This is a genomic window from Kitasatospora sp. NBC_01300, from assembly GCF_041435235.1.
In the GTDB taxonomy this organism is placed as follows: domain Bacteria; phylum Actinomycetota; class Actinomycetes; order Streptomycetales; family Streptomycetaceae; genus Kitasatospora.
Genome location: NZ_CP108408.1, coordinates 111535 through 335908, shown reverse-complemented (window position 1 = coordinate 335908; position 224374 = coordinate 111535). Strand labels below are relative to the sequence as shown.

Here is a 224374-nt window from a genome sequence, read left to right as displayed (position 1 = left end):
CCTGATCGCGCTCGGACGGCGGGTGCCCGGCCCCGGGCCGCAGGGCGCCGGGCCGGAGTTCGTCAAGATCCGCTCGCAGGCCAACGGCTGGGCGGGCGGCGTGGCGAACGGGAGCCCGGTGTGACCGCCGCCGGCATACCCGGCGGCGGGGCGTCGACCGTGCCGCACGCCGTCTCCACCACCGCCCCGGACGCCGCCCCGGACGCCGCCCCGAGCCCGTCGGCGGCGGCGGCGATCGAGCGCCTGGTGGCCGCCAACAGCATCGAGCTCACCCGGGCCGACGCCAAGGCCGCCGTGTTCCTGGCGTTCACCGGCGCGGTCCTCGGGGTGTTCATCCCACTGGGCGGGGGTGGGAACGGCGGCGGATCCGGGCCCCGGTCCTGGGCGGTCCCGTTCCTGTGGTGGAGCGCGGTGGCGAGCGCGCTGCTGGCCGTCGCCTGCTTCGTGGCCGCCCTCGCCCCCCGGTACCGGAAGGGCGAGCGGCAGGTTCCGACCGGCCCGGCCTACTTCGGGCACATCGCGCCGGGCGCCGGGGTGGACCGGCTGCGCCGCGCCTTCGAGTGCGGGGGGCGCGATCCGGTGGGGGCGCTGCTGTCCTCGCTGGCCGGGACCAGCGCGATCATCCGGGCGAAGTACCGCTGGATCGAGGTAGGAACCGCCGTGCTGCTCCTCGCGCTGCCCCAGTTCGCGCTGACCCTCCGGCCGGTCTGAGGCCGGTCCGACCTCGGTCTGAGGTCGGTCCGAGGTCGGGTGCCGGCCTCCCCCACAGCGGGGAGGCCGGCACCGCGCCGGTGTCGTGCGTCAGGGCAGCGGGATCCGCACGACCTGCGGGTCGTGGTCGCTCAGCTGGGTGCTGAACTCGCTGTTGATGTGCACGATGTCGTAGCTGTACGGCTTCGCCGCCAGCGCGCCGGAGATGAGGATGTGGTCCAGCACCTGGGAGTTGCCCTCGTACACGTAGGTGTAGCGCTCGGGCAGCGGCAGGGTGCGCGGCAGGTCGGTCAGCGAGCCGCCGGCGGTGAGGATGTCGGCGGTCTGCGAGAACTCGAAGTCGTTGAGGTCGCCGAGCACGATGACCGCCGCGTTCGGGTCCACCGCCAGGATCTGGTCGGTGAAGTTCTTCACCGCCGTCGCCTGGTTGTGGCGCTGGGTCTCGGACGGGTGCGCGGGCGGCTGGTAGCGGCCGAACAGGGGCTGGTCGCCGCCCTTGGAGTTGAAGTGGTTGGCGATCACGAAGACCGGCTTGCCGTTCCAGCGGAACTCACCGGCGAGCGGCTTGCGGCTGGAGTTGAACGCCGTGTTGGTCGGGTCGATCCGGCCGGGGGAGTAGGCGAGTTGGGGCGTGCCGCCGTTGTTGACCACCGAGTCGGCGGTGGTGGAGCCGGCGCCGGGGCGGTCGGTGAAGCTCAGGCCGCGGTCGGTGCGGAACAGGAACACCTGGCGGATGTTGCCGCCGGGCTGGCCGCCGTCCTGGCCGTCCACCGGGTCGATCTGGCGGTAGGAGTAGGCCGGGCCGCCGGCCGCCGAGATGGCGGCGGTGAGCTTGGCGAGGGTCTGGTCGGGGGCGGTGGTGCCGTCGTCGGTGGGGCCGCTGTTGTCCTGGATCTCCTCCAGGGCGACGAGGTCGGGCGCGCGCAGGTTGGTGACGATGCCCGCCGCGAGGCCGTCGAACTTGCTCTGCGGGTCGGCGGGGGAGAGGTTCTCCACGTTGAACGTGGCGGCGGCGAGCTGGCCGGCCGTCGGCGCGGTGGTGACCTCGGGGGCGAGGTTGCCGGAGGTGACCGCCGGGGTCGCGGTGACCTGGAGCTTGAAGTTGCCGAAGGAGTAGTCGAGCACGCCGACGGTCGCGCCGGTCAGGGTGTCGCCGACGTTGGCGGTCGGAGTGGGCGCGAGCGCGTTCGCCAGGGTCACCCGCTCCGGGTTGCCGTCGTTGGCCTGGAGCAGGATGCCGCCCCGGTTGGTGCGGGTGGTGCTGCCCTGGGGCACGACGGGGAGGTCGCCGTACTTGTTGCTGGGGCCGACCACGGCCGCGTTGTCGATCTCGACCCGCATGCCCTCCAGCGAGGCCCAGAAGTCGATGCCGTCGGTGGCGGGTTGGTAGTTCCCGGCGGTCTCGACGTCCCCGCCGGCGACGCTGGAGATCACCGCCGCCGGGGGCACCCGCCCGCCGGGGCCGACCAGGGTGGGCGCGGGCAGCGGCGCGTTGTGGGCGAGCACCGTGACGCTGGGCGCGGTGAGTTCGGTGATCGACAGGTTGGTGGTGCCGCCGCTGCCGCCGGGGCGGTACTGGCTGACGGTGGCGGTCACCGTGACGGAGTCGCCGACCGCGACGGTGGGCGCGCCGGCGGTGTAGACGTAGACGCCCTCGCTGGTGCCGGGGTCGTTGTCGGGCTGCGGGTCCTGGTACCAGAAGCCGTTGGGCCCGACGGCGGTGACCACGCCGGGCACCGCGCTCACGGCGCTGCCGGCCAGCGGGGAGGTGCGGGCCGCGCCCTGGATGTCGTGTATTCGGGCGCCGGTGGTGGTGCCGCCGCCGGTGGACGCGGAGTTGCGCGGCGTCGGGGCGCCGATGGTGAAGTCCGCCGCGTTGTTGTCGGTGTCGGTGGCGCCGCCGCCGACGCGCAGGGCGGCGGTGGAGTTGGACAGGTTGCCGGTCGGCGAGCCCTCGGCGGAGCTGGCGCTCGACCCGTAGCCGACCAGGTCCTTCACCCCGGGCTGCGTCGCGCAGCCCGAACCGCAGGTCAGCGCCGTGCCGTTGGTGACCAGCGCGACCTTGCCGGAGGTCGCGGCCAGGTTGAGGGTCCCGGTGGCGTCCGGCGTCGGCAGCGCCGCGCCCGCCCCGGCCCCGGCGGCCTCCTGCACCAGGAAGAACCGCCCCGGCGCGATCGTGCCGGACAGCGTGGTCCGCCCCCAGGACGTGCCGCCCGCCGAGGCGTACTGCACCGTCCAGCCGGTCACGGACACCGGCGCGGTGCCGCGGTTGTACAGCTCGATGAAGTCGTTGGCGTACGGGGCGCCGGAGTTGCCGCCCCCGCCGTACACCTGGCTGATCACCACGTCGGGTGACGCCGCCTGGGCGACGCCGCCGGGCAGCGCGAGCAGCGCCCCCACCACGGCTGCGGCGGACGCCCCCGCCATCGCTCTGCGCCGGACTCGCTGGGTACTCCGCATGAGCTTCCTCCTGACGGCCGCTCGGGCTGGTGGGCCCGGCGGTCTGAGCACGGACAAGAAAGTTCGGGCGCTGCGGTTCTAGCAACGCCACCCGATCCCTACCGTGCGCGGCGGGCGACGGCCAGATGTACGGCGGAAGAATGGTTCGTGAGGCGACAAGTGGGAAGCGGGGTTCCGGGCAGGCCCGGCGGGACGCGTTGTCAGTGCCGAGCCTTAGGTTGGGGGTTGTCGGTGAGCAGGGCCGCGAACAGGCCCCGCCTCCCGTCTCCGTTGCCCGAAAACCCGAAAGGGGACTTCGTCGTGTCCGTCGCCGTGGAAGAGCAGGTCACCTACCTCGAACTGTCCGAGGAGGAGGGGAGCGCGCACAAGTTCTACGAGGTGCGCCTCGCCGGCAGTACGGTGACGGTCCGCTACGGGCGGATCGGCGAGGAGGGGCAGGCCAAGTCGACCAGCTTCCCGAGCGCCGAGAAGGCCGCCGCGTCGGCGGCCAAGAAGATCGGCGAGAAGGTCCGCAAGGGCTACGCGCCGGCCGTCCAGGGCGTGCGCCAGCGCCGGGCGGTGACCAGGCGGCAGCTCGTCAGCACCCGCTCGACGGCGAACCAGGCGCCGCTGTTGTGGCGGTTCCGCTCCGGTTCGCCGGCCTTCGGCGTCTTCGTCGGCGAGGAGCACGCCTGGGTCGGCAACGAGCGCGGCGACGTCTACACCCTCACCCACGACGGTGAGGTCACCGCCCGGTTCGGCCTGCCGGACGGCGTCAAGTGCATCGTCGCCGACGACTGGTGGATCTACGCGGGCTGCGACGACGGCAAGGTGTACGACCTGGGCGGCAAGGTCCCCCGGGTGGCGTACGAGATAGCCGAGGACGTGGACATCTTCTGGCTCGACATCCACGACGGCGTCCTGGGCGTCGCCGACGAACGCGGCGGGCTGACCACCGTCGACCACGAGGACGAGTTCCAGTGGCGCCGCAAGGCCGAGGGCCGCTCCGGCTGGATGGTGCGCTGCGACGCGGACGGCGTCTACCACGGCCACTCGCGCGGCGTCGCCCGCTACGCGGCGCGCGGCGGCGACCAGCTGTGGCACACCGCGACGAAGGGCGAGGTGCTGTTCGGCTGGCAGGAGGCCGACGAGGTGTTCGCCGGCACCGGGCGCGGCTGGGTGCACCGGCTGCGCAAGTCCGACGGCTCCGAGGTCGCCGCCTACCGCTGCGACGCCGCCGTGTTCTCCTGCGCGGCCTCCCCGGACGGCGAGTACGTCTTCGCCGGGGACAACCACTCCTCGGTGTACTGCTTCGCCGCCGACGGCACCCGGCTGTGGAAGCTCGCCACGGGCTGCGGCTCGGCGTACAGCATGCAGTACCGGGACGGCCGGCTCTACCTGGTGACGACCGACGGCTCGCTCGCCTGCCTGGACGCGAGCGAGCAGGCCGTCCGGGCGGCCGAGGCCGGGTCCCTGCCGGCCACCGCCGAGGTGCGCAACGCGGGCTGGGAGGCGGTGCGGCCGGGCACGGCCCTGGAGACGGTGGCCGTCGGCACCGGCGGCCTGCCCGGCGGCGGGATCGAGGTCGAGTGCGTGCAGGACGGCGCCCGGCTGCGGGTGCGGGTGGTGTCGGCGGGCTTCGACCAGGGCCGGCGGGTGCAGTTCCCGAAGGACATCCGGGTCGCCGGGGCGCGGTACCTGGTCGCCGAGGTGCGGGAGTCCGCCTCGGGCGGCTTCTACCGGGCGCGCGGCGAGATCAAGCGCCTGCTCTGAGCGCTCCCGGTGCGGCGGCGGCAACGGACGCCCCGTCGCCGCCGCGCCGGGCCAGGCTCGGGCCGGAGTTCAGCTCAGCCGCAGCACCAGCTTGCCGGTGTTCTCCCCGCGGAAGAGCATCCCGAGGACCGCCGGGAAGTCGTCCACCGTCCCCTCCACCACGTGCTCCTTGACCTTGATCCGGCCGTCCGCGATCCAGCCCGCGAGCTCCCGGGCCGCCTCCGGGTAGCGGGGCGCGTAGTCGAACACCACGAAGCCCTCCATCCGGGCCCGCCGCACCAGCAGTGACAGGTAGTTGGACGGGCCCTGCACGGCGGTCTCGTTGTTGTACTGGCTGATCGCTCCGCAGAGCACCACCCGGGCGTGCATCGCGAGCCGGGTCAGCGCGGCGTCCAGGACGTCCCCGCCGACGTTGTCGAAGTACACGTCGATGCCGTCGGGCGCGTGGTCGCGCAGCGCCTTGCGGACGTCCTCGGAGCGGTAGTCGATCGCCGCGTCGAAGCCCAGTTCCCCGGTGAGCAGCGCGCACTTCTCGGGGCCGCCCGCGATGCCGACCACCCGGCAGCCCTTGATCCTGGCGATCTGCCCGACCAGGCTGCCGACGGCCCCGGCGGCGCCGGAGACCACCACGGTCTCGCCCTCCTTGAGCGCCCCGACGTCCAGCAGCCCGAAGTAGGCGGTCATCCCGGGCATGCCGAGCGCGCCGAGGTACGTCGACAGCGGCGCGAGCGTGGGGTCGACCTTCAGCGCACCCTTGCCGTCCGAGACCGCGTACTCCTGGACGCCGAAGCTGCCGACCACGTGGTCGCCGACGCGGAACTTCGGGTGGTCGGACTCGACGACCTCGACCACGGACCCGGCCCGCATCACCTCGCCCAGCCCGACCGGCGGGAGGTAGGACGGGCGGTCGTCCAGCCACCCGCGCATCGCCGGGTCCAGCGACACGTACCGCGTCCGCCCCACGAACTGCCCGGGCCCGGCCGCCGGCACCGGCTCCGCCCCGTGGGCCCAGTCCTCCGCCCGCACCTCCCCGACCGGCCGACGGGCGAGGCGGATCTGACGGTTGGTCGCGGTCATGACGTCTCCTGGGGGCGCGCGCGGGCCTGCACTGGACGCCCGAGTCTAAGCAAGCGCTTAGTCATCTGACCAGTGCCCGCCCGGCGCGTCGACGTCGGCGGCCCGGCCGGTCGTGGGCGTCGAGGAGTGCGCGCGCCTCGTCGAACGGGCCCGGGCCGCGCGCAGCCGGTCGCCGGGTCGGCTGTGCTCGGTCAGCCGTGCCCGGTCGAGGGCTGCCAGCCGAGGGCGGGGCCGAGGCGGGTGGCGAGGTCGGTGAGGATCTGCACGTAGTCCTGGTGGTCGAAGGTGAAGGGCAGGGCGAAGGCGACCTCGTCGACCTCCTGGTAGCCGGCGTGGGCGTGCAGCCGCTCGGCGATCTCCTCGGACGGGCCGACCAGGTCGGGGGCGAACACCATCCGGGCCGGGCCCTGCGGGGCGAGGGTGCGCGGGGTGCGGGCGAGGGCGTACGCCTGGTACTTGGCGCGCTGTTCGGGGGTGGCGCCGTCGGTGGGGATGACGACGAGGCCCTGGGAGACGCGGGCGCGCTCGCCGTCGGGGTGCTCGGCCCGGAAGGCGCGGATCTGGGTGCGCTGGATCTCGGCGAAGTCCTCGGACTCCCCGGGCTCCCCGGCCTTGACGATGCTGCTGGTGAGCAGGTTGAGCCCGTGCTCGCCGGCCCAGCGGGCGGAGCGCAGGCTGCCGGCGCCGTACCAGAGCCGGGAGGCGAGGCCGGGGGAGTGCGGCTGGACCCGGCGGGAGTACACCTCGATGCCCTCGGTGCCGGCGAAGTCGGAGGCGGGTTCGCCGCGGACGAGGCCGAGGAGGCGCTCGGCGCGGCCGGTCCCGAAGTCCTCGTGCTCGCCGGTGCCGGGGTGGAGCGCGCCGCGGACCCGGTCGTAGTGGGTGGGAGGGCCGACGCTGAAGCCGGGGTTGAGGCGGCCGCCGGACAGGATGTCGACGGTGGCAAGGTCCTCGGCGAGGCGCAGCGGGTTCTCCCAGCCGAGCGGGGTGACGGCGGTGCCGAGGTGGATGCGGCTGGTGCGCTGGGAGGCGGCGGCGAGGACGGCGACGGGGGAGGAGATCCCGTACTGGAGGTGGCGGTGGCGCAGCCAGGCGCTGTCGAAGCCGAGCTGCTCGCCGAGGGTGATGAGGTCGAGGGTGGACTCGTGGCCCCGGCGCGGGTCGGCCTCGTCGAACAGTCCGATGGTCAGGAAGCCGAGTTTCCGCAGCGGTCGTGGGGTCGGCGGCATGGTGGGTGGCTCCGGGTGGTGTGAGGCGGCCCCGGGAGGGCCGGGCGGGTGGTGCCCGTCGAACGTACGCAGGCGGCTCGCGTCCTCACAAGATCGGCGCGGGATCGGACATCGGCGCGCAACACGGCGCAATCCCGCCTCAACACCGACCCGGTACGGGGCGCGGCGGGCCCCCTCCCCCGACGGGGGCCCGCCGCGTGTCCGGGAGGGTCAGCAGCTGCGCAGTTCCGGGCTCTGGTTGCGGATCTGGTTGTGCAGCGAGGTGAACTCGCGGTAGGCGTCGCCGTCCTCGGTGCCGGGGCGGAAGGCGCCGACGCGGTGGCAGTTGACGAAGGCGAGCTTGACGCCGAAGTGGTCCTCCAGGCTGCCGCGGATGGCGTTGCTGGCCAGCGCGCGCAGCAGCTGGGCGCGCTCCTCGTCGGTGGGCGTGGTGTTGTCGGTGGTGAACTCGTCCTCGGTGGCGCTGAGTTCGGTGCTGAGCCCGGCGACGACCTGGTAGGCGTAGGGGAGGGAGGCGCGCACGGTGTCGAGGAAGTCGGCCTGGTTGACCCGGCCGTGCTCGGCCTGGGCGAGGAGGGCGGGGGAGACGTCGAGCGACATGGGTGTCCTCTTTCGCGGAGTCTGGTTATCGAAGATGAAAACCATTGCAAGATGGACTGTCGGTGATGTCCGGACGCCCTGTCAAGCGCCGTCCCCCGAAGGGCTGACGGGCGGCGCCTCCCGGTCGGTCCTGATGACGAACAGGGCGATCAGCGCCGCGAGCACGGCGAAGGCCAGTCCCATGTCGAACGCCCGGGAGATGCCGTGCGCCAGCACCTCGGAGGAGTACGGCGCCGGCAGCTTTCCGGTGGCCCGGAACTGCGCCGCCTGCTGCGGGGTGGCCTGCCGCAGGAACGCGCCGACCTGCCGGCCGGCTTCGCTGCGGCTGGCCGCGCCGTAGACCGTGACCAGGATCGACAGCCCCAGCGAGCCGCCCACCTGCTGGGTGGTGTTGAGCATGCCGGTGGCCGCTCCGGTCTCGTGCGGGGCGACCCGGGAGACCACCGTCAGCGTGGCCGGGACGAAGATCGAGCCCATCCCGAGGCCGAACAGCAGGGTCGGGCCGAGGACGCCGGTCAGGTAGCCGCTGTGGGCGTCGAGCCGGGTGGACCAGAGGGCCCCGCCCGCCACCAGCAGCGAGCCCACCACCAGGAACGGCCTGCGCCCGTACCGCAGCTGGTTGCGGGCGGCGAACTGGGCGGCCGCGACGCTCGCGGCGCTGATCGGCAGGAAGGCGAGGCCGGCCCGCAGCGGGCTGAACCCGAGGACGTCCTGCACGAACAGGGTCATGAAGAAGAAGATGCTGAACATGGTCGCGGCCACGCAGAGCAGCAGCCCGTAGGCGCCGGAGCGGTTGCGGTCGCGGAACAGGTGCAGCGGGGTGATCGGCTGCGGCGCCCGCCGTTCGTGGGACAGGAAGGCCGCCAGCAGCAGCACGGCGAGGCCGAACGAGGTGACCGTCACGGGGTCGGTCCAGCCGTGGTCGGAGGCCCGGATGAAGCCGAAGACCAGCGAGACCATGCCCGCGGTGGCGGCGAACGCGCCGGTCAGGTCGAAGCGTCCGGGGTGCCGCTCGGACTCGTTGATGTAGAGCGGCGCCAGCAGCGCGATCGCGATGCCGATCGGCACGTTGACGAACAGCACCCACCGCCAGGACAGCCAGGAGGTCAGGATCCCGCCGGCGAGCAGGCCGACGGCGCCGCCCGCCCCCGCGACGGCCGAGTACACGCCGAAGGCGCGGTTGCGGGCCGGGCCCTCCGGGAAGTTGGTCGCGATCAGCGCGAGCGCGGTCGGCGAGGCGATCGCCGCGCCCAGGCCCTGGAGTGCGCGCGCGGCCAGCAGCCAGCCGGAGGACTGTGCGACGCCGCCGAGCAGCGAGGCGAGGCTGAAGATCAGGACCCCGGCGACGAACACGCGCCGGCGCCCGAGGATGTCGCCCATCCGCCCGCCCAGCAGCAGGAGCCCGCCGAAGGCGAGGGTGTAGGCGTTGACGACCCAGGAAAGGTCGGTGGTGTTGAACCTCAGCGCCTGCTGGATGTGCGGCAGGGCGATGTTCACGATCGTGACGTCGAGGACCACCATGAGCTGGGTGGCCGCGATGACGGTGAGGGCTGTCCCCGGGTGCTGGCCGCGTCGCGCGGGTGCGGGCGGCGCCGGGGCCAGGGCGCGCGAGGTGACCATGGCAGGTCCCCCAATGACTCGGGAGCGAATGACGGTGAGGGGGCGGGTCCGTCGAATGACACCGGCAGTATCCCCGGGGTATAGGGAACACAATCGTTCATTACCGACAACCGGCTGATTCCGGACCCGTACCACCACTCCTCCGGGTGTGGTGCGGCGACGGAAAACCCGGGGCACGGCCCGCCGCGGTCGTGTCAGGATGCTCGGCATGTCTGCTCGTGCACTGAGCTTCGGCGCGATCGCCGAAGCCTACGAACGTTTCCGGCCGGGGTACCCCGACGAACTCTTCGACACGGTGGCGGCGTACGCGGGCCGGCCGGTGCGGACCGCCCTGGAGATCGGCGCGGGCACCGGAAAGGCGACCCGGCTGTTCGCCGGGCACGGGGTCGACGTCACGGCGACGGAGCCCGACGCGGCCATGCTCGCCGAACTGCGCAGGACGGCGCCCCCCAGCGTGCGGACCGTCCGGGCCGCGTTCGAGGACCTGCGGCCGGGCGGGACGTACGGGCTGGTCTACGCGGCGGCGGCGCTGCACTGGACGCGCCCGGAGGGCCGGTGGTCGCGGGTGGCCGAACTGCTGGAGCCGGACGGCGTGTTCGCCAACTTCGGCGGGCCGTTCCAGCCGGCCGACCCGGCCGTCGAGGAGGCCGTGCGGGCGGCCCGGGCGCCGTTCCTGGAGAGCGACGACGTCCCGTCCCCGGACGGGACCGCTCCCGAGGAGGAACTGCAGTGGCCGGGAACGGAGTTGGAGCGGTCCGGGCTGTTCCGTGACGTCCGGCAGTCCGTCATCCGGCGGCGCCTGCTGGTGAGCGCCCCGTACTACCTCGGCCACCTGTCGACGATCTCGGCGTACCTCCAACTGCCGCCGCCGAGGCGGCGGCAGGCCTTCGACGCGATCGCTCGGGTGCTGCCCGAGACGGTCGAGGTCGCGGCCGACGTCACCGTCCATCTCGCGCGCCGGTGATCCGGGCGGCCGGGGCGCCGGCTGTGGCGTCGAACAGCGGTGCCCGGCCCGCCGCTGTCGCGGCCGACCGGGCACCGTGGGGAAGGAGCGGGGATCAGCCCGTCTCGGTGAGGCTCTTCATGTCCTCGTAGCTCATGCCGAGCTTGCTGAACACCTGCTGCTGCTCCAGGGGCAGGCCGAGGCCCTTCAGCTCCTCGGCCTGGGCCGGGGTCAGGGGCTTGCCGGGGGTGAGCGCCGGGGTGGTCGGGGCGGTGCCGCCCTTGCCACCGCTGGCGGCGCCGGAGGTGAGGAGGCTGAGCATCGCGCTCTGGATGTCGTCGCTGGTCAGCGCGGTGGCGTCGGCGGGAGCCTCGACGGTCGGGGCGTTCTGGTTGAAGGCGAGCTTCACCGGGAAGTTGACGCCCGGTCCGGCCTTCGCCTCCAGCTGGGCGAGGTCGAAGGTGGCGGCGGAGAGCTTGCCGTCCTTCAGGTAGAGGTCGGCGCCGACCTTGTCCTCGCGCACGGTGCTCGGGACGGAGGTGGGGAGCTTCCCGAACTGCTGGGGGAGCTTGGTGGCCAGCGGCTTGAGGGCCTTCAGCAGTTCGTCGGCCAGCTGGCGGCCCGGGGCGCTCATCCAGATGTGCTCGGCGCCGTCCTTCTTGCCCTTGTCCTCGAAGGTGACGGTGCGGGACAGCACGTCCTTGAGGGAGTTGGTCAGCTGCTTGGCCGACTCCGGGTCCAGCGTGGGCTGGCCGCTCGGGGTGGCCTTGGCGCCGTCGAACTTCTTGGTGTCGTCGGCGAGCTTCTGCAGGTCGAAGGAGACCCACTTGCCGGCCAGCACGTCCTTGACCGGCTTCAGTTCGGCGGGCATGCCGCTGCTGATGGCGTCGACCTGCGAGGGGTCCTCGCCGACCAGCTTCACCAGGCCCTTGGCGTCGGCCCGCAGGAACGCCTTGGCGTCGACCTGGCGGTACTCCAGCAGCGCGGTGCCCTTCCGGTCGGAGAGCACGTAGGACAGGCGCACCGACTTGTCGAGCGTCAGGTCCTTGTCGGCACCGTTGCTTTGCGCGTTCTTGAAGGTGTCGAGGTCCTTCAGCGGCTTGTCGGCGGATATCGCGACGGAGAAGTTCAGCCCGGACACGGCGTCGGCGCTCTTCGGGTCGACCTTGTCGCCGGTGGCCGCGCCGAAGGCGGTGATCTGCTCGGGGGTCGCGTCCACGGAGAACGTGAGGCCGGCGGCCTTGCCCTCACCGACCTTGGTGAAGGCCTTGGACACCTTCTGCGCGGCGGACAGCTGCTCGACGGTGCCGCAGGCGGCCAGGCCGGCGGCGAGCACGGATGCGGTGACGGCGACGGGAACGGTTCCGCGCGCGGCCCGGCGAATGGCGGTGTTGATGGTACGTCTCCTGTGTAACGGGGCCTGGCCACAAGGCCAGACCAGTCCCTCCCCGGTGGCGTCAAGCGCCACAGTGTTTACACATTTGATCACATCATCGGCAAGGGGGTGACCGAATTATTTCCGGGGGAGGCGCGGCTCAGCGGGCACCGGGGATGACGTCGTCGAAACGGGGTGCGCCGGGCTCGTACGGCACCCGCGCGGCTCGCGCGGCGAAGCTGACGGCGTGGTACCAGCCGCACAGCAGGAGCAGGTCGAGCAACTGGTCGTCGTCGAAGAGCGGTGTGAGTCGCGCCCACAGCGCGTCGTCGATGTCGGACTCGGCGTGCAGCGCGTCGACGGCGAGGATGAGCAGCCGTTCCCGCTCGGACGTCCAGCACGCGTCGGCGGCTCCGCCGTGGACCAGTGACGCCGTCTGCGCGCGGGTGAGGCCGACCCGCTCGGCGAACGTCATCACGTGGACGCCCCACTCGTACTCGCAGCCGCACAGCGCGCACGTCCGGTCGATGACGATCTCGCGCTCGCGCATGGTCAGGCTCAGCTGCCGGCCCAGCTCGTAGCGGCCCCACCCGTGCATGGCGTCGGCCATCGGCGGGTTCCTGGCGAACAGGCGGAACAGCCCGATCGGCGCGGCTCCCTCGGGCATCATGCGCGCGAGTCGTGCGGCGGTCCGGTCGGTGTACGGCGGCTCCAGCGGGGCTATCCGCGGCATGGGCTCTCCCGTTGCGCTCGTTCCGGATGTTTCGGAATCAGAAACAGCAAGGGGGATGTTAATGTTTCGAATAACGAAACACAAGGGGAGTCATGCCGACACCACGCCCGGGGGAGCCGGTCCGCGGCTCGACGACCGGCCGGCCGATCATGGCCGCGATGGACCTCTTCGGACGCCGCTGGGCCCTGCGCCTCCTCTGGGAGCTGCGCGCCGGCCCGCTCGGGGCCCGCGCCCTGCTCGCACGGTGCGACGGCCTGTCGTCGAGCGTCCTCTACCAGCGGCTCCGTGAGCTCACGTCGGGCGGCCTCATCGCCCCGTCGGCCGACGGCTATCGGCTCACCCGGCTGGGAGAAGCCCTCGGCCACGCCCTGCGCCCGCTCGACGCGTGGGCGGTCGCCTGGGCACAGGAGCAGGAGCAGGGGCAGGAGCAGGGGCAGGGCGAGGGCGGAGATGGCGGTGGCGGCCGGCCCGGACTGCCGGGCTGACCGCCACCGCGGGCGGGCTCCGGTGCTCAGCCCCGGCCGAGGCGCAACGCGGTGTCGATCAGCGGGACGTGGCTGAAGGCCTGCGGGAAGTTGCCGACCTGGCGCTTGAGCCGCGGGTCCCACTCCTCCGCCAGGAGCCCGAGGTCGTTGCGGATGGACAGCAGCTTGTCGAACAGCTGGTGCGCCTCGTCCGTCCGGCCGATCATCGCCAGGGCGTCGGCCAGCCAGAACGAGCAGGCCAGGAAGGCGCCTTCGTCGCCCGGCAGGCCGTCCACCCCGCCGCTGGTGGGGTAGCGCAGCACGAAGCCGTCCTCGGTGGACAGTTCGCGCTGGATCGCCTCGACGGTGCCGATGACGCGCTTGTCGTCCGGCGGCAGGAAGCCGACCTGGGGGATGAGCAGCAGCGAGGCGTCCAGCTCCTGCGAGCCGTAGGACTGGGTGAAGGTGTTGCGGTCCGGGTCGTAACCGTGGGTGCAGACGTCCTCGTGGATGGTGTCGCGCAGCGCGCGCCAGCGCTCCAGCGGCCCCTCGCAGTCGGTCTGCTCCAGCAGTTGGACCGTCCGGTCGACGGCGACCCAGGCCATCACCTTGGAGTGGACGAAGTGCCGGCGCGGGCCGCGGACCTCCCAGATGCCCTCGTCCGGCTCCTGCCAGTGCTCCTCCAGCCAGGAGATCAGCCGCAGTTGCAGCAGGTGGGCGTGGTCGTTGCGGGCCAGGCCGGTGTGCTGGGCGAGGTGCAGGGCCTCGACGACCTCGCCGTAGACGTCGAGTTGCAGCTGCCCGGCGGCGCCGTTGCCGATCCGGACGGGGCGGGAGCCCTCGTAGCCGGGCAGCCAGTCGAGTTCGGTCTCCACCAGCTCCCGTTCGCCGGCGATGCCGTACATGATCTGGAGGTTCTCCGGGTCGCCGGCGACGGCGCGCAGCAGCCACTCGCGCCAGGCCTTGGCCTCGTCGCGGTAGCCGGTGCGCAGCAGCGAGGAGAGCGTGATGGTGGCGTCGCGCAGCCAGGTGTAGCGGTAGTCCCAGTTGCGGACGCCGCCGATGTCCTCGGGCAGCGAGGTGGTGGGGGCGGCGACGATGCCGCCGGTGGGGGCGTAGGTGAGGCCCTTGAGGGTGATCAGGGAGCGGATCACGGCCTCGCGGTAGGGCCCCTGGTAGGTGCACTGGGCGGCCCAGTCGCGCCAGAACTCCTCGGTGGCGGCGAGTGCCTGCTCGGCGTCCGGCCGGTCGGGCGCGCCGAGGTGGGAGGCCTGCCAGGTCAGCGCGAAGGCGATCCGCTCGCCGGCGGTGACGGTGAAGTCGGCGTAGGTGGTCAGGTCGCGGCCGTAGGTCTCGGACTCGCCGTCCAGCCACACCGAGTCGGGCCCGGCCACGGCGACGGTGCGGTGGCCGCCGCCGGCCTGCTCGACCCGGTGCACCCAGGGCACGACGCGCCCGTACGAGAAACGCATCCGCAGGGCCGAGCGCATCCGGACGGTGCCGGAGACGCCTTCGACGATCCGGATCAGCTGCGGGGCCGCCGTGCCGCGCGGCGGCATGAAGTCGATCACCCGGACGGTGCCCCCGGCGGTGTCCCACTCCTGTTCCAGGATCAGGGAATCGCCCCGGTAGCGCCGCCGGTGGGCGGGCGGGGCGTCACCGGGGGCGATCCGCCAGAAGCCGTGCTCGTCCGTGCCCAGCAGGCCGGCGAAGACGGCCGGGGAGTCGAAGCGGGGCAGGCACAGCCAGTCGACGGCGCCGTCCCTGCCGACCAGGGCGGCGGTCTGCATGTCGCCGATCAGCGCGTAGTCCTCGATACGGGCGGGCACGTGGTTCTCCAAGAAGGGTTCACAGGAAGGTTCGGCAGAGGGGGGTGTACCGGCTGGGCCGGGCCGGGCTCACTCCTTGAGCGAGCCCGAGTTGGCGCCGCGCACGAAGTGGCGCTGGAAGCAGAAGAACAGGATCGCCACCGGGAGGGTGGAGACCAGCGCCGCCGCCAGCTTGAGCGGGTACTGCGTCCCGGAGCCGAGGCCGCCGGAGACGAAGTGCGCCAGGCCGGTGGTGAGGGTGTCGTGCTCGCTGGACTGGGTGGAGACCAGGAAGTGCGTGAACTCGTTCCAGGAGCCCTGGAAGGAGAGCACGGTGAGCGTGATCAGCGAGGGCCGGGACATCGGCAGGACGACGGACCAGAAGATCCGGAACGTCCCGGCGCCGTCGATCCGCGCCGCCTCCTCGATCTCGCGCGGCACCGACTCGAAGAACTGCTTCATGATGAAGATCCCGGCGGCGTCGACCAGCAGCGGCAGGATCATGCCGCTGTAGCTGTCGAACATGCCGAAGCTCTTCAGCACCAGGAACTTCGGGATCAGCAGCACCACGCCCGGCACCGCCATCACGGCCAGCACGAAGGCGAACAGCAGCCGGCGGCCCGGGAACCTGATCCGGGCCAGCGCGTAGCCCGCCATCGAGTCGAACAGCACCCGGCCGGCCGTCACCAGGACGGTCACCACCACGCTGTTGCCCAGCCAGCGCAGGAACGGGATGTTCTCGACGCCCTCCGCCAGGCCGAACAGCCGCCGGTAGGAGGCCAGGGTGCCGCCGTCGGGCAGTACCGACATCGGGTGGGCGGCCGCGTCCGGGTCGGTCTTGAAGCTGTTCACCAGTTGCAGCAGGAACGGCAGCAGGTAGAGCAGCGCGAAGCCGAGCAGGACGGTGTACCCGAGGATCCGCAGCGGCCGGGGGAAGCGGCCGAGGATCGGCTTGTCCACGGTGGCCTTGCGGTCAGCGTGCGGCACGGCGGGCTCCCTTCGGGCTGCGGCGGGGCTTGCCGTCCCGCTCCCGCAGGACCCACCGCTGGACGGCGGTGAGCAGCAGGATCAGGCCGAGCAGGACGAACGCGATGGCGGCGCCCTGCCCGAAGTCGGCGTTGTCGAAGCCGGCCGAGTAGGACAGGTAGGCGGGCGTCAGGGTGGTGTTGCCGGGCGCGCCCTTGCCCATCACGTACACCTGGTCGAAGACCTGCCAGGTGGAGATCAGGCCGAGGGTCAGCACCAGGAACAGGACGGGCCGCAGCGCGGGCAGGGTGACGTGGCGCAGCAGCTGGCGGCGGTTGACGCCGTCGAGCGCGGCGGCCTCCTCCAGTTCGCGCGGGATGTCCTGGAGAGCGGCGAGGAAGATCAGCATGAAGGTGCCGGAGGTGGTCCACACCGCCATCAGGATCAGCGTGCACATCGCGACCGAGGGCCCGGCGAACCACTCCGACCAGGACAGTCCGAGCGGCCCGCCGGTGCCCGGGGCGGGCTGGTCCAGGCCGAACCAGCCGAGCACCAGCCAGATCACCCCGCGCGGGTCGGCGAACCAGTTCGGCCCCTTGACCCCGAGCCAGCCCAGCATCCGGTTGACGGCGCCGCTGCCCTGGAAGAGGAACAGGAAGACCGTCGAGATCGCGATCGAGCTGGTGACGGACGGGAAGTAGAACACCGTGCGCAGGGCGCCCCGGCCGCGCAGCATCCGCTGGTTGACCAGGATGGCGAGCAGCAGCGCCAGGACCGTCTGCAGCGGCACCGTCAGCAGGACGTAGTACAGCGTGTTGCGCATCGAGGTGGCGAACAGCGTGCGGTCCAGGCCGTCCTCGGCGAACAGCCGGCGGTAGTTGTCCAGGCCGATGAAGTCCGCGCTGCCGCTGAACGGGTTGGACTGGCCATCCCAGTGCAGCAGGCTGACCCACAGGGCCATCCCGATCGGCAGGACCATGAAGAGGCCGAGGACCAGGACCATGGGGCCGGCGAACAGCCAGCCCCATGCTCCCTCGCGCAGGCTGCGCCGGCGTATCGTGCCGGTGGAGCTGTTACTTGGCATTCTTGATGGCCTGCTCGCCGTTGCGCTGGAGGGTGGCCAGGATGGCCGCCGGGTCGCCCGTCTTCAGCGACTGGAGGTCGGTGTTGAACTGGGTGAGCACCTTGGTGAACCCGGCGATGGTGACCGGCGCCTGGGCGTTGGCGACGCCGTCGACCCAGGCCTTGGACTCGGGGTACTTCTGGGCGTAGGCGCTCAGCGCGCTGGTGCGCGAGGGCATCACGCCGAAGGCCTGGGCGAACTCCAGCTGCTGGTCGGCGGAGGCGAGGTGCTTGACCAGGTCGACCCCGGCCGCCTGGTGCTGGCTCTTGGCGGCGATGCCCCAGCAGTTGCTGAAGGCGAGGGTGCCGGGGCCGGCCGGGCCGGCGGGCAGCGGGAGCACCTTGTACTGGACGTTCGGGTAGTCCTTGGCCATCGCGCCCTTGAGCCAGTTGCCCTCGATGGTCATCGCGGCCTTGCCCTTGCCGAGCGCCTCGCCGCCCCAGCCGGCGTCCACCTCGGCGACGTACTTGGCCGAGCCGGCCTTCATCATCGACTGCACGTACTCCAGCGCCTGCTTGTTGGCCGGGCTGTCGGCGGTCATCGCGGTCTGCTCGGGGTTGGTGATCCAGCCGCCGGCCTCCTTCAGCAGGGCGCCGAGCCGCTGGTAGTCGGGGGCGGTCACCAGGCCGGTCACGCCGTCCTTGGTGAGCTTGGCGGCGTCGTCGGAGAGCTGCTGCCAGCTGGTCGGGTAGTCGGCCTCGGTCAGGCCGGCCTGCTGCCACAGCGTGGTGTTGATCGCCAGGCCCAGGGTGGAGGTGTCCTTGGGCAGGCAGGTGAGCTTGCCGTCGTAGCTGAAGGCCTTGCGCAGCGGCTCGGAGAAGTCGGCGGCGTCCGGGATCTGGTCGCCGTAGGCGTACAGCGAGCCGCCCTTGGCGTAGTTCGCGAACTGGTCGGAGTTGACGTAGAAGAGGTCCGGCGGGGTGCCGCCGGCGAAGGCCTGGCCGAGCTGCTGGTTGATGTCGCTGGCGATCTGCACGGTGACGGTGTTGCCGGTCTTCTTGGCCCAGTCGGCCGTGGCGGCCTTGACCGCGGCCGTCTCGGACTCGCCGGAGGTGGCGATCAGCACCGTCAGGCTCTGGTTGCCGCCGGAGGACTGCTTGGCCGGTGAGTCGCCGAAGCCGCCGGAGGAGGAGCAGCCGGTGACGGCGCCGAGGGCGACGGCCGTGCAGACGGCTGCCGCGGCGAGGGTGCGGGAGGTGGCCATGCGGGATCTCCTTGCGAGGGTGGGTGGGGGGAGTGAGCGGAGATGGTTCGGGGGAGTGGCGGTCAGACGCTTTCGCGCAGGACCAGCGCCGGTTCCAGGAGCACGTGTTCGGTCGGCCGGTGGTGGTCGCCGAGGCGTTCCAGCAGCAGCCGCATGCACTCGCGGCCGACCGCGTCGAGCGGTTGGGCGAGGCTGGACAGCGACGGGAACAGCAGGGGGGCGATCGGCGAGTCGTCGAAGCCGATGACGGCCGCGTCCGGGCCGGGGGTGCGGCCGTCGCGGCGCAGCGCCTGGTACCAGCCGAGCGCCAGGGTGTCGCTGGCGGTCACGACCGCGGTCGCGCCGGTCGCGAGCAGCCGTTCGGCGGCCTCGGTGGCGCTCGCCCGGTCGTCCGGGCTCTCGGCCCGGCGGCCCCGGGCGGGCAGGCCCAGTTCGCGCATCGCGCTCTGCCAGCCGCGGGCGCGGTCGTCGCCGACGCCGGAGCCCTTCGGCCAGCCGAGGAAGCCGATCTTGCGGTGGCCGAGCCCGGCCAGGTGGCGGACGGCGGCCGAAGTCCCGGCGGAGCCGTCGACGTCGACCCAGTCGCCGACGTCCCGGCCGGACCAGGTGCGGCCGAAGGCGACGTAGGGGACGCCGCGTTCGTGCAGCCAGCCCTGGCGGCGGTCGCCGCGGTCGGTGCCGCTGAGTACGAAGCCGTCCGCGCCGTGCTCGTCGAGCAGCCGCTGGTAGCTGGTGAGTTCGTCGTCCCCGGGGGCGACGGCGAACAGCACCACCCGGTAGCCGGCCTGGTCGGCGGCCTCGGAGAGCGAGTGCAGGAACTGGTCCAGGACCGGGGTCGGGACGCCGGTGCTGCTGGAGCGGATGCCGTAGCCGATCAGCCGGCTGGCCCTGGTCTTGAGCGCCTGCGCGGCCCGGTGCGGGCGGTAGCCGAGCTCGTCGATCGCGCGCTGGACCCGCTCCAGCGTCTGCGGGCGCAGCAGCTCGGGCGAGTTGATCGCGTTGGACACCGTCTGACGGCCCACGCCGGCCCGGGCGGCGACCATTTCCAGGGTCACGGCGGACCCTGTCCTGGGCCGGGGCGATGAGTGTGCATGCATGACGGCGATCCTAGGTTCTGTCTTCATTGACAAGATCTTGGAGCGTTCCAATACGGGGTTCCATCTTCCCCACCAGGGGGGTTAATGTCTTGGAACGCTCCAATGGCAGAAAGGTTGCGCCCGAGTGGAAGCAACTGTCAAGCCCCAAAACGAGGATGAAGAGACCATGTCAGCGATCGCCCTGCAGCCGTTCCTGCACGACGCCCAGCTCTCCGTGGCCGCCCCGAGCTTCTGTGCCTCGCGCCCGGACGGTCGGATCGGCGAAGGCGCGGACGGCTTCTACCACGGGGACCGCCGGATCCTCTCCCGCCTGGAGGCCGGCGTCGCCGGGATCCCCAACGCCCCCGTCGCCACCGCGCACGGCGAGGACGGGCGCACCACCTTCGTCACCGTGCTGCGCGGCCTCGCCGAACTCACCCCCGACCCGGCCGTCACCCTGGAACGCCGCCGGGAGCTGCACCCCGGCCGCCTCGTCGAGCGCTACACCGTCCGCAACGCGGGCGACCTCACCGCCCGCCTGCGCCTGGACCTGCGCGCGGAGAGCGACTTCGCCGCGATGGACTCCGTCAAGGCCGGCCGCGCCACCCAGGCCCTCACGCCCACCGCCGGCCCGAACGGCCTGCGCTGGAGCGAGGGCCCGCTCAGCGCCGCCCTCACCGTCGAGCCGGCGCCCGACCACCTCGCCGCCGACACCGGCACCCTGGGCTTCGACCTCGAACTCGCCCCCGGCCAGAGCTGGCAGGCCGTCCTGGAGTGCACCGCCGAGCACCGCGACGGCGACCTCTTCCCCGCCCCGGCCGCCGACGCCGCCCCGTGGCGCACCCCCGGGATCACCGGCCGCGACCACCACCTCGCGCACTGGATCGCCCGCTCCCACCAGGACCTGCGCGGCCTCCTGCTCACCGACCCGCTGGAGCCCGCCGACCACTTCCTCGGCGCCGGGGCCCCCTGGTTCCTCACCCTGTTCGGCCGCGACTCCCTCTGGGCGGCCCGGATGATGCTCCCGCTCGGCACCGAACTCGCCGCCGGCACGCTGCGCACCCTGGCCCGCCGCCAGGGCCGCGCCCTCGACCCGGCCACCGAGGAGCAGCCCGGCAAGATCCTCCACGAGGTCCGCCGCGACGAGCAGCACCTCGACAACGGCTCCCACCTGCCGCCCTGCTACTTCGGCACGGCCGACGCCACCCCGCTGTGGCTCACCCTGCTGCACGACGCCTGGCGCTGGGGCATGCCCGAGGACGAGGTCGAGGACCTGCTGCCGCACGCCGAGGCCGCCCTCGCCTGGCTGGCCGACCACGCCGACGCGGACGGCGACGGCTTCCTGGAGTACGTCGACAGCTCCGGCAAGGGGCTCTCCAACCAGGGCTGGAAGGACTCCTCCGACAGCATCCGCTTCCGCGACGGCCGGATCGCCGACGCCCCCATCGCGCTCAGCGAGGTCCAGGCCTACGCCTACGAGGCCGCCGTCGCCTCGGCCGCCCTGCTGGAGGCCTTCGGCCGGCCCGGCGCCGACCGCTGGCGGCAGTGGGCGGAGGAGCTGCGGCTGCGCTTCCGCGACCGGTTCTGGACCGAGGACGCGCACGGCCCGTACCCGGTGGTCGCCCTCGACGGCGGCAAGCACAAGGTCGACTCGGTCGCCTCCAACATGGGCCACCTGCTCGGCACCGGCCTGCTCGACCCGCAGGAGAGCGCCCTGGTCGCCGGCCGGCTCACCGCCCCCGGCATGGACAGCGGCTTCGGGCTGCGCACCCTGGACGCCGCCGCGACCGGCTTCAACCCGCTCGGCTACCACACCGGTTCGGTCTGGCCGCACGACAGCGCCATCGCCGTCCACGGCCTCGCCCGCGCCGGGCTGCACGACGCCGCCGCGCCGCTGGCCGCCGGCCTGGTCCGCGCGGCGGCGGCCTTCGACCACCGCCTGCCCGAACTCTTCGGCGGCCACCCGCGCGCCGAGGTCGCCCGCCCCGTCCCCTACCCGGCCTCCTGCCGCCCGCAGGCCTGGGCCGCCGCCGCCTCCGTCCAGGTGGTGCAGGCACTGCTCGGCCTGGAGGCCGACGCCCCCAACCGCCGGCTCCGGGTGCGCGCCCAACTCCCGGCCGGCTACGAGTCGCTGACGTTCACCGGTCTGACGGTGGCCGGCCTGCCGATCGAGGTGTCCACCGACCACACCGGAGCCGTCGAGCTGCGCGCCCCGCAGGGCTTCACCGTCACCACGGACCGTTGACGCGAACCCCGCCGGCCGCGCCCGGCCGGCGGGGAACAGGCCGTCCGGGCGCGGGCGCGGGCCGGGTCAGCCGCGTTGCACGGTGAACTGGTCCACGGCGGTGCCGTCCTCGGTGATCGAGCGCACCGCCATGCGGGCCGGCTTGCCGGCGGCGGCGGGCGTCACGTCGACCGCCACCAGGCAGTAACCGGTGTAACGGACCCTGGACCAGCTGACCTTGACGGTCTGGTTGTGGCCGCTCGGATCGGCGACCACCATCGGGACGGGGGAGTCGTTCTTCGTCTCGTGCCCGAGGTAGGTGTCGGGGACGGGGAAGGAGTAGACCCCGCCGCCACCGCCGCCCGCGACGACGTACGTGGTGCCGTCCTTCAGCGGATTGACGGTGTCTCCGGAGGCGACCTTGCGGGTGGGCTTGCCGGAGCGGATGGGGTCGGTCCGCTCGTAGACGTGGTTGTGGCCGCTGAGCACCAGGTCCACCTGGTACTTGTCGAACAGCGGGGCCCAGTCCTGCTGCGCGCCGAGTTCGGCCCCGTTGTCGTGGCAGGTGGAGTACGTGCACTGGTGCAGGTAGACGACGACGAAGTCGATGGTGGTGTCGGCGCGGAGCGCGGCGAGCCGGCTCTCCAGCCACTTCTTCTGCTTGCCCTTGGTGTAGTTCAGGTTGGCCGCGGTGTTGTAGCAGATGTCGTTGCCGTCGAGACTGATCAGGCCGACGTTCTGGCAGCGCCAGGAGTAGATGCCGGTGGACTGCGCCCAGGCGTTGTCGGGCATCGTGAACCGGGCGCGGATGCCCCCGTAGCCGTCGGCGCCGTACCAGGCCTCCATCTCGTGGTTGCCGATCGCCATCATCCACGGGGTCCGGGAGGCGACGGGTTCGTTCTGCACGAAGAAGGAGTCCCACAGGCGGGCGTCGTAGGGGTCGCTGGTCTTGCCGCTGCCGCCGCTGTTGGCGTACGAGAGGTCGCCCATGTGGAGGTGGAAGGCGGGGTCGAGGCCGGCGATCAGGTTGGCGGTGGCGGCCGCGTTGTACCCGACGCCCTGGTCGCCGAAGGCCGTGAAGGTGAACCCGGTGCCGCGGTCGGGTGCGGGCGCGGTGCGGAAGCTCGCCACGTCGCCGAGCAGGGCGCGCTGCCCCGCGGGGTCGTAGCCCTGGTGGCCGACGACGTAGTAGTACGTGGTGTCCGGGATCAGCTGGTCCACCTGTGCGTGCAGGTAGTACTGGGTGACGGTGGTGGGCTTGACCAGGGGCTGGTCCTCGACCGGGTGCTGCCAGGACAGCTTGCTGACCAGGGTGCGGACCTCGGCGGCGATCGGGGAGCCCAAGTCGCCGGGCTGGAGGCCGATCCGGACGAAGGGGGCGGTCACCGCGCCCGGCACCTGCCAGGAGACGACGACCTGTCGGGAGGGATCGGCCCCGAAGGCCAGGTGCCGGCCGAAGGGGCGCAGCGCGGACCCGGCGGTCCGGTCGCTGCGGGGTGCGGGGAGGGTCGGGGTGTCGAGGGCGGTCGGGCGGGGGGCGGCCTGGGCGGTGCCGGGCAGCAGGAGGCTGCCCGCGGCGAGGGCGGCACCGCCCGCCGCGCTCACTCGCAGGAGGTCGCGCCGGGAGTGCCGTGAGGTCTCGGACATGACATGAAGTTAGGAAACATCACTAACCTTTGACAAGAGGGCGGACGCAAACGGATTCGGCTTTATGGCAGGCCAGTTGACGGCACATCGGGTGTAGGGGTGTCTTCGGGCGGCCGATCCGTTCGTGGAGCCGATCGGCGTAACCCCGCCCGCGCGTCGCGGGCCCGGCACCGGCGGGCGCCTACCGTGGGCGAATGACCGATCATCAGACCGCGCGACCCGCGATGGGCCGGGCGGGCTACCTCGGGGCGGCCGCCGGCTTCGCCGTGTGCATGGCGGGCACCACCCTGCCCACCCCGCTGTACGGGCTGTACCAGGAACAGATCGGCTTCTCCGAACTGATGGTGACGCTCGTCTTCGCCGTCTACGCCTTCGCCGTCTACGCCTTCGGCGTCATCGGCGTCCTGCTGCTCGTCGGCAACGTCTCCGACTCCGTCGGACGCCGGCCCGTCCTGCTCTGCGGACTGGCGCTCGCCGCGTGCAGCGCCGTCGCCTTCCTGGCCGAAGGCGGCCTCCCGCTGCTGGCCCTGGGCCGCCTGCTGTCCGGCCTGTCCGCGGGCCTGTTCACCGGCACCGCCACCGCGTACGTCCTGGAGCTCGCCCCACCCGGACACCAGGCCCGCGCGGGCTTCGTCGCGACCGCCGCCAACATCGGCGGCCTGGGCTGCGGACCGGTGCTGTCGGGGCTGCTCGCCGAGTACACGACCCACCCCCTGACCCTGCCGTTCGCCGTGCACCTGGTGCTGCTCGCCGCCTCCTTCACCGTCACCTGGCTCCTGCCGGAGACCGTCACCGGCGCCCGCCCGCTGCGCACCGCCCGGCCGCGCCGGCCGTCCCTGCCGCCGGAGGTCCGCGGGGTGTTCGTCCCGGCCGGCCTCGCCGCGTTCGCGGGCTTCTCCCTGCTGGGCGTCTTCACCTCCGTCAGCCCGGCCTTCCTCTCCCAGCGGCTGGGCGTCCACAGCCCGGCCGTCGTCGGCCTGATCGTCTGCACGGCCTTCTTCGCCTCGACCCTCGGCCAGCTCGTGGTGCCCCGGCTGGGCACCGCCCGGGCGATCCCGATCGGCTGCCTGGTGCTCATCGTCGGGCTGGCCCTGATGGCGGGCTCCCTCGCCTGGACGGCCCTGCCGCTGCTGGTGCTCAGCGCCCTGGTGGGCGGCGCCGGCCAGGGCATGGGCCTGCGCGGCGCCGTCGGCGAGATCGCCGCCGCGGCTCCCGCCGAGCACCGCGGCGGCGCCCTGTCGGCGCTCTTCGTGGTCGCCTACTTCGGCATCTCGATCCCGGTGATCGGCATCGGCCTGCTCACCGCGCCGATCGGCCTGGCCCACGCCGGCCTGGTCTTCACCGCCTGCATGGCCCTGCTCGCCGCCGTCTCCGGCGCCTACCTGCTGCGCCGGGCCCGCGCCGGCTCCTGAACCGGCCGCGGCCCGGCGGCGCCCGCGCGCTGCCATGCGCTCTCGCGCAGCAGCCGCAGGCCGTTGAGGCCGACGATGACGGTCGAGCCCTCGTGGCCGAGGACGCCGAGCGGCAGGGGCAGGGTGGCGACCAGGTCCCACACGACCAGGCCGGAGATGAACACCGAGGCGATCACCAGGTTCTGGACGACCAGCCGCCGGGCCGCCCGGGACAGCGCGATCACCGTGGGGACGGTCGCGAGTTCGTCGCGGACGACGACCGCGTCGGCGGTCTCCAGCGCCAGGTCGGAGCCCGCCCGGCCCATCGCGATGCCGGTGTGGGCGGCGGCGAGGGCGGGGGCGTCGTTGACGCCGTCGCCGATCACCAGCACCTTGCGCCCGGCCCGCTCCTGCTCCTGGACGGCGGCGACCTTGTCCTGGGGGAGCAGCCCCGCGCGGACGTCGGTGATGCCGACCTCGGCGGCGAGGCGGGCGGCGGCGCGCGGGTTGTCGCCGGTCAGCAGCACCGGGGCGGCGCCGGTCAGGGCCGCCAGGGCGGTGACGGTGGCGGCGGCGTCGGGGCGCAGGCGGTCGGCGATGCCGAGCACGCCGACCGGGACGCCGTCGCGCTGGACCAGGACGGCGGTGCGCCCGTCGCGCTCCAGCTCCTCGGCGATGGCGAGGGCCGCGGCCGAGGCGGTGGCGGTGGCGGTGGTGGTGGTGGCCTCCGCCGCGGCGGAGGGCGCGTCGGCGGCGCCGTCGAGGAGCCGGGCGGGGGCGCCGACCGCGATGACGGCACCGGAGACGGTGGCGGTCACCCCGATGCCGGGGGTGGAGGCGAAGCCCTCGGCGACGGGCAGGTCGAGGCCGCGCCGGCGGGCGGCGTCGACCACCGCGCGGGCCAGCGGGTGCTCGCTGGGGTGCTCGGCGGCGGCCGCCAGGGCCAGCAGTCCGTCCTCGTCCAGGCCGCTGCTGGCGAGGGGGAGCAGGTCGGTGATCCGGGGGGTGCCCTCGGTGAGGGTGCCGGTCTTGTCCAGCGCGACCGCGTCGACCTGCCCGAGCCGCTCCATCACGACGGCGGACTTCACCAGGACGCCGTGGCGGCCGGCGTTGGCGATCGCGGACAGCAGCGGCGGCATGGTGGCCAGCACCACGGCGCAGGGCGAGGCGACGATCATGAAGGTCATCGCCCGCAGCAGCGAGCCGGTCACGGCGGCGCCCAGCGCCAGCGGGACCAGGAAGACGGCGAGGGTCGCGAAGACCATGCCCAGGGAGTAGCGCTGCTCGACCCGCTCGATGAACAGCTGGGTGGGGGCCTTGGTCTCCGAGGCCTCCTCGACCATGGCGACGATCCGGGCGATCACCGAGTCGGAGGCGTCGCGCTCGACCTTCACCCGCAGGGCGCCGGTGCCGTTCAGGGTGCCGGCGAAGACCTCGTCGCCCTGCTGCTTGGCGGCCGGCAGCGGCTCGCCGGTGATGGTGGCCTGGTCGACCTCGCTCGCGCCGTCCAGGACGCGGCCGTCGGCGCCGACGCGCTCGCCGGGGCGGATCAGGATGGTGTCGCCGACCACCAGGTCCTCGGTGGCGACGGTCTCCTCGCCGCCGTCGTCCAGCAGGCGGGTGGCGGTGGTGGGGGCGAGGTCGAGCAGGCCGCGCACCGAGTCCTGGGTGCGGGCGGTGGCCAGCGCCTCCAGCGCGCCCGAGGTGGCGAAGATGACGATCAGCAGCGCGCCGTCCATCACCTGCCCGATCGAGGCCGCGCCGATCGCGGCGACGATCATCAGCAGGTCGACGTCGAGGGTCTTCTCGCGCAGCGCCTGAAGTCCGGCCCAGCCGGGCTCCCAGCCGCCGGTGACGTAGGCGATCGCGTACAGCGGCCCCCAGGCCCAGGCCGGGGCGCCGGTCAGCTGGAGCGGCAGCGCGGTCAGGAAGGCGACGGTCGCGGCGGCGGCCCAGCGGGCTTCGGCCAGCGCGAAGACGCGCGTACGGCGCTTGGGGGCGGCGCCGCCGCGCGGGGCTGCGGCGGCTGGGCGCTCGGTGAGGGTTGCGGACATGGCTGTGGTGTTCCTCCACGCGGACACGACGGGGCGACGCGTCGACCATACAGGAATACATGAACAGCTCTTCATTTATTCCTGCTGGATTGACCCTCCCGGGTGATGCGGTTGTCGCCCCCGCCGGGCAGCCCCTGGCTAGTTGGCCCGCGCGGCGAGGCCGTGCGGCCAGCGGCGGTGGTACTGGTCGATGACGTAGTCGTGGCCGTGGAGCCAGCCGTCCGCGGCCGGGTGGGCGTCGGTGAGGTGGGGGTGGCCCGGGGGCAGGTCGGCGTGGACGTGGTCGAGCTTGGCGGGGTCGCGGGCGGGCCAGATCGCGGTGGCGGCGCCGGCGGCGAGCAGGGCGATGGCGCCGAGGACGACGGCCGTCACCGGGAGCCCGGCGCCGGCGGCGAGCCAGCCGGCGAGGGGGTAGGTGAGCAGCCAGCAGCTGTGCGAGAGGGAGAACTGCGCGGCGAAGGCGGCGGGCAGGTCCGCGTCGGCGGCGGAGCGGCGGATCAGGCGCCCGCCCGGTGTGAGGACGGCGGAACAGGCGGCGCCGATCGCGGCCCAGGACACCAGCAGCGCGGCCCAGGACCAGCCGCCCGGGGCCGCGGCGGTGACGGCGGCGACGGCGGCCAGGACGGCGGGGAGCGCGAAGGCGGCCGGGAGCATGACGGTGCGGTCGGAGAGCCGTCGCAGGAGCCGGGGCAGGAGCAGGGCGGCCAGCATGGAGCCGGCTCCGTAGGCGCCCAGGGCGAGCGACACCGTGCCGGCCGGGCGGTGGAAGTGCTCGCGGACCGCGACGACGGTGTCGACGAAGACGATCGCCCCTGCGGCGGCGACCGCGAGGTCGAGGGCGAGCAGCGCCCGCAGGCGCGGGGTGGCCCAGAACAGGCGGGCGCCGAAGGCGGCCTTGGCGTGGCCGCCGCCGGTCCGCTCGACGGGGGCGGGCTTGGGCAGGGCGACGGAGACGACCAGGGTGGCGGAGGCGAGGAAGCCCGCGGTGGTGCCGGTGAACAGCCAGGTGTAGGGCACCAGGGCGAGCAGGCCCGCGGCGAGCGCCGGGCTGAACAGGGACTCCAGGTCGTAGGCGAGTCGGGACATCGACAGCGCCTGGGTGTAGTCCCGTTCGGCCGGCAGCACCTCGGGGATGGTGGCCTGGAAGGCCGGCGTGAAGGCGGCAGAGGCGGCCTGGAGCAGGAAGATCAGGACGTAGATCTGCCAGGCCTGGCTGACGAACGGCAGGGCGAGCGCGACGGCGGCGCGGGTGAGGTCCATCGCCACCAGCAGCCTTCGGCGCGGAATGCGGTCGGCGAGGGCGCCGACCGCCGGCGCGACGGCCACGTAGGCGACCATCTTGACGGCCAGCGCGGTGCCGAGGACCGCCGAGGCGTCGGTACCGGCGATGTCGTACGCGAGCAGGCTCAGCGCCACGGTGGCCAGGCCCGTGCCCACCAGGGCGATGGCCTGGGCTGCGAACAGGTGGCGGTAGGTGCGGTTGCGCAGTGTGGACAGCATCGGCCCCGTCCCGGTCGGCGGCGTGGTGCGGCAGCATCATCGTAGCCAACACGTGCATACGTGTGCACGTGTTGGCTGTGATGGTGCTGCCCTCGCCGCCGTTCCGGTCCGAGGGGGTGGGTCGGTCGTGCGGCGGGTCAGTCGTGCGGCGGCAGGGAGCCGATCTGGTGGTCGGCGACGTTCAGCGCCTCGTCGACCAGGCGCCGAAGGTGCCCGTGGCGCAGCGAGTAGACGACGCGGCGGCCGTCCCTGCGCGTGGTGACCAGGCCCGCGAGGCGGAGCTTCGCGAGGTGCTGGCTGACGGAGGTGCGCGGGGCCCCGCACGCCTCGATGAGGGAGGTGACGTCGGCCTCGCCCGCGCCGAGCCGGTGCAGCAGCGCGAGCCGGGTGCGGTCCGCGAGCAGGGCGAGGACGGACGCGGCGACGTCCAGCCGCTCGCCGCCGCCCTGCCCCTGCTTCTGCGAGCCGTGTGCAGCTGCCAGATCGGTGCTTGTGCTCATGTGCTCATCGTAGAGCGGCGTGAGCCCGATGCGTGCACGCGTGCGCACGTGAAGACACGCCCTGAAGGGGGTCAGTGGCCGGGGCCCCAGCGGGCTTCGAGTCGGCGGGCGCCGTCGGGGGCGGTGACGGCCCGCCGGCTGGCCCGTATCCGCACCGTGCGGCGGGCGGCGCCGGTGCCGCCGGCGGCGGTCGGCGCGCCCACGGCCTGGAGCACGGAGTTGTCCAGGGGGCTGTCGGCGAGCCTGCGCACGATCGCGGACAGGGTCGCGGCGACCGAGCCTCGCGCCGGTGCGGCGAGCGCCGCGGCGGGGAGGGGGTGGCGGCGGTGGAAGGCGCCGAGAACGGCCACGGGGACCTCACCTTCGTTGACGTGTCGTCCGACGCGGCGGATCGATCGGGTGTGGGCGGCTGAGGATGTCTTGTGGGTGCTCCGGAGGGCGGTGACGGGGCGCCGGGCCCGCGTCAGCCGGGCGGGGACGAGTCCGAGCCTAGGCCGCGGACCCTCGGGGGGCGGGTGATCCTGACGCCCCCTTGACTGCGCGGGCGTCGTCACTGACGGTGTCCTGACGGCGGCCCCACGTATCGAGGGCCTGCGGCCCGGACGCGATCGCGCTCCTGCGCCTGCGCGTCCGGCGGGCGGCCGCGTCGCGTGGGCGAGGGGAGGGAGAGCCATGGCAGGCCGGTCAGACGGCGCCGGCGCGGTCCGCGACGGCCGGGGGGCGAGCGATTGGGACGCGACGGGTTCGTTCACTAACATCGACAGTGGCCCTGGATATAGGGAACACATCCGTTCATTGCGGACAGCCGGTGAACGGGCGTGTCGAGAGGTGGAACCGAAGAAGGTGCGCAGCCATGCCCGCTGAACCCGCAGTCGCGCGCGGACCGGCGACGGGCGCCCCGCTCCGGAGGCGCGGCGAGGCGCTGGAGAACGCCATCTTCGAGGCCGCCCTCCAGCAGCTCACCGCCGACGGCTACGCCCGGCTCACCATGGAGGGCGTCGCCGCCGCCGCGCAGACCGGCAAGGCCGCGCTCTACCGGCGCTGGCCCTCCAAGGAGGAACTGGTCAAGGACGCGCTGCGCGCCTCCCTGCCCCCGGCCGGCCCGCCGCCCGACACCGGCGGCCTGCGCGGGGACCTGCTGGAGGTGGTGACCAGGCTGCGGGCGGCGATGCTGAGCGAATCCGGGGCCGCCGTGCGGGCCATCATGGGCGAGCTGGACCGGCAGCGGGCCCACACCTTCCTGGCGATCGTGCTGGAACGGGTGGTGGAGCCCACCGCCGCGCTGATCGTCGAGGTGCTCGCCCGCGGTGCCACCCGGGGCGAGGTCCGGCCGGGGTCCGTCACCCCGCTGGTCATCGACGTCGTCCCGGCGCTGATGCTGTACCGGGTGAAGATGTGCGCCGGCGCGCCGGCGCAGCTCGACCCGGCGGAGATCGTCGACGAGGTGCTGCTGCCGATCGTCCGCCCGTGACGGACGGTCAGGCCGACGGCTGATGGCCGATCGCTGACGGCCGTCGGCCGGTCGGGGGCGGACCCCGGACCGGCCGTGGTCGTGCGGGCGGGCCGTCAGCCCGCGTCGGACGGAGCCTGGGCCGGGACGGCGGGCGCCGGCCCGGAGCCCGCCTCGGCGGCCCGGGCGGCGGAGGCCTCGAAGAAGCGCAGCAGCTCCACCGGGAACGGCAGCACCAGCGTCGAGTTCTTCTCCGCCGCGACCTCCACCACCGTCTGCAGCAGCCGCAGCTGCATCGCCGCCGGGGTCTCGGACATCGTGACGGCGGCCTCGGCGAGCTTGGCGGCGGCCTGGAACTCGCCGTCCGCGGTGATGATCCGGGCCCGGCGCTCGCGGTCGGCCTCCGCCTGGCGGGCCATCGAGCGCTTCATCGAGTCGGGCAGGCTGACGTCCTTGATCTCCACCCGGTCGATGTGCACGCCCCATCCGGTGGCCGGGCTCTCCAGCATGACCTCCAGCCCCTGGTGCAGGTTCTCCCGGCCGGAGAGCAGGTCGTCCAGCTCGCTCTTGCCGATGATCGAGCGCAGCGAGGTCTGGGCGACCTGGAGCATCGCGAAGGAGTAGTTCTGGACGTCCACCGTGGCCTTGACCGGCTCGACGACGCGGAAGTACAGCACGGCGTCGACGCTGACGGAGACGTTGTCCTTGGTGATGCCCTCCTGGGCGGGCACCGGCATGGTGACGACCTGGACGTTGACCTTGCGCATCCGGTCGACCACCGGCACCAGCAGGGTGAGGCCCGGCTGGCGGACCTGCTCGCGCACCCGGCCGAGCCGGAACACCACGCCGCGCTCGTACTGCTGCACCACCCGCACGCCGGTGATCAGCCAGAACAGCGCCAGCACGACGACGAGAACGACAATTGCCACGTTCGTCCGACCTTCCCCGTGGCGGCGCAGCCCGGGCCGGGTCCGGAACGGGCCCTGTCGCGCGGGTGCGAGCCGCGCAGGACAGTATGCGCCCCGGCCGCGGGGATCGACAGCCGCGTGCGCCGGGGATCCTGACGGACCGTCCGCCCCGCCGGTCCGGCGCGACCGCGCCACCCCGGCGGCGGCGGACCGACGCCCGTGGCGCGCACCACGGGCGTCCTGGAACCCGCTGCCTAGCCGGCGAAGGCGGCCGCGTGCTCGGCGGCGAACTCGGCGAAGGAGCGCGCCGGGCGGCCGGTGAGCTTCTCCACGTCGGAGCTGACGGCGGCGGCGTACCCGGCCGCGTACAGCCCGTACAGCTCGACCATGCCCTCGGCGCGCCACCGGTCCCAGCCCGCGTCGAGCATCCCGGCCAGGGCCGCCTCGGGCGCCAGCGCGGTGTACGCCACCGGGCGGCCGGCGACGGCGGCGAGCTGCTCGGCCAAGGCGTCGTGCGACAGCGCCTCCGGGCCGGTCAGGGTGTAGACCGCGCCCTCGTGGCCCCCGGTCGCCAGCACCTCGACGGCGGCCGCCGCCACGTCCCGGGCGTCCACGTACGACACCGCGCCCTCGCCGCCCGGCGCCGCGAGGGTGCCGGCCCGGACGCCCGCGGCCATGCCCAGGACGTTCTGGTGGAAGCCGTTCGGCGCCACGACCGTCCACGGCAGCCCGGAGGCCCGCAGGTGGTCCAGGCCGCTGACGTGCGCGCCGACGAAGCGGACGCCCTCCGGCCGCTGCTCGACGCCCGCCGCCGCGTGCAGCACGACCCGCGGCCGCCGGCCGGTGCGCACGGCCGCGTCGATCACGTTCCGCTCGTGGGCGGCCATCTCGGGGTGGACGGCCACCAGGAGGTAGACGACGTCGGCCCCGGCCAGGGCCGCGTCCAGCGAAGCCGGATCCGCGAAGTCGGCGGCCACCCGCTCGACCGCGTCGTCCCACTCCGCCGGGCCCGGCGAACCGGCGCGCACCAGCGCCCGCACCACCTCGCCGCGCTCGCGCAGCCCCACGACCACCTTGGACCCGACCGTACCGGTGGCACCCGTCACGACGATCACGGATGGCACTCCTCCCCGTAGTCGACGCCGACCTGATTCGACGTCAGCGCGATGATCGCAGGCGGGGCGGAGCCGATCAAGGTCGGGCCCGCCGGGCCCGGGGCCGGCCAGGCAGGCCCGACCGCGCCGACACGCACGGCGCCCCGCCGTTCCTCGACTTGGCGCATGCCGGGCGCTTGGATGGATCCGGCCTGGTCACCGCCCGGACACGACCCGGGACACGACCCCGGGCACCCGCCGGCAAGCCGAGGAGCCACCACCGTGAACGACACCCCTGACGCCGTCGACCGGGCCGAATCCGCCGCCGTGGCCGGCCGGATCGCCGAGCGGCGCGAACAACTCGGCCTCAGCGAGGACGACCTCGCCCACCAGGCGGCCATGGCCCCCCGCTACCTCCACTACCTGCTCGAAGCCGGACCGGCCTTCGACCCCGGCGGCTTCGTCCGGATCGCCGCCGCACTCGGCCTCAGCCGCGGCGAACTGCTCGAAGGCCGCGCCGACGCCCCGCCCGGCCAGGGCGGCCCCGGCCCGCACCCGCGGCTGCTCGGCCTCACCGAACCCGAGTGCTGGGAGCTGATCGGCACCCACGGCGTCGGCCGCATCGCGCTGCCGCTCCAGCCGGGCCCGGTCGTCGTCCCCGTCAACTACGTCGTCGACGACCGCACCGTCGCCTACCGCACCACCGAGCGCGGCGCCCCGCCCGAGGGCACCTCGCTCTCCTTCCAGATCGACCACATCGACGAGTACCTCGGCCGGGGTTGGAGCGTCCTCCTCCTCGGCACCGCCCACCACGTGCACGACCCCACCGCCCTGCAGCACCTGGTCGGCCTCCCCGGCGCCATCCCCTGGGCCGGCGGCGACCGGACCCGCTGGATCCGGATCAGCCCGGACGAGATCACCGGCCGCCGCCTGGTGAGCGACTGAACGGTCCGTTCCGGTCGCCGGGAATCGCGGTGCCGAGCGGCCGAGTCGGCGGTGTCGTACCCCTGTCGCGGACCGGTCGGCGTGGCTAGCATGAGGCGCCAACCGCAAGGAACACCGGCCCAGGCCCCCTCTCGCGGGTCACGTCGGATCAGCGTGCCCAGGTGTCCCGCACGCCCGGCGTGACCCGAGAGAGCAGGTCCGACCCCCGAGGGAGGAACCACCCATGAGCGCAGTGGTGACCGAGATCCGCGACGCAGGACTGCTGGACATCGACGAGGACGCCATCGTCTTCGAGGACGAGCACGACGCGGACCTCGCCCCGGTCGCGTGTCTCGCCGACCCGTGGGTCACCTACGTTCCGACGCGCTTCGACTGCGCCGTGGACTGCTGACCCGTACCGAGGAAGCGGACCGGGGGAGGGGCGGAGCGATGAGCACACCACCCGACCCCGGCTCCGCCGAGGCACTGCGGCGCCGGGTCGCCGACCTGGCCGCCGCCGCGCCCGGCCCGCGCCGCCCGCTGCACACCGACGGGCAGTGGTGGTACCTCCAGGACCCCCGGATGCCGGCGCGGGCCCACGGCTGGAAGCTCCACCTGTCCGCCCGGCAGGGCCAACTCCCGCAGCTGCTGGACGCGGTGGTCCCGATCCTGCTGCGCCGCACCTGCGACGCGAAGTTCGCGGCGGGCGCGGCCGTGCTGCGGGAGCTCAACAGCGGGCTGCGCGGCCCTGCGGCCGTGGGCAAGGCCGTCACGGTCTACCCGGACGAGGCGGACCTCGTCGCGCTGGGAACGGAGTTGGCCCGGGCGCTGGCCGGCTGGGCGGGGCCCCGGGTGCTGAGCGACCGCCGGCTCCGGCCGGACGCGCCCGTCTACTACCGCTACGGCCTGTTCCGGGTCACGGACGACGGCGCCGACCACGGCATGACCGGCCCGGACGGGTCGGTCTTCCCCGGCCTGGCCGAGGCCCGCTACCGCCAACCGCCCTGGGCGAGCGACCCGTTCGCGCCCGTCGAGGCCGCCGCCCGGCCACCGACCACCCGGGTCGGCGAGGGCCGGTACCGGATCACCGCCGGGATCACCCGCTCGCCGAACGGTCACGTCTACCGCGCGGTCGAACTCGCCACCGGGCGCGAGGTGGTGGTCAAACAGGCCCGCGCCCACGTCGGCGAGGACGGCGCGGGCACCGACGCGCGCGGCCGGCTCCGGCACGAACGCCGGGTGCTCACCGCCCTGGCCGGGGTGCCCGGGGTGCCGCCGCTGGTCGACTACTTCCGGCACGGCGCCGACGAGTACCTGGTCAGCGGTGCGTGCGGGCCGCGCGACCTGCGGCGCGACGTCCTCGCCGCGGGCCCGTACGACCTGCGGCCGGGCACCGGCGGGCGCGACTGGTGGGGCCTGGCGCGCGGACTGCTGCGGATCCTGGACGCGGTGCACGCGCGCGGCGTGGTGGTCTGCGACCTGAAGCCCGCGAACGTGGTGCTCGACGCCGCCGGCCGCTGCTCGCTGGTCGACTTCGGCGTCAGCGCCCTCGACGGCGCCCGCCCGCCCGGGGCCACGGCGGGCTACGGGCTGCCCGGCGCCACCGGCACCGACCCCACCGAGGACTACTACGCGCTGGGCACCACGCTCCACCACGCCCTCACCGGCCTCGACCCGGTGGTGATCGACCCCGACCCGGCGACCAACCGCGACCGCACCCTGGCCTGTCTGCGCGCGGCCTTCCCCGGCCCCGCCGACTCGGCGGATGCGGTGGTGGCCCTGGTCGCGGGCCTGGTGAGCCCGGACCGGGACGGGCGCTCGGCCGCCGCCGCCGGCCTGCGGGAGGGGAGGCCGCCCGGCCGCCCCCCGGGACAGCACTCGGCCGGGCCGCGCCGGGCCCCGCTCGACGAGGCCGTCGACCACACCGTCGCCACCTGCGTGCGGATGGCCCGCGAACTGGTCGCCACCGATCCGCGCGCCGGCGAACCCCGCACCCTGCTGTCGCTCTACGACGGCGCCGCCGGCCTCGGCCTCGAACTGCTGGAGCACGCGGACCGCCCCGACGCCCGGGCCGCCGCCACCGCCCTGGCCGACTGGACGGCCGCCCACCCGGCGCTCGACCGCCTCGACGGCTCGCTCTACCAGGGCCGGGCGGGCACCGACCTGTTCCTCGCCCGGGCCGCCGCCACCCTCGGCACGGGCCCGCTCGGCCTTGAGCCGCCGCGCCACCGCCGCCACGAGCCCGCCGGGGACGACCAGATCGCCGGGGCGGCCGGGATCGGCACCGCCCACCTGCTGCTCGCCGCCCTCGGCCGGGACGCCGACCGGCACCTCGCGGCGGCCGCCGCGTGGGCCACGGAACTGACCGCCCGGCCCCTCGACGGTCCCGGCGAGGAGCCCAACCCCGGCACCGCCGCCCTCGCCGAGGGTTTCGCGCACGGCCGCGCGGGCATCGCCCACTTCCTCCTCGCCCGGCCCGACGAGGCGTCCCGCCGGACGGCCCGCCGGATCGTCGACGGACTCGCCGCCGACCTCCCCCGCCTCAGCGCGGCCGCCCTGCGGCCGGGGGCGACCCGCCGCTACCTCTCCTGGTGCCGGGGCCTGGCAGGCCTCGGCACGGTCCTCGTCCAGGCCGGGATCCAGTACGGCGACGACGCCCTCCTCGCCCTGGCCGCCGACGCGGCCGACACCTGCCGGACGCTCGCCCCGCGCACGGCCCTGGTGGTCCGCTGCTGCGGCCTGGCCGGAGTCGGCGACCTCCTCGTGGACCTCGCCGCGGCCACCGGCGACCCCCGCCACTGGCACGCGGCGGAGCAGCTGGCGGCCCTGCTCCTCACCCGCGCCGGCGGGCCGGCGGGCCGTCCGGTCTTCCCCGGCGGCGACCCGACCGCCGAGTCCCGCGCCTGGGCGGTCGGGACACCCGGAGTGCTGACGTTCCTGCGCCGACTGTCCCGCCGCGGCGGCCCGGTGCCCGGACTGCTGCCGCTGCCCTGAACCGGTCGGGGGCGGCGACCGGGTCGGGCGGCCGGTCGATCGAGGCCCGGTGGCCCACCGCTCAGCTGCGGTCGAGGAGTTCGCGGATCCGGTCGGCGACCACGTCGGGCCGCTCGCCCTGGATGAAGTGGCCGGCGTCGACGGTCTCGTAGCGGCCGTCGGGGAGGGTTTCGGTCCAGCGGCGCTGGTGTTCCTGGAGGGCGGGGTGGGTGCGTTCGCCGCCTCGGCGGGGGCGGTCGGCGGACAGCAGGACGGTCGGGCAGCCGGGGGGTGCCGGGGGTTCGGCGCGCAGCCGGGGGACGGCGGCCGCGACGGCGCGGAACTCGCGGCGGGTCTGGGCGAGGCCGGCCGGGACGAAGTCCTCGGCGAGCATGGTCTCGTAGGTGTCGGTGGGGAAGGTCCGGCGGGCGGTGCCGCTGAGCAGACGGGCCAGGACGCGGCTGCGGGCCAGGGGTTGGGCGATGGCGAGCGTGCGGTCGACGCGGCGGGCGATCCGGTCGATGGCGTCGAAGTCGGGCGCGGTCTCCGGTGTGGTGTCGACCATCAGGATGCCGCGCAGCCGGGGCGCGAGGCGCTGGTACGCGAGGCGGGCGACCAGGCCGCCCATGCTGTGGGCGACCAGGACGAACCGGTCGGGGGCGACGGCCTCGGCGAGGGCGACCAGGTCGTCCGCCAGGTCGGCGAGGTCGAGCGGGGCGTCGGTGCGGGCGCTGCGGCCGAAGCCGGCGCGGTCGTAGGCGACCAGTCGGGCGCGGTCCGCGAGCAGCGGCAGGACCGGGTCCCAGGAGACGCGGCCGAGGCCCTGGCCCGACTCGAAGAGCACGACGTCCGTGCCGTGTCCGGACTCCTCGACGTAGACCGGTCGCCCGTTGACGGTGATGGTCCGCCCGTTCGTCTGGCGCATGGTGCTTCCCCCCTGGGAACCGGCACCCGGGTCGTCTCCCGGGTGCACTGTTTTCATCTTTGATAATGATAGCGACTGTGAAATCGTGGGGCAATGGACCTCGATGCGGCAGACCTCCTCCTCCACCCGGTGCGCCTGCGCGTGGTGCACGCCCTCGCCGGAGGGCAGGTGCTCACCACCTCGCAGCTGTGCGAGCGGCTGTCCGGCGTGTCGAAGGTGACGGTGTACCGGCACGTCGCGCTGCTCGCCGAGGCCGGCTTCCTGGAGGTCGCCGAGGAGCGCCGGGTGCGCGGCGCCGTCGAGCGGCACTACCGGCTGCGCGAGGACCGCCCGGTCGTGGACGCCGCCGCGGCCGCCGCGATGACGCGGGAGGACCACCGGCGGGGCTTCGCCGCCGCGATGGCCGTCCTGATCGCCGAGTTCAACGCCTACCTCGACCGCGAGGACGCCGACCCGGCCGCCCAGGGAGTGGCCTACCGGCAGGGCACGTTCTGGCTCGACCCGGCGGAACTCGCGGAGTTCAGCGGCGAGTTGCGCGCCGTCCTGGAGCCCCGGCTGGCGAACGGGCCGGGGCCGGGCCGGGAGCCGTACCTGCTCAGCCCGATCCTCTTCCCCACCGCGCCGCCGGCCGCCGACACGCCCCCGGCGCAGTAACGCGGAACGGCGGCGGCCCGTACGAGCACCTGCTCGTACGGGCCGCCGCCGTTCCGCGCCGGGCGCGGGCCCGGTCAGGCCTTCTTGACCACGCTCGACTTGAGCTGCATCGCGCCGAACCCCTCGATCCGGCAGTCGATGTCGTGGCCGTCGACGCCGTCGACCAGGCGGATGTTGCGGACCTTGGTGCCCGCCTTGATGCCGGAGACGCTGCCCTTGACCTTGAGCGCCTTGACGACGGTCACGGTGTCGCCGTCGCTGAGCACGTTGCCGACCGCGTCCCGGATCACCCGCTCGCCGGGGCCGGCCGGTTCGGCGCCGCCGCCTGCCGCGGGCATCCACTCGTGGCCGCACTCCGGGCAGACCATGAGGGCGTTCATCTCATAGGTGTACTCGTTGGAGCACGACGGGCACGGGGGGAGGTGGTCGCTCATGCGCGCGGGCTGTCCTCTCGGGTCGGGTCGGGGGTCGGCGGCTCGCCAGCATGTATGAAGTTGAAGAATTTTTCAAATCGCTTGTTCGGTGGCGTTCGAACGCGGACGGTGACGTTCCCGGCCGGGCGTGCGCGGGCCGTGGACGCGGGCGTCCGATCACTGGTATCCAGGCCACTGGCAGCGCGACTGACGGCCGGCCGGCGCCCGCGACCCCCGACGGGCTCATCGGCCCACGGGCGTACGGATGTTGAGGCCGGGTCAGGACGTACAACCAGGAAAGCGGAGACGATGCGCAGAGTTCTGATCGTCGGCGCCGGGCAGGCCGGCCTCCAACTGGCCCTGGGGCTCCAGGCCCACGGCTACGACGTGACGGTGATGACCGACCGCGACGCGGACACCGTCCGGAGCGGGCGGGTGCTGTCCACCCAGTGCATGTTCGACGCCGCGCTGCGGACCGAACGCGACCTCGGCCTGGACCTCTGGGCGGACACCGCACCCCGGATCGAGGGTCTCGGAGTCTCCGTCGCCGGGCCGGAGTCCGCGCGGGTGATCGACTGGGTCGGGCGCCTGGACGCGCCCGCACAGTCCGTCGACCAGCGGCTGAAGATGCCCGCCTGGCTGGAGGTCTTCGCCGGGCGCGGCGGCCGGGTCGTGGTCCGCCCGGTGACCGTCGGGGACCTCGAACACCTCTCCGGCTCCTACGACCTGGTCCTGGTCGCGGCCGGCAAGGGCGACCTGGCCGCGATGTTCGAGCGCGACCACGAGCGCTCCCGGTTCGACCGGCCGCAGCGCGCGCTGGCCGCCAGCTACGTGTACGGGCTCGGCCCGCGCCCCGAGCACGACTTCCCCGCCGTCCGCTGCAACGTGGTGCCCGGCGTCGGCGAACTGTTCGTCATGCCGGCGCTGACCGCGGCCGGCCCGTGCGACATCCTGCTCTGGGAGGCCGCCCCGGGCGGCCCGGCGGACGCCTTCGACGGGGTCCGCGACCCGGCCGAACACCTGCGGGTGACGCTCGACCTGATGAGGGACTTCACTCCTTGGGAGTACGACCGCGCCCGGGCCGGAATCGAACTCACCGACGCCGGCGCCACCCTCGCCGGGCGCTTCACCCCCGTCGTCCGCCACCCGGTCGGCGAACTGCCCGGCGGCGGAGCGGCGCTGGGCGTCGCGGACGTCGTCGTCCTCAACGACCCGATCACCGGCCAGGGCTCCAACAACGCCGCCCGGTGCGCGGCCGGCTACCTCGCAGCGATCCTCGCGCACGGCGACAAGCCGTTCGACCGCGACTTCATGCGGGCCGCCTTCGACCGCTTCTGGCAGGTCGTGCGCCCCAGCACCGTCTGGAGCAACGCGATGCTCGCGCCGCCGCCCGAGCACGTCCTGCAGCTGCTCGGCGCCGCCGGCCGACTCCCGGCCGTCGCCGACCGGTTCGCCAACGCCTTCGACGATCCGGCCGATCTGGAGCAGTGGTTCCTCGACCCCGTGAAGGCGGCCGCCTACCTGGAGTCGTTCGCACCGCAGGACTGACCTGCGCGGCGGCCGGCGCGGATCGGCCGGGGCGCCCTGGCGGGACGACGGGCCCGGCCGGTCAGCGGGAGTGTGCGGCGAGGCTGAGCAGCAGGTGGGCGGATTCGGGGTGGTGGAAGTCGGAGTGGGCGCCCGCCGGGTTGAGGCGGGTGGCCAGGCCGCCGCGGTAGACCCGGGCGGCGTCGATGTTGACGATCGGGTGGTCCAACTCGGCGTGCGGGTAGGGGGAGGCGGTCGGGCGCAGCCGGGTGCTGAACTGGGGGACGGGGGCGGTGCCGGTGCCGGAGTGGCCGATGCCCGGGCGGCCCTCGGCGCGCAGGTGCCAGAAGCCGGTGGCGCGGTCCCAGCGGGAGTGGGTGAGCACCAGCGGGCCGCGCAGCGGGGCGCCGGGCCGGCCGGGGCCGAGGAACAGCCGGGGGAAGAGGTGGGTGAAGGCGTCGCGGGGCGCGGCCATCTGGAAGATCAGCGCGCTGTCGACGGTGAACGGCCGGGTGGGGTCGCCCGGCCGGCTCCAGCCCAGCACCGGTGGCCCGGCGGGCCGGTCGGCCGCGTACTGGACGGCCTCGCAGAGGAAGCGGCCGCCGAAGGAGTGGCCGACCAGGTGCAGGTACTGGCCGTTGCGGTTGGCCAGGACGCGGGGCGCGGCCGGGTCGCCGCGGTCGGCGTCCAGGTAGCCGAGCAGGTGGCCCAGGACGCGCCCGGCCTGCCCCTGGGCGCTCATGGCGTGCGCCCGGGCCCGGATCCGGCGGTAGCCGGCCGGCGACGGCAGGCTGGAGGACGGCCAGCGCACCACCACGCACCACGGGCGGAACCCCTTGGCCAGCCCGGGGTAGGCGGTCGGTGCGGACCGGTGCAGGGCGGCGGCCTCGGTGAGCAGGGCGGCGGCCGAGCGGTCGGCGGCGGCGGGGCTGGTCTGCCAGCCGTGGACGTAGACGTAGACGTCGGTCGCCCGCGGGGGGATGCGCAGGTGCCGGGCGAGGTGTTGGGCGATCCGGGCCTCGGGCACCGGCGTGCGGGTGCCGGGGACGAGCAGCCGGCCCTCCTCGTCCAGGTCGACGGTGGCGGTGGCGATGGGCGTGGGCGCCGTCACGGGGTCAGCTCCAGGATGCTGTCGAGGCCGCAGTGCAGGGAGTAGGTGAGCGCCAGCGGGTTGCGGTACTCGCGGGCGAACCGCCGGACCAGCTGCTGGGTGATCTCGCCCGCCGTGAACTCCCCGGTCAGGTAGAGGTCGAGGAAGGCGAAGGCGTACTCGGCGGCGAAGACCTGCGGGATCTCGATCTGCGGGCCGAGCACGCCGTTGGCGCCGAGGTCGACCAGGGCCCGGCCGAGGTGCTCCAGTTCGGCGGCCGTGGACTGCCCGGTGTGGCAGGCGTTCAGCAGCACGAACGGCCGGAACATGGCGTCCGGCGCCTCGGCGTGCCGGCGGCGGTGGCGGCGCACCAGGTCGGCGTCGATCTGGCGGTCGTCGGAGAGCCGGACGGCGAGCTGCTCGTACGGGGAGTCGCTCGCGACGAACTGGCCGTGGCACCAGAAGTACATGACGTCCTCGTCCAGCACGGCGGAGGACAGCGCCTTGAGCAGGGGTTCGGACTCGGTGCGCACGGTCAGCTGGGAGCGGTCCTCCAGCAGTTTGCGGACCTCGGGGGCCCGGCCGACGTCGGTGAGCTGGTCGTCGGTGTTGAGGCTGGTGACGGGCCTGGTGCGGGCCGGGTACGGCGGCTGGATCGGCGGGTAGCCGGCGCCGGTCTGCTCGACCTGGTGGCGGTGGCCGAGGAAGTCCGCCCACGGGTCGGTGTGGCCGCCGTCGACGGCGAGCATCGGCCAGGGCAGGTGGAGGTCGGAGTCGAAGCTGATCCGCAGTGAGCCGTGCTCGGTGAGCGTCCGGGTGAGGTACTCGCGGAAGACGGTGAGCTCGCGCTCCGGACCGTCGAGCATCACCTCCAGGAAGTACCGTCCCTCCTCGGCCAGTTCGGCGACCTGACGCTCGGCGACGCCGGCCAGCCGGTTGAAGTCGACGGCCTGGGCGAAGGGGTAGCCGCCGATCGGCTCGGGGTCGTACTGGACCAGGCGGTCGCGCCAGATGGTCCGCAGCCGGGAGGCCCGGGCGAGCAGGGCGGGGGCGGACACCTTCAGCTCCGCGCGGTGGGGGCGGGACCGGGGCGTGCGCTCGCCGGGCCGGAAGGCGGAGACGAACAGGTCGTCGCGGTGGCGGCGCAGCGAGACCACGAGGTCCAGCGGGGCCGGTTCCTTGGCCTGCGGGGCGTCCGGCGCCTGTTGCCGGGGGAGCCGGGTGAAGTCGGCGGAGGGGTTCTGGCGGATCTCGACGAGGAGGTCCCGGGCCACGCGATTACTCCTCGTCCTGGGCGATGTCGGTGGTGTCGGCGGTGTCGGCGATACGGGCGGCGGGGCCGGGCGGGACGTCGACGACGGCGGACAGGTCCTGGAGCACGGCGCCGTGCCCCCGGTCGTAGACGGTGATCCGGACGGTGTGCGGCCCCGGCACGGACGGGGTCAGCGCGAAGCGGACGGGCTCCCCGGCGGGGCTGTAGTCGGCGACGGGCGGTTCGAGCACGGCGTCCGAGGCGGCGACGGCCACCAGGCGCAGGCCCGGTAGTTCGCCGGGGTCGGTCTGCGGCACCTCGGGTTCCAGCCGCAGTTCCAGGTGCACGGTGGCCCGCACCGCCGGCTCGTCGAGCAGGGTGAGCCGGGGCCGCCAGGCCGTCCTGGCCGGCGCGGGCGCCGGGGGCCGGTGCCGTGACCCGCGCGAGCGCCGGACCAGCGCGGCCGGCTCGGACGGTTCCGGCCCGAGCTCCGCGCGGACGGGGGCGGACGGCAGCGACTCCGGCCCGCCGCCGTCGAGCGGGGCCGGCGACCGCGCCGCGCCGTCTTTGAGTCGGGCCAGGGCCGTCCGGCTCTCCACCGCCAGCGGATGGCCGGGGCCCATCAGGGTCCGGCGCGCGGTGTGGACGGCCGCCAGCAGGCCCTGGGAGGCGTCCCGGCGCCCGCTCGCGGCGAGCGCGGCGGCCAGGCCGACGGCCAGGGTGGGGAACACCGGGAGCAGCCCGGGGCGCAGGGTGCCGAGGCTGAGGGCGACGTCGTCGGCGTGCCGGTGTCCGGTCAGCAGTGCCCCGGCCGGGAGCCGGTCGGCGACGATGCCCTCGTACACCCGCACCGCCCCGAGGGCGTCGCCGGCCCGCAGCCGTGCGTGGGCGAGGCTCTGGCGGATGCTCAGGGTGAGGGTGTTGCGCGGGCCGTGGCTCGCGGCGCACTCCTCGGCGAGTTCCTCCAGCCGGACGACGGCGCGCAGCGGTCGCGGGCCGCAGGCCAGCAGGAGCGCGTGGGCCTCGCGGGCGGTGAGGGTGGCGTCGTCGGTGCTGCCGAGGGCGTCGTCCGCGCAGGCGGCGAGGGTGGCGGCCAGGCGCACCGCCGCGTCGTGCTCCCCGTTGAGGTGGCGGGCGACGGCGAGGACGCACCCGGACCGGACGAGGCCGGGCAGGGCGGGGCCGGCCGGTCGGGTCCAGTCCGCCGTCAGGGGCGACAGTTCGGCGATCGCGCCCTCGTGGTCCCCGGCGAGCACCAGGGCCTGGGCGAGGCCGTACCGCACGGCGTGGGCGAGGAGGTGTTCCGGGCCGAGGGCCGATTCGGCGGCGGCCAGCGCCTCCCGGTAGCAGGCGGCGCCCTCCGCGTACCGGCCGGCCTCGACGAGGTTGAGCGCGATGCTGTCCCGGTCGTCGATGGCGTCGAGAGCGTCGGGGGAACCGGGAACGTCGAGGGCGCCGGGGCGTTCGGCACCGAGGAACCGGGTGCGGTCGGCCAGCAGGGCGCGGTAGAGCGCGTCGGCGCGGTCGTGCTCCCAGCGACGGCGGTGGGCGTGGGCGAGGTCGGCCCGGGCGTCGAGGGTGTCGGGGTGGCCCTGGCCGTGGACGCGCTCGTGGTCGGCGAGCAGCATCAGCCGTTCGACGATCTCCTGCCGCTGCCGGCCGGCCCGGGCGTGGACGGAGGCCAGGCCGGAGCGCTCGCCGAGGGTGTCCGGGTGGTCCGGGCCCTGGACCCGGGTCCGGTGCGCGATCAGCTCGGTGAACAGGGCTGCGGCGCGGTCGAGTTCGCCGGTGGCGAGGACGGCTTCGGCGAGTTGGGAGAGCTGGTGGAGGGTGTCCGGGTGGTCGGGGCCGTGGATGCGCGCACGGTCGGCGGCCAGCGCCTCCCGTTCGGCCTCGGCCTGGTGCAGGAGGCCCGCGAGCCGGCGGTCCTGGGCGAGGCTGCCGCGACAGGCGAGGGTGTCGGGGTGGTCCGGGCCCTGGAGCCGGATCCGGTCCCGCAGCAGGGCCTCGTCGAGTTCCGTCGCGGGGCGGTGGTCGCCGCCCGACCGGTACGTCCAGGCCAGCAGGAACCGGGCGCCGAGGGCGTCGGGGTGGTCGGGCCCGAGCACCCGCCCGGTGTCGGCGACCAGGGGCACGGCCAGGTCGAGCGCGCGTCGGAGGTCGTAGCCCGCACGGTAGGAGGAGGCCTGCCACCAGCGGGCGTTGAGGGTGTCCGGGTGGTCGGCGCCGAGCACCCGGGCCCGGTCGGCGGCGACGGCGCCGAAGGCCTCGGCCGCGCGGCGCTGGTCGTCCGCGTCGCGGTGGGCGGCGGCCTGCCACCACCGGGTGGTGAGCGTGTCGGGGTGGTCCGGTCCGAGCGCCCGCTCCTGGTCGGCCAGCAGCGCCGTGTACAGCTCGGCGGCGGCGGGGTGGTCGCCCGCCGCCACCACCGACCGCGCGAGGCCGAGCCGCGCGTCGAGGGTGTCGGGGTGGTCCGGTCCGAGCGCCCGCTCGTAGTCGGCGACCAGGGCCCGGAACAGGTCCACCGAGCGGCCGTGCGCGGCCGCCTCGCGGCAGGTCCGGGCCAGGCCGAGCCGGGTGTCCAGGGTGGTGGGGTGGTCGGCGCCCAGGACCCGGGCCAGGTCCGCGGCCAGTGCCTCGTACAGCTCCAGGGCGCGGTCGAGTTCGCCGGCCTCGTGGTGGCCCGCCGCCTGCGAGCGCCGGGTGCCGAGGGTGTCGGGGTGGTCGGGGCCCTGGATCCGGGTGCGGTCGGCCACCAGCGCGGAGTGCAGCTCTGCGGCGCGGCGGTGGTCGCCCGCCTCGGCGTGCGCCCAGGCCAGGGAGCCGCGGGCGTCCAGGGCCAGCGGGTGGTCGGCGCCGTGGATCCGGGTGCGGTCGGCGGCCAGGGCCTCGTAGCGGGCGATGGCGTGGCGGTGGTCGTTCGCGGTGGAGGTGGCCCAGGCCAGTCCGGCGCGCGTGGCCAGCGTCTCGGGGTGGTCGGCACCGCGGATCCGGGTGTCGTCGGCCACCAGCGCGTCGAACAGCTCCACCGCGCGGCGGTGGTGGCCGGCCCGCTGGTGGCCGTTCGCCTGCCACCAGCGGGCGGTGAGGGTCTGGGGGTGGTCGGCGCCCAGGATCCGGCCGCGATCGGCCGCCAGCGCGTCGTACAGCTTCACCGCGCGGCGGTGCTCGCCGGCCTGCTGGCAGTCGTGTGCCAGCCACCAGCAGGCGTTGAGGGTGTCCGGGTGGTCGAGGCCCTGGATCCGGGCCCGGTCCGCGACGAGCTCCTGGTGGAGCTCCAGCGCCCGGCGGTGCCGGCCGGCGGCGGTGAGCGCCTGCGCCAGCGCCAGACGGGCGCCCAGGGTGTCGGGGTGTTCCGCTCCGTGGACGCGGGCGTGGTCGGCCACCAGGGCTTCGGACAGCGTGACGGCCCGCCGGTGGTCGCCCGCCTCCCGGCAGCTGTCGGCGTGCCACCAGCGGGTGTTGAGGGTGTCCGGGTGGTCGGGGCCCTGGAGCCGGGCGCGGTCGGCCGCCAGCGCTTCGTACAGCTGCGCCGCGATCCGGTGCTCCCCGGCGTCCCCGTGCGCGGAGGCGAGCCACCACCGGGTGCTGAGGGTGCGGGGGTGCTCCTCGCCGTACAGCCGGACGCAGTCGGCGACCAGGTCCGCGTACAGCTCCACGGCGCGCGGGTGGTTGCCGCTCTCGTCGTGGGTCCGCGCCAGCTGGAGGCGGGCGCCGAGGGTGGCGGGATGCCCGGCGCCGAGCACCAGGGTCAGGTCGGCCAGCACCCGTTCGCGCTCGGCGAGCGCCTCCCGGATCCGGCCCGCGCTCTGGAGCGCGTAGGCCAGGCCGGTGCGGGCGTTGAGGGTCTGCGGGTGGTCGGGGCCGTGGACCCGGTCGTAGTCGGCCACCAGCCGTTCGCGCAGTTCCACGGCCAGCGGGTGGTGCTCCGCCGCGCCGTGCAGCCAGGCCTGCCAGCCGCGGGTGTGGAGGACGGCGGGGTGGTCGGCGCCGAGCACCCGCAGCCGGTCGGCGACGAGTCGGTCGCACAGCTCCGCCGCGTGTCGGTGGTCGCCGGCGTCGCCGAAGGCCCGGGCCAGGCTCAGCCGGGCCTCGAAGGTCTCGTGGTGGTCGGGGCCGTGGACCCGCTCGCGGTCGGCGAGGAGCTGTCGGCTTGCGGCGAGCGCCGCGCGGGGGCGACCGGCCAGCAGGAGCGTGCGGGTGAGGTTGGACCGTTCGTCCAGGGTGTCCGGGTGGTCCGGGCCCTGGACGCGGGCGCGGTGGGCCACCAGGCCTTCGAATTCGACCAGTTCACGGCCGGTCAGGCCCGCGACGCGCAGCGCGTAGGCGAGGTCGCTGCGCTCCTCCAGCGTGCCGGGGTGGTCCGCCCCCTGGACGCGGGCGCGGTCGCGGACCAGCGCCCGGTGTTCGTCCACCGCCGTCCGGAGTTGGCCCGCCTCGCGGTGGGCGTGGGCGAGACCGCTGCGCGCGTCCAGGGTGTGGGGGTGGTCGGGGCCGAGGACGCGGGTGTAGTCGCCGACCAGATCGGTGAACCGGGTGACCGCCGAGGCCGGGTGCCCGGCCTCGCAGTGGGCCGTCGCCAACCGGCCGCGTGCGAAGAGGGTCTGCGGATGGTCCGGCCCCTGCACCCGGACGTGGTCGGCGACCAGCGCCTCGTACCCGGCGACCGCGGCCCGGTGGTCTCCCGCGACGACGTGGGCGGCCGCGAGCCAGCCGCGGCTGGTGAGGGTGTCGGGGTGGTCGGCGCCGAGCACCCGGGCCCGGTCGGCCACCGCCTGCTCGTACAGGGTGATGGCCAACCGGTGCTGGCCGGCGGTGAGTTGGGCGTACGCGAGCCCGTTGCGGTGGGCCAGGATGTCCGGGTGGTCGGGGTCCTCCAGGACGCGGCCGGCGTCGGCCAGCAGCCGTTCGAACTCCGCCACCGCCGCCTGGTGCTGACCGGCCACCTGGAGGGCGTAGGCCAGGCCCGCGCGGCTGGTGAGGGTCTCCCGGCTGTCGGCGCCGAGCACCCGTGCCCGGTCGGCCACCACCGCGCGGAACTCCTCGACGGCGCGCCGGTGTTCACCCGCCTTGCGGTAGGCGTGGGCCAGGGTGCTGCGGTCGGCGAGGGTGGCCGGGTGGTCGTGGCCCTGGAGGCGGGTGCGGTCGGCCACCACCGCCCGGCAGAGCGCGACGGCGAGGGCCGGGTCGCCGGCCCGGGTGTGGAGCTCGGCGAGCCGCCCCCGGGTGGCCAGGGTGTCGGGGTGGTCGGAGCCCAGCAGGCGGGTCTGGCCGTCGGCCATCGCGGTGACCAGCGGGATGGCGAACACCCGCTGGGCCCGGTGGGTCAGCTCGCCGGCGGCCAGCCGGTACAGCGCGACGGTCTGCGGGGTGGGGTGCTCGGACGGGCCGCCGGCGGCCAGCTCGCGGATGTGCGGCAGCAGCGCCCGGCGCAGCCGGGGCCCGGCGGTCGGCCAGAGCCGGGCTGCGGCCTCGGCGAGCTGCTGTTCGGCGCGCCGGCGCAGCCGGCGGGCGCCGTCGGAACGGCGCAGCACGCCCTGGAGCAGGCGGTGCACGGTGACGGTGTCGCCGAGGGTGATCAGGTTGTAGTCGGCGAGCAGCCGCAGCGCGGAGTCGACCTCGGCCGGGCGGCGCGCGCCGAAGGGCGTCAGGACTTCGCGCGGCAGCGCCTCGGGGGCGTACCAGGCGAGCGTGCGCAGCAGCTCGACGGCGAACGGGGTGGTGGCCTGGACGGTGCGCAGGGTGGTGTGCCAGAGCCGGGAGACGGTGGCCACCGCGCCGGAGCCGGTACCGGAGTCGGAGCCGGAGTCGGCGTCGGGGCCGGTCGGGCTGCCGGTGCGCAGCAGCTCGCGGTAGGCGGCGAAGGTCGTGCCGGTCTGCTGCACGTAGGCGCCGGCCTGGGCGAGGGCGAGCGGGAGGTGGCCGAGTTCGTCGGCCAGGGCGAGCACCTCGGCCTGTTCGGCCCGCGCCCCGGGGTGGGCGGCGCCGCAGAGCAGCCGGGTGGCCTCGGGGGCGTCGAGGACGTCGATCCGCACCGGGCGGATGCCGGGGTGCCAGCCGCCGGCGCGGCGGCTGGTGACCAACTGGTGGCCGCGGCCGAGCAGCCGGCCGAGGTAGGGGGTGAGGTGGACCGGGTCCTCGGCGTTGTCGTAGACGAGCAGCCAGCGGTCGTGGGCGCGCAGCCAGGCGAGCGCCCACTCGACCTGCTGGCCGGGCGGGGCGGTGAGGGCCCAGGTGGGGTGGAGGTGGACGGCGAGGTCGGCGAAGGCCTCGGCGAGCTGCTCCTCGGACTCGGCGGTGATCCACCAGATCAGCCGGTAGTGCGCGGCCTCGGCGTAGGCGTAGTGCAGCGCGACGGTGGTCTTGCCGACCCCGCCGAGACCGTGCAGCGTGGTGGCCTGGGTGACCAGCCCGCTGCCGTCGCCGTCCGACAGCGCCTCGGCGATCGCCCGCAACGCGCCGTCGCGGCCGACGAGCCGGTCCGCGGCGCGGGGCGGCAGATTGGGTGCGGGGGCGCTCGCCTCGACGGTCAGCGCGGCCCGCGCCGCCTCGGGCGGCAGCACGGCCGCCCGCTGCTCGGCGTGCGGGTTCCCGGCGGTGGCGGGCGAGGCCGGGCGGCGGCGCTGGTCGAAGGCCTCGTGGTCGGGCAGGCCGCCCTCGGGCCGGACATGCGTCGTCCTGGACATCAACACTTCGGCGCCCTCACCCCCACGTACGGTTCCGCCCGCCCACCGTAGTCGCGGGCGGGCGCCGTGTCACCGGATCCCGCCGGCCGCCCGGAGCCGGGCGCGCGCCCCTGTCGGTACCGGACGGTAGCGTACCCGGATGATCTTGCACACCGTTCCCACCTGGCAGGTCACCGAGACGGGCGGCCTGGAGACGTCCTGGATCGAGCTCGGTGCCGCCGCCCTGCACGCCCGCGGCCGGGTCGCCGCCGCGCGGCCCGCGCCGTACTGGCTGACGTACGAACTGGAGACCGGCGAGGGCTTCGTCACCCGGCGGATGAGGGTCCGGGCCGAGAGCGCCGACGGCGTCCGCGAGCTGGAACTGCGTCAGGACGGCGGCCGCTGGAGCGTCGACGGCGTGGAACGGCCCGACCTGGCCGGCGCGCTGGACTGCGACCTCGGGCTCTCCCCGGTGACCAACACCCCGCCGGTGCTGCGCCACGGCCTCCACCGGGGCCCGGGCGAGCGGCACTTCCTGATGGCCTGGATCCGGGTGCCCGACCTGACGGTGCACCCCTCCCGCCAGACCTACACCCACCTCGGCCTGGACGGCGGGCGGGCCACCGTCCGCTACGCCTCCGGGGACTTCCGCAGCGACCTCGTGCTGGACCGGGACGGCCTGGTCCTCGACTACCCCGGGCTGGCCGGCCGGATCGTCTGACGGACGGACGGACGGGCGGCCGGGCGGGCGTCAGTCCGCCAGCCCCAGCGGGTCCGGGGCGGTGTCGAGCAGTTCCGGACCGTTGGCGCGGACGCTGTTGACGGCGGGGGAGACGGCCCGCACCCGCAGGGCGCCGTCGGCGGGGCGGCGCAGCAGGTGGTGGAGTTCGTCGGAGTCCGTGAGGTCGGGGGCGAGCCAGGCCGGCAGGTCGGCGGGGGCGATGGTGAGCGGCATCCGGTCGTGGACGCGCCCGGCGCTGTCGGTGGCGTCGGTGGTGATGACGGTGGCGGTGGCGAGCCAGGCCGCCGGGTCGTCCTCGGGCCGGGTGCGGTCGCGCCAGAACTCGTACAGGCCGGCCATCAGCATGACCGAGCCGGTGCTGAGGAAGTACGGCTGCTTGTACTTCTTCCGGTCGGCGGCGGGCACCTCGCGCCACTCGAAGTAGCCGTCGGCGGGGATGACGCAGCGCCGGGTGGTGAAGGCCTTGCGGAAGGCGGGCTTGAGGTGGACGGTCTCCGAGCGGGCGTTGATCATGCGGGCGCCGCCGGAGGGGTCCTTGGACCAGGACGGCACCAGGCCCCAGCGCAGCGGGCGCAGCTGCCGCAGCAGCTCGCCGCTCTCCCGGTCGAGGCGTTCCAGGACGGCGGGCACCGGGTCGGTGGGCGCCACGTTCCAGCTGGGCGCGAACGACTCGGCCGGATCCCAGCGCAGTTCCCCGAGCAGGGCGACGAGGTCCTGGGGTGTGGTGGTGGAGACGAAACGACCGCACATGCTTCCCACCCTGCCACCAGCGGCCGACAACACGCGGTCAGTACGAGGTCAGTACGCGGGGTGGCGGCCCGGGGTGTGGCCGAAGGTGCGGCGGAAGACGTCGATGAAGGCGCTCGCGGAGGACCAGCCGCAGCGGTGCGCGACCGTGGTGACGGGCAGGCCCTCGGCGAGCAGCACCAGCGCGTGGTGCAGCCGCAGCTGGGTGCGCCACTGCGGGAAGGTCATGCCGAGGTCGGCGCGGAAGAGCCGGGAGAGCGTGCGGTCGCTGGCGCCGACCGCCCGGCCCAGTTCGGTGAGGGTGCGCTGGTCGGCCGGATCGGCGCGGAGCCGATCGCAGACCGCGCGCAGCAGCGGTGTGGCGGGGGCGGGCAGGTGCAGCGGCTGCTGCGGCGAGGCGCGCAGCTGGTCGAGCAGGACGGCGCGCAGCCGGGCCCGTTCGGGGCTGTCGTCCTCGGGGGTGCGGGTGTAGGCGACGATCAGTTCGCGCAGCAGCGGCCCGACGGCGAGCACGGTCGGCCGGTCCAGGCCGAGCGGGTTCTCGGTGGCGGGCAGCCCGACCAGGTGGAGGTCCAGTTCACCGTGGGCCTGGTGGGCGTGCACGGTGCCGGCCGGGACCCAGATGGCCCGGGTGCCGGGGGCGACCCAGGAGCCGGCGTCGGTGGTGATGGCGAGCACGCCGCTGGCCGCGTAGGCGATCTGGTGGTCGTCGTGGCGGTGGGCGTCGATCCCGGCGCCGGAGGCCAGCAGCAGGACGCGGGTCGGGGCGACGGGGTCGTGGCGGATGTTCGGCATCACCTGGCAGATTATCGGAAGCCCGACAGGTGTCGCTGCGCCGAGCATGTCGGCATGCCGAAGACAACGCCTGACAACCTGCCGATAACTACGCCTACCAAGCCCACCAAGTCCAGTACGTCGAGTACGCCTGACAATCCGAAGAGGACACCCGGCAGGCGGGACTCCTCGATCACCCTGCTGTCCCTCGGACACGCCTGCGTGGACGTCTACCAGGGCGCGGTGGCCGCCCTGGTCCCGTTCTTCGTGGCCGAGCGCGGCTACGGCTACGCCGCCGTCTCGGGCGTGGTGCTCGCCGCCTCCCTGCTCTCCTCGGTGGCGCAGCCGCTGTTCGGCGCGATCACCGACCGCCACCCGCTGCCCTGGCTGCTGCCGGTCAGCACGCTGGTGGGCGGCGTGGGCATCGCGCTCAGCGGGGTGAGCGGCTCGTACCCGCTGACCCTGGCCTTCGTGGCGCTGTCCGGGGTCGGGGTGGCCGCGTACCACCCGGAGTCCGCCCGGGTCGCCCGGCTGGCTGCGCGGGACGGCCACCGGGGGATGGCCTGGTTCTCGCTGGGCGGCAACCTGGGCTTCGCGGCAGCCCCGCTGCTGGTGTCCGTGGTGGTCTCGGGCGGCGGCCTGCGGCTGACCCCGCTGCTGGTGCTGCCCGCGATCGCGGGCGCCGTCCTGTGCCTGCCGGTGCTGCGCGAGCTGGAGCGCCGGCGGGCCGCCGGGACGGCTCCGGCGCCGGTGGCCGGGGCCGACGACCGGGCCTCGTTCGTGCGGCTGTCGCTGGCCGTGGTGTTCCGCTCGATCGCCTTCACCGGCCTGAGCACCTTCCTCGCGCTGTTCGCCACCCAGCGGGTCGGCGGCGGTACGGCGGCGGGCACCGCGGCGCTGGTGGTGCTGTACGCGGGCGGCGCGGTGGGTTCGGTGCTGGGCGGCGCGCTGGCGGACCGCTGGGGCCGGGTCGCGGTGGCGCGCTGGTCGTACCTGGTGGCGGCGGTGGCCGTGGCGGGCGTGGTGCTGGTGCCGGGCCCGGCGCTGTACGTCTTCGTGGCGCTGACCTCGGCGGGCCTGTACGTGCCGTTCTCGTTGCAGGTCACGCTGGGGCAGGACTACCTGCCCTCGCGGATCGGCACCGCCAGCGGGATCACGCTGGGCCTGACCGTCAGCATCGGCGGCCTGGCGAGCCCGGTGATCGGCGGCCTCGCCGACGCGACCTCGCTGCGCACCGCCCTGCTGCCGCTGGTGCTGATGCCGGTGCTGAGCTGGCTGCTGTTCCGGACCCTGCCGGAGCCCGTCGCGCCTGCTGCGGCGGCCGCGACGGAGGCGACCGAGCCGGGTCCGGCGGCTACGCGGTGACGGCCGCGACGACCTCGGCGTAGGCGTCGAACAGCCGGGGCGTGCCCGGCCCGGGGTCGGCGAGCAGCAGCGCCCAGCAGCGGGCGACGAGTTCGCGGGCCGCGGTGCCGGGCCAGGGCTGGGGCAGGAGCTCCGGCGGCAGCAGCGGGTCGGGCTCCACGGCCTCGGTGAAGGCGGCGGCCAACTCCAGGGCGACGGTGAGCAGTTCGGGGCCGGTGAGGCCCTTCTCCAGCCGGGCGAGGCGGTCGGCCGCGACCTCGGCGAGCCGTTGGTGGCCCTCGGCGACCTGCTCCAGCGGCCACCAGTTCCGGGCGAGCGCGCGGGGGTCGTCGGTCTCGCCGGTGCGCAGGTCGCGGCTGGTGAGGAGGGTGAGGTGGTCGCGCACGTCCAGGGCGGCGGCCTCGGCGAGGACGTCCTCCTCCCAGGGGTGCGGCGAGACGTAGAGGCCGTTCTGCACCGGGGCGCCGCCGAGCCGGAGGATCGCCTCGCGCAGCGCGTCGCGGGCGGGCCGGGCGTGCTCGGGGACGGCGAATCCCGCGAGGTGCCAGACGCCGTCCCAGGGGGCCCGGCCGCGGTCCTGGGCGTACATCAGCGCCACGTACCCGACGTCGGGGTCGATCGAGCGCCGGGTCTCGGCGGTGGCCCGCAGCAGGGCCCGGCGGCCGCGCCCCTCCTGGACGAACCGCCCGTCGCCGGTGAGGCGCTTGACGGTCAGCCGGACCTGCTGGTCGGTCATCCCGAGCAGGCCGGCCACGGTGTAGAGGTCGCCGCAGTCGACCGTGCCGTCCGTACGGACCATCGCCTCGACCAGCACCCGGGTCGGAATCTCCACCATGGCGACCATCCTAATGCGTTCACATCTGATACGTTCGTTTTAAGAACGATAGATTGGTGGATCGAAGATGCGCAGGCGATGGCTGCTGTGGGGATCACTGCTGTCCGTGGTGGTGCTCCTGCTCGGCGCGGGCGGCTGGGTGGTGTACCAGAACGAGTACGACCTCAAGGAGGAACGCGTCACCATCACCGGCGGCAAGCAGCCGCTGCACGGCGTCCTCGCCCGCCCGACCGGCGGCCGCACCCCCGCCGGCCTGGTCGTCTTCGTCCACGGGGACGGCCCCACCAACGCCACCCACGACACCTTCTACCGGCCGATCTGGGAGGCCATCGCCAAGGCCGGCTACGCCTCCCTCTCCTGGGACAAGCCCGGCGTCGACGGCGCCCCCGGCAACTGGCTCGACCAGAGCATCCAGGACCGCGCCGACGAGACCGTCGCCGCGATCGACTGGGCAAAGCGGCAGCCCGGCATCGACCCCGCCCGGATCGGCCTCTGGGGCGCCAGCCAGGCCGGCTGGGTGATGCCCAAGGCCGCCCGGCAGTCCCCGGACGTCAGGTTCGTGATCGCCGTCGCCCCCGCCCTCAACTGGCTCCAGCAGGGCCGCTACAACCTGCTCGCCGAGCTGAGGAAGAAGCGCGCCACCCCGGCCGAGACCGAGGCCGCCATCGCGCGCAGCGACCGGACCCTCGCCGCCCTCCGGGCCGGCCGGACCTTCGAGCAGTACCGGGACGGCGGCGGCGACGTCGACGGCCTCACCCCGCAGCGCTGGGACTTCAACCGCCGCAACCACACCTCCGACGCCACCGACGACCTCGCCGCCCTCCGGGTGCCGGTCCTGCTCCTCCTCGGCGGGCGCGACATCAACGTCGACAGCGACGACACCGAGGCCGGCTACCGCAGGATCCTCACCGCGCCCGGCCAGCTCCGGGTCAAGCGCTACCCGGACGCCACGCACAACATCGTCCCCGAATCCGTCGAGGACTCCGAACTGCAGAGCACCCTCCTCGCGATCGCCGCACCCCGCTCGCTGTTCAGCCCCGGCTACCTCGACGAGCACCGCAGCTTCCTGACCTCGCTCGGGCAGCGCTGACGGACCAGCCGCACAGCCGGTGGACACGGACCGGCGGAAGGAGAAACGACGATGAGAGTGCTCGCCCTCGGCGGAGCGGGAGCGATGGGCCGCGTCGCCGCCCGGGTCGCCGCCCGACTGCCCGGCGTCCACGAACTCGTGATCGCCGACCGGGACCCGGACGCCGCCCGCCGCACCGCCACCGCCCTCGCCGGCGGCCCGGTGCCGGTCCGGGCCCGCCAGGTCGACGTCACCGACGGGGCGCAACTGCACGCCGCCCTCGCGGAAGCCGACGCCGTCCTCAACACCGTCGGCCCGTACTACCGCTTCGGCCTCGGCGTGCTGCGCGCGGCGATCCGCACCGGCACCCACTACCTGGACATCTGCGACGACTGGGAACCCACCGTCGCCATGCTGGAACTCGACGGCGAGGCCCGCGCCGCCGGCGTCCGCGCCGTGATCGGCCTGGGCGCCAGCCCCGGCGTCAGCAACCTGCTCGCCGCCCGGGCCGCCGCCCGCCTCGACACCCTGACCGACGTCTACACCGCCTGGCCCGTCGACGCGGGCGCCGAACCCGACGACACCTCCCTGCTCGGACCGGACGGCGCCCCGCTCGCGGCCGCCGTGCACTGGATGCAGCAGATCAGCGGCACGGTCGCGGTGGTCGACGGCGGCCGGATCGTCCAGCGGCCCCCGCTGCGGCCGGTCGCCCTCGACCTGCCCGGCGGCCACCGCGGCACCGCGTACACCGTCGGCCACCCCGAACCGGTCACCCTGCACCGCAGCCTGCGGCCCGGCGGCGCGGCCGCCAACCTCATGGTCGTCACCGCCCGGACGGCCGCCTACCTGGACGTCCTGCGGGACGACCTCGACGCCGGGCGCCTGCGCAACGAGACCGCCGCCGTCGCCCTCGACCGCCCCACGCTGCGCCGCACCCTGCGGGCCGCCGCCCGCGCGGCCCGCTTCCCCGGCCCCGGCAGCCTCCCCGGCTTCTTCGCCGCCGCCACCGGCAGACGCGACGGCCGACCGGTCACCGTCCTCGCCCGGCTCACCGGGGCCGAGGCCCTGCTCGGCGACATGGCCGAGAGCACCGGCGTGCCGGCGGCCCTCGGCCTCGCCCAGCTCCTGGACGGCGGCGTCCGCGCCCCGGGCGTCCACCCGCCCGAGGCGGCGATCGACGCCGAGCGCTTCTTCGCCGACCTGGCGCGCCACTGGCCGGGCGTCGGCGTCGTGGTGGAGGAGGAGCGCCCGGGGTCGTGATCAGGCGACGCGGTCAGGAGACGCGGTCAGGAGACGCGATCAGGACACGACGCCCCAGCCCTGTCCGGGGGCTGCGCCGTCGGCCGCGTCCGTGGTCACGGTCGAACCCGCCGTGCCGGTGCGGGCGTTGAGGACCAGGCCGGTGGCGACGTTGGTGATGGTGAGCGTGCCGGTGGCGCCGTCCTGGGTGACCCGCCACTCCTGCCAGCGGTTGCCGGGCGAGTAATCGAGCAGGTAGGCGCTGTTGCCGGGGTCGGTGCCGGCGGCGAGCACGGTGTGCGCGTGGGTGGCGGTGGCGCAGTTGTCGGCGATCCGCACGGTGCCGTCCGGGTTGCTGGTGAAGGTCCACTGCTCGGAGGTGTGCGTGGGCCACCAGGTGTTGACGTCGGCGACGGCGCCGAGCGGCGAGCTGCACGTCCCCGCCACTTCGAGGACCAGGCCGCCGCTGCCGCCGGCGCCGATCGCGTGGTAGCGACCGTCGTCGACCACCGCGGCCGGTCCGGTGGCCGGCCGGGCGCTGAGCCGGTACAGCGCCACGCCGTGCGGGGCCACGGAGGCGCCGAGCGTGCCCGTGACGGTCGAACTCGCGCCCGTCCACAGCTCCTTGGCGGTGTAGCCGGGCCCGGTGAGGCCGAGTTCGCCGAGGCTGGTGCTCACCGTGCGGCTCGCGGCCGGGTCCTGGTTGACGAGCAGCACGGCGGTGTCGCCGTTCGCCAGCCGCCGCTGGAGGACGACCGGCGCGGTGGCGTTCGCGGGCTTGGCGCCGACCAGTGTGGCGGGCTTGGCCAGGGCGTCCTGGTCGATCGCTATGACGTCGCGGTTCCTCAGGACCGCCAGGCTCGCGGCGTCGATCCCGGTGGACCAGGTGTGGCCGTCCGCGCTGTGCTGGGACTGCGCGGCGGTGCGCAGGTCGGCGCCGGAGACCAGCGGGGCGGCGAGCATCGCGAGGACGGAGGTCTCGGTGCGGGACTCGTCGTCGGTGAACGGCTTGTGGCAGGTGCAGGTGTCGGTGGTGCCCCAGGCGCCGTAGACGTCCTGCCAGCCGGTGAACATCATGTCGAGGTCGTTCCAGCTGCCCGGGCGCACGTTGCCGGGGTACTGCAGCGCGGTCTGCAACTGCCCGTTCCAGAGCACCCCGTCGAGCTCGCTGTCGCGGTCGCCGCCGATCCGGCAGAGGTTGGCGACCTGGCCGCACCAGACGCCGGTCGGCGCGTAGCCGGGCGCCTGGAACGGCGCGGTGCCGGCGGCCTGCACGACCGGGTCGGTGCGCGCCGGGTCGTCGGCCGCGAGCAGGTACGGGACGCCGGTGTGGGCGGGCTGGGCGGAGACGCTGAGGGTGACCTTGGGCCGGCCCTGCGTGGCGGAGGCGGCGTCGAGGGCGTGCTGGAAGGTCTGGACGCGGGCGTAGATCGAGCGGGTGAGCTCCTTCCCCTCGCCCTGGGTGTAGTAGTTGTGGCCGTCCGGGCCGGTGATCTGCGGGCCGTAGGGGCAGTCGTCGTACTTGACGTAGTCGACGCCCCAGGAGACGAAGTCGCTCGCGTCGGTGCTCTCGTGGCCGAGGCTGCCGGGGTGCATCTGGCAGGTGAGGTAGGTGTCGGTGGCGTAGAGGCCGAACTTCATGCCCTTGCCGTGCGCGTACTGGGCGAGGTACTCGATGCCGTTGACGGTCCGCCCGTTGACGGTCTGCGAGGGGAAGTGGTCCGGGCGGGGGAGGAGGTGGCCGGAGGTGGGGTCGTTGCCGGTGCCGTCGGTGCCGCTGACGGGGTTCCCGGCGGCGTCCTGGAGCTGGAGGCCGCCGTCGGCGTTGCGGACCAGGTCGGTGGTCTGGCCGTCGCGGTGCCAGAGCGACCAGCCGTCGTCGATGGTGACGGTGTCGTAGCCCGCCGCCACCAGGCCGTTGGCGGCCATGAAGTCGATGGTCTGGACGACCTGCTCCTCGGTGACCTCGGTGCCGAGGGAGTTCCAGGAGTTCCACCCCATGGGCGGGGTGAGGGCGTTGCCGTTGCCCAGGGCGGCGGCGGGGGCGGCCGTGCCGAGGGTGAGGGCGCCGAGGCCGGTGGCGGCGAGGGCCAGCGCGAGCACGGGTGCCGCGAGGCGGTGGGGGATGTGGCGCATGCGCGCTCCTGAGGGTGTGGGGGAGGTGACGGTTCGTCAGGTGGATCGGGGTGTGCGGCCGACCGGTTGGGGGCCGGTCGGCCGGAAGGGTGGTGCGGAGGGGGTCAGTCCGTGACGGCGGCGCTCGCGGTGCGCCCGGGGGCGACGGTGACGGTGGCGTAGGTGTAGCTCACACCGTCGACGGTCCTGGTGCGGGTGGGCCGGGCCTTGCCGTCGACGGTGATCCCGCCGTGCGGGCCGGCGAAGCGGGCCTCCCAGGTGAGCGGCGCGCGGCCGGTGTTGGTGACGGTGCTGCTGCGGTGGCCGTCGTGCCGGACGGTGACCGAGCCCGCGCCGACCGGGATGTCGGCGACCTCCAGCCAGCCCATCGAGGCGGGCAGCCGGGAGGCCGTCACGAGGGTGTGCGCGGCGGCGTCGGGCTCGACGCCGAGCAGGCCCTGCACGGTCTGGCTGAGCAGCGTGAACGGGACCTCGGGGTAGTCGCCGTTGAGCAGCCGCCCGGTGGCGTGGAGCCGGCCGACGCCCTGGTAGATCTGCCGCATCCACTTCCAGGCGGTGTCGCCGTCCTGGTTGGCGAAGAAGGCGTCGGGCAGGTAGGTGTAGGCCTCCAGGTTGGTCGAGCGCTGCGGGCCGGAGTCGGCGGCGTCGATGGCGGCGAGGAGGGCGTCGCGGCGCGGGCCGGGGTCGAGCAGCTGCTTGACCGGCATCAGCACGCTGGACTCGTAGCCCCAGCCGGTCACCGGCTTGCCGGTGGTGTCGTAGCCGTGCACGACCTCGCCGGGCTGCTGCCGGTCCACGCTCCAGGTGGTGTTGACGTAGTCGCGCAGCGCGGTGGCGGCCTGCCGGTAGCCGGTGGCGGCGGCGGTGTCGCCCTTGGCGGCGGCCAGGGTCGCGGCGGCGAGGTACGCCTGGTACTGGGCGCCGATCGCGTCGCCGGCCTCGGCGTAGGTGCTGGAGGCGTTCTCGGCGTAGCTCGCGGTGCCGGCGAAGATGCTGCGGCTGGTGGCCTGGGGGATGGGGAGGCCGCCGTTGTCGACCGGGCCGGGGTGCTGGGCGATGAAGGGGCCGAGGGTGTTGCGGACGTAGCCGCTCAGCGCGGGGTCGTCGGCGTAGTCGCGGTCCCCCGTCCACCGGTAGGCCTCGCCGGCCTTCTCGACCAGCTCGAACGGCGCGGGCAGCTCGCGCACGAAGCGGTCGGGGCTCCGGTAGTCGATGCTGCCGTACGTCCTGGCGTCGAAGTTGAGGGCCCAGACCGGGTAGAGCTTGTTGGTCTCGGTGGCGGAGGCGGCGAAGCCGCGCAGCATGGTCTTGTTCTCGGCGTCCAGGCCGAGCAGGTGGGCGCCGACCAGCTGGTGGGCGAAGTCGCGGCTGTAGAAGTCGGAGCGGAACGGGTAGCCGGCCCAGTAGGTGGTGTCGTAGGTGGTGGTGCCGGTGCCGCCGGGGTTGTTCTCGTCCTGGTTGAGCACGCCGGTGGTGCCGGCCTGCTGCACCCAGCTGTTGGCCTTGGTCTTGGCCCAGTCGAACAGGGCGACGACCTCGGGGTCCGAGGAGCTGATCCTCGGGTCGCCGGGGGCGGACGGGGCGACGGAGGCGTCGTCCGCGTTGATCCAGCCGGTGGGGGAGGAGTCGATGCCGAGGGTGAGCCGGTCGCCGGCCGCGACGTGCACCCGGGGCAGGGTGTACTTCGCGTAGACGGGCTGCTCGGGCAGGGGCAGCGAGCGGATCACGGTGCCGTTGACGCTGACCGAGAAGGTGCCGCCGGCGCCGCCGGTGGCGATCCAGGCGGACAGGTCGTAGCTGCCGGCGGTGACGGCGGTGACCTGCTGGGCGATCCGGTGGCCGGAGCCGGCGTCGAGGTAGGCGAGCCGGGTGCCGCCGTGCGGGTTGTTGGTGGCGACGCCGGTGTGCTCGGTGAACGTCCAGCCGTCCGTGCCCTGTTCGAAGCCGGGGTCGGTAAGGGTGAGCGGTTCGCTGCGGGTGAGGGTCCAGCGGTGGGCGGGCCGGGCGTCGCAGCGGCGGCGGTCAGCGGCGCTGCTCTGCTCGCCGTTCTGCTCGTGGCCCGCTGCGCCGTTCTGCTCGTGGTCGCCTGCCGTGGTGAGGCAGGCGCCGTGTGCGGTCAGGGTGTGACTCCCGCCCGGTGCCGGGGAGATGGCGAAGGTCTCGGCGGTGGGGTCGGTGCCGCAGTCGGCCGTGCCGGGGCGCCGCCCGGTGCCGTCGAGGGTCAGGCAGCGTCCGCTCGCGGCGTTGACCAGCCGGTAGCCGTCGGTGGTGCGGTGCAGCTGCCAGCGTTGGCTGAGCAGCCCCTGGCAGGCCGTGCCGACGACGGGCGTTCCGGCCGCCGGCTGCGCGTACTGCGGGCCGAGGCAGCCGCCGTCCAGGACGGAGCCGAGGACGTAGCCGCCGCCGCCGACCAGCGGGGCCGCGCCGTCGGCGTGGGCCGGTCCCGCGCCGACGGCCTGGACGGCGAGGACGGCCAGGACCGCCAAGCCCGAGGGCAGGGCGCGGACCGGTCGGCGGCGCGGGGCGCGGGTGGGGGGCATCATCGGGGCTCTCCTGTCGGACGGGTGGCGGTGCGTCAGGGGGCGGGGCAGCGTGCGTCGACAGGGGTTTGAACGTTCAAATCCCCGGGGCGGCGCTGGGTGACATGTGCAATGTCACATGCCCATCCGAGTCGCGTCAACGGTCGGCGCACGGTCGGCTGCCGCCCTCCGGACCCGCCTTCCGGGTTCGCGCGCCCGGGGCTGGGGCCGCCCGGGGTCAGCGCAGGGCGGTGACCAGCATCAGCGCGGCCACGCCGAGCAGGGCGAACGCGAAGGCCCGTTGCAGGGCGCGCCCGCTGAGCCGGTCGGCGAGCCGCTTGCCGTCCCAGGCACCGAGGATCGCGGCCCCGGTGAAGGGTGCGGCCACGGCCCAGTCGATGGCGCCGGTCGCGCCGAGGCGGGGCAGCAGCGCGGCCAGCGCGTTGGCGGTGATCACCAGCAGGCTGGTGCCCACCGCCTCGGCCATGGTGAAGGCGAGCACCGAGACCAGTGCGGGGACGGCGAGGAACCCGCCCCCGACACCCAGCAGCCCGGTGACGGCGCCGAGCCCGGCACCGGTCGCCGCCGAGCGGCCCCACCCAGCGGCGGAACGTTCCTGCGCGGCGGCCTTCGGCGGCACCAGCATCCGCCAGGCGGCCAGCCCGGCCAGCACCGCGAACGCGCCGGTCAGCAGCGCCCCGGACAGGTGCGCCGAGAGCGCCCCGGCGGCCGTGGCGGCGGGCAGCCCGGCGGCGGCGAACAGCGCGCCGGTGCGCCAGCGGACCCGGCCCGCCCGGGCGTGCGCGAGCAGGCCGGTCAGCGAGGTCGCGGCGACGATCACCAGGGCGGCCGTGGTGGCCAGGGCCGGGCTGAAGCCGAGCAGGTAGACCAGTGCGGGGACGGCGAGCATGCTGCCGCCCCCGCCGAGGCCGCCGAGGGCGAGGCCGACCACGGCCCCGGCGGCCAGCGCCAGGAGCAGCGCGGTCATATCGCGTCCCCGGCGCCCCTGGAGCTCCCGGCGCTGCTGCTGTCGCCGGTGCCGCCGCTGGTGCCGCCGCCCGGCGTGGTGACCGGCAGTCCGGCCCGCTCCCAGGCGGACATGCCGCCGACGACGTTCAGCACCTCGACGCCGCGCTCGGCGAGCAGCTGCGCCGCCCGCGCGGAGCGGTTGCCCGAGTGGCAGATCGCCAGGACGAGCCGTCCGCCCGCCTCGGGCGGCAGCGGTTCGCGGGCGGCCAGGGCGATCAGCGGCAGGTGGAGGGCACCGGGGGCGTGGCCGGCCGTGAACTCGCCGCGCTCCCGGACGTCGAGCAGGACGGCTGCGCCGGTGCGGACGAGCCGGTGGGCCTGGGCGGGGGTGGTCTGCCCAGGGTTGGGCGGCAGCGGGGGCATGCAGTTCTCCGATGGTGTGGTGCGGGCCGGGCGTCCTGGAGGTGTCGGTGCCTCCTCGGCGCCACCCGTCTCCGACGGCGACGGCCGGCCCGCGCGATGTCCACCATAGTACCCCCGGGGGTATTATCGACTTCGTTCGGTGATACCCCGCCCCGTATCGACCGTGGGGCCGCATGCTGGCGCATATACCGGTGGGGGTATCGAGATTACGCCGAGGCGCCCGACGCCGCCCAGGAGGTTCCCCGTGTACTTTGCCCAGTTCTACCTCGACTGCCTCTCCCAGGCCTCGTACCTGATCGCCGACGAGCGCACCGGCCGTGCCGTCGTGGTCGACCCCCGCCGCGACGTCGACGAGTACGTCGCCGACGCCGAGGCCCGCGGCCTCACCGTCGAGGCCGTCATCAACACCCACTTCCACGCCGACTTCCTGGCCGGCCACCTCGAACTGGCCGACCGCACCGGCGCCTGGATCGGCTACGGCCGCCGGGCGGAGACCGAGTACCCCATCCGCAAGCTCGCCGACGGCGAACGGATCGTCCTCGGCGACGTCACCCTCCAGATCATGGAGACCCCCGGGCACACGCCCGAGTCGATCAGCATCCTGGTCTTCGAGCAGCCCGACGACGCCGTCCCGTACGGCGTGCTCACCGGCGACGCGCTGTTCATCGGCGACGTCGGCCGCCCCGACCTGCTCGCCTCCACCGGCGTCACCGCCGACGAACTCGGCGCCATGCTCTACGACAGCGTCCACCGCAAGCTGATGGGTCTGCCCGACGAGACCCTGGTCTTCCCCGCCCACGGCGCCGGCTCGGCCTGCGGCAAGAACCTCTCCACCGAGAAGCGGTCCACCATCGGCACGCAGCGCCGGACCAACTACGCCTGCCGGCCCATGGACCAGGACACCTTCGTCCGCATCGTCACCGCCGGCCAGTCCACCGCCCCCGCCTACTTCGGCCACGATGCCGCCCTCAACCGGCAGGACCGCCCGCTGCTCGACCCCACGAACGCCGCCGCCCCGCTGTGCCCCGAAGGCTTCAGCGAGGCCCGAGCCGCCGGCGCCGTCGTCCTCGACGCCCGCAGCCCCCAGGACTTCGGTGCCGGACACGTCCGAGGCGCCATCAACGTCCCCCTCGACGGCCGCTTCGCCGAACAGGCCGGCACCGTCCTCACCCCCGACAGTGCCATCGCGATCATCGCCCCGCAGGACCGTGAGAACGAGGTCATCACCCGCCTCGCCCGCATCGGCTTCGACCGCATCGCCGGCTACCTGCGCAACCCCGACAACGCCCTGCCCGCCCTCGCCGACGACCTCACCCCCGCCGGCCGCCTCACCGCCGACCAACTCCGCACCACCCTCACCGGCGACCAGCCCCCCACCGTCCTGGACGTGCGCACCTGCGGCGAACGCGAAACCGGCTCCATCGAAGGATCCCTGCACATCCCCCTGGCCGAACTCCCCACCCGCCTCGCCGAGATCCCCACCGACCACCCCCTGGTCGTCCACTGCGCCGGCGGCCACCGCTCCTCCATCGCCGCCAGCCTGCTCCGCCACCACGGCCACCCCGACGTCTCCGACCTCCTCGGCGGCTACGGCGCCTGGCGCACCCTCACCCACCCCACCCGGGCCTGAACCCAGCCGCCCCAGCCCACCCCCCGGTCCGGGCCGCGGACACTCCCGAAGGCAGCGCCCGCCACGCGACCCCAGGGCGCAATCCCGGTCCCCCGGGGGCACGCGCCCACCGCGTCCGGCAGTTCCGCTCCGTCCGCCGGGTCGGCGAGCCCCTCGCAGCGCAGCAACCACCGGTGGAACACTCACCAGCCGGTCGGCGCCGCCGATTCGGGCAGCAGCCGGGGGCCGGTGTTGGGGAAGAGGCGGAGGCCGGTGTCGGTGAAGCCGGGGCGGTCGGCGGCTCGGGCGCCGTCGCCGAGGAACCAGGTCGGGCCGCGGTGGCAGCCGGGTTCGATCTCGCCTGCGGTTCCATGCTGGTGCGGGCCGTCGCGCGTCACGGGGGTGTCTGGCGGCCGGCCGCTTCGCGGATGCGGGCGCGTAGCCAGCGGTGGGACGGGTCGTTCTCGTGGCGGGGGTGCCACAGCATGCTGACGCGGAGCGGCTTCACGGCCAACGGCACCGGGAAGGTGGCCAGTTCGAGCGCGTCGGCCAGGCTGTCGGCCAGGGTGGCCGGTGCGATCCCGACGAGGTGGCCGGTGGCGATCAGGCGCAGGGCCGTGGTGAACCCGGGCACGGAGATCGCGACGGTGCGCTGAACTCCCTCGGCCTCCAGCAGTCTGTCGACTGCGGTGCGCAGGCGGCCGTGACGGGAGACCACGACGTGGTCCCACGCCGCGAAGCGGGCCGGTGTGACCTCGCCTCGGCTCAGCGGGTGGCCGGCGCGGACCACGCCGAGCAGCGGGTCGCGGACCAGTCCTTCGGCGCGGAGGTCGGCCTCCTTGGGGGCGTTGACGCTGATCGTGACATCGGCGGTGCCCTCGCGCACAGCCGCGCTCTCGTCGGCCGCCCGCCCCTCGCTGAGGAAGCGCAGTTGGACGCCGGGGGCTTCGGCCCGTACGAGGGTCAGCAGGTCTTCGCCGAAGCACCCGATCAGGTCCTCGGGTGCCAGGACGGTGAAGGTACGGCGCCAGGCGGCCGGCGCGTCATCCTCAGCGGGCCCCAGCAGGTTCTGGGCGTCCTCGACCAGGGCCCGCACCCGCGGACGCAGCGCCAGTGCGTGCGCGGTCGGCTTCAGTCCGCGGCTGGAGCGCACCAGCAGGGGATCGCCGAACGCGGTCCGCAGTCGTCCCAGGGCCCGGCTGACGGCCGGAACCGACAGGTCCAGCCGGCGGGCCGCGGCGGTGACGCTGCCCTCTTCCAGCACGGCATCGAGGACGACGAGGAGATTGAGGTCGAGGGACGTGACTTTCACCTAGTGAAAATAGCACTTGCACTCTTTTCACTGGTCGCAATCCGCAGCCGGTCCTAGGGTCGGGAGCACCGCGGCAGGCGGCGGCCCCGAGGTCCCGGGTTCGCGCGGCCCGAAGTCACCGAGTACACGGTCCGAAGACCCCCGGCGCACAAAAGAGGGGACGGCTGCCGCGGCGGTGGCCCCGTCGAACGGGGCGGCCCGAGAACGGGCCCGGACACGACATCAAGGAGCACGATCCATGACGGACGGCACGATTGACGACCCGGTCGCGCTGGTCGCGCTGGGCAGCCGGGCGCTGGCCGCGGCCGGGCACGGTGACATGGTGTGGGGACACCTGGCGGTCCGCGATCCGGACGGGCGTGGCGTGTGGATGAAGTCGGCCGGCTGGGGCTTGGAGGAGATCACCCCCGAGCGCGTTCTGCTCGTCTCGTGGACCGGTGAGCAGTTGGCGGGAACCGGACGGGTCCACCTCGAACACCACCTCCACACCGCGCTCATGCGGGCCCGGCCCGAGGTGCACGCCAGCGTCCACACCCACTCCCCGACGGTCAACGCCTTCAGCGCGCTCGGCGAACCGCTGCGTGCGCTCGGCCACGACGCCGTCGTCTTCGCCGAGCACGGCCTGCCCCGGTACACCGCCACCGACAACCTCGTCCGCACCCCCGCACTGGGCCGCGCGCTCGCGGCCGACCTCGGTGGCGCCCGCGCCTGCCTGATGCCCGGACACGGCCTGGCGGCGGTCGGCCGCGACACCGCCCACGCGGTCATGTACGCGATCCTGCTCGAACGGGCCTGCCGGACCCAGCTCACCGCCCGGGCCGCGGGCGAGCTCCGGCACTGGACCGGCCACCAGGAATGCTTGGAGAAGGACGCGGTGGCCTGGCCCGACAGTCAGATCGACGCCGGATGGCAGTACTGGCAACGCCGTGCCGCACTCCTCCCGGCCCGCTGACCCTCACCGGAACGCCCACGCGAAAGGAACCCGGCCCGTGGAACCGCACACCGCCCCGATACCGACCCTGCCGACGACGCCCGCAGCCGGGACCGCCGCCGCCCCCGGCACGGGCGTCCCCGGCGGCCGCCGGCGCGCCGGCACCTGGGCCGTCGCCGGCGCCTTCTGGGCCGTCACGGCCGGGACGACGGTGCCCACACCCCTCTACCCGCTGTACGAGCGCGCCTTCGGCTTCTCTCCGTTCGCCGTGACCGTGGCCTTCGCGGTCTACGCGTTGGCCGTGGTCGCGGGACTGCTGGCACTCGGCGGACTCTCCGACCGGTACGGCCGCCGCCCGGTTGCCGCCGCGGCGCTGCTCACCGCCCTGGCCGCCGCCGCCGTGTTCCTGCTCGCCGAGAACCTGACGGCCCTGCTGGTCGGACGGGTGCTGTCCGGGCTGGCCGCCGCGCTCATCACCGGGACCGCCACCGCCCACCTGGCGGAACTGGCGCCCGCCGGCGGCCGGTTCCGTGCCGGGCGGCGGGCGCTCGCCGCGAACATGGGCGGCCTGGCCTGCGGCCCGCTGCTCGCGGCCGTGCTCGCCGACACCACCGCCTGGCCGCTGCGAACCGTCTGGGTGGTCGCGGCGGCCCTGCTGCTGGCAGCGCTGGCCGCACTCACCGTGGCTCCCGAGACCGTGACGCCGGGGGAGCGGGGAACCGGTTCGGCGGCCCGCGGGCCCCGTGTGCCCACGGCGATCCGCACGGAGTTCCGGCGCGCCGTGCTCGCCGCGGGCGCGGGGTTCGCCGTCCTCGGCGTGCTCACCGCGGTGACCGGGCTGTTCCTGGCCGAAGTCGCGCACCTCCACAGCCACCTGGCGGCCGCGGCAACCGTCTCCCTCGCTTTCGCCTGCACCGGTACGGGCCAGCTCCTGGCCGCACGGCTGGGCCGCGCCGCCCTGCCCGCGGCGTGCGTCGGGCTGATCGTCGCGGCCGGGCTGATCGCCGCCGCCGTGGCGGCGGCCTCCCTCCTGCCGCTTCTCGGCGCGGCGTTGACGGCCGGCCTGTCGACTGGTGTCGCGGTCGGCCACGGAATCGCGCTCATCGGCACGCGTACTCCGCCCGAGACCCGCAGCCGTACCGTCTCGGCCTTCTTCGCCGTCCTGTACACCTTGCTGGCCCTGCCGGCCGTCGGCGTCGGCGCGCTGATCGGCGCCGTCGGACTGCGCACCGCCGCCGGCGTCTTCGCCGCCGCGGTCGCCGTCCTGGCGTCCGCCGTCCTCCTGACCCAGCAGGGACCCGCCCGTCGGTGACTCCCGGATACCAGGCCGGGCCGCCGTCCCCGGCAGGCGCCGGCGGAGAATCCGGACGCCCGGCCGGCTGACCGGTGGGGGAGGGGCGGGCCGTCGGGCCGTCAGCCGGTGGCGCGCTGGGCGCGGTGGGCGGCGACCCGTACCCGGGTGGCGCAGCGCGGGGTGCAGAAGCGCTGCGGGGTGCGGCGGCCGGTGTCGATGAAGAACCGGTCGCAGTCGGGGGCGGCGCACTCGCCCCAGGCGCAGGTGCCGCGTTCGCTGAGCCACAGGCCGAGGGCCAGCGCGGAGGTGGAGAGCAGCCAGTGGGTGAGGCCGGCGGCCGGGGGCGCCTGGGTGTGCATCGACCAGGGGCGGCCGGGGAGGCGGACGAGGCGGGGGCGGGCCGGGTAGCGGTCGAGCAGGGCGTTGATCGCCTCGGCCGCCTCGTCCTCGTCGTGGAGGGCGAGGATGCCGATCAGCGGGGCGGTGGCCCCGCGCAGCTCGCGGGCGTCGGCGTCGGTGAGGCGGAAGGGCGGGCCTCCGTGGCGTTCCAGGAGGGCTTGCAGGTCGGCGGCGCCCGCTTCGGGGTCGGCGCGGACGGTGTTTGCGAGCTCGGTGACGAAGTGGAGGCCGCGGGGGTTGCCGCCGTCGTGGTCCTGGGTCATGGGTGCGCCCCTTCCGATCGTTTGCCCACCCCATGGTAACGTCGAAATTCAAAAGTAGGCGTTACGAAGGAGTGGCATGCGATTCCCGGCAACGACGCCCGTCCTGATCGTCGGCGCAGGCCCGGTCGGCCTGACCATGTCGCTCCTGCTCTCCGGGCACGGCGTGCCGCACCTGCTCGTCGAGGCGCACCAGGGCACCTCCCGCCACCCCAAGGCCCGTGGCGTGTCCGCGCGTTCGATGGAGATCTTCCGCAGGCTCGGCCTGGAAACCGACATCCGGCAGGCCGGGCTCCCGGCCTCGCACGTCTTCTTCTACCGCGGCCGCGACCTCGTCGACCCGGACTTCGTACGCACCGGCGTGGCCGCCGCCCCGGAGGGCGGCGCCGAGCGCACCCCGTCGCCGGGGCTCATCTGCTCGCAGGACGCCCTGGAAGCCGTGCTGCTGCGCCGGGCCCGTGAACTCGCCCCGGACGGCGTGCGGTTCGCCACCCGGCTGCTCTCGTTCACCGAGTTCACCGAGTTCACCGAACCCGCCGCTGCCGGCGCATCCGCAGGCAGCGGCGAGGGCGTGCACGCGGTGCTGGAGGACCGGGCCACCGGCGACCGGCACACCGTGCGCGCCGACTGGCTGATCGGCTGCGACGGCGCGGCGAGCACCGTCCGCACCGGCGCCGGGATCGCCATGGCAGGGCCGACCGGCCTCGGCCACTTCCTCAGCATCCGCTTCGAGGCGCCGCTCGGCGAGGTCGTCGCCGACCGGGCCAGCGCGTCCTACTTCCTCACCGAGCCCGGCCGCGGCGGCTTCCTGGCCGTGGACAACGACCGGCACTGGATCTACCAGCACCCCTACGACCCCGGGCGCGCCGACCTCGCCGACCTCCTCGGCGACCACCGGCAGCTGGCCCGGCTGGTGCGCGACGCCGCCGGACTGCCCGACCTCGACGTCACCGTCCGGGACACCCAGACCTGGCGGCTGGACGCCCAACTCGCCGACACCTACCGCCGGTCACGGGTCCTGATCGCGGGCGACGCCGCCCATGTGACGCCCCCCACCGGCGGGCACGGCATGAACACCGGCATCGGCGACGCCGACAACCTGGCCTGGAAGCTCGCCGCGGTCGTGGCCGGGTCGGCCGGCGAAGCGCTGCTGGACACCTACCAGGCCGAGCGCCGCCCCGTCGCCCGGCAGGTCATCGACCTGTCCCTCGCCAACTCCCGCGCCCGCACCGGCTACCGGATCGACGACGAACTGCTGCTCACCGCGGCCTACCGCTCCACCGCCGTCCACGCCGATCCCGACGCCCCCGCCCGCCCACCGCTGGACCCGGACGGCGAGCACCCCGACGGCGGGCCCGGCGGGCGCCTCCCGCACCTGCGCCCGGCCGGACTCCCCGGGGCGGCATCGACGCTCGACCTCGTCGGCCCCGGCTTCACCCTGCTCACGGCCGCCGACGACCCCGCCTGGCGACACCAGGCCGACACCGCCGCGGCGGCGGGCCTGCCCGTCGTGCTGCGGGCGTTGCCCGCCGCCGACTGGCCCGGCCTCTCCGGCCTCCCCGCCACCGGCGCGCTCCTCACCCGCCCCGACGGCCACATCGCCTGGCAGGCGCCCCACCCGCCCGCCGCCGACGCCGAGTTGCGGGAAGTCCTGCGGCGGATCCTGTCGGCGTAGGCGGCCGGCCCGACGCCACCGGTCGACCCGACGCCACCGGTCGGGCCCGTCACCAGGCGCCGGCGGAGCACGACCGCGTCACGGTCGACGGCGACCCGCGCGGGTACGTCCGCCGGCAGTACCGGCTCTGGCGCGACGTCAGGCCGTAGAGGGCCCCGGCTCCAGCAACTGGTCCAGCACCCGGCCGAAGACCAGGCGCCCGGCGCGGGTCACGAGCGGGTCGAGCAGCGCGGGCAGGCCCGCGACCCGGAGCTCCTCCGTCCAGGTCACCTCGGACCAGGCGGCCGCCCCGGTCTCCCCGGCCCGCCCGGCGTCCTGGCCGGCGGCCCGCACGCGCAGTTCGGCCCAGCCGAGCACCAGTCGGCCCCGCTTCTCCAACCGGCACAGCCCGTCGCGCCCGGGTGCGGGGGCGGTCAGGCCGACGATCTCCATCGGGTCGTCGAACCGGAACGGCCCGATGACCGTCCGGGCCAGGATGGCGTCCCCCGCCCGCCCGCCACCGCCCCGCACCACGGTGACCCGGGTGAACGGCACCCGGTCCCCGTGCCGGGGCCAGGCGGTCAGCCGCTCCCAGCAGACGGCCGGGGGCAGGGGCGAACGGCGGGTCAGGACGAAGCGGGCCATGCCTCACCCTAGGGCGTGTCCGACCATTCCCGCCGGGCGTGCGACGTTCCCCCAGCCTTCGGCCGGGAGGTACCCCCAGGGCACAAGCGCACCTCGCCGCGTTGTCGTCGGTCGCCGATACTCCGCATGGACTCCCTCCTCCGCCTTGCGATGCACGCACCCAGACGCCGCACGCTGATCCGACGCGAATGGTCGGACACGCCCTGCTCCCGCGGGCAGCACGTCACGGCGGGGGCGTGCCGCCGAGGAGGGGGGCGAGGGCGAACAGGTCGGACGGGGCGGCGTCGTCGGGGAGCAGGACGACCAGCGGGGGGCGGGCGGGCGGGCCGAGCCGGGCGACCTCGTAGGCGGTGACGCCGCTGCCGGGCGCGGCGACCAGGGCGACCGGGGCCGGGGACTCCAGCAGCGGGGCCAGGACCGGGCGGTAGGCGGCCGGTGACGGCGGGCCGGCGGCCGGGCGGAGCACGCCGAGGGCCTGCGGCCCCGGCCAGCCGCGCGCGGTGCCGGGGTAGCGGGTGTGCGGGGCGTCGGGCGGGGGCAGCAGCAGCACCCAGCCCGCGCCGGGGCGGGCGGCCCGGCGCAGCACCTCCAGCCGGACGGCCGGGCCGTCCCCCGGCGCGTCCGGCGCGTCCGGCTCGTCCGGGGCCGGCGGGTGGTCGGCGGGCCCGCCGGGTCGGGGCGCGGGGTGCCCGGCGAGGGTGGAGCGCAGCACCTCGGAGGTGCTGAGGCCGCTCGGCAGGTCGGGGAAGGTGCGCAGCAGGTGGGCGCTCTGGCTGAGGAGTTCGACGGCGTCCCGGTCGGCCAGCAGGGCGCGGTCGTGGGTGGTGGTGAGGACGAGTCCGCCGGTGGCGTCGTAGTGGGCGGCGAGGGTGATCGGGTACGAGGTGAAGGTGCCGGCCGGTACGGGGTTCTCGACGTGGATGCCGTGCGCGGCCAGGTCGGTCTCCAGCCGCAGGTGGTGCGGGGCGGTCGGCTGGTGTTCCAGGACGACCAGGCTGTGCGGCCGCTGCCCGCGCGGGGTGTTGCTCCAGCGGTGGGCCTGTCCGGGCGAGACCCACTCGTAGGCGGCGAGGTCGAGCACGCCGTCGCGCAGGGTGGCGAGCAGTTGCGGCACCGTCGTGCTCGGGTGGACCCGGACGGAGATCGGCAGCGGGTTGCGCAGCGCGCCGGGCAGCCGGTCGATGCCGTCCAGCGGGATGCCCCGCCCGGAGACCGTCACCGCGAAGCCGACCCGCACCGCCCGGGCCGGCCGGCGCTGCTCGTGGGACTGCGCCGCGCGGTAGAGCAGCAGCGCCCAGGCGGCCTGGAGGGCGCTGCTCTCGCCCGCCCCCCAGGCGGCCGCCCAGCCGCGCAGCCGGACCGCCTCGTACGGGGTGAGCCGGCGCCGGGTGCGTCCGCTGCCGCGCCGGGTCGGGTCGGGGGCGAGCGGGAGGACGGCGCCGGCGGCGGTCCGGGTGGCCCAGAACTGCCGGGCGGCGTCGGTCCCCTGGGCGTCGAGCCAGCGGGCGTGGTCGCGGACGTCGGGGCGGCGCTCGCCGCCGGGCAGGACGCCGCCGGTCAGGTAGGCGCGGTAGAAGGCCTGGAGGAGCAGCCGCACGCTCCAGCCGTCGAGCATCGCGTGGTGGTAGGTGAGCAGGACCCGGGTGACCGGCCCCTCGTCCTGGTCCTGCGGGCCGGAGTCGAGCAGGGTGGCGCGCAGCAGGGCGGGTCGGCGCAGGTCGAAGCCGCGGTGCCGGTCGGCTTCCAGCAGGTCGTCCCAGCCGACCGCGCCGTGCGGGTGCCGGGTGACGTCGGGGACGGCCCGTTCGTGCAGCACCATCCAGGGGTCGCCGGCGGTGTCGTCCCAGTCGAAGGCGGCGCGCAGCACCGTCTCGTGGTCGAACACGGACTGCCAGGCGGCGGCGAACCGGTCGGTGTCCAGCGGCCCGTGCCAGTTCCAGGACAGCTGTTCGACGTGCCGCCCGCCGTGGTCGGCGCGCCCGATCACCTGGCGCAGCATCTCCCGCTGCAGCGCGCTGGTCGGCACCGTGACGGGCTCCGGCGGGTGCGCCAGCGCCTCCCGCAGCCGCTCCACGAGTTCGGCGGCGCGCGCGGACGGTCCGGCGGCGATGCCGACGAACAGGCGCCGGAGGCCGTCCCGGCGGTCCTCGACCAGGACGGCGCGCAGCCGCGCTCCGGCGGCGAGGGCGCGTCCGAGGTCGGCCAGGACCCGGTCGAGCCCGTCGGGGCCGTCCACCGTGCGCTCCCAGAGCGCGTCCGCCCGGTCCTGGGGCGCGGGGCCGGGCGCGTCGACGGCGCGCAGGGCGGCGCGCAGCACGTCGGCCGCGTACGTCTGCTGCAGCTCGACCAGCAGGAACTCCGGGGGCCGGCCGGCTCCGCGCGGCTGCGGCGGCCGCCACCGGCGGGTGGCGGTGCGGGCCAGCGCGGCGTTGACCGCCCCGGCGTCGAGCCGTCTCGGCGGGCGGGCGGCGGGCAGGCAGGGCTCGGGCGACGGGGCGCCGGCCACCAGCAGGGTGACGGGTGCGCTGGAGAAGTGACGGTTCGTCATCGCTGATCAGCGGGCACCGGAGCCCGGTTCCTTCCCGTGGGCCGGCCAGGGTTGCGCCGGGGTTACTGGGTGGCGAGGCCGCCGCAGACGTTCAGCGCCTGGGCGGTGATGCTGGCGGCGGTCGGGGAGGTGAGGTAGCCGGCCAGCGAGGCGACCTCCTCCGGGGTGGTGTAGCGGCCGAGCGGGATGTGCGTCTGGAAGTGCTGGTGGATGGTCTCGGGGGTGGTGTTGTACGCGGTGGCGTACTCGTGGTGGATCCGGGTGGTGTGCGGGGTGTGCACGTAGCCCGGGCAGATGGCGTTGACGGTGGTGCCGGTCGGGGCCAGTTCCTTGGCGAGTGCCCGGGTGAAGCCGATCACGGCGTGCTTGCTCGCGGTGTACGGGGCGCCGAGGGTGACGGCCTGCTTCCCGGCGGTGGAGGCGATGTTGATGATCCGCGGGTGCGCGGTGCCGGTGAGGTGGCCGTGCTTGAGGGTCTCCCGGGTGACCAGGAAGACGGCGTTCAGGTTGGTGTCGATGACGTCGTACCAGAGCTCGTCCGTGGTGGTGGCGATCGGCCCGCCGCCGGTGCGGCCGGCGTTGTTGACCAGCACGGTGATCGGGCCGTGCTCGGCCACCACGTGCCGGATCAGCGCGCTGACCTGGGTGGGGTCGCGTACGTCGCAGGTGGTGCCGTCGGCCCGGTGGCCCTCGCCGCGCAGGGTGGCCAGCGCGTCGGTGATGTGCGGGCCGGTGCGGGCGCAGATGAAGAGTCGGTGGCCGCGGCTGCCCAGCTCGCGGGCGATGGCGAGGCCGATCCCGCGGGTGCCGCCGGTGATCAGGGCGAGGGGTTGCTCGGGTGCGGTGGTCATGGCGGGTCCTGGGGGTGAGGGCGGGCTGGGAGCTCGGGCCGGTGGTGGGTGGTCGGTGGTCGGGGGCGGGGGTCGGTGGGGTGGTCGGGGCGGGAGCTCAGGCCGGGTAGAGGTTGTAGGTGGTCGGGTGGGCCGTGGTCGGGGTGTTGAGGGTGGGGTCGAGGGTGAGGATCGCGTGGTGCACGTGTTGCAGGTGCGGGGAGGGCTGGATGCCGAGCTCGGTGGTGAGGCGGTGGCGCAGGTGGTGGTAGGTGGCGAGGGCGGTGGTCTGCCGGCCGGCCCGGTAGAGCGCGACCATGGCCTGGGCGTGCAGGCCCTCGTGGTGCGGGTGCTGGTGGGTGAGGTGGGTGAGTTCGGGGATGAGCTCGTTGTGCCGGCCGAGCCGCAGGTCGGTGTCGATGCGGCGTTCCAGGGTGATCAGGCGGCTCTCCTCCAGGCGCATGATCTCGATGGCGAGGATCGGACCGGGCCGCACGTCGACCAGGGCCGGGCCGTGCCAGAGTGCGAGGGCCTGCCGGAAGTGGGTGGCGGCCTGGTGGTCGTGGCCGTGGTTGAAGGCGTGCTGCCCCTGGGTGGTGAGCAGGCTGTAGGTGTGGACGTCGAGGTTGTCCGGGTGGGTGGTGAGCTGGTAGCCGCCGTGCCGGGTGGTCAGGATGTCCTTGGCGGTGATGTGCGGGGTCGGCCCGAGGCCCTGGGTGATCCGGCGGCGCAGTTGCAGGATGTACGTCTGCATGGTGGTGAGCGCCTGTCTGGGCGGGTCGTCGCCCCAGATCTCCTCGATCAGGGTGGCGGTGGGCAGGATGCGGTTCGGGTAGAGCGCGAGGAGGGCCAGGATCTGGCGCTGCTTGGCGGCGGTGGGGACGACGGAGATGCCGTTGAGGTCGGCGGTGAGGGGGCCGAGGACCTTGAGGTGCATGGCGGTTCTCCTCTCGGGCGCGGGGCGTCCGCTCGGGTGGGCGTCATTCGGCTGCTTGTTCGGGTCGACGGAATGGTGGGGCGGACGCGTCGCACCCTAGTTGGGCCGGGGGGTGGGGGCCGGATTCCTCAAGTGCCCGTCGAGCGCGGTTCCGGGCGCTCTGGTGGGGGGCCTCCGGGCGGCGCGGTGCGGCGGGCCGGTGCGGCGGGTGGGCGCTCGACGGTGTGACGGGCGGGGCGCCCGGCGCGGACGGGGCCCGGGAACGTACGATCGGCGAATGGCTGACATGACGGAAACCACGCCAGGCTGGCTCGCCCCCGAGGAGCTGGAGACCACCCGCGCCAAGATGCCGATCCTGTACGTCGAGGCCGTGCCGGTCCGCGTCGACGACGCCGGCGAGGTCACCCAGATCGGTCTCCTGCTGCGGATCGGACCGGACGGGACGGTCAGCCGCACGCTGGTCTCCGGCCGGGTGCTGCACCACGAGCGGATCCGGGACGCCCTGCTGCGGCACCTGGAGAAGGACCTCGGCCCGGTGGCGCTGCCCCGGATCCCGGCCTCGTTGCAACCGTTCACGGTCGCCGAGTACTTCCCGACCCTGGGGATCACGGAGTTCCACGACCCGCGCCAGCACGCGGTGTCGCTGGCGTACGTCGTGCCGGTGTCCGGCGACTGCCGGCCGCGTCAGGACGCGCTCGACCTGGTCTGGTTCAGCCCGCAGGAGGCCGCCTCCCCGCTGGTGCAGCAGGACATGCCCGGCGGTCAGGGGGCACTGCTCAAGCGGGCCCTGGCGCACGTCGGCTGCCTGAGCTGAGCACTCCGGCCGGGGCCCGCACCGGGTGAGGTGCGGGCCCCGACCGGGAGCCGCTCAGGGCCCCGGCCGGGAGCCGGTGAGGGGGTCGGTCAGGGAGCCGGTCAGGCCCCGGCGGATGCCAGCCGTGCGGTGCGCCGGGCGGTCGCCTCGACCGGGTCCAGCACCGGCACGGCCGCCAGCAGGCCCTTGGTGTACGCGTGCTGGGGGGAGTCGTACACGGCGTCGGCGTCGCCGTGCTCCACGATCCGCCCGGCCCGCATCACCGCGACCCGGTCGCTCACCTGCCGGACCACGGCCAGGTCGTGGGCGATGAAGACCAGCGCGAGTCCGAGGTCGCGCTGCAACTCGCCGAGCAACGCGACCACCTGGGCCTGGGTGGTGACGTCCAGCGCGGAGACCGGCTCGTCGCAGACGATCAGTCGCGGCTGCGGTGCGAGCGCCCGGGCGATGCCGACCCGCTGGCGCTGTCCGCCGGAGAACTCGTGCGGGTAGCGGTGGTACCAGTCGGCGTCGAGGCCCACCCGTTCGAGGAGCTCGCCGACCCGGGCGCGGATGCGGCGCTCGTCGCTCTCACCGGCGATCCGCAGCGGGTCGGCGATGGACTCCCCGATGCTGCGGCGCGGGTTGAGCGAGGACACCGGGTCCTGGAAGACCATCTGCAACTCCCGCCGGAGCGGGCGCAGTTCCTTCTCCCCGAGCGCTCCGATGTCCCGGCCGCGGTAGTGGAGCCGGCCGCCGGTCGGCTCCAGCAGCCGGACCAGCATCCGCCCGAGCGTGGTCTTGCCGGAGCCGGACTCGCCGACGATGCCCAGCGTCTCGCCCGCCCGCACGGTGAGCGAGACGCCGTCCACGGCGGCCACGGGGGCCGCGCGGCGGGTGAGGCCGCCGCGGGTGGCGAACTCCCGGCGCAGGTCGGTGGCTTCGAGCAGGACGTCGCCGTCGGTGCGCTCGGCGGCTCCGTCTGCGGCGGTGCCTCCGGCAGGCCCGGCAGGCCCGGCAGGCCCGGTCGGAGCCCCCGGAGCCCCCGGTGCGCCCGGAGCGTCGACCCGGGGCACCGCCGACAGCAGCGCGCGGGTGTACGGCTCGCGCGGTGCGCCCAGCACCTCGGTGACCGGGCCGTGTTCCACCGCCCGGCCGTCCTTCATCACCAGCACCCGGTCGACGCTCCCGGCGACCACCCCCAGGTCGTGGGTGACCAGGACCAGCCCGGCCCCGGTCTCGGCCCGCAACTCGTGCAGCAGGTCGAGGATCTGGGCCTGGACGGTGACGTCCAGCGCGGTCGTGGGTTCGTCGGCGACCAGCAGCCGCGGCTCGCAGGCCAGGGCCATCGCGATCAGCACCCGCTGGCGCATGCCGCCGCTGAACTCGTGCGGGCGCGACCGCGAGCGCCGTGCCGGGTCGGGGATGCCGACGCGGCCGAGCACCTCGACGGCCCGGGCCCTGGCGGCCCGGCGGGAGACGGCCCGGTGGACCCGTACGACCTCGGCGATCTGGTCGCCCACGGCGTAGTACGGGTCGAGGGCGGAGAGCGGGTCCTGGAACACCATGGCGGCCAACCCGCCGCGCAGCCGCCGCAGTTCGTCGCCCTCGGCGGTGACGGCGTCGACGCCGGCGACCCGGACGGAGCCGCCGACCCGGGCGCCGGTGCCGCGGTGCAGGCCGAGCAGTCCGTAGGCGACGGTGCTCTTGCCCGACCCGGACTCGCCGACGATGCCGAGCGCCTGCCCGGCCTCCAGGGTGAAGCCCACGCCGTCGACGGCGCGCACGTGCCCGTCGCCGACCGGGAAGTCGACGACCAGGTCCCGGACGTCGACCAGGGGAGGAGCCAGGGGTTCGGCGCTCACGTCAGGACCACCCTTCGATCGGTCACCGCGTAGAGCACGTCCGCGACGACGTTGGCGAGGACCACGGCGAACCCGGTGACGAGGGTGAGGCCGACGACGGTCGGCAGGTCGATCAGGCTGACCGAGCTGACCAGCAGCTTGCCGAGCCCCGGGAGCCCGAACAGCGACTCGGTCAGCACGGCGGACCCGAACATCGTCCCGAGGTCCATGGCGGTGAGCGCGATCACCGGGGTGAGCGCGCCGCGCAGCGCGTGCCTGGTCACCAGGCGCCGCTCGCTGACGCCGTACGCCCGGAAGGTCCGGATGTGGTCGTCGGCGAGGATCTCCAGCATGGACGACCGGGTCAGCCGGGCGTACTTGGCGGACTCGATGAGCGCGAGCGAGACCCAGGGCAGCAGCAGGCCCCAGAACCACTGCTGCGGGTCCTCGGTGAGCGGTACGTAGCTCGGGAACGGCAGCCACTGGAGCTGGGCGCACAGGACGATGAGCAGCACCAGGCCGATGACGAAGACCGGGATGGAGTTGCCGGCCAGCGTCAGCGCGGTCAGCAGCCGCTCGCTGAGCCGGCCCCGGCGCAGCGCGGAGAGCAGCCCGGTGCCGACCCCGAGGGCCAGCCAGAGCACCATCGCGCCGAGCGCCAGCGAGGCCGTCACCGGGAGCCGGGCGGCGATCATGTCGGTGACCTGCTCGCCGCTGCGGTAGGAGACGCCCAGGCACGGCGCCGGGCAGTGCAGCAGGCCCGTCCCGGCGCTGAAGTCGCGGCCGGCGACGACGCCCTGGAGGAAGTGGGCGTACTGGAGGTGGACCGGTGCGTCGAGGCCGAGCCGTTCGCGCACCTGGAGGACCTGGGCGGGGCTGCACTTCTCGCCGCAGGCCAGCTGGGCGGGGTCGCCGGGGGCGATGTAGAAGACCGCGTAGACGATCAGCGAGATGGCGAGCAGGACGCCGACCATGCCGATGGCCCTGCGGAGCAGGAAGCGGGTCATGCGGGGGCCTCCTCGGCGGCGGTGGCGGCCGACGGGCCGGGGCGGGCGGGCTCCGGCGAGCCGCTGCCCGGCGATGCGGTGCCCGACGCGTCGGTGCCCGACGAGCCGGCGCCGCGCGCCGTCCCGACCCGCAGCCGGGAGGCCGCGCGGGGGTCGAGCTCGGTGCGGACGGCGTCGCCGAGCACGGTGAAGGCGAGCACCGTGGCGAACAGCAGTGCGGACGGGAGCAGCACGTACGTCGGGTCGGCGCGGAACCAGGTGGTCGCGCCGGAGAGCATCTGGCCCCACGACGAGGTCGGCGGCTTGACGCCCACGCCGAGGAAGGACAGCCCGGCCTCGGAGATCACGTTGGACGGCAGCAGCACCGCGGCGTAGGTGATGACCGGCGCGGCCAGGGACGGCAGCAGCTCCCGGCGGGCGATCCGCCACCGGGTGGCGTCGGCGAGCCGGGCCGCGGCCACGTAGTCGAGCTGGCGGAGGCTGAGCGTCTGCGCCCGGACCAGCCGGGCGGTGCCGGCCCAGCCGAGCAGCCCGATGACCAGGGTCAGCAGGAGCGGGCGGGGGAAGTCGGAGGGCACGACGGCCATCAGCGAGATGGCGAAGACCAGCGAGGGCAGCGCGAGCATCACCTCGGTGGTGTTGCCGATCAGCTGGTCGAGCAGCCGGCTGCCGAGGCCCGCGGCGAGGCCGAGCAGGACGCCGATGGCGACCTGGACGAGGGTGGCGCCGACGGCGACGAGCAGCGAGATCCGGGCGCCGTGGACCAGCCGGGCGAACACGTCGCGCCCGGTGCCGGGTTCGACACCGAGCCAGTGCTCGGCGCTGACGCCGCCGAAGGAGCCGGTGGGCACCCCGCCGGCCGCCGAGTCGAGCAGGTCGTTGTGGTAGCTGGTGGGGTCCTGCCCTTCGAGCGCGCTGAGCAGCGGTGCCGCTGCCGCGATCAGGGCGAGCAGGACGATGACGAGGCCGGCGGCGAGGACGGCGCGCCGCGCGAGCAGCCGCCGCCACACCGTCCGGCCCCCGGCGGCCGGGGAGGCCGCGAGGGCCTCCCCGGCCCGGGGTTCCTGTGGAGCCATGGTTGTCTGACCGATCCGTCCGATCCCGTCCGCTACTTGACCGCGACCTGGGAGATGTCGAGCACGCCGGTCCAGTCGCTGATGACGATGTTGCGGACGTCCTTGCCCGACAGCCGCTTGTAGACGGGGTGGAACAGCGGGACGGTCAGGGCCTGGTCACCGATCCGCTTGTCCAGGGCGCCCCAGCGCTTGGCCGCCTCGGCGTGGTCGGTGATCTTGTTGATCTGGTCGATCTCGTCGTTCACCGACGGGTCGTCCAGCTGCGCGGAGTTGAAGTTGTAGCCGTCGGTGACGATCTGCCGGCCGTCGAAGATCGGCGCGAGGAACGGGCCGCCGGAGGGCCAGTCGGCGCCCCAGCCGGAGAGGAAGAGCCCGGGTTCGGTGCTGACGGTGTGGATCGTCTTGGAGTACCTGGTGGAGTCCAGGGCGTCGAGCTGGACGGTGATCCCGGCCGCCTTCAGGCCGTCCTGGACGGCGGTGGCCAGGTTCGGGCCGTAGCCCTTGCCCGATTCGGTGGAGTGGGTGAGCGTGATGGTCAGGCCGTCCGGGTAGCCGGCCTCCTTCAGCAGCTCCTTGGCCTTCTCCGGGTTGCCGGTGGCACCGGCCGGGAACGGGTCGTAGGGCGTGTACCCGAAGGTCTCCTGGGCGGGCAGGTAGGTGGTGGCGGCCTCGGCGAGCGAGGAGCCGCCGGCGGCGTTGACGACCGAGGTGCGGTTGAGCGCGTAGGCGACGGCCTGCCGGACCTTGGGGTTGTCGAAGGGCTTGACCTTGGGGTTGAACGCCAGGTAGTTGACGTAGCCGAAGTGGCCGGTGCCGACGCGGGCGGCGAGCGCCTTGTCGTCCTTCACCTGGGCGAGCTCGGAGGGGCCGAGGTTGGTGTCGGTGGTGACGGCGGCCGCGTCGGCGCCGGTGCCGGCGGAGAGCCGCTGGTTGATCACCGCCGGGTCGAGCCCGGACTGCACGTCGACGGTGTCCGGGTACGCCTTGCGCTGGTCGTCGTTGGCCGCGGACCAGTTGGGGTTGCGCTTGAGGACGAGGTGGGCGCCGTCGTTCTCGTTCTTGACGACCTGGTAGGGGCCGGAGGAGACGGGGTGCTCCTGGTACTTCGTCCCGGTGTCCTTGGCCTTCGGGACGGGGGCGAACTGTGTCTGGGTGGCCAGGTACGGGAAGTCGCCCTCGGGCTTGTTGAGGCGGAAGGTGATGGTCTTCTCGTCCGGCGTCTCGATCGCGTCCAGACCGCGGCCGTCCTTGTACGGGCCCTGGTAGTCGGCGGCGCCGACCAGCCAGTCCCTCAGGAATGGCGCCCCGCCGGAGAGTTCGGGGGCGAATGACCTTTCGATGCCGTACTTGATATCGGCGGTGGTGATCGCCGAGCCGTCCTCGTACTTCAGGCCGTCCTTGAGGTGGTACGTCCACACCGTCGCGCCCTCCGAGGGGGTGCCGGTGTCGGTGGCGAGGTCGGGGACGACCTTGGTGCCGGCCGCGCCGTCGGCCCGGTTGCGGGTGGTGAGGGTGCGGAAGACCAGGGAGGGCACGTTGCCGCCGCCGGAGGTGTAGAGCCGTGCGGGGTCGAACTGGTCCTGCGGGTTCTGGTTGAGGACGGTGAGGGTGCCGCCCTGCTGCGGCGCGGCGTCCTTGCCGGTGCTGCCACCGCCGTCGCCCTTCGGTCCGCACGCCGCCGCTCCGACGGCGAGGGCGACGGTGACGGTCGCCGCGGCGAGGCGGCGGGGGGTGAAGGTGGTTCGAGACATCGGAAAGGGGGCCTTTCGCTACCGATGGTGCACGGAGGAAGGCGGGCGACAGTGAGGCCGTGAGGAGAGTGAGCGGCACCGCGCCCGCAGGAAGGGGCGACGTCCCGGGGCGGCGATCACCGCTACGCGTCGGGACAGGCGGATTCAGCGACAGAGATTGTCGGAAACGCAGTGCGCGGCCACGCCGATCAGCGCCAGCTCAATGGCGGCGCACTCGATCGGGTGACGGTCAGACATGCCGAGAAGACTGTATGACTTTAAGCGGAATGTCAAAACTCCGGATAGCATCCGGCCGCCACGGGAACGCCGGGAACGGATTACGGCCCGGGCGCCGGGAGAGCGCGCGGAAGCGGGGGGAAACCCGGGGCCGTGCCCGCCGGACCGGCGGGCACGACGTCACCCGAGTGGGTGCCGCGACCCTGCGGGGCGCCGGAGCCCCGAAGGCCCGGAACCGCCCGCCGGGCGGCCGTCCGGGGCCCTCGCGCACCTCCGTGTGCGGGTTGCCGCGCGCGGGCGCCTGCCCAACCATGGGTGAACGTGATCGGCGATCGCGCGCAGCGCGGCCGCCCTACCGAGCGGAGCCGGACGTGGCCCCTTACCTCGAAACCGATCAGGACGCCCTGGTGGCGAGCGCACTCGCCGGATTCGCCCGGGCCCACCCATCGCTCGTCGTCCACGACCCCGACCTCGGATTCGTCCGTGCCCGTGACCGGGCCCCCGGGCGCCGGGTCGGACTGCTCTCCGGCGGCGGCTCCGGGCACGAGCCCCTGCACGTCGGATTCGTCGGCCGGGGCATGCTCGACGCCGCCTGCCCGGGCCGGATCTTCGCCTCACCGCACAACCGGCAGATCTTCGAGGCCTCGCGCGCGGTCGCCGGCGAGGACGGTGTCCTGCACATCGTGAAGAACTACACCGGCGACCGGATCAACTTCGGCATCGCGGCCGAACGGCTGCACCGCCAGGGCATACCGTGCGCCAGGGTCCTGGTGGACGACGACCTCGCCTCCGAGTCCGAGTCCGTCGCCGCCGGCCGGCGCGGGACGGCGGCCACCGTCCTGGTGCAGAAGATCCTCGGAGCGGCCGCCGACCTCGGGCTCGGACTGGCGGAACTCTCCCTGCTGGGAGCCGAGTTGTCCGGGCGCTGCCGCAGCATCGCGGTGGCCGGCGCCGCACACACCTCCCCGGCCACCGGCCGGCCGGCCTTCGAGGTGCCGGACCGGACGGTCGAGTTCGGCGTCGGCATCCACGGCGAACGGGCCGAACTCTCCCTGGAGTGCGAACCGCTGGCCGTCCTGGTGGGCCGGATGGCGCTGCGCCTGCTGGAGGCGCTGCGCCCGGCCCGCGCCCCCCTCGTCGCGCTGGTCAACGGGCTGGGCGCGACCACCGGCCTGGAGCTGTACGCGGTCCTGTACGAACTGGCCGCCGTCCTGGACGCCGGCGGGCGCCGCCTGGCGCGCAGCCTGGTCGGCGACTACGTCACCGCCCTCGACATGCGGGGGTTCTCGATCACCCTGCTCGCCGCCGACGAACAGACGCTCGCGCTGCTCGACGCCCCCGCGTACACGGCGGCCTGGCCGGTCGCGCAATCGGCGCCGGCCCCCGGTCACCAGGAGGTCAGGAGATGACGGGCACGAAGGCCTTCGACGGCCTCTTCACGGCGGGCTGGATGCGGCGGTTCGCCGAGACCGTCGCGGTCACCGAGGAGGAGCTCACCCGGCTCGACCAGGCCGCCGGGGACGGCGACTTCGGCGTCAACCTGCTCACCGGCGTGCGCTGCGCCCTGGCCGCGCTGGACCGGCTGCCACCGGGGCGCCAGGCCGCGGCGGTACCGCTGGGCGCGGCGGCGGGCGCGTTCCTGGACGAGGTCGGCGGGACGAGCGGGCCGCTGTTCGGCCTGGTGCTCCAGGAGCTGGCGGCGGCCGTCGGCTCCGGCCCGCTGACCGGCCCGGCCCTCGCCCGGGGAGCGACGGCGGCGCTGGAGGCCGTCCAGCGGGTGGGGGAGGCGCGGCCGGGTGACAAGACGCTCGTCGACGCCCTGCACCCGGCCGCACTGGCCCTGCGCGGCTGCACTCCCGATGCCCGCCCGGACGACTGCCTCGCGGCGGCCGCCGCCGCCGCCGCGGCGGGCGTCCGCCGGACCAGGGCCCTGCGGGCCCGCCGCGGCCGGGCCAGCTATCTCGGCGAACGGGCCTCGGGAGTGCCCGACCCGGGCGCCGTGGGCATCGCGCTGCTGTTCGCCTCGGCGCACGCGGTGCCGCGGACGCTGGACGGCGTGCTGCGCGACGACAGCGCTGCTGACCGCGCGTCCGCCGACACCGCGCCGACCGACGCCGCGCCGACCGACACCGCGTCCACCGACACCGCGTCCACCGACACCGCGTTCGGCGGGCCCGATCCGCTGTGCGGCCCCGAGCCGGCCCCCGCCGGACCGTGAGCGCCTGGCCGGTTCCCCGGCCGGCTTGCGCTCCGCCGGGCGCTGCTCGGCCAGGGCCTGCTCGGCCAGGGGCTGCTCAGCTGGTGAGGGCGAGAGCGCTCCGGCGCCGGACCCAGTCGAGCAGTCCCGGCTCGCCCAGGGTGGCGACCCACAGGTCGACCGCCTCCCGGGCCTCGGCCGACGGGTGCGGTCCGACACCGATCACCCGCAGCCCCGCCAGGACGGCCGAGCGGATGCCGCAGAAGGTGTCCTCCACGGCGAGGCAGTCGGTGGGCTCGGCGCCGCAGAGCCGGGCGGCGGTCAGGTAGACGTCCGGCGCCGGCTTGGGCCCGATCCCCTCGGCCGGGACCACGATGTGCTCGAAGTGTTCGAGCAGTCCGGCGCCGCCGAGCCCGGCCTCGATCACGTCGCGCGGGCAGTTGCTGGCGACCGCCAGCGGGACGAACCCGCTGAGCCGGCCGACCAGTTCGGCCGCGCCCGGCATCGGGACCGGGTCGGCGTCGACGAGCGTCCGGAAGCTCGCCAGCAGCCGGTCGGTCAGCTCCGGTGCCAGCGAGGGGTCGCCGGCGGTCTCGGCCATCAGCCGCCCGCAGTCCGAGTAGTGCAGCCCGGCCGCGCGCGCCGTGAACTCCGGTCCGGCCGTGAGTCCGTAGCCCCGCAGCACCTCCGCACGGGCCTGGTGCCAGTGCGACTCGGTGTCCATCAGCGTGCCGTCGCAGTCGAAGACGACGGCTGCAGGGGTCCAGTCGTTGATTCTCTCCACGGTCATGCCTACGCCCTTCAGGTGGGATTGGCTCTGTGGGATTCGCCGGAGTGCGCGTCGGGACGAGGGGGGGCGGCCACGGCCTGGGGCCGTCGCCGCTTGCCGACCTGTCCGGGGCCGGAATCTGGAGTGCGGCAAAACGACGCGCCTCGACGTCCGGGCCGGAGAAAACGACCCGGAACATAACGATCGCAACGTTACGATCGATATGTTTCGCGGTCAAACTTGGCGGCCCTAGATTTGCCGGGTCTTTACTTCAATAGCCCAACGACCCCACGGCGGTGATATGACCGTTCTGACGAATATGAAAAACGCACAAATGCTCGTACTCGGTGATGCCGACTTCCGGGAGGGGGGCGAACTCGGTGAACCGCACGGCCTTCATCCGGTACTCGACGGGGTGCGACAGCCGGCCCGCGCTCCGCAGTGCCGCGGCCTGCCGGGCCGCCTCCAGCAGCACCATGCCGGGCATGTGGTCGGACGGGTGGTCGAAGAAGAACGGGTGCGCCGGATCGGCCGGGCAGATCAGGAGCGGGCCATCCGCCCACGAACGGCCGGTCGCGCGCGTCACCAGCACGTCGGAGGGCAGGGCGACGCCGACCTCCGCCGGTGACGGGGGGTCGGGGGGCGGGCCGGAGTCCGCGGGATCCCCGGCCAGCGCGGTGCCGCGCAGGGCCGGGTAGGCGGGCCGTTCGACGAAGCGCGTGCCGCCCTCGATCCGGGCGAACACCACGCCCCGCGCGGAGCATTCGACCCGCAGCCGCATGCCGGTGGGCCGGTGGTTTCCGGCCGAGGTCCGCAGGTCGTGCACCTGGGCCCGGCAGAGGACCGCCGCCGGGCCGTCGCCGCGCGGCTCGGCCGCCGGGTCGACCCGGCAGGACACGTCGGTGATCAGCAGGTGCGCGTCGGCCGGCACGCCGTAGTGGCGCAGCGGCAGGTAGATGCCCAGCTGACGGGCGGTCTCCACGGCGAGCAGCGGGTCGTGCCGGTCCCCGCGTCCGCGCGGGAAGGTGGGGTGGGAGCGGGGCCACTGGGCCGCCGCCTCGAAGCGGTCGCCGCCTCGGGCCCGGACGTCGGTCAGCAGCACCTCCGCCACGGCGGCGCGGTGGACCAGTTCACGGGGGACCGTGCGGGACCAGCTGAGCGGTCGGGCAGGATGCCGGGCCGCCGAGGAGGGGAGGAAATCCAGCATCTTCATATTTACAGAAAATATCAATCTCCTTGGTTTCGCATGTCGTCAGTTGGCGCTCCGGCCCGCGGATCACTACAGTGCGTGCGAAAAGCCGGGGTGATCTTGAAAAGGCAGAGGCGCGTGCAGAATCGGGCGGAGACGACACGGAGGTCAGTCCTCGAATCAGCTGCGCGATTGTTCGACGAACGCGGGTACGCGGGCACGAGCATCAGCGACATCAGCGCGGCCTCCGGCAGGACGAGCGGGGCCATCTACTTCCACTACACCAGCAAGGAGAACCTGGCCCGCGCCGTGATCGAAGCGCACTTCGCCACCTGGCCGGAGCTGGTCGCGCGCCACACCCGCACGCCGGTGCCGGCGCTGGAGCAACTCGTCCGGCTGAGCTTCGCGGTGGCGCGGGCCTTCCGCGACGACGTCGTGGTCAGGGCCGGCGCCCGGCTCTGGTCCGAGCGCGCGGCCATCGACGCCGACCTCCCGGTGCCGTTCGTGGGGTGGATCGACACCGTCCGCGTCCTGCTCGAACGGGCGGGCAGCGAGGGCGAGCTCGCCGCCCGGGTCGACCCGTCGACCGCGGCCCACGGCGTGATCTGCGCCTTCTTCGGGCTGCACACCGTCTCCGACGCGATCGACGGACGGCGCACCATCGAGGGGCGCCTGTGCGACCTGTGGGAACTGCTGCTGCCGGGGCTCCAGAAGAACCCCGACCCGGCCGCCCTGCTCGCCTCGGTCCGGCCCAGGCCGTCCGTGCGCGCCGACGGGTGGGGGCCCGCCGGGAATTGACGCGGAATCGACCCCCGGCCTGCCGGGAGGAGGCCACGCCGCCGGGCACCGGGCCCTAGCATGAATCACCACGTCCGGGGCCGGCGGTGAGCGGCGGAGAAGAGGCGTCAGGGCTATGGCAACGGTTCAATGGGCGGCCGGGCCGTCCGGTCAGGGGTCGGTCCAGGTACTGGAGTTCCTGTTCGCCTTCCTGCTCTCCGGCCTGATCGGGGTCGAGCGGCAGATCCGCCAGAAGTCCGCGGGCCTGCGGACGTACACGACGGTGGGCAGCGGCGCGGCGCTGTTCACCCTGGTGAGCAAGTACGGCTTCGCCGACGTGGTGAGCGCGGGCACCGTCGAGCTGGACCCGTCGCGGATGGCCGCGCAGATCGTGTCGGGGCTGGGCTTCATCGGCGCCGGGGTGATCTTCGTGCACCGGGGCTGGGTGCAGGGGCTGACGACGGCGGCCACGATCTGGCTCACCGCGGCGGTGGGCTCCGCCGCGGCCGCGGGCCTGCCGCTGCTCGCGGCGCTGACCGTCGCGGCGTACTTCCTCGCGTCCTACGCGATCAGGCCGCTGCTCAACCGCCTGCCCGCGCTGCACCGGCCGGCGGTCTCGTACCGCATCGTCTACCGCCCGGGCAGGGGGGTGCTGCGGGACGTGCTGGACCAGTGCACCCGGGCCGGATTCGCCGTCTTCGAGCTGCGCACGCTGTCCGGCACGGACGGGGAACTGCCCGGCGAGGCCACCGACAAGCCCGTCGAGATCGCCCTGTCGGTGCAGGGGCAGGGCGACGCCGGCGGGCTCACCGCGCAGATCGCGGCCGTGGCGGGCGTGCTGACCTGCGTCCGCGGCCGGTCCGACGAGGAGTGACGTCCCGGCCGCGGGGGAGGGCGCGTCAGCGGACGCCGAGGGCCGGCAGGCGCTCCATGATCCGCTCCATGCCGCTGGTCCAGTTCGCCTCCAGGGCGGCGACGGCCTGCTCCACGTCGTCGTCGAGGAGGCACTGGGCGATCCGCTCGTGCTCCTCGGCGGCGCGTTCGAGGATCTCGTGGTCCCCGACGACCACCCGCTCGTAGCGGTGGAGGGTGAGTTTGAGCGAGTCGATCAGCTCGCGCAGCCGGGTGTTGGAGCAGCCGGAGAGCAACAGTGCGTGCCAGGCGTCGTCGTAGCGCTCTATGGTGCCGTGCGGGGCCTGGGGCGCGGAGAAGGCGCGGGCCTCCGCCAGCAGCCGGGGCGCGATGGCCGAGAGGTGCGCGCGGTCGGAGGTCCGCAGCGCCAGCGACTCCAGGGCGATCAGGATGGCCGTGAGGTCGAGGAACTCCTGCCGGCCGGTGGGTGCGAAGCGGAAGCCCTTGCCGCGCTCGCTGGTGATGATGCCTTCGCGCTCCAGACTGATCAGCGCCTCGCGCAACGGGGTGCGGCTGACGCCCAGTTCCTCCGCGAGGTGGACCTCGTTGATCGACTCGCCGGGGGTGAACCGGCCGTGGCCCAGCCGCTCCAGGAGTTCGTCCTTCACCTGTTCGCGCAGCGGACGCCGCTCGATCGCCATCGGGCTTTCCCTTCTTCCTCGGTCCGTAGCGTACCGGCCGGGCGACTGGTCAGGCGGTCCCGGCGCCGTCCACGGCGATGATCGCGCCGCTGACGAACGTGGAGGCGTCACTGGCGAGGAAGGCGACCGTCTGGGCGATGTCCCGAGGCTGGCCGATGCGGCCGAGCGGTCGGTCGGCGGCGTCGGCGTAGAAGGCGTCCGGGCTCTCGCCGAGCTGGCGGGCCTCCTCGGCGAGCATACCGGTGTTGGTGTCGCCGGGGCACACGCAGTTGACGCGGATGTTGTCGGGGCCGTGGTCGATGGCCATGGCCCGGGTCATGTTGACGACGGCGCCCTTGGAGGCGCAGTAGGAGACGGCCCGGCCGCCGCCCCGGATGCCCCAGCCGGAGCCGGTGTTGATGATGCTGCCGCCGCCGTTCGCGGCCATCAGCGGCACGACCAGCCCGCTGAGCAGCATGACGGAGCGGATGTTGACGGCCATCACCAGGTCCCAGTCGTCGTCGGTGATGTCGCAGACGGTGGACCGGCGGATGATCCCGGCGTTGTTGAACAGCACGTCGACGCCGCCGTGCAGGTCGACGGCGGTGCGTACGGCCCGCTCGCAGTCGGCGCGTTGGGAGACGTCGCAGCGGACGAAGGTGCCGCCGGTCTCCTTGGCGGCCTGCTCGCCGCGGTCGGCGTCGAGGTCGGCGAGGACGACGGCCGCGCCGAGTTCGGCCAGCAGCGCGGCGGTGGCCCGGCCGATGCCGGAGGCGGCGCCGGTGACGATGGCGCGCTTGCCGTGGAGGTCGATCACTGGGGGCTCCTCTTCAGGGGGTCAGGCTGGTTGGGGAGGTCGAGTTGGTCAGGCGGTCAGGCGGTAGACGGCGCTGGCGTGGCGGCCGGTGATCACCCGGACGTGCCCGGACAGGGCATCGTCCAGCTCCGGGTCGCCGGTGTCCAGGAGCAGCGGGCGGCCCGCGAGGGCGGCGAGCTTCGCCTCGGTGGCGAGGACGAGCAGCCGCTCGCGGCCGGTGGCACGCAGCAGTTCGGGGGTGAACTGCTGGTTGCCGCGGCCGAGCAGGAAGCCCTGGCCGCCGATCGGCGAGAGCGCGATCCACGGCGCGGCGGGCAGGGCCAGCAGCTGGTCGGCCCGGGCGTCGCGGATCACGACCCGGGCGGCGCCGCCCGGTTGGAGGCGGAGCACGTCGACGCCGGTCAGGCAGGCGTCCGCCGCGCCGAGCGCCCTGGCGACGGCGTGCGTCGTGCCGCCGGGGCCGAGGGCGAGCAGCCCGTCGGGGCCGACGCGTTCGGCGACCTCGGCGGCGATGCCGCCCAGCGCCTCGGGGTCGGCGGCGGAACTGCCGGTCTTGCGCTGCTGGACCCGGGCGGGCAGGACCGGGACGGTCAGCCACCCGTGCAGGCGGACGGACACCCGGCCCTCGCGCAGCGCCGCCTCGTCGCGGTCCACGACCTCGGCGGACGCCAGCCGGACGCCGCCGTTCGTCCAGGCCGCGGCCACTTCGGCGGCGGCGCGGGGGTGGACGGCGAAGACGGCGGAGTGCATCTTGACCCCGGCCGGGATGCCGAGGACGGGCGGTCCTGACCCTGGACCGAGCGGGCCGATCGACCCGAGCGGGCCGGGCGTGCCGAGCGACCCGAGTGCGTCGAGGACGTCGCGGGCCGTGCCGTCGCCGCCGCAGAACAGCAGCAGGCCGGCGCCGGCCGCGACGAGGGCGCGGACGGCCGCGCGGGTGTCCGCCGCCGTGGTGCCCGGGCCGGCGGGCCGGTGGACCACCGTCGCGTCGAGGCCGGCCGCCCGCGCCGCGTCCGCACCCATCGGTCCGGCCGCCGTGAGCAGGGTCGAGTGCGGTGTGAGCAAGCCAAACTGACGAAGCATCAGTTCTGTGCGGGAGGTCGCGGCCGGCCGGGCGCCGAGGGTGCGGGCGCGCTGCTGGACCTCGGCGCCGTCGCTGCCCTTGAGGCCGACCCGGCCGCCGAGTCCGGCGACCGGGTTGACCACGAGCCCGATGGTGGGGCCGGTCGTCGGGCTCCCACCTGCCGGGCAGGCGGAGGGAGTTGGACGGCCGGCCCCGGGGCCCGTCGTCACGGCCGCTCGCCGAGGACCTTGCGGCGGTAGGCGCGCCAGCTGACGGCCCAGACCGCCGGGTCGTCCAGCGGTTCGTGCCGGATGCGGTGCACGGTGGAGTTGTGCGGGGCCGTGCGGACGGTCTCCGGGTCCTCGTAGGCCTCGCGGGCGACCTCGGCGAGGATCGCGGCGTACTCGTCGAGGTCGGCGCGGGAGTAGGACTCGGTCGGCTCCAGCGTCATCGGCTCGGGGACGACGTAGGGGTGGTGGCTGGTCCAGTAGTGGGTGCCGAAGTCGGCGGCGCGGTACCCGAGGTCCTCGCTGTGCAGGCCGGTGTCCTCGTTGAGCTGCTGCCAGCTGTAGCGGACCTGCTCGACGCGCGGGCGCCCCTTGGCGTAGGGCACGGAGACGCCGCGGATCCGCTGGACCTGGTGCATCAGGTAGTTGTTGTTGAGCACGGCCGTCTCGGCCACCTCGCGCAGGCCCGCGGCGCCCATCGACATGATCCAGGCGTAGGCGCGGACCAGGTTCGGGACGACGCCCAGGTAGGGGCGGATCTTGCCGATGGACTCCGGCCGGTCGTCGTCCAGGACGTACCGCTCGCCGTCGAACTCGACGGTGGGGCTGGGCAGGTGGGGCGCGAGCTCGGCGGTGACGCCGCAGGCGCCGGCGGCGGGGCCGCCGCAGGCGTGCGGGGTGGAGAAGGTCTTGTGCAGGTTGAAGTGGCACAGGTCGAAGCCGGCCTCGCGGGCCCGGGTGATGCCGAGGACGCCGTTGGCGTTGGCCTGGTCGTAGGCGCACAGGCCGCCGGCCGCGTGCACGATGCGGACGAACTCGGCGATCCGGGGGTTGTAGATCCCGGTGTCCTCGGGGTTGGTGATGAGCAGCGCGGCGGTGCGCGGGCCGACGGCGGTGCGCAGCGCCTCGATGTCGGGGTAGCCGTCCGCGTCCGGGTGCAGGGTGATCACCTTGAAGCCGGCGGTCTTGGCGCAGGCGGCGTTGGAGGGGTGCGAGAAGGCGGTGGTGATGACCTCGTCGCGCTGCTCCAGCTCGCCGCGGGCGGCGAAGTGGGCGCGGATGACGGAGACGTTGGTCCAGATCGCGGCGGAGCCGGCGCCGGGTTGCAGCGAGACCCGGTCCATGCCGGAGACCTCCTTGAGCAACTGCTCCAGCCGGTGGACGAGTTCGAGCACCCCTTGGACGGTCGAGGGGTCCTGGGCCGGGTGCAGGGCGGCGATGCGCGGGTCGCGGACGAAGGCGTCGTTGACCTTGGGGCTGTACTTCATGGTGCAGGTGCCCTGGCCGACGTCGACGTTGAGGTCGGCGCCGAGGTTCTCCTGGGAGAGCCGCAGGTAGTGGCGGAGCACCTGCTGCTGGCCGAGTTCGGGCAGCGCGGCCGGGGTGGCGCGGCGCAGCGCGGCGGGCAGGCGGTCGGCGGGGTTGCCGACGGCGGCGGTGACGCCGGGTCCGGGGGTCGGCGGAAGGACGCCCCGCTCGCCGGGTGCGCCCAGTTCGAAGATCAGCTTCTCGTCCCAGCGGGCCTGGTGGAAGCGGCGCAGGGCGGGCTTGGGGGCGATCCGCGGGTCGGTCCCGCCGCTGTTCTGACGGTCCGTCACTTGACGATCTCCTCAAGGGCGGTGGCGAGGCGGTCGATGTCGGCCTGGGTGTGGAGCTCGGTCACGCAGTAGCGGCCCTCGTGTTCCCCGGCCGGGGTGCCGGCGTGCAGGCCGCGGGCGAGCAGCGCGGCGGCGACCTCGGCGGCGGTGTGCCCGCCGGTGTAGCGGAGGGTGAAGTCGGCGAAGTGGACGGCCTCCGGGTCGGCGAGTTCGACGTCGGGGGCCTGGGCGAGGCGCCGGCGGGCGTAGGCGGTGTTGGCGAGGATGGTCTCGCCGATCTCGCGCATGCCGTGCGGCCCCATCAGCGAGAGGTAGACCCCGGCGGCGATGCCGTGCAGGGCGGCGGCGGTGCCGACCCACTCCTTGCCCTCCTCGCGCAGGGCGAAGGAGGTGCGCTCGTAGGCGACGTCGCCGAAGCCGTACTCGCCCGGCACGTCGGTGGGGGTGAGGCCGAAGAGGCGGCTCGGGTACTCGGCCACCAGGCGTTCGTCGTCGGCGCTGGCGATGAAGCCCGCGTTGCCGCCGCCGAAGCTGGGGTGGATGCCGAGCGGCTGGAGGTCGCCGCAGGTGAGGTCGGCGCCGAAGGAGGCGGGCGGGGCGAGCACGCCGAGGCTCAGCGGGTTGGCGCCGACGACGGCCAGTGCGCCTGCCTGGTGGGCGAGTTCGACGTACTGCGGCAGTTCGGGGTCGACGCGGCCGCAGTGGTCGGTCAGTTCGGCGAAGACGGCGGCGGCGTCGCCGGCGGCGAGGGCGGCGCGGACGGCCCCGGGTTCGGCCGGGACGAGCACGAGGTCGTGGACGCCGCGCACGTAGTCGCGGATCCGGGAGAGCTTGTCCGGGTCGAGGTCGCCGACCAGGAGGAGGCGGCGGCGCCCGGTGGCCCGGCCGGCCATCCGCAGTGCGGTGGCGGCGGCCTGGAAGCCGTCGTAGGTCGGCACGTTGACGACGTCGACGGCCAGCAGTTCGGCCATCAGCGACTGGTACTCCCACAGGGCCTGGAAGCGGCCGTGGTCCTCGTACGGCTCGCCGGCGTAGGCGGTGAGGAACTCGCTGCGGTTGACGACCTCGTCGACCACGGCGGGCACGTGGTGGCGGTAGCAGCCGGCGCCGAGGAAGCTGCGGCCGGGCGGGACGGCGGTGTTGCGGGCGAGCAACTCCTCCATGTGGGCGACCAGTTGCGCCTCGGAGCCGAGTGGCTCGGGCAGTCGCAGCGGGCGGTCCAGGCGGAGCTCGGCGGGGATGTCGGCGTAGAACTCCTCGACGCTGTGCGCGCCGATCGCCGCCAGCATGGCCTTCTTCACGTCGGGGGCGGCGTTGGGGATGTACGGGTGGGTCCGGGGGGCGCGTGCGGTCATCCTGGCACCTTCCGCGATTTCGGTCACAAGCCTTGACGGCACTGTGTGTGCTGAGTTCTGTATACAGCATTCGGCATTCACTCTTCAGGAGGCAAGATGTCGGGAGGAAAGAACTCAACCGGCACCCGGCACAGACGCCTTGACGCTCCGGCGGGCACCCGGGCCGGATCCGGACCGGGCCCCACCCGGCGCCGGGTCCTCGGCGCCGGGCTCGCGGGCGGCGCGCTGCTGCTGACCGGGGCGACGGGCTGCGCCACCGGCGGCGCCGGCGCCCCCGACGCCAAACGGCTGGACGCGAGTTCGGGCGGCAAGGCCGCCGGGAAGATCACCATCTGGTCCTGGGACGTCGCCGCCAAGGCCATGCAACGGCTCGGCAAGGCCTTCGAACAGGCCCACCCCGGAACCACCGTCGACGTCGTCGACATCGGCTACGACAACGCCTACGACAAGATCACCGTCGGGCTCGGAGCCGGCAGCGGACTCCCCGACGTCCTGACCGTCGAGGGCCACAAGATGCCCACCTACATCGGCAACTTCCCCCACGCGCTGGTGGACCTGACCAGCCGGGCCGGCGGCCTCGCGAAGGACTTCGCACCGTCCGCCTGGCGCACCGTCACCGACGCGGGCGGCCGCGTCCTCGCCCTGCCCTGGGACAGCGGCCCGTGCGCCCTCTTCTACCGCCGCGACCACTTCCAGCAGGCCGGAATCGACCCCGCCACCCTCACCACCTGGGACGACTACCTCGCCGCCGGCACCACCCTCAAGGACCGCACCGGCAAGAAACTGCTCATCCTGGACGCCAAGCAGGACAGCATGTTCGCCCTGCTGCTCCAACAGCAGGGCCAGGGCTGGTTCGTCGACGGCAAGGTCGCCGTCGCCTCACCCGCCGCCGAACGGGCGCTCACCCTGATGAAGCAGCTGGTCGACCGGGGCCTGGTCGACTTCGAGAACGGCTGGGACGGCCTGGTCTCCGGCACCCACGACGGCAAGGCCGCCACCACCCCCACCGCCGCCTGGTGGGACGGCACCCTCGCCGGCGACATGGCCGACCTGAACGGCAGGTTCGGCGTCGTCCCCCTGCCCGCGTTCGACCCCGGCGGCTGCCGCACCTCCAACAGCGGCGGCTCCACCCTCTCCGTCACCGCCCAGAGCAAGAACCCCGAACTCGCCTGGGAATTCCTCTCCTTCCTGCTCGCCGACCGGGCCAACCAGGCCTCGATGATGGAGCACGAAGGCCTCTTCCCCGCCTACCTCCCGGCCCTGGACGACCCGTACTTCCAGCAGCCGGACCCGTACTACGCGAACCAGCCCGCCATGCGGCTCCTCGCCGACCTCGCCCGGTCCATCCCCACCGTCGAGAGCACCGCCGACGACTCCAAGGCCGGCGACATCGTCAACACCGCCGTCAACCAGGTGCTGCACAACGGAGCCGACCCCGGCACCGTGCTGCGCTCCGCCGCCCGCCAGATCGCCACCGCGACCAGTCGCCAGCCGGCCCCGTAGGGACACGCGCCATGACCAGTCTCCAGGCCCCCGCCCCCCGGGTGGCCGCCGCACCCGCGCGCACCGCGCCCACCCGGCGACGACGGCTGCCACGCTCCGCGGCCTGGCTCTTCGCCGGGCCCACGGCCGTGCTCTTCATCCTCTTCTTCGCCTATCCGCTCGGCGCCAGCCTCTACCAGAGCTTCACCGCCCGCCGGGACGGCGCCACCGTCTGGGTCGGCCTGGACCAGTACCGGCGGATGCTGGACGACCCGGCCTTCCTGCACTCCCTGGTCAACACCGGGATGATCCTGGCCGTCCAGGTGCCCGTGATGATCGGCCTGGCACTGGTGCTGGCCGTCCTGCTGAACCAGTCCTGGCTGCGCTTCCGGGCCGGCTGGCGGGCCGTCTTCTTCCTGCCCGCCGTCACCACGCTGGTCGCCTACGCCGTCGTCTTCCAGGTGCTGCTGCGCACCGACGGCGGCCTGGCCAACCAGCTCCTGCACGCCCTGGGCGCCGGCCCCGTCGACTGGCTCAACTCGCCCACCTGGGCCCGGATCTCGCTGATCGGCTCGGTCACCTGGCGCTGGACCGGCTACAACGCCGTCATCCTGCTCGCCGGCCTGCACGCCATCGGCCGGGACCAGTACGAGGCCGCCGCCCTCGACGGCGCCGGCACGCTGCGCACCTACACCAGCGTGATCCTGCCCCAGCTGCGGCCGGTGGTGCTGTTCTGCGTCATCACCTCCACCATCGGCACGCTCCAACTCTTCGACGAGAACTACGTGCTGACGCGCGGCGGCCCCGGCGACGCGACCCTCACCCCGGTGGTCTACCTGTACAAGGTCGGCTTCCAGCAGCTCGACTTCGGGTACGCGGCCGCGATCGCCTGGGTCGTGGTGCTGGTCATCGCCGCCGTCTCCCTCCTCCAGTTCCGGTTCTACGGAAGGGAACGCCGCCGATGAGCGCCACCTCCGCCCGCCCCCGGCCCGCCCGGGCGGCGGCCGTCCGCCCGCCGGCGGCCCGCCCGCCGGCCGCCCGGCTCGGCCGCGGCGCCGTCCTGGCCGTGCTCGCCCTCGGCGCCGTCGTCAGCCTGGTGCCGTTCGCCTGGATGCTGATCGCCAGCACCCACAGCAGCTCCGAACTCTTCCACTCCCCACCGCCGTTCCTGCCCGGCGGGGAACTGCTGCGCAACCTGGCGCACCTCCAGCAGAGCATCGGCTTCGGCCGGGTGCTGCTCAACAGCCTCGGCGTCGCCGTCGTCTACACCGCGCTGAGCTCCCTGCTGTCCGCCATGTGCGGCTACGGGCTGGCCAAGTACCGGTTCCGGGGCCGCGGACTGCTGCTCGGCCTGGTGCTGGCGACCATGATGATCCCGTTGCAGGTGCTGCTCGTCCCGCTGTTCCAGATGATGGCCAGCATCGGCTGGATCGACAGCTACCAGGCGGTCATCCTGCCCTTCCTGGCCAACTCCTTCGGCATCCTGCTGATGCGCCAGGGCTTCCTGGACTTCCCCGACGAACTCCTGGAGTCGGCGCGCATCGACGGCTCCGGCGAACTGCGCACCTTCTACCAGGTGGTCCTGCCGTGCGTGCGGCCGCAGCTGGGCGCGCTCGTGATCTTCACCTTCATGGGCCAGTGGAACAGCTTCATCTGGCCGCTGCTGATGCTCAACACCGAGGACAAGTACACCGTGCCGGTGGCGCTCAACACGCTGACCGGGCTGACCCACGTCGACTACTCCGGCCTGATGCTCGGCTCCCTGCTGGCCACCCTCCCGCTGGTGCTGCTCTTCCTGGTGTTCCAGCGGCAGTTCGTGGCCGGCCTGCTCGGCGGAGCGCTGAAAGGATGACCCCCCGCATGACCTCCCGTACTCCTTCCCGCGCGGCCACGCTGACCCGCGTGCCCGGCCTCCTCTACGGCGGGGACTGGAACCCCGAGCAGTGGTCCGAGGAGGTGTGGGCCGAGGACGTGAAGCTGATGGCCGAGGCCGGGGTCAACCTGGTCACCGTCGGGGTCTTCTCCTGGGCCCGGCTCCAACCCGCCGCCGACCGCTGGGACTTCGGCTGGCTGGACCGCCTCCTCGACCTCGTCCACAGCCACGGCATCGCCGTCGACCTGGCCACCGCCACCGCCTCGCCGCCCGCCTGGCTGGTCCGCGCCCACCCCGAGCTGCTGCCCGTCACCGCCGACGGCGTCCGGCTGGAGTTCGGCTCGCGCCAGCACTACTGCCCCTCCTCCGCCGTCTACCGGGCCGCCGCCGCCCGGCTCACCCGGGCCCTCGCCGAGCGCTACCACGACCACCCCGCACTCGCCCTGTGGCACATCCACAACGAGTACGGCGACCACGTCCAGGAGTGCTTCTGCCCCGCGTCCGCCGCCGACTTCCGGCGCTGGCTGCGCGAGCGGCACGGCGACGTCGACGAACTCAACCGCTCCTGGGGGACGGCGTTCTGGTCCCAGCGCTACGGCTCGTTCGACGAGATCGAACCGCCGCGCGCCGCGCCGGGGCCGGTCAACCCGACCCAGCTGCTGGACTGGCGCCGGTTCTGCTCCGACGCGCTGCTGGCCCTGCACCGCACCGAGAAGGCCGTCCTCGACGAGGTCTCACCGGGCGTGCCCGTCACCACCAACTTCATGTCGATGCTCAAGTCGCTGGACTACTGGGAGTGGAGCCGCCACGAGGACCTCGTCTCCGACGACGCCTACCCCGACCCGGCCGACCCCCGCACCCACGTCAACGCGGCCATGAACTACGACCTGATGCGCTCCCTCAAGGGCGGCAAGCCGTGGCTGCTGATGGAACAGGCCCCCTCGGCCGTCAGCTGGCGGCCCGTCAACCTGCCCAAACGGCCCGGCCTGTACCGGCTCTGGTCGCTCCAGGCACTGGCCCGGGGCGCGGACGGCGTACTGCACTTCCAGTGGCGTGCCTCCGTGGCCGGGGCCGAGAAGTTCCACAGTGCGATGCTCCCGCACCGCGGCACCTCCTCGCGCGGCTGGCGGGAGACCGTCCGGTTCGGGGCCGAGCTGCGCCGGCTCGGCGAGATCGCGGGCAGCCGGATGCGCGGGCGGGCGGCCGTCCTGCTCGACTGGGACAGCTGGTGGGCGCTGGAGCTGGACGACCACCCCTCCGCGCGGATGCGCTGGCTCGACCTGCTCCGGCCCTGGTACGCGGCCCTCCACGACCGCGGCGTGACCGTCGACTTCCTCCCGCCCACCGGCGACCTCGACGGCTACCGGCTGCTGCTCGCCCCCAACCTGTACCTGCTCGACACCGCCACCGCCGACCGCCTCACCGCCTTCGTCCAGGCGGGCGGCCACCTGGTCTGCGGCCCGTTCAGCGGCATCAGCGACCGGCACGACCACCTCCACCCCGGCGGCCACCCCGGACCGCTGCGGCCGCTGTTCGGCCTCGTCGTGGACGAGCACTGGCCGATCCCCGACGGGGCCGCCACCACCGTCCGGCTCGACGGCGGCGGCCCGGAGCTGCGGGCCGAGCACTGGAGCGAATGGATCGACACCGAGGGCGCCGAGACCGTCGCCCGCTACGCCTCCGGCGAGCTGGCCGGTCTGCCCGCCGTCACCCGGCACCGCCACGGCACCGGCAGTGCCTGGTACCTCGGCTGCCACCTCGGCGCGGACGTCGGCCGGGTGCTCGACCTGCCGCTCGCCGAAGCCGGGGTGGGCGCCGAACTGCCCGGCCTGCCGGCCGGCGTCGAAGCCACCCGCCGCCGCGCCGCCGACGGCACCGGCTACCTGTTCCTGCTCAACCACGGCCCCGCCGTCTGCCGGGTGGCGCTGGACCGGCCCGGCACCGACCTGCTCACTGGCGCCGACACGGGCCGGGGCGTCACCCTCGCACCGCTCGGCGCCGCGGTCGTCCGCGTCCCCGCAGCCTCCCCGTCCACGCCCCCGTCCACGTCTCCGTCCCCGTCCACGCCCGTCGAGGAGCGCACATGACGCCGTTGTCCCGCCGCCGACTCCTGGCCGCCACCGCCGCCACCGGCACCGCCCTCGCCGTGGCCGGCGGCGTCGCACCGGCCGCCCACGCCGACGACCGGCAGGCCGCCCCCTCCGACCTGGCTGACCCGTCCGCCCTGTCAGAGCTGTCCGACCGCTACGCCGACGTCCTCGACCTGCACGGCACCCCCGCGCAGGCCTACCCCGGCGACGCCACCGGCAACAACCCGATCAACGTCTTCGCCGACCTCGGCGCCTGGCACGCCTACGCCCTGCCGCGCCCGCAGGACCCGCTCGGCGGCTTCACCGGCCCCCTCCACCTCGCCCAGGAATACCCGTGGTGGCTCAGCGACGGCCTCAACCGCCTCCAACTGACCGAGCAGGGAAGGATCCTGGACCTCGCCGCCGGCGGCGCCCCCCGGCTCACCTCGCTGCCCGGGCTGCTGCGCCAGTCCTACGACCTCGGCGGCCGCCTGGCGCTCACCCTGGAACTGCGCTTCGCCGGCAACCGCACCGCCCTGGTCAGGGCCCGGCTGGCCAACGGCGGCCCGGCCGAACGGACCCTCCAGGTCGCCTGGACCGGGACACTGCTGCGCCCGGCCACCGGCCCCCAGCACGACGCCCCCGCCCTGGTCGCAGCCGAGCGCGGCGTCGCCGTCCGGTTCGCCCGGGTACGGCAGACCTGGGACTACCTCACCGACGGCACCGAGCGCTTCGAAGTCCGCCACGCGGCGCCGGTCCGCACCACCGTCAGCGGCGACGGCCACCGCACCGAACTGGCCGGGCCCGTCCGGCTGGCCCCGGGCGCGGCCCGCACCCTGGACTGGGCCGAGAGCTACACCTTCACCGACGCCGAGCACTCCCGCGCCGTCGCCGAGGCGGACGCCGCGCTGCGCGCCCCCGACCGGGTCGCCGCGGCGGGCGCCGCCCGCTGGGCCGGGTACGTCGCCCGGGCGACCGAGGGCGTCCCCGCCGCGCGCCGCCGGACGGCCGTCAAGTGCGTGCAGACCCTGGTCACCAACTGGCGCAGCCCGGCCGGGCGGATCCGGCACGACGCCGTCACGCCCACGCTCTCGTACAAGTGGTTCAGCGGGGTCTGGGCCTGGGACACCTGGAAGCAGGCCGCCGGCACCGCCGTCTTCGCCCCCGACCTGGCCGCCGACCAGATCCGGGCGATGTTCGACCACCAGATCCGGCCCGACTCCGCCGACCGCCCGCAGGACGCCGGGATGATCCCGGACTGCGTCTTCTACAACGACCCGAGCACCGGCGGCGGCAACTGGAACGAGCGCAACTCCAAGCCCCCGCTGGCCTCCTGGGCCGTCTGGGAGGTCTACCGGAGCGGCGGCGACCGGGCGTTCCTGCGCGAGCTGCTGCCCAAACTGACCGCCTACCAGGACTGGTGGTACCGCACCCGGGACCACGACGGCGAAGGCCTGTGCGAGTACGGCGCCACCGTCGACCCGGGCAACGCCGCCCCGGCGGACTGCCTGGCGGCGGCGGCCTGGGAGTCCGGCATGGACAACGCGCCGCGCTTCGACGCCGCCCTCGGCGCCGCCGTCGTCGCCAACCGCAGCGCGCAGGGCGCCCTGCTGGGCTGGTCGCTCACCCAGCGCTCCGTCGACCTCAACGCCTACCTGGCCGCCGACCACCGCGCCCTGGCCGCCATCGCCGCCGAACTCGGCGACCGCACCGCCGCCCAGCGGCTGCGCGGACGGGCCGAGAAGATCGACCGGGCCGTGCGCGACACCATGTTCGACCCGGCCACGGGCTGGTTCCACGACACCGACCTGGCCACCGGCGCCCGCCTCACCGCGCGCGGACGCGGCATCGAGGGCGCGATCCCGCTCTGGTCCGGCACCGCCTCACCCGCCCAGGCCCGCGCGGTCCGCGGGCTCCTGCTCGACCCGGCCGAGTTCGGCACCGCGCTGCCGTTCCCGACCGTCGCCCGCAGCTCGCCCTCCTTCGACCCGGCCGGGTACTGGCGCGGGCTGGCCTGGATCGACCAGACCTACTTCGCCATCGAAGGCCTGCGCCGGTACGGCTGGAACCAGGACGCCCGCCGGGCGACGGACCGGCTGCTGGCGACGGCCGCCGGGCTCGGCGGCGACGGTCCGCTGCGGGAGAACTACGACCCGCTGACGGGGGAGGGGCGGAACTCGACCAACTTCAGCTGGTCCGCGGCCCTGCTCCTGCTGCTGCTCCGCGCCTGACCGATTTGGCCCGGGCCTGCCACGTCCTGGCATGATCGGGGCATGGTCGAACGAGTCATTGCAGCGTGTGACGGAGCAGCCAAGGGCAACCCCGGTCCGGCGGCCTGGGCCTACGTGGTGGCGGACGCCGCCGGGGTGCCCCAGCGCTGGCAGGCCGGTCCGCTCGGGCACAGCACCAACAACGTGGGCGAGCTGACGGCGCTGGAGCAGCTGCTGGCGTCGACGGACCCGGCCGTCCCGCTGGAGGTCCGGCTCGACAGCACGTACACCCGCGACGCGGTGACCAAGTGGCTGGTCGGCTGGAAGCGCAACGGGTGGAAGACCGCCGCCGGCAAGCCGGTCGCCAACCGCGAGCTGATCCAGCACATCGACGAGCTGCTGACCGGGCGGGACGTCACCTTCGTGTACGTCCCCGCCCACCAGGTGAACGGCGACCCGCTGAACGCCATCGCCGACAAGGCCGCCAGCGACGCCGCCCGCCGGCAGCAGGCCGCGGGCGGAACCGGCGCCGACCTCCCCGAGCCGGACCCGGCCCGGACCGCCCCGGCGCGGGCCGCCCGCCCGGCCTCCTCGTCGGCCGGCTCGTCGACGGGTTCGTCGGCCGGCTCGTCCACGGCGAAGAAGCGCTCGTCGGGCGGTTCGCGGACCCTGGCCGCCCGCTTCCCCGGCACCTGCCCCTGCACCCGCCCCTACGCCAAGGGCGACACCATCACCAAGGTGGGCAGCAGCTGGGGGCACCCGGAGTGCGCGGGCGCCCACGCGTAGCTCCGGTCCGACGCCGGGCGGGCCGACACCGGCCCGCCCGGGTCCGACTCACCCCCGGGGTGGAGCCGGGTGGAGTCGGGTGGACCGGGGTGGAGCCGGGTGGAGAAGCACCCCGGGGGAATTCTCCACCCCGGAGCCGAGGCTGACGCCACCTCAGCAGTCCTAGCGTCGGACGTATGACCCGACCTACCGGCCGCACCACGGCCCGCGCCGGCGGCGCGCTGCTCACCGCCGCCCTCCTGCTCGCCGCACCACTCGCGCCGACCGCCGTCGCGGCCCCGGCGGCGCAACTCGCCTGGGGGTCCTGCCCCTCGCCGACCCCGAACGCCAACGGGGTGCCGTTCACCCGCGACCCGCGCCAGCAGTGCGCGACCCTGCGGGTGCCGCGGGACTACCACGACCCGGCCGAGGGCACGATCACCCTCACCGTCTCCCGGCTGCGCACCGCCGACCCCGCCCACCGGCGCGGCACCCTGGCCGTGGTGCCGGGCGGGCCGGGCGGATCCGGCCTCGACTACCCGGGCGAGATGGCGAAGCTGCTGCCGCCGGACGTCCTGCGCTCCTACGACCTGATCGGCTTCGACGAGCGGGGGGTGGGCAACAGCACCCCGGTCCACTGCGACCTGTCCGCCGCCGAGCGGGACGCCCAGCTCAACTACCCCTTCCCCGGCCCCGACGGCTCGATCACCGCCAACCTCGACCAGGCCCGGCGGGTGGCCGACGGCTGTGCGGCCGCGAGCGGCGGCTACCTGGCCGACGTGACCACGGCCAACTCGGCCCGCGACCTGGACCGGATCCGGGCCGCCCTGCACCTGCCCCGGATCTCCTACCTGGGCAGCTCGTACGGCACCTACCTCGGCCAGGTCTACGCCACCCTCTTCCCCTCGCACACCGACCGCGTGGTGCTGGACAGCACGGTGCCGCCGGGCGGGGTGGAGCAGGGGTTCAGGCTGTTCAGCGAAGGCTTCGACGACTCCTTCCCGGCCCTGGCCCGCTTCGTCGCCGCCCAGGACGCCACCCTGCACCTCGGTGCCACCCCAGAGGCGGTCCGGGCGAGCTACCTCCGGCTGGCCGGCGAGGTCGACCGCGACCCGCTGCCGTTGTCGGGCGGCCGGCTGCTCACCGGCGGCGGCCTGCGCAGCGTCGTCTACGCCTCGCTGGTCAAGCCGAGCTACTACCCCCTCGGCGCGCGGGTCCTGCAACTGGCCGAGGAGCGCGACACGGCTCCGGCTCCGGCTCCGGCCCCGGTTACGGCTCCGGCTCCGACGCCGGAGGGCGCGGGCACCGGCGGATCGGGTGGCAACCCGCTGCCGCAGGTCATCCCCGACAACTTCCTCGCGGCCCAGTTCGCGGTGGTCTGCGGCGACTCGGCCTGGCCCCGCGACCCGGCCGTCTACGCCGCCCGCACCGCCGCGGACCGGGCCCGCTACCCGCTCACCAACGGCATGAGCGGCAACGTCTGGCCGTGCGCCTTCTGGCACTACGGCCCGAAGGAGCCGCTGGTCCGGGCCGACCCGGACGGCCCGCGCAACATCCTGATGCTGCAGAACCGGTACGACCCCGACACCACCTACAACGGCGCCCGGCAGACCCAGCGCGCCTTCGGGCACCGGGCGGCGATGGTCACCTTCGACACGACCGCGCACGGTGTCGACTTCACCGACCCCCGGGTGCTCGCACCGTTCACCGCCTTCCTGCTCGGCGGCCGGCTCCCGAGCTGAGCAGACGTACGGCCGGGGCCCGGACCCGGGCCCCGGCCGTACCTCCGTACCTCCGCTCAGGGCTGGGCGAGCCCGCTGCGGGCACCGTTCTCGGCCCGGACGGTGAGGGCGGCCGGCGCGGGCAGGTGTTCCTGGTGGTCCGGCGGGTAGAACTGCCGGGCCCAGTGCCGCAGGGCGCCGATCGGCCCGTCGCCGGGGGCGAGCCGGGGCGGCGACAGGTACTTCTTGGTGGACCAGATCGGGAAGTCGGCCGCCGTGAACTCGCAGCTGCGCTTGAACATCGGGCCCGCCAGCAGGCTCGACAGCGACCGGCTGACCGCCCTGCCGAGCACGGGCGGCAGCCGGGACGGCTCGTCGAAGGAGAACCGGCTCGCCTGCCGGAACTGCATCCGGCCGGGCGCGACCATGGTGGCCATCACCAGCGAGCACATCTTCAGACCGAGGGCCGGGGTGTGCACGTCGGTGTGCAGGCAGGCGAGGCCGTAACCGTCGACCTCGATATCGACCTGGCGCCGACCCAGCAGCGGGAAGTCCTCCTGGACCCGCATGGAGATGTGGAAGCGCGTGCCGTCCCAGTCGATCGGGGCCGCCAACTCGCCGCTCGGCCAGCCGTGCAGGGTGACGAAGTGGCCCAGGTCCACCGCGTTCTCCATGACGTCCTGGGCGTAGCCCGCCATCTCCCAGGCGGCGTGCCGGGGCGGCTGGTGCCCGAGGGTGTGCCACTCCGGGATCTCCCAGTCCGGCCGGCGGCCGTCGTGGTGGCGCCAGACGAAGACGACGTCGTTCACCTCGCGGACCGGAAGCTGCGCCAGGGAGGCCTTCGGCGGCGCGGAGCCGTACCCCGTCCGCACGCACTTGCCGTCCGGGTCGAAGGCGAAGCGGTGGAAGGGGCAGACCAGGTCGTCGCCCTCCACCTCGGCGAGGCCGAGGTGGGCCCCCAGGTGCGGGCAGTAGGGGCGGATCGCGCGGATCGCCCCGCTCCGCAGCCGGTACAGCACGACGTCCTCCCCGGCCAGCCTGCGGGTGAGCACCGTGCCGGGCTTGAGCTCGTCGGAGAAGCCGACCGAGGCCCACCCGTCCGGGTAAGGCAGGCCCGGCGGCAGCGCGACGTCGCCCGCGGTCGGGCCCTCGCCGATGGGCTGGACGTGCTTGAAGGACCCGCGCATGAACTCTCCTCCTGGCCCACCAGGCTCCGATCTCGGCAGCTCAGCCGGCCCACCCGGGAAATTCGCCTCCGAACGGAACGCCCCGCATGCTAACCGCAGACCGATGGGGCCCGCGCGAACAACATGGCTTATATCAAAGAAGTCTGATGATTCATCAGAAAATCTCCGATGCGACCTTCGACGGCCGGACGGCTGAGCGATTCCAGGGCGGGCCGATCCACCGGCCGATCCACCGCAGCGCCCGGGGCGGACGAGGACCTGCTGCGCCTGCTCGCCTGGGACACCCCGCTGCCGGCCCCGGACGAGGCCGCCCGCGAGGGCGGCACAAGCTAGCGGTCCGCCGCTTCGACGGCGCTCAGCGGGGCCGCCAGGTCCTCCAGGCTGCGCCGTTCCGCCCGCACGCCGATCGCGGCCTCGACCAGCCCCGCGGCCGTCATCAGCGCCGCCCCGATGCAGAACGCGAGCGTGGTGTCGGAGACCTTCCCGCTGCTCACCAGGCCGTTGAAGAGCAGCGGGCCGCTGATGCCGCCGACCGCCGTGCCGACGGCGTAGAAGAAGGCGATGCACATCGCCCTGGTCTCCAGCGGGAAGATCTCGCTGACCGTCAGGTAGGCCGCACTCGCCCCCGCCGAGGCCAGGAACAGCACGGCCGTCCAGCAGGCCGTCATGCCGGCCGCGCTCAGCGCGCCCTGCTGGAACAGCGCGGCGGTGCCGAACAGCAGCACGCCGGAGCCGATGTACGTGCCGGCGATCATCGGCACCCGCCCGACCGAATCGAAGAGGTGGCCCAGCAGCAGCGGGCCGAGGAAGTTGCCGACCGCGATGACCGCGAAGTAGTAGCCGGTGTCGCCCTCCGGAACGTCGAAGTAGAGGGTCAGGATGACCGCGTAGCCGAAGGTCACGGCGTTGTACAGGAACGCCTGCCCGATGAAGAGCGCGAGGCCGAGCACCGTGCGGCGCGGGTAGCGGCTGATCACGGTGCGGGCGATCGTGACGAAGCCGAGCGGGGCGCGCTCGCGGATCAGGATCGGCCGGTCGGTGACGGCCGGCAGCGGGCTGCCGGTCTCCCGTTCCACGATCCGCTCGGCCTCGGCCACCACCTCCTCGGCCTCCGGCGCCCGCCCGTGGGTGAACAGCCAGCGCGGGCTCTCCGGGACGTGCCGGCGGACCAGCAGGATCACCAGGCCCAGCACGACACCGATCCCGAAGGCGAGCCGCCAGCCCACGTCGGTGGCGAACAGCGCGGTGTTCAGCAGCGCGACGGAGGCGAAGGCGCCGAGCGCGGCGCCGATCCAGAAGCTGCCGTTGATGATCAGGTCGACCCGGCCGCGCACCCGGGCCGGGATCAGCTCGTCGATCGCCGAGTTGATCGCCGCGTACTCGCCGCCGATGCCGAACCCGGTGAAGAACCGGCAGAGGAAGAAGAACCAGGCCGTCCAGGACAGCGAGGTCACGGCGGTCGCCGCCAGGTAGACGGCGAGCGTCACCATGAAGAGTTTCTTGCGCCCGAGCCGGTCGGTCAGCCAGCCGAAGAACAGCGCGCCGGAGCAGGCGCCCGCCACGTACACGGCGGCCGCGATCGTCGTCACCTGGGTCGTCGAGATGGCGATGCCGCTGCCGGGCTGCGCGAGCCTGGCCGCCATGTTGCCGACGATCGTCACCTCGAGGCCGTCCAGGATCCAGACGGTGCCCAGGCCGATCACGATCCGCCAGTGCCAGCGGGACCACGGGAGCCGGTCCAGCCGGGCCGGCACGTTGGTCTCGATGACCCCGGACCCGGCCCCGGACCCGGACCCGGGGGCCGCACCGCCGTGCGGGTTCCGCGCGGATGACTTCGCCGGATCGGCCATGCGGGGCTCCTTCGCTCGCCGTATCGAGACGCCCCGTCTGCCCGCTTTCCGCGGGATCGAACGCGGGCGCCCTCTTCGCTACGTTCGGTGAGCTTCGACGCTCCCTCCGTCATCATGCCCCGGGGGAGGAGGAGCCGCCCGGGGAGGCGTTGCTCCTGGCGGGCTACTGCTCGACGTACTTGCGCAGCACCTGCTGGTAGTCCGCGAAGTCCGGCTCGGTGTGCAGCTTGGAGACGTCCTTCTTCAGGTAGACCATGCTGGGGCAGCTGGGTTTGGCGCTGCCCAGCAGCTGTTCGGTGCCGACCTCCTTCCCCGTCCTGGCCTCGTAGACGGTCACCTCGTACCTGCCGCGGTAGAGCTTGAGGGTGTCCGAGGTGAACTTGCAGTCGGTGAGGAACTCGCCCTCGTCGGGTGAGCCCAGGCAGGCGATCAGCTGGACGCGGTACGGGTCCAGGCGGGTCCCGCTCCAGTAGTCCGGCGAGCCGGCGGCGGGGGAGGCGGGGTGCGAGGAGCCGGACTCGCTGACGGTGAACATCGCGACCGGGTGCGGTCCGGCGCCGGTGTGTTCGGCGGTCTTGGGGAAGTACTTGCGCGCGATGTCGGAGGCGCAGCCGGCGTCGAGGTCGGAGATCCGGCTGAGTGCCTTGTCGCTCGCCTTCGGCTCGAAGATCACCCAGTACACGCCGTACCCGAGGACTCCGACCATCGCGAGCGCGACCACCCGCGTGGCGATCGTCCGTCCCTTGCGCTGGCCGGGTGTCAACTGCCGTGCGGCGCCGGTGGCGGCGCGCTTCCTGGTCACCACGGCGTAGGCGAGGAAGAGGATCGGGGACGCCGCCACCACGGCGAACAGCACACCGATCGGGGCGTTTCCGCCGTTGAACGCGATCATCGAGAAGATCACCGAGATCGCGGCGAGCAGGACTATCAGCTTGGCCATGAACATGCCCTCCCACAGGTCGACAGCAGCCGCGAGACTACCGCTGCCGGGGCGGGGCGCGGACGCCCGTACCCGGCCCGGACGCGCTCCCGGCGCCCGCCGCCGTCGCCGCCCCGGTGTCCCGCCGGAATTCCACCCGCATTTCCGCACCATCGGCGATTTTCTTCCCCGCCGCTTTCCGGAACTCTTTCGACGCCGATTTCCGGAGGTGGTGGAGACGGGGTGGAGAGGTGCTGGAAAGGGCTTTCCGGCGGGGGTGCGGTGTGTTGTGGTGGGGTGGTGGTGGAGCCGGGCCGCACCCCCGTGGCGGCCCGGCCCGGCCGGACAGCCGCTGGTGGGCGGCGTAGACGCTCGCGCATGGATGTGAGTGCGGTGGCTATGGTTCGCCGACTCGGGGTGGATTTGAATGGTGCCATGACGACGAACCGACCGGGCTCGCAGAACGGTAGGGGCCCGCGGATCGCGTCGGACCTCCCGGGCGCCGCCGGCGCCTTCGGGGGTCGGTTCCGTCAGTTTCCTCCGTCTCTCCGAATGAGGTGCTCGTGATGGCTCGTAAGGGTGTTGTGGATCTTCCGGTCGGTGCTGGTGTGGTGCTGGTGGTGGGTGGGACGGGTAAGACCGGTCGGCGGGTGGCGGAGCGGTTGGCGGGGTCGGGTTATGAGGTGCGGGTGGGGTCGCGGTCGGGGGCGGTGGCGTTCGACTGGCATGACGAGGGGACGTGGGAGGCGGCGCTGGAGGGGGTGAGTGCGGCGTATCTGACGTACTACCCGGATCTGGCGTTTCCGGGGGCGGTGGAGGCGGTGGGGGCGTTCGCGCGGTTGGCGGCGCGGCGTGGTGTGGGGCGTCTGGTGCTGCTGTCGGGGCGTGGTGAGGAGGCGGCGGAGGCGGGGGAGAAGGCGGTGATGGAGTCGGGGGCCGCGTGGACGGTGGTGCGGTGCGCGTGGTTCAACCAGAACTTCAGTGAGAGTTTCTTCCTGGATCCGGTGTTGGCGGGGGAGTTGGCGTTGCCGGTGGGGGGTGCGGTGGAGCCGTTCGTGGATGCGGAGGACATCGCGGATGTGGCGGTGGCGGCGTTGACGGAGGCGGGGCATGCGGGGGAGGTGTACGAGTTGACGGGGCCGCGGTTGCTGTCGTTCGCGGATGTGGCGGTGGAGCTGTCGCGGGCGACGGGTCGTGGGGTGCGGTTCGAGGCGGTGTCGGAGGCGGCGTACCGGGGGGTGTTGGAGGAGGCGGGTCTGCCGGGGGACTTCGCGGAGCTGTTCTCGGTGATCCTGGACGGTCGTAACGCTTCGTTGGGGGACGGGGTGCGGCGGGCGTTGGGGCGTGAGCCGCGGGACTTCGCCGACTTCGCCCGCGAGGCCGCCGCCTCGGGCGTGTGGAACGTGTGATCCGGCTCGTCGGTGGCGGCCCGAACAGGCCGCCACCGGGCGGGCGTTGGTCGTGTATCCGGACATAACAGTGGAGGTTTGGCCATGTCGGACGGCAAGCAGGTCTGGTCGAGTGAGCAGGGCGTCGGCGCGCTGCCCGGGCACATCCGGGGCTTCGGGCTGATGCACGTGGCGATGCGCCGGGACGCCGCGCGGCTGAGCGCGGCCGCCGCCCGGGGTTCGTCCGCGGGCGGCTGGGGCCCCGCGGCGGCCCTGGCGGACTGGTTCGGCCGGCTGCGGGCCGTCATCGACTGGCACCACCACAGCGAGGACGAGATCCTCTGGCCCTTCCTGCGCGAGCGGCTGGCCGGCTTCGACGGCGGCGGCATCCTGGAGCAGGACCACGAAGCGCTCGACCGGACGATGCGCCGGGTCGCGGACGTGCTCTCCGCCCGCCGGATCGCCGAACTGCCCGAGGCCGCGGCGGGGTTCGAGAACCTGATCCGCGAGCACCTGGGGCACGAGGAGCCGGTGGTGTTCCCGGCGATCGCGGGCCTGCCGGTGGACGAGTACCTGCGGGTGGAGCGGCGGATCATCCAGAGCGCGCCGGGGCAGGTCATGACGTACCTGCAGCCGTGGATGTTCGACGGCGCGGACGCGGCGTCCGTGCGGGCCGTGTCGGCCACCATCCCGGGCCCGGTGCGGCTGATCGGGCGCACGGTGCTGGAGCGCCGGTACCGGCGCACCCTGAACCCGGTTCTGTGACCGCCGGCCCCTTTCCGACTCCCGGCACTCCTCCCGACACTCTCCGATGCCGCAAGTGCCTTGGCGCGTGGCGGGGTTCCGGTTGTCGCGGTTCGGTTGCGGGGGGCACCGCACGGTGGGTGGTGTCGTTCGTTCCGCTGTTCGCCGGCACCGCGTCCTGCGGGGTCGGGAGAGTGAAAAGGGGTCCTGTGATGCGTTCGGATCAGAGGTCGGCACCGGTGTCGTACGCCGTCCCGTCGGCCATCGGCGGTGTGCGGCCGGGGAGTTCACCGCACGGCGGAACCGCCGGGCAGGGCCGCGCCGCCGGGCCCGTCCTGGCGGGCGCCACCATCGCGATGGGCCTGATGGCGGGCCTGTTCTTCGCCTTCGACGTGTCGGTGATGCCCGGCCTCGCGGCCGGGGACGACCGGACGTACGTGACGGCGATGCAGCACATCAACTCGTCGATCGAGAACGGGATGTTCGGCCTGGTCTTCGTCGGCGCCTTCGCCGCCACCGGCGTGGCGGCCTGGCTCCAGCACAAGGCCGGCCGGCGCCAGGCGGCGCTGTGGGCGGCCGGGGCGACGGTGCTGTACGTGGTGGCGCTGATGGTCACGATGGGCGTCAACATCCCGCTCAACAACGAGCTGGCGGCGGCCGGCGACCCGTCCCAGATCCACGACTTCGCGGGCGTGCGCGCCAAGTTCGAGGGCACCTGGGTGGCCGCGAACATGCTCCGCACGCTGCTCTGCACGGCGGGCCTGGCGGCCCTGAGCCGCTCGCTGGTCCTGCACGGCCGGTTCAGCCGCCTGGGCCGCTGAGCGGCCCGGCCGCGCGCCGCTGGGCTGCGCGGCCGCGGGGATGCCCGTCCGCCTCGTGCGGGCGGGCCTTCGTGCGTTTCGGGTGCGGTGGATCTGACGGCGAATCTGACGGCGGATCTGACGGAGGGCCTGATGGCGGGCCTGGTGGCGGGGCGCCCGAGTGCGCCGGGGCGTGCGCCGGTGCGCCGGGCCAGTGCTGTCGGTCAAGTCGCCTGGGACGTCCTGGACTTGGCGATCCGGGGGCTATGGGTGGAGCATGGGCGGGCCCGGTCGTTGCGGCGCGCTTGCGCCGCCGCCGGGCCGTACGGTGGTCGGCGTGTCCGGTGGGCTGGAGAGGGGGCGGGGTCTGTGGTGGCGGTGGTACGTCCGTACCTGATCCGGGGGAGAGCGGTTCCCCTGGCCAGATATCTGGCGGAGGAGGACATCGAGGGTCTGGTGGCGTGTTCGTGCATCGGGAACGAGGTCACGATCGACCTCGTGGACACCCGGATCCTGGTGACCCTGGCCGACGTGGCCGGGGCGGTGCGGCTGAACTTCGACATGGTCCAGGACGGTCCGGCCAAGGCGCGTTCCTGGTCCCGGCGCCTGCCGGGCGACGCGGGGCCGGGTGAACTCGCGGCGCGGATAGCCGTGGACGTGCGGACGCTGGCCCGCGAACTGGACCCGCTGCGGCGCAACCCCCCGCGCAGGCCTGGAGAGGGCGGGCGGTAGGCGCGGACGACAGGCCCCGGGCCCGGCAGCACCGTGCTGCCGGGCCCGGGGCCTCGGCCGTGGTGGACGCGCGTCAGCGCGTCACCAGCCAGGACAGGCTCCCGGTCAGGTGCTCGCGCAGCGCCGGGTCGGCCACCGCCGGGGTGGGGTCGGTGGCGACGGCCGTGAGCAGGTGCGGCCGGGAGCGGGGTCCGCCCGGGTGAAGGGCGGCGAGGTCGGGCGCGGTGCGCCCGCGCTGCCCGGGCAGCTCGCGCCCGTCCAGGAACCAGCGCAGCAGGGTGCCCGGGACGGGCAGGTCGACGGTGAGGCGGCTGGCGGTGGTGAGCCGGGTGCTGGTGGGGACGGGGCTCGTCAGCGGGGTCGCGTGGCGGTAGAAGCCGGCGATCATCGCCTCCCGTCCGGGCAGGTTGAACTCCCGCCCGAGCGAGCGCATGATCGAGTTCTCGGTCGGCCGGTAGAGCCCCGTCGGGTAGTAGCCGCCGCCCTCGTACGCGCCGACCGTCCCGCCGTCGGGTGACGTCCGACCGAGCCAGCGGGACCACTTGGTGCCCTGGGCCCGCATCCGGTCGGCCGTCAGCGTGCTGATGTTGGCCTCGGCCGGCTCCGCGCCCTGGTAGGTGCCCTGGCCGTCGTACGCGTACTCGTCGGCGAGCTTGCCCAGCGAGTGCCCGGTCTCGTGCACCGCGATCTGCCCGGACTTCGCATTGCCGCCCGCGACGGTGGCGATGCCCTCGTAACCGAGCGGGGACTTCACGTCGTTGTAGCCCGCGCCGCCGTACTTGGTGCTGTTGGCCACCACGATCACCAGGTCCGCCTTCGGGGCCTTGGCCGCGTAGCGCTCGACCGCCTTCTCGTCCACGCAGAGCAGCCGCTCCACCCCGTCGCACCAGAAGTACGAGCCCAGCGCGGTGTGCCGGACGGTCGTCTGGTCCGGATCCCCGGAGACGCCCGACTCGGGCGAAACGGCCGACACCGCCCAGACGTTGAACAGGTTGCGGTAGGTGGCGTACGGCTCGACGGCGGTGATCTCGCGCCACTTCTCGGCCGCGTCGCTGCGGAACTTCTCCTGTTCCTGCGCCGTGTAGCCGTCGCCGATGACCACCACGTCGAGCTTGGTGGCCGTATCACCGTTGCGCACCAGCGCGGTGACGTCGCCGTCGTCCTGCATCGGGGCCACGCCCTGGGCGCGGGAGCCGGCCGTGTACGGGGAGCCGCCGGGGACGAGGGCCCGGGAGATGCCGCCGTCCTCGCCGAACACCTCGACGGGGTGCCGGCCGTCCGCCGGAGCGGCTGTGGGGGCGGCGCCCGTCGTGGTTCCGGGCGGGGCTCCGGGTGCGGCTCCGGGTGCGGCGAGCGCGGGGGCGCCGCCGAGGAGGGCCGCGGCCAGGGCGGTGGTGAGGAGGGTTGCGGCGGTTCTGGTCCTGCGGCTCCTGGTACTGCTGGGCATGGGTGGCCTCCCCGGTGGTGGCGTGAGCGGGAGGTGGCAGCCTATTTCCCATGTTGAGAACCTGACAACCTGTGAGGGGCATTCCGGATCCGCTCCGGGCCGCTAATCCGCGGACATCCCGCTGATGACGGAGAGCGCGAGCAGCCAGGCCAGGACGGCCAGGGTCACGGTCACGGGCAGCGGCCAGCCCATCAGGAGGATCATGGCGGCGCCCACCTGCGTGGTGACCGCCATGGGTACGGACATCCCGGCCGGGGTCCACCAGGAGCGCAGGTTCGGCCCGAGCAGGCCGCCCGTGACCAGGGCCGTGCCCGCGCCGACCAGCAGCGCCAGCTTCAGGATGGCCAGCCACAGGGTGTGCGGATTGCGGGCCCGGTGCCCGTGGTAGTCGACCTCGACCACCTGGCCCCGCCAGACCGTCAGGTTCACGACCGTGTCGGTCCGCACGTCGTCGTAGAACGCCTCCCCGACGTCGTAGTCGGCGGTCGGAGCCTTCTCGCGGGCCACGGTCAGGGTGTACGAGGTCGAGTCGCCGTCCCGCTCCGTCGCCCGCTTCGTCACCCGCCCGCTCTCCCGCAGCGTGCAGTCCACCCCGGGCCCGATCGCCGGAGCACCGCAGACCGGGGCACCGCGGTACGCCCACCCCTCGTGGTACGTGTCGACGAACCGCGCGAACCCGAGTCCGACCGCGGTCAGGCCGAGCAGCAGGAGCAGGGCCCGCAGCACGACCCGCAGCGCCTGCGCGGCGGCCCGCCCGCGCGGCCGGGCGTCCTGCGGGCCCGGCGGCTTGCCGAACAGCGTCATCGGACTCCCCCTCGTCTGGACGTCGGTCGCCATGCGGGCCGACACCCGGCAGGCCGTGGGCGGCACGGACTTGGATGATGCCAGGGACGCGTGCGGGGCGGGAGGAAGCCAACACCGCTGTGACGGACTTGTGCCATGCCGGAGGTGCGGGAGGTGTGCCGGCGCCCGCGTGTTTTCGGCCGTTCCGGGCGCGGGCGGGCCACCTCGGCGGCCCCATCGGCGGTGCCCCGTCGCAGGAATTCGTGATCGACGGGCCAACAGGCCTGACCAGGCCGGGGCAGGCGCATTTTCCGCCGTCATATGCTCGCGGATCCGGCCGCTCCCTAAAGTCACCGCAGACAGAGCGCCGGGCTGCTCCCCGAGCCGCCGCCCGGCGCCCCCACGCGCACCACCGACCCCGAGGACGGGAAGCTGTGAACATCCGGACCAGGAACAGGATCGCGGGCGGCCTCGCGGCGTTCGCCACGGCCACGGCGCTGGGCCTCGCCGCGGCCCCGGCCGCACAGGCGCAGACCGCCTCCCCGGACGCGCTGCAGAGCATCAACTGCAGCACCGGCACGTTCGGGACCGACGGCACCCAGCAGTACTTCAACATCTCCTGTTCGGGCACCGGAACCACCAAGTGGTGGGTCAACGTGAGCTGTTCCGACAACTCCACCCGCACCGTGGGCCCGTACACCACCTTCCTGAACGTGCGCGTCTACTGCCCGCCGAACACCACCGCCCTGAGCGGCTGGGTGAGCTACACCCCCTGAACCCGGTGACGCCGGCGGCCCGGCACACCCCCCGTGGGTGTGCCGGGCCGCGCGGTGTGTCGGGCCCCTCCGTCCGGGCGGGTCCCCCGGTCCCGGCCCGGACCCCGGCCCCGGCCCCGACCTCGCCCGGGCCGGTCCCCGGTCACACGTCCCAGGTGACCGGGAGGCTCTTCACCCCGAAGATGTCCGCGGTCTCCGGCCGCAGGCCGACCTCCTCCGCCGGTACGGCCAGGCGCAGCGTCGGGAAGCGCTTGACCAGCGCGGTGATCGCGACGCTCAGCTCGACGCGGGCCAACTGCTGCCCCAGGCACTGGTGGACGCCGTGGCCGAATGCCAGGTGCCCGGCGTACTGCCGCCGGAAGTCGAGCACGTGGGGATCGGCGAAGCGCTCGGGGTCACGGTTGGCGGTGTGGTACGACAGGATGACCGTCGTGCCGGCCTTGATGGTCTGGCCGGCCAGCTCGACGTCCTCCAGCGCCGTCCTCATGAACGACTTGGCGACGCTCAGGTACCGCAGCAGTTCCTCGACGGCCCGGCCGGTGAGCGTGGGGTCGGAGCGCAGGTCGGCCAGCTGCGCCGGGTTCTGCAGCAGCGCGAAGGTGCCCAGCGCCAGCATGTTCGTGGTGGTGTCGAGCCCGGCCGCCAGCAGGACCAGACTGACGCCCCTCAGCTCCTCGTCGGTGAGGTCGCTGTCCATGAGGTCGCTGAGCACGTCGTCCGTGGGGTTCGCGCGCTTGGCGGCCACCAGCTCCGCGAGGTACTGCTGGGTCGCGGTGTAGGCCGCGATCAGCTCCTCGTCGCTCGTCTCCCCGTTCATGAACGAGTCGATCTGCTCCTGGAAGGAGCCGCGGTCCTCGTACGGCACCCCCAGCAGCTCGCAGATCACGATGGCGGGGATGGGCTTGGCGAACGCGGTCACCAGGTCAGCCGACGGCCCGGCCGCCTCCATGGCGTCCAGGCACTCGGCGGTGATCTGCTCGATGCGCTCGGCGAGCAGCCGCATCCGCCGCACGGTGAACTTGCCCACCAGCGGCTTCCGGTAGCGCCCGTGCTGCGGGTCGTCCGTGAGGAGGAACTCGCCGGGCGGAGCCGGAGGAATCTCGAAGTCGCCCACGTTGATGAGCTCCTTGCGCGAGCTGAACCGCGGGTCGGCCAGGACCGACCTGACCAGCTCGTACCCGGTGATCATCCAGCCGGCCGCCCCGGTGGGGTGGGTGTAGCGGCTGATGGGGCCGTGCCGTCGGGCGTCGGTCAGCTCGGCCGGCGGGTCGAAGGGGCAGCCGGGCGGGCGCGCCGTCGGCAACGTGGTGACGGTGTGGACGGATTCACCCATGACCGTTCCTCATCTCGCGGAAATGCGTCTTCGGGACTCTTCGAAAGCTACGTTGCATTCACCATGGTCGCAATGAGTGGTAGGAGTTTTCCCTGTTCAACGGCGGTAAATTGATGCAATGACGCTGAAGTCGAATGCAATGCCGCATTGCAATGAATGAATGCGAAGGCAATACTGGCGGCATGCCAGGAGGACGACTGACCCAGCAGGAACGCCAGCGCATCGCGGCCGGACTCGCCGACGGGCTCTCCTACGCCGAGATCGCCAGACGGCTCGACCGGCCGACCTCGACGATCAGCCGGGAGATCGGGCGCAACGGCGGCCCGAGCGGCTACCGGCCCGAACAGGCCCACCGGGCGACGGTCCAGCGCGCGCGGCGCGGCACCCCGGCACCGCCGCCCGCGGACGGGCCCTCGGGCAGCCCGACGGGAGAGGAGATCATCGACATGGCGGTCAGGACGGGGCTGCCGAGGATGACGGCGCGCGTGCACATCGACCTGCTGCTGTCCGAGGACGGCCGGCGCACCGCGGCCGAGCTGACCCGCAGGCTGAACGTCAGTGCGGCCTCCGTCTCCGTGGCCGTGAACTACCTGGTCCAGCACGGGTACGTCCGGCGCGAACGCGATCCGCAGCGGCGTCGCGACATCTACGTGGTCGACGACGAGGCCTGGTACCACTCGATCATGATCGGCTCGCGGGAGACGCTCGGGACGGCGCGGATCGCGATGACGGCCGCGGCGGAGTTCGGGCCCGACAGCCCCGTGGGGCAGCGGCTGGCCAGGGGCGGGACGTTCCTGGAACGCGTCATCCGGGACATGATGGATTCCGCCGACCGCTGGCGTCACCTCTTGACCTGACCTCATGGCGCTGCGTCAACTCACCGTTCCCGCTTGCCAGGTGCCCGTCCGGACCAGCCCGGTCCGGCGAGGGGAGTGCCGGCCCGGGCGAATCGGCGTCGGGATAGATTCCCGGGCATGACGACCACCGACCCGCTGAGCCCGGTCTCCCGTACGGCCCTGTCCGTCGCGCTGGTGCGCGCCTACGAGAGCTCCCGCCCCGAACCGCTCTTCACCGACCCCTACGCCGCCGCCTTCGTCACCGCCTCCGGCATGCCGATGCCCACCTCGGGGCCGGCGAGCGGCCTCGCCAAAGGCCTGGTGGTCCACGGCATCCTGCGCACCCGCTTCTACGACGACCGCCTGCTCGCCGCCGGCGCGGACCAGGTCGTCCTGCTCGCGGCAGGCCTGGACGCGCGCGCCTACCGGCTCGACTGGCCGGCCGGCACCCGCCTCTTCGAACTCGACCTCGCGCCCGTCCTGACCTTCAAGCAGCAGGTCCTGGACGAACTCGGCGCCGACCCGGCCGGCGAACGCACCACGCTGCCCGGCGACCTGCTGGACCCGGACTGGCCGCGCCGCCTCGTCGAAGCCGGCTTCGACCCGGAGCGGCCCACCGCCTGGCTGGCCGAAGGACTGCTGGTCTACCTCACCGCCGACCAGGCGGCCGGCCTGCTCACCGCCGTCGGCACCCTCTCCGCCCCGGGCAGCCGACTGCTGCTGGAGAAGGGCCGGGACGTGACCAGTACCCCGCAGGACCCGGCCCTCGCCCACATCACCGACCTGTGGCAGGGCGGCCTCGGCCCCCAGACCCACGAGTGGCTCGACGCCCACGGCTGGACCACCCGGCTCACCCTGCTCGACGAGGTGGCCGCCGCGTACGGCCGCCCCTTCCCGCCCGGCTCGGGCCCGAGCACCACCGGCTTCATCGAAGCGGTGCGCACCGGCGACAACGGTCCTGCCAACCCTGCGCGTTGAGGACGAAAGCTTAGGTGGGGCAGGCGGCGCGGTCGGCGATGAGCGTGAGCGTGTGGGCCAGTGCCATGGGCCGGGCTTCTTTGCCGCTCGGGGTGGGTCCGGCTGACCGATCCGTCGGTTGTCCCCTCGGCGCTGCGGCGCTGCGGCGCTGCGGTGCTGCGGTGCTGCGCGCTCAGCCGGTCGTGGTCCCGTGCGGGATGGTGAGGGCGGTGAGGAGGACGGCGTCGGTGCTGGTCCACCGGCCGTGGCAGCGGCCGGGCAGATGGGGGTGGTGGGCGGTGAAGGTGTGGTCGGGGTGGAGGCGCACGGAGATGCCGGCCAGGCCGGTCCAGCGTCGGGTGAGCGGGTAGCAGGCCTTGTAGGTGGCCTCCTTGGCGCTGAAGAGCAGTCGGTCCCAGGGGACTTGGCCGTGAGGTAGCCGGTCGAGCCGGTGGCGCTCGTCCTCGGAAGCGGTGAGGGCGAGGACCCCGCCGGGGAGCGGTAGGGCGGGCTCGGCGTCGATGCCGAGCGAGATGACATCGGCCGCGTGTGCCGCAGCGCAAGCGGTGTAACCGTCGCAGTGGGTGATGCTCCCGACGGCCCCCGACGGCCACTCGGGAGCCCCGCCCGGCCCCGGGAGCAGCGGGACCGGAGGGTGGCCGAGCTGGGCGAGAGCACGACGGGCGAGCGTGCGGGCGGCGGTGAACTGCCGCTGCCTGCGGGCCGATCGGCCACTGATGTGGGCGCGCTCCGCAGGAAGGAGCGCGCCCTGGGGCGGCGGCCCGAAGGCCTCGGTGCAGTGGACGGTTGGCGGCAGGAGCCTGCCCAGCTCGGTGGTGAGGGAGGTGGTGGTCACCGCTGCGACGTGAGGGTGAGCTGGTGGATCTGGCGGGCGAGCTGGTCGGGGGCTTCGAGCGGGAGGATGTGGCCGGCGTCGGAGAGGGTGTCGACGGTGGTGTTGGGGAGGTGGGTTTGGAGGGTGCGGATGTGGGCCTGGCCGACGGAGGTGTCGTGGCTGCCACGGAGGATCGTGGTGGGGGTGGTGATGTTCCGGAGGTGGGGGGTGTGGTCCATGGCGCTGGTGGAGGCGAAGGTGGTGAGACGGGTGTGGGGGTTGGTGTTGGCGAAGAGGCGGCGGTTGGTCTCCTGGGTGTGAGCGGGGGTGTTGGGGTGGAGGGTCTTCTTCAGGAGCTGGCGGCCGAGCCGGGGGCTCTTGAGGGCGCGCTGGAAGGCCTTCGTCTTCATGATGCGGAGTTCGCCCGGAGGGGTCTGCTGGTCGTCGGCGGCGCTGGCGGCGAGGAGGAGGCCGACGAGGCGCTGGGGCGCGGTGCGGGGGGCGTCGGCGTAGAGCTGGGTGGCGTAGGCGAGCGCGGCGTAACCGCCGCCTGAGTGGCCGGCGATGACGACGGGTCGGTGAGGGGCGAGGGCATCGGCGACGGTGGCGAGGTCGTGCCCGAGCTGCTGGATGGTGAGGGCCTTGGAGCCAAGGGTGCTGGTGCCGTGCCCGCGCTGGTCGTAGGCGGCGACGGTGTGGCCCTGGGCGGCCAGCAGCCGGGCGGTGGCGTGCCAGACGGTGTGGGTGGCGCCCCAGCCGTGGGCGAGGACGATCAGGGGCGCGCTGGTGGGGGCGGTGTCGTGGGGGTCGACGTGGGCGGGGTGGTGGATGGCGACGGTGAGTCGGGCGCCGTCGGGGGTGGTGGTGGTGAGGTCGGTGATGGTGATGTCAGCGGTGGTGGTCACGAGGTGCTCCTGTTTGTGCTGGTGGTGTGTGTGAGTTGGTGGTTGAGGTTGGTGAGGGCGTTGTGGGTGGCTTTGGTGTGTTGGTTGGGGATGGTGTGTTTGGGGAGGAGGGTGGGCCAGCCGTGGGGGGTGGTGGTGAAGGTGATGGTGAGTTTGGTGTGTTGGTTGTTGTGGGTGGGGGTGAGGGTGTAGGTGGTGGTGCCGGTGAAGTGGCCGGTGTGGGTGGTGGTGAGGGTGTGTGGGGGTGTGATGTGGGTGGTGGTGGCGGTGAAGTGGATTTTGGGTCCGGGTTTGGTGTGGCCGTTGGGGTGGACGGTGATGTGGGTGGTGCCGCCGGAGTGTTCGGGGGTGGGGTTGCCGGGTTGGTGGGTGTTGTGGGGGGTCCACCAGGTGGTGGTGCCGTTGAGTTCGGCGATGAGGTGGTTCCAGACCTGGTGGGTGGGGGCGTGGATGACGGCTTCGTTGACGAGGTCGTAGGTGTGCATGGTGTGGTCCTCCTGTCCTTTTCCGGGTTCCTGATGTCTTGGGTTCCTGAGCTCTTTTTCTGACCTTCTGGCCTTCTGGCTTGTTGGCCTGTATTTCTTTTTTGCCGTTTGCCGTTTGCCGTTTGCAGCTTGCAGCTTGCAGCTTGCAGCTTGCAGCTTGCCGCTTGCGGGTTTTTTTTGCTGGTTTGTTTTGTCTGTCTGTGGTGGGGGTCTTCTGTTTGTGGTCGTCGGCGGTTGTGTATCTGCCGCCTGCCGCCTGCCGCCTGCCGCTTGTGGCTTGTGCCTGTGGTTTGCTTGTTTGTTGGTTTGTGTGTTCTTGTTTTCGTGCTTTGTCTTTTATTTGGTTTGTGCCTGTGTCTGGGCTTGTTTTATTGGTGTGTTTTTGTGTGCGTGTTCTTGTGTCTGTGCCTGCTGTGCGTCTGTTCGGTGCTTGTGTTTCTGGGCTTGCTGTGTGCCTTCGCCTGGGTGTCCGGGTCTGTGTCTGGGCTTGGGCCTGTATGTCTGTGCTTGCCGGCTGTCTGGTGTCTTCTGTTTGTGTGCCGTGTGCCGTGTGCCGTGTGCCGTGTGCCCGTTTTTCTGTGTCTGTGTGTTTATTTGTCGATGCCTGTGCGTCTGGGCCTGTGTATTCGTCTGTGTGTCGGTGTTCGCGCCCGCGCCTGTGCCTGTGTTTCTGTGCCTGCGCGTCTGGGCCTGTGTCTGTGCTTGTTTCTGTGTCTTTGCCTGTGTGTTTGTTTGTGTGTTTGTGTGTTGTTGTTAGGGGAAGATGTTTTGGCCGGGGGTGAGGGTGTGGGTGGGGTCGTATTTGTGTTTGGTGTTGGTGAGGTTGTTCCATTGGGGGCCGTAGTGGTTTTTCCAGTCGGTGGGGGTCATGTGGGGGATGGCGCCGACGAGGTAGCGTTTGGCGCCGAGGGTGGTGGCGTGGTCGTAGAGGGTGCGGTTGTGGGTGAGTTGGGTGGTGGGGTTGGTGTCGGGGTGGGGGAAGGTGAGGAGGTCGAAGAGGTAGGTGGTGGGTTCGTTTGGGGTGATGGCGTAGGGGTGGGTGAGTTTGTTGGTGGGGAAGGGGTAGAAGAGGAGGAGGCCTTGGCCGAGGGTTTCGGGGGTGAGGAGGGGGGTGGCGTAGGTGATGAAGTTGGCGGCTTGGGTGGCGGGGAGGAAGAGGCTGAGCCAGGGTTTGGGTTGGTTCCAGTAGCCGAGGTTTTTGAGGTTTTGGGTCCAGGTGTCGGCGCGGTAGGTGTATTCGCGGTAGGTCTGGTCGGTGGTGGTGGTGGTTTGGTTGGGGTTGGGGTTGAGTCCGGTGAGGAGGGGTGTGGGGTTGGGGGGTGTGGTGCCGTTGTAGTAGGTGGCGGTTTCGATTTTGTAGAGGGGGGTGGTGTCGTGTTGGGGGATGATTTCGCCGATTTGGGTGTGGAAGCGGCCGTCGTTGAGGATGGTTTGTTGGTCGGTGAGGTAGGTGGTGAGGTTGTTGTAGTAGAGGTTGAAGACGAGGGCGCGTTGGGGGGCGGGGATGAGTTTGACGGTGGCGCGGATGATGATGCCGAATTGTCCGGCGCCGGCGAGGGCGGCGTGGAAGAGGTCGCGGTTTTTGGTGGGGGTGGCGGTGAGGAGGTGGCCGGTGCCGGTGATGATGTCGATGGATTCGACGGTGTCGGCTTGGAGGCCGTGTTTTTGGACGGTGTTGCCGATGCCGCCGATGCTGATGGTGCCGCCGATGGAGAGGTGGAGGTAGTCGGTGAGGCAGGGTGGGGTGAGGCCTTGGTTGAGGGCGGCGTCGGTGAGTTGGGCCCAGGTGACGCCGGCGTCGACGGTGGCGTTGGTGGGGGTGATGGTGTGGATGCGGTTGAGGGTGCGGGCGTCGATGCTGATGCCGCCGTTGGTGGAGGCTTGGCCGTAGTTGGAGTGTGATTCGAGGTCGTTGTCGGTGCCGCTGCGGCCGTTCATGGCGACTTTGAGGCCGTTGCGGCGGGCGTAGTTGATGATTTTGATGATGTCTTGGTCGGAGCCGGGTTTGAGGACGGCGTGGGGGGTGTTGGTGGTGAGGCGGCCGAAGTCGTGGCTGAATTCGGTGAGGGTGGTGGTGTCGGTGGTGAGGGTGCCGTCGAGGGTGGGGATGGGGGAGAGGTGGCCGTGGGTGGTGGGGGTGTTGGTGGTGGCCCAGGTGCGGGTGGTGGTGTTGTAGGCGGTGATGAGGGCGGTGGTGGCGGTGGTGGTGAGGAGGGTTCGTCGGGTGAGGTTGGGGTTGGGCATGGGTTTCCTGTTCGGGTAGTGGGTGTGTTCGGGTGGTGTGTGTTTGTTCGTGGTTGGGTGTCTGATGGTGTGATGTTCGGGGGTTGGTGGCCGGGTGGGTGGCCTGGTGGTGGTTGGTGTGTGAGGGCGGGTGGGTGGGTCCTGGGGGTGGGGGGCTTGCTGGGTCCGTGTGGGTGTTCGGTTGTCGGTCGTGTGTGCGTGCGGTTTCGGTGGGGTGTCCCGGGGTGTGGGCCGGCCGGGCGGCGGGGTCCGTGGGTGGGCGGGTGCCGCCCGGCCGTGTTGGGTGTGCCTGTGTGGTTGTCCCGTGTGCCCGTGTGCCCGAGCGTGTGTGTCCGGGTGTGCGCGCGTGTGTGGGGTCAGGGGGTGGTGTGGGTGACGGTGGCGCGTTGGTAGTTGAGGAGGTCGAAGCGGCGGGTCTGGCGGCGGAAGCGGTAGGTGTAGGTCGGCCAGATGGAGGGGTTGTTGCCGTGCTGGTCGGTGTACCAGCTCCGGCAGCCGCCGGCGTTCCAGACGGTGTTCTTCAGGCGGGCGGTGAGGGTCTGGTTGTAGGTGTCCTGGGCTTCGGGGCGGACCTCGACGGAGGTGATGCCGTGGGTGTCGATGGTCTTGAGGGCGTCGACGATGTAGGCGATCTGGGCTTCGATCATGACGGTCTGGGAGGAGTGGCCCAGGGTGGTGTTGGGGCCCAGGAGCATGAAGAGGTTGGGGAAGCCGTGGACGGTGGTGCCGCGGTGGGCCTTCATGCCGTGGGTGTGCCAGGTGTCGCGCAGGGTGGTGCCGTCGCGGCCGTGGATGCGGCGGGCGACGGGGCGGTCGGTGGCGGTGAAGCCGGTGGCCAGGATGATGGTGTCGACGGTGCGGGTGGTGCCGTCGGCGGTGGTGATGTGGGTGGGCCCGATGTCGGTGATGGTGTCGGAGACGATGTCGACGTTGGGCTGCTGGATGGCGGGGTACCAGGTGTTGGAGAACAGCAGGCGCTTGCAGCCCACCGTGTAGTCGGGGGTCAGGCGCTCGCGCAGGGCGGGGTCGGCGACGGACTTCTTGAGGTGGCCGGCGGCCATGTTCTTCATGCCGGTGGTGCGGCCCGGGCGGGACATGAAGAACGCGACGATCTCGCGGCCGTTCTTGTTGAACGCGCGGCGGAAGCGCTGGTAGCCGGGCAGGTGGCGCAGCATCCAGGTGTGGCGCGCGGTGTTGGGCTTGTCGGGTTTGTGGGCGACCCAGGGCGGGGTGCGCTGGTAGAGGTCGAGGCGGGCGACCCGGTCCTGGATGGCGGGGACGAACTGGATGGCGGAGGCGCCGGTGCCGATGACGGCGACGTTGCGGCCGGTGAGGTCGTGGTCGTGGCGCCAGCGCGCGGAGTGGAACACGGTGCCGGTGAAGGTGGACAGGCCCGGCAGGTCGGGGACGGCGGGCTCGGACAGGTAGCCGGTGCCGGTGACCAGGATCTGCGCGGTGTAGCGGCCGTGGGTGGTGTGGATGCGCCAGTGGCGGTGGTCGCCGTCCCAGTGGGCGTCGAGGAGTTCGTGGCCGTAGCGCAGGTGGGGTTCGACGCCGAAGCGGCGGGCGGTGTCCTTGAGGTAGGCGTGGACTTCGGCCTGGGTGGCGAAGGTGGACTTCCACTCCGGGTTGCGGGCGAAGGAGAAGGAGTAGAGGTGGGCCTGGACGTCGCAGGCGCAGCCGGGGTAGGTGTTGTCGCGCCAGGTGCCGCCGAGGTCGGTGGCGCGTTCGAAGACGAGGAAGTCGTCGGTGCCGGTCTGCAGGAGGCGGATCGCGGTGCCCAGGCCGGAGATGCCGGCGCCGATGATGGCGACTTTGAGGTGGCGCACGGCGGTGGTGTCGGGGTGTGCGGTGGCGCCGGCGGGTTCGGGCTGGTCGGCTCCGGAGGGGGCGGGGTGTTCGGCGGTGGTGGTCATGGCCGGGGTGTCCCCTTTCAGGCGCGGCGGGTGAGGGTGACGCGGAAGTTGTTGAAGATGTGGTCTTCGAGGGTGTAGGCGAAGATGTCGAGGTAGCGCTCGAAGCGCTGGACGGTGGTCTCGTCGGCCATGGCGACGGCCTCGTCGCGGCGGGCGGCCAGGAGCTCGAGCCAGGCGCGGCAGGCGCGGGCGAACGACTCGGGTTCGTTGCGGATCTCGGTGACCTCGAAGAGGCCGTCGAGGCCGGCGGCGAGTTCGGGCAGGCGCGGGATGTGGCAGCCCTCGAACTCCTCGCGCTGGAGGAACTTGAGGTCGTCCAGGAGCTGGCGGCGCAGCGGGGGGTTCTCGACGGTCATGGTGTGCAGGACGAAGCGGGCGCCGGGCTTGAGCAGGGAGTGGACCTGCTTGAAGAAGACGCGGTAGCGCTGGGTGCGCTCCTTGGGGGTGAGGGAGGAGAGCACGAAGTGTTCGAGGGCGTTGATGCAGAACGCGGCGTCGTAGGGCTCGCCGTCGGCCTTGTGGTCCTCCCAGCTCTCGACGCGGGCGTGGATGGCGGGGTTGTCGAGGGCGGCGACGAAGTCGGCCTGGGTGCGGGAGAGGGTGACGCCGACGGCCTGCTGGACGCCGTGGACGGTGGTGAGGCGGTTGAGCATGGTGCCCCAGCCGCAGCCGATGTCCAGGACCTTGGCCTTGCCGGCGGCCTGGGCGAGGTCGGTGAAGACGTCGAGCTTGCGTTCCTGGGCCTCGTCGAGGGTGGCGACGAGGTCCTCGCCGTCCTCCCAGTAGCCGCCGGAGTACATCATGGTGGGGCCGAGGATGAGGCGGTAGAGGTCGTTGCCGACCTCGTAGTGGTGGCGGATCGCGTCGACGTCGGGGTTGATGGAGCGGGTCTCGGCGGTGGTCATGCGGGTGTGCCCCTGTTCTGATGGCGGATCGGGTGGACTGGACTGGACTGGACTGGATCGGGTTGGGCCGGGCCGGGTCCGGCCGTGTTCGGCCGGGCCCGGTGGTGCGGGTGGTGCGGTTGGTGCGGGTGTCCGGTGGCGCGGCGGCGGCGGGGCCGCGGCGGGGCCGGGGGTGCCCTCGCCCCGCGTGGACGGCCGTGCCGGTGACGGTGGTCGGTCCCGTGCGGTGCGGGCGTTCGCGCGGGGTGGGGGCGGTCGGCGCGGGCTGGCGGTGCGTGCGGCCCCGGTGCGGTGAGGCCCGGTGCGGTGGCCGGCGGCGCCGTGCGGTGCGGTGTCCGCGTCGCGGTGCGCGGTGGTGCGGTGCGGGGTGGTGCCGTGTGGTGCGGGCTGCCCCGTCCCGTCCCGTCCCGCCGCGGTGCGTCGCGGTGCGGTGCGGTGCGGTGCGGTGCGGTGCGGGGTGGTGGGTGTCGTGCGTGTGGGTGCGGTGTCTCGGGTCAGGTAAGCGCGTGTCTCGCAAGCGGCGCGCAAGCGTGGGCGGGGGGCCGGGGTTGCGGGGCGTTTGCGTGGGGGTGGGTTTCATGCGGTTTCGACAAGACACGCGGCCCCCACGGCCTTCCCGGGTTTCTCCCCGGGGGGTCCGCCCGGGTTCCGTCGCGGTGCCTCCCGTGGCCTGTGGCCGCCGGGGGCGCGGCGGCGGCACCCGGAGGACCCCCCGGGGCGCGTCCTCCGGGTCTGTTCTGCCCCATCACGTGTTGGCGCCCGCTTCGGGGCGTCCAGGAAGGAACGATCACTCATGTCCGACATCCCCACCATCGAGGACCTGGCCGCGCAGTTGCAGGCGGTCTCCGGAGCACAGGAGATCGACGCGGACGCCGCGCTGCAGCACATCGCGGACGTGGACTCGCTGGATCTGATGGAGTGGCTGTACGGGTTCCAGAACCAGTACCCGCACATCCCGGCGGACGAGTCGCTGTTCGCGGACATCGACGACACGACGACGCTGCGGGTGGTGCACGAGCGGATCCTGGCGCTCGTGGCCCAGGCCGGCGTCTGAGCGCGGGGCACTGCTCGATGAGCGGCTTCGACATCACCGGGTGGGGGATCTTTGTCCCCGAGCGCGTGGTGACCAGCGTGGAGCTGGCGGAGCGTTTCGGTGTCGACGAGCACTGGATCGTCTCCCGGTGCGGGATCCGGGAACGGCGGGCGGTCGGGGCGGGGCAGAGCACCGCGTCGATGGCGGTCGAGGCCGGACGCCGGGCACTGGAACGGGCGGGACTGTCGGGTGCGGACATCGCGCACCTGATCGTGGCGACGGCGACACCGGAGCAGCCCTCGCCGGCGACGTCGGCGTTCGTCCACGACGAGCTGGGCATCGCGGGCAGCGCGCACGACGTGAACTCCGAGTGCGCGGGGTTCGTGTACGCGCTGGTGACCGCGGTGGGCCTGCTGCGCATGGACCCGCGGCCGATCCTGGTGATCGGTTCGGACACCCACACGCTGACCGCGAACCCGGCGGACCGGGACCTGTCGATCCTGGTGGGTGACGGGGCCGGTGCGGTGGTCCTGCAGCCCGGCCCGGTGGAGCGGATCCTGGCGTGGAACCTGGGCGCGGACGGCTCGTGCAAGGACAGCCTGAAGGTCCTGGCGGGCGGTTCGCGGATGCCCACGACCGAGGAGACGGTGCGCCGGGGCCTGCACTACGCGCAGATCAACGGCAACGAGATCTACCTGAACGCCGTGCGCTACACGGTGCGCACGATCCGCGAGACGCTGGAGCAGGCGAAGCTGACGCCGGCGGACGTGGACCACGTGGTGCCGCACCAGGCGAACATCCGGATCATCAACTCGGTGCTCGCCCATACCGGGATTCCCGCGGACCGCCTGGTGGCCAATCTCGACCGGTACGGCAACACCGCGTCGGCGTCGATCCCCATCGCGCTGGCGGAGGCGCTGGACGCCGGGCGCATCCAGGACGGGGACACGGTGCTGCTGGCCGGGTTCGGTGCCGGGATGACGTGGGGTTCGGTCCTGCTGACGTGGGGAGGGGCGCGGTGAGCGGCAAGGTGGCGTTCGGGCAGCGGCCCGCCTCCCCGGTGGCGCTGGTGACCGGCGCTTCGGGGGGCCTGGGCCGGGAGCTGGCGCTGGCGCTGGACGCGGCCGGGTGCCGGGTCGCGGTGCACTACAACAGCGCCCGCCAGGCCGCCGAGGAGGTGGCGGGCAAGCTGGCCGGCGACCACGTCCTGGTCACCGGCGACGTGGCGGACTACGCGCAGGTCACCGCGATGTACGAGCGGATCACCGAGGCGCTGGGCCCGGTGGACGTGCTCGTCAACAACGGGGCGGTGCGCAAGGACGCGCTGATGGCCATGCAGGATCCGGCGCAGTGGCGGCAGGTGATCGACACGAACCTGGTCGGTTCCTTCCACACCGCGCGGGTGTGCGTGCCGGCGATGCTGCGGGCCCGCTGGGGCCGGGTGGTCAACATCGTCTCGCCGTCCGCGCTGATCGCCACCGCCGGGCAGACCGCCTACGCGGCGTCCAAGGCGGGGCTGATCGGGCTGACCCGCACGCTGGCGGCGGAGTGCGGGCGCCGGGGGGTGACGGTGAACGCGCTGTCGCCCGGGTTCATGATCACGGGGATGACGGACACCCTGCCCGAGCACGTGGTCGCCGGGATGCGGGACAAGGTGCCGGTGCCGCGGTTCGTGACCCCGCAGGAGGTCGCCCGTTCCATCGGGCTCTTCCTCGACCAGGACTGCATGACCGGACAGGTCATCAGCATCGACTCGGGGGCCTCCATCACCTGACCCGCCCGCCCCCGGTTCCCGGCCCGGCCCCGGCCGGCCCGCCCGGCGCCCTTCCCGGCCCGCCCCCTTTGGTGAAGACCTGGGGGGCGGGCCGGGCGGCGTTGCGCGGGCGGCGTTGCGCGGGGGGTTCTAGGCGAGGACGGCGAGCGCGGCCTCGTAGTTCGGCTCGTCGGCGATCTCCGCGACCAGCTCGGTGTGCAGGACGGTGTCGTTCTCGTCCAGGACGACGACGGCGCGGGCGGTCAGCCCCGCCAGCGGGCCGTCGGCCAGGGCCACGCCGTAGTTCTCGTGGAAGTCGCGGCCGCGCAGGGTGGACAGGGTCCGGACGCTGTCCAGGCCCTCGGCGCCGCAGAAGCGGGCCTGCGCGAACGGCAGGTCGGCGGAGATGCACAGCACCACGGTGTTGGCCAGCGAGCCGGCCTTGGCGTTGAAGGTGCGCACCGAGGTGGCGCAGGTGGGGGTGTCGATGCTGGGGAAGATGTTGAGGACCTTGCGCTTGCCGGCGAAGTCCTGCAGCGAGGTGTCGGCGAGCCCCTCGCCGACCAGCGTGAACGCCGGGGCCTGGCTGCCGGCCTGGGGCAGCGCGCCGCCGACCTGGACCGGGTTCCCCTTCAGCGTGACCTGAGCCATGAAAAGCCTCCTACCAGCGTGGAATGTGGTGACAACGCCGCCGATCCTACTGCGCGCGCCCGGCCCCGGACGCCGGGCGGCCACCCCTCGGACACGGGAGGGCGTGCGGGCGCCGCCGCCGCCGTGCCTGCCGGTGCGCTCGCCGCCGTGCCCGCCGCCGTGCCCGCCGGTGCGCCTGCCCGTGGTCTGGCGGTGCGTCTGCCAGCAGGGCTGCCGGCGGGGCTGCCGTCACGCCTTGCCGTCGCGCCTGCCGGCGGTCCGGCGGCGGGCCCGGCGGCGGGCCCTGTGGCTCAGGCGGACCAGAACGGGTCGTCGTGGCGGGGCAGGACGTCCAGGGTGCCGTCGGGCAGGGTCGGTTCGGGCACGTAGGTGCCGAAGGGGTCGCGGTCGCGGATGACGGGGATGGGGCCGACGGTGGCCTGGAAGGTGATGTTCCCGGCGGCGCCGAACAGCACGGCGACGCCGTAGCCGGCGGGCGTGGTGGCGAACATGGCGGGCTGGCGGGGGTTGACGGCGGTGATCCGGTAGCCGCGGGCCTGCCAGCCGCGTTCGGTGACGCCCAGCAGCGCCCCGTACCTGGCGGGGGCGACCCGGGTGGTGACGTGCCGTTCGCGGGTGGCGGTGGCGTAGCCCAGGGAGCGGTCCTCCAGGCCGCCGGTGGTCTGCTCGGTGGAGCGCGGCCAGCCGTCCCAGTGGCGCAGCGGGGGGCGGATGGCGGACATCGCCTCGTCGAGGAGCGCGTCGAGGGTGTGGACGGCCTGTTCGGGGGTCATGGCGGGGGCCTTCGGCTGGTGCGGGGTCACGCGGCGGGGGCGGGGCGGGCCCTGGCGGGGGGCCTGGGGTGGGGGACGGCGGGCGGGGGCGGGGTGTGGCGGGCGGGGGTGGGTCAGGTGGACCAGTAGGGGTCGTCGTAGGCGGGGAGGATGTCGGGGTTGCCGTTCGGCAGGGTGGGTTCGGGGGTGGGGGTGCCGAAGGGGTCGCGGTCGCGGATGACGGGGATGTGGCCGCCGCCGGAGGCCTGGAGGGTGATGTTGCCGGCGGCGCCGAACAGCATCGCGACGGAGGATCCGTCCGGGGCGGCGGCGAACAGGGCCGGCTGGTTGGGGTTGACCGACGTGATCTTGTATCCCTTGGCCTTCCAGTCGCGTTCGGCCATGTCCATCAGGGTGGCGTACTTGGCCTTGGAGACCTTGGTCATGATGTAGCGGTCGCGGGTGGCGGTGGCGTAGCCCTTGGAGTGGTCGTCGATGCCCCCGCTCTGTTCGGTGGAGCGCGGCCAGCCGTCCCGGTGGCGTAGCGGCGGCTGGATGCCGGAGAGCGCGTCGTCCAGGAGCGCGTCGAGTTTCTGGACGGCCTGTTCGGGTGTGGTGAGGGTCTCGGGTGCCGGGTGCTCGTCGCCCACGCCCGCGCCCGTGTGTCCGCAGGCTGTCAGGGCGAGTGCCAGCGTGGCGGCCGTGAGGCCGAGCCGTCGTGCGGTCGGGGTTGCCATGCTCATCGGCCTTCCTGCCGTGTCACGGCGTCGTACCTGCCGGCCACGATCTGGCCGATGTTGTTGACCGACTCCGCGGTCGCGGTGTCGGAGGAGCTGTTCATGTAGTTGGAGTGGGAGTCCAGGGACAGGGGCTTGCCGTCGGGGACCGCGAACCGGTTGGCGCCGAAGTCCTTGCTGGCCGGGTCCTGGCCGAACCAGAGCTGGTTGTCGGGGCCGAACGTCTCGTAGAGGTCGTCGGCGACGGGGCCCAGGACGGGGCCCAGGGCCACGTCGGTGGCGACCCGGCCCTTGGCCGGCAGGTGGCTGACCGGGTCGTTCTCGGCGTCGCCGACCCACACGTGGTGGGGGTCGATGTGCAGTTGGGAGGCCTTGTCGGCGCCGGTGCCGGGGGAGCCGACCAGGATGATGTCGTCGGCGCCGGTGCCGCCGGGCATCTGCGCGCCCAGGCCCACCGTGGTGGAGCCGTAGCTGTGGGCGAGGGCGACCAGGTGCGCCGGCGCTCCCTCGTGGGTGGCGCGCAGTCCGGCCATGAACGTGTCGTAGGCGGCGCCGCCCTTGGCGGCGCGGTCGGTGCTCATCACCTCCAGGGGCCGGGGGTCCCCGTCGAGGACCTTCTCCAGTCCGGGCGGCGGGTCGTAGCCGAGCCAGATCATGGAGGCGACCTCGGCACTGGAGTCGGCGATGCGGGCGGCGGTCCACACGTTCAGGGCCCGGTCGGCGTCCTTGCCGCCGACGGAGGACAGCTTGGTGCCGAGTCCCGGCACGTAGGCGCTGACGTTCTTCGCGGTGTCGGGGTTGCCGAAGGACAGGATGCCGCGGCCCTGGCCCTGTTCGCTGACGCCCAGCAGGAACGCGGGCGGCTGCTTGCCGTTCTGCACGTTCAGCTTGTCCCGGATCGCGCGGAAGCCGTCCAGTTTCTGCTTGTCGTCGTCCGACGGGTTCGGCTTGTGCTCGTAGGTGTCGATCAGGTGGGCCAGGTTGAGGCGGTTGGCCTGGTCGCGGGCGGTGGCGGGGATGCCGTCGCGCATGCCCAGCAGGTCGGGGTGGGCCTGGACCAGGCGCTGCTGCGCGTCCGGGGTCAGGCCCTTCCACCAGGAGTTGACCTCGGTGGGGGCGGCGCCGGCGGGCGGCCAGCCGGCGGCCATCAGGCCGGTGCCGAGCTCGTCGACGGCCTTGCGGTCGGCGGCGGCCTGCGTCAGGTCCAGGCCGGTGCCGGTGCGGGCCCGCGCGGTCAGGTCGTCCAGCAGTTTGGCGATCTTCTGGTCGGCGCCGTCGGCCTCGGTGACGGCGTGGCAGATGCGGTCCGCCAGGGCCCTGGCCCGCTGGGGGGTGTCGTAGTCGGGGTCGTGGCGTTCGGCCTGGGAGGGCGCCGGCCAGCTGACCGTGCCGTCCTCGGCGACCGTCAGTCCCGCGCCCTGGGCCTCCTGGAGGGCCTCCTTCAGCTTGGACTGGGCCAGCTGGAAGCTCTCCGAGGCCTCGCGCAGCAGCTCCGAGACCGCGGACATCTCGGTGTGCGCGGCGTCCAGGCGCCCGCTGGTGCGCTGCAGGGAGGCGTTGGCGGCGCCGGCCGCGGTGCCGACCCACTGGCTGTTGAAGACGTGTTTGGTGACCTCGGTGTTCATGGCCTGGACGTGCTTGCCGAACGCGCCGGCCAGGGTGTCGTAGGCGCCGGCGGCGCCGGTCAGGGAGGACAGGTCCGTGTCGCGCAGCTGGGCGAGGGTGACCATCAGTTCACCGCCGGCGCGTAGGGTCCGGCGCCGGGCGGCTTGAGGGCGCCGGCGTTGCCCGTGTCGGTGCCGCGGTAGTTGTCGGCGCTCCGGCCCAGTTTCAGGCTCACGCCGTCCACCTCGGAGGCCAGCTTGTTCAGGCACTCCTCCCACGCCGCCGTGCAGGCGTGCAGCGACGCCCCGGTGCGCCAGCCCGGCAGTGCCGCGACCGCCGTGTCGGAGGGCTCGTGGATGTGCTTGAGCTCGCCCGGCATCGCCTCGGCGGTGTCCTTGGCGACCTTCGCCGCCGCGTCCAGGTCCGCCGGGTTCACCCCGAACAGCGGCCCGCCCGCCGGCGGCCCGTAGGGCCCGTACAGGCCCGGCCCGTCGGAGCCCGCGTACGCGTTCATGGATCCCGTCCCCCCGCTGGTCGACCTACTGCTGTGCCCGACCCGGGCCCGCACCGGGGCTCGTGGCCGGGCTCGCGGCCGGGGTCCCGTGCGGGCATGCGCAACCGCATGCTTGTACGGTTCGCGTCGAAGCATGGCGAAAATAGCAGATCAGCCCACCGGCGCCGACCCAGTGACGGTCCGGGGCCTGCCTGGTGGCGCCCCGTCACCCGGGCCCGGGGCGCCGGCGGCCGGGCGGTGGTGCGGGTGCGGGCGCGGTCTGCGGCCGCGGTGGCCGGGCGGCTCAGGGGGCGGGGTCCGCCGGCCCGGCCGGGCGGGGCCAGGGGTGGGCGGGGTCCTCGGTGATCCGCACCTGCTGCGGGGCGTCGCGGGGGAAGGTCCAGATCCGTCCCAGGGTGCTGGTGGCGCTCACCGCGGTGTCGTCGAGGGTGACGTCGGCGAACGGGTTGGAGGAGCAGGAGATCGCGAGCCACTCCAGGGTGTTCTCGTCGTCGTCGCGGGTCAGCGCGACCCAGCCGATGCTGCCGTGCTCGGACGCCTCGCCCGCGAGGGCGCGGCTGCCGGCGTGGGTGCTGGTGGCGAACGTCGTGTCGACGTCCGTCCAGTCGGTGGGGGTCCACGCGGTGGCCCGCAGCAGTTCCCACCAACTCCACTGCTGGGCCCGCGGGTCGTGGAGCCGGTCGGCGGGGGAGAAGCGCATGAGCCGCATCACCGACAGCGACCCGTCGCCGAACACGATGAAGTCCCCGTAGGGCGCCTGGCGGGCGCGCCAGCGCTCATGGACCAGGCCGGCCTGGGGTCGTGCGTCGTCGGAAGCCACGCCCGCCATGATCGCACCCGGCAGCGGCCGGGCCCGCGGCCGGGCCCGAACTCCCCCGCGCCGTACGGCCGGTGCGCCGCGGCCCCGCGGCGGGCGGCCCGGGCCACCCCTCCACATACTCGGATCCGAGTAGTACGATCCGAGTACCGCCGGCCCGGGGCCTGAACCACCGGTCCCGGGCCCCCACGTGCGACCACGGAGTGCCATGACCGCCAAACGACCCGCCAACCCCCTGGCCCTGGCCCTGCTCGGCCTGCTCCTCGAACAGCCCCTGCACCCCCACGCCATGGCCACCACCCTGCGCGAGCGCCACCTCGACCAGGCCTTCAAACTGACCACCGGTTCGCTCTACGACACGGTGCGCGCCCTGGCCCGCGACGGCTGGATCGAGGCCACCGACACCGAACAGGTCGGCGCGCGCCCCGCCCGCACCGTCTACCGCCACACCCCCCGGGGCCGCGAGTACTTCACCCAGTGGCTGGACGAACTCATCCGCGAACCCTCCCGCGAATACCCCAAATTCCTGTCCGCCGTCAGCTACCTCGGCGCCCTGGGACCACAACGCGCCGCCCAGGCCCTGCGCGAACGCGCCGCCGCCCTGCAGACCCGCATCACCGAGAGCGAACACGCCCACCACCGCGCCACCCGAGAACACCACGCCCCCCGACTGTTCGTCATCGAGGCCGAGTACGGCAACGCCATGCTGCACGCCGAACGCCAATGGGTGCTGCGCACCGCCGAGGAGATCGAACAGGGCACCCTGGCCTGGCCGGAGGCCGCCCCCGATGCCTGACACCCCCACCCCCGCCCCCGCCCCCGCACCCGCCCCCGCCCCCGACACCACCCCCGCGCCCGTCCCCGCGCAGGCCCCCGCCGGACGGCGCTTACCCGCCGCCGCACCCGCCGCCGGGGCCGCCAGCGCCGTCGGGGCCGGTGACGCGGACGTCCTGGTCGTCGGCGCCGGCCCCGCCGGCCTGGTGCTGGCCTGCGAACTGGCCCTGGCCCGCGTGCGCACCGTGCTCCTGGAACGCGACCCGTCCCCGCCCGGCTTCTGCCGCGGCTTCAACCTCAACGCCCGCAGCCTGGAACTGCTGGAACGCCGAGGCCTGGCCGAACGCCTCCTCGCCGAAGGCCCCACCGTGGCGAGCACCGCGTTCACCGCACAGGCCCGCCTCGACCTCGCCGCCATGCGCACCCGCCACCCCTACGTCCTGGGCATCGCCCAGACCAGGGTGGAGGAGATCCTCACCGAACACGCCCACCACCTGGGCGTGCGCATCCTGCGCGGCCACCGTCTGACCGCACTGCACCAGGACGGCGACGGCGTCCACGCCCACACCGACACCCCGGACGGCCCCGCGCTGCTGCACGCCGGCTGGCTGGCCGGCTGCGACGGCGGCCGCAGCACCGTACGCGAACTCGCCGCCATCGCCTTCCCCGGCACCCCCGCCCGCCGCTTCACCCTGCTCGCGGACGTGGTCCTGACCGACCCCCGGCAGATCCCCTTCGGCGTGAACACCGGCCCGGGCGGCACCGTGTTCGCCATCCCCAGGCCCGGCTACGTCCGCCTGATCACCGCCGATGCCCACCCGCCCCGGGACCGGCACGAACCCCTCACCCTGCCCCGCTTCCAGCAGGCACTGGACCACGCCCTGGGACACCGCGTCCCGATCGCCCGCGCCCACTGGCTGACCCGCTTCGGCGACGCCGCCCGCCTGGCCGAACGCCTGCGCCAGGGCCGCGTCCTGCTGGCCGGCGACGCCGCCCACATCCACCCGCCCGCCGGCGCCATCGGCGTCAACGCCGCCATCGACGACGCGATGAACCTCGGCTGGAAACTCGCCCTCGTCGCCCGCGGACAGGCCCCCGAAACCCTCCTGGACACCTACCACGCCGAACGCCACGCGGCCGGCGCCAGACTCCTGCGCAACACCCGCGCCCAGGCACTGCTCGCCGGCGACGACGAGGAACTCGCGCCGGTGCGCGACCTGCTCGCCGAACTCGCCCGGGCCGAGGAGACGGCCGGCCCCCTGGCCGAGGAGATCACCGGCATCGCCACCCGCTACCCGGCCCCCCACGGCAGCGGCCACCCCTGGGACGGCGCGATGGTCCCCGACATCCCCCTCCACGACGGCACCGCACGACACGGCACCCTCCAAGACGGCGCCCTGGTACCGCTGCTGGCACGCACCGGCGCCGGCGCCCTGCTCCTGGAGGACACCACCGCGGCCGAGACGCTGCGCACGGCGGCCGCCCCCTGGGCGGACCGGGTGAGCGCGGCGACGGTGCGGCCCGGCGCCCTGCCCGACACGTCCGCGGTGCTGGTGCGCCCGGACGGCCACGCCGCCTGGACCGCACCGCCCACCGGGACACCCGCCGCACCGCCCACCGGGACACCCGCCGCACCGCCCACCGGGACACCCGCCGCACCGCCCCCGGCCGCCGCCGAACAGCTGCGCGCGGCCCTGCACCTGTGGTTCGGGCCCCCTGCGCCGGCGCCGGTGGCCGGCGTGGCCTTCCCGCCGGGGTCCCGCATGTCCGCCCCTTGACCGGGTGCCGCCGAGACCCCGCCATCCGACCCGACAAGGCCGCACCCGCCTGGGTTCGACGTCCACTCAGGCCGCACGCGGGGTGGCGCCCTTCCCGGACCCGGACCCGGACCCGGACACGCACGCCCCGGCCCCAGGCCGGCGGGCCAGCAGGCCTCGCCCGAGCCGCGAGCCGGTCCCGCCGCCGCCGGGCTCAGGCGGCCAGGCCCGGGAGGACCTCGGCGCCGGGCAGCCGGGCCACCGCCCAGCCGGGGAGGATCAGCTTGCCCCGCCGCCGCCCGCTGCCGATGAGCACGTGCGGTGCGGCGGCCACCGCCTCGTCGACCAGCAGCGGCCAGCCGCCCGGCAGGCCGACGGCGGTGATGCCGCCGTACTCCATGCCCGTGGCCGCGACGGCGACGTCCACCGGCGCGAAGGAGGCCTTGCGCGCGCCCAGGCGCCTGCGCACGGCGGTGTTGACGTCCAGACGGGTGTCGGCGCGCACCAGGCAGGCGGCCAGGGTGACGTCGCCGCCGCGTTTGGCGGCGACCACCACGCAGTTCGCGGAGAGCTCCAACGGCACGTCGTAGGCCTGGCAGAACACCGCGGTGTCCGCCTTGTCGGGGTCGGTGTCCACGTACAGCACGGACCCGGCCCACCCGTGCGCGTCCGCGTTCCCCAAAGCGTCGGCGACGGGGGCGGCGAGCTCGTCGACGACCTCGACCGCCGCGCGGACGAGGGTGAAGTTCCCGAACGGGGCGCGCACGTTCTCGTTCATGGAAGCGGACTGTACCGCGCACCCCGGCAGGCCTGGCGCGGGCCCCGCCGCCGCCCCCCGGGGCGGCGAAATCCGGTGCCGGCCCGAGTCGGTGGCGCCGGCGCGGGAAAGGGCCCCGCCATGGAAGACCTCGCGCACGACACCGATGAGGCGGCCGCCGGACAGGACGGCCCGCCGCCCCACCTGCTCCCCGGCCCCGCGGCGCACGCGGCGCGCCTGACCGGCGGCGCCGCGAACACCGTCTGGCTGGTCACCCTGGCCGACGGCGGACGCGTGGTGGTGAAATCCACCCCGGCACTGGCCCCCGACGCGTACGCGAAAGAGGCCCAGGGCCTGCACGCCCTGCGCGCCCACGGCGCCCTGTCGACCCCGCGGGTACTGGCCCTGCACCCGGACGGCCTGGTCCTGGAAGCCCTCGAACAGCCGCCCGCACACGACCCCGGCTTCTGGGAACGCGCCGCACACGCGCTGGCCGGCCTGCACGCCACCACCGGACAGCGCTTCGGCTGGACCGAGGACGGCTGGCTCGGCCGCCTGGCACAGCGCAACCCCTGGACCGAGGACGGACACGAGTTCTTCGCCCGCCACCGCCTGCTGCGCTACCTCGACGAACCCCTGGCCCGCCAGGCCCTCGGCCCCCGGGGCCGCGCCGACCTGGAACGCGTCTGCGACCGGCTGCCCCAACTCCTCCCCGCCGCACCGCCCGTCCTCACCCACGGCGACCTGTGGCACGGCAACATCCTCGCCCGCCCGGACGCGACACCGGCGTTCATCGACCCGGCGGTGTGCTGGACCTGGGCGGAGACGGACCTGAGCATGATGTTCTGCACCGGCGGCGTCCCCGCCCGCTTCTTCGACGCCTACCGCGAACACCACCCCCTCACCGACGGCTGGCAGGACCGCATGCGGCTGCTCCACCTGCGCGAACAGCTCAGCTGCGCCGCCCACTTCGGCGCACGCGACGGCCACACCGGCGACCTGCTCGACGTGCTGCGCACCTACCGGTAGCGCGCCCGCCCGCCCGGCCCGCCGCCCGCTGCGCCGTCCTCAGCGGCCTTCTCGTCTGTGGCGCTCCCGCGGTGCGTCGGGGACCAGTTCCTGGTCGTGGCGGGCCAGGAGGGTCTGCATCGTCCGGCGGTCCGGGCGGCCGTCGGCGGCCAGGGCGGCGGCCTCGATGAAGAACTCCTCGAAGCCGGCCGGGGTCAGCGTCACCAGGATCGTGGCGGGGGTGTCGCCGATCGCGGTGAAGGAGTGCGGGTGGGTGCGCGGGACGTGCAGGAAGGCGCCGGGGCCCGCCTCGGTGGTGTGCTCGTCGCACCGCAGGCGGAACGCGCCGCTGACGACGTAGAACGTCTCGTCGTGGCCGCGGTGCAGGTGCAGGGGCGCGCCCTGGCCGGGTTCGAAGGTGGACTCCAGGACGGCGATCGATCCGCCGCTCTGGGCGCCCGCGAGTTTGACGACGTACGGGCTGCCCGGCACGTGGCGGCGCCCGCCCTGCCCAGGGGCCAGGGCGACGGGCTCGCGGCGGACGCCGCCACGGCCGCGCTCCCGGCCGGGTCCCGCGCCGGGTTCCGTGCGGTGGGTGTCAGCCACGGCCGGGCCCCTCGGCGGGCTCCTCGCCGGGCTGCCCGGTGAACTCCTCGCGGTGGCGTTCGGCCCAGGCCCGAAACGGCGTCGCCGCGCGGCCGGTGAGCTGCTGGACCGCCGTCGTGACGGTCGCGGCGAACGGTTCCAGGGAGGCGGCGCGCAGCGCCATGACCGCGTCCGCGCTCTCCGGCCGCAGACCGTGGTCCAGGAGCGCCCGGCGGGCGGCGGCGGGCGGGATCTCGGTGAAGGCCAGCGGGGTGCCCAGGACTTCGGCGAGCGTCGCGGTCATCTCGCCCGGGGTGAGGGCCTGGGGACCGGTCAGCAGGTGGGCCCGGCCGTCGTGTCCGGGCCGGGTCAGGGCGTGGGCGGCGGCCGCGGCGATGTCGGCGGGGTCGATGACGGAGACCCGCCCGGCGGCGAACGGGGCCCGGACGGTGCGCGCGGCGCGGATCGCTGCGGCCCAGGCGAGGGTGTTGGACATGAAGCCCATCGGGCGCAGGAACGTCCAGGCCAGGCCGCTGTCCCGGACGGCCTGCTCGCCCGCGCGGTGCCAGCGGGCGACGGGGTCGTCCGCGTCCGGGTCCGCCGCCCGGCCGGAGGACAGCTTGACGACGGCCTCGGCACCGGCGCGGGCGGCCGCGGCGGCGAGGTTGGCGTCGTGGCGCGGGATGTCGGGGCCGTCGGAGAGCAGGAACACCCTGCGCACGCCCCGCAGGGCGGCGGCCAGGCTGTCCGGCTCGCCCAGGTCGGCGCCGACGACCTCCACGCCGTCCGGCAGGCGGGCCCGATCGGGGCGGCGGGTGGCGGCGCGCACGGGGGCGCCGAGGGCGGTCAGGTGGCCGACGAGGGCGCGGCCGACGGTGCCGGTCGCGCCGGTCACGAGGATCACGGGGTCCTCCGGGTGTTCTTGGTCGGGTTGTTCTTGGTCGGGGTGTTCTTCGTCAGGGTGTCGAGCAGGTCGTCGTGCCAGGCCAGGTCGGCCCTCAGACGGGCGAGGCAGTGCTCGAAGATCCACGGTTCGAGGCCGGTCAGGTCCGGCCGGGCGGCCTCGAACTGCTCCTCGAACAGGGCCACCTGGTCGGCCACGGCCTGCCGGCGCGCGGCGACGGCCCCGGCGAGGTCCTCGTCCGTGAGGTCCGCGGTGTACTGCAGGGCCAGGTCGACCGGATCGGGCAGCAGGCGCACCTTGCGCAGCGCCGCGTCACGCAGGGCGGCGAGCTCCCGGCGGCCCTGGTCGGTGATCGCGTAGACGGTCCGCTCGGGCGGGTTGCCGACCTTCTCGCTGCGCACCACCTCGACCAGGCCGTCGTCGGCCATCCGGTGCAGGACGCTGTAGAGCGATCCGGGCTTGACGTCGGTCCACAGCTCGGTGCGGTCGAGCTGGGCCGCCTGGCGGATCTGGTAGCCGTGCATCGGCCCGCCCCGGGCCAGCGCGCTGAGTGCGAAGAGTCGCGAAGTGCTCACATTGCTAGTCGAACACGACTACGGGTCATAGTCAAACGCGATTATGGGCGGGGTGGGGCGGGGTGCGGGTGCGGGTGGGGCCGGGGCGTGGGAAGTCGGCCGGTCCGACTTCCCGTGTTGTCGCGTTCGTTGCCGGGGGCGGGCGCGACCCGGGGCGAATCGTTCCTGCGGCCTCGCTGGGGCCATCGGTACAACAGAATTGGCCGTCCCGGCCGTCTCCAGTGCCTGCGCGGGGAGGCCGTGGCCACCGCGGTGCGGGTCGGGCGGGTCGTCGGGCCGGACGGCATGCCCGTGGTGCTGCGGCTGTACGGACCTGTCCACGGCCTTCCGCCGGACGGCGGTCCAGCCTGTTCCGACGGCTTTCCGATCTTTCTCGTGCTCGCTGTTCTGTTCGGCCTGGCGGTCCTGCTGGTCGAGGCGGTGCGGCGGGTGCGCGGGACGCCTCGCTACCGGCTGGGCGTCGAGGTCGGCGGGCCGCAGCCGCGCAGCCTCCTGCTCGATCTCAAGCACCGGGCGCAGGCGCAGGATTGCCGCCGGAGCCGGGCTGTCGGCGTCGGCGGGCACGGCGGGGGAGCGGTGCCCCCGCACCCCGCAGGGCGGCGAGGGCGGACTGAAGCGCGAGAAGTCGGCCGGTCCGACTTCCTGCGCGGAACCACCGGTTTGCTGCGGGCCTGCGCCCTGCCGGGTCCCCTGTTCGGCTCCCGCTCAGAGGCCTGGTGGATCCGCTGGGGCGGGCTCTGGCGCTCGCGGTGCGTTGCAGGCGGTGGCGGGGGTGGTTGGAGGGTCAGGCCGTGGGGAAGTCGCCGGCCCTGACCCCGGTGAGGAAGGCGGACCAGGCATCGGCAGGGAAGACGAGCACGGGCCCGTCGGGGTCTTTGGAGTCGCGGACGTGGCCGGGGTGTGCGTCGTCGACCTCGATGCAGTTCCCCTGGTCGCCGCTGTGGCTGCTCTTGCGCCACCGTGTCTGGTCGTTCGTGTGCATGGCTGTCTCCCTTGGCCGCAGGGTGTTGTGAACGAGGCGCTATGTCAAGGGGGTTGGCTTTCGGTACAGCATCGCGATCAGCGGCGGCGCGTCCGGGTGGGGGCGGACCTCGTTGACGTCCTCGTAGCCCCACGCCCTGTACAGCGCGTGCACCTTGCCGTCCCCGGCGGTGGGGTTGACCATGAGCGTGGCCCGCTCCTCGGGTCGGGCGGCGAGGAGCGCGTCGTGGATGCGGCGGGCGACGCCGGTGCCGCGCCACGGGGTGCGCACGCCCAGTTCCTTGAGGGCGAACACCGGCGTGGTGGTGAGGTGGTGGGGCATCGGGTGGGCCATGCGGGTCCACCAGCGGTCGGCCGCCTCGACGGTGTTGCCGTAGGCGTAGCCGACGGGCACGGTACCGGCGTAGCCGATGACGGCCTCGAAGCCGGGCTCACCGCCGTGGCGCTGCAGGCGTTCGGTGAAGGTGGGCAGGGCGTAGTTGGGCAGATGCAGCAGCGGGGCGCGCACATCGGCGTACAGGGCGGCCAGTTCATGGCGGACCGCGTCGGCGAGTTCGCGGTGGTGGCGCAGTTCGATCTCGGTCATGCCGCCGTCCTCGGGGAGTCCGCGAAATGCCCGGGTCCCTGCCGCAGTAGCAGGGAACCGGGCCCGCCAAACCGTCAGATCTGGCCGAACTCGCCGCTGCGTACGGCCGTCACGAAGGACTGCCAGGCATCAGGGGAGAAGGCCAGCCGGGGGCCGTCGGGGTCCTTGGAGTCCCGGACGCGGCCCGGGTGTGCGTCGTCGACCTCGACGCAGACACCGCCGTCATTGTTGCTGTGGCTACTCTTGCGCCAGGAGGCGGGGTTCTGGGCGGTGTTGGTCACGGGCGATCCTCCGCAAGCTGGGTTGCGTTGTTGCCGGGTGGTCCTTCGCTCCGACGGGGTGGTTGGAGGGTCAGGCGGTGGGGAGGCCGTCGGCCTTGATCCCGGTGACGAAGGCGGTCCAGGCGTCGGCGGGGAAGACCAGTGCGGGGCCGTCGGGGTCCTTGGAGTCGCGGACGGCCATGCCGCCGCCGACGACGCGCCCCGCCTCCACACACTCGTTCGCCTGTGCGCTGTAGCTGCTCTTGTACCAGCCCCGAGCGGAGATCTTCGGCTTGGTCATGCGCTCACCCTCTTGTCTGATCTCTTAACTCGCTGTCTCTGCCGCGATTGCGGTGATCATATCCAGCGACTGGGCGGGGTTCAGGGCTGACGATCGCAGGTCCTCGAAGACGAGCCCGTAGCCGTCGAGTTCCGCCTCTCGTTCCAGGTAATGGCTGCTCGTCAGATTCTCCAGGAACACCGCTCCCGAGGCGGGGGAGCCGGTGAATCCGTACATCACGAATGCCCCACAGGCGCCAGCGGTCGGACCGATGTCGAGCGGAACCACTTGCAGGGTGACGTTGGGGAGTTGTGCCGCTTCGACGAGGTAGTCCAGTTGCGCGCGGTGTGCATCGGCGCCGCCCACCGGGCATCGGAGGGCCGGCTCCCAGACGATCGCGCAGAGTCGGGCCGGATCGGGCTTGGTCAGAACCTCCTTGCGTTCCATCCGGAGCTTGACCAACTGGTCGATGCGTTCCGGGCGGACAACAGCCGGGTTGGCCTGAAGCAGGGCGCGGGTGTAGTCCTCGGTCTGCAACAGGCCTGGCAGGACCAGCGGCTGCCAGTTTCGGATGTAGCGAGCGTCTGCTTCCAGATCGAGGAAGTCCACATAGGCGGGCGGGATCGTATCGCCGTGGTCGTGCCACCAGCCGCGCTTCTTGCTGTCGCGGGCCAGCGTCTCAAGGGAATCGCGGTCCCTCGGCTCCGTGACGCCGTACAGGCCCATCAGGACGCCGAGGTCCAGCCGGCGGATCCCGACCGCGCCGGTCTCTATCCGGCTGATCTTCGCGCGCGAGCATGCGAGCGCGGATGCGGCGTCCTCGGTGGTCTTGTTCGCTGATTCCCGGAGCCGACGGAGCTCCGACCCCAGGCGGCGGCCGCGGACGGTCGGCCTCGGTTCGTCGGTCATGCGCGATTCCTCCCTTGAACTGCCCAGTCTGCCCCGTGACGGACCGTCGGGGCCACGCGCCTCGCAAATCTGCACGGTTGCAGTTGTTCTTGTTGCAGACGGCATTGGCGCAGCGGCATGCTACAGGCAGTAGTTCATGAAAGACACAGCGTGATCCTGATGGGTCGTCACCCGGGCATCCCCATGCCCGCCGACGGTCCTCGGGCCTTGCCTCACGTGCCCGGATCACGCTTTGCCGCTCCGCCGCCGAGGAGGCGTCGCCATGTCCGAAACGCTGAAGATCCCGCCCTCCGCCGTGGGGGAGTACTCCTGCTGGCTGTCGCGCCACCAGAAGTCCGTGCCCACCGCGCGAGGGCTGCTACGCGGCTTCCTCTCCGACCACCAGGAGGGCGAACTGTTCTCCGACTACTCCGGGTTGGTGCTCGGCGAACTCGTCACCAACGCCGTCCAGCACGCCCGCACCCCGTCCGACCGGCTGCTGTTCGTGCGCTTCGCCCTCTCCTCCGACGACCTGCGGATCGAGGTCCACGACGCCGACCCCCGGCAGCCCGTGCTGCGCCGCGTCAGCGGGGACCAGGAATGCGGGCGGGGGCTGTGGCTGGTGTCCGAACTCGCCCTCCAGTGGGGCTGCCGCCCCCGCGCGGGCGGAGTCGGCAAAGCGGTCTGGGCGGTCCTCGGACCCCAGAACGGCGCCGCCGCGTGACCACCACCCCGCCCCGCGACTACCCGCACCCGGTCACCGTCGAGATCGGCGGCGTCACCAGGACCGCCACCTTCACCCGGCTCGCCGACGCCCTGACGGCCGTGCGCACCGCCCTGGCCCGCCTCCCCCTCGACGACGACCACGCCGCCTACCTCGCCGACCTGTTCGCCCCCGAATCCACCGCCCGCATCGCCCGCCGGCTGACCGACTTCGGCGCGCTGCGCACGATCGCCTTCGTCGGCACCCACGCCCACCCCATCCACCTGCGCCCCGCCGAAAGCCACGAAAGCACCGAACGCCCCGACGGCCCCGCCGGCGGCATCGACGGGCTCCCGGATCCGGCGTGAGGCGCAGCTGCGCCCGGGTCGTGAGGTGGTGGTGCCTGCACGGCCAGTTCTCCCTGCCCGTGCGGGCGTTGAGCCCCGGGCGCCGCGCCGCCCACGCCGGGATGCGGCGCTGGGTGGCCGCCCCCGACAGTGCCGAGGCCCTGCTGCGGGCCGTCGCCGACCGCGCCCGCCAGACGCCCTCGCGCCGGCCGCAACGGTGCTCGACGTGACGGGGCTTCGGCTCTCGGCCGTTGCCTCGCTTCTCGAAGTGGCCGCTACGGGACCGGTGTTGGCGTCGACGGCGCCAGCGGGGCCAGCGGGACCAGTGCGGGATGTGGTCGGTTCTGCGGCGAACGGGCCGGGTGCGGCGGGCGATCAGCGGGCGGATCCCGGGGACGGTTGGGTGTGATCAGGCCCGGCGTCCGGGCGGGCCCGGCCCCGCCCGGTCGCGTACCCGAGGAAGGCACCGACCCGGTGTCCGGTCGGCGGCGCCGCCCGCATCATGCGCGTCCTGGGATCAGCTGTCGCGCACCGGCGCATCTTCGACCTCGGTGCGGTAGACGCGCAGGCCCCGGCGCCGGTAGTTGACGAGCGCGCTCGGGTGGTCCTCGGAGTCGGTGTGCAGCCACACCCTGCGGACGGCCTGCGCCTGCGGGAGTTCGGTCCCCCAGGCCTGCTCCAGCGCCAGCGTGAGGGCGTGCCCGCCGAGCCCGCGGCCGACGTACTCGGGCAGCAGCCCGAAGGTGCGGACCTCGACGTCCCCGCCGGGCTGGGGCTCCAGTGCGACGACCCCGGCCGTCTCGCCCGCCAGCTCGATCAGCCAGTACTGGCAGCGCGGGTGCGCTGCCGCCAGCTCCTCCCACTGCTGCTCGGAGCGCGTCGAACTGCGCCACCCGTACGCCGCACCGACCCGGGCCATCACCGAGCGCACCAGCGCCGACAGCCCCTCCTGCCGCCGAAGCCCCACCTGCGGCACGACCCGCCCGGGCCGCAGCTCCCCGCGGCTGGTCATCTCCAGATACGTCACAGTCCGTCCCATCCCGGCACGCTACCGTGCGCCTCCGACACCGGCCGCGCCGGCCGGACGGCACCACACGGCCCCAGGCTGCGGGGCTTCGTGCCCAGACCGTCAACTCGACCGCGCGAAAGGCAGGGTGGGCGCACCGGCGGCCGTCGGAGGCCGGGGGCGCCGATCCGGGGCGGCCCCGGGCGGGTGCCTCGGGGGCGGGGGTGGCATCGTGGGCGGTGTGATCGACGGAGACTCGGGGACGGCGGCGGGGGCGCTCGCGCGCCAGGGGCGCTCGGTGCTGGGCGAGGTGGCGTGCCGCTACCGGGTGGGGGAGGTCGACGCGGCGCAGCTGCCGATGATCGCGGCCGAGGCGCTCGCGGCCGGGCTGGACGGGCCGACGCTGTGCGAGCTGGCCGGCCGGCCGCGCAACGCGGACGGCCAGGAGCTCCGCGACGAGTTCGAGCGGGCGCCGGCCGAGTGCGGGATCGCGCTGCCGGACCTCGCCCTGGCCGGCCGGCACGCCCTGCGGCGGACGGCGGCGCGGTTCCTGGCCGGGGAGGTCCCGCTCGCCGACCTGGGCTTGGCCGACCTGGGCTTGGCCGACCTGGGCTTGGACGACCTGGGGGAGACCGGGGCCCAGACGGCGCAGGAGCGTGCGTTCGTGCGGCTGATCCCGCAGTGCACCTGCTGCCTCGCGTACACGCTGGGGCTCGACCAGCAGGCGGAGTGGGAGGCCGAACTGCGGGCGGCCGCGCTCGCCCTGGTCTCGTCCACGCCGGCCGAACCCGGCTGCTGACCCCGCGCGCGGCGGCGCCCGCGACCCCGCGGCCCGGCTAGCGCCCGTCCCGCGCTGCCGCGGGGCCGAGAGCGGGATCGATCCCGGCCAGGCTGTCGCGCAGCCGGCCCGCCCCCAGGGCGACGCGGCCGTCGGCGGCCCGCGACAGCTCCTCGCACAGCCGTAGCGCGTCGTCCCGGTCGTCGGCGAAGACGCCGAACACGTCGACGACCGCGGTGTGGATCCAGTCGCCGTGGTTGTCGTCGGCCACTGCCGGCGCGGACGCGACGACCGTCAGCCCGGCCGGGTCGTTCCGCCGCAGCAGGGCCTGCGTGGTCGCCCGGGTGACGAAGGTGTCGTCCGCGTCGAGCACGAGCGCCAGCAGCGGCCCGCAGGCCTCCGGCAGCTCGGCGAACCCTGCCAGGGCGCGACCGGCATCCGCCCGGTCGCGGTAGTCGCGGCCGCGTCCGAGCTCGGCGAGCGCCGCGACGGCCGCCTGCCGCGCGTTTCCGTCCACCTGCCCGCCTCCTTCCGTGAGGTCCGGCGAAAGCGCCGCCGGGGTGGCCGTCACCGAACGTTATGAACCGTCAATCATGCGTTGAACGAAGGAGGTTGCGGCGGCGCTGGCCCGGGGGAGGGGCCTCAGCGCCGCGCGTGGCGGATCTTCAGCCGTCCGAACCCGGTGGTCCCGGAGATCCGGATCGTGGGGCCGCCGGGGGTGGGGTGCCGCGGGGGCTTGTAGCGGGCCTCCTTCCAGCCGGCGTGCATGCCCTCGATGTCGACGACCGCGTCGTGGGGCACCGTGATCCTGGCGCCGCCGGTGCCGAGCTGCAGTTCGATGTCGACGACCGGGTGCTCGAAGACCGCCCGGGACAGGTCCAGGCGCACCCTGCCGAGCGCGGAGGCGACCTTGAGGGTCCGGGGCACCCGCCAGGCGCCGCTGCGCCGGATGCGTCCCGTGGCGGCGCCGATCGTCACCTCGGCGCCCGCGCCCGGCTCGGGGAGCGAGGCCAGGGACCGTGCGAGTGCGCCCTGCGTCCTGGCGGTGAGCGCCTGGTGGAGGCGTTCGTCCATCTCCTCGTGGGAGATGCGCCCTTGGCTGTACGCCTCCTGCAGGCGCTGCACGGCCGTGTCGCGGTCGTCGTCGCCGGCCAGGGGCGAGAGGTCTTCCGGCAGCGAGGTCACCGCCACACCCTAGCGCCGCGAACCCGCCAAGGCCCCGGGCGGGAGGGGCCCGCCCCGCCCGGCCCGGGTTGACACGCTTCTTCACATCTAGAATATTGGATACGTCATCTGGTCGAGGCTCGGGCGAAGGGAGCGTGCGGTGGATCCGCTGGCCGTCCACAAGGCGCTCGCCAACCCGGCGCGGGCGGACTTCCTGCGCTGGCTCAAGACGCCCGAGCGCTACTTCGACGAGGACTACTACCGCGAACGCGGCGTGGGCTTCCACATCGGCGTGTGCGTGACGGACATCCGGGAGAAGTCCGGCCTCGCCCAGTCCGTCGTCTCCGGCTACCTGCAGATCCTGCGCGACGCCGGACTGCTGGTGTCCGAACGCGTCGGCAAGTGGACCTTCTACCGCCGCGACGAGGAGACGATCGCCGCGTTCGCCGCCTACGCCCGCGACGAACTCTGACGCTCCGCCCCTCAGGGGCGCACCCCGCCGCCCCCGCCCGGGGCGGCCCGGGCTGCGCCCTTCCTTTTCGCCCCATTCCATCTAACTATCTAGATTTGTAGCCCTGTGCGTGGGGGGGGTGGGTGCCGTGCGCCCGCACACCCCGCGCACCGGGCGGACGGAGGCACCACATGGGAAAGACCGGCCCCGCCGTCCTGACGCTCTCCCTGGGAGTGTTCGGGATCATCACCACCGAGATGGGCGTCGTCGGCGTCCTGCCCCGCATCTCCGAGGACCTCGGCGTCACCCCCTCCGCCGCCGGCTGGCTGGTGGGCGTCTTCGCCCTCGTGGTCGCCGCCACCGGACCGTTCGGCACCCTGCTGGCCTCCGGCCTGCGCCGCAAGGCCGTCCTGGCGAGCGCACTGGCCGTCTTCGCGCTCTCCAACGCCGTGTACGCGCTCACCGACGACTTCGCCGTGATGTTCGCCTTCCGGATCCTGCCCGCGCTCTTCCACCCCGTCTTCTTCGCCGTCGCCCTCACCACCGCCGCCAACCTGGTCCCCGCCCACCGCGCCACCCGGGCGGCCACCACCGTCTTCGCCGGCGTCACCGTCGGCTTCGCCTTCGGCGTGCCGCTCACCTCCTACCTCGCCGAACACGCGGGCCTGGCCGCCGCGTTCTGGTTCGGCGCCGGCGTCAACCTGCTGGCCTGCCTGGGCGTCCTGCTCCTCCTGCCCGCCACCCCCGCCACCCCCGCCGCGCCCGCCGCGCCCACCACCCCCGCAGCATCCGCAGCGCCCGCCGGCCGGCGCCCCTCCTACCGGGGCCAGCTGGCCATCCTGCGCCGGGGCCGCCTGTGGCTGTCGGTCCTCGCCGTCGTGTGCGTGTTCGCCGCGATGTTCTCCGTCTACGGCTACTTCGCCGAATACCTGGAACGCGTCACCGGCCTGAGCGCCTCCCTGGTGGGCGCCGCGCTGATGGCCTTCGGGATCGTCATGGTCCTCGGCAACCTCCTCTTCGGCCGCCTCCTCGAACGCGACCTCCTGCGCACCGTCACCGCCTTCCCCGCCCTCTACGTCCTCCTCTACGCCCTCCTCTACGCGATCGGCCCCTGGCCCGCGCCGATGACCGCCGGCGTCCTGCTCTGGGGCGCGGTGCACTCCGGCGGACTCGTCGTCAGCCAGAGCTGGCTGGCCCGCGACGCCCAGGACGCACCCGAGTTCGGCAACAGCCTGTTCATCTCCTTCTCCAACCTGGGCATCACCGTCGGCAGTGCGGTGGGCGGCCTCGTCGTCTCCACCGCCGGCGCCCGCCACCTGCCCTGGGCCGGAGCGGGCTTCGCCCTCGCCGCCCTGACCGCCGTCCTCCTGCGCCGCCGCCTGGGCCCCGCCACCCCGGCCGCCGCCGTCGCCGTCCCGGCGCCGCAGGCGCAGGACGCGCCGCCCGCCGCCGTCTGACGCCTCCCGTATCAGTCCAGGCAGGCCAAGGCGCCCGCCACGAGCGAGCGCGCTGCCGCGCCCCGCACCGCCCCCTGCGAGAGGCGGTCGAAGGCCCGGGCGTACAGACAGACCTGGCCGGGCTGGGTGAGAGTGGAGGCGGCGTCCAGCGTGTCCGCGTGGACTCTGGCGTCGTCGAAGATCGTGAAGGTCGGCATGGGCCACACATCCCGTTGCGCCGCGAACGGGACGATGCCCAGGGCGACGTTCGGAAGATCCATGGCTGCGAGCAGGTGGCCGAGCTGCGCGGCCATGGCCTCGGCGCTGCACACGCGGTACCGCAGCACGGACTCCTCCAGGACGAAGGAGAACCGGCGTGCGCCGTTGTTCAGTACCGCGTTGCGCTTCATGCGGGCCGCCACGGCATCACTCACGTCGTTCGGGATTCCCCGGAAGTCCGCGATGGACGCCAGCAGGGCGGCGGCGTATCCAGGTGTTTGGAGGAACCCGGGGATCACGTCGGAGACGTAGGTCCGGAAGACCTTGGTCTGCCGGTACAGGTCCCCGGTGGACTCCTGCAGGCGGCGGAGCCCGCTTCGCTGGAGCCGCCTCCACTGCACGTGGGCGTCGGTGGACTGTCGGTTGGCGGCGATCAGGTCGGGGATCTGATCGTCGGCGTCACAGGCCCGGCACCACGCCCTGATGTCCGCATCGGAGGGAGGCGTCCTGGCGTTCTCGATCCGGGACGACTTCGATTCCGACCAGCCGCACCTGATGGCCAGCTCCCGCCCGCTGATCTCTGCCTCCTTGCGGATCTCGCGCAGCCGGCCGGCCAGGGCTTCGCGGGCCTGCTGGACGCTCGCAGAGGGGTGCGCGGGCACGGAGCCGGCCTTCGTCAGATTCCGTACAGGTGGTGCGGGACCGCTCGCTCCCAGACCGCTTCGAACGCGGTGGCGCACAGCTCGACGGTCTGCGGGTCCTCGGTGATCTCGTCCTCGACCACCGCGCCGTCGCCGGAGAAGTGGTGCACCCGGAGCAGCGCGCCGTCGAACAGCCAGAAGTCGTTGCCCGGCAGGGGGATGTCCGTGGCCCGTCGCCGGGGCAGCCAGCGGACCTCCTCACCCGCCGTGACGTTGGCGTGGGTGACGTAGTGCTCCCACCGGATGTACGCGGACACGGGCTCGGAGACGACCCGGGCCCGGCGTACGACCACACCCCGGGCCACCGTGTCCGTGATCAGCTGGTCGTAGGGATGCCACCAGGACGCGCGGTCCTGCCAGTCGATCCGCTCGCCGCGCCGCCACGCCTCGAACCGCTCGGTCGGGGCATAGGAGTCCCGCAGTTCCAGATGGACGGCGGAGCGCCGGCACCGCCCGAGCAGCTCAGCGAAGTCGGGCACGCTCGACGGCATCACAGGCCTCCCTGATCATGGGCACCATCCGGGCCGGAATCCTGACGATGGTCTCACTGTCGGGTACCGGACCGTTCGCGGGGCTGCTCGCCTCGCACTGCGCCTGAGTCTCGGGGCTCGCCTTCCACCCCTGCAACAGGATCTCCTGAGTCTGCGGGTCCACCCACACGGTGGGGCAGTGGTCCCGGTCGGTGTCGGGGTCGATGCCAACGAACTCCACGGCCATGGCCGGCTCCCTGGTCCAGGTGCTTTCTCGGGCTTGCACAAGCTTTGCCGAGCAGCGGACACGACGTCAATGCGGCTACCTGGAAGGGTGATTGACGTGCAAGCCCGTGCAAGTTCGTAGAGCTCGGCGCCTTCCCGTCCGTAGCGTGGCCTGTGCCGGTCACAGCAGACGGCGCAGGAAGCATCCGGGTCGAGCACGGAGCCCGGGACGACGTGAAGGAGTCCGGCCATGGGTTGGGGAACCGGCAAGGGCGGGAGCAGCGGCGGCGGATCGGGCCGCAACGACGGTGGACAGGGCAAGCACGCGGGGAACAAGGACCCGGGCAAGTCGGCCCCGAGCCCCGACACGCAGGGCAGCAAGGGCGACAACAAGCACGGCAAGGGGAAGTAATTGCCTGAGCACGGGAGTCAGCCGGAGCAGGTCGCCGTTCGCGGCCTGCTCTCGGCCGTCGGCAAGGAGCTCGGCCGCGACGTGGCCCCGGAATGGGCGGCAGCCGCCGAAGCGGCGCCCCGGTCCTGGTTCCTCGCCGACCGGGTGTGGCTGGACGACGGGCACGGCGGCTACACGCCGTGCGACCGCGAATCCGATCCGGATGGCTGGAACAAGGCCGCCTACGCCGACGTGCCGGTCGTCACGCAGGTCAACGACGGGAAGGACCCGGACGCAGACCCATGGCCGTCGTCCTCGGCATCGGCACCGTCCATCGTGTTCCGCATGCTCGAAATGCTCGATCTGCGGGAGGGCATGACCGTGCTGGAGATCGGCACCGGCACGGGGCTGACGGCCGCCTACCTGAGCCACCGGCTCGGCTCGTCGAACGTCGTCTCCATCGAGGTGGACGCGCAGGTCGCGACGCGAGCCCGGACCAGTCTGGCGAACGCCGGTTTCAGCCCCGAAGTGGTCTGCGGCGACGGCACCCGAGGGTGGGGCCTGCGGGCCCCGTACGACCGTGTCTCGGTGACCTGCGCCCTGCAAGGCGTCCCCGAGGCGCTGGTCCGCCAGACCAGGCCCGGCGGGCTGATCCTCACGCCGTGGGACAACCCGTGGGTCTGCTGGGGCCTGCTGAGGCTGTCGGTCGCCGAGGACGGCAGCGCCGAGGGCCGTTTCAGCCCCTACAGCGCGTTCATGCTCGCGCGGAACCAGCGAACGGACCTGCGGATCTATCGGGACGTGGTCCGAGACGAGCACGTGCCGGACGAGTCGCACACCGAGCTGCCCGCGCACGGGATCGCGGAAGACCGGTGGGACCTCGCGTTCACCATCGGCGTGCACCTCGGCAACGTCTGGACGGCGTGGGACGACGACCCCGACGTGGACGGCGTCGCCCGCCGGCTCTGGCTCGCCACCACCGACGCCACCTCGTGGGCGGCCGTCGACCGGGCGGACGACGGGTCGAGCGGCTACACCGTGTGGCAGTACGGCAAGCGGCGGCTGTGGAACGAGGTGGCACAGGCGCACGCCTGGTGGATTGACCACGGCGAACCCGGGCCAGAGCGGTTCGGGCTGACCGTGACGCCCCAGGGCGAGCACCGGTACTGGCTCGACAGCCCGGGCAACGCCGTCCGTTCCGAGGGCGATCGCTAAGGCCCTGTCGGCGCACCCCGGCGACACCGAGGCCGCCCTCGCCGCCTACGGGCGGGCCATGTTCCCCCGCAACGGCGACGACACGCCCCAGGCCCTGATCGCCGCCTTCCTCGACGGCGGGCCGGCCACCTGAACCGCCCGCCGGGGAGCCGGGGAGCCGGGGAGCGAACGGCGAACGGCGGGCGGGGCTCAGGCGTGCCGGTCGAGCAGTGCCTCCAGGTAGTCCTCCAGGCGCCGGCCCAGCAGGGTCGGCGTCAGGTCGTCGCGCCCCAGCTCCCGCCACGGCACGGCGACCTTCTCCGCGTCCGGCGCGAACGCCAGCGCGTCCAGCAGCCGCCAGTACAGGTGCGCGCCCCGGTCCTCCTCCAGCGTGCCGCCGGCCGCCAGGTAGCGGGCGGCGAAGTCCAGGCCGGTGTCCACGCCGTGCAGCAGGGCCAGGGCGGTGGAGCAGTGGGCCACGTCCAGGTCGGCCGGGCCCCAGGAGGTCTCCACCCAGTCCACGACCCCGCTGACGGCCAGCCCGGCGCCCTGCCCGGTGAACAGCACGTTGCCGGGGTGGAAGTCGCGGTGCAGGAAGCACGGCCGGTACGCGGGCGCCTCGCGGCGGATCACGTCCACCGCCCGCCGCCACACCCCGGGACGCGCCGTGGCCCCGGGCACCCGCACCCGCTCCGGGGACGTCCACGCCTCGAAGGCGCGGGGGCGATCGCCCGGCGCCACCACGAGGGCGTGCACGGCGGCCAGCTGACCGGCCAGCAGCTCCGCGCGGCGCTCCACGTCGCCGTCCTGCGCCACCCGCACGCCGCCCGGCAGCAGCGACATCACCAGCGACGGGTGGTCGCAGAACTCGCCCGCCGCGTCCAGGGCGTGCAGCCGCGCCGCCGGCACGCCGCCGGCCGCGAGCAGCCGCAGCACGCCGGCCTCACGGGTCAGCAGGGCGGGCGCGTGGCGCAGGTAGAACGGCTTGACGAACGAACGCAGCACCAGCCTGTACCCGCCCGCCTCCGCACCTCCCTCCGGGCCGACGTCCAGGCGCCGCATCCGCGAGGTCCAGCCGCCGCGCAGGCCCGTCACCGACCGCACCCGGTGGCCCGCGGGCAGTCCCTGCTCCACCCACCGCAGCGTGGCGGCCCAGGCCCGGCCCGAGGGCCCGTACGGCCCGTGCGGCGGTTCCTGCGGCGGCTCGTGCGGCGGTGCGAAGGCGTCCATCCGCCGAAGGATACGAACACCGCCCGCCCGCCGCCGCGCCGGGTCCCCGCCCGCCCCCGCAGCCCACGTAGCCCCGCATCTGACGCGAGGTCAACTCACCGGCAACGCCCGCCGACCGCCCACTATTCCGAGACCGGTCGAAGTTTGACAGTTTCCCGCGCACCGGGTTACGTAAGTGGCCGCACCGCACACCGCACCACACGCCGTACCGCACGCCGTACCGCACGCCGCACCGCCACCGGCCCGCCGCAGCAGGGGAGTTACACCATGTCCAGGACCGTCGTCTTCGACCGCACCGGAGGACCGGAGGTCCTGACCGTGCGAGCCGCCCCCGTACCCGTGCCCGGCCCCGGCGAACTGCTCATCCGCGTCACCGCGATCGGCCTCAACCGCGCCGAGGCCCTCTTCCGCGCCGGCACCTACCTCGACGAGCCCAGGTTGCCCGCCACCCCCGGCTACGAGGCCGCCGGCACCGTGGAAGCCCTCGGCGAGGGCGTCACCGGCTTCGCCGCCGGCGACCGGGTCGACACCGTCCCCGCCTTCTCCCAGAACGACTACGGCGTCTACCGCACCCACGCCCTCGTGCCCGCCCGCGCCGTCGTCCACCACCCGGCCGGCCTCACCGACGTCCAGGGCACGGCCGTGTGGATGCCCTACCTGACCGCCTACGGCGCCTTCGCCGAGGACGGCCACCTGCGCCCCGGCGACCACGTCCTGCTCACCGCCGCCGCCTCCGGCACCGGCCTGGCCGCCATCCGCACCGCCCGCCGCCTGGGCGCCGTCCCCATCGCCACCACCCGCACCCGCGCCAAGAAGCAGCAACTCCTGGACGCCGGCGCCGCCGACGTCGTCATCACCGGCGAGGAGGACCTGGTGGCCCGCGTGGACGCCATCACCGCCGGGGCCGGCGTGCGCACCGTCTTCGACCCCGTCGCCGGCCCCGGCGTCCTCACCCTCGCCCGCACCCTCGCCCCCGGCGGCCGCCTGATCGTCTACGGCCGCCTCGACCCCCGCGACACCCCCCTGCCCGGCCAGGACACCTTCGCCCCCGTCACCAGCCGCTTCTACTCGATGCACGAGGTGACCCGCGACGACGAACGGCTGCGCCGCGCACAGGCCTTCGTCACCGCCGGGCTCGCGGACGGCTCCTTCACCCCCGCCGTCGACCGGGTCTTCGAGGGCCTCGACGAGATCGCCGAGGCCCACCGCTACCTGGAGGCCGGCACCCAGGTCGGCAAGATCGTCCTCACCGTCCGGAACTGACCCCGCCAGGACCGACCCCGCCAGGACCGACCCCACCGGAGCCGACCCCACCGGAGCCGGCCCCGCCAGGACCGGCCACGGCCGGCCCGCTCGCCCGGAGCGGGCCGGCCGTCAGGGCGCCGTGCGGGCCTCGGCGTCGGCGGCGGCCACCACCGCCGACAGCAGGCCCGGGAAGCGGCCCTCCAGCTCCTCGGCGCGCAGCGAGTTCATCTTGGTGGTGCCCACGTAGTACTGGTGCAGCAGTCCGGCCTGGCGCAGCACGTTGAAGTGGTGCGTCGAGGTGGAGCGGGAGACCGGAAGGTCAAAGGAGCCGCAGCTGAGCGCGGCGCCCGCGTGGGCCAGCCGGCGCACCACCGATCTGCGGGCAGGGTCCGCGAGTGCCTCCAACACCTGCTGGACGCTGAGGTCCTCCACACCAGGGTGCACGATCACCCGCGCCGCCACGCGTGCCCGTCCCACACCCACCACCCCTTCCCAACGCTCGACCCCCGTCCCGGTTCGGTAAAAGCCGCGCGGCGTGCGCGACTTCGCGCCTCGACGCTACTACGAGCGCGCCGTGCGCCACGCCCACCGCAACACCTCCGCAACACGCGCGCGCCCGCCCCGGCGCGCCCGCGACCCCCGCGCCCCCGCCCGCCCCCGTGCGCGCACGCGGGCGGGCGGCCCCCAACGCCGGGGGGCCGCCCGCCACGACGACAAGCCGTCAGGCCGCGCGCACCGACAGCCCCGTCAGGCCGCGCGCACCGGCGGCCCGGCCGGACGCGCCAGCCGGGCCAGGGCCAGCGGCTCGAAGATCCCCATCAGCACCGGGTCCACCGGCCGCACCGCCGCCGCGGCGGGCGCGACCGGGGCGGGGGAGCGCAGCAGCGCCAGGTAGAGCTCCTGCGTCTCGGCGGCCGGGTCGATGCCCAGCTCCTCCGCCAGCACCTGGCGCAGCTGCTGGTAACAGCGCAGCGCCTCGGCCCGGTTGCCGGCCGCGGCCAGCGCCTCCATCCGGCAGCGGTAGGCGCTCTCACGGAACGGGGCGCGGCGCACCGCCTCGTCGGCCCAGCGCAGCGCGTGGTGCTCCTCGCCCAGCGCCGACGCCGACAGGCTCGCCGTCTCCAGCGCGGACATCCGCAACTCCTCCACGTGCTCGCGCACCCCGCCCGCCCACTCGCCCTCGTGGTCGGGCAGGAACGCGCCGCGCAGATTGGCGATCGCCCCCGCGGCCAACTGCTGCGCCACCGCGTAGGAGCGGGCCGCGTACGCCTCCCCGGCCTCCCCGACCGCGCTGGCGGCGGCCTCCAGGTCCACCGCCGCGTCCGCGGGCAGCCGCAGGACGTAGCGCCCGCCCTGGGCGATCAGCGGGGTGGCGCCCGGGCCCTGGCCGGGGGAGGCGACGAACGCCCGCACCCGCGAGACCACGCTGCGCAGCGCGGAGGCCCACGTGTCGGGCAGCCCGTCGGGCCAGATGGTGTCGGCCAGCTGGTCGCGGCTGGTGCCGGCGGAGCGCTCCAGGACCAGGCGGGCGAACGCCACCTGGGCCTGGGCGCTGGACAGGTGCTGCGGGGCGCCGTGGTCGTGCTCGATCGTCACGAGTCCTGTCAGGCGGATCAGCATGAGAATTCCCCCGATCTGCCGGACGGACTGTCTTCCCGGAAGCCGTTCAACGTGCTCCAACCCCCTTGAGCCAAAGCGGAGCCGACGGCCCGTGACGCCGGGCCGACGGCGTGGGAAACCTGGACCGGAAATGCCGCCGACCAGCCGTTCGGTTTCGGCGGATTTCGACCATACATTCGGCGCATCACACGGTGTCAACACTGGTCGACAAAACATACCCACCAGCCGGTCCATGCGTCGTGGACGCAGGGTTTCTGCACGTCAGAGCGTTACCGCAGGCCGGGAACACGGCTATTGCGGACGCCTTGCGCATCCTGCCGTAGAAATGTAGTCATCCTTGAGCACCCCGCGTGAAGGCTTCGAGAAACACCACCCCACCCCCTGCGCCGGGCACCACCCGTAAAAGCCCCGGGACTATCCCGGGAGGAAACCCCAGCACCACCACCCGCCCCCGCGCCGGGAAATACCGAAAACAATCCTGAACAAGCCGACGACGAACCGCCGAACAGCCGACGGACAACCGGCGGCAAACCGACGGCAAACCGCACGGCAAAACCGCCGCGCGCCCGCCGCGCCCCGCCGAGAAGGAGACCCGCACGTGAACGCCACCGGAGCATGGGACCGCCTGGAGCCGAAGCTCGCCGCCACCCTGGACCGCGTGGCCGCGCTGGAGTCCGACCCCTCACGCCGCAACAGCTTCGTCGCCTACACCATGGAACGCGACAGCGCCTACTGCGACCTGGACGGCGAGCGCCTGCTCATGATGTCCGGCTACAGCTACCTGGGCCTGGCCGGAGACGAACGCGTCGTGGCCGCCGCCAAGGCCGCCGTCGACGTCTACGGCACCGGCAACCACGGCGTGCGCGCCCTGGCCGGCACCATCCCGCTGCACGAGGAACTGGAAGCCGAGGTCGCCCGCTTCGCCCGCCGCGAACGCGCCCAGGTCTTCGGCTCCGGCTACGCCGCCAACGTCGGCACCGTCGGCGCCCTGGTCGGCCAGGGCGACACCGTCCTGATCGACAAGTACGACCACGCCAGCATCGTCGACGGCTGCCGCCTCTCCGGCGCCACCGTCACCCGCTTCCGCCACAACGACGTCGACCACCTGGAACGCCGCCTCAAGGCCGCCTCCCCGACCGGCGTGCGCCTGGTCATCGTCGACAGCGTCTACTCCATGGACGGCGACATCGCCCCGCTGCCCGAACTGCGCGCGGTCTGCGACGCCCACGACGCCCTCCTGATGGTCGACGAGGCCCACGCCCTGGGCGTCATCGGAGAGACCGGCGGCGGCATCGAGGAGCACTTCGGCTACCGCCACCGCGTCGACATCAAACTCGGCACCCTCTCCAAGGCCATCCCCTCCATGGGCGGCTGGGTCGCCGGCAGCCACGAACTGATCGGCCACCTGCGCTACGCCGCCCGCCCGTTCCTGTTCTCCGCCGCCCTCGGCCCCGCCCAGACCGGCGCCGCCCTGGAGTCCCTGCGGATCCTGCGCCGCGAACCCGAGCGCGTCACCCACATCCAGGTCCAGGCCGAGCGCCTGCGCCGGCGCCTCAACGACGCCGGCATCTCCACCATGGACTCCGCCACCGCCGTCCTGCCCGTCATCGCCGGCTCCGACGACGCCGCCTACGACTACGCCACCGCCTGCCGCAAGGCCGGCGTCATCGGCCTGCCCGTCGTCACCCCCGCCGTGCCCAACGACCTGGCCCGGCTGCGGATCGCCGTCACCGCCCGCCACACCGCCGCCGACATCGACTTCGCCGCCGACGCCTTCCTGACCGCCGCCGCCCAGACCGGCCTCATCTGACCCAGCCGGCCCCCGCCCCCGCGCCGGCCACACCCCGGCCAGGCCCCGGCACCCGCCGGCCGCACCCCGGCCCGCCCGCGCCGGCCCCCAACGCCCGGAAAGGACAAGACCATGGCAGCCCGCCCCACCCGGCCCCCCATCGCCGTCACCGGCCTGGGCGTCGTCAGCCCCGCCGGCCACACCCCGGACGCGTTCTGGCACACCGTCAGCACCGGCACCCCCACCGCCACCGCCCTCACCGACCCCGCCCTGGCCCGCCACCGGGTCCGCCTGGGCTGCCGCGTCACCGACCTGCCCGCCAACGGCCCCGTCCCCGCCAAGGACGCCCGCCGCCTCGACCCCTTCGCCCACTACGGCACCCTCGCCGCCCTCGCCGCCCACCAGGACGCCGGCGCCCCCGAACCCGACCCCGGCCGCACCGCCATCGTCGTCGGCAACGCGGTCGGCGGCCGCACCACCAGCGACCGCGAATCCGCCCTCTTCACCACCGCCGGACCCCTGCGCGTCAGCCCCCTGATGCCCCTGGTCACCATGCCCAACGCCGCCGCCGCCCAGATCGCCATGCGCCTGGCCTGGACCGGCCCCGCCCTGACCATCGCCACCACCTGCGCCTCCAGCGCCGACGCCATCGGCCACGCCGCCCTCCTCCTGGAAACCGGCCGCGCCGACATCGTCATCGCCGGCGGCTGCGAAGCCACCCTCACCCCCGTCACCCTCGCCGCGTTCGGCAACCTCGGCGCCCACTCCCAGCGCAACGACGACCCCACCCGCGCCAGCCGCCCCTTCGACACCGACCGCGACGGCTTCGTCATGGGCGAAGGCGCCGGCTTCCTCGTCCTCGAACGCCTCGCCGACGCCCGCGCCCGCCACCGCACCCCCTACGCCCTCCTCGCCGGCTACGGCTCCAGCGCCGACGCCTACCACCTCTCCAACCCCCGCCCCGACGGCGCCGGCGCCGTCACCGCCATGCGCGCCGCCCTCACCGACGCCGGCCTCACCCCCGCCGACATCGCCCACGTCAACGCCCACGGCACCTCCACCGTGCACAACGACCGCGCCGAAGCCGCCGCGCTGCGCACCGTCTTCGGCCCGCACGGCGTGCCCGTCACCTCCACCAAGGGCTCCATCGGCCACCTCATCGGCGCCGCCGGCGCCGTCGAGCTGATCGCCGCCGTGCAGGCCATGAACAGCCGCCTCGCCCCTCCCACCGCCAACCACGAGCACACCGAACAGGGCCTGGACCTCGACGTCGTCCACGGCACCGCCCGCCCCATCCGCGCGGGCGCGGCCCTGTCCAACTCGTTCGGCTTCGGCGGCCACAACTCGACCCTGGTGGTGACCCCGCTATGACCACGACACCCGCGACCACACCCGCAACCGCGACCACACCCGCGACCACACCGGCGACCGCGACCGGGCCCGCGACCACGCCCGCCCACCGCACCGCCCGCACCAGCACCACCGTGACCGCCGACGCCCTGGCCGCCTACCGCACCGCCGCCCGCACCGGCCTGCCCCCCGCCCCGGACGCAGCCGCCGCCCCCGCCCACCCCTTCGTCCTCGCCCACACCCTCGCCCAGCACACCGTCACCACCCTGACCACGGGCGATCCCGGCTTCACCGGCGTGGTCCACCTCGCCCAGGAGATCCACACCCACCACCTCCTCACCGCCGGCACCCACGTCGACATCGACGTCACCGTCACCGCCGCCCGCCGCGAAGCCCGCGGCACCCGCCTGGCCCTCACCACCCACCTCACCGACGGCACCCGCACCCTGGCCCGCCTCACCACCTCCGCCCTGCTGGTCGGCGCCACCACCATCGAACCCTTCGGCACCCTCACCCCCGCCGCCCACCCCGGCACCACCCCCGACACCGAACCCCTCACCCTCACCCACACCCTCACCCCCGCCGACGTCACCGCCTACGCCCACGCCGCCGGCGACCTCAACCCCCTGCACCTCGACGACGCCGCCGCCCGCGCCGCCGGATTCCCCGCCGCCATCGCCCACGGCATGCACCTGGTCGCCCTCGCCACCGAGGAGATCACCGACCGCCACGCCGACGGCGACCCCACCCGCCTCACCGCCCTGGGCGCCCGCTTCGCCGCCCCCACCACCCCCGGCACCCCGCTGCGCCTGACCCTGCAGCCCTACGACCGGGGCACGGTGGTGCGCTTCACCGTCGCCACCCAGGACGGCACCGCCGTCAAGGCCGGCTGGGCCGCCCTCACCCCGGCGGGGGAGTGAGACCCCGATGACCACACCCGCCGAACCCACCGCACCCGCCGCGCCCTCCACACCCGCCGTGCAGGCCCCGCCGCCGCTGTCGCTGCCCGACGCGTTCACCGCCCACGCCCGCACCCGGCCCGACGCCGTCGCCCTCCTGTGGCACGAACGCGCCGTCACCTACCGCGAACTCGCCGAAACCGCCGAACGCGAACGGCTGCGCCTGCACACACTGGACCTCGCCCCCGGCGAGCCGGTGGGCCTGCCCGCCGCCAAGTCCCCCGAGCAGATCGCCCTCGTCCTGGCCTGCCTGATCGAGCGCCGCCCCTTCCTGCTGCCCTCCCCGCAGCTGGCCCCCGCCCTGCTCGCGGCCCTGTTCGCCCAGGCCGGCGCCCGCCACCTGCTCGCCCCCCTCGGCCAGGACACCCCCGCCCTGCCCACCCTGGCCCGCCCCGCCCCCGTGCCCACCCTCGCCGCCGGCACCTCCTTCCTGCTCACCACCTCCGGCTCCACCGACCTGCCCAAGATCGTCCCCCTCGCCCAGGCCGCCGTCGACCGCTTCACCGCCTGGGCCCACGACACCTTCGACCTCGGACCCGGCCGCGTCGTCGCCAACTACGCCCCCCTCAACTTCGACCTGTGCCTGCTCGACGTGTGGGCCACCCTCGCCGCCGGCGGCACCGTCCTGCTCATCGACCCCGCCCACGCGCTCAACGCCCGCCACCTGCTCGCCCAGCTCACCCGCCACCGCCCGCACGTCCTCCAGGCCGTCCCCCTCGCCTACGCCCTCCTCGCCCAGGCCGCCGCCCAGACGGCAGGCACCGCGGTGCTGGACAGCGTCGAGCACGCCGCGTTCACCGGCGACGCCATCGACGCCCGCACCCTGGCCGCACTGCCCGCCCTGCTGCCCGGCGCCGCGCTCTACAACATCTACGGCTGCACCGAGACCAACGACAGCTTCCTGCACCGCCTGGACCGCCTGGACGCCACCGCCGCCCTGCCGGTGCCCATCGGCACCCCCCTGCCCGGCGTGCGCACCCTCCTCGCCGCCCCCGACGGCACCCCCGTCACCGGCCCCGGCCGCGGCGAACTGTACGTCTCCACACCCTTCCAGGCCGCCGGCTACCTGGACCGCTCCCGCGACGCCGGCCGCTTCACCACCCAGCCCGAGGGCGCCGGCCCCGGACGGCGCTGGTTCCGCACCGGCGACCTGGCCGTCCGCGACGAACACGGACGCCTGCACCTGACCGGACGCGCCGACTTCCAGGTCAAGGTCCGCGGCGTCGCCGTCAACACCGCCGAGGTCGAACGCGTCCTGCTCGCCCACCCCGAGGTCCGCGAGGCCGCCGTCGCCGCCGCCCCGGACCCGCTGACCGGCAAACGCCTGCACGCCGCCGTCCAACGCGCCGCCGGCTCCGCCCTCAACAGCCTCACCCTGCGCGAGCACCTGGCCCGCAACCTGCCGCGCGCCGCCGTGCCCGAACGCCTCGCCATCCACGACGCCCCGCTGCAAAAGACCGCCACCGGCAAGGTCGACCGCAAGGCCGTCCTGCCCACCGCCTGACCGAACCACCCGACCCGAAACCACCAGAACCCCACACACCCAAGGGAGTTGCGAGCCATGAGCAACATCGCCCAGATCAAGCGGTTCCTCATCGAGGAGTTCCTGCCCGACGTCACCCCCGACCAACTCGCCGACGACCACGACCTGCTCTCCGACGGCGTCATCGACAGCCTGGGCGTCCTCAAGCTCATCGCCTGGGTCGAGGACCACTTCGCCCTGCCCGTCGACGACACCGACCTCGACCCCAACAACTTCCGCTCCGTCACCGCCATCGACGCCTTCATCACCCAGCGCCGCGCCGTCCCGGCCAGCGCCGTGGCAGGCGGCTGACCCGTGCACCCGGCCCTCACCGCCCTGCTCGCCGGGCACGACGTCGACCTGGACACCTGGCGCTCGTGGTGGGACCAGCTGGAGCAGCGCACCCCGGGCCCGGCCCGCGACAGCGACCGGGCCCAGGCCGCGGCCCTGCTGGCCGCCCTCACCACCCGCCTGCCCGCCCCCGACACCCTCGCCGCCTTCACCACCTCCCTGACCGAACGCAGCCCCCACCCCGGCCCCGCCCACCCCGCCAGCGTCAACATCGTCGGCACCGGCGGCGGCCCGGCCACCTTCAACCTCTCCACCGCCGCCGCCCTGACCGCCGCCGCCATGGGCGTACCCGTCGTCAAGACCGGCTCCCGCGCCTACACCAGCAGCGCCGGCTCCATCGACCTGCTGGAACGCCTGGGCATCACCCTCACCTCCTCCCACACCGCCACCGCCGACCACCTCGCCCGCCACGGCATCGCCTTCGCCGGCCCCCACGTCTACCCGCCCGCCCTCACCCGCCTGGCCCGCCTCCTGTTCCCGCTCACCCTCAAACCCTTCGGCCGCCTCCTCAACACCCTCGGCCCCCTGCTCGCCACCGTGCCCGTCACCGCCCAGCTCACCGGCGCCGGCGCCGCCACCGACCTGCCCGCCCTGCGCCACCTCGCCCCCCGCACCCCCGGACGCGCCGTGTGGCTGGCCACCAACACCGCCGGCGCCGACGAACTCCTGCCCTTCGCCGACAACACCCTGCACACCCCCGACACCACCATCCACCTGCCCGCCGGCTCCATCGCCCCCGCCGACGGCACCCTGGCCGACCTCGCCCCCCACCCCGAGGACCTCACCGGCCACTTCCTGCAAGCCCTCGCCGGCCGCGCCGGCCCCACCGCCACCCACACCATCGCCCTCAACGCCGCCGCCCTCGCCCTCGCCTCGGGCCGCCACACCCACTGGCACACCGCCCACACCGCCGCCCTGGACGCCCTGGCCGACGGCGCCCCCCGCGCCCTGGCCACCCGCCTGCGCACCGACCACAAGGCCCCCGCCCATGCCTGACACCACGTTCTTCGCCGCCCGCGCCGACGGCCGCCCGCACCTGGCCCTGTTCCTCAACGCCGGAGACCCGCCCGCCCGCCTCACCGACCTGGCCCTCGTCCTGGAGGAGGAAGGCGTCGACGTCCTCGAACTCGCCGTCCCCTTCCCCAACTCGCCCACCGACGGCCCCGTCATCCGCCGCTCCGCCGACCGGGCCCTGGCCGCCGGCACCACCCTGGACACCGTCCTGGACGAACTCGCCACCCTGCGGCCCCAGTTGAAGAACCTGAAGATCGCGCTGCTCGCCGACTGGAGCCACAGCCTGCGCGCCGCCGACCCCGCCACCTGCGCCCGCGCCATCGCCCGGGCCGGCGCCGACGCCCTGCTCGTCCACGCCCTGCCGCCCCGCCTGCGCCCCGCCTGGCGCCAGGCCCTGCGCGAGGCGGACCTGCCGCAGGTCGCCACCTGCTACCCGACCTCCACCCCCGAGGTCCTCACCGCCGCCGCCCGCGACGCCCACGGCGCCTACGTCTACCTCGTCGCCCACTACGGCCGCTCCGGCACCACCCCCGCGGCAGGCCACCACACCCTGGCCGCCACCGTCGCCGCCCTGCGCGCCGCCGCCCCCGCCACCCCGGTCGCCATCGGCTTCGGCGTCAGATGCGCCGCCGACCTGGACGCGGTCGCCGCCGCCGGAGCCGACGCCGCGATCGTCGGCTCCGCCGCCGTCGCCCGCATCGAGACCGCCCTCACCGAGGGCCGCGACGCCGCCCAGGCGCTGCGCGCCCTCCTCCACGACCTCCGCCCGCCCGGGCCACCCCAGCCCGCCACGGCCGGACGCACCACCACCAGCACCACCAGCACCACCGCCGCACCGCGTACCACCACCACGCGCACCACCCCCCGCACCACCACCCCCGCCCACTGAAACGAAAGGCAGAACCAGCATGCTGATCCGCGACCTTGACGACGTCCAGACCGTCGAGTGGGGCAACGGCCTGTCCCGCCGCTTCCTGGTGGCCGGCGACAACCTCGGCTACAGCCTCACCGACACCATCGTCAACGCCGGCACCAAGTCCCGCCTGGAGTACCGCAACCACCTGGAGGCGTGCTACTGCATCGCCGGCTCCGGCGAGGTCATCGCCATGGACGGCACCTCCCACCCCATCACCCCCGGCCGCCTCTACGCCCTCGACCAGCACGACGCCCACTACCTGGTCGCCAGCCCCCACGAGGACCTGCGCCTGGTCTGCGTCTTCTCCCCGGCCCTGCGCGGCGACGAGGTCCACCAGCTCGACGCCGCCTCCTCCTCCGCCTACTAGGCCCCCTCTCCGCCCACCAGGCGAAGACCCCCTTCGAGTCACGCGCCGGCGCCCCGCGCGCCGGCCTGCCACCCCGGGCCCGCACGCGGGCCCGGGAGGAAGGCGGCACGTCCATGATCCGCTGGAACGCCGACCAGCACGCCCTGCGCGAGGGCCTGGCCCGCTTCGGCGACGACCTGAGCGCCGGCCACATCGAAGGCGACGAACAGGCCGCCTTCTCCCACGACAAGTGGCGCCTCGTCCAGAAGACCGGAATCCTGTCCCTGCCCTTCGAGGAACGCTACGGCGGGCTGGGCCAGTCCCTGCTCACCACCATGTACGTCCTGGAGGGCCTGGGCCAGACCTGCCGCGACGGCGGCCTCAACTTCTCCATCACCACCTCCCTCGCCTCCACCGGCGTCCCCCTCCAGGCCTTCGGCTCACCCGCCCTCAAAGAGGCCTACCTGCCGCGCATCGCCTCCGGCGAAGCCATCGGCGCCCACGCCATCACCGAGTCCGAAGGCGGCTCGGACGCCATGCAGATGCGCACCCGCGCGATCCGCGACGGCGACCACTTCGTCCTCAACGGCGCCAAGACCTTCGTCAGCAACGGCCCCGTCGCCGACGTCATCGTCGTCTACGCCCGCACCCACCCCCAGGGCGGGGCGCTCGGCGTCACCGCGTTCCTCCTGGACCGCGACATGCCCGGCATCAGCACCGGAAACCCCATCAAGAAGATGGGCCTGCGCACCTCGCCGCTGTCCGAGGTCTACCTCGACGACGTCACGGTGCCCGCCTCCCGGGTCCTGGGCCGCGTCGGCGGCGGCTTCCTCGTCCTGGACCACGTCATGAAACGCGAGATCCTCTACTCCTTCATCGTCAACACCGGCGAGATGCAGCACCGCCTGGCCCGCTGCCTCGACTACGCCAAGACCCGCATGTCCTTCGGCAAGCCCATCGGCTCCTACCAGTCGGTCGCCAACAAGATCGTCGACACCAAGATCCGCCTGGAGACCGCCCGCAAGTGGCTCTACGACACGGCCCAGCGCCTGGAGGCCGGCGAGAACGTCACCGTCGACATGGCGATCGCCAAACTCCTCACCAGCGAATCCAACCTCGCCACCTCGCTGGCCGCCGTCCAGGTCTTCGGCGGCAACGGCTACATGTCCGAGTACGGGCTGGAGAAGGACGTGCGCAACGCCGTCGCCGGCACCATCTACTCCGGCAGCAACGAGATCCAGTACAACCGCATCGCCGCCATGCTCGGACTCGGCAAGTGAGCGCCCCCGCCCCGCCCCGCCCGCTGCCGCCCACGCGGCCCCGCCACCTCAAGGTGTGCGGGGCCCGCACCCGCGCCGACCTCACCCTCCTCGCCGAATCCGGCCCCACCCTGGTGGGCCTGTGGCACGGCGTGCCCGGCGGCCCCGCCGAACTCTCCGAACAGCACCTCGCCCACCTCGCCGCCACCGCCATCCGCCTGGGCCTGGAACCCGTCCTGGTCACCTTCCTCGACGACGCCGACCGCCTCGCCCGCCTCGCCCGCGCCACCGGCATCCGCTGGATCCAGCTCCACGCCTACCAGAGCCCCGCCCTCGTCACCGAACTGCGCCACCGCCTGCCCTACGCCGTCCTCGTCAAAGTCCTCCACCTCTCCCGCGGCCGCTGCCTGGAACGCCCCTTCATCGGCGCCTTCGAACGCGCCGGCTGCGACCTGTTCCTGCTGGACACCGTCACCGACGACGGCCGCGTCGGCTCCACCGGCCACCCCCTGGCCCCCGCCGACGTCCACACCCTGCTGCCCCGCCTCACCATCCCCTTCCTCCTCGCCGGCGGCCTGAACGCCGCCAACCGCGACACCTACCGCACCGTCACCGACCACCCCCTGTACGCCGGCGCCGACATCGACACCGCCGCCCGCAACCGGGCCGGCGACTTCACCCACGAAGCCGTCACCGCCCTCGCCCACGCCTGGCACCCCCGCCCCAAGGAGGCGTACGTATGAGCGCCCCGCGGTTCCTCGACGCCCTGCTGGCCGCCGACCGCCCCCTGATCATGGAAGTCAAACTCCGCGACCCGCACGGCACCGACCTGCTGGGCCCGCGCACCGTCACCGACCTCGTCACCCGCTACGAACAGGCCGGCGCGCCCTGCCTGTCCGTGGTCACCGGCCGCTGGTTCGGCGGCACCCCCCGCCTGCTGCGCGAGGTCACCGCCGCCACCGACCTGCCCGTCCTGCAGAAGGACTTCCTCACCCGCCCCGCCCAACTGGAGGCCGCCGCCGCCCTCGGCGCCTCCGCCGTCCTGCTCACCGCCGCCCTGCTGCCCGCCACCTCCCTGCACCGCCTGGTCACCACCGCCCTCGCCCTGGGCCTGACCCCGTTCGTCGAGATCACCGGCGAACACGAACTCGCCCACCTGCCCCAGCCCGAACACTGCGTCATCGCCGTCAACAACAAGGACATCCGCACCCGCGAACGCGACCGCGGCGACCTCGGACGCAGCCTGCGCCTGCTGCCCGCCCTGCACGCCACCGGCACCCGCGCCCCCGTCTCCGCCTCCGCCATCACCGAACCCGCCGACGCCGCCCGCCTCCTGGACGCCGGCTACGCCGGACTGCTCATCGGCACCACCCTGATGCGCCAGAGCGACCTCACCGGCTGGCTCGCCGACCTCGACACCGCCCGCGCCGGAGCCACCGCCCGCGCCGGGGCCGCTGTCCGCACCGGGGCCACCGCCCGCGCCGGGGCCGCCGTATGAGCTTCCGTCCGAACCCGCGGCCCAACCCCCGCCTCGCCACCCGCTCCCTGGTCCTGGACGCCGGCGGCATCCCCGTCTCCGCCCTCGTCGCCGAACCCCAGGACCGCGCCCCCAAAGCCGTCCTCCTCGCCATCCACGGCCGCGGCATGCGCGCCGCCTACTTCGCCGGCCCCGCCCACCCCGACACCAGCCTGCTCACCCTGGCCGCCGACCTCGGCTACACCGTCCTGGCCCTGGACCGCCCCGGCCACGGCGCCTCCGCCCACCGCCTGCCCGACGGCCAGCTCATCGCCGACCAGGCCGCCACCCTGCACGCCGCCCTCACCGACTACGCCCGCGCCCACCCCGTCGGCGCCGGCGTCCAGCTCCTCGCCCACTCCTTCGGCGGCAAGATCGCCCTCCACCTCGCCGCCCACTGGCCCGCCGACCCCCGCCTGCCCCTGCTCGGCGCCGACATCTCCGGCCTCGCCCAGCACTACGCCCCCGGCGCGTGGGACCGGCCCGACGACCTCGCCGGCGGCGGCCGCCTCAACTGGGGCCCCCTCGGCCTCTACCCGCCCGGCACCTTCCACGCCGCCCGCACCCTGCTCACCCCCGTCCCCGCCCTCGAATCCCGCGAACTGGCCACCTGGCCCGCCCGCTACAGCGCCCTGGCCGCCCGCGTGCGCGTGCCGGTGCGCCTCACCCTCGCCGACCACGAGGCCTGGTGGCGCCTGGAGCCCTCCCACCGCACCGCCCTCACCGCCGCGTTCCCCCCGGGCCTGGCCCACCTCGTCACCGCCCACCGCGCCGGCCACAACCTCTCCCTGGGCCACGCCGCCCGCCCCTACCACCTGCGGGCCCTCGCCTTCACCGACGAATGCCTCACCCGCCCCCGGCCCCAGCCCGCCGCAGCCGCCCCCGAACCGCTCCTGGCCGCCGCCGGCTGACCGCAGGGCGGGCGATCACCCGCCCTGCGGGCGATCACCCGCCCTGCGGGCGACATCCGAGCTACTGTGGATGTCATGACTGCGGCCTACGAGGACGTGCCCTTCAGCGAACTCCTGCACCACCCCGCCGCGACCGCGCGCCGGCTGGACGCCGTCCGCGCGCTACGACTGCGGCGGCGCGACGCGGGGGACCTGGCCCTGATGCGCGTCGAGCAGATGGAACGCGACGCCTCCGTCGTGGACTTCACCTCGCGACTGCTGGCGGCGCTGGTACGGACCGGGAACACCGCCGCCCTGCGCCAGGCGCTGCCCGAGGCCCTGCCGTGGAGCACGTTCCTGCCCGCCGAGGACATCGACACCCTGCTCGGCGAGCTCGTGGACACCGCCCGCGGCGCGGTGGCCCTGGACAACCTCGCCCCCATCGCGCTGCTGCTCACCCAGTGGCGCCACAGCGCCGAGGTCCACGCCGACCCCGCCCTGCTCGCCCTGATCACCCGCGAGCCCGACGGCGACCTCGGGCCGGCCGCCATGCCCGAGGCCGCCGAGTGAGCCCCAAGCGCGGCGACCGCGCCGCGCCGCCCCCGAGCGGCGACGAGTACGACCTGCGCTTCGCCACCACCGAGGCCGCCGACGGCTGGGAACACCTGGCCCGTCAGGCAGCGGGAAACCTGCGCCGCGCCTTCGAGAGGATCCGCGCCACCCCCCGCGCCGCCGACCGCCCCGACCGCCAGCACCGTCTCAAGGGCAAGCTCGGCACCGGTGTCTTCAAGGGCCAGGAACTGGAACGCTGGCAGTACGAGGTCACCGGCGCCGGACGCATCTGGTACCTGCTGGACGATGCCGGCCGAACCGCGTGGATCACCTACGCCGGCACCGGGCACCCCAAGGCCACGGACTGACCACCGGCCACATCCCCGGCCGCGCGAGCCACTGCGCCATCGCCCGCGCCCATCGGTACGCCGCCAGGGCGCGTGAAGCGTATTGCCTTGGCGCCACGATGGCCTGACGTCTCGCCATGGAACAGTGGATCGTCATCGATCGTCTCCGTGGTGAACCTGACCGCCAACGGCACCTGCTGATCCGGCCGCCGTTGCGCTGCGGACGGCTGCATGAGAAGTCGGAGGGGCCGACTTCTCATGCAGGGTGGGACGACGCGACCGCGACCACCTGTGCAACAGCCGCCCCGGCCATGGCCGGCCTGGAAGGGAGACGTACCCGCCGGCGGCTGGTCGTCCCTGAACAGCGGCAGCGTCTCCAAGATCAGCCGGGTCTGACAGCAGGCCCCGGCGATCAAGCCGCCGGCCTGGTGCCGATCGACGGCCGACGGACCGACTCAGACAGTCACCTCGGCTGACCGTGCCCGAACCCGTCGGAGGGTCTCGTCGGCGCTTCTGCGCCAGGCCCAGCCGTCGGTGAGGGCGGCGCCGGCGGTGCGGCATTCGCCGTGGAACGTGGCGTATCCGCCGCCGCCCGGCAGCATGAAGTGCACCTTGAACGCGCTTCGCTCCAAGTTGGTGGTCCCGTGGAACTGCGTGCCCATGAAGTCCGCACGCGCGAACCGGCAGTCGCTGAGGTCGAAGTCGATCAGGGTGGCGGCGGAAAGGCCGAGATCGACTCCGTCCCAGAACCGTTCGCGCGGCGGGGAATCCGGCGCCGCCCCGGGGTCGTGAGGGCGGAGGTGGTCGGTGAGGATCTGCTGCGCGGTCCGCCGCAGCCTCAGTTCGGCCACCTGCTCCGCGGTGAGCGCGGCTTCATCGTCGGCCTCGAACGCCAGCGGCGCCCTCAGGAATCCGCAGACCGCGTCGACGATTTTGGCCCGCTGGTCGGCGCGGGCCTGGCCGAGCGCGTCGAGCACGTGCAGTCCGGACAGCCGCACCGCCGGGTCGGCGTCGGCGAGCTGGTGGGCGTAGGGCGCCACGGACTCGTCCGTCACCAGCCGGCCCGGCCCGTTGTCCCCGGGGCGCAGCACCCAGCCGAAGGGCCATTGCTGAGGGCTGAACGAGCCTTCCGCGTCGTCGGACTCCGAAGCGTCGTCTTCCTCGGCGACGGTGTCCGCGGTCGCGCCGGTGAGATCCACACTCGGCTGGTCGAGATGGACCTGATCGCCGAACCAGGCGTCGCCGAACTCCGCATCCGCCCCGAACCGTGCCTTCCAGAACCAGGCCGGACCGTGGAATCGCGCGCCGCGGAAGGACACCCGATCCCGGAAGCAGGTGCCGTCGCTGCCCTCGTACCAGGTCTGGTACTCCTCCTGAAGCACGGCGCTCGGCCAGCCGGGGTCGGCCTCGTTCGGCTCGCGCCAGGGGATCTGCACGCCGAACGGGTCCGGCTTGCCAGAGGGCAGATCGCCGTCCTCGTCGAACTCTTCGAATCGGGGGTCGTCCTCCTGGACGGACTCCTCACCACGACCGAACCAGGCCATATTGTCGAACCGGGCGCCGGCGAAGCCGGCCGGGGAGCGGAACCGCGCCAGCCCGAAGTGGGCGTCTGCGCCGAACCTGACGTCGGCGAACGACGCCTCGCCTTCGAACACGGCCCGCGCGAAGATCGCGTCGTCGCGGAAGTGAGCGCCGTCGAAGACGCAGCGGCCGCGGAAGTGGGCGTCCGCGAAGACAGCCGGGCCGAAGGAGCAGCCGCTGAAGTCGACGTCCGGCAAGACGGCGCCCTCCAGGGCGAAGGCGAGGTGGTCTCCGCCCCGCGCCAGCGCGACAAGAACCGCGACAGCACTGTCGACAGCTTCCACAACCGTGCCGCGCAGGTAACGGCACACGGCGTCGGCGGCAGGTTGGCGCAGCGCGGGATGTGCCCGGGCGAGTGTCTCAAGCTCCTGCAAGCCGGCGTGGTGCGCGTCGGCACCCGGTCCCGCCAAGCAGTCGGCTATCCGCTGAAACTCTCCGGAGGCGTCCGGCTCCCTCGGTGATCCCATGCCGCCAGACCCTAGCGCAGCACCGCGTTGACCCTTCGGGGGCTCATGCGGCTTTGAGTGGGGAGCCGTCGCAGGCCCAGCGGTAGGCCTAGTTGGTGCCGAATTCTCCTGCGCGGACGGCGGTGACGAAGGCCTGCCAGGCGGGGGTGGGGAAGAGGAGGACCGGGCCGTGGGGGTCCTTGGAGTCGCGGACGGGCTGCACGTGGGTGAAGCCGTCGGCGACTTCGATGCACGCGCCGCCGCCACCGCTGTGCGAACTCTTTCGCCAGCGGGCGCCAGTCAGTCCGACATCCATTCGAAGTTTCTCCTTGCAGAGCGGATCATGGCCAGCGAGTCGGCCCTGTTCGCGGCCTCGACTGCAAGCCGATCGTAGCTCTTGGCTAGACCCGCGACGGATTCGTTATCCCGGTCGAGGTAGCCACGCTGTTCATTCTCGGTGTAAGCGACCAATCTGCGCCCAGGCATGGTAAGGAGATGCACCATCCGGAGGAACGGCTGGTTCTCGCCCAAGGAGAAGGGCACTACCTGAACGACCACGTTCGGTTGGGTGGCCATGTGCTCAAGGTGGTTCATCTGCTCGATCATCACGTCTCGGCCGCCGACTACCCGCCTGAGGCAGCTTTCGTCCATCACCGCGTGGAGGAATGGTGGTGGCGTTCGGTCCAGGCACTGCTGGCGAGTTAGACGGAAGGCGACGCGTTCCTCGGCCTCTTGTGGCGTGGCGGTGTTCTGCCCGACCTTTCCCAGTTCGAACGCGGTGGCATAGCTGCGGGTCTGTAGGAGCCCGGGAATGATGTTGATCTCGAACAGCCGGATCTGCTCCGCGCCGTTTTCGTAGTTGGCGTACTCGGGGAAGCCCGGAACCAACGCCGTGTGCTTGTGCTGCCACCACATCAGCATCAGAGTCCCGCCGGTCTGCAGGACTTCGTCGGCCTTGGCGGCAAACTTCTCACTCGGCGGTCGGCGCGCAAGTTCAACGAACGAGACGTACGACGGGCTGACTCCGCACTTGCGCGCAAGCTGTTCCTGCTTGAGCCCCTTCATCATGCGTGACCTGCGGAGTTGGACGGCGAAGGGAGCCCAGGGGCTCGACTCGGGGTCAATTTCCTTGATGTTCACCATGGTTGCTCCAACTACACAAGTCTCCGAAGTCAAGTGCTTCGCCGCTTCCGATGCTAGGTGATGTCGGGTCACCATGTGCACAGAACGTGAAACATTGATTGCGGAGGGTTTCCTCATGGCCGATGCCCAAGTTCCCCGCCTCCACGGCTACGGCGTGCGCTGGGACACCGGGGCCCGCCTCTACCGGGTCCGCAACGAGCTCACCGGGGAGTGGCTGCGCCAACCGGACGGTGAGCTCGGCGGGTTCAGGTCCTTCTCCGAGGCCTGGAGCACCTGGCGCGTCTTCGAGGTCCACAAGCGGCCGGGGGAGTGAGCGCCTGACGCATGACGGCTGAACTCCTCGCCCGCCTCCTCTGGTTGGCGGGCTTCTCCCTCGTACTCCTCGCCGCCCTCAGAAGGTGAACCGCCCGATGCGTGACCCCCGCCTCCTCGCCAAGCCGCCCGTGTGCCGGCTCGGCTGCCTCGTCCTCGTCCGCAACCCGCGCGGCGACGTCCTCCTCGTGGACCCGGACTACATGGACGGCCTGATCCTGCCCGGCGGCGCCGCCCAGCCCAACGAGCCCCCGCACCTGGCCGCCGCCCGCAACCTGCACGCCGAGACCGGCCTCAACCTGCGCCTCGCCGACGTCCTCGCGGTCGACTTCACCCCCGCCGACCGCCACCTGGAACGCCTCAACCTCGTCTTCGACGGCGGCACCGTGCGCGACGACGTCCGCCTCACCGTCCCGCCGCAGCACAGGAGCGGCCTGTTCGGCGCCCGCTTCGTCCCCGTCCGCCGGCTCCCCGACGTCATGGCCCCCTCCCAATCCGCCCGTGTCAGCGAGGCGTTGGCGGGCCGTGCGCTGCCCGTCCTCCTCCACGGCCAGCGCGCGACCTGAGGACCGCGCCGCCCTGGTTCACCGCGCGCCGGAGGACCCCAGGATCGCGGACAGCCGCGCCAGGCATTCGTCGACGAAGCCGGGATAGGTGCCCCAGTAGTACGACAGCCCGCCGACCCCGACGCCGGCCGCCCACGCCCGGGCCCGCAGCCACGTCACGTCGTCGAGGCCGAGGGCGTCCCAGTACGCCTGGCGGGCCGGGGAGGGAAGGTCCCACACCGTGGCGTGCTCGGCGTCGGGAAAGCCGACCGACAGGCATCCGAAGTCGATGACCGCGTGCAGCCTGCCCTGCCGGACCAGCAGGTTGGAGGGTTTCAGGTCGCCGTGCAGCCACACCTGGCGCCCGGACGGCCCGGGCAGGTCGAGCGCGCTCTTCCACAGGTGCAGCAGGTGCTCGATGTCGAGGTCCAGGCCCGGGATCGTCCGGCACTTCTCGAAGCATGCGGTGATCGACTCGTCGCTGTCCCGCAGGTCGCCTCCGCGGTACCAGTCGAGCGCGCCGTGGCGGACGGCCCCCATGAGCGGAGCGGAGTGCAGGCCCTGGACGACCGCCGCCAGGTCGGCCCCGAAGGCGGGCCAGTCGGTGACCGACCCCGGGCCGGGCTCCTCGCCGTCGATCCAGCGGTACACCGACCAGGCGAGCGGGAACACGGCACTGGGCGTCCCGGCGTGCACCGGCTCCGGGACGCGGCACGGCAGGTGCGGCGCCAGCCGCGGCAGCCACGTCAACTCCTTCTGTACGGAGTGCGCGCTCTGCGCGGTGCGCGGCAGCCGCACGAGCAGGTCGTCGCCGAGCCGGTACATCGTGTTGTCCGTGCCCGAGCCGGCCGGCGCGATGGGCAGGTCGGCCCAGTGCGGCCGCTGCTCCCGGAGCAGGGAGCGGACGACGGCCTGGTCGGCGAAGACCTCGTTCTCGTGAAGCGTCACGGTGAGAGCCTTCACGCCGGGCCCCGCCGCCGCCAGTGGTTTTCCCGAGGGGTGCGCGCGGAGCCGGGCGCCGACCCGGCTCCGCGCGCAGGGGGGCCGCGGCTCAGGCGGCGGTCAGGCGGGCGGTCCTGCGGTGTTCCGTCATGCCGGAGACCAGCTGGTCGCGGATGCGGGCGGGGACCTGGGGGGCGAAGCGGGCCAGGTAGTGGGCCAGGTGGGCCTCGTCGGCGACGAGGAAGGGCAGGTCGAAGACGAGGAGCTTGCGCACCGCCAGCAGCGGCACGGGCGCGCGCAGCGGCCTGAAGGAGTGGTTCCACAGGCCCCCCTCCTCGCAGACGGGGTGGAACTGGCCGATCATCAGCCCCTGTTCGACGAACTCGTCCTTGGCCTTGCGCTGCGCCTCGTCCAGCGCGGTGGAGTCGGCCCGGTCCAGGCCCGGCAGCACCAGCAGCACGGTCAGCAGCTCCCGGTCCGACTCCTCCGTCAGGTCGGCCAGCAGCCGGTCGTACCAGGCGCGCAGCTCGCCGACCAGCGCGGGCAGGTCGCCGTCCGCGCCGGTGTCGGCGACGGCGATGTGGAACAGGCCGCGGCGCAGCGAGGGCTGGGTGTAGGGGCAGACGGGGCCGCTGCGCCCGAGGTCGGGGTGGGCGGTGGTGAGGAAGCGCCGGCTCCAGGCGAGGATCTCGGCGGCCTCGGGGTGGTGGTCGGCGGCGCCGGCGTCGATCTGCTCGGCGGAGTAGACGCGCAGCGCGGTGTCGATGCGCAGTGCGGTGCCGCTGTGCAGCGCGGTGTCGATGTCGAGGGTGTGGGTGGTCATCGGGGGCCCCGCCACACGGGGGTCAGGCGGGGGCCGCCGGCGGGCAGGGCGATGGCCTCGCCGAAGCGGGTGAAGCCGCCGGCGCCGCAGACCCGGGCGCCGCCGGGGGAGCTGGTCTCGGCGTAGGCGGCCTGGCCGTCGTGGTCGACGCGGGCCAGGAAGGCGCGCAGGAGGGCGGTGCCGGTGCCGGTGTGGCGGGCGTCGGGGTGGGCGCCGACGAACGCCAGGTAGTGGTGGGGGCGGTGGCGCGGGTGGCGGCGGGCCTGGAGACGGGTGATGGCGGCCAGGCGGCGGGCGGATTCGGGGTGGGCGTCGGCGTCGACGGCCGCGTCCAGGGCGCGGGCGGCCGCCTGGTCCTGGTGGCCGGGGTGCTCCCACACGCCGGGGGGCAGGAAGAGCAGCGCGCCGGCGGGGGCGTGGTCGTCGGGGTGCTGGGCGGTCAGGGCGCCCTGGTGGGCCAGGCACTGGTCGACGTGGACGCGGAAGAAGGCGGGCAGGACGCGGGCGCGGTGGGCGTCGTCGGGGAAGGCCCAGCGGGTGAGCGGGTCGTCGTGGAAGGCGGCGGCGAGCACCCGGGCGAGGGCGGGGGCCTCCTCGGGTCGGGCGGGGCGGACCGCGGGGGCCGCGAGGGCGGCGCCCGGCGGGACGGTGGCGGTGGTCAACGGACACTCCTCGGCAGACAGGCGGCGGGCGGCGGGACAGCAGGGCGGTCGTACGGGGGGCGCACTCGTACAGCGGGGCGACGGGCGGGTCAGGGCCGGGCGGTGGCGAGCGAGGTCAGGCGCGCGTGCAGGTCGGGCAGGTGGTCCTCGGCCTCGGGCTTGATCAGGACGCTGCGCAGCACCGAGGCCCCGTCGGCGTCCGCCGCGGCCGCCGGGTGGCGGCGGGTGAAGTCGGCGGCGTCCACCCGCAGCAGGCTCAGGTAGAGCGGGTCGTGCTCGTCGGCCATGCCCTGGCGCAGCACGTGCCGGCTGGCGGCGTCGACGGCGGACATCGGCGTCCCGCCGGGGGTGGGGTGGTAGGTGACGATGTCCAGTTGCGGGCGCTGGTGGAGGGTCAGGTGCGGGCTGTCCTCGATCAGGTCCGCCCAGGCCAGGGCCGCGCGGCGCCCTCCGGCCAGGACGGCGCCCAGGCCCTGGGGGGTGAGCGGCAGCAGTTGCAGGGTCAGCCACAGGGCGGCGGCCGCGGCGCCGGCGCGCGAGCATTCCAGGCTGATCTCGCCCAGGTGCAGTTCGGCGTCGGTGAAGTAGGTGTAGGGGGAGTCGTGGGCGAAGTGGCGGCCGATGTCGGGGTCGGCGAACAGCACCGCGCCGCAGCCGTAGGGCTGGAGGCCGTGCTTGTGCGGGTCGACGGTGACGGAGTCGCAGCCGGCGATGGCCCGCCACGGCGCCGGGTCCAGTCGCAGGGCGGCGGCCTGGGCGTCGTCGGTGGCCAGCAGGGCGAAGAACCCGCCGTAGGCGGCGTCCACGTGCACCCGCACCCCGTGGCGGCGGGCCAGTGCCAGCACCTCGTGCACCGGGTCGACGGCGCCGAGCCCGGTGGTGCCGGCGGTGACGACCACCGTGCCGACGCGGCCGGTGGCGAGCAGGGCGGCCAGCGCGTCGACGTCCATGCGCCCGTCCGCGTCGCAGGCCACCGCGTGGCCCTCGACGCCCAGGACGTGGCACATGCGGCTGTGCGTGTAGTGGGACTGCGCGCTGTAGGCGACGCCGAGCCCGGGGTGGCTCTGGCGGGCCACGTACAGGGCTTCCAGGTTGGCGATGGTGCCGCTGCTGGTGAGGTGGCCGACGTGGCGGGGCAGGCCGAACATGGCGGCGAGCTGGGCGACGCACTCGCGTTCCATGTCGTTGGTGGCGGGCCCGCCCTCGTAGGCGTGGTTGTTGGGGTTGAAGCGCATCGCCGTCAGGTAGCCGACGACGGCGGCCGGGTGCGGCGGCTTGACCATCTGCCCGGCGTAACGGGGGTGGAAGAACGGGTAGTTGTGCTCCAGGCGCTTGGCGAAGCGCTCGAACGCGGCGGCGAAGTCCGCGTCGTCCACCTGGTGCGAGGGGTGCGGGCTGTACGGCCCGAACCGCTCTCCCCACTGCTCGGCGACCTCGGCCGCCCTCGGCAGCCAGTACCGCAGGTCCACGCTCCGGCCCTTCCCTTCGAGGGATCCTCCAGTGTTCTGCGAGCCACGGTGACCGCCCGCCGCAAGCGGCCCGCAACACCCGCAGCTCACCGCGCGCCCCGCCCGCAACCCGCCCCGCGCGGTCCACCGGGCCTCAGCCGGACCCCAACCGGGCGCAAGGATCCGCTGCTGCAATCACCCCCGGAACCCGCCCCGGCCCCACCCGCCGGGGCCGCACGGGCACACCGCCACACCGGGCCGGCAGCAGGAGGACGCGCGATGGTGACCAGACGCAGGATGATCGGCGCCGCCCTGGCGACCGGGGGAGGGGTCCTGCTCATGCGCACCACCCTGCGCCCGGCCGCCTCCGTCGAGACCGCCGCCGCGGCCGCCCACACCCACCCGGGCACCGACGCCTCCGCCGCCGAGGCCGACCCGGGCCCCGACGCCGGCCCCACCCTGACACCGAAGTTCACCGCCGCGATGCCCCTGCCCCCGGTGCTCGCCCCCGTCTCCACCGACGGCGGCGCCGACACCTACGCCGTCACCATGCTCAAGGCCTACGCCCGCATCCTGCCCGGGCACCGCACCGACGTCCTCACCTACAACGGCGCCTTCCCCGGCCCCGTCATCCGCGCCCGCTCCGGACGCCCGGTCGTGGTGCGCCAGACCAACCTGCTGGACGACCCCGTCTCCGTCCACCTGCACGGCGCCCGCGTCCCCGTCGCCTCCGACGGCGGCCCCATGAACCTCCTGGACGCCGGCGCCACCCGCACCTACACCTACCCCAACGACCAGCCCCACGCGAGCCTGTGGTTCCACGACCACGCCCACCACCTGGAGTCCGAGCACGTCTACCGGGGCCTGGCCGGCACCTACCTGATCACCGACGCCACCGAAGCCGCCCTGCCGCTGCCCGCCGGCCGCTACGACCTGCCCATCGCCCTGCGCGACGCCCGCTTCGACCCCCAGGGCCGCCTCGTCTACCGCATGGACGACCCCCTCAACCGCACCACCATCCTCGCCAACGGCCGCCCCTGGCCCAAGGTCGAGGTCGCCGCCCGCAAGTACCGGCTGCGCCTGCTCAACTCCTCCAACCTGCGCTTCTTCTCCCTGCGCCTGGCCGACGGCGGCCCCCTCACCCAGATCGGCTCCGACGGCGGCCTGCTGGAACGCCCCCACGTCACCGACACCGTCGACCTCTCCCCCGGGGAGCGCGCCGACGTCGTCGTCGACTTCTCCCGCTACCCGGTCGGCTCCAGCATCGTCCTCACCAACTCCATGCCCCCCGGCCCCGCCGAACACGTCGGCCAGGTCCTGCGCTTCGACATCACCCGCGCCGCCGACGACCCCAGCCGCGTCCCCGCCCAGCTGCGCACCCTGCCCGCCCTGGGCGCGGCGGCCCGCGAGCGCACCGTGGTCATGGAGTACCAGGAGAAGCCCGGCGCCGCCCCGCTCGGGCTGATCGACGGCAAGGTGTACGACCCGGCGCGGGTGGACGCCTCGGTGGCGTTCGGCACCTCGGAGATCTGGACGGTCGTCAACGCCAACAAGGACGTCCCGCACAACTTCCACCTGCACCTGGTGCAGTTCCGGGTGCTGGCGCGCAACGGCGCCGCGCCCGGCCCGGCGGAGTCCGGCCTGAAGGACACCGTGCGCCTGCTGCCGGGGGAGAGCGTGCGCCTCCAGGCCCTCTTCGACTCCTACCGCGGCCGCTACCCCTACCACTGCCACCTGCTGGACCACTCCGCGATGGGCATGATGGCGCAGCTGGAGATCACCTGACGGGGCCCCCGCCCGCCCCCGCCGGGCCGCCCGCCCCCCGCGGGCGGCCCGGGGCCCGGCCGTCAGCCGGCGTGGATGCCCTGGCCCGGCGCCAGGATCCCCGCCGGGTCCCACCGCCGCTTGGCCCGCTCCACCCGCTCCCACAGGCCGCCGTAGTGGCGCCGCCAGTCCGCCCCCGTCATCCCCGGCACCGCCCCGATCAGGTACCGCTTGCCGCCCAGCTCCACCGCCCGGTCGTACAGCCGCCGGTTGCGCTCCAGCATCGCCGCCGTGTCCGCCCCCGGCGCCGGGAACGCCAGCAGGTCGAAGTGCCAGCCCACCGGCTCCTGCGGCAGCACCGCCAGCGGCGTCCCCACCCGCGCCCGCGCGTACGGGTAGAACAGCAGCAGCCCCGCCCCCAGGTCCGCCGCCGTCAGCAGCGCGGTCGCCTCCCGCATGAACACCCCCACCGTCGAGGCCGGCAGGAACAGGCTCAGCCACGGCTTCGGCAGCCCCCAGAACCCGGCCGCCCGCAGGTACCCCGCGAACGCGTCCACCCGGAACGCGTACTCGCGCCAGCTCTGCTCCACCACCGTCGTCTCGCCCGGCACCCCGTGCAGCCCCGCCAGCAGCGCCTCCCGGTCCACCGCCCGCCCGGCGTCCCCGTAGGCCACCAGCTCCGCCGTGTAGCGCCACCGCTGCCCGTCCGCGCTGCGCACCACGTTGCCGACCTGGAGGTCGAAGCGGCCCTGGGCCAGCACCTTCTCCTGGTCCGCGCGGTAGAGGTCCGCGTCGTCGTAGGCCAGGGTGAACACGGTGGCGCGCTCGCGCGCCGGCACCAGGGCGAGCGTGGCCCGCACGATGATGCCCACCTGCCCGCCGCCGGCCAGCACCGCCTCGAACAGCTCCCGGTTGTGCTCGCGCGAGGCCGTCACCAGCTCGCCGGTGCCGGTCACCACGTCCAGCGACCGCACGGTGTCCGCCTGCAGCCCGTGGCGCTGCACCGCCCCGCCGATGCCGCCCACGCTCAGCGTGCCGCCCACCGACAGGTGCAGGTAGTCCGTCAGGCACGGCGGCATCCAGCCCGCCGCCAGCGCCGCGTCCGTCAGCTGCGCCCAGGTGGCGCCCGCCTCCACCACGGCGCGCCCGGGCTCGACGGAGAGGATCCGCGACAGCCCGCGCGCGTCGATCGCGATGCCGCCGCGGGGGTTGGCCTGGCCGTAGCTGGAGTGCGACTCCAGCCCGTCGTTGCCGGCCGTCGCCTGGTCGCCGCTCTGCCCGTTGACCGCCACCGGGATGCGGTGGCGGCGGGCGAAGGCCACCACCTTCTGCACGTCGCGCACCGAGGCCGGGCGCAGCACCGCGCGGGGCGAGGCGGTGACCAGGTGCCCGAAGTCGGAGGAGAACCGTTCCACGTCGGCGCCCCGCAGGGCCACCGTGCCGTCCAGGGCGGGCAGTTGATCCACGTTCTCGCCCGGCTCGGCGGCCCAGGCGCGGGCGGCGGTGTTCCAGCCGACGACGGCGGCGCCGGCGCCGGCGATCAGTGCGCGGCGGGACAGACCTGAACTGCTCATATCAGTGTTTCTCCGATCAGTCGTCAAATAGGGATTGTTGTACCGCAACCACCCCGCGACCACCTACCTCCCCGCACGCCCCTCCTGCTGCTCCAGCCCCGCCAGCGCGGCCGCGACGTACTCCCGCATCCGCGCCTGGTGGGCCGGGGCGCCGTCGGGGATGTGCGCGCAGGCGGCCCGCGCCTCCTCCAGCAGCGCCCGTGCGCCACCCGCGGCGAGCCGGCCGCCGTCCACAGCACGTAGGCGAGCTTGTAGGCGTACACGCGCGGGCTGGCCGGGAACAGCGCCCGGTACACCCACAGCCCCTCCGGGGCCTCCAGCACCCACTCGTTGTGGCTCAGCAGCCGCACCCGCGCCTTGAGCACCAGGTCCCTGTGCACCGCGTCCCTGTGCGCCACGTCCTCGTCCGCCACGTTCCCGTGTGCCACGTCCTTGTCCGCCACGTCCTTGTGCACCGTCATCCTCGTGTCCCCCTTCGTCCGTTCACCGCCCACCGCCCCCGGCGCGATGCGGCCCGTGCGCAGCACGGCGCGCGCCCCGGCCGCCCTGGGCAGGGGGCCGGCGCGTGGCCGAAGGAGTGGATGCGGACGAGTCTGCGGGCTGCGCCCGCCGCCCGGCAAGGTGTGATCCGGGTGCTCTGCGTCCTACCGGAACCCCCCGCTGAGCTGGCACAATGGGGTTCGGTACACGCCGCGCGCCCCGGCCGCGAGGCCCCTGTCGCGCGGGGCTAGCCTGGTCGCATGTTCGTACTTGAGCTGACGTACACCGCCCCGCTGGAGCGCATCGACGCCTTCCTGCCGCAGCACGTCGAGTGGCTGCGCGGGCACTACGAGGCCGGTACGTTCCTCGCCTCGGGCCGCAAGGTGCCGCGCGAGGGCGGGGTGATCATCGCGCTGGGCGAGGACCGCGCCGCGGTCGAGGAGTTGACCCGCACCGACCCCTTCGCCCGCGAGGGCCTGGTCGCCTACACGGTGACCGAGTTCCTCGCCACCACCACCGCCCCCGCCCTGGACGCCTACCGCCAGCAGCTGCCCGCCTGAACCCCGGCCCCCTGAACCCCGGCCCCTGGACCCCGGTCCCGCCGTGCCCCGGCCCGCCTCGCGGTTCGGGGCACGGTCGCGTTCTGGCTACGATCGGTGGCACGGGGCAAGGACGCGTACGGGAAGTTGGCGGGAGAAGACGGATGGCACACGCACGGGCCGGGCAGCCGGCGCAGCCGGATGACCTGGTGGATGTGGCGCGGCTGGTGACGGCGTACTACGCCCTGAACCCGGACCCTCAGGAGGTCGGCCAGCGGGTGGCGTTCGGCACCTCGGGCCACCGCGGGTCCTCGCTGGACGCCGCGTTCAACGAGGACCACATCGCCGCGACCACGCAGGCGATCTGCGAGTACCGGGCCCAACAGGGCATCGCCGGACCGCTGTTCCTGGGCGCCGACACGCACGCGCTCTCGGAGCCGGCGAAGGTGACGGCGGTGGAGGTGCTGGCCGCCAACGGCGTGCAGGTGCTGCTGGACGCGGCCGACGGCTACACCCCCACGCCCGCGGTCTCGCACGCGATCCTGGCCCACAACCGGCGCAGCCCCCGGGCGCTGGCGGACGGCATCGTCGTCACCCCCTCGCACAACCCGCCGCGCGACGGCGGCTTCAAGTACAACCCGCCCAGCGGCGGCCCGGCCGGCTCGCAGGCCACCGGCTGGATCCAGGACCGCGCCAACGAGCTGATCCGCGAGGGCCTGCGCGGCGTCAAGCGCGTCCCGTACGCGCGGGCGCTGGCGGCGGCGACCACCGGGCGCCACGACTTCCTGGGCACCTACGTCGAGGACCTGCCCGCCGTGCTCGACCTGGACGCGGTGCGCGCGGCCGGGCTGCGCATCGGCGCGGACCCGCTGGGCGGGGCGTCGGTGGCGTACTGGGCGCGCATCGCCGAGACGCACCGCCTGGACCTGACGGTGGTCAACCCGGTCACCGACCCGACCTGGCGGTTCATGACGCTGGACTGGGACGGCAGGATCCGCATGGACTGCTCCTCGCCGTCCGCGATGGCCTCCCTGATCGGCCGCAAGGACGAGTACGCCATCGCCACCGGCAACGACGCGGACGCCGACCGGCACGGCATCGTCACCCCCGACGGCGGCCTGATGAACCCCAACCACTACCTGGCGGTGGCCGTCGACTACCTGTACCGCCACCGCGCGGACTGGCCCGCCGACGCCGCGGTCGGCAAGACGCTGGTGTCCTCCTCGATGCTGGACCGGGTCGCCGCCGACCTCAAGCGCGAACTGGTCGAGGTGCCGGTGGGCTTCAAGTGGTTCGTCGACGGGCTGGCGGAGGGCTCGATCGCCTTCGGCGGCGAGGAGTCGGCCGGCGCCTCGTTCCTGCGCCGCGACGGCGGGGTGTGGACCACCGACAAGGACGGCATCCTGCTGGCCCTGCTGGCCTCCGAGATCACCGCCGTCACCGGCGCCAGCCCCAGCGCCTACTACCGCGAGCTGACCGAGCGTCACGGCGCCCCGGCCTACGCCCGGGTGGACGCCCCGGCCGACCGCGAGCAGAAGGCGCGCCTGGCCCGGCTCTCCCCGCAGCAGGTCACCGCGGGCGAGCTGGCCGGCGAGGCGGTGACCGCGGTGCTGGCCGAGGCGCCCGGCAACGGCGCGCCGATCGGCGGCATCAAGGTGTGCACCGACAACGCCTGGTTCGCGGCCCGCCCCTCGGGCACCGAGGACGTCTACAAGATCTACGCCGAGTCCTTCCTCGGCACCGGCCACCTGGCCCGGGTGCAGGAGGAGGCCCGCGCCCTGGTCGGCGAGGTCCTCGGCGCCTGATCCCCGCGCCCGCGGGTGCCCCGGACCGGTTCACCGGCCCGGGGCACCCGCGTTTTCCGGGCCCCTCGCCCTCACGGCGCCGTCCCGCGCGCCCCGCTGTCCCTTGACCCCGCCGCCCCGCGCGCCCGCGCGCCCCGTGCTCAGCCGAACGGGCCCTGCTCGGTGAAGCGCCGCAGCGACCGGGCGAACGCCTCGGCCTCCCCGGGCGGCCAGGAGGCGAGCGCCTCCTCGATGCCGCCGGCCAGGCGCCCGCGCATCACCGCCACGGTGCGCTCGCCCGCGCCGGTCAGGGTCAGCAGGGTGGCGCGCTGGTCGCGCGGGTCGGCCTCGCGGCGCAGCAGCCCGGCCTCCTCCAGGCGGGTGGCCCGGCGGCTGACCCCGGAGCGGTCCAGGCCGATCTCGGCGGCCAGGTCGGCGGCGCTGCGCGCCCCGGTGCGGGCCAGGCCGGAGAGCACGGGGTAGGTGACCTCGTCCACCGCCTCGCCCAGGCCCTCGGTCAGGCGCCGGTAGAGCGCGGCGCGGGCGGGGCGGCGCAGCAGGACGGCCAGGGCCTGGGCGACGGCGTCCCCGAGGCCGGAGGCGGCCTCCGGGGAGCTCTCGGGGTCGGGGATTTCGGGGGAGTGGTCCACCCCCCGATCATAGCGTGCGCGACGCACGCGTTCCTGGGGTACGCTCATCCCATGAAGCGTGCGCCACGCACGCATTGTCGGATTCCGAGAAGGGAACCCCCATGCCCGCCACCGCCCCCCGCACCACCATCGCCGCCGCCCTCGACGACCTGCTCTTCACCCCCGGCCTCGACCTGGAGACCGCCGTCGAGCGCCACTTCACCCCCGACTACCGCCAGCGCACCGACGGCCGCTGGGACGACCGCGCCGCCTTCACCGACCACATCCGCCACCTGCGCGCCGTGGTCGCCTCCGGCCGCGTCCAGGTCCACGAGGAACTCCACGACGGCGACCGCACCGCCACCCGGCACACCGTCGACGTCCTCAAGACCGACGGCACCCACGTCTCCATGGAGGTCTACCTCTTCGGCCGGTACGCCCCCTGCGGACGCCTGCGCCGCATCGAGGAGACCACCCTGCTGCTCGCCGGAGCCGAGGCCGACCGCAACCTCGGCTCCGCCCGCTGAGGGCCCCCGCCTGCTGAGACCCCGCCCGCCGGGACCCCGCCCGCCCGGGGATCAGGACCGCGACGGTGCCGGCGCCGGCACCGTCGCCTCCCCCTCCGCCCGCGCACCCGCCCGCGCGTCCCGCGTGGTCGCCGCCGCCGTCACCGCCGCCACCAGCGCCAGCCCCGCCGCCGCGAACGGGAACCACCGCCCGCCCAGCACCGCGATCGCCGCACTGCCCGCCACACCCCCGGCCGCCGTCCCCAGGTACAGCGCACTGCTGTTCAGCGAGATCAGCAGTGGCGCGTTCCCTGGATCGATCGACGCCAGCCGGTGCGGCAGCGCCACCGACACCGCCCACCCCGCCAGCGGCACCACCGCCGCGTACACCAGCGCCCCCGGCATGCTGCGCCCCAGCCAGGGCAGCGCGGCGAACGCGCCCGCCGCCACCGTCGAGCCGGTCAGCAGCACCCGCCGCACCCCGACCCGGTCCACCAGGCGCCCGCCCAGCCAGCTGCCCGCCACCGACATCACGCCCGCCGTCAGCAGCACCAGGCTCAGCCGGTCCGCGTCGCCCCCGGTCGCGCCCGAGACGGCGGTGGCCAGGTAGATGTAGACGCACTGGAAGGCCAGGAAGAACGCCAGCGTGGTGGCCGCCGCCCCCAGCACCCGCCGCTGCCCCAGCGGGGCCAGGCGCGCCCGCAGCCCCGGCGCCGCCACCGGTGCCGGCAGGTCGCGCAGCAGCAGTGCCAGTCCCGCCAGCGCCGCCACGCCCAGCGCGGTGACCAGCCACATCGTCATCCGCCAGTCGGCGCGCCCCACCCAGGTGCCCAGCGGCACGCCCAGCGCGGTGGCCACCGTCATCCCGCCCAGCACGGTGGCCAGCGCCCGTCCGCGCCGCTCGGGGGCGACCAGGGTGGTGGCCACCGCGTTGGCGGTCGGCGTGTACAGCGCGGCCCCGGCGGCCGCCAGGACCCGGGTGGCCAGCAGCAGGCCGTAGCTGGGGGCGAGCGCGCTGAGCGCGTTGGCCGCGCTGAACACCGCGAGCGCGGCCAGCAGCAGCCGCCGGCGCGGCCAGCGGGCGGTGAGCGCGGCCAGCGCCGGGGCCAGCAGCGCGTAGCCGAGCGCGAAGACGGTGACCAGCTGGCCCGCGGCCGGCACGGACACCCCCAGGTCGGCGGCGATCGGGCCGAGGATGCCGGCGACGACCATCGAGTCGGTGCCCATGGCGAAGGTGCCGAGGGCGAGCAGGAGCAGGCGTACGGGCATGGGAAAGCCCCCCGATTGTTTGACGATAGGGCAACAGTTTGACGCTCGTCAAACACTAAGGATGGGTGGATGATTGTCAAACCATCGACGACCCGACGAGGACCACGCGCCATGACCGAAGACGATCGGCTTCCCCAGCCCACCACCGCCGACATCGACCTCGTCACGGTCCTGCACGCCCTCGGCGACCCCGTCCGGATGACCCTGCTGCTCAGCTACGCCGACGGCGCCGAACACTCCTGCGCCCCCCGCGACCTGGGCCTGGACCACCTCCACAAATCGACCGTCTCCCACCACATGCGCGTCCTGCGCGAGGCCGGCGTCACCACCACCCGCGTCGCCGGGCGCAACCGCTTCGTCAGCCTGCGCCGCACCGACCTCGACGCCCGCTTCCCCGGCCTGCTCGACGCCCTCCTCGCCGGCGCCCCCGCCGCGCCTGCCGCGCCCGCCGCCCTCGACGGCTGAACCCACCGCCCGCGGGGTGGCGGGTCGGTGGGTCCTGGAGCGGAGGCCGGGTAGCCCTTCGGCGGGAATCAGTAGGGGGTCGGGCGGTTCTCGCGGGCCCACAGCTTCTCGGTCTCGCTCTGGGACGGGGGCGGGGCGATCCCGTTGATCATCCACAGGTCCCGGGGCGTCTCGTCGATGTGGAACTCGCAGTGCAGGCCGCGCCCGGTGGTGTGGGGCGCGAGGAGGGCGGCGAGGGCCTCCCGGGTGCGCTTGCGCAGGTCGGGGTCCTCGGTGTGCCGGGCGATGTGCTCGACCACGATCCGCACGGCGTCGTGCGCGGGCTGGTCGCCCACGTGGAAGGAGTCGGCGCCGATCTCGTGGAAGAGCGTCATCACGTAGAACTTCGGCAGCCCGAAGCGGGTGTAGAACCCGGTGATGTCGGCGGCGAGCTGCTGCTTCTGCCCGGGGGTGTAGGTGCCGGGAGGGTGGTAGACGTGCCACAGCGGCATGGGTGTTCTCCTCGCTGGTTTTCGACGGGTTTCGACGGGTCTCGGCAGGGTGCGGTTCAGCGGCGGATGGGGATGGTGAGGCCCTCCACCGGGCCGGGGAGCGCGGCCTTGAGCGCCCGGGTGAGGTCGTCGACGAGGACCTCGCGGTCGCCGCGCTCGACGCCGTCCAGGACGATGCGGGCCACCTCGGCGGCCGGGATCTTGTCGACGGGCAGGGCCGCCACCATCTCGGTGTCCGCGAAGCCCAGGTGCACGCCGACGACCTGGGTGTGCTGGGCGGCGAGCTCCAGGCGCAGGGAGTTGGTCAGGGACCACAGGGCGGCCTTGGAGGCGCCGTAGGCGCCGGCGCCCGCGCCCCAGGACAGCGCGGAGTGGATGTCGACCAGCGCCCCGCCGCCACGGGCCGCCAGCACCGGAGCGAAGGCCCGGGCGATGCGCAGCGGGCCCAGCACGTTGGTGTCGAAGGTCTCCTGGACCTGCCGCAGGTCGCCGGTGAGCAGCGCCCCCGGGTGCAGGACGCCGGCGTTGTTGAAGACGAGGTCGACGTCCTGGACGCGCTCGGCCAGGGCGGCCACCGAGGCGTCGTCGGTGACGTCCAGGGCGAGGACCTCGACCCGTGCGTCCTCGCTGGGCACGGGGGTGCGGGCGGTGGCGTAGACCTTCTTCGCGCCGCGCGCCAGCAGTTCCCCGACGAACGCCCGGCCGAGGCCGCGCAGGCCTCCGGTGACCAGGGCGGTGGAGCCGTCGATCACGGTCATGTGCGTGTTCCTCGCTCTCGGGAAGGCGGTGCCCGCAGCCGGGGCACCGCAACGTTTAGATTATTACCATCATCTAAACTGGATGGGGAAGCCCGGATGGGAAAGTAGGACCACCACCACCGCAGGACGAGGAAAGGAACGCAGGCATGCCCCGCGTGTCACGGGCCGAGGCCGAACGCCACCGCCAGGAGGTGATCGACCACACCGCCAGACTGATCCGGGAGCAGGGCTCCGACCAGGTCAGCGTCCCCCGGGCGATGGCCGCCGCAGGCCTGACGCACGGTGGCTTCTACCGGCACTTCGCCTCCAAGGACGACCTCGTCGCCCAAGCCCTCACAGCCGCCTTCACCGAACGCCGCGAAGCCATGGACCGCCTCGCCGACGACCCCGCACCCGGCACGCCCGCCCCCGACCCGGCCGCGCCCCAACACCCCACCCCCCGCGACGAGTTCCTTGCCCGCTACCTCTCCACCCCCCACCGCGACAACCCCGGCCAGGGCTGCGCCGCCGCAGCCCTGGCCGCCGACGCGGCCCGCGCCGAACCCGGCTCCCCGCTGCGCACCGCCTTCACCGCCGGACTGCGCGACCTGGTCGACGGCTTCCAGCACCTGCCCGAGGCCGCCGACCGCGACAGCGCCCTCGCCGACCTGTCCACCATGGTCGGAGCCCTCCTCCTGGCCCGCGCCAGCGAGGACCCCGCCCTGTCCGACGAACTCCTCGCCGCCGCCCGCCACCGCCTGACCACCCCCACCGGCCCCGTGTAGGGCCGGGGCCGCCACCCCGGCCCCGGCCCGCCCGGGTCCGGGGCCACCGGCCCCTGCCCCGGCGGCGCTTGCCCCGGCGCCGGGGCCCGTGATCGGATGGCGCCAGCATCGCGTGCCGGTGGCGGACAGCGTCAGGCATGGAGGTGCGGAACCGAAGGGGCCGCCTCCCGTGGCTTCCCATGACGGCGACCGCGTGGTCGCCCTGAGTCTTCAACTCTCCCGAGCACACCAGGAACTGCGCCGCCAGGTCGGTCGGATCAGGGCCGGGATCGGACAGCGCCGCCCGGACGGCGACACACTGCGCACCCACTGCCTGGCCTTCTGCGCCGCACTGACGGCACATCACCAGGGCGAGGACGAGGGCATGTTCGCCCAACTGGTGCGCGAACGCCCGCAGCTCGCCGGCACGGTCGCCAAACTCGTCGAGGACCACGAGATGATCGCCGCCATCCTCACCCGGGTGCGCGAACTCGCCGACCACGCCGCCGAATCGGCCGGACCACCCGGCGAAGGGCTGGAAGCGGTCGGCCGTGAACTCGACGGCCTCACGGCGATCATGGAATCCCACTTCGCCTACGAGGAACGGACGATCAGCGAGGCCCTCGACGGCGAGACACCCGAGGGTAGTTGGCCCGACCAGGTGTTCCGCTTCGCCTGACGGGCGAGCCCCGCCGGCGGGGCAGCGGAATCCCGTTGCGAGGTGAGGGCCCGCGCTGTAGACATGCCGCGATGACGATTTTTCATTGCGCCGCCTGCGGCGAGGCCCTCACCGCCGACCTCGAACCCCTCCCGGCGGTTCCGGCCCGGCACCTGTTCGAGGGCGAGCTCGTCAACGGCCGGCGACAGGCCCCGCCCACCGTGCCCCGCGGCCACTACGCCGTCGATCCGCAGCCGCACGGCCCGCCGTTCGTCCCGGCCGAGGACCAGGACGGCTGCCCCGCCGCCTACCCCGGCGGCCCGTGCATCAGCGACTTCGACGGAATGGTCGTCGTCTCCGCCGGGCCCCGGAACACCTTCGTCCTGCACCCCGACGACGGGACCGGCCTCACCTGGCACGCGACAACGAGCGGGCCACCCGGCTGCTGCGGAGCCCCCGGCGACGGCCCGCCCAACCGCGCCTGCCGCTGCGGCGCCGTGGTCGGAGGCGAGATGTCGGACTGCTACACCCCCTACGAACTCCACCTGCTGCCCGACGCCGTCCGCCCGGCCGCCCACACCCCCGCCCGCTGACACAAGCGGTCACCCGGACCCGACAGCTCCTCCATCCCACCCAGGAGTTGCCACTACCGGTCGTCGAACTCACCCGCACTGACGGCGGCGACGAAGGCCCGCCAAGCGGGGGAGCGGAAGAGGAGCACGGGCCCGTCCGGGTCCTTGGAGTCCCGGACGGGCTGCACGCCGGTGAAGCCGTCGGCGACCTCGACGCACTGACCGCCCTGTCCGCTGTACGTGCTCTTGCGCCAGGTGGTGTTCATCGCGGTTGCCTCCTGCGGGTGGAGTGGAAAGTCGATGGGGATGACTTCCCACTCCGGCGCCGGGTTAGGCGCAGGTGTCAGTGCGGGCCGGAGCGGATGCCGTTGCCCCGCGACCAGAGTTCTTCGACGTGTTCGGCGAAGCGGTCGAACATGCCGTTCTCCCCGCTGCGCCGCAGGTGCATCAGCGGCGAGTCGTGGCCGACGGCGCGGGCGAGGTGAGGCGTGACGAGGGCGTGCTCGTCGAAGCGGAAGACGGAGAGGCCGACATGGTTCGGACCGTCGTCCGGAGCGCTGAACCGGGCCTCGAAGCCCTCGGTACCGGAGAGCTTGGCCAGGTTCTCCAGGGTGACCCTGATCCTGGTGGACACCGTGAGCGCCACGTCCTCGACCTGCTCGCGCTGACGCGTCGTGTCGGAGTCCGGATCCCCGAGGAGAAACCGGACCCGGCAGCCGCTCTCGGCCTTGCGCCGCAGAGTCTGAAGCAGGGCGGGCTGCTCCAGCCACACGAAGTAGTTGGTGTACCCGGCGAGGAAGACATCCGACCGGGCCTCGGCGATCAGCTGCGCCCAGACCGCCTGCGGGCAGGCCGAGCGGTACGGATAGACGGCGAACACCTCCCGGTCGTGCCCGGTCTTGACGTTCGCCCGCACGGTGTTGGGCCAGATCACTCGTTCATCACCCCCTGAGGTCGCGGCGGCGGATTGAACCGGGCGGAGGGGTTGAGAAGGCCCCTAGAAACCGCCGGATCGGGGCGGCGGGGCCGGAGTTGCTGCTACCGGACGTCGAACTCGCCGGCGTGGACGGCGGCGACGAAGGCCTGCCAGGCGGGGGAGGGAAAGAGGAGGACGGGCCCGTCGGGGTCCTTGGAATCCCGGACGGGCTGCACGCCGGTGAAGCCGTCGGCGACCTCGATGCACTGACCGCCACTGCCGCTGTACGTGCTCTTGCGCCAGGTGGTGTCCATCGCGGTTGCCTCCTGCGGGTGGAGTGGGAAGTCGATGGGGATGACTTCCCACTCCGGCGTCAGGTAGGCCTAGTTGGCGTCGAACTCGCCGGCGCCGACGGCGGTGACGAAGGCCTGCCAGGCATCGGCGGGGAAGGCGAGGGTGTGGCCGTTGGGGTTCTTGGAGTCGCGGACCGGGACGATGCCGGGGAAGCCGTCCGCTACCTCGATGCATTCGCCGCCTTGGCCGCTGAACGTGCTCTTGCGCCAGCGAGCGCCGGATAGGTCAAGGTGCACTTTCAAGTTCCTTCCGTACTGCGCGGATCAGCTCAAGCGACGGGGCCAGAGGAAGTGCCTCGGCTTGCAGCCGATCGTACTCCCTGGCCCAGCCCGCGAGGGTTTCGGCGTCGCGCTCCAGATGGCCGCGCAGGTGGCTCTCCGAATAGCCGAGCAGCGAACGATTCGGCATCGTCAGGAGCGTCACCGGGTGTGCGAACGGCCGGTGCTCTCCGAGACCGAGCGGAGCTACCTGGATGGTCATGTTCGGCCGACCGGCCAGCTCTTCCAAGTGAGCCAACTGGCGTGCCATCACTGCTGGTCCACCGATCGGTCGTCGCAGGCTCCACTCGTCGAGTACGGCCTGGATGTACGGCGGAGACGCTCGGTTGATCCGTTCCTGCCGGGTGAGAAGGAACCGCATGCGCTCGTCGGCCTGCTGCTGAGTGACGGTCCCGCGCGTGACCGGTGCCTGTTCATAGGCTGCCGCATATTCGGGAGTCTGTAGCAGCCCGGAGATGACCCCGATCTGGAAGAGCCGGATGGCGGTCGCTTCGGCTTCCTTGTCGGCGTACTCAGGGAAACCCTCTATCAGGATGCTGTGTTCGAGCTGGTCGAGCATCAGGCCGAGGGTGCCGCCGGTGGCGAGGTGCTCGTCCACGAGATCGACGAATCGGCGGCTCGGCGCGCGGATGCCGCGCTCGATGCTGGAGATGTAGGCGCCGGAGTAGGCGATGACCTCTCCGAGTTCCGTCTGGGTCAGGCCGCGTGCCTCGCGTGAACGGCGGAGCTGAATCCCGAGGGTCGCGTACGGAGATGACGCAGGATCAAGCTTCTTACGGTTCATGATGCTTCCCAACTGAACCATGCTGAACTGGCGACTTCAGATGCTTCCCCAGGAGGGGGTCGTTCCGCAAGTCTTTCCCACACAGAACGTGAAGGATCGACAGCGGAAGGTTACTCCCATGGGTGATGTCCAAGTGCCCCGGTTGCACGGCTACGGGGTGCGGTGGGACCCGGAGGGCCGGTGTTACCGGGTGCGGAACGAGACGACGGGCGAGTGGCTGCGCAGCGGTACCTCGGGTGGGCTGGCCGCCTTCTCCTCCTTCTCCGCCGCCTTCAGCGCCTGGCGGGGGTTCGAGGTTCGGCGGCAGGTGGGGGCGTGATGGGATCCGCCCTCGACCGCGCCACCGCCGATCAGCGCCGGCAGGCGGCCGACGTCCTCGACGACCTGACCACCGTCCTCGCCCTGGCCGGGGTGAAGTTGCCTTCTGTCGAAGTCGACTGGGAGCACGGCCGCAGGACGGGCTGCTACCTCATCGGCCTCGGCTGCGCCCGCCCATCCGAACTTCTCCGGGTCGTCGACCTGCTCCGCAAGGGGCTGAGCTACGAGCGCCTGAAGCATGACGGCTGAACTCCTCGTCCGCCTCCTCTGGTTGGCGGGCTTCTCCCTCGTACTCCTCGCCGCCCTCAGAAGGTGAACCACCCGATGCGCGACCCCCGCCTCCTCGCCAAGCCGCCCGTATGCCGGCTCGGCTGCCTCGTCCTCGTGCGCAACCCGCGCGGCGACGTCCTCCTGGTCGACCCCGACTACATGGACGGCCTCCTCCTCCCCGGCGGCGCCGCCCAACCCAACGAGCCCCCCAACCTCGCCGCCGCCCGCCACCTCCACGCCGAGACCGGCCTCAACCTGCGCCTCACGGACGTCCTGGCGGTCGACTTCACCCCCGCCGACCGCTACCTGGAGCGCCTCAACCTGGTCTTCGACGGCGGCACCGTGCGAGAGGACACCCGCCTCACCGTCCCGCCCCGGCACCGCAGCGGACTGTTCGGCGCCCGCTTCGTCCCCGCCCACGAACTCCCGGACGTCATGGCCCCCGCCCAGGCCGCCCGCGCCGCCGAAGCCCTCGCCAACCGCGCCGTCCCCCTCCTCCTCCACGGCCAGCGCGCCACCTGCGACGAGAACCGGCCCCCACCGCGCTAGGAGTCGTCTTCAAAGGGTCAGATCCAGAGCAGGATTGAGGCGATGGTGATGGCGGCCTGGTAGGACTCGCGGGTCTTGTCGTAGCGGGTGGCCAGGCCGCGCCACTGCTTGAGGCGGTTGAAGCAGCGCTCTACGACGTTGCGGAGCCTGTAGATCCGGCGGTCGAAGCCGGGTGGGCGACCGCCCCGGCTTCCTCTTCCCAGGCGGCCGCCGGCCTGGTCGATCCGCTCGGGGATCGTGTGCTTGATCTTGCGCTTGCGCAGGTAGGTGCGGATCTTGCGGGAGCTGTACCCCTTGTCCGCAACCACGTGGTCGGGTCTGGTGCGCGGACGGCCGGGCCCGACGCGGGGCACGCTGATCGCCTGGATGACGTGTTCGAAGCGGGTGCAGTCGTTGGCGTTGCCGCCGCTCAGCACGAAGCTGAGCGGGCGGCCACGCCCGTCGCAGGCCAGGTGGACCTTGGTGCTCAGTCCGCCACGGGATCGGCCGAGGGCGTGATCACCCGCTTCGTCCCGATCGCGTGCCCCTTTTTACCGCCGGTCGCGTGCTGGTGGGCCCGCACGATCGTGGAGTCGACCGACACCAGCCAGGCGATGTCCCCGGCCGCGTCCTTCTCCGCCTGGATCGCCCGCAGCAGCCGCGAGAAGACGACCCTTGGCGCAGCGCCGCGTTGATCCTCCGGGCGTTCATCCGGCTCCGAGCGGGCTGCCATCGCAGGTCCGGTGGCAGGGCCTGGCGTCGCGTTCGTCGCAGGCCGGGGCGCACGGGACGAAGGTCACGATCGCCGTGGCCGGTTCGCCTCACCTGGCGAACCGGCCGCGGCGCGTGGAGGACGCCGGGTCAGGATGCAGCGGGCCAGGTCGACTTGGCCGGGGGTGCATCCCCGGCAGTCAGGGAGCGTCGCCTCCCCCTGATCACCAGGACCCGCACCCGGTCAGGAGGAGGCGGTCGTCAGAGTCCGCAGCTCGGTGTCCGACAGGTGCAGGTCCTGCGCCGCGAAGAGCGCCGGCAGTTGCTCGACGGTGCGCGCGGAGGCGATCGGCGAGGTCACGGTGGGCTGCCGTCCGAGCCAGGCCAGCGCCACGGTGGCCATCTCCACCCCCCGCGCCGTCGCGATCCGCTCCAACGCGTCGAGCACCTTCACGCCGCGTTCCGTGTCCGCGTAGCCACCGGCGAGTCCGGGGACGTCGCGCACGTTGTCGGTGCTCTTCCCGGGGCGGTACTTGCCGGTGAGGAAGCCGGAGGCCAGTGCGAAGTACGGAACGCAGGCCAGCCCCTCGCGCTGTACGACGTCCCGCCGGGCGCCCTCGTAGGTGTCGCGCGAGACGAGGTTGTACTGCGGCTGCAGGGCCACGTAGCGGGCCAGTCCTTCGCGGTCGGAGAAGGCCAGCGATGCGGAGAGCCGTTCGGGGCTGATGTTGGAGGCCGCGATGGCACGCACCTTGCCGGCCTTCACGAGACCGTCGAGAGCGAGGATGATCTCGCCGACGGGGATGGACTCGTCCCGGTCGAAGTGGGTGTAGTAGACGTCGATGTGGTCGGTACGCAGCCGCCGCAGGGACTCCTCGACGGCGGCCTTGATGTTGGCGGGCGCGAGGCCCGGGTACTCGGGGTGGTCGCCGACCTTGGTGGCGACGACCACGTCGTCGCGATTGCGGCGGGCGGCGAGCCAGTCGCCGATGATGCTCTCGGACTGCCCCGGCTCGTTGCCGGCGAAGTAGTTCATGTACGAGTCGGAGGTGTCGATGAAGTTGCCGCCGCCGGCGAGGTACGCGTCGAGCACCGCGAACGACTGGGCCTTGTCGGCGGTCCAGCCGAAGACGTTGCCTCCGAGGCAGAGCGGCGAGACGAGGAGGTCGGACGAGCCGAGGGATCGAAGTTCAGTCACGTCCCGACCAACGTGCTTCCGGCTGCAGGGAGTTCCACCCCCGGGATTGCTTCCGGTCGCGACGGACGTCCCGGCCGCCGGCCGTGAACCCATGCCCTGCCCACGCGACTTGGGAGGCTTCTCCCGCCGCCGCGGGCGCGGTCGGCATCGGCGCCGCCGCTCGGCACCGGCACGAAGGGGAAGGCCGTACTCGACGGCCTTCGGGCGTCGGCCGCCGCTCACCCGGCTGCCCTCGGCGGGCGCCGGGCCAGGACCGTTCCTCAGCTGGAAGTGCAACCCGGACAGACCCTAGGACGCCCGGCGGCGGGCGCTCAGCTGACGCCCCGCAGGACACACAGGGTCCCCTGCGGCGCGTGGAACGTCTGCCGCACCTCCCACGCCCCGCTCTGCCCCGCCTTGACGCTCACCGCCGTGTCGCCGAGGGCGAGCACCGTGGCCTTCGGCGAGGTGAAGTAGACGACGATCCGGTAGTCCGCGTCCCGGCCGCCGGGGTTCACCGCGGTGCCGGCCGCGCGCCAGCCGTCCTTGGTCGCCTCGCAGGTGCCGATGGCGACCTGCTTGCGCTTCTCCTGGTCGTTGGCGACGGACGACGGCGGCGGCAGCGTCGGCTGCTCCAGCACGGCGATCTCACCGCTGCTCGCAGCCTCCCCGGAGGGCGCAGCCGTGGCGGCCTGCACGTCCTGGCTGCCGCCGCTGTGGGGCTGGCGGCAGCCGGACAGGGCGGCGAGGGCGAGCAGGGCGATGCCGACGGCGGCACCCGCTCGGGCCTTGTGCTTCGTTTCGCGCATCTCTTGACTTCCTTCGGCTGTGGGCGGCGCCAGGAACGATCACACCGGTGTCACCGCAGAGGGGCCCGGCCCGTCTTACCGTGCCGACGCGGGCGGCGCGGGCTCGGCGGGCCTGGCGGTGGCGGAGGTTCATCCGTTCGGCTGAGGACCGTCCCGTCGTCCGCCCCTCACCCACGAGCCGGACGGACGACGGAGGGACGACAGGCGGACGACGGACGGGCACAGAACGGCGGCGGTCCCCGGAGCCCACGCCCCGGGGACCGCCGCCGTCAGCCGTCGTTGCTAGCAGCGACGACGGTTGCGGCGTGTCACCAGCGCGAGCCCACCGCCGAGGAGCAGGAGGCTCCCCGCCAGCCCGGCCAGGCGGGTGTTCGCGCCGGTGCTCGGCAGGTGGCCGTGCGGCGGGTTCGCGGTCACCGTCGCGCTGGACGGCGGGGAGGTCACCGGCGGACCGGACGGCGGGGTGCCCGTCGCCGTCGCCGTGTTGGTGATCTTCCCGCTGTTCAGGTCGGCCTGCGTGACGGTGTAGTCGGCGGTGCAGGTCACGGCCGCGCCGGGCGCGAGGGAGGCGGCGCCGGCCGGGCAGGTCACCACGGGTGCCGTGCCGCTACCGGAGAACGCCGTCTCGTTCACCGTCACATCGGTCAGCGTGACGCCCCCGGTGTTGGTCACCAGGAAGGAGTAGTCGACGGTCTGGCCTGCGGCCGTGACCGTGCTCGGCGAGGCCGACTTCACCACGGTGAGCGCGGGGGCCGGGGCGTTCGGGACGCTGGTCGAGGACGGCGGGGACATCGCGGGCGGGCCGGTGGGCGGGGTGCCCGTGGCCGTCGCGGTGTTGGCGACCTTGCCACCGTCCAGGTCGGCCTGCGTGACGGTGTAGCCGGCGGTGCAGGTCACGGCCGCGCCGGGCGCGAGCGAGGCCGCGCCGGCCGGGCAGGTGATCACGGGCGGAGTGCCGGTGCCGGAGAACGCGGTCTCGTTCACGGTGACGTTGGTCAGGGGCACGTTCCCGGTGTTGGTCACCAGGAAGGAGTAGTGCAACACCTGGCCGACACCGGTCAGTTCCGTCGCATCCACCGACTTCATGATGGTGAGCGCGGGGTTGGAGGTCGCGGTGACGGTTGCGTTGGACGGCGGGGAGGTGACGGGCGGGCCGGTGGGCGGTGTGCCGGTGGCCGTCGCGGTGTTGGTGATGCTGCCCGCGTTGAGATCGGCCTGCGTGACCGTGTAGGGGGCGGTGCAGGTCACGGACGTACCCGGCGCGAGGGAGGCTGCGCCTGCCGGGCAGGTGATCATGGGCGGCGTGCCGGTGCCGGAGAACGCGCTCTCGTTCACCGTCACGTTGGTGAGGGTGACGTCGCCGGTGTTGGTGACCAGGAAGCTGTAGTCGACGACCTGTCCGACGGTCGAAACCGTGGTGGGGGAGGCGGTCTTGGCGATGGTGAGCGCCGGGTTGGAGGTCGCGGTGACGGTTGCGTTGGACGGCGGGGAGGTGACGGGCGGGCCGGTGGGCGGTGTGCCGGTGGCCGTCGCGGTGTTGGTGATCGAGCCTGCGTTGATGTCGGCCTGCGTGACGGTGTAGGGGGCGGTGCAGGTCACGGATGTGCCGGGTGCCAGCGAGGCCGCGCCTGCCGGGCAGGTGATCACCGGCGGGGTGCCGGTGCCGGAGAACGCGGTCTCGTTCACCGTCACGTTGGTGAGGGTCACGTTGCCGGTGTTGGCCACCAGGAAGCTGTAGTCCACGACCTGTCCAACGGTCGAAACCGTGGTCGGCGAGGCGGTCTTCATGATCGTGAGCGCCGGGTTGGACGTCGCGGTGACGGTTGCGTTCGACGGCGGGGACGTGACGGGCGGGCCGGTGGGCGGAGTACCGGTCGCCGTCGCGGTGTTGGTGATCGAGCCTGCGTTGATGTCGGCCTGCGTGACGGTGTAGGGGGCGGTGCAGGTCACCGACGTACCCGGCGCCAGCGAGGCCGCGCCTGCCGGGCAGGTGATCGCGGGCGGCGTGCCGGTGCCCGAGAACGCCGTCTCGTTGACCGTCACGTCGGTCAGCGTCACGTTCCCGGTGTTCGTCACCAGGAAGCTGTAGTCCACGACCTGCCCGACGGCCGTGACCGTGGTCGGGGACGCGGTCTTCATGATCGTGAGCGAGGGCGTCGCGGGGACCGGGGTGTTGGTGAAGGTGCAGAGCACCATCGGGCTGTTCTTGTCCTCCACCGTCGGCGGGAACGGCAGGTTGAAGGTGGTCGCGCCGGTGCCCGAGGCGACCGGGGCGTTGCCGTTGGCCGTGTCGACGCAGTCGTAGGCGGTGGTGTAGTTGGCGAGGCTGCCGGAGGCGGCGGTCTCGGTCAGCGTGTAGGTGGTTCCCGACACGGCGATGACCGGGCCGGCGGGGGGAGCCTGGATGCCGGTGCTGGTGCCGGTCGTGGTGGCGGTGTTGCCCTGGGTGATGCCGCCGCCGGTGATCGCCAGGTTGAACTGGTCGTTCGACGTGGTCGAGGAGGCGAACCGGCCGACGATGTTCTTCTGCAGGGCCAGGGTCGGGTTGGTGGAGCAGGCGCCGAGGTCCACGGACAGGAACGCGTTGTTGGAGTACGGCGTGGGACCGGCCAGGATCGCGCCGGTGTTCGGGTTGAGCTGCTCCAGGAAGGTGGTGGTCCCCGTGGCGAACTCGATGTAGAGCGTTCCGGCGTTGTCGAAGGCCGCCCCGTTGAACGAGTTGCTGTCCGGGTTGGGCAGGGTGCTCAGCACCGTGTCGGTCAGCGGCACGCCGGTGGCCGACCCGGTGGTGGGGATCGGACCGTTGACCCGGCCGATGGCGGCGTCGGTGCCGACGGAGGAGAGGACGTAGAGGTTGCCGCCCGCGTCGAAGGTGATGTCACCGTTGGGGCCGGAGGCGCCGGTGACCGGCAGGTCGAACGTGGCGATCACGCCGGGGATCGCGGTGTTGGTGGTGGTGTTGAAGCCGTAGAGGGTGGCCACGCCGGGCGTGGTCGCCGTGCCGGGCTCGAAGCTGGCGTAGTAGTAGACGCCGTTGGCCGGGTCCACCGCGCCGGCGACGAAGGAGTCGTTGGTGGCGCCGGCGGATCCGGTGTAGGTGGTCCAGGCCTGGGTGGCCGCGTTGTAGCCGTACACGTTGACGGACCCGGCGACGGTCGGCGTCTGGTCGACCACGTAGGCGGCGGTGCCGCCGTCGGTGATCCCGAGGGCGTTGGTGAAGCCGGATCCGGCGGGGAGCGTGCTGACCGTCGTCGCGGTCACGCTGGATCCGCCGACGGTGCCGGCGGCCAGGGCGAGCAGGGTGCCGTTCGCGGCGGTGGAGGAGCCGCGCTGGATGGCGTAGATCGTGTTGCCCGTGCAGTCCAGGGGGTCGCCGGGTGCCCGGGGCAGGCGGCCGGCCGGGGCGGTGCTCGGCGGGGCGGCCGCGTTGCTCGGGCCGGCCGGACCGGCGGTCGCGGACGGCGTGGCCGCCGGGGACGGGGCTGCCGGAGCGCTGCTCTGGCCGGCGGGCACGGAGGCCGCTGACGGGTCGGCCTTCGCCGCCGTGGCGTCGGCGCCGGGGTCCTTCCACTCCAGTACGACGAGGCCGTCGCCGCCGTCGCCGCTGTGGCCGGCGCCGCTCTTGGCCGCGTCGGCGCCGTTGACGCCCGTGAGGGACGGGGCGAGGCCGCCGAAGGCCGCCCCGGTGACGTACTGGCGCTCGGTCACGTGAGGCGCAAGGCCTTGCGCCCCGTCTCCAGCACCGGCCCCGGTGGCCCCGGCAGCACCGGCGCCGCTCGCGCTCGCGGTCTCAGTCGCGCTCGCGCTCGCGGCCGTGCCGCCGTCGGCTGCCAGCAGGGTGTCCGCGGGGGTGTGCGACTGGCCCGACCGGATGACGGAGGCGCCACCGTTGCGGGCCTCCGGGGAGCCGGAGCCGTCGGGACGCGACCGCCCGCCCTGGCCCGGGACCACTGTCAGCCGCTGTCCGGCCGTCACCTCCAGCAGCGCGGTCGCGTAGGCGCCGGCGGCGCCCGGCCGGTTCGCGTGGTCGCGGCCGGCCGCGGCGGTGTCGCCGTCGGCGGCCGCACCCGCACCCCAGGCCTTCGCCCTGATCGAGGAGACCCCGGTGGGGACGGTGAAGTCCTGGTCGCTTCCGGTGTAGGCGAAGGACAGGCAGTCGGTGTAGCCGGCGTCCGTCGGGCACGTCTGAGCCGCGTGCGCGGCGGGGGCGGCCAGCAGCGGGACGAGCGGCGTCGGCGCCAGCATCAGCACGGCCGCCAGCATTCCCGTCCAGCCGCGCCGCGTCGAGCCCGCCCTCCTCGACGGACGGGCCAGGGCTCTGCCTGGTGCTTCGAAGGCTCGGGCCAGGCCCCAGGGTCGTCTGACTTCGGGCATCGGGGACTCCCCAGGGTGCTCGCGGGACTCATGGCTGACGGCATGAATGCGCCATAAGGTGACGAAGTGACTATGTCGTCCGTGTTATCCGGGCTGATCCGGGCGCGCGGGAGAAGTCATCCCGGCGGCCCACAGGGGAGAGCTGACAACCTGTCGGACGGGCCGCCGGGTGCGGCTGCCGGAGTGACGGTCGATGCCGCGGAGGTCACGGAGGTCGCGGCGCCTCGCCCGCAAGCGGGGCCCGCAAACGGACGGCCGGGCCCGGCAGGCCTGCTGAGCCGCCGTCCGCGCGGAGTCCGTCGAGCGCCCGTGGGAGTCGGAACTCGCCTGTCACTGAGCTGAGTTGATCCGGCAGGCCGCCGGGCTCGCCGGCGAACTGACGGTCAGTTCCCGGGCCTGGTGGCGAAGGCGGCGATGTCCGTCAGCGGCGGTCGGTAGCCGTGGGTGGTGTCCACGTGCAGGTGCGGCACCGGCAGGGACGGCGGGGTGAAGTCGTCCAGCAGGTTGCCCGGGCCGGGTGGGGCGGCGAGGAGCGCGCGGTCGGCGTGTGCGGCGCGGTGCGGGTGCGTCGTCAGGCGGGCCCGGATCCGGGCGCGGGCCACTGCCGGGTCCACCCGGCAGTGCACGATGCGCAGTTCGGCGTGCTCGGCCAGCGGGGTCAGGCCGGGCCGCCACAGCCGGTCCTGGAACGCGGCCTCCGCCACCACGCTCACCCCCGCGCGCACCAGGACCTCCAGGACGTCGAAGAACGCCGCGCGCACCGCCTCGTCGGGGTTCCCGGCCCGGGTGCCGGCGTGCACCAGGCCCTCCTTCAGCTCGTCCCGGCACACCGCCGGGCAACCGAGGGACCGTGCCAGCGCGTGGGCCAGCGTCGTCTTCCCGCTGCCCGGCCCGCCGCTCACCACGATCAGCATCTGTGGACCCTTTCGTCAGGTCAGGTCAGGCCGGGCCGGGGCAGGTCAGGGCCGGTTGAGCCGTCAGGTCAGGTCAGGCCAGGGCGCGGCGCAGGCGGTCGGCGAGGGTGGGATAGGGGCGGCAGTCCAGGACGGGCAGGTGGTGGGTGCGGGCCTGGTCGGCGAGCCAGTGGGAGTAGCGGGCGCTGACGGCCGCGCGGCGCTCCTGCGGGCCGGATTCGGGCTCCCGCCGGGCGTAGTTGGCGCTGATGCCGGCCGCGTCGCCCTCGTGCAGGAACGCGGCGCGCACGACGCGGCCCTGTCCGGCGGCCTCGGCGGCGGCGCGGGCGGCGGCGGCCGGGGTGAGGTAGTCGCCTTCGACGATCGCGGGCACGTCGACGGTGAGGCGGTTGCGCACCACGCCGAGCAGGGCGTCGTCCAGGGCGCGGGCGGTGGCGATCTGCAGTTCCAGGACGCGGTCGGCGGGCAGCGCGTCGGGGTCGTCGAGGCCGTCGAAGTGGTGCAGGCCGGGGTGGCCCTCGGCGGTGGTGGCGGCGTGCAGGGCGGCGACGACGTCGTCGAACTCGACCACGAACGCGCCGCTGTGCCGGGCGAGTTCGGCGGCGGCGCGGCTCTTGCCGAGGCCGGAGGCGCCGCCGAGCAGCAGGACGTCCCAGGTGGGGGCGCTGCCGTTGCCGTCCCCGTTGCCGTCCCTGCTGCCGTTGCTGTCGTTGCTGTGCATCCGGGCACGGTACCCGCCGCGCGGGGTGGGGCGGTAAGCGGTTTCGGGGGCGGGCGGGCTCTGTGGGGTGAGGGAGATGTGGGTCTTCCTCGCCTGGCCCCCGGCGCCCGACAGCCGGCCCCGGCCCGGTCCCGTCCGTCACCCGCGCCGCGCCCGCCCCCGGTGCGGCGCGGGTGACGGGAAGCGGGTGGCGGGAGGCGGCAGCGGGAGGCGGGCGTACGGGCGGTCCCGGCGGCGCCGGGCATCGGGCGTCAGGTGTCGGGCCTCAGATGTCGGTTGTCAGGCGCCGCGCGGGGCTGGTCGGTTGTCAGGCGTCGCGCGGCGGGCCGAAGCCGTCGGCGAGCACGGCGAGCCTGGCCAGCAGGGCGTCGGCGAGCGGGAAGGCGGCGTCGCTGGCCAGCCAGCGGCTCAGGGCGGTCACGTAGCAGTCGAAGACGAGGTCGGCGACGGCGGCCGGGTCGAGGTCGGGGCGGATCTCGCCGCGCTGCCGGCCGCGGGTGACGGTGGCGAGGATCGCGTGCGGGGTGGCGGCGCCCAGGCCGAAGGCGGCGTGCAGGACCCCGCTGTCGTGGAGTTCCTTGGCCAGCGCGTAGTCCTGCTCGTTGAACCGCGCGAGGGCGCGGAGCTCGTCCGCGAGCGCTTCGACGACCGGTCCGCCGTCGGCCGCGTCCGCCGCCTCCTGCCGGTCCAGCAGCTCGTGGCGCTGCCGGACCCAGGCGGTGACGAAGTCCTCCTTGCGGCGGAAGTGGTTGAAGGCCGTCTGGCGGCCGGTGTCGGCGCGTTCGGCGATGTGGTCGTAGGTGGTGGCCGCGTAGCCGTGGGCGGCGAACAGGTCGAGGGCGGCGGCCAGCAGCCGTTCGCGGGTGGCGCTGCGGCGCTGCCCGCGCCGGTCCTGGCCGGCGGGCCCGTCCGGCCGGCCCTGCCCGTCCCGGGGTCCGGCCGGTTCCTGCGGTGCCGCGGGTTCCTGAGGTGCTGTCGGTCTCACGCGACGAGTGTACTTGAATCCACTTTGGTACTGGAGTACACATTGGTACTCCGGTACACCTACTGAGGAGGTCAAGCGATGGCCGTCCCCTTCACCCTGGGCCTGCACGCGATCGCCGAGGACACCTACGCCTACCTGCAACCCAGCGGCACCTGGGGCTTCAGCAACGCCGGGCTGGTCGTCTCCGGCGGCGAAGGGCTGCTCGTCGACACCCTGTTCACCGTCCCGCGGACCCGCGCCATGCTGGAGACGATGACGCGGGCCCTGCCCCGGCTCGCCATCCGCACCCTGGTCAACAGCCACAGCGACGGCGACCACTGGTGGGGCAACCAGCTGCTCCCGGACGCCGAGATCCTCGCCTCCGAGGCCGCCGCGGCCCACATGCGCGGCGAGCGCCTGCACGAGCTGCTCGCCTCCCCGGGCGACATCCCGCTCCCGCGGGTCGTCGAACGGATGCGTGAGGCCTTCGACTTCACCGGCATCACCCCGACCCCGCCGACCCGCACCTTCAGCGGCGAACTGGAGGTCGCGGTGGGCGGGCGCAGCGTCCGGCTGATCGAGGTCGGCCCGGCCCACACCGCCGGTGACGTGCTGGTCCACGTCCCGGACGCGGGCGTGCTGTTCACCGGGGACATCCTGTTCGTCGGCGGCCACCCGGTGGTCCACAGCGGTCCGGTGTCGGGCTGGATCGCCGCCTGCGACCTGATCCTCGGCCTGGACGCGGAGACGATCGTGCCCGGGCACGGGCCGGTCGTCGGCACAGCGGAGGTCCGTGCCCTCCGCGACTACCTGGAACGGCTCCACGGCCACGCCGTGCGCGCGCACCGGGCCGGCCTGCCCGTCCTCCAGGCGGCCCGGGAGATGGACCTGGACGGCTTCGCCCACTGGGCCGACCCCGAGCGGCTGGTGCTCAACGTCGGCGCCGTCTACCGCGAGCTCAACGGCGACGGCACCCCCGACGAGCTGGAGCTGATGGGCCGTCTCGACCACTACGCGGCGCCGCACGCAGAGCCGCACGCCGAGTCGCACGCCGCCCCGCGCGCTACCCCGCGCCCCGCCGACGCGGCCCCGAGGCTCGCGCCGCGGCCCGCCGCCGAGGTCGCCGCCCTGGCCGGACGCCTGGAGGGCCCCGCGGCGCAGGTCCTCGCCGGCGGCGCCGGGCCGCTGGCGGGCCGTCCGGTGCTCAACGTCCTGGCGACCGTCGGCCACCACCCCGACCTGCTGGTCGCCCTGGTGCCCCTGCTCACCCGGCTCGCCCAGGGCCTGCTCCCGCCCCGCGAACGGGAACTGGCGATCCTGCGCACCGCCCACCGCACCGGCTGCGCCTACGAGTGGCACCACCACGCCCGCCTCGGCGCCGCCGCCGGCCTGACCGGGCCCGAGATCGCCCGCGTCCTCGGCGGACCGGACGCCCCCGGCTGGAACGAGGGCGACCGGGCGCTGCTGCGGGCCGTGGACGAGCTGTGCGGGGACCACGCGCTCTCCCCGGCCACCTGGCGTGAGCTGACGGACCGCCACTCCACCCCGCAGCTGCTGGAACTGCTCGCCCTCGTCGGCGCCTACGCGCTGGTCGCGGGCATCGTCAACAGCTGCGGCGTCCCCCTCGACGACTGGCTCGCCCCGCCCGTGGCGGCGGGCTGACCGTCGCCGACCGCCTTGTGGGGGACCGGAGTTCACCACACGGCGCGCCCGCGCGCCGCCGTCCGGGACCGGCCCGCCGCGCCCGGTTCAGTCGTCGTGCAGCGGGCGGCGCACCACCCAGGGCAGGACGAACCACAGCCCGGCGAAGATCAGCGCGACGACGGAGGTGATGGCCAGGGCCGTGGCGGTCCCGAGCACGACGTCCAGGACGAGCAGCACGGCGCCGGTGAGCGCGCAGGCGAGCAGCATCAGGCCCAACTGGGCGATGTGGACGGAGACCTTGACGATCCGCGCCTTGCCGGGGTGGCGGAACAGCCCGCGGTGCAGCGCCACCGGGGTGGCGAACACGGCCGAGGAGATGACGGCCAGCAGCAGGGTGGTGACGTAGACGTCCTGCTGGCCGTCGGTGAGGGTGGCGAAGCGCGGGGTGAAGGCGACCCCGAGCAGGAACGCGAACACGATCTGCACGCCGGTCTGCAGCACCCGCAGCTCCTGCAGCAGTTCCACCAGCCGCCGGTCGGCCCGGGCCTCCGGGCTCTCCACGCCGGACGGGGACGGGGCGACGGGCGGCCCGGGTTCGGGCTGGGACGGTGGAGGGGTGCTGGTCATGCGTCATATTCTGCTGGTCCGCCGCCCGCTGCGGTGCCGTCCAGGCGGTGCTGCCAGGCGGTGAGGAGGGTCTGCAGGGCGGCGGCCTCCTCGGGGGACAGCAGGGCGAGCAGTCGGTGCTCGTTGCGGATGTGGGTGGTGAACGCCTCGTCGATCAGCCGCAGGCCGGCGTCGGTGAGGGCGACGACGCGCCCGCGCCGGTCGCCCTCGGCGAGGCGGCGGGTGACCAGCCCGGCGCGTTCGAGGCGGTCGATCCGCTTGGTCATCGCGCCGGTGGTGACCATGGTGTGGGCGGCGAGCTCCCCGGGGGCCCGCTCGTAGGGGGCGCCGGCCCGGCGCAGCGCGGCCATGACGTCGAACTCGCCCTCGCCGAGGCCGTAGCGGGAGTAGACCAGGGCGAGTTCGCCGGTCAGCCGGGCGGCGAGGCGGTGCAGGCGGCCGATGACGGCCAGCGGGGAGACGTCGAGGTCGGGGCGTTCGCGCCGCCACTGGGCCTGGATCAGCGCCACGTGGTCGGTGTCCGCGCCCGGCGGGGAGGGCGTCCGGGGGTGCTGCTGGTGCTCCATGGGCCCACCCTACCGCCAGTACCTTCCCAGGAAGGTATATTGCCTTCCATGGAAGCCAATCTGCGGTGGGTCCTGCTGACCGCGGTCGCGCCGCTCGCCTGGGGCGCCAACTACTACGTCACCCACGCCTACCTGCCCGCCGACCGGCCCCTGTGGGGCGCGGCCCTGCGCGCCCTGCCCGCCGGACTGGTCCTGCTCACCCTCTCCCGCCGCCGCCCGCACGGGCCCTGGTGGTGGCGCAGCGCCCTGCTCGGACTGCTCAACACCGCGGTGTTCTTCGTCCTGCTCTACCTCGCCTCCCAACTGCTGCCCACCAGCACCGCCGCCACCGTCATGGCCGCCTCCCCGCTGGCGATGCTGCTCACCGCCTGGGCGCTGGCCGGGCAGCGCCCGCACCGCGCCCACCTGGTCGGCGCGGTGGTGGGCCTGGGCGGGGTGGCGCTGACGCTGCTCGGCGCGGGCGGAGCGGTCAGCGGGGCGGGGCTGGCGGCGTCGGTGGCGGCGATGCTGGTCTCCTGCGTCGGCTACGTGCTGGCCGCCCGCTGGCGCGAGGGCGCGGACCCGCTGGCCGCCACCTCCTGGCAGCTGACCGCCGGCGGCCTGATGCTGCTGCCCCTGGCCGCCGCCGCGGAGGGCGCGCCCCCGGCGATGGACGCCCGCACGCTCCCGGCCTTCGGCTACGTCGCCCTGGTGGCCACCGCCCTCGCCTTCGCCCTCTGGTTCGCGGGCCTGCGCCACCTGCCGGCCGGCACGGTCGGCCTGCTCGGCCTGCTCAACCCGCTCGCGGGCGTCCTGCTGGGCGCCGGCCTCGCGGGGGAGGGGCTCGGCGCGCGCCAGGTGTGCGGGCTGGCGCTGGTCCTGGCCGGCGTCCTGCTCGGCCGCCCCCGCGGGCCCGCTCGCCCTGCCGAGGCCTCCGTCGCGCCCGAGTCCGGTATCCGCGTCGGGAATTGACGGACCGTCAGTTCAGCAGTCGGGCCAGGTGGTGGTCCAGGACGGCGCGCGCGGCCTCGGGGGAGCGGTGCCCGATCGCCACGTCCACGTCCACGGCCGCAGTCGCCGCCCGGCCCCACCCCCGTCCGGACCCCGCCGCCCGCGCCCCCGCTGCGCCGTGCCGGCGCCCGCTGCCCGTAGGCTGGGCGGGCCGTCACCGGCACAGACCGTCACCAGTACTGACAAACACGACAGAAGCGGGCAGGGGCATGCAGTTCGACGACCAGGGCGACCTCGACACCTCACAGGTGGACGACCGGCGCGGGATCCCGGGCGGGAAGGTCGCCATCGGCGGCGGGGCGGTGGGCCTGATCGTCGTGCTGTTCGCCGTCGTCCTGGGCGTGGACCCCCAACTGCTGGGCCTGTCCTCCGGCGGCGGCTCCACCACCTCCAACGGCGCGCACACCGCCGGCGAGGTGCAGCAGGCCTGCAAGACCGGCGCGGACGCCAACCGGCGCCAGGACTGCCGGATCGTGGCGGTCACCAACAGCGTGCAGGAGTTCTGGCGCACCGAACTGCCCAAGCGCACGGGCACCGCGTACCGCAACGCCGAGACGGTGCTGTTCACCGGTCAGGTCTCCACCGCCTGCGGCCCGGCGACCTCCGCCGTCGGCCCGTTCTACTGCCCCGGCGACCGGAAGGCCTACTTCGACCTCGGCTTCTTCAACGAGCTCTCGGCCCGCTTCGGCGCCAAGGGCGGGCCCTTCGCCGAGTCCTACGTCGTCGCCCACGAGTACGGCCACCACATCCAGAACCTCCTCGGCACCATGCAGAAGGTGGGCAACGACCGCCAGGGCGCCAACAGCGCCTCCGTGAAGCTGGAACTCCAGGCCGACTGCTACGCCGGGGTGTGGGCGCACCACGCCACCACCACCCCGCAGCCCTCCACCGGGCGGCCGCTGATCGCCTCCCTCACCGACCAGGACATCGCCCAGGGCCTGGACGCGGCCGCGGCCGTCGGCGACGACCGGATCCAGCAGCAGGCCACCGGCCGGGTCAACCCGGAGAGCTGGACCCACGGCTCCTCCGACCAGCGCAAGACCTGGTTCACCACCGGCTACCGCACCGGCGACCTCGCCCAGTGCGACACCTTCGGCAAGTCCTAGCCGCGCACGTCGGCTCCCGGAGTGCGGCGGCGCGCCCCTGTCAGATGTCAGGGACCGCCGCCGCGCCCGCGTTCCTAGGCTGCTGAGCACCGGCCGGACCCCACGTCAGGCCGCGCACCAGCCAAGGGAGAACCATCCATGCGCAGGATCACCCACGCCGTCGCCGCCCTCGCCCTCGCGACCGCGGCCCTGACCAGCCTGACCGCCCTGGGCACCGGCAGCGCCGGCGCCGCCGACGGCTCCTGGGCGGGCTGTCCGTACGGGGCGGTCTGCGTCTACCCGCAGAACCAGGACCCGGCCTCGGCCCCGAGTGACGTGTACTGGAGCTACGGCGCGCACAACCTGAGCAACCAGTACGGCAACCACTGGGTCCTCAACAACCAGTCCGGCGGCGCCCACGCCCACCTGTGCAAGAGCTCGGGCGGCGGCAACTGCGTCTACGACATCCCGGCGCAGAAGGGCGTCTGGTACGACCTGGGCCCGATCAACTCGATCACCCTCGACCGCCCCTGACGCGCCGCCGCTGACGCGCCGTCCCTGACACACCGTCCCTGACACACCGGAACCACCTCCGAACGGGGGCGCCCGCCGCACGGGGGACGGCGGGCGCCCCACCTTCCTGACGCTCCGACAGGTTGATCGACTCTTGAACGGCGGGCCCCACAACGGGCGCCGCCGTTCCGTCATTTGGAGCTTCCTCCAGGTTTCAACTCCCCGTCAGTGTTCATGAAGATAACGAGTAGAGGCGCATCGCCCGCAGTCTGAATTTACTTATTGACGTCATGTACGCGTTCAGGTTTAACTCCCCCCACCCCGCCGCAGAGCCGCGGCGACGTCAGGGAGAGGCACCCCCATGAACGCAGCACTGCGTCGCGTCCTCATCGCCACCACCGGCATCTCACTGGCCCTGTCCATGGCCGCCTGCGGCAAGGCGGGCGGCGACAAGAAGGACGCGGCCGCCTCCGGAGACGGCAAGTCCATCGGGCTGCTCCTACCCGAGAACGCCTCCTCCACCCGCTACGAATCCTTCGACCGCCCCTTCGTCGAGGCCAAGGTCGCCGCCCTGTGCGCGGACTGCAAGGTCCTGTACAACAACGCCGAGGGCAGCGCCGCCAAGCAGAAGCAGCAGTTCGACACCCTCCTCGCCCAGGGCGTGAAGGTGATCATCCTGGACCCCTATAACGCCAAGTCGACCCAGGGCTGGGTCCAGGAGGCCGCCGCCAAGGGCGTCAAGGTCGTCGCCTACGACCGCCTGGCCACCGGACCGGTCGCCGCCTACGCCTCCTTCGACAACGAGAAGGTCGGCGAACTCCAGGGCCAGGCCCTGGTCGACGCCCTCGGCGCGCAGGCCGTCGACGCCAACGTCGCCATGATCAACGGCGACGAGGCCGACCCCAACGCCGCCGACTTCAAGACCGGCGCCCACAAGATCCTCGACGCCAAGGTCAAGAAGATCGTCTACGAGCAGTCCGGCCAGTGGGACCCCACCGTCGCCGGCCAGAAGATCGGCGCCGCCGTCACCCAGCTCGGCAAGAACGGCTTCCAGGCCGTCTACTCCGCCAACGACGGCATGGCCGGCGCCATCATCACCCAGCTCCAGGGCGCCGGGATCAAGGTCCCCGTCGGCGGCCAGGACGCCGGCCTCGACGCGATCCAGCGCATCGTCAACGGCGACCAGGCCTTCACCATCTACAAGGCCTACCGCCCGCTCGCCGACTCCGCCGCCGAACTGGCCGTCGCCCTCCTCAAGGGCAAGGACGTCAAGGCCGTCGCCACCGCCACCATCGACAGCGCCACCGACAAGGCCATCCCCGCCAAGTTCCTGGACGCCAAGGTCGTCACCAAGGCCAACATCGCCACCACCGTCGTCGCCGACGGCCTCTACAAGGTCTCCGACATCTGCACCGCCGACTACGCCGCCGCCTGCGCCGCCGCCGGCCTCAAGTAGCCCGGCCCGCCCAGCCGCCCGGCTCGAACCGGGTCCAAGTCCACCACCGCAGAAGAAGGTTCATTTGACATCCTCCTCGTGTCGAACCACGGGGATTCCGGTCCTGCCTACGGTACGGGGCTTCGCCCTCGTACGGCCGGCGTTCCGGTGGGTTCCCCGTTCAACGGGCCGTGCCTGGCGTGGGATTGCCACGCCAGGGCTGACCGGCCCTCCGGGGGCGTTTAGCCTGTCCGCCTGCCCGGCGGCCAGGATGTTGCGAGCAGCATTGAGGTCACGGTCATGCAGGACACCGCACACACCACAGGCCCATTCGCGTACCGCGAGGGGTTTAGGTCCGTCGCGGTGCCCGCACTTCGAGCAGAGCTGGGAGGACGGGAACGCGCGGCGCACGATGCCGATGTGCCGACCGTACCGAATGGCTTTCTCTTCGAGGAGTCGCCGGAAGGTGGCCCATCCGGCGTCGTGGACGGACTTGGCCAGACGGCCACGGCCCAGGCCGCGCACGTTCAGATCCTCCAGGTAGACGGCTTGGTTCTCGCCGATCAGTCTGGTGGTCTGCTTGTGCAGCCAGTCCCTGCGGGTGTCGGCCACCTTGGCGTGAGCCTTGGCGACCTTGGCTCGGGCCTTGGCCCGGTTCTTCGACCTCTCGGCCTTGCGGGACAGCTCCCGCTGCGCGGCCTTGAGCTTCTTCTCCGCCTTGCGCAGGAAGCGCGGGTTGTCGATCACGTCCCCGTTGGACAGGACGGCATACCTGGTCAAGCCGAGGTCGATCCCCACCTCTGCCGCGAGTTCCGGCAGGTGAGTGGGTCCGACGTCCACCACGAAGGAGGCGTGATAACGCCCGGACGGGTCCAGCAGAACCGTCACGGACGACGGGTTGGCCGGGAGCGCCCTGGACCACTTCACCCGCACGTCGCCGATCTTCGCCAGGTTCAGCTTCCCGTTGCCCCGGATGCGGAAACCGTTGCGGGTGAACCGCAAGCTCTGCCGGGGATCGCGCTTCGACTTGAAACATGGCAGTCCGGCCGGACGCCCGGCGCGCTTGCCGGACACCGAGTCGAAGAAGTTCCGGTACGCGGTGTCCAGGTCCCGAAGGGACTGGATCAGCGGATCGACGCCCACCGACGCCAGCCATGCGCGCTCAGCGGTCTTCTTCGCCGCCGTGATGACCAGCTTCTGGAGATCGGTGCTCCCGGGGTACGGCTGTCCGCTTTTCCGGGCTTCCTTCCGCGCCGTAAGGGCATCGTTGTACACCACCCGCGCACACCCGAAAGTCCGGGCCAGCGCAGAGCGCTGACCTGCCGTTGGATAGAGGCGATAGGAGTACCGGAGATGCACAAAATCAACCTACCGAAGGCCACTGACAACGGTTCTCGTCAGTACACCCGGAGACCGTTTCGCCGCTTCGCGGTTCAGAGTCAAGGCCCCGCAGCCCTCCAAGCGGCAGGACCCTCATCTTCCCCGGTCGAAGCCGGGTACATCCTAGGAGAAATCCGGTGACAGGCGCACCCGTCCTCCAGCTGCGCTCGGTCTCCAAGCGCTTCGGTGCCGTCCAGGCCCTCACCGATGTCGGCCTCGACGTGCACACCGGCGAAGTCCTCGCCCTCGTCGGAGACAACGGCGCCGGCAAGTCCACCCTCGTCAAGACCATCGCCGGCGTCCACCCCGTCGACGAGGGCACCATCACCTGGCACGGCGAGCCCGTGCGCCTGACCCGCCCCCAGGACGCCCAGGCCCTCGGCATCGCCACCGTCTACCAGGACCTCGCCCTGTGCGACAACCTCGACGTCATCGCGAACCTGTTCCTCGGCCGTGAGAAACGCCGCCGGGGGCTCCTGGACGAGGTCGCCATGGAGCAGCACGCCCGCGAACTCCTCGACACCCTCGCCATCCGCATCCCCGACGTGCGCACCCCCGTCGCCGCGCTCTCCGGCGGCCAGCGCCAGGTCGTCGCCATCGCCCGCGCCCTGGTCGGCGAGCCCGCCCTCGTCATCCTGGACGAGCCCACCGCCGCCCTCGGCGTCGAACAGACCGCCCAGGTCCTCGACCTCGTCGAGCGGCTGCGCGAACGCGGCCTGGCCGTCGTCCTCGTCAGCCACAACATGGCCGACGTGCGGGCCGTCGCCGACACCGTCGCCGTCCTGCGGCTGGGCCGCAACAACGGCGTCTTCCCCGTCGCCGGCACCACCCAGGAGCAGATCGTCTCCGCCATCACCGGAGCCACCGACAACGCCCACGCCCGGCGCCAGGCCCGCCACGCCGGGGAGGAGGACGCCGCATGACCACGCCCAGCACCCCCGCCGACACCCCCGCGGCCCCCGGCGCCGACCCCGTGGCCCCCGGTGCCGACCCCCGCCTGCACACCCGGGCCGCCGGCCCCGCCGGCTACCTGAACGCCGCCCGCCGGCGCCTGGCCGCCGGCGAACTCGGCTCCCTGCCCGTCGTCGTCGGCCTCATCCTGATCGCCGTCATCTTCCAGTCCGTCACCGGCCACTTCCTCCAGGCCGACAACCTCACCAACATCACCCGCTTCATCGCCGGCCCCGGCCTCATCGCCGTCGGCGTCGTCTTCGTCCTCCTCCTCGGCGAGATCGACCTCTCCCTGGGCTCCGTCGCCGGCGCCAGCGCCGCCGTCGCCGCCGTCCTCGCCGTGCGCCAGGGCGTCGCCGAATGGCTCGCCGTGCTCGCCGCCCTCGCCGCGGCCACCGTCATGGGCCTGCTGCACGGCCTCTTCTTCGCCCGCGTCGGCGTCCCCGCCTTCGTCGTCACCCTCGCCGGCATGCTCACCTGGAGCGGCCTGCAGGAGTACGTCCTGGGCGACCTCGGCACCGTCAACAACCGCCACGGCGGCCTCATCGCCACCCTCGACACCACCTTCCTCGGCGACGGCGACATCGCCTACGCCTGGGCCCTGGCGGTCCTCGCCCCCGCCCTCTACCTGCTCGCCCACCTGCGCACCGCCCGTCGGCGCACCGCCGCCGGCCTCACCGCCCGCCCCACCGCCGACACCGCCATCCGCACCGGCGCCCTGGCCGTGCTCACCCTCGCCACCGCCTACGCCCTCAACCAGGACCGCGGCCTGCCGCTGCCCCTGGTCGTGCTGGTGGGCGTCGTCGTCCTCACCGACTTCGTCCTGCGCCGCACCTCCTACGGGCGCCGGATCTTCGCGGTCGGCGGCGGCGTGGAGGCCGCCCGGCGCGCCGGCGTCAACGTGGCCCGGGTGCGGATCTCCGTCTTCATGCTCTCCGCGTTCCTGGCCGGCCTGGGCGGGCTGTTCTACGCCTCACAGCAGGGCGCCGCCGACAAGCAACTGGGCGGCGGCAACGTCCTGATGAGCGCGATCGCCGCCGCCGTCATCGGCGGCACCAGCCTCTTCGGCGGCCGCGGCAAGACCTGGTCCGCGCTGCTGGGCATCCTGGTGATCCAGTCCATCACCACCGGCCTGGACATGGTCCACGCCGCCCAGGCCATCCAGTACATGATCACCGGCGCCGTCCTGCTCGCCGCCGTCGTCCTGGACTCCCTCTCCCGCCGCACCCGCACCGCCGCCCGCACCTAGCCAACCCCGAACGCCCCGGGGCCCTGTGGAAGGTCCCAGACCTCCACAGCACGCCCGAGCCCGTTCCTTTGCCGACAAGCGGCAAAGGATCGGGCTCGGGCGTATTTCCTGCGGGCGGCGGTCGGTCAACCTTTGGGCAATCGCGGGGAGTCGACGCATCGACCCGCAGGTGGCGGGGTCACCGGCCAGTCACCCCACCCGAGCCGACCGCGCTCGCTGCGCAGGAAGTCGGCGGGCCCGACTTCCTGCCGCTGTCCCATCCTTGACCTTCCCCAATCGTGCTTTGGTCGGGTACACGGAGACGCTTCAACGGGGATACCTGGAACAAGATGCCGAGACGGCGGCCCGATGGGTCGATAGACATGATCGACTCCAGGTCAACGCGCTCAGCCGGCCGGACAGTTCGGCCGTGATCCGGGAGACAGGGAAGGAACTGGACCATGCATGACCCAACGGGCGCCAAGTGGCGCAAGAGCACCTACAGCAACGGCGGGGGCGGCTGCATAGAGGTGGACGATGCGCACCCGGGCAGGGTCCGAGACTCCAAGGACCCCCAGGGTCCAACGCTGGCCTTCTCGGCCGAGGGCTGGGACTCGTTCGTTGCCACTGTCCGAAGCGGCGAGTTCGGCGAAGTCTGAATCGAAGCCGGATGTGAGGCCTCCGGCTGGGGTTGCTTCCAAGGAGTGCATCGCCGATAGGCGGGCAGCCGGGGGCACGGCGCTTCTCCTGCGGGCAAGGGGTGACGGAGGTTCCACCGGCGCCAGGCCGTGCGGGCCGCGGTCTGGCGCCGGGTACACGCTCCCCATAGAAGTGGAACACCACCCTATGCCAGACCAGGAACGCGTCATCCGGATCCGCCGCCCCTATCTCGACCTGATCGCCGCCGGCACCAAGACCATCGAGGTGCGCGTCGGCTACCCCGGCATGCGAAAGATCCATCCGGGGCAGCTGCTCGTCTTCGAATCCGGGGATGCCCGCTACCGCACCCGGGTCACCGAGGTGGTGGAGTACCCGAGCTTCGATGAGATGCTCGACGCCGAGGACCTGGAGGCGATCGGATCCGAGGGGATGAGCCGGGCCGAACTCCTCGCCGCCTGCCGCGAGATCTACCCGCTGGAGAAGGAACGGCTCGGCGTCCTCGCGATCCACCTGCGGCTCGCCCCGTAGCCGGGGACGACCGCGCTGCGCAGGAAGTCGGCGGGGCCGACTTCCTGCGCAGCGGCGGGGATGAGGTTGCCGATGGCGAACCAGCGGGGCCCCGGGGCCCCGCCGCCCCCGTGAGCGGCGGGACCTGGGGGGTGGCGGGTCAGGCGGGGCGGATGCCCGGGTTGCCGGCCTCGGTGACGAAGGAGGCGGCGGTGGTGACGGTGCCGCCGGGGCGGGTGATGTGGGAGACGGCCCGGTAGTCGGCGCGGACCTGGTGGCGGTCCAGGGTGAGCGTGGTGTAGCCGCGCCGCCCGTCGTAGAACTTCATGTGCGGGTTGGCCGACATCAGGTTCTGCCAGTTGGACGGCTTCTCCTCGCCGTCGCCGTCGCTGCTGATCGAGGTGCCGACGAACTCCACGCCCACGGTGCGCGAGTCCGGCTTGTCGAAGTCGCGCTTGACGTCCAGGGCGTAGGCGACGTGGACGTCACCGGTCAGCAGCACCAGGTTCTCCACCCCGGCCCGGTCGACGGCGGAAAGGAAGCGCTCGCGGGCGGCCGGGTAGCCGTCCCAGGCGTCCATGGAGAGCTTGGAGCGCTCGGCGGTGGTGTTCTTGCGGCGGGAGAAGACGACCTGCTGCGGCACGACGTTCCAGGTCGCCCGGGAGCGGCGCAGGCCCTCGGCGAACCAGCGCTCCTGGGCGGCGCCCATCAGGGTGCGCCGCGGGTCCTCGGACTCCGGGGTGGGGTACTGCCAGCCGTCGCCGTTGGCCTGGTCGTCGCGGTACTGGCGGGTGTCGAGGATGTCGAACTGCGCGAGCTGCCCGAAGTGGACGCGCCGGTAGAGGGTGAGCTCGGTGCCGCGCGGCTGCGGCATCCGCAGCGGCATGTTCTCCCAGTACGCGCGGTAGGCGGCGGCGCGGCGGGCGATGAACGGCGCCGGGTCCTGGCCCTTCTCGGGGATGCCGGCCGCGTAGTTGTTCTCCACCTCGTGGTCGTCCCAGGTGACGTACCAGGGGTGGGCGGCGTGCGCGGCCTGGAGGTCGGGGTCGTTCTTGTAGAGGGAGTAGCGCAGCCGGTAGTCCTCCAGCGTGGCCGTCTCGTGGTCGAACAGCGCCGGCAGGGTGCGGTCGGTGTACTTGCGGTCGCCGCCCGCCGCGTCGATGCCGTACTCGTAGATGTAGTCGCCGACGTGGAACACCGCCGCCAGGTCCTCGTCGGCCAGGTGGCGGTAGGCGGTGAAGTAGCCGTCCTCGTAGGCCTGGCAGGACACCAGCCCGAAGCGCACGGCGTCCAGCCTGCGCCCGCGCTCCGGCGCGGTGCGGGTGCGCCCCACGGGGCTGCTCCAGGCGCCGACGGTGAAGCGGTACCAGTACACCCGGTCCGCGTCGAGGCCGTCGACGTCCACGTGCACCGCGTAGTTGAACTCGGCGTGCGCGCGGGCGCTGCCGCGCCGCACCACCTTGCGGAACCGCTCGTCGCGGGCCAGCTCCCAGCCCACCCGCACCGAACCGGCGGGCGGCAGCCCGGCGCCGGGCTCCAGCGGGCGCGGCGCCAGGCGGGTCCACAGCACGACGGCCCCGGGCAGCGGGTCGCCGGAGGCCACGCCGAGGGTGAACGGGTCGCCGGTGATGGCGCGCGGGCCGAACTCGGCGTCCTCGGCGTGCGCGGACGGCAGGTTGACGGTGAACGCCAGCGCGGCGGCGGCCGAGGTGACGGTGAGGAAGCGGCGCCGGTCCAGCCGCGCGGCGGCCTCGCGCAGCTGCTGGTCGGGGGAGGGGCGGTCGGCAGGGCGGGTCATGGGGTGAAGGCCTTTCGCTGCTCGGCGGTGTGCGAAGGAATTCGAGTGGACCGCGCCGTACGCCAGGGGTCGGAATTCCGGCAGCCGAGTGATCATCTGATGGGGGACCCGTGAAGGTCCGACAAATCCCCCCGGGTGGACGGAAACGGACGCGCGTAGCGTCACCCGCGCGACCGGTCCACTTGGCCGGCGGCCGCAGGCCGTCGCGCCCCCTCCCGGGCCCGCCACCGGCTCCGGCCCGCCCGCGGGCCCCGGACGGCGGCCGCCCGGCAAAGCCCCGAACCCGCACGAGGGGACGGCTGCTCCGTACCCGGAACGGGCCGCGCGACGAGAGCCGCCCCCACTGCACAGAGGTGCTGGCAAAGTCAAGAAAAACCACCCGAACGGGGGGGTCCACTTTTACGCCGGAGGGCGCTCGTGATGTACAACACGCTGGCACCCCAAGCGAGTTGACTGATAGGAATCACCCCGGGGGACCCGACCATCAGCTCACACCTCTGGGAGGGAACCATGAAGAACCGCTTTGTACGTCGTGCGGGTGTTGTGGTGGCCGGCCTCGCCGTCCTGACAGTCGGCTTCGGCAGCACGGCGGCCATGGCGGCCGCCCCGGCCCCTGCCCTGGCCCCGGTCGCAGTGGTCCAGAACGTCACGCCCGCCATCACGGACGTGCAGTCCTGGACCTACGTCACCGGCCCGCTGGAGACCACGCTCACCCTCGACACGACCGCCCGCTCCGCGTCCATCGTGGTGTACGCGAACGTGCCGTTCCTCGGCAAGGTCAAGGTCGGCAGCGCCTCCGGCAGCCTGACCGAGGGCATCACCTTCCACCTGGGCCTGTCGCCGTTCGTCAACGGCACGCAGAGGTTCTACCTGGTCGGCGACGACGTGCACCTGTACTACGACTTCGACGCGCTCGGCAAGCACTACACGGGCGACGTCAAGCTCGGCACGCTCCCGCCGTTCTAGCAGCCCCGCTCCAACACCTCCGGCGCCGCCCGCCGCCCCCGCGACCCGGGGGCGGCGGGCGGACCCACACCCGCACCAGCCGCCCGCGCGAACGCCGGCCCTACAACTGCTGCGGCAGCCAGCCGTTCTGCACCGCCCGCATCCCGAACTCGAAACGACTGCGCGCACCCAGCCGCTCCATCAGATCCGTCGCCACCCGCTGCGCCGTCCGCGACGACACCCCCAGCCGCTTGGCGATCGCCTCGTCCGTCAGCCCCTGCGCCAGCAGCCGCACCACCGTCGCCTCCTGCGCACTGAGCCCGCCCTCGTCCCGCACCACCGACGGCCCGAGCTCCCGCGCCTGACCCCACACGTGCTCGAACAGCGCGCACAGCGCCACCAGCGTCCCGTGACCGGTCAGCACGACCGCCCCCGCACGGGTGTCGTCCCCGCTGACCGGGATCAGCGCCGTCGCCCGATCGAAGATGATCATCCGGGTCGGCAGCTCCGGCACCGTCCGCACCTCCCCGCCCAGCTCCGCCAGCCAGCCCACGTACGCCACCGTCGGCTGGCTGTTGCGCACACTGTCCAGGTACACCGTCCGCATCCGCACCCCCCGGTCCAGCAGATCCCGGTCATGCGGACGGGACGCCTCGATGCTCTCCGGAGAATGCCCGCCACCCGGCGCGAAGGTCATGATCTCCGTCGCCAGGCCACGGGCCAGCGACGCGATCCGGTCCCGGATCTGGTCCAGGCCCACCAACTGCTCCACCCCGGCGTGCGAGGCGGCCGGCCGCAGATCCGCGTACTCCGCGATCAACTGCGCAGCCGCCGCCCGGGACGCCTCGATCCGCAGCTGCTGCGCCGCCAGATCGGCCTGCTGGCGCGCCATCAGCAACTCCATGCCGACCTGCGGCGACACCGCCCGCAGCTCGCCCTCCCGCTCGTAGGAGGGCCGGATCAGCGCCAGCTCGCTCAGCAGGTCCAGACAGCGCCGGACCTCCTCCTCGCTGCGCCCGAGCCGCTCCGCCAGCGCCCGCACCCCGTCGCCGGGATGCGCGAGCATGCTGCGGTAGACGCTCTCCGACACGGCATCCAGCCCGAGTGCGGTCAGCATGCCTCGTTACCCCCCGGTGTGTAAGGCCTGAATCGCCAATCGCTGCGTACGCGATCATCGCACGCGAGTGCGAGAGGGGGCCAGCAAGGGCCCGTGGACGGTTCCGGCCACCGCCGGAACCGTCCAGGTTGATCCTCTATGCCGGGATGTCGACGGTTCGGCAGAGTCCGTTCCATGTACCTGATTCACGCCGAGATCCAGGCCCCGGTCCCGGCCCCGGCAGCAGCGCTCGGGCCCGACACCGCCGGGGTGCTGCTGGCGAGCGCGCGGCCCCAGGAGCGGATCGAACACGTCGCCGTGCACGAGGGGGCCGGCCCCGGCGCCGTCCTCGGCGTCTACCTGGTCGCCGGCCGGCTGAGCGCCGCCGAGACCGTCGTCGACGCGTTCTGCCGGCGCGCGGTCGAGACCGTCCCCGCGCTGCGCGGCTGGACGCTCACCCGCGTCGGCGCCCCACTCGTCACGCCGTTCTACGAGCGCCTGCTGGACTGATCCGGCCCGGCTGGACGGATCCGGACGCTGCCGTTTCCGTCCACCGGAGAGCCCTTCCACCCGCTCTGAACTGCGACGAAGCTAGTACTCGCCAGCAGGGCCCACCGCCCGGAGGCAAACCGGCCGAGCGTCAACCGCGGGACGCGACACCGGACTCACCGCCACCCGTCCAGTTCTCGAAAGAGGTCCACTCCATGCTTCGCACCCCGCTCGCCAAGGCCGCCGCGGTCGCCGCCCTAGCCCTCGCCGCCGCCCTGCCGATCGCCGGCCAGGCCTCGGCCAACACCATCTGGGACAGCCCCACTCCCGCCCCGGCCGCCACGACGGCCAACACCATCTGGGACAGCCCCGCCCCCGCCCCGGCCCCGGCCGCCACGACGGCCAACACCATCTGGGACGCCCCGGCCCCCGCGCCGGTCACCGTGACCCCGGCCAACACCATCTGGGACGGCCCCGCGCCGGTCACCGTGACCCCCGCCAACACCATCTGGGACTGACCAGTCCAGCGCCGGCCACCGCCGTGAACACCATCTGGGACTGACCCGCCCCGCCGTCGCCCGAGGCCACCCGACCGCTGCTCCTGCAGGGCAGCTGTCCGCCTCCCTCCGGGCCACGCCCCCCGACTTCCCGCGCCCGCGCCGGGCGCCCACCGCCGCTCTCACACCGTCAGGACGTTCCGTCATGCCCTCCGCGCTCTCCAAGCTCGCCCGCATCACCCTCGCCGCCTCCATCGCGGCCTCCGGGGCGATAGCCGCCACGGCCTTCACCACCACCGCGGCCCACGCCGCCGCCTCGTCCACCGTCGGCGGCCAGATCACCCGGTCGGAGATCCTCTCCCGCGCCCAGTACTGGTTCAACCAGAACCCGGGCCTCACCTACAACCAGGGCGCGACCTTCCCGGACTCCAGCGGCCGCTACTACCGCAAGGACTGCTCCGGCTACGTCTCCATGGCCTGGCACCTGGGCTACAGCGCCACCACCCAGTCCATCGCCACCGACGAGAGCTACGAGATCCCGCGCAGCGACCTGCGCCCCGGGGACGTCCTCAACAGCTTCTACGACCACGTCCTGCTCTTCGAGAAGTGGGACGACGCCAACCACACGACCTTCTCCTACTACTCCTTCGGCTCCACCCCGGTGAAGCACATCGCCGGCGCCTCCATCAACGCCGCGAAGTTCGACAGCCATCCCAACGGCGACTACAAGGCGCGGCGCTACAAGAACGTCGTCGAGGACGTCAACACCTCCCCGTCCTCGCTGCCCTCCGGCACGCTGGTCAAGTCCCCGAACGGCGCCTCGGTCAAGGTCATCATCAACGGCGCGGGCCTGCCGGTCGCCGGCTCCGACGTCGCCGCCGACGGCTACGACCTGAGCAAGATCGTCCAGGTCGACGACGGCGCCTTCAACGCCCTGCCCACCGCGCTGCCGCCCGGCACCGTGGTCCACGACCAGGGCGGCGGCTCCTCCCGCTACGTCGTGGTCGGCGGCGCGGCACTGTTCATCTCCGGCTCGGACTGGACCGCCGACGGCTACAACACCCGCCCCGACATGGGCGTCCCGTCCAGCTGGCTGAAGGGCGCGATCAACACCGGCCCGGCCACCGGCCTCGTCGTGATGGACCAGTCCGGCACCGACGCCGGCCGCTACGTCGTCGTCAACGGCACCGCCATGCACATCTCCGCCTCCGAGTGGACCGCCGACGGCTACAACACCCAGTCCCTGATGGGCGTGCCCACCGACTGGCTGAAGGCCGCCATCGCCAAGCCCATGCCCAACGGCACCGTCCTGATGGACCAGTCCGGCACCGACCCCAGCCGCTACGTCGTCGTCAACGGCGCCGCCGTGCACATCTCCGCCTCCGAGTGGACCGCCGACGGCTACAACCTCCAGTCCCTGATGGGCGTGCCCGGCGAGTGGCTCAACGCCACGGCCAAGAAGACCGTCCCGGACGGCACCCTGATCAAGGGCCAGGCCGGCAACGACCCGTCGATCTACGTGATGGCCAACAACTCCGCACTGCCGATGACCAGCGCCGAGTTCAGCACCGTCTACGCCAACCAGCCGGTCCTGGGCGTCCCGGAGGAGTGGGAGGCCGCCGAGGTCGCCCGTCCGCTCGCCAACGGCACCCTGATCACCAACGCCGCCGGCACCGACTCCACCGTCTACGTGATGGCCGGCGGCCTGGCCGTCCCGCTCACCTACGCCGACTTCACCGGCTTCGGCTACGACAAGCTGCCGCTGCGCGGCGTCCCCGGCAGCTGGGAGCAGTCGGCCGCCGCCAAGAGCGCCCCCGCCGACGGCACCCTGCTCCAGTCCTCCGACGGCCCCACCGTCTGGCAGGTCGTCAACGGCGGCAGCAAGAAGGCGGCCGCGCCCGGCTCCTACAACGCCGCCGACGTGGTGAAGGTCCCGACCGCGCTGACCGCCAAGCTCCCCACCGTCGCCTGACGCACCCACCCCGCCAGGGCGGCCCGGCCACCACCGGCCGGGCCGCCCCGCGCCCGCACGCCCCGCACCGCACCTGCACGCACCCGCTCGTCCGACCCGCCAACCCGTACCTGCCCAGGGGGACTTCCGTCATGACCGCCGCCGCCCGCAAGACACCGGCCCTCGTCGCCGCCACCGCCCTGCTCGCCCTCGCCGCCCCGCTCGCCCTCGGCGGCCAGGCCTCCGCGGCCTCGGTGTCCACCTGGGACAAGGTCGCCCAGTGCGAGAGCGGCGGCAACTGGAGCATCAACACCAACAACGGCTACTACGGCGGCCTCCAGTTCTCCCAGAGCACCTGGCTCGCCTACGGCGGCAGCCAGTACGCCCCCTACGCCAACCGGGCGACCAAGCAGCAGCAGATCCTGATCGCCGAGAAGGTCCTCGCCAAGCAGGGCCAGGGCGCCTGGCCGATCTGCGGCCCGGGGGCCAACCTGGGCGCCGACCACGCCAACCCCTACCCGGCCGGCACCTCCTACCCCGACCCGGCGTCGCTGCCCACCGGCACGCTCGTCAAGTCGCCCAACGGCGCCTCGGTCAAGGTCCTGATCAGCGGCGCGGGCCTGCCCGTCACCGGCTCCGACGTCGCCCCCGACGGCTACGACCTGAGCAAGATCGTCCTGGTGGACGACGCCCGCTTCAACGCCCTGCCCACCACCCCGCCCGAGGGCACCGTCGTCCACGACCAGGCCGGCGGCAACGCCCGCTACGTCGTCGTCGCCGGCGCGGCGCTGACCATCTCCGGCGCGGACTGGACGGCGGCCGGCTACAACACCCGCCCCGACATGGGCGTCCCCACCGCCTGGCTGCAGAACGCGCTCACCAACACCCTCCCGACCGGCCTCGTCGTCCACGACCAGGCCGGCGGCAACGCCCGCTACGTCGTCGTCGCCGGCGCCGCCCTGCCCATCTCCGGCGCCGAATGGACCGCCGACGGCTACAACACCCGCGCCGACATGGGCGTCCCCGGCGCCTGGCTCGCCTCCGCCACCCAGGCCACCGTCCCGAACGGCACCGTCGTCAACGGCCAGGCCGGCACCGACCCGTCGATGTACGTCATGGTCAACGGCAGCGCCCTGCACATCTCCGGCAGCGAGTGGACCGCCGACGGCTACAACACCAGGACCCTGATGGGCGTGCCCGAGGCCTGGCTGCAGGGCGCCGTCGCCAAGCCCCTGAAGAACGGCACGGTCCTCACCGACGCCGCCGGCACCGACTCCACCGTCTACGTGATGGCCGGCGGCCTGGCGGTCTCCCTGACCTACGCCGACTTCACCGCCATGGGCTACGACAAGCAGCCGCTCATCGGCGTCCCCGGCACCTGGCTGGGCGCAGCCGCCGCCAAGAGCGCCCCCGCCGACGGCACCCTGCTGCTCTCGCCCGACAGCCCCACCGTCTGGCTGGTCGCGGGCGGCGGCAAGAAGGCCCTCACCGCGGCCGACTTCGGCCCCGGCAAGTACAGCCTCGCCGACGTGGTCAGCGTCCCGACCGCGCTGACCGCCAAGCTCCCGACCGCCACCGCGTAACCCCGGCCCCGACCACCCCGAGCCGCCCGGCCGCACCCGCCGGGCGGCTCGGACGCGTGCCGCCGTCCTGCCGCGCGCCGTGCCGTGCCGTGCCGCGCCGCGCCGTGCTCGCCCCCCTGCGGCCGGATGGGCGGCTGCGCACCGGCGCGGAATCGTCCGTGCACGCCCCGACCGGCTCTGCCGCGAGCCCGCAGTGCCTCCCGCGCCCCGTGGCGTCCGCGAGGGCACCGGCGCGTCGACGCCGACGGGCGCGGGCCGACCCCCTTCACTTGGGGGGCGGGGCGCCCCGGACCGGTTCCGCCGTGTGTGCGCCCCGCGCCCGCCGGTTCGGAGAGGACGGCCTTGAAGGTTCTGACGCACAACGTGATGTTCCTGTCCTGGCTGACGCAGAAGAGCGAGGGCGACTGGAACAACGCGGCGCGCTCGCGGCTGATCGCCGAGTCCGCGTACGTCGCGGACCACGACGTGCTGGTCTTCCAGGAACTCTTCGACCCCGGCCCCTCCGAGGAGCTGATGCAGGGCCTGGAGGGCCGGGGGTACCGCCACCGCACGCCGGTGGTCGGGGTGGACGAGTCGGGCTGGGCCGCCACGCACGGCCGCCAGATCTCCCCGCTGCACGCCCGCGGCGGGGTCGCGATCCTCAGCAGGTGGCCCATCCTGCGGATGGAGCAGTACGTCTACGACGTGGCCTGCGGCTGGGACGCCGAGGCCGCCAAGGGCTTCGCCTACGCCGTGCTGGAGGTCGACGGCCGGCGCGTGCACGTGGTGGGCACCCACCTGCAGTCCGACGACGGCGCGTGCCTGACCGGCCAGGCGAGGATCATGCGCCGCTCCCAGCTGCGCGACATCGACGTCTTCCTGACGGACCGCCGCATCCCCGCGCACGAGCCGGTGATCGTCGCCGGGGACTTCAACACCGACCGCCACTCACCCGACTTCCAGGACGTCCTGGGCTTCGGGAACCTCCAGGAGGCGGGCCCCCGGACCGGCTGGAAGTACTCCTTCGACACCATCGCCAACGACGCCGCCCTGCACCGCCACCCGGCCGACCCCGCCGAGGACACGGACCACGTCCTGCTCCGCAAGGGCCACGCCCCGCCGTGCGACGCCTGGACGAGCGAGGTCCTGAAGACCTCCTCGCCGAGCTGGGAGGCGGGCGGCCGGGTCTTCACCGACTACAGCGACCACTACCCGGTGACCGCGGGCCGCTGAGCCCGGGCCGGCCGCGGACCGGCACGTCCGTTCCGGCAGTCGCGAGCCGTCCGACAGGAGGAGCGGATATGAGCTACTCGGCACCACAGCAGTTCGGCGAACTCACCTTCGTCTTCAGCACCGGCGAGACCAGACCGCCCGAGGGCTACCACGCCCTGTGCAGCGTCATCCCCGACAACGCCCCGATGACCTGGGTGCGGGGCAGCACCGCCGGCTCGGCCGCGCTGGCCGAACCCAGGCAGTGGCGCAAGGTCACCGACTCCGACGGGGTGCTGCGCGGCCTGGTGCCGGTGGCCCCTCCCGGGTACCGGGCGCTGAGCGCGCTGTGGTCCTCGGACACCGTCCACGGTCCCCGCGACGTCCTGCGCGACCTCGGCGGCGCGGCCTTCGTCGCCCAGGGCGACCTGCGCTGCGTGAAGGAGGAGATCGGCGGACGCCCCTACGTGGCCCTCGGCGCCTGGCGCGGGCGCGGCGGACTGGAGATCCCCGAGACCGTGCGCCCCGAGACGATCCCCGGCGGCACGGGCTGCCTGCTGACCCCCGGCATCGCGACCTGGATCTCCTACTTCGACGGCGACTACGAGGGGGAGGACCCCGGCGACGTCCACGTGCTGGACGTGCCGCTGCGGCAGGTCCGCCGGGGGACGGCGAAGGGCCCGGCCGTCACGGACGCAGGCGACGCGCCCGAGCGGACCGAGCCGGTCGTCGACCGGGAGGTGGTCCTCCCGTGCACCGCCGTCCTCGACCGGGGCGCGTCCACGGAGTGGATCCTGCGCAACTCGCCGACGTACACGGTGCGGCGCCAGCGGTTCCACACCCGGGTCGCGGTCACCGACCTGCGCCAGGACCCGGGCCCGGGCGCGGTTCGCGCCACCGTCCCGTGGGGGGTGGACGAGGCGCAGTCGCAGGCCTGCCGCGAAGCCGTCGGCCTGTCCGCGGGGTTCGAGTCGGGCGTCGAGATCGAGGGCCTCGGCGCCAGGGCGGCCGCCTCCCTCAGCCGCGAACTCGGCTACGACAGCACGCGTTTCGTCACCGCCATGACCCGGGAACGGCAGGAGGTCCGCGCCCCCGCGCCGGGCCTGCACCTCACCGCGCTGTACGTCGAGAGCCACCGCATCGAGGTCGTCCGCAACGACCCGGACCACACGCCCCCCTCGGACCGGGCGGGCCTGACGTTCAACGCCCACGCCTCCTGGACGGCGCCCGCCCACCCGCCGCGACCGGCCCGCTGAGGGGCCTGCACCGAACGACCGCCGCGCTCCGGTTGCCTTTGTCACCACGGTGTTGACTGTTCATCAGATCTTGCGAACTCGTGGTCGTCGGCTGGTCGGGCCGGACGGGCGGTGGCTACGCTCGGCCGTGTCGTCCGACGGGGGGCGGCACCCGTCGCGTGCCGCACGCGCCCGGCCCTCGCGGCCCTCGGGCGTCGCAGCGGAGCACGCGCGGGCGGTTCCCACGGGAGTGGATCATGAGCTCTGTTGGTCGCAAGACCGTCGCGGTGATGGCCGCGGCGTTGGCCTCGCTGGGTGCGGGGAGCGCGGTCACCGCGTCCGCGGCCGCCTCGACGGCCCCGTCGTGCAGCGGGGCGGAGTGCCCCAGCCTCAAGCCGACCAGGCTCACGACCAGCCAGGCGAGCCTGAACGTCACCCAGATGCAGCTGGAGAACATCCACGCGATGGCCTCCGACGCGGTGACGGGGGAGCCCATCCGCGGCGCCCGGATCGTGTTCGCCACCGTGGGCGGCCGGACGCTGGGCGCGGCCTACACCGACTACGACGGCATCGCCGCGATCACCGCCCCCGAGAACCTGGGCCCCGGCACCCTGCAGGAACTGCTGGGCGGCTACGAGGCCGCGATGGTCGGCGACGGCGTCCACGCCCCGGCCGGCGCCCACGGGGCCATCACCATCGGTACCGACCAGGGCCCCGGCGTCCCGGGCAGCCCGTGTGCCGTGTGCAGCGACCGCGGGCTCAAGCAGGACGTGGTCCCGGTGGACTGGAGCCGGTAGGGGCGCGGGTGCGGCGCCGGGCGATGCGGCCCCGGGCGTGAGCGCGTTCGAGGCCGCGTGACGACGAGAGGGCGGGACACCATGGCAGGGCCGGACACCGTGACGGAGCCGGGCATCGCGACGGAGCCGGGCACCGCGACGGAGCAGCCGTCGCCGGTGAGCACGGACGCGATCTGGCGGCTCCCGGTGACGGTCTGCCGCATCACCGGGCTCCTGGGCGAGCGGACGGCCGGCGCCCTGCTGGAACGCGCCGCCGCCGTCGCCTCCGCCGGCGAGGCGTTGCAGCCCTCCCTGATCGGGGACCGGGAACTGGCCCCCGACTTCCGCCGCTCCCGCTCGTGCCGGGAGTTCGCCGCGCCCGAACTGCTGGCGGCCGTCGACGAGGTGCTGGAGGCGGTCGAGCACACCCTGGGCGTCTCCTGCCGCAACACCGAGCCCGACTACACCCTCAACGTGCACAACGACGGCGACTTCTACCGGCCGCACCAGGACACCAGCGCCGAGTTCTCCCCCCGGCGCCTGCTCACCTTCGTCTACTACCTGCACGGCACGCCCCGGCCGTTCGGCGGCGGCGCACTGCGCGTGTTCGACGCCGCGCTGCCGCTGTACGGCGGGACGACGGGGGAGTGGGAGAAGCGCACCTGGCGGGACTGGGAGCCCGAGCACGACAGCATCGTGTTCTTCCGCCCCACCGCCTGGCACGAGGTGCGCCCGGTGAGCTGCCCCAGCCGGCGGCCCGAGGACAGCCGCTTCGCCGTCAACGGCTGGCTGTGCAGCCCCGATCCGGCAACCGGGGCGAGTGGGGCGAGCGGGGCGCGCTGACGCTCAGTCCTTCAGCATCACCAGCGGCAGTCCGCTGCCGTCCCAGGCGAGGCGCGTCTCGTCGGCCCGGTAGCGGTCGGCTTCCAGGTCGGCGGCGAAGGCCTCCAGGAACTCCCGCAGGCCGGCGGCCTCGTAGCCGGCCCGCCAGCCCTCGTGCGACCAGTCGATGATCTGGCCGCGGCGCTGCGGGGCGGGCGGGTCCAGGTCGATGCAGATCACGTCGCCGTTGCCGATGGAGATGAAGGGGACCCATCCGGCGGACCAGGCGACGTCCCGGCGGATCACGCCGTCCTCCGCCCGCTCGTCCCAGGGCGGGTCCCCGGCGTCGACGGACCGCTCGCGCCAGTCGTCCACCATCGCGTCGAGCGGGTGGAGCGCGGCGTGTAAACCGATCAGGACCCCCGGCAGGCCGTCGTGGCAGCGGTAGGACTCCCGGACGTCCGGCGGGAGTTCCACCCCCATCGCGGTCTCCGCCGCCCGGATCTGCCCGTCGGTGGCGCCGGGCGGCATCGCGGCCGCCACCTCCGGGGCGATCCGCTCCAGCGCGGCCTCGATCCGCGCCCACAACTGCTGCATCGGGAAGCCCCCTTCGTCGTGCCGAGTCGTCGTGCCGAGGACCGGAACGTAGCACCGGCCACCGACAGTCGTCAGTCGCCGGGCGGTGCCAGGGCTCCTGTCAGAGCCACCTGGTAGGAAGGGGCTGATCGTCAGCCGACCGGCCGCCGATGCGTGGTCACCGAAGGAGATCCGGATGTCCGTGGAAGACACTCCCGTGCGGGAGGACGTCATGACGGCCGGGGCGGCCCTGCGGATCTACCCCGATCCGGCGGACGTCTTCGTCGCCGACCAGGCCGAGTTGGCCCGGCACCTGCACCCGCTGGTCTCGATCGACCTGGCCCAGGTCAACCCGGCCTGGCACGGGTGGATCCACCTGCTGAGCCCGCTGGAACCGTCGGAGGGCTGCATCGGCGACCACACCTCGGCC

Annotated in this window: 218 protein-coding genes and 2 pseudogenes (2 of these 220 running past the window's edge); 103 read left to right on the top strand and 117 right to left on the bottom strand. The window is 73.7% G+C overall.

Annotated elements, in window-relative coordinates:
- Positions 1-124: the end of a hypothetical protein gene (locus OG556_RS01655; RefSeq protein WP_371515479.1), read on the top strand. It extends 836 nt beyond the left edge of the window; the window shows 124 of its 960 coding nt (coding positions 837-960); its start codon lies off the left edge, out of view; it ends in the stop codon at positions 122-124.
- On the top strand, positions 121-711 hold the full coding sequence (locus OG556_RS01650) for a Pycsar system effector family protein (RefSeq protein WP_371515478.1): 591 nt from the start codon (positions 121-123) through the stop codon (positions 709-711). Before OG556_RS01655 ends, OG556_RS01650 begins: the two co-directional genes overlap by 4 nt.
- Positions 712-801: 90 nt before the next feature.
- Here OG556_RS01650 and OG556_RS01645 read toward each other — a convergent pair whose 3' ends face one another.
- Positions 802-3171 carry a lamin tail domain-containing protein gene (locus OG556_RS01645; RefSeq protein WP_371515477.1) on the bottom strand — a complete coding sequence of 790 codons (2370 nt, stop codon included), beginning with the start codon at positions 3169-3171 and terminating at the stop codon, positions 802-804.
- 300 nt (positions 3172-3471) lie between these two features.
- On the opposite strand from OG556_RS01645, the gene OG556_RS01640 reads away from it, so the two are divergent.
- On the top strand, positions 3472-4923 hold the full coding sequence (locus OG556_RS01640; protein ID WP_371515476.1) for a WGR domain-containing protein: 1452 nt from the start codon (positions 3472-3474) through the stop codon (positions 4921-4923).
- A gap of 69 nt (positions 4924-4992) precedes the next feature.
- Here the strand turns inward: OG556_RS01640 and OG556_RS01635 are convergent, their stop codons facing one another.
- From OG556_RS01635 to OG556_RS01620, 4 genes are all read right to left on the bottom strand, one after another.
- Positions 4993-6000, bottom strand: a complete 1008-nt coding sequence (locus tag OG556_RS01635; RefSeq protein WP_371515475.1) for an NADP-dependent oxidoreductase — start codon at positions 5998-6000, stop codon at positions 4993-4995.
- 191 nt (positions 6001-6191) lie between these two features.
- Positions 6192-7229: an LLM class flavin-dependent oxidoreductase gene (locus tag OG556_RS01630; RefSeq protein ID WP_371515474.1), complete on the bottom strand. Its 1038-nt coding sequence runs from the start codon at positions 7227-7229 to the stop codon at positions 6192-6194.
- Between the two features lie 210 nt (positions 7230-7439).
- Positions 7440-7829 (bottom strand): SCO5389 family protein, encoded by a 390-nt coding sequence (locus OG556_RS01625; RefSeq protein WP_063345914.1) that lies wholly within the window; start codon positions 7827-7829, stop codon positions 7440-7442.
- A gap of 81 nt (positions 7830-7910) precedes the next feature.
- Complete coding sequence (locus OG556_RS01620; RefSeq protein ID WP_371515473.1) at positions 7911-9449, bottom strand: MFS transporter; 1539 nt, start codon at positions 9447-9449, stop codon at positions 7911-7913.
- Between the two features lie 208 nt (positions 9450-9657).
- On the opposite strand from OG556_RS01620, the gene OG556_RS01615 reads away from it, so the two are divergent.
- Positions 9658-10413, top strand: coding sequence for a trans-aconitate 2-methyltransferase (locus tag OG556_RS01615; RefSeq protein WP_371515472.1), 756 nt, complete (start codon positions 9658-9660; stop codon positions 10411-10413).
- 94 nt (positions 10414-10507) lie between these two features.
- Here the strand turns inward: OG556_RS01615 and OG556_RS01610 are convergent, their stop codons facing one another.
- Both OG556_RS01610 and OG556_RS01605 read right to left on the bottom strand, forming a co-directional pair.
- Entirely contained in the window at positions 10508-11728 is a 1221-nt protein-coding gene (locus OG556_RS01610; protein ID WP_371515471.1) for a hypothetical protein, read from the bottom strand.
- A gap of 199 nt (positions 11729-11927) precedes the next feature.
- On the bottom strand, positions 11928-12500 hold the full coding sequence (locus OG556_RS01605; protein WP_371515470.1) for a carboxymuconolactone decarboxylase family protein: 573 nt from the start codon (positions 12498-12500) through the stop codon (positions 11928-11930).
- Between the two features lie 149 nt (positions 12501-12649).
- Between OG556_RS01605 and OG556_RS01600 the strand changes: the two genes are divergently transcribed.
- Positions 12650-12985 (top strand): winged helix-turn-helix transcriptional regulator, encoded by a 336-nt coding sequence (locus tag OG556_RS01600; protein ID WP_371522518.1) that lies wholly within the window; start codon positions 12650-12652, stop codon positions 12983-12985.
- A gap of 26 nt (positions 12986-13011) precedes the next feature.
- Here OG556_RS01600 and OG556_RS01595 read toward each other — a convergent pair whose 3' ends face one another.
- The 5 genes from OG556_RS01595 to OG556_RS01575 all read right to left on the bottom strand — a co-directional run bounded on the left by OG556_RS01595 (position 13012) and on the right by OG556_RS01575 (position 19120).
- The gene (locus OG556_RS01595; protein ID WP_371515469.1) at positions 13012-14793 is read right to left on the bottom strand and encodes a glycoside hydrolase family 15 protein; all 1782 of its coding nucleotides are present in this window, start codon (positions 14791-14793) and stop codon (positions 13012-13014) included.
- A gap of 69 nt (positions 14794-14862) precedes the next feature.
- Positions 14863-15759 (bottom strand): carbohydrate ABC transporter permease, encoded by an 897-nt coding sequence (locus OG556_RS01590; RefSeq protein WP_371515468.1) that lies wholly within the window; start codon positions 15757-15759, stop codon positions 14863-14865.
- The gene (locus tag OG556_RS01585) at positions 15746-16822 is read right to left on the bottom strand and encodes a carbohydrate ABC transporter permease (RefSeq protein WP_371515467.1); all 1077 of its coding nucleotides are present in this window, start codon (positions 16820-16822) and stop codon (positions 15746-15748) included. The genes OG556_RS01590 and OG556_RS01585 overlap by 14 nt, the downstream gene beginning before the upstream one ends.
- Positions 16812-18065 (bottom strand): extracellular solute-binding protein, encoded by a 1254-nt coding sequence (locus OG556_RS01580; protein WP_371515466.1) that lies wholly within the window; start codon positions 18063-18065, stop codon positions 16812-16814. The genes OG556_RS01585 and OG556_RS01580 overlap by 11 nt, the downstream gene beginning before the upstream one ends.
- A gap of 62 nt (positions 18066-18127) precedes the next feature.
- Positions 18128-19120 (bottom strand): LacI family DNA-binding transcriptional regulator, encoded by a 993-nt coding sequence (locus OG556_RS01575; protein ID WP_371515465.1) that lies wholly within the window; start codon positions 19118-19120, stop codon positions 18128-18130.
- A gap of 208 nt (positions 19121-19328) precedes the next feature.
- On the opposite strand from OG556_RS01575, the gene OG556_RS01570 reads away from it, so the two are divergent.
- A complete protein-coding gene (locus tag OG556_RS01570; protein ID WP_371515464.1) occupies positions 19329-21386 on the top strand; it encodes a glycogen debranching N-terminal domain-containing protein in 2058 nt (685 codons plus the stop codon).
- A gap of 66 nt (positions 21387-21452) precedes the next feature.
- On the opposite strand, the gene OG556_RS01565 is transcribed toward OG556_RS01570, so the two are convergent.
- Positions 21453-23012 (bottom strand): purple acid phosphatase family protein, encoded by a 1560-nt coding sequence (locus OG556_RS01565; protein ID WP_371515463.1) that lies wholly within the window; start codon positions 23010-23012, stop codon positions 21453-21455.
- A 194-nt stretch (positions 23013-23206) separates the two neighbouring features.
- Between OG556_RS01565 and OG556_RS01560 the strand changes: the two genes are divergently transcribed.
- Entirely contained in the window at positions 23207-24424 is a 1218-nt protein-coding gene (locus tag OG556_RS01560; RefSeq protein WP_371515462.1) for an MFS transporter, read from the top strand.
- Here the strand turns inward: OG556_RS01560 and OG556_RS01555 are convergent.
- The 4 genes from OG556_RS01555 to OG556_RS01540 all read right to left on the bottom strand — a co-directional run bounded on the left by OG556_RS01555 (position 24391) and on the right by OG556_RS01540 (position 28807).
- The gene (locus OG556_RS01555) at positions 24391-26457 is read right to left on the bottom strand and encodes a heavy metal translocating P-type ATPase (RefSeq protein ID WP_371515461.1); all 2067 of its coding nucleotides are present in this window, start codon (positions 26455-26457) and stop codon (positions 24391-24393) included. The two genes, OG556_RS01560 and OG556_RS01555, sit on opposite strands and share 34 nt — an antisense overlap.
- Positions 26458-26595: 138 nt before the next feature.
- Positions 26596-27957, bottom strand: coding sequence for an MFS transporter (locus tag OG556_RS01550; RefSeq protein WP_371515460.1), 1362 nt, complete (start codon positions 27955-27957; stop codon positions 26596-26598).
- Positions 27958-28094: 137 nt separating this feature from the next.
- Positions 28095-28457: an ArsR/SmtB family transcription factor gene (locus OG556_RS01545; RefSeq protein WP_371515459.1), complete on the bottom strand. Its 363-nt coding sequence runs from the start codon at positions 28455-28457 to the stop codon at positions 28095-28097.
- A 71-nt stretch (positions 28458-28528) separates the two neighbouring features.
- Positions 28529-28807 carry a hypothetical protein gene (locus tag OG556_RS01540; protein WP_371515458.1) on the bottom strand — a complete coding sequence of 93 codons (279 nt, stop codon included), beginning with the start codon at positions 28805-28807 and terminating at the stop codon, positions 28529-28531.
- Between the two features lie 503 nt (positions 28808-29310).
- Here OG556_RS01540 and OG556_RS01535 point away from each other — a divergent pair.
- Complete coding sequence (locus OG556_RS01535; RefSeq protein WP_371515457.1) at positions 29311-29928, top strand: TetR/AcrR family transcriptional regulator C-terminal ligand-binding domain-containing protein; 618 nt, start codon at positions 29311-29313, stop codon at positions 29926-29928.
- Positions 29929-30023: 95 nt separating this feature from the next.
- On the opposite strand, the gene OG556_RS01530 is transcribed toward OG556_RS01535, so the two are convergent.
- Complete coding sequence (locus OG556_RS01530; RefSeq protein ID WP_363633553.1) at positions 30024-30836, bottom strand: slipin family protein; 813 nt, start codon at positions 30834-30836, stop codon at positions 30024-30026.
- A gap of 233 nt (positions 30837-31069) precedes the next feature.
- Positions 31070-31930: an NAD(P)H-binding protein gene (locus OG556_RS01525; RefSeq protein ID WP_371515456.1), complete on the bottom strand. Its 861-nt coding sequence runs from the start codon at positions 31928-31930 to the stop codon at positions 31070-31072.
- 261 nt (positions 31931-32191) lie between these two features.
- On the opposite strand from OG556_RS01525, the gene OG556_RS01520 reads away from it, so the two are divergent.
- From OG556_RS01520 to lanL, 3 genes are all read left to right on the top strand, one after another.
- Positions 32192-32854: a helix-turn-helix domain-containing protein gene (locus OG556_RS01520; protein WP_371515455.1), complete on the top strand. Its 663-nt coding sequence runs from the start codon at positions 32192-32194 to the stop codon at positions 32852-32854.
- 223 nt (positions 32855-33077) lie between these two features.
- Positions 33078-33245 (top strand): SflA family class IV lanthipeptide, encoded by a 168-nt coding sequence (locus OG556_RS01515; protein WP_167745841.1) that lies wholly within the window; start codon positions 33078-33080, stop codon positions 33243-33245.
- 38 nt (positions 33246-33283) lie between these two features.
- Positions 33284-35827, top strand: a complete 2544-nt coding sequence (gene lanL / locus OG556_RS01510) for a class IV lanthionine synthetase LanL (protein ID WP_371515454.1) — start codon at positions 33284-33286, stop codon at positions 35825-35827.
- Positions 35828-35888: 61 nt separating this feature from the next.
- Here lanL and OG556_RS01505 read toward each other — a convergent pair whose 3' ends face one another.
- Positions 35889-36731 carry an alpha/beta fold hydrolase gene (locus OG556_RS01505; RefSeq protein ID WP_371515453.1) on the bottom strand — a complete coding sequence of 281 codons (843 nt, stop codon included), beginning with the start codon at positions 36729-36731 and terminating at the stop codon, positions 35889-35891.
- Positions 36732-36824: 93 nt separating this feature from the next.
- On the opposite strand from OG556_RS01505, the gene OG556_RS01500 reads away from it, so the two are divergent.
- On the top strand, positions 36825-37385 hold the full coding sequence (locus tag OG556_RS01500) for a helix-turn-helix domain-containing protein (RefSeq protein WP_371515452.1): 561 nt from the start codon (positions 36825-36827) through the stop codon (positions 37383-37385).
- Positions 37386-37459: 74 nt separating this feature from the next.
- On the opposite strand, the gene OG556_RS01495 is transcribed toward OG556_RS01500, so the two are convergent.
- Positions 37460-37819 carry a zinc ribbon domain-containing protein YjdM gene (locus tag OG556_RS01495; RefSeq protein WP_371515451.1) on the bottom strand — a complete coding sequence of 120 codons (360 nt, stop codon included), beginning with the start codon at positions 37817-37819 and terminating at the stop codon, positions 37460-37462.
- A 288-nt stretch (positions 37820-38107) separates the two neighbouring features.
- Between OG556_RS01495 and OG556_RS01490 the strand changes: the two genes are divergently transcribed.
- Positions 38108-39346, top strand: coding sequence for a styrene monooxygenase/indole monooxygenase family protein (locus OG556_RS01490; RefSeq protein WP_371515450.1), 1239 nt, complete (start codon positions 38108-38110; stop codon positions 39344-39346).
- A 61-nt stretch (positions 39347-39407) separates the two neighbouring features.
- Here OG556_RS01490 and OG556_RS01485 read toward each other — a convergent pair whose 3' ends face one another.
- The 3 genes from OG556_RS01485 to OG556_RS01475 are packed head-to-tail and all read right to left on the bottom strand — an operon-like array spanning position 39408 to position 48353.
- Positions 39408-40436 (bottom strand): hypothetical protein, encoded by a 1029-nt coding sequence (locus OG556_RS01485; RefSeq protein WP_371515449.1) that lies wholly within the window; start codon positions 40434-40436, stop codon positions 39408-39410.
- Positions 40433-41689, bottom strand: coding sequence for a CHAT domain-containing protein (locus OG556_RS01480; protein ID WP_371515448.1), 1257 nt, complete (start codon positions 41687-41689; stop codon positions 40433-40435). Before OG556_RS01480 ends, OG556_RS01485 begins: the two co-directional genes overlap by 4 nt.
- Before the next feature lie 4 nt (positions 41690-41693).
- Positions 41694-48353: a tetratricopeptide repeat protein gene (locus OG556_RS01475; protein WP_371515447.1), complete on the bottom strand. Its 6660-nt coding sequence runs from the start codon at positions 48351-48353 to the stop codon at positions 41694-41696.
- A 139-nt stretch (positions 48354-48492) separates the two neighbouring features.
- On the opposite strand from OG556_RS01475, the gene OG556_RS01470 reads away from it, so the two are divergent.
- Positions 48493-49053 (top strand): putative glycolipid-binding domain-containing protein, encoded by a 561-nt coding sequence (locus tag OG556_RS01470; RefSeq protein ID WP_371515446.1) that lies wholly within the window; start codon positions 48493-48495, stop codon positions 49051-49053.
- Positions 49054-49083: 30 nt separating this feature from the next.
- Here the strand turns inward: OG556_RS01470 and OG556_RS01465 are convergent, their stop codons facing one another.
- Positions 49084-49824, bottom strand: coding sequence for an SOS response-associated peptidase (locus OG556_RS01465; protein ID WP_371515445.1), 741 nt, complete (start codon positions 49822-49824; stop codon positions 49084-49086).
- A 48-nt stretch (positions 49825-49872) separates the two neighbouring features.
- The gene (locus OG556_RS01460; protein WP_371522517.1) at positions 49873-50616 is read right to left on the bottom strand and encodes a helix-turn-helix transcriptional regulator; all 744 of its coding nucleotides are present in this window, start codon (positions 50614-50616) and stop codon (positions 49873-49875) included.
- 54 nt (positions 50617-50670) lie between these two features.
- On the opposite strand from OG556_RS01460, the gene OG556_RS01455 reads away from it, so the two are divergent.
- Positions 50671-51960, top strand: coding sequence for an MFS transporter (locus tag OG556_RS01455; protein ID WP_371515444.1), 1290 nt, complete (start codon positions 50671-50673; stop codon positions 51958-51960).
- Here OG556_RS01455 and OG556_RS01450 read toward each other — a convergent pair.
- Entirely contained in the window at positions 51950-52795 is an 846-nt protein-coding gene (locus OG556_RS01450; RefSeq protein ID WP_371515443.1) for a PaaX family transcriptional regulator C-terminal domain-containing protein, read from the bottom strand. The two genes, OG556_RS01455 and OG556_RS01450, sit on opposite strands and share 11 nt — an antisense overlap.
- A gap of 67 nt (positions 52796-52862) precedes the next feature.
- Between OG556_RS01450 and OG556_RS01445 the strand changes: the two genes are divergently transcribed.
- Both OG556_RS01445 and OG556_RS01440 read left to right on the top strand, forming a co-directional pair.
- Positions 52863-53885 carry an alpha/beta hydrolase family protein gene (locus OG556_RS01445; protein WP_371515442.1) on the top strand — a complete coding sequence of 341 codons (1023 nt, stop codon included), beginning with the start codon at positions 52863-52865 and terminating at the stop codon, positions 53883-53885.
- Between the two features lie 51 nt (positions 53886-53936).
- The gene (locus OG556_RS01440) at positions 53937-55124 is read left to right on the top strand and encodes a saccharopine dehydrogenase family protein (RefSeq protein WP_371515441.1); all 1188 of its coding nucleotides are present in this window, start codon (positions 53937-53939) and stop codon (positions 55122-55124) included.
- Between the two features lie 39 nt (positions 55125-55163).
- On the opposite strand, the gene OG556_RS01435 is transcribed toward OG556_RS01440, so the two are convergent.
- The 4 genes from OG556_RS01435 to OG556_RS01420 all read right to left on the bottom strand — a co-directional run bounded on the left by OG556_RS01435 (position 55164) and on the right by OG556_RS01420 (position 61150).
- Complete coding sequence (locus OG556_RS01435) at positions 55164-57239, bottom strand: RICIN domain-containing protein (protein WP_371515440.1); 2076 nt, start codon at positions 57237-57239, stop codon at positions 55164-55166.
- Between the two features lie 104 nt (positions 57240-57343).
- Entirely contained in the window at positions 57344-59782 is a 2439-nt protein-coding gene (locus OG556_RS01430; protein WP_371515439.1) for an RICIN domain-containing protein, read from the bottom strand.
- 214 nt (positions 59783-59996) lie between these two features.
- The gene (locus OG556_RS01425) at positions 59997-60746 is read right to left on the bottom strand and encodes a sulfite exporter TauE/SafE family protein (protein ID WP_371515438.1); all 750 of its coding nucleotides are present in this window, start codon (positions 60744-60746) and stop codon (positions 59997-59999) included.
- Complete coding sequence (locus OG556_RS01420) at positions 60743-61150, bottom strand: rhodanese-like domain-containing protein (protein ID WP_371515437.1); 408 nt, start codon at positions 61148-61150, stop codon at positions 60743-60745. Before OG556_RS01420 ends, OG556_RS01425 begins: the two co-directional genes overlap by 4 nt.
- A gap of 244 nt (positions 61151-61394) precedes the next feature.
- Here OG556_RS01420 and OG556_RS01415 point away from each other — a divergent pair, with 244 nt between their 5' ends.
- Positions 61395-62780 carry a rhodanese-like domain-containing protein gene (locus tag OG556_RS01415; protein WP_371515436.1) on the top strand — a complete coding sequence of 462 codons (1386 nt, stop codon included), beginning with the start codon at positions 61395-61397 and terminating at the stop codon, positions 62778-62780.
- 182 nt (positions 62781-62962) lie between these two features.
- On the opposite strand, the gene OG556_RS01410 is transcribed toward OG556_RS01415, so the two are convergent.
- Together OG556_RS01410 and OG556_RS01405 are read right to left on the bottom strand one after the other, a co-directional pair.
- On the bottom strand, positions 62963-63157 hold the full coding sequence (locus tag OG556_RS01410; RefSeq protein WP_371515435.1) for a hypothetical protein: 195 nt from the start codon (positions 63155-63157) through the stop codon (positions 62963-62965).
- Positions 63154-64071 carry a LysR family transcriptional regulator gene (locus tag OG556_RS01405; RefSeq protein ID WP_371515434.1) on the bottom strand — a complete coding sequence of 306 codons (918 nt, stop codon included), beginning with the start codon at positions 64069-64071 and terminating at the stop codon, positions 63154-63156. Before OG556_RS01405 ends, OG556_RS01410 begins: the two co-directional genes overlap by 4 nt.
- A 238-nt stretch (positions 64072-64309) precedes the next feature.
- Here OG556_RS01405 and OG556_RS01400 point away from each other — a divergent pair, with 238 nt between their 5' ends.
- Positions 64310-65023 carry a class II aldolase/adducin family protein gene (locus tag OG556_RS01400; protein WP_371515433.1) on the top strand — a complete coding sequence of 238 codons (714 nt, stop codon included), beginning with the start codon at positions 64310-64312 and terminating at the stop codon, positions 65021-65023.
- Between the two features lie 37 nt (positions 65024-65060).
- Positions 65061-66314 carry an MFS transporter gene (locus OG556_RS01395; RefSeq protein ID WP_371515432.1) on the top strand — a complete coding sequence of 418 codons (1254 nt, stop codon included), beginning with the start codon at positions 65061-65063 and terminating at the stop codon, positions 66312-66314.
- A 101-nt stretch (positions 66315-66415) separates the two neighbouring features.
- Here the strand turns inward: OG556_RS01395 and OG556_RS01390 are convergent, their stop codons facing one another.
- Positions 66416-66958, bottom strand: coding sequence for a CGNR zinc finger domain-containing protein (locus OG556_RS01390; protein ID WP_371515431.1), 543 nt, complete (start codon positions 66956-66958; stop codon positions 66416-66418).
- A gap of 76 nt (positions 66959-67034) precedes the next feature.
- On the opposite strand from OG556_RS01390, the gene OG556_RS01385 reads away from it, so the two are divergent.
- Positions 67035-68630: an FAD-dependent monooxygenase gene (locus tag OG556_RS01385; protein WP_371515430.1), complete on the top strand. Its 1596-nt coding sequence runs from the start codon at positions 67035-67037 to the stop codon at positions 68628-68630.
- 138 nt (positions 68631-68768) lie between these two features.
- On the opposite strand, the gene OG556_RS01380 is transcribed toward OG556_RS01385, so the two are convergent.
- The 4 genes from OG556_RS01380 to OG556_RS01365 all read right to left on the bottom strand — a co-directional run bounded on the left by OG556_RS01380 (position 68769) and on the right by OG556_RS01365 (position 73569).
- Entirely contained in the window at positions 68769-69254 is a 486-nt protein-coding gene (locus OG556_RS01380) for an SRPBCC family protein (RefSeq protein WP_371515429.1), read from the bottom strand.
- A 223-nt stretch (positions 69255-69477) separates the two neighbouring features.
- Positions 69478-71802 (bottom strand): condensation domain-containing protein, encoded by a 2325-nt coding sequence (locus OG556_RS01375; RefSeq protein WP_371515428.1) that lies wholly within the window; start codon positions 71800-71802, stop codon positions 69478-69480.
- Positions 71803-71864: 62 nt separating this feature from the next.
- Positions 71865-72653, bottom strand: a complete 789-nt coding sequence (locus OG556_RS01370; protein ID WP_371515427.1) for an SDR family NAD(P)-dependent oxidoreductase — start codon at positions 72651-72653, stop codon at positions 71865-71867.
- 97 nt (positions 72654-72750) lie between these two features.
- Entirely contained in the window at positions 72751-73569 is an 819-nt protein-coding gene (locus OG556_RS01365) for a BTAD domain-containing putative transcriptional regulator (RefSeq protein WP_371515426.1), read from the bottom strand.
- A gap of 286 nt (positions 73570-73855) precedes the next feature.
- Between OG556_RS01365 and OG556_RS01360 the strand changes: the two genes are divergently transcribed.
- Positions 73856-74383, top strand: a complete 528-nt coding sequence (locus OG556_RS01360) for an NUDIX hydrolase family protein (protein WP_371522515.1) — start codon at positions 73856-73858, stop codon at positions 74381-74383.
- A gap of 101 nt (positions 74384-74484) precedes the next feature.
- Here the strand turns inward: OG556_RS01360 and OG556_RS01355 are convergent, their stop codons facing one another.
- The 5 genes from OG556_RS01355 to OG556_RS01335 form a co-directional block, all read right to left on the bottom strand.
- Positions 74485-76212: an ABC transporter ATP-binding protein gene (locus OG556_RS01355; RefSeq protein WP_371522513.1), complete on the bottom strand. Its 1728-nt coding sequence runs from the start codon at positions 76210-76212 to the stop codon at positions 74485-74487.
- Positions 76213-76223: 11 nt separating this feature from the next.
- Positions 76224-77213 carry an ABC transporter permease gene (locus OG556_RS01350; protein ID WP_371515425.1) on the bottom strand — a complete coding sequence of 330 codons (990 nt, stop codon included), beginning with the start codon at positions 77211-77213 and terminating at the stop codon, positions 76224-76226.
- On the bottom strand, positions 77210-78289 hold the full coding sequence (locus OG556_RS01345; protein ID WP_371515424.1) for an ABC transporter permease: 1080 nt from the start codon (positions 78287-78289) through the stop codon (positions 77210-77212). Before OG556_RS01345 ends, OG556_RS01350 begins: the two co-directional genes overlap by 4 nt.
- 32 nt (positions 78290-78321) lie before the next feature.
- Complete coding sequence (locus tag OG556_RS01340) at positions 78322-80040, bottom strand: ABC transporter substrate-binding protein (protein ID WP_371515423.1); 1719 nt, start codon at positions 80038-80040, stop codon at positions 78322-78324.
- A 144-nt stretch (positions 80041-80184) separates the two neighbouring features.
- Positions 80185-80277 carry an Ms4533A family Cys-rich leader peptide gene (locus OG556_RS01335; RefSeq protein WP_317620150.1) on the bottom strand — a complete coding sequence of 31 codons (93 nt, stop codon included), beginning with the start codon at positions 80275-80277 and terminating at the stop codon, positions 80185-80187.
- Positions 80278-80627: 350 nt separating this feature from the next.
- Between OG556_RS01335 and OG556_RS01330 the strand changes: the two genes are divergently transcribed.
- Positions 80628-81665 carry a dihydroxyacetone kinase subunit DhaK gene (locus tag OG556_RS01330; protein WP_371515422.1) on the top strand — a complete coding sequence of 346 codons (1038 nt, stop codon included), beginning with the start codon at positions 80628-80630 and terminating at the stop codon, positions 81663-81665.
- Positions 81662-82318, top strand: a pseudogene (gene dhaL, locus OG556_RS01325) (dihydroxyacetone kinase subunit DhaL); the annotation flags it as partial. The gene OG556_RS01330 and the pseudogene dhaL, both read left to right, overlap by 4 nt.
- Positions 82319-82550: 232 nt before the next feature.
- Here dhaL and OG556_RS01320 read toward each other — a convergent pair.
- Complete coding sequence (locus tag OG556_RS01320) at positions 82551-83243, bottom strand: HAD family hydrolase (protein WP_371515421.1); 693 nt, start codon at positions 83241-83243, stop codon at positions 82551-82553.
- 250 nt (positions 83244-83493) lie between these two features.
- Positions 83494-84435: a ScbA/BarX family gamma-butyrolactone biosynthesis protein gene (locus OG556_RS01315; RefSeq protein ID WP_371515420.1), complete on the bottom strand. Its 942-nt coding sequence runs from the start codon at positions 84433-84435 to the stop codon at positions 83494-83496.
- A gap of 114 nt (positions 84436-84549) precedes the next feature.
- Between OG556_RS01315 and OG556_RS01310 the strand changes: the two genes are divergently transcribed.
- Positions 84550-85209 (top strand): ScbR family autoregulator-binding transcription factor, encoded by a 660-nt coding sequence (locus tag OG556_RS01310; RefSeq protein ID WP_371515419.1) that lies wholly within the window; start codon positions 84550-84552, stop codon positions 85207-85209.
- Between the two features lie 115 nt (positions 85210-85324).
- The gene (locus OG556_RS01305) at positions 85325-86062 is read left to right on the top strand and encodes an MgtC/SapB family protein (RefSeq protein WP_371515418.1); all 738 of its coding nucleotides are present in this window, start codon (positions 85325-85327) and stop codon (positions 86060-86062) included.
- Positions 86063-86087: 25 nt separating this feature from the next.
- Here OG556_RS01305 and OG556_RS01300 read toward each other — a convergent pair whose 3' ends face one another.
- The 5 genes from OG556_RS01300 to gcvPA form a co-directional block, all read right to left on the bottom strand.
- A complete protein-coding gene (locus tag OG556_RS01300) occupies positions 86088-86741 on the bottom strand; it encodes a GntR family transcriptional regulator (RefSeq protein ID WP_350884929.1) in 654 nt (217 codons plus the stop codon).
- A 49-nt stretch (positions 86742-86790) separates the two neighbouring features.
- Positions 86791-87537 carry an SDR family NAD(P)-dependent oxidoreductase gene (locus tag OG556_RS01295; protein ID WP_371515417.1) on the bottom strand — a complete coding sequence of 249 codons (747 nt, stop codon included), beginning with the start codon at positions 87535-87537 and terminating at the stop codon, positions 86791-86793.
- A 48-nt stretch (positions 87538-87585) separates the two neighbouring features.
- The gene (locus tag OG556_RS01290) at positions 87586-88743 is read right to left on the bottom strand and encodes an ATP-NAD kinase family protein (protein WP_371515416.1); all 1158 of its coding nucleotides are present in this window, start codon (positions 88741-88743) and stop codon (positions 87586-87588) included.
- Positions 88744-88826: 83 nt separating this feature from the next.
- Positions 88827-90425 carry an aminomethyl-transferring glycine dehydrogenase subunit GcvPB gene (gene gcvPB / locus OG556_RS01285; RefSeq protein ID WP_371515415.1) on the bottom strand — a complete coding sequence of 533 codons (1599 nt, stop codon included), beginning with the start codon at positions 90423-90425 and terminating at the stop codon, positions 88827-88829.
- Positions 90422-91780, bottom strand: coding sequence for an aminomethyl-transferring glycine dehydrogenase subunit GcvPA (gene gcvPA / locus OG556_RS01280; RefSeq protein ID WP_371515414.1), 1359 nt, complete (start codon positions 91778-91780; stop codon positions 90422-90424). Before gcvPA ends, gcvPB begins: the two co-directional genes overlap by 4 nt.
- Before the next feature lie 96 nt (positions 91781-91876).
- On the opposite strand from gcvPA, the gene OG556_RS01275 reads away from it, so the two are divergent.
- From OG556_RS01275 to OG556_RS01245, 7 genes are all read left to right on the top strand, one after another.
- Entirely contained in the window at positions 91877-93283 is a 1407-nt protein-coding gene (locus tag OG556_RS01275; RefSeq protein ID WP_371515413.1) for a sugar ABC transporter substrate-binding protein, read from the top strand.
- Positions 93284-93294: 11 nt separating this feature from the next.
- Positions 93295-94227: a sugar ABC transporter permease gene (locus OG556_RS01270; RefSeq protein WP_350884942.1), complete on the top strand. Its 933-nt coding sequence runs from the start codon at positions 93295-93297 to the stop codon at positions 94225-94227.
- Positions 94224-95114 carry a carbohydrate ABC transporter permease gene (locus OG556_RS01265; RefSeq protein ID WP_371515412.1) on the top strand — a complete coding sequence of 297 codons (891 nt, stop codon included), beginning with the start codon at positions 94224-94226 and terminating at the stop codon, positions 95112-95114. The genes OG556_RS01270 and OG556_RS01265 overlap by 4 nt, the downstream gene beginning before the upstream one ends.
- An 8-nt stretch (positions 95115-95122) precedes the next feature.
- On the top strand, positions 95123-97222 hold the full coding sequence (locus OG556_RS01260; RefSeq protein WP_371515411.1) for a beta-galactosidase: 2100 nt from the start codon (positions 95123-95125) through the stop codon (positions 97220-97222).
- Complete coding sequence (locus OG556_RS01255; protein ID WP_371515410.1) at positions 97219-99435, top strand: trehalase family glycosidase; 2217 nt, start codon at positions 97219-97221, stop codon at positions 99433-99435. The genes OG556_RS01260 and OG556_RS01255 overlap by 4 nt, the downstream gene beginning before the upstream one ends.
- A gap of 42 nt (positions 99436-99477) precedes the next feature.
- Positions 99478-100200 carry a ribonuclease H gene (locus tag OG556_RS01250; protein WP_371515409.1) on the top strand — a complete coding sequence of 241 codons (723 nt, stop codon included), beginning with the start codon at positions 99478-99480 and terminating at the stop codon, positions 100198-100200.
- Positions 100201-100376: 176 nt separating this feature from the next.
- On the top strand, positions 100377-101921 hold the full coding sequence (locus OG556_RS01245) for an alpha/beta fold hydrolase (protein WP_371515408.1): 1545 nt from the start codon (positions 100377-100379) through the stop codon (positions 101919-101921).
- Positions 101922-101977: 56 nt separating this feature from the next.
- Here the strand turns inward: OG556_RS01245 and OG556_RS01240 are convergent, their stop codons facing one another.
- A complete protein-coding gene (locus OG556_RS01240) occupies positions 101978-103087 on the bottom strand; it encodes a Rieske 2Fe-2S domain-containing protein (RefSeq protein ID WP_371515407.1) in 1110 nt (369 codons plus the stop codon).
- Between the two features lie 168 nt (positions 103088-103255).
- On the opposite strand from OG556_RS01240, the gene OG556_RS01235 reads away from it, so the two are divergent.
- Positions 103256-103420 (top strand): hypothetical protein, encoded by a 165-nt coding sequence (locus OG556_RS01235; protein WP_371515406.1) that lies wholly within the window; start codon positions 103256-103258, stop codon positions 103418-103420.
- On the opposite strand, the gene OG556_RS01230 is transcribed toward OG556_RS01235, so the two are convergent.
- The gene (locus tag OG556_RS01230; RefSeq protein WP_371515405.1) at positions 103417-104937 is read right to left on the bottom strand and encodes an MFS transporter; all 1521 of its coding nucleotides are present in this window, start codon (positions 104935-104937) and stop codon (positions 103417-103419) included. The two genes, OG556_RS01235 and OG556_RS01230, sit on opposite strands and share 4 nt — an antisense overlap.
- A 163-nt stretch (positions 104938-105100) precedes the next feature.
- The gene (locus OG556_RS01225) at positions 105101-105877 is read right to left on the bottom strand and encodes a hypothetical protein (RefSeq protein ID WP_371515404.1); all 777 of its coding nucleotides are present in this window, start codon (positions 105875-105877) and stop codon (positions 105101-105103) included.
- A 545-nt stretch (positions 105878-106422) separates the two neighbouring features.
- Here OG556_RS01225 and OG556_RS01220 point away from each other — a divergent pair.
- The 4 genes from OG556_RS01220 to OG556_RS01205 all read left to right on the top strand — a co-directional run bounded on the left by OG556_RS01220 (position 106423) and on the right by OG556_RS01205 (position 109520).
- Positions 106423-107265 carry an NmrA family transcriptional regulator gene (locus OG556_RS01220; RefSeq protein WP_371522511.1) on the top strand — a complete coding sequence of 281 codons (843 nt, stop codon included), beginning with the start codon at positions 106423-106425 and terminating at the stop codon, positions 107263-107265.
- An 84-nt stretch (positions 107266-107349) separates the two neighbouring features.
- Positions 107350-108009, top strand: a complete 660-nt coding sequence (locus tag OG556_RS01215; RefSeq protein WP_363633641.1) for a hemerythrin domain-containing protein — start codon at positions 107350-107352, stop codon at positions 108007-108009.
- A 191-nt stretch (positions 108010-108200) separates the two neighbouring features.
- Positions 108201-108809, top strand: a complete 609-nt coding sequence (locus tag OG556_RS01210) for a DUF1772 domain-containing protein (RefSeq protein WP_371515403.1) — start codon at positions 108201-108203, stop codon at positions 108807-108809.
- A gap of 477 nt (positions 108810-109286) precedes the next feature.
- Positions 109287-109520 carry a hypothetical protein gene (locus OG556_RS01205; RefSeq protein WP_371515402.1) on the top strand — a complete coding sequence of 78 codons (234 nt, stop codon included), beginning with the start codon at positions 109287-109289 and terminating at the stop codon, positions 109518-109520.
- 73 nt (positions 109521-109593) lie between these two features.
- Here OG556_RS01205 and OG556_RS01200 read toward each other — a convergent pair whose 3' ends face one another.
- Positions 109594-110967: a M64 family metallopeptidase gene (locus OG556_RS01200; protein ID WP_371515401.1), complete on the bottom strand. Its 1374-nt coding sequence runs from the start codon at positions 110965-110967 to the stop codon at positions 109594-109596.
- A 102-nt stretch (positions 110968-111069) separates the two neighbouring features.
- A complete protein-coding gene (locus OG556_RS01195; RefSeq protein ID WP_371515400.1) occupies positions 111070-111804 on the bottom strand; it encodes a hypothetical protein in 735 nt (244 codons plus the stop codon).
- Positions 111805-112184: 380 nt separating this feature from the next.
- On the opposite strand from OG556_RS01195, the gene OG556_RS01190 reads away from it, so the two are divergent.
- Positions 112185-112526: a hypothetical protein gene (locus OG556_RS01190; protein WP_371515399.1), complete on the top strand. Its 342-nt coding sequence runs from the start codon at positions 112185-112187 to the stop codon at positions 112524-112526.
- Between the two features lie 142 nt (positions 112527-112668).
- Here OG556_RS01190 and OG556_RS01185 read toward each other — a convergent pair whose 3' ends face one another.
- The gene (locus tag OG556_RS01185) at positions 112669-113859 is read right to left on the bottom strand and encodes a cytochrome P450 (protein ID WP_371515398.1); all 1191 of its coding nucleotides are present in this window, start codon (positions 113857-113859) and stop codon (positions 112669-112671) included.
- Between the two features lie 182 nt (positions 113860-114041).
- On the opposite strand from OG556_RS01185, the gene OG556_RS01180 reads away from it, so the two are divergent.
- A complete protein-coding gene (locus OG556_RS01180) occupies positions 114042-114716 on the top strand; it encodes a helix-turn-helix domain-containing protein (RefSeq protein WP_371515397.1) in 675 nt (224 codons plus the stop codon).
- Positions 114717-114833: 117 nt separating this feature from the next.
- Positions 114834-115673 (top strand): SAM-dependent methyltransferase, encoded by an 840-nt coding sequence (locus OG556_RS01175; RefSeq protein ID WP_371515396.1) that lies wholly within the window; start codon positions 114834-114836, stop codon positions 115671-115673.
- Positions 115674-115845: 172 nt separating this feature from the next.
- On the opposite strand, the gene OG556_RS01170 is transcribed toward OG556_RS01175, so the two are convergent.
- The 6 genes from OG556_RS01170 to OG556_RS01145 form a co-directional block, all read right to left on the bottom strand.
- Positions 115846-116508 (bottom strand): 4'-phosphopantetheinyl transferase, encoded by a 663-nt coding sequence (locus tag OG556_RS01170; RefSeq protein ID WP_371515395.1) that lies wholly within the window; start codon positions 116506-116508, stop codon positions 115846-115848.
- Positions 116505-117392, bottom strand: coding sequence for an alpha/beta fold hydrolase (locus tag OG556_RS01165; RefSeq protein ID WP_371515394.1), 888 nt, complete (start codon positions 117390-117392; stop codon positions 116505-116507). The genes OG556_RS01170 and OG556_RS01165 overlap by 4 nt, the downstream gene beginning before the upstream one ends.
- On the bottom strand, positions 117389-117877 hold the full coding sequence (locus tag OG556_RS01160; RefSeq protein WP_371515393.1) for an SRPBCC family protein: 489 nt from the start codon (positions 117875-117877) through the stop codon (positions 117389-117391). The genes OG556_RS01165 and OG556_RS01160 overlap by 4 nt, the downstream gene beginning before the upstream one ends.
- A gap of 753 nt (positions 117878-118630) precedes the next feature.
- Positions 118631-120121 (bottom strand): FAD-binding protein, encoded by a 1491-nt coding sequence (locus OG556_RS01155; RefSeq protein ID WP_371515392.1) that lies wholly within the window; start codon positions 120119-120121, stop codon positions 118631-118633.
- Between the two features lie 356 nt (positions 120122-120477).
- On the bottom strand, positions 120478-122037 hold the full coding sequence (locus OG556_RS01150) for a flavin-containing monooxygenase (protein WP_371515391.1): 1560 nt from the start codon (positions 122035-122037) through the stop codon (positions 120478-120480).
- A gap of 17 nt (positions 122038-122054) precedes the next feature.
- The gene (locus OG556_RS01145; RefSeq protein WP_371515390.1) at positions 122055-122942 is read right to left on the bottom strand and encodes a class I SAM-dependent methyltransferase; all 888 of its coding nucleotides are present in this window, start codon (positions 122940-122942) and stop codon (positions 122055-122057) included.
- 793 nt (positions 122943-123735) lie between these two features.
- On the opposite strand from OG556_RS01145, the gene OG556_RS01140 reads away from it, so the two are divergent.
- Genes OG556_RS01140 through OG556_RS01130 form a run of 3 tightly spaced genes read left to right on the top strand, consistent with a single transcriptional unit; the run spans position 123736 to position 125749 of the window.
- Positions 123736-123996 carry a hypothetical protein gene (locus tag OG556_RS01140; RefSeq protein ID WP_350887349.1) on the top strand — a complete coding sequence of 87 codons (261 nt, stop codon included), beginning with the start codon at positions 123736-123738 and terminating at the stop codon, positions 123994-123996.
- A gap of 17 nt (positions 123997-124013) precedes the next feature.
- On the top strand, positions 124014-124997 hold the full coding sequence (locus OG556_RS01135) for a 3-oxoacyl-ACP synthase III family protein (protein ID WP_371515389.1): 984 nt from the start codon (positions 124014-124016) through the stop codon (positions 124995-124997).
- On the top strand, positions 124994-125749 hold the full coding sequence (locus OG556_RS01130; protein ID WP_371515388.1) for an SDR family NAD(P)-dependent oxidoreductase: 756 nt from the start codon (positions 124994-124996) through the stop codon (positions 125747-125749). The genes OG556_RS01135 and OG556_RS01130 overlap by 4 nt, the downstream gene beginning before the upstream one ends.
- Positions 125750-125878: 129 nt before the next feature.
- Here the strand turns inward: OG556_RS01130 and tpx are convergent, their stop codons facing one another.
- From tpx to OG556_RS01100, 6 genes are all read right to left on the bottom strand, one after another.
- Positions 125879-126379, bottom strand: a complete 501-nt coding sequence (tpx, locus tag OG556_RS01125; RefSeq protein ID WP_063350790.1) for a thiol peroxidase — start codon at positions 126377-126379, stop codon at positions 125879-125881.
- 290 nt (positions 126380-126669) lie between these two features.
- Positions 126670-127152, bottom strand: a complete 483-nt coding sequence (locus OG556_RS01120; protein WP_371515387.1) for a hypothetical protein — start codon at positions 127150-127152, stop codon at positions 126670-126672.
- A 113-nt stretch (positions 127153-127265) separates the two neighbouring features.
- On the bottom strand, positions 127266-127874 hold the full coding sequence (locus OG556_RS01115) for a hypothetical protein (protein WP_371515386.1): 609 nt from the start codon (positions 127872-127874) through the stop codon (positions 127266-127268).
- Positions 127871-129598 carry an alpha/beta hydrolase gene (locus OG556_RS01110; protein ID WP_371515385.1) on the bottom strand — a complete coding sequence of 576 codons (1728 nt, stop codon included), beginning with the start codon at positions 129596-129598 and terminating at the stop codon, positions 127871-127873. The genes OG556_RS01115 and OG556_RS01110 overlap by 4 nt, the downstream gene beginning before the upstream one ends.
- Entirely contained in the window at positions 129598-129987 is a 390-nt protein-coding gene (locus tag OG556_RS01105) for a type VII secretion target (protein ID WP_371515384.1), read from the bottom strand. The genes OG556_RS01110 and OG556_RS01105 overlap by 1 nt, the downstream gene beginning before the upstream one ends.
- Positions 129988-130270: 283 nt before the next feature.
- Entirely contained in the window at positions 130271-130807 is a 537-nt protein-coding gene (locus OG556_RS01100) for a hypothetical protein (protein ID WP_371515383.1), read from the bottom strand.
- A gap of 205 nt (positions 130808-131012) precedes the next feature.
- Here OG556_RS01100 and OG556_RS01095 point away from each other — a divergent pair, with 205 nt between their 5' ends.
- Both OG556_RS01095 and OG556_RS01090 read left to right on the top strand, forming a co-directional pair.
- Positions 131013-131600: a PadR family transcriptional regulator gene (locus OG556_RS01095; protein ID WP_371515382.1), complete on the top strand. Its 588-nt coding sequence runs from the start codon at positions 131013-131015 to the stop codon at positions 131598-131600.
- Positions 131593-133356, top strand: coding sequence for an FAD-dependent monooxygenase (locus tag OG556_RS01090; RefSeq protein ID WP_371515381.1), 1764 nt, complete (start codon positions 131593-131595; stop codon positions 133354-133356). Before OG556_RS01095 ends, OG556_RS01090 begins: the two co-directional genes overlap by 8 nt.
- Positions 133357-133549: 193 nt before the next feature.
- On the opposite strand, the gene OG556_RS01085 is transcribed toward OG556_RS01090, so the two are convergent.
- Complete coding sequence (locus tag OG556_RS01085) at positions 133550-134113, bottom strand: YbaK/EbsC family protein (RefSeq protein ID WP_371515380.1); 564 nt, start codon at positions 134111-134113, stop codon at positions 133550-133552.
- A gap of 120 nt (positions 134114-134233) precedes the next feature.
- Between OG556_RS01085 and OG556_RS01080 the strand changes: the two genes are divergently transcribed.
- The gene (locus tag OG556_RS01080; protein WP_371515379.1) at positions 134234-135121 is read left to right on the top strand and encodes a fructosamine kinase family protein; all 888 of its coding nucleotides are present in this window, start codon (positions 134234-134236) and stop codon (positions 135119-135121) included.
- Between the two features lie 39 nt (positions 135122-135160).
- On the opposite strand, the gene OG556_RS01075 is transcribed toward OG556_RS01080, so the two are convergent.
- The 8 genes from OG556_RS01075 to OG556_RS01040 form a co-directional block, all read right to left on the bottom strand.
- A complete protein-coding gene (locus tag OG556_RS01075; RefSeq protein ID WP_371515378.1) occupies positions 135161-135706 on the bottom strand; it encodes a cupin domain-containing protein in 546 nt (181 codons plus the stop codon).
- Entirely contained in the window at positions 135699-136589 is an 891-nt protein-coding gene (locus OG556_RS01070) for an NAD(P)H-binding protein (RefSeq protein ID WP_371515377.1), read from the bottom strand. Before OG556_RS01070 ends, OG556_RS01075 begins: the two co-directional genes overlap by 8 nt.
- Positions 136586-137164: a PadR family transcriptional regulator gene (locus OG556_RS01065; protein WP_371515376.1), complete on the bottom strand. Its 579-nt coding sequence runs from the start codon at positions 137162-137164 to the stop codon at positions 136586-136588. Before OG556_RS01065 ends, OG556_RS01070 begins: the two co-directional genes overlap by 4 nt.
- 784 nt (positions 137165-137948) lie before the next feature.
- Complete coding sequence (locus OG556_RS01060; RefSeq protein WP_371515375.1) at positions 137949-138146, bottom strand: DUF397 domain-containing protein; 198 nt, start codon at positions 138144-138146, stop codon at positions 137949-137951.
- Between the two features lie 39 nt (positions 138147-138185).
- Positions 138186-138731, bottom strand: a complete 546-nt coding sequence (locus OG556_RS01055; RefSeq protein ID WP_371515374.1) for a GNAT family N-acetyltransferase — start codon at positions 138729-138731, stop codon at positions 138186-138188.
- A gap of 74 nt (positions 138732-138805) precedes the next feature.
- Positions 138806-139012 carry a DUF397 domain-containing protein gene (locus tag OG556_RS01050; protein ID WP_371515373.1) on the bottom strand — a complete coding sequence of 69 codons (207 nt, stop codon included), beginning with the start codon at positions 139010-139012 and terminating at the stop codon, positions 138806-138808.
- A 70-nt stretch (positions 139013-139082) separates the two neighbouring features.
- Positions 139083-139292 (bottom strand): DUF397 domain-containing protein, encoded by a 210-nt coding sequence (locus tag OG556_RS01045; RefSeq protein ID WP_371515372.1) that lies wholly within the window; start codon positions 139290-139292, stop codon positions 139083-139085.
- 24 nt (positions 139293-139316) lie between these two features.
- Positions 139317-140180, bottom strand: a complete 864-nt coding sequence (locus tag OG556_RS01040; protein WP_371515371.1) for a helix-turn-helix domain-containing protein — start codon at positions 140178-140180, stop codon at positions 139317-139319.
- 262 nt (positions 140181-140442) lie between these two features.
- Here OG556_RS01040 and OG556_RS01035 point away from each other — a divergent pair, with 262 nt between their 5' ends.
- The 3 genes from OG556_RS01035 to OG556_RS01025 are packed head-to-tail and all read left to right on the top strand — an operon-like array spanning position 140443 to position 141439.
- Positions 140443-140883, top strand: coding sequence for an ATP-binding protein (locus OG556_RS01035; protein WP_371515370.1), 441 nt, complete (start codon positions 140443-140445; stop codon positions 140881-140883).
- Entirely contained in the window at positions 140880-141230 is a 351-nt protein-coding gene (locus OG556_RS01030; RefSeq protein ID WP_371515369.1) for a hypothetical protein, read from the top strand. The genes OG556_RS01035 and OG556_RS01030 overlap by 4 nt, the downstream gene beginning before the upstream one ends.
- Entirely contained in the window at positions 141227-141439 is a 213-nt protein-coding gene (locus OG556_RS01025) for a hypothetical protein (RefSeq protein WP_371515368.1), read from the top strand. Before OG556_RS01030 ends, OG556_RS01025 begins: the two co-directional genes overlap by 4 nt.
- A 287-nt stretch (positions 141440-141726) precedes the next feature.
- Here the strand turns inward: OG556_RS01025 and OG556_RS01020 are convergent, their stop codons facing one another.
- Positions 141727-142248: a GNAT family N-acetyltransferase gene (locus OG556_RS01020; protein WP_371515367.1), complete on the bottom strand. Its 522-nt coding sequence runs from the start codon at positions 142246-142248 to the stop codon at positions 141727-141729.
- A 208-nt stretch (positions 142249-142456) separates the two neighbouring features.
- On the opposite strand from OG556_RS01020, the gene OG556_RS01015 reads away from it, so the two are divergent.
- Positions 142457-143014: a hypothetical protein gene (locus OG556_RS01015; RefSeq protein WP_371515366.1), complete on the top strand. Its 558-nt coding sequence runs from the start codon at positions 142457-142459 to the stop codon at positions 143012-143014.
- Positions 143015-143051: 37 nt separating this feature from the next.
- On the opposite strand, the gene OG556_RS01010 is transcribed toward OG556_RS01015, so the two are convergent.
- Together OG556_RS01010 and OG556_RS01005 are read right to left on the bottom strand one after the other, a co-directional pair.
- Positions 143052-143510, bottom strand: coding sequence for a hypothetical protein (locus tag OG556_RS01010; protein WP_371515365.1), 459 nt, complete (start codon positions 143508-143510; stop codon positions 143052-143054).
- Between the two features lie 125 nt (positions 143511-143635).
- Positions 143636-144178 (bottom strand): DUF1707 domain-containing protein, encoded by a 543-nt coding sequence (locus tag OG556_RS01005; protein ID WP_371515364.1) that lies wholly within the window; start codon positions 144176-144178, stop codon positions 143636-143638.
- Between the two features lie 139 nt (positions 144179-144317).
- On the opposite strand from OG556_RS01005, the gene OG556_RS01000 reads away from it, so the two are divergent.
- Both OG556_RS01000 and OG556_RS00995 read left to right on the top strand, forming a co-directional pair.
- The gene (locus OG556_RS01000; RefSeq protein ID WP_063352995.1) at positions 144318-144629 is read left to right on the top strand and encodes a helix-turn-helix transcriptional regulator; all 312 of its coding nucleotides are present in this window, start codon (positions 144318-144320) and stop codon (positions 144627-144629) included.
- A 170-nt stretch (positions 144630-144799) separates the two neighbouring features.
- Positions 144800-146065 (top strand): MFS transporter, encoded by a 1266-nt coding sequence (locus OG556_RS00995; protein WP_371515363.1) that lies wholly within the window; start codon positions 144800-144802, stop codon positions 146063-146065.
- Positions 146066-146076: 11 nt separating this feature from the next.
- On the opposite strand, the gene OG556_RS00990 is transcribed toward OG556_RS00995, so the two are convergent.
- From OG556_RS00990 to OG556_RS00980, 3 genes are read right to left on the bottom strand one after another with little or no spacing between them, the layout of a single operon-like run.
- Positions 146077-146925 (bottom strand): helix-turn-helix domain-containing protein, encoded by an 849-nt coding sequence (locus OG556_RS00990; RefSeq protein WP_371515362.1) that lies wholly within the window; start codon positions 146923-146925, stop codon positions 146077-146079.
- Between the two features lie 14 nt (positions 146926-146939).
- Positions 146940-147455 carry a DUF6879 family protein gene (locus tag OG556_RS00985; protein WP_371515361.1) on the bottom strand — a complete coding sequence of 172 codons (516 nt, stop codon included), beginning with the start codon at positions 147453-147455 and terminating at the stop codon, positions 146940-146942.
- A complete protein-coding gene (locus tag OG556_RS00980; RefSeq protein WP_371515360.1) occupies positions 147427-147681 on the bottom strand; it encodes a hypothetical protein in 255 nt (84 codons plus the stop codon). The genes OG556_RS00985 and OG556_RS00980 overlap by 29 nt, the downstream gene beginning before the upstream one ends.
- A 228-nt stretch (positions 147682-147909) precedes the next feature.
- On the opposite strand from OG556_RS00980, the gene OG556_RS00975 reads away from it, so the two are divergent.
- Both OG556_RS00975 and OG556_RS00970 read left to right on the top strand, forming a co-directional pair.
- Positions 147910-148071, top strand: coding sequence for a hypothetical protein (locus OG556_RS00975; RefSeq protein ID WP_350886069.1), 162 nt, complete (start codon positions 147910-147912; stop codon positions 148069-148071).
- Positions 148072-149265, top strand: a complete 1194-nt coding sequence (locus tag OG556_RS00970) for a methyltransferase domain-containing protein (protein ID WP_371515359.1) — start codon at positions 148072-148074, stop codon at positions 149263-149265.
- Between the two features lie 189 nt (positions 149266-149454).
- Here the strand turns inward: OG556_RS00970 and OG556_RS00965 are convergent, their stop codons facing one another.
- The gene (locus tag OG556_RS00965; RefSeq protein ID WP_371515358.1) at positions 149455-150474 is read right to left on the bottom strand and encodes a phosphotransferase family protein; all 1020 of its coding nucleotides are present in this window, start codon (positions 150472-150474) and stop codon (positions 149455-149457) included.
- A gap of 267 nt (positions 150475-150741) precedes the next feature.
- On the opposite strand from OG556_RS00965, the gene OG556_RS00960 reads away from it, so the two are divergent.
- On the top strand, positions 150742-151737 hold the full coding sequence (locus OG556_RS00960) for a zinc-dependent alcohol dehydrogenase family protein (protein WP_371515357.1): 996 nt from the start codon (positions 150742-150744) through the stop codon (positions 151735-151737).
- Positions 151738-151848: 111 nt separating this feature from the next.
- Here the strand turns inward: OG556_RS00960 and OG556_RS00955 are convergent, their stop codons facing one another.
- Both OG556_RS00955 and OG556_RS00950 read right to left on the bottom strand, forming a co-directional pair.
- Complete coding sequence (locus OG556_RS00955) at positions 151849-152196, bottom strand: helix-turn-helix transcriptional regulator (RefSeq protein WP_350886075.1); 348 nt, start codon at positions 152194-152196, stop codon at positions 151849-151851.
- A gap of 270 nt (positions 152197-152466) precedes the next feature.
- Positions 152467-153339, bottom strand: a complete 873-nt coding sequence (locus OG556_RS00950; protein ID WP_371515356.1) for a BTAD domain-containing putative transcriptional regulator — start codon at positions 153337-153339, stop codon at positions 152467-152469.
- 598 nt (positions 153340-153937) lie between these two features.
- Here OG556_RS00950 and OG556_RS00945 point away from each other — a divergent pair.
- The 14 genes from OG556_RS00945 to OG556_RS00880 all read left to right on the top strand — a co-directional run bounded on the left by OG556_RS00945 (position 153938) and on the right by OG556_RS00880 (position 166171).
- Complete coding sequence (locus tag OG556_RS00945; protein WP_063352988.1) at positions 153938-155149, top strand: aminotransferase class I/II-fold pyridoxal phosphate-dependent enzyme; 1212 nt, start codon at positions 153938-153940, stop codon at positions 155147-155149.
- A 111-nt stretch (positions 155150-155260) separates the two neighbouring features.
- Positions 155261-156499 carry a beta-ketoacyl synthase gene (locus OG556_RS00940; RefSeq protein WP_371515355.1) on the top strand — a complete coding sequence of 413 codons (1239 nt, stop codon included), beginning with the start codon at positions 155261-155263 and terminating at the stop codon, positions 156497-156499.
- Positions 156496-157398: a MaoC family dehydratase gene (locus tag OG556_RS00935; RefSeq protein WP_371515354.1), complete on the top strand. Its 903-nt coding sequence runs from the start codon at positions 156496-156498 to the stop codon at positions 157396-157398. Before OG556_RS00940 ends, OG556_RS00935 begins: the two co-directional genes overlap by 4 nt.
- 7 nt (positions 157399-157405) lie before the next feature.
- Positions 157406-158941: an AMP-binding protein gene (locus tag OG556_RS00930; protein WP_371515353.1), complete on the top strand. Its 1536-nt coding sequence runs from the start codon at positions 157406-157408 to the stop codon at positions 158939-158941.
- 57 nt (positions 158942-158998) lie between these two features.
- Entirely contained in the window at positions 158999-159271 is a 273-nt protein-coding gene (locus OG556_RS00925) for an acyl carrier protein (RefSeq protein WP_371515352.1), read from the top strand.
- 3 nt (positions 159272-159274) lie between these two features.
- Positions 159275-160306: a hypothetical protein gene (locus tag OG556_RS00920; protein ID WP_371515351.1), complete on the top strand. Its 1032-nt coding sequence runs from the start codon at positions 159275-159277 to the stop codon at positions 160304-160306.
- Positions 160299-161213, top strand: a complete 915-nt coding sequence (gene trpA, locus OG556_RS00915; RefSeq protein ID WP_371515350.1) for a tryptophan synthase subunit alpha — start codon at positions 160299-160301, stop codon at positions 161211-161213. The genes OG556_RS00920 and trpA overlap by 8 nt, the downstream gene beginning before the upstream one ends.
- A 19-nt stretch (positions 161214-161232) precedes the next feature.
- Positions 161233-161607 (top strand): ectoine synthase, encoded by a 375-nt coding sequence (locus tag OG556_RS00910; RefSeq protein WP_371515349.1) that lies wholly within the window; start codon positions 161233-161235, stop codon positions 161605-161607.
- Positions 161608-161720: 113 nt separating this feature from the next.
- On the top strand, positions 161721-162866 hold the full coding sequence (locus OG556_RS00905) for an acyl-CoA dehydrogenase family protein (protein WP_371515348.1): 1146 nt from the start codon (positions 161721-161723) through the stop codon (positions 162864-162866).
- On the top strand, positions 162863-163588 hold the full coding sequence (locus OG556_RS00900; RefSeq protein WP_371515347.1) for an N-(5'-phosphoribosyl)anthranilate isomerase: 726 nt from the start codon (positions 162863-162865) through the stop codon (positions 163586-163588). The genes OG556_RS00905 and OG556_RS00900 overlap by 4 nt, the downstream gene beginning before the upstream one ends.
- Positions 163585-164343 carry an indole-3-glycerol-phosphate synthase gene (locus OG556_RS00895; protein WP_371515346.1) on the top strand — a complete coding sequence of 253 codons (759 nt, stop codon included), beginning with the start codon at positions 163585-163587 and terminating at the stop codon, positions 164341-164343. Before OG556_RS00900 ends, OG556_RS00895 begins: the two co-directional genes overlap by 4 nt.
- Positions 164340-165272, top strand: coding sequence for an alpha/beta hydrolase (locus OG556_RS00890; protein ID WP_371515345.1), 933 nt, complete (start codon positions 164340-164342; stop codon positions 165270-165272). The genes OG556_RS00895 and OG556_RS00890 overlap by 4 nt, the downstream gene beginning before the upstream one ends.
- A gap of 75 nt (positions 165273-165347) precedes the next feature.
- Positions 165348-165821 (top strand): hypothetical protein, encoded by a 474-nt coding sequence (locus tag OG556_RS00885; RefSeq protein WP_363377619.1) that lies wholly within the window; start codon positions 165348-165350, stop codon positions 165819-165821.
- A complete protein-coding gene (locus OG556_RS00880) occupies positions 165818-166171 on the top strand; it encodes a hypothetical protein (RefSeq protein WP_371515344.1) in 354 nt (117 codons plus the stop codon). The genes OG556_RS00885 and OG556_RS00880 overlap by 4 nt, the downstream gene beginning before the upstream one ends.
- A gap of 434 nt (positions 166172-166605) precedes the next feature.
- Here the strand turns inward: OG556_RS00880 and OG556_RS00875 are convergent, their stop codons facing one another.
- The 3 genes from OG556_RS00875 to OG556_RS00865 form a co-directional block, all read right to left on the bottom strand.
- On the bottom strand, positions 166606-168105 hold the full coding sequence (locus OG556_RS00875) for a pentapeptide repeat-containing protein (RefSeq protein ID WP_371515343.1): 1500 nt from the start codon (positions 168103-168105) through the stop codon (positions 166606-166608).
- A gap of 181 nt (positions 168106-168286) precedes the next feature.
- Positions 168287-168493 carry a DUF397 domain-containing protein gene (locus OG556_RS00870; RefSeq protein ID WP_371515342.1) on the bottom strand — a complete coding sequence of 69 codons (207 nt, stop codon included), beginning with the start codon at positions 168491-168493 and terminating at the stop codon, positions 168287-168289.
- Positions 168478-169320: a helix-turn-helix transcriptional regulator gene (locus OG556_RS00865; RefSeq protein ID WP_371515341.1), complete on the bottom strand. Its 843-nt coding sequence runs from the start codon at positions 169318-169320 to the stop codon at positions 168478-168480. Before OG556_RS00865 ends, OG556_RS00870 begins: the two co-directional genes overlap by 16 nt.
- 115 nt (positions 169321-169435) lie before the next feature.
- Between OG556_RS00865 and OG556_RS00860 the strand changes: the two genes are divergently transcribed.
- Both OG556_RS00860 and OG556_RS00855 read left to right on the top strand, forming a co-directional pair.
- Positions 169436-169633, top strand: a complete 198-nt coding sequence (locus tag OG556_RS00860) for a hypothetical protein (RefSeq protein ID WP_371515340.1) — start codon at positions 169436-169438, stop codon at positions 169631-169633.
- Positions 169634-169730: 97 nt separating this feature from the next.
- The gene (locus OG556_RS00855) at positions 169731-170198 is read left to right on the top strand and encodes an NUDIX domain-containing protein (RefSeq protein ID WP_371515339.1); all 468 of its coding nucleotides are present in this window, start codon (positions 169731-169733) and stop codon (positions 170196-170198) included.
- Between the two features lie 18 nt (positions 170199-170216).
- Here the strand turns inward: OG556_RS00855 and OG556_RS00850 are convergent, their stop codons facing one another.
- The 4 genes from OG556_RS00850 to OG556_RS00835 form a co-directional block, all read right to left on the bottom strand.
- Positions 170217-171125, bottom strand: a complete 909-nt coding sequence (locus tag OG556_RS00850) for an aminoglycoside phosphotransferase family protein (RefSeq protein WP_371515338.1) — start codon at positions 171123-171125, stop codon at positions 170217-170219.
- A gap of 103 nt (positions 171126-171228) precedes the next feature.
- Positions 171229-171942, bottom strand: coding sequence for a DUF6875 domain-containing protein (locus OG556_RS00845; RefSeq protein ID WP_371515337.1), 714 nt, complete (start codon positions 171940-171942; stop codon positions 171229-171231).
- Positions 171939-172604, bottom strand: coding sequence for a hypothetical protein (locus tag OG556_RS00840; RefSeq protein ID WP_371515336.1), 666 nt, complete (start codon positions 172602-172604; stop codon positions 171939-171941). Before OG556_RS00840 ends, OG556_RS00845 begins: the two co-directional genes overlap by 4 nt.
- 89 nt (positions 172605-172693) lie before the next feature.
- The gene (locus OG556_RS00835; RefSeq protein WP_371515335.1) at positions 172694-174073 is read right to left on the bottom strand and encodes an aspartate aminotransferase family protein; all 1380 of its coding nucleotides are present in this window, start codon (positions 174071-174073) and stop codon (positions 172694-172696) included.
- Positions 174074-174331: 258 nt separating this feature from the next.
- On the opposite strand from OG556_RS00835, the gene OG556_RS00830 reads away from it, so the two are divergent.
- Positions 174332-175837 carry a multicopper oxidase family protein gene (locus OG556_RS00830; protein ID WP_371515334.1) on the top strand — a complete coding sequence of 502 codons (1506 nt, stop codon included), beginning with the start codon at positions 174332-174334 and terminating at the stop codon, positions 175835-175837.
- A 62-nt stretch (positions 175838-175899) separates the two neighbouring features.
- Here the strand turns inward: OG556_RS00830 and OG556_RS00825 are convergent, their stop codons facing one another.
- Positions 175900-177390, bottom strand: a complete 1491-nt coding sequence (locus OG556_RS00825; RefSeq protein WP_371515333.1) for an FAD-binding protein — start codon at positions 177388-177390, stop codon at positions 175900-175902.
- Positions 177391-177453: 63 nt separating this feature from the next.
- Positions 177454-177624, bottom strand: coding sequence for a hypothetical protein (locus OG556_RS00820; protein ID WP_371515332.1), 171 nt, complete (start codon positions 177622-177624; stop codon positions 177454-177456).
- 506 nt (positions 177625-178130) lie between these two features.
- Between OG556_RS00820 and OG556_RS00815 the strand changes: the two genes are divergently transcribed.
- Together OG556_RS00815 and pgm are read left to right on the top strand one after the other, a co-directional pair.
- Entirely contained in the window at positions 178131-178430 is a 300-nt protein-coding gene (locus tag OG556_RS00815) for a YciI family protein (RefSeq protein ID WP_371515331.1), read from the top strand.
- A gap of 143 nt (positions 178431-178573) precedes the next feature.
- Positions 178574-180214: a phosphoglucomutase (alpha-D-glucose-1,6-bisphosphate-dependent) gene (gene pgm / locus OG556_RS00810; RefSeq protein ID WP_371515330.1), complete on the top strand. Its 1641-nt coding sequence runs from the start codon at positions 178574-178576 to the stop codon at positions 180212-180214.
- A 140-nt stretch (positions 180215-180354) separates the two neighbouring features.
- On the opposite strand, the gene OG556_RS00805 is transcribed toward pgm, so the two are convergent.
- The gene (locus OG556_RS00805; protein WP_350886161.1) at positions 180355-180762 is read right to left on the bottom strand and encodes a MarR family transcriptional regulator; all 408 of its coding nucleotides are present in this window, start codon (positions 180760-180762) and stop codon (positions 180355-180357) included.
- Positions 180763-180944: 182 nt separating this feature from the next.
- Here OG556_RS00805 and OG556_RS00800 point away from each other — a divergent pair, with 182 nt between their 5' ends.
- Positions 180945-181349 carry a nuclear transport factor 2 family protein gene (locus OG556_RS00800; protein WP_371515329.1) on the top strand — a complete coding sequence of 135 codons (405 nt, stop codon included), beginning with the start codon at positions 180945-180947 and terminating at the stop codon, positions 181347-181349.
- Between the two features lie 51 nt (positions 181350-181400).
- Here the strand turns inward: OG556_RS00800 and OG556_RS00795 are convergent, their stop codons facing one another.
- On the bottom strand, positions 181401-182597 hold the full coding sequence (locus OG556_RS00795; RefSeq protein WP_371515328.1) for an MFS transporter: 1197 nt from the start codon (positions 182595-182597) through the stop codon (positions 181401-181403).
- Positions 182598-182708: 111 nt separating this feature from the next.
- On the opposite strand from OG556_RS00795, the gene OG556_RS00790 reads away from it, so the two are divergent.
- Positions 182709-183062: an ArsR/SmtB family transcription factor gene (locus OG556_RS00790; RefSeq protein WP_371515327.1), complete on the top strand. Its 354-nt coding sequence runs from the start codon at positions 182709-182711 to the stop codon at positions 183060-183062.
- Between the two features lie 68 nt (positions 183063-183130).
- On the opposite strand, the gene OG556_RS00785 is transcribed toward OG556_RS00790, so the two are convergent.
- Positions 183131-183553: a tautomerase family protein gene (locus OG556_RS00785; protein WP_371515326.1), complete on the bottom strand. Its 423-nt coding sequence runs from the start codon at positions 183551-183553 to the stop codon at positions 183131-183133.
- A gap of 56 nt (positions 183554-183609) precedes the next feature.
- Entirely contained in the window at positions 183610-184311 is a 702-nt protein-coding gene (locus tag OG556_RS00780; RefSeq protein WP_371515325.1) for an SDR family oxidoreductase, read from the bottom strand.
- A 146-nt stretch (positions 184312-184457) separates the two neighbouring features.
- Between OG556_RS00780 and OG556_RS00775 the strand changes: the two genes are divergently transcribed.
- From OG556_RS00775 to OG556_RS00765, 3 genes are all read left to right on the top strand, one after another.
- The gene (locus OG556_RS00775) at positions 184458-185075 is read left to right on the top strand and encodes a TetR/AcrR family transcriptional regulator (RefSeq protein WP_371515324.1); all 618 of its coding nucleotides are present in this window, start codon (positions 184458-184460) and stop codon (positions 185073-185075) included.
- A 169-nt stretch (positions 185076-185244) separates the two neighbouring features.
- Positions 185245-185733 (top strand): hemerythrin domain-containing protein, encoded by a 489-nt coding sequence (locus OG556_RS00770; protein WP_371515323.1) that lies wholly within the window; start codon positions 185245-185247, stop codon positions 185731-185733.
- 71 nt (positions 185734-185804) lie between these two features.
- Positions 185805-186305 (top strand): hypothetical protein, encoded by a 501-nt coding sequence (locus OG556_RS00765; protein WP_371515322.1) that lies wholly within the window; start codon positions 185805-185807, stop codon positions 186303-186305.
- A 53-nt stretch (positions 186306-186358) separates the two neighbouring features.
- Here the strand turns inward: OG556_RS00765 and OG556_RS00760 are convergent, their stop codons facing one another.
- The 5 genes from OG556_RS00760 to OG556_RS00740 all read right to left on the bottom strand — a co-directional run bounded on the left by OG556_RS00760 (position 186359) and on the right by OG556_RS00740 (position 188616).
- Positions 186359-186550: a DUF397 domain-containing protein gene (locus OG556_RS00760; protein ID WP_371515321.1), complete on the bottom strand. Its 192-nt coding sequence runs from the start codon at positions 186548-186550 to the stop codon at positions 186359-186361.
- Positions 186551-186627: 77 nt separating this feature from the next.
- Positions 186628-187218 carry a DUF5919 domain-containing protein gene (locus OG556_RS00755; protein WP_371515320.1) on the bottom strand — a complete coding sequence of 197 codons (591 nt, stop codon included), beginning with the start codon at positions 187216-187218 and terminating at the stop codon, positions 186628-186630.
- Positions 187219-187322: 104 nt separating this feature from the next.
- The gene (locus OG556_RS00750; protein WP_371515319.1) at positions 187323-187514 is read right to left on the bottom strand and encodes a DUF397 domain-containing protein; all 192 of its coding nucleotides are present in this window, start codon (positions 187512-187514) and stop codon (positions 187323-187325) included.
- A 69-nt stretch (positions 187515-187583) separates the two neighbouring features.
- Entirely contained in the window at positions 187584-187790 is a 207-nt protein-coding gene (locus OG556_RS00745) for a DUF397 domain-containing protein (RefSeq protein ID WP_371515318.1), read from the bottom strand.
- Complete coding sequence (locus OG556_RS00740) at positions 187780-188616, bottom strand: helix-turn-helix domain-containing protein (protein WP_371515317.1); 837 nt, start codon at positions 188614-188616, stop codon at positions 187780-187782. The genes OG556_RS00745 and OG556_RS00740 overlap by 11 nt, the downstream gene beginning before the upstream one ends.
- A gap of 118 nt (positions 188617-188734) precedes the next feature.
- On the opposite strand from OG556_RS00740, the gene OG556_RS00735 reads away from it, so the two are divergent.
- The 3 genes from OG556_RS00735 (at position 188735) to OG556_RS00725 (ending at position 189753) form a co-directional block, all read left to right on the top strand.
- Complete coding sequence (locus tag OG556_RS00735; RefSeq protein WP_371515316.1) at positions 188735-188935, top strand: hypothetical protein; 201 nt, start codon at positions 188735-188737, stop codon at positions 188933-188935.
- Positions 188935-189183, top strand: coding sequence for a hypothetical protein (locus OG556_RS00730; RefSeq protein ID WP_371515315.1), 249 nt, complete (start codon positions 188935-188937; stop codon positions 189181-189183). Before OG556_RS00735 ends, OG556_RS00730 begins: the two co-directional genes overlap by 1 nt.
- Before the next feature lie 75 nt (positions 189184-189258).
- A complete protein-coding gene (locus tag OG556_RS00725) occupies positions 189259-189753 on the top strand; it encodes an NUDIX domain-containing protein (RefSeq protein ID WP_371515314.1) in 495 nt (164 codons plus the stop codon).
- Positions 189754-189770: 17 nt separating this feature from the next.
- Here OG556_RS00725 and OG556_RS00720 read toward each other — a convergent pair.
- From OG556_RS00720 to OG556_RS00690, 7 genes and pseudogenes are all read right to left on the bottom strand, one after another.
- A pseudogene (locus tag OG556_RS00720) lies at positions 189771-190399 on the bottom strand (IS5 family transposase); the annotation flags it as partial.
- Positions 190400-190687: 288 nt separating this feature from the next.
- Positions 190688-191641 (bottom strand): aldo/keto reductase, encoded by a 954-nt coding sequence (locus OG556_RS00715; protein ID WP_371515313.1) that lies wholly within the window; start codon positions 191639-191641, stop codon positions 190688-190690.
- A 311-nt stretch (positions 191642-191952) separates the two neighbouring features.
- Entirely contained in the window at positions 191953-192429 is a 477-nt protein-coding gene (locus OG556_RS00710; RefSeq protein ID WP_371515312.1) for a hypothetical protein, read from the bottom strand.
- Between the two features lie 282 nt (positions 192430-192711).
- Positions 192712-196692, bottom strand: coding sequence for a beta strand repeat-containing protein (locus OG556_RS00705; RefSeq protein WP_371515311.1), 3981 nt, complete (start codon positions 196690-196692; stop codon positions 192712-192714).
- 494 nt (positions 196693-197186) lie between these two features.
- Entirely contained in the window at positions 197187-197717 is a 531-nt protein-coding gene (locus OG556_RS00700) for an AAA family ATPase (protein WP_371515310.1), read from the bottom strand.
- 73 nt (positions 197718-197790) lie between these two features.
- Positions 197791-198438: an AAA family ATPase gene (locus OG556_RS00695; RefSeq protein ID WP_371515309.1), complete on the bottom strand. Its 648-nt coding sequence runs from the start codon at positions 198436-198438 to the stop codon at positions 197791-197793.
- A 307-nt stretch (positions 198439-198745) separates the two neighbouring features.
- A complete protein-coding gene (locus tag OG556_RS00690) occupies positions 198746-199423 on the bottom strand; it encodes a TetR/AcrR family transcriptional regulator (RefSeq protein WP_371515308.1) in 678 nt (225 codons plus the stop codon).
- A 78-nt stretch (positions 199424-199501) separates the two neighbouring features.
- On the opposite strand from OG556_RS00690, the gene OG556_RS00685 reads away from it, so the two are divergent.
- The gene (locus tag OG556_RS00685; protein ID WP_371515307.1) at positions 199502-201064 is read left to right on the top strand and encodes an MBL fold metallo-hydrolase; all 1563 of its coding nucleotides are present in this window, start codon (positions 199502-199504) and stop codon (positions 201062-201064) included.
- An 87-nt stretch (positions 201065-201151) separates the two neighbouring features.
- Here OG556_RS00685 and OG556_RS00680 read toward each other — a convergent pair whose 3' ends face one another.
- Together OG556_RS00680 and OG556_RS00675 are read right to left on the bottom strand one after the other, a co-directional pair.
- Positions 201152-201673 carry a DUF6328 family protein gene (locus OG556_RS00680; protein WP_371515306.1) on the bottom strand — a complete coding sequence of 174 codons (522 nt, stop codon included), beginning with the start codon at positions 201671-201673 and terminating at the stop codon, positions 201152-201154.
- Positions 201670-202239: a MarR family winged helix-turn-helix transcriptional regulator gene (locus OG556_RS00675; RefSeq protein WP_371515305.1), complete on the bottom strand. Its 570-nt coding sequence runs from the start codon at positions 202237-202239 to the stop codon at positions 201670-201672. Before OG556_RS00675 ends, OG556_RS00680 begins: the two co-directional genes overlap by 4 nt.
- A gap of 48 nt (positions 202240-202287) precedes the next feature.
- Between OG556_RS00675 and OG556_RS00670 the strand changes: the two genes are divergently transcribed.
- The 4 genes from OG556_RS00670 to OG556_RS00655 all read left to right on the top strand — a co-directional run bounded on the left by OG556_RS00670 (position 202288) and on the right by OG556_RS00655 (position 206283).
- Positions 202288-203190: an EamA family transporter gene (locus tag OG556_RS00670; RefSeq protein ID WP_371515304.1), complete on the top strand. Its 903-nt coding sequence runs from the start codon at positions 202288-202290 to the stop codon at positions 203188-203190.
- 248 nt (positions 203191-203438) lie between these two features.
- Positions 203439-204335 carry a neutral zinc metallopeptidase gene (locus tag OG556_RS00665; RefSeq protein WP_371515303.1) on the top strand — a complete coding sequence of 299 codons (897 nt, stop codon included), beginning with the start codon at positions 203439-203441 and terminating at the stop codon, positions 204333-204335.
- Between the two features lie 138 nt (positions 204336-204473).
- A complete protein-coding gene (locus OG556_RS00660; protein ID WP_371515302.1) occupies positions 204474-204848 on the top strand; it encodes a hypothetical protein in 375 nt (124 codons plus the stop codon).
- A gap of 340 nt (positions 204849-205188) precedes the next feature.
- On the top strand, positions 205189-206283 hold the full coding sequence (locus OG556_RS00655) for a sugar ABC transporter substrate-binding protein (protein ID WP_371515301.1): 1095 nt from the start codon (positions 205189-205191) through the stop codon (positions 206281-206283).
- A gap of 60 nt (positions 206284-206343) precedes the next feature.
- On the opposite strand, the gene OG556_RS00650 is transcribed toward OG556_RS00655, so the two are convergent.
- Positions 206344-207621 carry an RNA-guided endonuclease InsQ/TnpB family protein gene (locus tag OG556_RS00650; RefSeq protein WP_371515300.1) on the bottom strand — a complete coding sequence of 426 codons (1278 nt, stop codon included), beginning with the start codon at positions 207619-207621 and terminating at the stop codon, positions 206344-206346.
- 158 nt (positions 207622-207779) lie between these two features.
- Between OG556_RS00650 and OG556_RS00645 the strand changes: the two genes are divergently transcribed.
- The 5 genes from OG556_RS00645 (at position 207780) to OG556_RS00625 (ending at position 211009) form a co-directional block, all read left to right on the top strand.
- Entirely contained in the window at positions 207780-208565 is a 786-nt protein-coding gene (locus OG556_RS00645) for an ATP-binding cassette domain-containing protein (protein ID WP_371515299.1), read from the top strand.
- On the top strand, positions 208562-209842 hold the full coding sequence (locus OG556_RS00640; RefSeq protein WP_371515298.1) for a sugar ABC transporter permease: 1281 nt from the start codon (positions 208562-208564) through the stop codon (positions 209840-209842). The genes OG556_RS00645 and OG556_RS00640 overlap by 4 nt, the downstream gene beginning before the upstream one ends.
- A gap of 25 nt (positions 209843-209867) precedes the next feature.
- Positions 209868-210290 (top strand): Scr1 family TA system antitoxin-like transcriptional regulator, encoded by a 423-nt coding sequence (locus OG556_RS00635; protein WP_371515297.1) that lies wholly within the window; start codon positions 209868-209870, stop codon positions 210288-210290.
- Positions 210283-210480, top strand: a complete 198-nt coding sequence (locus OG556_RS00630) for a DUF397 domain-containing protein (RefSeq protein ID WP_371515296.1) — start codon at positions 210283-210285, stop codon at positions 210478-210480. The genes OG556_RS00635 and OG556_RS00630 overlap by 8 nt, the downstream gene beginning before the upstream one ends.
- 187 nt (positions 210481-210667) lie before the next feature.
- Positions 210668-211009 (top strand): ASCH domain-containing protein, encoded by a 342-nt coding sequence (locus OG556_RS00625; protein WP_371515295.1) that lies wholly within the window; start codon positions 210668-210670, stop codon positions 211007-211009.
- Between the two features lie 139 nt (positions 211010-211148).
- On the opposite strand, the gene OG556_RS00620 is transcribed toward OG556_RS00625, so the two are convergent.
- Complete coding sequence (locus OG556_RS00620; RefSeq protein ID WP_371515294.1) at positions 211149-212786, bottom strand: alkaline phosphatase; 1638 nt, start codon at positions 212784-212786, stop codon at positions 211149-211151.
- 510 nt (positions 212787-213296) lie between these two features.
- On the opposite strand from OG556_RS00620, the gene OG556_RS00615 reads away from it, so the two are divergent.
- A complete protein-coding gene (locus OG556_RS00615) occupies positions 213297-213752 on the top strand; it encodes a hypothetical protein (protein ID WP_371515293.1) in 456 nt (151 codons plus the stop codon).
- 100 nt (positions 213753-213852) lie between these two features.
- On the opposite strand, the gene OG556_RS00610 is transcribed toward OG556_RS00615, so the two are convergent.
- Positions 213853-214848 carry a LuxR C-terminal-related transcriptional regulator gene (locus tag OG556_RS00610; RefSeq protein ID WP_371515292.1) on the bottom strand — a complete coding sequence of 332 codons (996 nt, stop codon included), beginning with the start codon at positions 214846-214848 and terminating at the stop codon, positions 213853-213855.
- A 174-nt stretch (positions 214849-215022) separates the two neighbouring features.
- On the opposite strand from OG556_RS00610, the gene OG556_RS00605 reads away from it, so the two are divergent.
- From OG556_RS00605 to OG556_RS00570, 8 genes are all read left to right on the top strand, one after another.
- Positions 215023-215337, top strand: coding sequence for a hypothetical protein (locus OG556_RS00605; RefSeq protein ID WP_371515291.1), 315 nt, complete (start codon positions 215023-215025; stop codon positions 215335-215337).
- 194 nt (positions 215338-215531) lie between these two features.
- Positions 215532-215834 (top strand): hypothetical protein, encoded by a 303-nt coding sequence (locus tag OG556_RS00600; protein WP_371515290.1) that lies wholly within the window; start codon positions 215532-215534, stop codon positions 215832-215834.
- 184 nt (positions 215835-216018) lie between these two features.
- Positions 216019-217785 (top strand): hypothetical protein, encoded by a 1767-nt coding sequence (locus tag OG556_RS00595; protein WP_371515289.1) that lies wholly within the window; start codon positions 216019-216021, stop codon positions 217783-217785.
- A gap of 131 nt (positions 217786-217916) precedes the next feature.
- A complete protein-coding gene (locus OG556_RS00590; RefSeq protein WP_371515288.1) occupies positions 217917-219347 on the top strand; it encodes a transglycosylase family protein in 1431 nt (476 codons plus the stop codon).
- 342 nt (positions 219348-219689) lie between these two features.
- Positions 219690-220559 carry a sphingomyelin phosphodiesterase gene (locus tag OG556_RS00585; RefSeq protein WP_371515287.1) on the top strand — a complete coding sequence of 290 codons (870 nt, stop codon included), beginning with the start codon at positions 219690-219692 and terminating at the stop codon, positions 220557-220559.
- Positions 220560-220627: 68 nt separating this feature from the next.
- Complete coding sequence (locus OG556_RS00580) at positions 220628-221791, top strand: hypothetical protein (RefSeq protein WP_371515286.1); 1164 nt, start codon at positions 220628-220630, stop codon at positions 221789-221791.
- Positions 221792-222027: 236 nt separating this feature from the next.
- Positions 222028-222567, top strand: a complete 540-nt coding sequence (locus tag OG556_RS00575; RefSeq protein WP_371515285.1) for a hypothetical protein — start codon at positions 222028-222030, stop codon at positions 222565-222567.
- An 81-nt stretch (positions 222568-222648) separates the two neighbouring features.
- Positions 222649-223389, top strand: coding sequence for a 2OG-Fe(II) oxygenase (locus tag OG556_RS00570; protein WP_371515284.1), 741 nt, complete (start codon positions 222649-222651; stop codon positions 223387-223389).
- 3 nt (positions 223390-223392) lie between these two features.
- Here the strand turns inward: OG556_RS00570 and OG556_RS00565 are convergent, their stop codons facing one another.
- Positions 223393-223965, bottom strand: coding sequence for an SMI1/KNR4 family protein (locus tag OG556_RS00565; RefSeq protein ID WP_371515283.1), 573 nt, complete (start codon positions 223963-223965; stop codon positions 223393-223395).
- Positions 223966-224140: 175 nt separating this feature from the next.
- Between OG556_RS00565 and OG556_RS00560 the strand changes: the two genes are divergently transcribed.
- Positions 224141-224374, top strand: the start of a protein-coding gene (locus OG556_RS00560) for a hypothetical protein (RefSeq protein ID WP_371515282.1). Its footprint extends 507 nt past the window's final position; 234 of the gene's 741 nt are visible here — the first part of the coding sequence; it begins with the start codon at positions 224141-224143; the stop codon falls past the right edge of the window.

Coding starts and splice junctions, on each gene's coding strand:
- OG556_RS01645 (WP_371515477.1), bottom strand. CDS start 3,171: ATGCGGAGTACCCAGCGAGTCCGGCGCAGAGCGATGGCGGGGGCGTCC.
- OG556_RS01635 (WP_371515475.1), bottom strand. CDS start 6,000: ATGACCGCGACCAACCGTCAGATCCGCCTCGCCCGTCGGCCGGTCGGG.
- OG556_RS01630 (WP_371515474.1), bottom strand. CDS start 7,229: ATGCCGCCGACCCCACGACCGCTGCGGAAACTCGGCTTCCTGACCATC.
- OG556_RS01625 (WP_063345914.1), bottom strand. CDS start 7,829: ATGTCGCTCGACGTCTCCCCCGCCCTCCTCGCCCAGGCCGAGCACGGC.
- OG556_RS01620 (WP_371515473.1), bottom strand. CDS start 9,449: ATGGTCACCTCGCGCGCCCTGGCCCCGGCGCCGCCCGCACCCGCGCGA.
- OG556_RS01615 (WP_371515472.1), top strand. CDS start 9,658: ATGTCTGCTCGTGCACTGAGCTTCGGCGCGATCGCCGAAGCCTACGAA.
- OG556_RS01605 (WP_371515470.1), bottom strand. CDS start 12,500: ATGCCGCGGATAGCCCCGCTGGAGCCGCCGTACACCGACCGGACCGCC.
- OG556_RS01600 (WP_371522518.1), top strand. CDS start 12,650: ATGGCCGCGATGGACCTCTTCGGACGCCGCTGGGCCCTGCGCCTCCTC.
- OG556_RS01585 (WP_371515467.1), bottom strand. CDS start 16,822: ATGCCAAGTAACAGCTCCACCGGCACGATACGCCGGCGCAGCCTGCGC.
- OG556_RS01580 (WP_371515466.1), bottom strand. CDS start 18,065: ATGGCCACCTCCCGCACCCTCGCCGCGGCAGCCGTCTGCACGGCCGTC.
- OG556_RS01570 (WP_371515464.1), top strand. CDS start 19,329: ATGTCAGCGATCGCCCTGCAGCCGTTCCTGCACGACGCCCAGCTCTCC.
- OG556_RS01565 (WP_371515463.1), bottom strand. CDS start 23,012: ATGTCCGAGACCTCACGGCACTCCCGGCGCGACCTCCTGCGAGTGAGC.
- OG556_RS01560 (WP_371515462.1), top strand. CDS start 23,207: ATGACCGATCATCAGACCGCGCGACCCGCGATGGGCCGGGCGGGCTAC.
- OG556_RS01555 (WP_371515461.1), bottom strand. CDS start 26,457: ATGTCCGCAACCCTCACCGAGCGCCCAGCCGCCGCAGCCCCGCGCGGC.
- OG556_RS01550 (WP_371515460.1), bottom strand. CDS start 27,957: ATGCTGTCCACACTGCGCAACCGCACCTACCGCCACCTGTTCGCAGCC.
- OG556_RS01545 (WP_371515459.1), bottom strand. CDS start 28,457: ATGAGCACAAGCACCGATCTGGCAGCTGCACACGGCTCGCAGAAGCAG.
- OG556_RS01535 (WP_371515457.1), top strand. CDS start 29,311: ATGCCCGCTGAACCCGCAGTCGCGCGCGGACCGGCGACGGGCGCCCCG.
- OG556_RS01515 (WP_167745841.1), top strand. CDS start 33,078: ATGAGCGCAGTGGTGACCGAGATCCGCGACGCAGGACTGCTGGACATC.
- lanL (WP_371515454.1), top strand. CDS start 33,284: ATGAGCACACCACCCGACCCCGGCTCCGCCGAGGCACTGCGGCGCCGG.
- OG556_RS01505 (WP_371515453.1), bottom strand. CDS start 36,731: ATGCGCCAGACGAACGGGCGGACCATCACCGTCAACGGGCGACCGGTC.
- OG556_RS01500 (WP_371515452.1), top strand. CDS start 36,825: ATGGACCTCGATGCGGCAGACCTCCTCCTCCACCCGGTGCGCCTGCGC.
- OG556_RS01495 (WP_371515451.1), bottom strand. CDS start 37,819: ATGAGCGACCACCTCCCCCCGTGCCCGTCGTGCTCCAACGAGTACACC.
- OG556_RS01490 (WP_371515450.1), top strand. CDS start 38,108: ATGCGCAGAGTTCTGATCGTCGGCGCCGGGCAGGCCGGCCTCCAACTG.
- OG556_RS01475 (WP_371515447.1), bottom strand. CDS start 48,353: ATGTCCAGGACGACGCATGTCCGGCCCGAGGGCGGCCTGCCCGACCAC.
- OG556_RS01470 (WP_371515446.1), top strand. CDS start 48,493: ATGATCTTGCACACCGTTCCCACCTGGCAGGTCACCGAGACGGGCGGC.
- OG556_RS01465 (WP_371515445.1), bottom strand. CDS start 49,824: ATGTGCGGTCGTTTCGTCTCCACCACCACACCCCAGGACCTCGTCGCC.
- OG556_RS01460 (WP_371522517.1), bottom strand. CDS start 50,616: ATGCCGAACATCCGCCACGACCCCGTCGCCCCGACCCGCGTCCTGCTG.
- OG556_RS01455 (WP_371515444.1), top strand. CDS start 50,671: ATGCCGAAGACAACGCCTGACAACCTGCCGATAACTACGCCTACCAAG.
- OG556_RS01450 (WP_371515443.1), bottom strand. CDS start 52,795: ATGGTGGAGATTCCGACCCGGGTGCTGGTCGAGGCGATGGTCCGTACG.
- OG556_RS01445 (WP_371515442.1), top strand. CDS start 52,863: ATGCGCAGGCGATGGCTGCTGTGGGGATCACTGCTGTCCGTGGTGGTG.
- OG556_RS01440 (WP_371515441.1), top strand. CDS start 53,937: ATGAGAGTGCTCGCCCTCGGCGGAGCGGGAGCGATGGGCCGCGTCGCC.
- OG556_RS01435 (WP_371515440.1), bottom strand. CDS start 57,239: ATGCGCCACATCCCCCACCGCCTCGCGGCACCCGTGCTCGCGCTGGCC.
- OG556_RS01430 (WP_371515439.1), bottom strand. CDS start 59,782: ATGATGCCCCCCACCCGCGCCCCGCGCCGCCGACCGGTCCGCGCCCTG.
- OG556_RS01425 (WP_371515438.1), bottom strand. CDS start 60,746: ATGACCGCGCTGCTCCTGGCGCTGGCCGCCGGGGCCGTGGTCGGCCTC.
- OG556_RS01420 (WP_371515437.1), bottom strand. CDS start 61,150: ATGCCCCCGCTGCCGCCCAACCCTGGGCAGACCACCCCCGCCCAGGCC.
- OG556_RS01400 (WP_371515433.1), top strand. CDS start 64,310: ATGACGGACGGCACGATTGACGACCCGGTCGCGCTGGTCGCGCTGGGC.
- OG556_RS01390 (WP_371515431.1), bottom strand. CDS start 66,958: ATGACCCAGGACCACGACGGCGGCAACCCCCGCGGCCTCCACTTCGTC.
- OG556_RS01385 (WP_371515430.1), top strand. CDS start 67,035: ATGCGATTCCCGGCAACGACGCCCGTCCTGATCGTCGGCGCAGGCCCG.
- OG556_RS01380 (WP_371515429.1), bottom strand. CDS start 69,254: ATGGCCCGCTTCGTCCTGACCCGCCGTTCGCCCCTGCCCCCGGCCGTC.
- OG556_RS01375 (WP_371515428.1), bottom strand. CDS start 71,802: ATGACGAACCGTCACTTCTCCAGCGCACCCGTCACCCTGCTGGTGGCC.
- OG556_RS01370 (WP_371515427.1), bottom strand. CDS start 72,653: ATGACCACCGCACCCGAGCAACCCCTCGCCCTGATCACCGGCGGCACC.
- OG556_RS01365 (WP_371515426.1), bottom strand. CDS start 73,569: ATGCACCTCAAGGTCCTCGGCCCCCTCACCGCCGACCTCAACGGCATC.
- OG556_RS01360 (WP_371522515.1), top strand. CDS start 73,856: ATGACGGAAACCACGCCAGGCTGGCTCGCCCCCGAGGAGCTGGAGACC.
- OG556_RS01350 (WP_371515425.1), bottom strand. CDS start 77,213: ATGACCCGCTTCCTGCTCCGCAGGGCCATCGGCATGGTCGGCGTCCTG.
- OG556_RS01345 (WP_371515424.1), bottom strand. CDS start 78,289: ATGGCTCCACAGGAACCCCGGGCCGGGGAGGCCCTCGCGGCCTCCCCG.
- OG556_RS01340 (WP_371515423.1), bottom strand. CDS start 80,040: ATGTCTCGAACCACCTTCACCCCCCGCCGCCTCGCCGCGGCGACCGTC.
- OG556_RS01335 (WP_317620150.1), bottom strand. CDS start 80,277: ATGTCTGACCGTCACCCGATCGAGTGCGCCGCCATTGAGCTGGCGCTG.
- OG556_RS01320 (WP_371515421.1), bottom strand. CDS start 83,243: ATGACCGTGGAGAGAATCAACGACTGGACCCCTGCAGCCGTCGTCTTC.
- OG556_RS01315 (WP_371515420.1), bottom strand. CDS start 84,435: ATGAAGATGCTGGATTTCCTCCCCTCCTCGGCGGCCCGGCATCCTGCC.
- OG556_RS01305 (WP_371515418.1), top strand. CDS start 85,325: ATGGCAACGGTTCAATGGGCGGCCGGGCCGTCCGGTCAGGGGTCGGTC.
- OG556_RS01300 (WP_350884929.1), bottom strand. CDS start 86,741: ATGGCGATCGAGCGGCGTCCGCTGCGCGAACAGGTGAAGGACGAACTC.
- gcvPA (WP_371515414.1), bottom strand. CDS start 91,780: ATGACCGCACGCGCCCCCCGGACCCACCCGTACATCCCCAACGCCGCC.
- OG556_RS01275 (WP_371515413.1), top strand. CDS start 91,877: ATGTCGGGAGGAAAGAACTCAACCGGCACCCGGCACAGACGCCTTGAC.
- OG556_RS01270 (WP_350884942.1), top strand. CDS start 93,295: ATGACCAGTCTCCAGGCCCCCGCCCCCCGGGTGGCCGCCGCACCCGCG.
- OG556_RS01265 (WP_371515412.1), top strand. CDS start 94,224: ATGAGCGCCACCTCCGCCCGCCCCCGGCCCGCCCGGGCGGCGGCCGTC.
- OG556_RS01260 (WP_371515411.1), top strand. CDS start 95,123: ATGACCTCCCGTACTCCTTCCCGCGCGGCCACGCTGACCCGCGTGCCC.
- OG556_RS01255 (WP_371515410.1), top strand. CDS start 97,219: ATGACGCCGTTGTCCCGCCGCCGACTCCTGGCCGCCACCGCCGCCACC.
- OG556_RS01250 (WP_371515409.1), top strand. CDS start 99,478: ATGGTCGAACGAGTCATTGCAGCGTGTGACGGAGCAGCCAAGGGCAAC.
- OG556_RS01245 (WP_371515408.1), top strand. CDS start 100,377: ATGACCCGACCTACCGGCCGCACCACGGCCCGCGCCGGCGGCGCGCTG.
- OG556_RS01240 (WP_371515407.1), bottom strand. CDS start 103,087: ATGCGCGGGTCCTTCAAGCACGTCCAGCCCATCGGCGAGGGCCCGACC.
- OG556_RS01235 (WP_371515406.1), top strand. CDS start 103,256: ATGCGACCTTCGACGGCCGGACGGCTGAGCGATTCCAGGGCGGGCCGA.
- OG556_RS01230 (WP_371515405.1), bottom strand. CDS start 104,937: ATGGCCGATCCGGCGAAGTCATCCGCGCGGAACCCGCACGGCGGTGCG.
- OG556_RS01225 (WP_371515404.1), bottom strand. CDS start 105,877: ATGGCCAAGCTGATAGTCCTGCTCGCCGCGATCTCGGTGATCTTCTCG.
- OG556_RS01220 (WP_371522511.1), top strand. CDS start 106,423: ATGGCTCGTAAGGGTGTTGTGGATCTTCCGGTCGGTGCTGGTGTGGTG.
- OG556_RS01215 (WP_363633641.1), top strand. CDS start 107,350: ATGTCGGACGGCAAGCAGGTCTGGTCGAGTGAGCAGGGCGTCGGCGCG.
- OG556_RS01210 (WP_371515403.1), top strand. CDS start 108,201: ATGCGTTCGGATCAGAGGTCGGCACCGGTGTCGTACGCCGTCCCGTCG.
- OG556_RS01200 (WP_371515401.1), bottom strand. CDS start 110,967: ATGCCCAGCAGTACCAGGAGCCGCAGGACCAGAACCGCCGCAACCCTC.
- OG556_RS01195 (WP_371515400.1), bottom strand. CDS start 111,804: ATGGCGACCGACGTCCAGACGAGGGGGAGTCCGATGACGCTGTTCGGC.
- OG556_RS01185 (WP_371515398.1), bottom strand. CDS start 113,859: ATGGGTGAATCCGTCCACACCGTCACCACGTTGCCGACGGCGCGCCCG.
- OG556_RS01180 (WP_371515397.1), top strand. CDS start 114,042: ATGCCAGGAGGACGACTGACCCAGCAGGAACGCCAGCGCATCGCGGCC.
- OG556_RS01175 (WP_371515396.1), top strand. CDS start 114,834: ATGACGACCACCGACCCGCTGAGCCCGGTCTCCCGTACGGCCCTGTCC.
- OG556_RS01160 (WP_371515393.1), bottom strand. CDS start 117,877: ATGCACACCTACGACCTCGTCAACGAAGCCGTCATCCACGCCCCCACC.
- OG556_RS01155 (WP_371515392.1), bottom strand. CDS start 120,121: ATGCCCAACCCCAACCTCACCCGACGAACCCTCCTCACCACCACCGCC.
- OG556_RS01150 (WP_371515391.1), bottom strand. CDS start 122,037: ATGACCACCACCGCCGAACACCCCGCCCCCTCCGGAGCCGACCAGCCC.
- OG556_RS01145 (WP_371515390.1), bottom strand. CDS start 122,942: ATGACCACCGCCGAGACCCGCTCCATCAACCCCGACGTCGACGCGATC.
- OG556_RS01140 (WP_350887349.1), top strand. CDS start 123,736: ATGTCCGACATCCCCACCATCGAGGACCTGGCCGCGCAGTTGCAGGCG.
- OG556_RS01135 (WP_371515389.1), top strand. CDS start 124,014: ATGAGCGGCTTCGACATCACCGGGTGGGGGATCTTTGTCCCCGAGCGC.
- tpx (WP_063350790.1), bottom strand. CDS start 126,379: ATGGCTCAGGTCACGCTGAAGGGGAACCCGGTCCAGGTCGGCGGCGCG.
- OG556_RS01120 (WP_371515387.1), bottom strand. CDS start 127,152: ATGACCCCCGAACAGGCCGTCCACACCCTCGACGCGCTCCTCGACGAG.
- OG556_RS01115 (WP_371515386.1), bottom strand. CDS start 127,874: ATGAGCATGGCAACCCCGACCGCACGACGGCTCGGCCTCACGGCCGCC.
- OG556_RS01110 (WP_371515385.1), bottom strand. CDS start 129,598: ATGGTCACCCTCGCCCAGCTGCGCGACACGGACCTGTCCTCCCTGACC.
- OG556_RS01105 (WP_371515384.1), bottom strand. CDS start 129,987: ATGAACGCGTACGCGGGCTCCGACGGGCCGGGCCTGTACGGGCCCTAC.
- OG556_RS01095 (WP_371515382.1), top strand. CDS start 131,013: ATGACCGCCAAACGACCCGCCAACCCCCTGGCCCTGGCCCTGCTCGGC.
- OG556_RS01090 (WP_371515381.1), top strand. CDS start 131,593: ATGCCTGACACCCCCACCCCCGCCCCCGCCCCCGCACCCGCCCCCGCC.
- OG556_RS01085 (WP_371515380.1), bottom strand. CDS start 134,113: ATGAACGAGAACGTGCGCGCCCCGTTCGGGAACTTCACCCTCGTCCGC.
- OG556_RS01080 (WP_371515379.1), top strand. CDS start 134,234: ATGGAAGACCTCGCGCACGACACCGATGAGGCGGCCGCCGGACAGGAC.
- OG556_RS01060 (WP_371515375.1), bottom strand. CDS start 138,146: ATGCACACGAACGACCAGACACGGTGGCGCAAGAGCAGCCACAGCGGC.
- OG556_RS01055 (WP_371515374.1), bottom strand. CDS start 138,731: ATGACCGAGATCGAACTGCGCCACCACCGCGAACTCGCCGACGCGGTC.
- OG556_RS01045 (WP_371515372.1), bottom strand. CDS start 139,292: ATGACCAAGCCGAAGATCTCCGCTCGGGGCTGGTACAAGAGCAGCTAC.
- OG556_RS01040 (WP_371515371.1), bottom strand. CDS start 140,180: ATGACCGACGAACCGAGGCCGACCGTCCGCGGCCGCCGCCTGGGGTCG.
- OG556_RS01035 (WP_371515370.1), top strand. CDS start 140,443: ATGTCCGAAACGCTGAAGATCCCGCCCTCCGCCGTGGGGGAGTACTCC.
- OG556_RS01020 (WP_371515367.1), bottom strand. CDS start 142,248: ATGGGACGGACTGTGACGTATCTGGAGATGACCAGCCGCGGGGAGCTG.
- OG556_RS00995 (WP_371515363.1), top strand. CDS start 144,800: ATGGGAAAGACCGGCCCCGCCGTCCTGACGCTCTCCCTGGGAGTGTTC.
- OG556_RS00985 (WP_371515361.1), bottom strand. CDS start 147,455: ATGCCGTCGAGCGTGCCCGACTTCGCTGAGCTGCTCGGGCGGTGCCGG.
- OG556_RS00980 (WP_371515360.1), bottom strand. CDS start 147,681: ATGGCCGTGGAGTTCGTTGGCATCGACCCCGACACCGACCGGGACCAC.
- OG556_RS00975 (WP_350886069.1), top strand. CDS start 147,910: ATGGGTTGGGGAACCGGCAAGGGCGGGAGCAGCGGCGGCGGATCGGGC.
- OG556_RS00965 (WP_371515358.1), bottom strand. CDS start 150,474: ATGGACGCCTTCGCACCGCCGCACGAGCCGCCGCAGGAACCGCCGCAC.
- OG556_RS00960 (WP_371515357.1), top strand. CDS start 150,742: ATGTCCAGGACCGTCGTCTTCGACCGCACCGGAGGACCGGAGGTCCTG.
- OG556_RS00950 (WP_371515356.1), bottom strand. CDS start 153,339: ATGCTGATCCGCCTGACAGGACTCGTGACGATCGAGCACGACCACGGC.
- OG556_RS00940 (WP_371515355.1), top strand. CDS start 155,261: ATGGCAGCCCGCCCCACCCGGCCCCCCATCGCCGTCACCGGCCTGGGC.
- OG556_RS00935 (WP_371515354.1), top strand. CDS start 156,496: ATGACCACGACACCCGCGACCACACCCGCAACCGCGACCACACCCGCG.
- OG556_RS00930 (WP_371515353.1), top strand. CDS start 157,406: ATGACCACACCCGCCGAACCCACCGCACCCGCCGCGCCCTCCACACCC.
- OG556_RS00925 (WP_371515352.1), top strand. CDS start 158,999: ATGAGCAACATCGCCCAGATCAAGCGGTTCCTCATCGAGGAGTTCCTG.
- trpA (WP_371515350.1), top strand. CDS start 160,299: ATGCCTGACACCACGTTCTTCGCCGCCCGCGCCGACGGCCGCCCGCAC.
- OG556_RS00910 (WP_371515349.1), top strand. CDS start 161,233: ATGCTGATCCGCGACCTTGACGACGTCCAGACCGTCGAGTGGGGCAAC.
- OG556_RS00905 (WP_371515348.1), top strand. CDS start 161,721: ATGATCCGCTGGAACGCCGACCAGCACGCCCTGCGCGAGGGCCTGGCC.
- OG556_RS00895 (WP_371515346.1), top strand. CDS start 163,585: ATGAGCGCCCCGCGGTTCCTCGACGCCCTGCTGGCCGCCGACCGCCCC.
- OG556_RS00890 (WP_371515345.1), top strand. CDS start 164,340: ATGAGCTTCCGTCCGAACCCGCGGCCCAACCCCCGCCTCGCCACCCGC.
- OG556_RS00885 (WP_363377619.1), top strand. CDS start 165,348: ATGACTGCGGCCTACGAGGACGTGCCCTTCAGCGAACTCCTGCACCAC.
- OG556_RS00870 (WP_371515342.1), bottom strand. CDS start 168,493: ATGGATGTCGGACTGACTGGCGCCCGCTGGCGAAAGAGTTCGCACAGC.
- OG556_RS00865 (WP_371515341.1), bottom strand. CDS start 169,320: ATGGTGAACATCAAGGAAATTGACCCCGAGTCGAGCCCCTGGGCTCCC.
- OG556_RS00860 (WP_371515340.1), top strand. CDS start 169,436: ATGGCCGATGCCCAAGTTCCCCGCCTCCACGGCTACGGCGTGCGCTGG.
- OG556_RS00855 (WP_371515339.1), top strand. CDS start 169,731: ATGCGTGACCCCCGCCTCCTCGCCAAGCCGCCCGTGTGCCGGCTCGGC.
- OG556_RS00845 (WP_371515337.1), bottom strand. CDS start 171,942: ATGACCACCCACACCCTCGACATCGACACCGCGCTGCACAGCGGCACC.
- OG556_RS00830 (WP_371515334.1), top strand. CDS start 174,332: ATGGTGACCAGACGCAGGATGATCGGCGCCGCCCTGGCGACCGGGGGA.
- OG556_RS00825 (WP_371515333.1), bottom strand. CDS start 177,390: ATGAGCAGTTCAGGTCTGTCCCGCCGCGCACTGATCGCCGGCGCCGGC.
- OG556_RS00815 (WP_371515331.1), top strand. CDS start 178,131: ATGTTCGTACTTGAGCTGACGTACACCGCCCCGCTGGAGCGCATCGAC.
- pgm (WP_371515330.1), top strand. CDS start 178,574: ATGGCACACGCACGGGCCGGGCAGCCGGCGCAGCCGGATGACCTGGTG.
- OG556_RS00800 (WP_371515329.1), top strand. CDS start 180,945: ATGCCCGCCACCGCCCCCCGCACCACCATCGCCGCCGCCCTCGACGAC.
- OG556_RS00795 (WP_371515328.1), bottom strand. CDS start 182,597: ATGCCCGTACGCCTGCTCCTGCTCGCCCTCGGCACCTTCGCCATGGGC.
- OG556_RS00790 (WP_371515327.1), top strand. CDS start 182,709: ATGACCGAAGACGATCGGCTTCCCCAGCCCACCACCGCCGACATCGAC.
- OG556_RS00785 (WP_371515326.1), bottom strand. CDS start 183,553: ATGCCGCTGTGGCACGTCTACCACCCTCCCGGCACCTACACCCCCGGG.
- OG556_RS00780 (WP_371515325.1), bottom strand. CDS start 184,311: ATGACCGTGATCGACGGCTCCACCGCCCTGGTCACCGGAGGCCTGCGC.
- OG556_RS00775 (WP_371515324.1), top strand. CDS start 184,458: ATGCCCCGCGTGTCACGGGCCGAGGCCGAACGCCACCGCCAGGAGGTG.
- OG556_RS00765 (WP_371515322.1), top strand. CDS start 185,805: ATGACGATTTTTCATTGCGCCGCCTGCGGCGAGGCCCTCACCGCCGAC.
- OG556_RS00760 (WP_371515321.1), bottom strand. CDS start 186,550: ATGAACACCACCTGGCGCAAGAGCACGTACAGCGGACAGGGCGGTCAG.
- OG556_RS00750 (WP_371515319.1), bottom strand. CDS start 187,514: ATGGACACCACCTGGCGCAAGAGCACGTACAGCGGCAGTGGCGGTCAG.
- OG556_RS00740 (WP_371515317.1), bottom strand. CDS start 188,616: ATGAACCGTAAGAAGCTTGATCCTGCGTCATCTCCGTACGCGACCCTC.
- OG556_RS00735 (WP_371515316.1), top strand. CDS start 188,735: ATGGGTGATGTCCAAGTGCCCCGGTTGCACGGCTACGGGGTGCGGTGG.
- OG556_RS00730 (WP_371515315.1), top strand. CDS start 188,935: ATGGGATCCGCCCTCGACCGCGCCACCGCCGATCAGCGCCGGCAGGCG.
- OG556_RS00725 (WP_371515314.1), top strand. CDS start 189,259: ATGCGCGACCCCCGCCTCCTCGCCAAGCCGCCCGTATGCCGGCTCGGC.
- OG556_RS00710 (WP_371515312.1), bottom strand. CDS start 192,429: ATGCGCGAAACGAAGCACAAGGCCCGAGCGGGTGCCGCCGTCGGCATC.
- OG556_RS00705 (WP_371515311.1), bottom strand. CDS start 196,692: ATGCTGGCGGCCGTGCTGATGCTGGCGCCGACGCCGCTCGTCCCGCTG.
- OG556_RS00700 (WP_371515310.1), bottom strand. CDS start 197,717: ATGCTGATCGTGGTGAGCGGCGGGCCGGGCAGCGGGAAGACGACGCTG.
- OG556_RS00695 (WP_371515309.1), bottom strand. CDS start 198,438: ATGCACAGCAACGACAGCAACGGCAGCAGGGACGGCAACGGGGACGGC.
- OG556_RS00685 (WP_371515307.1), top strand. CDS start 199,502: ATGGCCGTCCCCTTCACCCTGGGCCTGCACGCGATCGCCGAGGACACC.
- OG556_RS00680 (WP_371515306.1), bottom strand. CDS start 201,673: ATGACCAGCACCCCTCCACCGTCCCAGCCCGAACCCGGGCCGCCCGTC.
- OG556_RS00675 (WP_371515305.1), bottom strand. CDS start 202,239: ATGGAGCACCAGCAGCACCCCCGGACGCCCTCCCCGCCGGGCGCGGAC.
- OG556_RS00670 (WP_371515304.1), top strand. CDS start 202,288: ATGGAAGCCAATCTGCGGTGGGTCCTGCTGACCGCGGTCGCGCCGCTC.
- OG556_RS00665 (WP_371515303.1), top strand. CDS start 203,439: ATGCAGTTCGACGACCAGGGCGACCTCGACACCTCACAGGTGGACGAC.
- OG556_RS00660 (WP_371515302.1), top strand. CDS start 204,474: ATGCGCAGGATCACCCACGCCGTCGCCGCCCTCGCCCTCGCGACCGCG.
- OG556_RS00655 (WP_371515301.1), top strand. CDS start 205,189: ATGAACGCAGCACTGCGTCGCGTCCTCATCGCCACCACCGGCATCTCA.
- OG556_RS00640 (WP_371515298.1), top strand. CDS start 208,562: ATGACCACGCCCAGCACCCCCGCCGACACCCCCGCGGCCCCCGGCGCC.
- OG556_RS00630 (WP_371515296.1), top strand. CDS start 210,283: ATGCATGACCCAACGGGCGCCAAGTGGCGCAAGAGCACCTACAGCAAC.
- OG556_RS00625 (WP_371515295.1), top strand. CDS start 210,668: ATGCCAGACCAGGAACGCGTCATCCGGATCCGCCGCCCCTATCTCGAC.
- OG556_RS00620 (WP_371515294.1), bottom strand. CDS start 212,786: ATGACCCGCCCTGCCGACCGCCCCTCCCCCGACCAGCAGCTGCGCGAG.
- OG556_RS00615 (WP_371515293.1), top strand. CDS start 213,297: ATGAAGAACCGCTTTGTACGTCGTGCGGGTGTTGTGGTGGCCGGCCTC.
- OG556_RS00610 (WP_371515292.1), bottom strand. CDS start 214,848: ATGCTGACCGCACTCGGGCTGGATGCCGTGTCGGAGAGCGTCTACCGC.
- OG556_RS00605 (WP_371515291.1), top strand. CDS start 215,023: ATGTACCTGATTCACGCCGAGATCCAGGCCCCGGTCCCGGCCCCGGCA.
- OG556_RS00600 (WP_371515290.1), top strand. CDS start 215,532: ATGCTTCGCACCCCGCTCGCCAAGGCCGCCGCGGTCGCCGCCCTAGCC.
- OG556_RS00595 (WP_371515289.1), top strand. CDS start 216,019: ATGCCCTCCGCGCTCTCCAAGCTCGCCCGCATCACCCTCGCCGCCTCC.
- OG556_RS00590 (WP_371515288.1), top strand. CDS start 217,917: ATGACCGCCGCCGCCCGCAAGACACCGGCCCTCGTCGCCGCCACCGCC.
- OG556_RS00580 (WP_371515286.1), top strand. CDS start 220,628: ATGAGCTACTCGGCACCACAGCAGTTCGGCGAACTCACCTTCGTCTTC.
- OG556_RS00575 (WP_371515285.1), top strand. CDS start 222,028: ATGAGCTCTGTTGGTCGCAAGACCGTCGCGGTGATGGCCGCGGCGTTG.
- OG556_RS00570 (WP_371515284.1), top strand. CDS start 222,649: ATGGCAGGGCCGGACACCGTGACGGAGCCGGGCATCGCGACGGAGCCG.
- OG556_RS00565 (WP_371515283.1), bottom strand. CDS start 223,965: ATGCAGCAGTTGTGGGCGCGGATCGAGGCCGCGCTGGAGCGGATCGCC.